Consider the following 226,888-nt stretch of genomic DNA (forward strand, 5'->3'; position numbering starts at 1 on the left):
GCTGTCGGCCCTGGGGGGCGTACAGGACGCCCCGGATCTCGTGCGGGTGGTGGAGACGGTGGCCACGCAGTGCCACCGGATCCGGCTGCGACGAGCGGGTGCTCAGCCGTTGGCCTTCTCGTAGGCCTCGCGAATGGACGCGGGAACGCGGCCGCGGTCGTTGACCTCGTAGCCGTTCTCCTTGGCCCACGCGCGGATCGCCGCGGTGTCCTGGCTGCCACCGGAAGCGGCACGCGCCTTTGCACGGCCACCCGAAGCGCGGCCACCGGTGCGCCGGCCACCCTTCACGTAGGGGTCGAGAAGGCTGCGCAGCTTGTCCGCATTGGCAGTCGTGAGATCGATCTCGTACGTCTTGCCGTCCAGCGCGAACGTCACGGTCTCGTCGGCCTCGCCGCCGTCGAGGTCGTCGACAAGAAGGACCTGAACCTTCTGTGCCACCGGATTTCCTTTCATCGAAAACGTGAGGGCCGGGGGTCAGGCGTCCGCCGTTTCGCCGCCCCCTCTTATATGCAGTACTGCAGTACGTCGGAAAGCAAACCGCTTTTGCTGGAAAAACACAAACCCCCGGGAGAGGACCGACGGTCCGCCCTCGCCCCGGAAACATGCGCGTTTCGGACATAGGGGAAGGCGGGCAAGGAGGGGGCCGGCAAGAATACCGCCGCCTTAGCCGACCGCATACCCCTGTGGATACTTCCGCGCATACCTCGTGGCATACCCGGCATAGCCGGGGCATAGGCCGGGCATAGACAGGAGGGCGATCACAGATGCAGAAGCATCCGGCTGTTGCCCAAGGTGTTCGGTTTCACTCGTTCGAGACCGAGGAACTCCGCGACGCCCTCGTCGTAAGAACGCAGCAGCTCTGCGTAGACATCGGTGTCGACGGGTGTCTCGCCGATCTCCACGAAGCCGTGCCTGCCGAAGAAGTCGACTTCGAAGGTCAGACAGAAAACCCGTCGAACGCCGAGCCAGCGCGCGGTCTCCAGCAACTTCTCCAGCACCCGGTGCCCGACGCCCGCGCCCTTCAGGCCCGGCCGCACCGCGAGGGTGCGGACTTCCGCGAGGTCTTCCCACATGACGTGCAGCGCACCGCAGCCGACCACCTCGGCGTTGTCGTCGCGTTCCGCGACCCAGAACTCCTGGATGTCCTCGTAAAGCGTCACGGTCGCTTTGTCGAGCAGGATGCCGTCTCGGACGTAGGCGTCAAGGAGTCGGCGCACGGCGGGGACATCGCTGGTCCGGGCCCGCCGGACGGTGATGGCTTTAGCGGAGACTTCGGGACTGGCTGCTGACATGAGCGGACGCTATCGCCCGTCGCCCTCCGGTGCCGAGCCGGGGTTGTCCTCGACGGTCTCTCGGGATGGTTCGACGGGTCGTACGGGTTCGGCGGCTTCCGCGGGTTCGACGGATTCCGGTCCTTGGACGATCCGTACGGCGTCCGCGAGAGCCTGGCGCTGTTCGTCGCTCATCATCCCGAAGAAGGCGACGAGAGCGGCGGCGGGGTTGTCGCTCTGCGCCCAGGCGTCGTTCATCAGGGCCGCGGCGTAGGCGGCGCGGGTGGAGACCGCCTCATATCGATAGGCCCGGCCTTCCGCCTCACGGCGCACCCAGCCCTTCTGATGGAGATTGTCCAAAACGGTCATCACCGTGGTGTAGGCGATCGACCGTTCCTGCTGAAGGTCTTCCAGGACTTCTCGAACGGTCACCGGGCGGTTCCACTTCCACACCCGCGTCATGACCGCGTCTTCGAGTTCTCCCAATGGGCGAGGCACAGCTCAGACAATAGTGGGAGATCACGGCGATCGCGTGACGGACGTGCGCGATGGCCGTCAAACCGCAACAAAAAGGGCGTACGGCTCGCCAGGTGGCCGCATCGGCCTCACCTGGCGGTCGTACGCCGCAGTGGTGCGCGCCCGAGGGTCAGGCGTCGGCGCCCGTGGCGGGACGGGCGTTCTCCACCCGCTGGAGCGCGGCGTCCACGGCCGCGTCCTCCTTGGCCTTCTGGGCGCCGCCCTGGGTCTTCACGATCACCCGGATCACGCCGATGAAGAACACTGCCATCACGACCGGGGGCAGCAGCGCGGAGAGGTAGTCCATGACTCCAGAGTAGCCACGCACACGCGTGTGCCCGCTCCGGGGTGGAGCGGGCACACGCACGGCACTCGGGCGGTGGCGCCCTCAGCCCGCGGCCATCTGCTGCGGCGGGCCGGCGGGCGGCTGCGGCTTGCGCCGCGGGAAGACCTCACCCGGCGTGGGAACGGGCCGACGGACCGGCTCGGAGGGGCCGGGCTTGGGCGCGGCGGGCTTGTCCGCGGGCCGCTCGGCGGGCTTCTCCCCCGGCTTCCTCTCGGGCGCCTCGGCGACGCCCGAACCCGCACGGCCGCCCGGCAGGGCGAGCAGCCGCGTACGGGACTGCGGCACCAGCGGGGCGGCGGCGAAGGCCGGGGCGGCGGTACGCCGGGCGAGACGCGCCCGTACGTCCTGCTCCGCGAGCACCTGGCAGCGCTCCAGCAGGGCCGCTGCGACGGGATTGCCGCGCAGGGCACGCAGCGCGGCGAGGTCGTCGGGCTCCGGGCGATGTCCCACCGCCAGCACCTCCTCCAGCAGCGCGAGATAGCCGGCCGCGGTGCCGGGCAGGGCGGCCCGGTAGCGGGCCAGATCGGCCACCAGGAACGCCCGCAGCCGGGCCCCCTCCCGCATCGCCTCGTCGAGCGATTCGGCGAGGCGATGGCAGTCCTGGACGTCCTGGGCCGAGACGGGACGGGGATGAAGGGCGAGGGCGAGAGCACGGCGGAGCACACGCAGCTCCTCCGCGCCGAACGCCATGCCGCCGCGGGATCCGTATGGCGTGGGCATGCGGCGACAATACGCGCTAATCAGACAAACAGGACCTTATTGGGGTCATGACACGCACGGACGCCCCCAAAGGGGCGCGGGGCTGTACCCAGATGCGTGGGCGCGACCGGCCCGTCACTCACATACGCGCCACGTTTCGCTCGTACACCAGCCGCAGCCCGATCAACGTCAGCCACGGCTCGTGCTCGTCGATCACCGAGGACTCCCCGAGCACCATGGGCGCGAGCCCGCCCGTGGCGATCACCGTCACGTCCTCGGGGTCCTCCGCGAGCTCCCGCGCCATCCGGCTCACCACACCGTCGACCTGGCCGGCGAACCCGTAGACGATCCCCGCCTGCATCGCCTCGACCGTGTTCTTGCCGATGACGCTGCGCGGGCGTGCCACCTCGATCTTGCGCAGCTGGGCGCCCTTGACGCCGAGCGCCTCGACGGAGATCTCGATGCCGGGCGCGATGACCCCGCCGACGTACTCCCCGCGCGCGGAGACCGCGTCGAACGTCGTCGCCGTACCGAAGTCGACGACGATCGCCGGGCCGCCGTAGAGGTCGACGGCGGCGACCGCGTTGATGATGCGGTCCGCGCCGACCTCCTTGGGGTTGTCGGTGAGGATCGGCACGCCCGTCTTCACGCCGGGCTCGACCAGGACCGCGGGGACGTCGCCGTAGTAGCGGCGGGTGACTTCGCGCAGCTCGTGCAGGACCGAGGGGACGGTCGCGCAGATGGCGATGCCGTCGATGCCGTCGCCCAGCTCGTCGCCGAGCAGCGGGTGCATGCCCATCAGGCCCTGGAGCAGCACGGCCAGCTCGTCGGCCGTGCGGCGGGCGTCGGTCGAGATCCGCCAGTGCTCGACGATGTCCTCGCCGTCGAACAGGCCGAGCACGGTGTGCGTGTTGCCTACGTCGATCGTCAGCAGCATGGCCGGTCCCGCTCCCTTACTCCGCCGCTCGCAGGTCCAGGCCGATGTCGAGGATCGGCGAGGAGTGGGTCAGGGCCCCGACCGCGAGGTAGTCCACGCCGGTGTCCGCGTACGCCTTGGCGTTGTCCAGGGTGAGCCGGCCCGACGCCTCCAGCGCGGCGCGGCCGTGCACCAGGGCGACGGCCTCCTCGCACTCGCCGGGCGTGAAGTTGTCCAGCAGGATCAGGTCCGCGCCCGCGTCGACGACCTCGCGCAGCTGGTGCAGGGTGTCGACCTCGACCTCGATCGGCACGTCCGGGAAGGCCTCCCGTACGGCCTTGAAGGCCTGGGCGACGCCGCCGGCCGCGACGACGTGGTTGTCCTTGACCAGGGCCGCGTCCGACAGGGACATGCGGTGGTTGACGCCGCCGCCGCAGCGCACGGCGAACTTCTCCAGCGAGCGCAGGCCCGGAGTCGTCTTGCGGGTGTCACGCACGCGTGCCGAGGTGCCTTCCAGGGCGTCGGCCCACGCGCGCGTGGCGGTGGCGATGCCGGACAGGCGGCACAGCAGGTTGAGCGCGCTGCGCTCGGCGGTGAGCAGGTCGCGGGTGCGGGTGGTGACCGACAGCAGCTTCTGCCCGGCCTCCACGCGGTCGCCGTCCTCGACGTGCCGCTCGACCTCGAACTCGTCGGCGGCGACGATCGACACGACCGCCTCGGCGACCCGGAGGCCCGCCACGACGCCCGCCTCACGGGCGACGAAGTCGGCGGTGGCCACCGCGTCCTCGGGGATGGTCGCGACGGTCGTCACATCGACGCCGCCGGCCAGGTCCTCCTGGATGGCGACGTTGGCGATGTCCTCGATCTCCACGGGATCGAGCCCGGCGTCGGCCAGCAGCTGGGCGAGGGCGGGGTCGAGCCCGCTCTCCAGGTACTCCGCGTCGCCGCAGGCGCAGCCGTCGCCGCAGCCGCCTTCGTCGGCGAGGGGAAGGTCGGTGTCGCTCACTTCTGTCACTGCTCCTGAGAAGGCCGGTGCTGCCGGGTCGGGGGAAAGTCTGCGGTGTCGGTGGTGTGCACGGCGAGCGTGCGGTCCGGATTCAGCCGTACGACGATATGGCGGCGCCAGTTCGCGTCGTCGCGGTCGGCGGCGTCCTCGCGCCAGTGGCAGCCGCGCGTCTCCTCGCGCAGCCGGGCGGCGGCCACCAGGACACGGCCCACGCACAGGAGGTTGGTGGCCTCCCAGGTGTCGACGCCGGGCTCGGCGGTCTTGCCGTTCTCGTCGAGGGCGTCGCGGGCCTCGCTGTGCAGCCGCTGGAGCTGCTCGGCGGCCTGCTGGAGGGACTCGGCCGAGCGCAGGACGCCCGCGCCCGCGGTCATGATCCGCTGGATGGCGAACCGGGCCTCGGCGGGCTGGAGCGGGTGCTCCGGCGTCTGCGGGTACGGCACGGGTTCGGGCACGCGCGCGTGGAGGGTGTTCTCCGCGTGGCTCGCGGCGATGTCGGCGGCGATGCGCTCGGCGTAGACCAGGCCCTCCAGCAGGGAGTTGGAGGCGAGCCGGTTGGCGCCGTGCACACCGGTGCAGGCGACCTCGCCGCAGGCGTACAGGCCGGGGACGGTCGTACGGCCGTGGGAGTCGGTGCGGACGCCGCCGGAGGCGTAGTGGGCGGCCGGGGCGACCGGGACGGGCTCGGTGACCGGGTCGATGCCGTGGGCGCGGCAGGCGGCGAGGATCGTCGGGAAGCGGTGCTCCCACATCTCGGCGCCGAAGTGCCGGGCGTCGAGGTACATGTGCTCGGCGTCCTGCTCCAGCATGCGTCGCGTGATGCCCTTGGCGACGATGTCGCGGGGCGCGAGCTCGGCCAGTTCGTGCTGGCCGACCATGAAGCGCACCCCGTCGGCGTCCACCAGGTGCGCGCCCTCGCCCCGTACGGCCTCGGAGACCAGCGGCTGCTGGCCCTCCGCGTCCGGGCCGAGGAACAGCACGGTCGGGTGGAACTGCACGAACTCCAGGTCGGAGATCTCCGCGCCCGCGCGCAGGGCGAGGGCCACGCCGTCGCCGGTGGACACGGACGGGTTGGTGGTGGCTGAGAAGACCTGGCCCATGCCGCCGGTCGCCAGGACCACGGCCGGCGCGTGCACGGCGCCCACGCCGTCGTGCTGGCCCTCGCCCATCACATGCAGGGTGACCCCGGCCGTACGGCCGTCGGCGTCGGTCAGCAGGTCCAGGACCAGCGCGTTCTCGACGGTGCGCAGGCCACGCGCGCGTACCGCCTCGACCAGGGCGCGGGAGATCTCCGCGCCGGTCGCGTCGCCGCCCGCGTGGGCGATACGGCGGCGGTGGTGGCCGCCCTCGCGGGTCAGCTCGATGCCGCCCTCGTCGTCGGTGTCGAACTCCGCGCCGGTCGCGATCAGCCGGCGTACGGCGTCGGGGCCCTCGGTGACGAGGATGCGCACGGCCTCCTCGTCGCACAGGCCGACGCCCGCGACCAGGGTGTCGTCGAGGTGCTGCTCGGGGGTGTCGCCCTCGCCGAGGGCCGCGGCGATGCCGCCCTGGGCCCAGCGGGTGGAGCCGTCGTCGAGGCGGGCCTTGGTGACCACGACCGTGGTCAGCCCGGCGGCCTCGCAGCGCAGGGCCGCGGTCAGGCCCGCCACGCCGGAGCCCACCACGACCACGTCGGCGTCGATCGACCAGCCCGGCGCGGGCGCGTGCAGTCGTATGCCTGTGCTCGTCACGGGGCGGCTCCGAAGGTGAGGGGCAGGTTGTCGATCAGCCGGGTCGTGCCGACCCGGGCGGCGACGGCGAGGACCGCCTCGCCGGTGAAGTCGTCGTCGATCTCGGTGAAGTCGGCCGGGTCGACGAGCGCGAGGTAGTCCAGCTCCAGCGGCGGCTCGACGCGGGCGGCCTCGTCCAGGACCAGGCGGGCGGCCGCGCGGACGGCGGAGGCCGCGCCCGGTACGGCCTGGGCGACGGCGTGCGCGTCGGCGGCCGCGCGGGACTCCCCTATGGCGCTGAGCGCCTCGGCACGCGCGTGCGTGGCGGGCACGGCCAGGGCACGCGCGCGCAGGGCCTCCTGCGCGGCGTGCCGGTCACGCCCGGCGAACAGCGCGCGGGACAGCGCGAGCGCGGTACGCCGCTCCTTGGGGGACAGATAGCGGTTGCGGCTGGACAGCGCCAGACCGTCCTCCTCGCGCACGGTCGGCACGCCGACGATCTCCACGCCGAAGTTCAGGTCGCGGACCATGCGCCGGATCAGGGCGAGCTGCTGGGCGTCCTTCTGCCCGAAGAACGCCACGTCGGGCCGGGTGAGGTGGAGCAGCTTGGCGACGACGGTGAGCATGCCGTCGAAGTGGCCGGGCCGCGAGGAACCCTCCAGGCGCTCGCCCATCGGGCCCGCGGTGATGCGCACTTGCGGCTCGCCGCCCGGGTAGACCTCCTCGACCGAGGGCGCGAACACCACGTCCGCCCCGGCCTGCTCGCAGACCTTCAGGTCGGCGTCCAGGGTGCGCGGGTAGCGGTCGAGGTCCTCGCCCTTGCCGAACTGCAGCGGGTTGACGAAGACGGTGACGACGACCTCGCCGTCGGGCCCGGCGACCTCGCGCGCGGTGCGGATCAGGGTGGCGTGGCCCTCGTGCAGGGCGCCCATGGTCATCACCACGGCGCGGCGGCCCGCACGCGCGCGTGCGGACAGTTCGGCGGCGGTGCGCTGCAGGGTGATGGTCATCGGGCGTCTCCTTCGGCGCCGTAGCTCCTGGCCTCGTTCGCGAGTACCCCGAGCAGGTCCTCGGCGAGCTCCGCCTTCAGCAGGCCGGACGCGAGCGCCCGGTCCGCGGTCGCGCGGGCCATCGCCAGATAGCCGGCGACCGTCGTCGGCGCGTGCTTGCGCAGCTCGCTCACATGCGCGGCGACCGTGCCCGCGTCCCCGCGCGCTACCGGCCCCGTCAGGGCCGCGTCACCGGAGCGCAGGGCGTTGTCCAGGGCGGCGCCGAGCAGCGGGCCGAGCATCCGGTCGGGGGCGGCGACACCGGCGGTGCGCAGCAGCTCCATGGACTGGGCGACCAGCGTGACCAGGTGGTTCGCGCCCAGGGCGAGGGCCGCGTGGTAGAGCGGGCGGTTGTCCTCGGCGATCCACTCCGGCTCACCGCCCATCTCGATCACCAGGGCCTCGGCGGCCATCCGCAGCTCCTCGGGCGCGGTCACGCCGAACGAGCAGCCCGCCAGGCGCTGCACGTCGACGGGGGTGCCGGTGAACGTCATCGCCGGGTGCAGGGCCAGCGGCAGCGCGCCCGCGCGCAGGGCGGGGTCGAGCACCTTGGCGCCGTAGCGGCCGGAGGTGTGCACCAGGAGCTGGCCCGGGCGCACGGCGCCGGTGTCGGCGAGGCCCTGGACCAGACCGGGCAGGGTGTCGTCGGGGACGGTGAGCAGAACCAGGTCGGCGCGCTGGAGCACCTCGGCCGGCGGCACGACCGGCACGTCGGGCAGCATGTCGGCAGCCCGGCGCCGGGAGGCGTCGGATACGGCGGAGACGGCCACCGGGTGATGCCCGGCGAGCTGCAGGGACGCGGCGAGGGCGGGGCCCACGCGGCCGGCGCCGACGACGCCGACGGCGAGCCGCGCGGGGCGGTCCTTCGGGTCTGGTTGTTGGACTGTACTCACGCGACCGTGGCCTTCCCGTTCCAGTCCGCTCGGGGTACCGGACGATTTCTCGTCATGTTAACGCGATCGTGTCGAGGGGTGTCCGGTCATCCACAGGCTGTGGGTTTCGCCACGTCGCCCGCGCGCGTGAGGGGGAGGTGAAATCCCGGTGCCCGCTCGGGCCGGAGAAGGCATGATCCCGCGCATGAGCGACGTGGCGGAACACGAGGGCGAGCAGGACACACGATCGGCCGAGGAGCGGCTGCGCGACCGGCGCGACGCCGCGTACCGGCACGCGCGCGTGCTGTCGCGGCCCGGCTTCGGCGACTCGGTCCGCGCGCGGCTCGCCTGGCTGCAGGAGGCCGCGCCCGAGGTGTACGACCTGGACGAGCGCGCGGACATGTACGGCGACCGGATCGTGGAGGCCCTGGAGGAGCGGGTCGCGGGGCTCCTTGGCCAGGAGGCGGCGGCGTTCTTCCCGACCGGCACCATGGCCCAGCAGGTGGCGCTGCGCTGCTGGGCGGGCCGTACGGGCACGCCCACGGTCGCCCTGCACGGCCTGTCCCACCCGGAGGTGCACGAACGGGACGCGTTCAGCCTGGTCAGCGGGTTGCGCCCGCTGCGGCTGACCTCCGAGTCACGGCTGCCCAGCGCCGCGGAGGTGCGGGACTTCGAGGAACCCTTCGGGACGCTGATGCTGGAACTGCCCCTTAGGGACGCCGGTTTCCTGCTGCCCACCTGGGAGGAGCTGACCGAACTGGTGGGCGCCGCGCGCGAGCGGGAGGCGGTCGTCCACTTCGACGGGGCGCGCCTGTGGGAGTCCACCGAGCACTTCGGCCGGCCCCTGGAGGAGATCGCGGGCCTCGCCGACACCGTCTACGTCTCGTTCTACAAGTCCCTCGACGGCTTCGGCGGCGCCGCACTCGCCGGCCCGCGGGCCCTCGTCGAGGAGGCGAAGGCCTGGCGGCACCGGTACGGCGGCATGATCTTCCAGCAGTTCCCGACCGTCCTGTCGGCACTGATCGGCCTGGACCGGGAGCTGCCGCGCCTGCCCGAGTATGTGCGCCACGCGCGTGTGGTCGCCGCCGCACTGCGCGACGGCTTCGCCGCGGCGGGCGTGCCCTGGGCGCGGATTCACCCCGAGGTGCCGCACATCCACCAGTTCCAGCTCTGGCTGCCGTACGACGCCCCGGTGCTCGCGGAGACGGCCGTACGCCAGGCCGAGGAGACCGGCACGTTCCTGCTGCCCGCGGGCTGGCAACCGGGCGGCCCGGGGCTGGCCTTCACGGAGGTGACCGTGCGGTCGGCGGGGCTGGAGTGGACGGCGGACGACGTGAAGGAGGCGGCGGCGGACTTCGCGGCGCGGCTGGTGGGCGGGGGTGGGCGGTAGGAGGGGTGGGGGCGAGCGGTAGGAGGGGCGGGCGGTAGAAGGGGCGGGGCGGACGGTAGGGCGGTCGGTCGGGGCCGGTGGCGGTGGGGCTCGGAGTGGTCGGGCCCGGCGCGCGGGCTCGAGGCGCGGCCCGGGTGAGGGCGGTCGGGTGCGGGGCGCTTTCGGGTGGGGCGGTCGGGCCCGGGGCGCGGCCGGGCGGGGGCGGTCGGGCCCGGGGCGCGGCCGGGCGGGGGCGGTCGGGCCCGGGGCGCGGCCGGGCGGGGGCGGTCGGGCCCGGGGCGCGGCCGGGCGGGGGCGCTCGGGTGCGGGGCGCTCGGACTCGGGGCGCGGCCGGGTGGGGGCGCTCGGGTGCGGGGTGCTTTCGGGTGGGGCGGTCGGCCCGGGGCGCTTTCGGGCTGGGCATGCGGTGGCTCGGAGGGCTCACGTCGCCCATGACACGCGTCCGCTTCGCGCCTGCGGGTGCGCCCGTATCAGGCCAGCAGCACGCGCCCGCTGACGCCCGTGGACGGGCCCGCGTAGAGCCCGCGGCACGCGTCCGCTTCCCGGCCGTGGTCGAGACCACGTAAGCCCCGAGGTACGCGGCCCCTTCGCGCCCGCGGGCGAGACCGCATAAGGTCCGCGGCACGCGCCCGCTCACGCCCGTGGACGAGCCCGCGTAAAGCCCGCGGCACGCGCCCCCTTCCGGGCCCTGGTCGAGCCCGCACAAGCCCCGCGGCGCGCGCCCCCTTCGCGCCCGCGGGCGAGACCGCGCAAGGCCCGCGGCACACACCCCCTTCGCGCCGGTCACGCGCCCCCTTCAGCCCGTACAGCCACCCCAGCGCCCCCGGACCGCGCCTGTTCAGAACAGCTGTCGCGTCGATTGACGGGTGGCGTCAATCGACGGCCGCGTTGTCAGTGGTGGGGTGCACCATGAGGGCATGAGCGTGAGCATCGATGTCACGGGCCTGCGGCCGGAGAGGGTCGCCTTCGTGCCCTCGCCCCTGGCCGAGCTCGGCATGGCGCTGCACGCCCTGTCCGAGCCGGCCCACCACCCCGGCCTGCAGGGCTGGGCCACTGGCGTCACCGCGCGGCTGGACCCGCACCTGGCCGACCGGATGTGCGAGGCCGACTTCCTGTGGCGGACGACGTTCTCGGACCTGTTCCTGCCGTTCGCGGGCCTGCCCGGCGGCGCGCTCCCGGGCGCCACGCTCGCCGAGGAGCTGGACCTGCTGGACAAGCTGACCGACGAGCAGTTCGTGGACGCGGCCCTCGAGTTCACATGCATGTCCCAGTACGACACCCAGATCCCGGACATCCTGTCGAACCCCGAGGTGCGCCGCAGGGCGCTGGAGACCGCATCCTCCCGCGGCCCCCAGCAGGTGCGCTTCACCAGACGTCTGCTCGACGACCCGCCCGCCGTGCGCGCCTGGCTGCGCCGCTTCCTTCAGGACTGCGACGAGGCCTTCTTCGCCGAGACCTGGTCGCGGCTGAGCCTGCAGCTGGCGGCGGACGCCCGGCACAAGACCGACGTGCTGCGCCGCCGCGGCCTGGCCGAGGCGCTGGCCGCGGTGTCCCCGGCGCTGACGCTGGACAAGGACGCCGGCCGGATCGTCGTGGACAAGGTCGTCGAGGGCCGTGCCGCCGCCGGTGCCGACGGTCTGCTCCTGGTGCCGACGAGCCTGGGCCGGCCGCATCTGAACGTGCTGCACCGCTACGGCTGGCAGCCCCTGCTCCACTACCCCGTCGGCTCGCCCGAGCTGTCCTGTCCGCCGTCCGTCGAGGAACTCACCCTGCGCATGACCGCGCTGTCCCACCCGGTGCGCATGCGCCTGTGCCGTCACCTGGCCCGCAGCGCGTACACCACCAGCGATCTGGCGCAGGTCCACGGCATGACCGCCCCCGAGATATCCCGGCACCTCGGGGTGCTGAAGAAGGCGGGGCTGGTCACCACCCGCCGGCGCGGGCGCTATGTGCTGCACCAGCTCGACGTCTCCATGGTGGCGCGACTGGGCAGCGACTTCCTGGAGGGCATCCTCCGGTAGCCGCGCGGTTCTGTCGCCCCCTCAGTCCCACCGTTGCCGGAGCCGTCAGTCGAAGCGGATGTGCCGGATCCCCACCCGCGCCTGCCGCAGCCGATTGCGCAGCGTGCCCGCGGTGTTGGGCCGTAGGGTCAGCCCGGCCAGCACCGCGATGCGGTCGGCCGTCCTGGGCACGGTGGTGTGGTCGGTCCACAGATGCTCGGCGAACTCCGGCTCGCTCAGCCGTTCCAGGCACCGGTCGAGCTGGGAGACGGCCCAGCTCTCCCGGCGCAGGCCCGTGTTCTTCCCGGCGACGTACTGAAGGAGGTGCCCGAAGCCGCGCTCACGCAGCCGCTGCAGCACGGTCTCGCGTTCGGCGAGGAGCGTGAAGTGGCGTACGTCGTGCCCCAGTTCGCGCAGACGGCCCACTGTCTCGGCGAAGTACTCGGGGTCGGTGACCGTCATCGGCGCGATCACCACGCCGTCGTGCTTGGTCAGGGCGAGGTCGAGGACCTCCACGACCCCCGCCCGCCAGGACGCCAGATCCTGGAAGTCTCCGCGCAGTTCGGGCGGGAGCATGCGGCGCAGGCCGAAGCCCGCGTGCTCGGGGTCGCAGATGACGCTGCCCGGAAGCCGGCGCTGGATCTCGTGTGCGGTCTGTGTCTTGCCGCCCCCGAAGGGGCCGTTGATCCACAGGAGCATGCGCAGAAGGTACCGGCGCGAGGGACGTCCGTCAGCCCTGTCCGCCCGCTCGCACGAGCCCCGTCTCGTAGGCGAGGACGACCACCTGCACCCGGTCCCGCAGGCCGAGCTTGGTCAGGATGCGGCCGACGTGCGTCTTCACGGTCGCCTCGGACAGCACGAGACGGGCGGCGATCTCGCCGTTGGACAGGCCCTGCGCGACCAGCACCATGACCTCGCGCTCGCGGTCGGTGAGCCGCTCCAGCTCCTTGTGCCGGGGCTCGCCGCCGGTGGCGGGCAGCATCGGCGCGAAGCGGTCGAGCAGCCGGCGCGTGGTCGAGGGGGCCACGACCGCGTCACCGCTGTGCACGGAGCGGATGGCGGCGAGGAGTTCGCCGGGCGGCACGTCCTTGAGCATGAAGCCCGAGGCGCCCGCCTTCAGCCCCGAGAAGGCGTACTCGTCGAGGTCGAAGGTGGTCAGGATGAGCACCTTGGGCGGGTTGGGGTCCGAGCAGATGCGGCGAGTGGTCTCCACGCCGTCCAGCTTCGGCATGCGTACGTCCATCAGCACCACGTCGACGGCGGTGGAGCGCAGCACCTGGAGGGCCTCGACGCCGTCGCCCGCCTCGGCGACGACCTCCATGTCCGGCTGGGCGGCGAGCACCATCCGGAAACCGGTGCGCAGCAGCACCTGGTCGTCGACGAGCATCACGCGGATCGTCATCGGGTCCTCTTCCGTCTGTCTCACGTAGGGGTCCTGCGTCTGTCTCACGCAGGGGGGTCTGACAGGTGTCAACAGGGGGCGTGCGGCGGCGTCAGTGCGCCGGTTTGAGCGGGAGCAGCGCGCTGATGCGGAATCCTCCGCCGGGACGCGGGCCCGCGTCCAGCGTGCCGCCGACCATGCCGATGCGCTCGCGCATGCCGATCAGGCCGTGGCCCTGTCCGTCGGCGCCGCCCTCCTCGTACAGCTCGTGCGGGGCGCCCTTGCCGTCGTCCTCGACGAGCAGGCCGAGGCCGTCGTCGAAGTAGACGAGCCGTACGCTCGCGCCGGCGTTCGGGCCGCCGTGCTTGCGCGTGTTGGTGAGCGCCTCCTGCACGATCCGGTACGCCGTGAGTTCGACGCCGCTGGGCAGCGGGCGCGGGGTGCCCTCGATCTTGAAGTCGACGGGCAGTCCGGAGCCCCGGCACTGCTCGACCAGGTCCTCGATCTGCTCCACGTCGGGCTGCGGCACGTACTCCCCGGCCTCCTGGTGCTCGCCGGTGCGCAGCACGCCCAGCAGGCGGCGCATCTCGGCGAGGGCCTGGCGACCGGTGGAGGAGATCGTCTCCAGGGCCTTCTTGGCCTGGTCGGGAGCCGCGTCGAGGACATAGGCGGCGCCGTCGGCCTGCACCACCATCACCGAGACGTTGTGGGCGACGACGTCGTGCAGCTCGCGTGCGATCCGGGCGCGCTCGGCGGCGACCGCGACCTTCGCCTGCGCCTCGCGCTCCTTCTCCAGGCGGGCCGCACGCTCCTCCAGCTGCGCGAAGTAGGCGCGGCGGGTGCTCAGCGAGTCGCCGAGCACCCAGGCGAGGGCGAACGGCACCGTCTGGAACACGGCGATCGCCAGGTTGCCGGCCGTGCTGGTGTCCGGGTCGTGCCAGCGGATCTGCGCCAGGGGCGCGGCGGCCAGACCGCCGACCAGGCCGAAGCGGCGGGCCCAGGTCGCGCCGGTGGCGGCCACGGTGTAGACGATCACCAGCATCGCGAAGTTCGCGACGGTGGTCGACACGTTCAGCACCAGCTGCGCGACCCCGACCAGGCCGGCCAGGACCAGCATCTTCTCCGGCATACGGCGGCGCAGCGCGACGACGAGGCTCAGGAGCAGCGACACCGAGACGATCCCCCCCGGCGCGTCGTTGCCGGGGCTGTCCCCCTCGACCGATCCGCCCACCACCGAGAGCCCGAACAGGACGATCGCCCAGAAGGTGTCGACCCCGGTCGGGTGCCTGCGGAGGAAGTCATAGAGGCGCTGCACGTAACCCAGAGTAGGGAAGCGCGAAGTGTGCCGGGGTCAACCGGAGGGCCGATCCGCGCCCGCCCCGTGTACTCCGCAAGGTGGAGGCCCCGCTCCCCTGTGCGTTTAGCCTGACGGCGTGAAGGCGAGGTGACGGGCGACGTGACGCGTGACGTAAAGGGTGACGTGACGGGCGAGGCGACCGACCAGGCGCCGGGCGCGCCGGGCGAGTGGCGCGGGTGGCGGGCCGCCACACAGACCGCGCTGTACGGGCCGGACGGCTTCTACCGCAGGCCGGAGGGCCCGGCCGGGCACTTCCGTACGTCCGTGCACGCCTCGCCGCTGTTCGCGCGGGCCGTGGCCCGGCTGCTGGACCGGGTCGACGAGGCGCTGGGCCGGCCGCAGCGGCTGGACTTCGTCGACATGGCCGCGGGCCGGGGCGAGCTGGCGGCCGGGGTGCTCGCGGCGCTGCCTGCCGAGGTGGCGGCACGCGCGTGTGTGTACGCCGTCGAGATCGCCGGGCGCCCGGACGGTCTCGACCCCCGGATCGAGTGGCTCGCCGAGCCGCCGAGGGCCGTCACCGGGCTGCTGTTCGCCAACGAGTGGCTGGACAACGTCCCCGTGGAGGTCGCCGAGGTGGACGCCGCGGGCGTGCCCCGGCTGATCCTCGTACGGGAGGACGGGACGGAGCGGCTCGGGGAGCCGGTGTCGGGTGCCGACGCCGAGTGGCTGGCGCGCTGGTGGCCACTGCCGGGCGAGGAGGGGCTGCGTGCGGAGATCGGGCGGCCCCGGGACGCCGCGTGGGCCGAGGCGGTCTCCTGTGTGGAGCGGGGGCTCGCGGTGGCGGTCGACTACGCGCACACCGCCGACGCGCGCCCCCCGTTCGGGACGCTCACCGGCTTCCGGGAGGGGCGCGAGACGACGCCCGTGCCGGACGGGTCGTGCGATGTGACGGCGCACGTCGCACTGGACGCGTGCGCACTCCCCGAGGGGCGCCTGCTGTCCCAGCGCGCCGCCCTGCGCGCCCTGGACCTCACCGGCGCGCGCCCCCCGCTCGCACTCGCGTCCACGAACCCCGGGGAGTACGTACGCGCCCTCGCGAGCGCCGGGGAGGCCGCCGAGCTCACCGCTCCGGGCGGCCTCGGCGACTTCGGCTGGCTGATCCAGTCGGTTGGAATTCCGAACCCACTGGCGGAGCAGGCCGTCTGACCTCCGTACGCCCTACTTGTCGATGTCGCCGACCACGAAGAACATCGAGCCCAGGATCGCGACCATGTCCGCCACCAGCGTGCCCGGCAGCAGCTCGGTGAGCGCCTGGATGTTGTTGTAGGAGGCCGAGCGCAGCTTCAGCCGGTACGGCGTCTTCTCGCCCTTGCTCACCAGGTAGTAGCCGTTGATGCCGAGCGGGTTCTCGGTCCACGCGTACGTGTGCCCCTCGGGCGCCTTCAGCACCTTGGGCAGGCGCTGGTTGATCGGGCCGGGCGCCAGCTCGGCGAGCCGGTCCAGGCAGGCGTCGGCCAGGTCCAGCGCGTTGTGCGTCTGCTCCAGGAGGCACTCGAACCGGGCGAGGCAGTCGCCCTCCTGCCGCGTGACCACCTTCAGGACGTCCTGCAGCTCCCCGTACGCCAGATACGGCTCGTCCCGGCGCAGGTCGAAGTCGACGCCCGAGGCGCGCGCGATGGGCCCGCTCACGCCGTACGCGTGCACGGCCTGCGGCGTCAGCTCCCCGACACCGCGCGTGCGCCCGCGGAAGATCTCGTTGCCGAGGACCAGGTCGTCGAAGACGTCCATGCGCGAGCGCACCGCGGCGACCGCGCCACGCGCGCGTGCGGCCCAGCCCGCGGGCAGGTCCTCCTTGAGGCCGCCGACGCGGTTGAACATGTAGTGCATGCGCCCGCCGGAGACCTCCTCCATGACGTTCTGGAGCACCTCGCGCTCGCGGAACGCGTAGAAGACCGGCGTGATGCCGCCCAGCTCCAGCGGGTAGGAGCCGAGGAACATCAGGTGGTTGAGCACCCGGTTCAGCTCCGCCAGCAGGGTGCGCGTCCACACCGCGCGCTCGGGCACCTCCATGCCGAGCATGCGCTCCACCGCCAGGACGACGCCCAGTTCGTTGGAGAACGCCGACAGCCAGTCGTGGCGGTTGGCCAGCATGATGATCTGCCGGTAGTCGCGCGCCTCGAACAGCTTCTCCGCGCCCCGGTGCATATAGCCGATCACCGGCTCCGCGCTGGTGATGCGCTCGCCGTCCAGGAGCAGCTTGAGCCGCAGCACGCCGTGCGTCGACGGGTGCTGGGGCCCGATGTTGAGCACCATGTCGGTGCTCTCCGCGGCGCCGCCGATTCCGACCATCGTCTCCGTCTGAGGAGTCATGGACACAGTCTCCCCTACGTACGCTGGCCGTATGGAGACGGGGAGCCCACGGGGCGGGGAAGCGGCGGGGGCCGGGACGGCCGCGCCGGCCGGGTCGGATCCGAGCGACGCGCAGTGGACCGGGCTGCCGCCGGGGCTGCTGCGGATGCGGCGGACGCTGCTGGTGGCGTGGCTGGGCCTCGCCGCGGTCGCGGCCGGTCTGCTGCTCGGCCTGCTCGCCGGTCCCGCCTGGGCGGCCTTCGCCCTGCTCCCGCCGGCATTCATCGCCTGGGGCTGGGTGCTGCTCGGCCGCAACTGGCGCTCCTGGCGCTACGCCGAGCGCGCCGACGACCTGCTGATCAGCCGCGGCGTGCTGTGGCGCACGGTCACCGTCGTGCCGTACGGCCGTATGCAACTGGTCGAGGTCACCTCCGGGCCGCTCGAACGCCACTTCGGGCTGGCCGGCGTCCAGCTGCACACCGCGGCCGCCGCGACCGACGCCAGGATTCCTGGCCTGGACCCGGCCGAGGCGGAACGCCTGCGCGACCGGCTCACCGAGCTGGGCCAGGCCCGATCGGCGGGGCTGTGAACGGGCCGGGGGCCGAGGGGGGCGTACGGCCTGAGGAGGGCGTACGGCCCGAGGAGGGCGTACGGCCCGAGGAAGGCGTACGGCCCGAGGAAGGCGTACGGCCCGAGGAAGGCGTACGGCCCGAGGAAGGCGTCGTCGAGCGGCGGCTGCACCCCGTCACGCCGCTGCGGCGGGCCTGGGCGCCCATAGCCGTGGTCATCGGATGGGCCGTGCACGATCCGGGCCAGACGCAGCGCCAGCTGGAGCGGCTCACGACCACGACCCTGCTGATCGCCCTGGCCGTCGTCGTCCCGGCCGCCGCCCTCTACGGCTTCCTGACCTGGTGGTACACCCACTTCGCGGTCACCGGCGCCGAGCTGCGCATCCGCACGGGCCTGGTGTTCCGGCGCACCGCGCACATCCGCCTGGAGCGGATCCAGGCCATCGACGTCAGCCGGCCGCTGCTCGCGCGGATCGCGGGCGTGGCGAAGCTGCGGCTGGACGTCGTAGGAGCCGACAAGAAGGACGAACTGGCCTTTCTGGGGGAGCGCGAGGCGCGTGCGCTCCGCGCGGAGCTGCTGGCGCGCGCCGCCGGTTTCGCGCCCGAGACGGCGCACGAAGTCGGCGAAGCGCCGGCGCGCAGACTGCTGCAGGTGCCCCCCGGCGTACTCGCCGGCTCGCTGCTGCTGACCGGCGCGACCTGGGGGGCGCTGGCCGCCGCGCTCGTCGTACCGCCTGTGCTGTGGGTGGCCACCCACAGCCTGTGGACAGTCCTCGCGACCGCGCTGCCGTTGCTGGGCGCGGCGGGCGCGAGCAGCGTGGGGCGGTTCGTCGCCGACTTCGACTGGACGGTCGCCGAGTCCCCGGACGGGCTGCGCATCGACCGCGGGCTGCTGGACCGCAGCCACGAGACGGTGCCGCCGGGCCGGGTGCAGACCGTGCGGATCGTGGAGCCGCTGCTCTGGCGGACGCGGGGCTGGGTGCGGGTGGAGCTGGACGTGGCCGGGTCCTCGAACTCCGTCCTGGTGCCGGTCGCCCCGCGCGAGATCGCCGAGTCGCTCGTCGCGCGCGTGCTGCCCGGGGTGACCGTACCGCCGTACGCGTCACTGTCCCGGCCGCCGCGGCGCGCGGGCCGGTGTGTGCCGGTGTGGTGGCGCGGGCACGGGCTCGCGGTCTCCGACGCGGTGTTCGCCGTGCGGCGCGGGCTGCTGCGGCGCAGCCTCGACCTCGTCCCGCACGCCAAGGTGCAGAGCGTACGGCTCACCCAAGGGCCCTGGCAGCGCCTGTGGCGGCTCGCCGACGTCCATGTGGACACCGGCGCCGACAAGAGCGTCACGGCCCGGCTGCGGGACGCCGAGGAGGCGGCGCTGCTGCTGCGGGGCCAGGCGGAGCGGTCCCGCACCGGACGCCGGGACGCCCTGCCCGACCGGTGGATGACGCCGTGACGCCGGAGGGCGGCACGCGCGTGCGTGCCGCCCTCCCGGATGTCGTGACCGCGTGTCAGGATGCCGCGCTGCGCAGCCCCTGGACGTCGATCTGCTCGGTCTCGTCGTGCGCGGTCAGGTCGATCACCTGGCCGACGGCCCGGGTCTCCTCGCCCGCCGGGCGGAACCGCGCCTCGGACTCGGCCTTGTGCAGATCGAGCGCCTCCTGGCCGACGACGTCGGCGAGGTCCTCGTTCTGCACCGCCGCGAGCGCCGCGGGCTCCGGCGCCTTGGTGCCGAAGAAGTCGAAACCGCCCTCGACCGTCGGACGCCGCGCGGGAGCGGCCGGTACGACGGCCACGGCGGTCGGCACGGCGAAGTGGCCGCCGACGGGCTGCGGGGCGGGGTCGGCGGGGACCTGGACGCCCTCGGCCTCCTGGGCCTCCGTGGTCTCTTGGGCGTCCTGGGTGCTGCCCTGGCTTTCCTCGCTGCCCTGGCTTTCCTCGCCGCCCTGGCTTTCCTCGCCGCCCTGGCTTTCCTCGCCGCCCTGCGGGGAGGTGCGTACGTCCGTGGCGGTGTCGGGCGCGCGGTCCCGCGCGGGGGTCGATGCCTCGGCCTGCGGGGCGTTCGGGGCGGCGGCCGCGCGCTCGTGACCGGCGGCCGCCTCGGTCTTCCCCTGCGCCTCGTCCTCCGGCGCGGCCTCCGCAGCGGTGCCGCCGTTCCCTTCGGGGGCAGCGGTCTGCGCAGGGGTCCTGTCGTCGCCGGCGAAGCGGCTCAGGGCGGCGTTCGCCCGCAGGAACAACTGCGAACCCTCCGGCGAGAACACCCCGGGCCGCTCGGGCTCCGCCACGCGCGCGTGGTCGGCCTCGGCGGTGCCGGGCTGCCGCGAGGCCGCCTCCACCTCGGCGGGCCGGGGCGCCGGTACGGGCGGCAGCGCCGCACGCGCGGGAGTGCCTGACTCGAGCTCCAGCAGCCGGCGGCCCTCCAGCGCGCTGGCCCGCTCGGTCTCCGCCGTGGCGTAACGGCGCAGCAGGGCCGCGTGTTCGTTGCGCAGCTTCGCCAGCTCCGCGCGCTTCGCCCGCAGCCGCTGCTCGAGCTTGCCGCGCAGTTCGCGCGACTCGTCGAGGTCGGACTCCAGTTCGGCGACCCGCTCCTCATGGCGCCACTCGTCGCTCGCACGCGCGCGTGCGAGGTCGGCGACCTGCTTGCCCGCCTGCGTGTCCCAACGGCGCATGACGACCGCGCCGGTGACCGCGGTGACCGCGGCCACGGCGGCGAGAGAGCGCAGCAGCGCCGCTTCCGTGAACACCCAGGGGCCGAGCGCGCAGACGACGGAGACGCCTGCGATCGCCGACGGCGGCAGCAGCCTGTGCAGAGGCGGGGAATGGCGGTGACGTCCACGTGGCATGGCCAGAAACTTACCGCGCGTAGGCGAGTCGTGGTGCCCTGGGTCACAAAAACACAGGCACACCAGAGCCTTCACAGGGCATCAGGCGTTCACGACGCGCGGGCAGGTGCGCGAGCCGAGTGAACCTCCCTCGCGAACTCACCGTCCTAGAGGGCGCAATGTCGCCGGATGCCCGAATCGGGCACCGGCACCGAGCCCTCTCGCGGAACCACGGGAAGCGATGTCTGCCAGGGAAGAACAGGACATGACGGGCAGGGCCCAGGCCCCGCCCGGCGGCACACGGCACCTGCCGCGCGGTCCACGCCCGGAGTCCGTGCCCGTCCTCGTCGCCCGCGCGGGCACGCTGGTGGGAGTGCTGGACATCGCCGCCGGCGTCGTCCCGCGCTTCCGGTACAGCCGTATGCACACCCTCGCCGAGGTACTGCCGGGCGCGCTCGGCCCGTTCGCCGCCGCGCTGTCGCTGAGCGCCGGTGTGCTGCTGCTTCTGCTGGCGCACGGTCTGAAGCGCGGCAAGCGGCGGGCCTGGCGCGCCGCCGTCGTGCTGCTGCCCCTCGGTGCCTTCGCCCAGTTCACCTACCGCAGTTCCGTCCTCGGCGTGGTCGTCCCGCTGGCGCTGCTCTGGCTGCTGCTGCGGCACCGCGAGCAGTTCGCCGCACTGCCCGACCCGCGCGGACGCCGGCACGCGCTCGCCAACTTCGTCCTGATGGGCGCCTTCTCGGTCGTGCTCGGGCTGATCGTGGTCAGCGCCCATCCGAGCCGTACGGTCGGCAACCCCAGCCTCGCCGACCGCCTCGCCCACGTCCTGTACGGCCTGTTCGGCCTCGACGGGCCCGTCGACTACCGCGGCACCACCTCCTGGACGGTCGCCTTCTCCCTCGGCGCCCTCGGCCTGCTCACCGCCGTCACCACCCTCTACCTCGCCCTGCGCCCCGAGCACCCCGCCGCCCGTCTCACCCCCGAGGACGAGACCCGGCTGCGCGCCCTGCTGGAGCAGCACGGCGGCCGCGACTCCCTCGGCCACTTCGCGCTGCGCCGCGACAAGGCCGTCGTGTTCTCCCCCAGCGGCAAGGCCGCCGTCACCTACCGCGTCGTCTCCGGTGTGATGCTCGCCAGCGGCGACCCCATCGGCGACGTCGAGGCCTGGCCCGGCGCCATCGAACGCTTCATGGACGAGGCCCGCGCCCACTCCTGGACCCCCGCCGTCATGGGCTGCTCCGAGACCGGCGGACAGGTGTGGACCCGCGAGACCGGCCTGGACGCCCTCGAACCGGGCGACGAGGCGGTGATGGACACCGCGGATTTCTCCCTGGCCGGCCGCCCGATGCGCAATGCGCGCCAGATGGTCAAGCGCATCGAGCGCGCCGGTTACGAAACCCGGGTACGACGTGTCCGCGACCTCGGTGACACCGAGCCGGAGCGCCTCCGCCGCGCCGCCGACGACTGGCGCGGCACCGACACCGAGCGCGGCTTCTCCATGGCCCTGGGCAGGGTCGGCGACCGGCCGACGGTGACTGCCTGATCGCCACGGCCCACCTCGCCGACGGTGACTGTCTGATCGCCACAGCCCACCTCGCCGACCGCGACCGCCTGACCCCCACCGCCCACCTCGCCGACGACACGCCCGGCCCCTACGGCGACCTCCGGGCGGTCCTGCACTTCGTGCCTTGGGGCCCCGACGGCGTCTCCCTGGACCTGATGCGGCGTGACCGCGCGGCCGACCCCGGCGTCAACGAACTCCTCATCGTCACCGCCCTCCAGGCGGAGGGGTTCCTGCGCCCCGCCCCGCCCGTACCGTGCGCTCTGCGCCGCCACGCGCGCCGTTCGCGCCCCTGCGCGCACGCCCTGCCGAACCGGGATCCGCGCGGTGTGACCCCGGACAGGCCCGGGCACGGACCCCGCCCCCCTCCGCTCCCGGCGCCGGTGCCCGGGCCGCACGCCGTTCCCGCCCCTCGCGGGGCCTACGCTGAACATATGAGCAAGCAGAGCGGACGCGGGCGCGTCGCGGGCCTCCCGGAATGGGACCGCTGCGCGGTCATGGGAGTCGTCAACGTGACCCCCGATTCCTTCTCCGACGGCGGCCGCTGGTTCGACACCACCGCCGCCATCAAGCACGGCCTCGACCTGGTGGCCCAGGGTGCCGACCTGGTCGACGTCGGCGGCGAGTCCACCCGCCCCGGCGCCACCCGCGTCGACGAGGACGAGGAGCTGCGCCGTGTCGTCCCGGTCGTCCGCGGCCTCGCCTCCGAGGGCGTCGTCGTCTCCGTCGACACCATGCGCGCCTCCGTCGCCGCCCAGGCCCTCGCCGCCGGTGCCGCCCTGGTCAACGACGTCAGCGGCGGCCTCGCCGACCCCGCCATGATCCCGGCCGTCGCCGACACCGGCGCGCCCTTCGTCGTCATGCACTGGCGCGGCTTCCTGGAGGGCGGCAACGTCAAGGGCCGCTACGCCGACGTCGTCGCCGAGGTCGTCGACGAACTCCACACGCGTGTGCGGGCCGTCCTCGACGGCGGCATCGCCCCCGACCGCATCGTCGTCGACCCCGGCCTCGGCTTCTCCAAAGAGGCCGAGCACGACCTCGCCCTGCTCGCCCACCTCGACCGGCTGAGCGGCCTCGGCCACCCGCTGCTCGTCGCCGCGTCCCGTAAGCGCTTCCTCGGCCGCGTCCTCGCCGGTCCCGAGGGCGCCCCTCCGCCCGCCCGGGAGCGCGACGCCGCCACGGCCGCCGTCTCCGCGCTCGCCGCGCAGTCCGGCGCGTGGGCGGTGCGCGTGCACGAGGTGCGCGCGACGGCGGACGCGGTACGGGTCGCACGCGCCGTGGAAGGGGCGCGCACCGGCGCCCCCGCGACGGACGCGCACAGCGGGCGCCCCACGACCGAGCACCCCACGACCGGTCGCCCCGCGCGCGAGCAGCCCGCCGCGCCGGAGCGGACATGAGCCACCGGGTGGGCATGAACGCGCGCACGCCGGGCGCCGACGCGAGGCACCTGGTGCACGAAGAGAGCCGCGCGCCGAGCGCCTTTCTCCACGGCCCCGCGCATGACGAACCCCGCGCGCCGGGCACCCCTCTCCGCAGGCCCGCGCCCGCCGAACCCCACGCGCCCCGCGCGGCAGCGACGCGCCCCGCGCACACAACCGACCGCGCGCCCGGCGCGCACCCTCACGAAGGAGCCCGGTGAGCGCCCCTCACACCGACGTCGAGCAGGTCGAAGCCGCCAACACCGCCTTCTACGAGGCCATGGAACGCGGCGACTTCGACGAGCTCTCCTCGCTCTGGCTCACCCCGTCCGACCTGGGCGTCGACGAGGAGTACCACGACCCCGCCGACACCGGAGTGGTCTCCTGCGTCCACCCCGGCTGGCCCGTCCTCACCGGCCGCGCCGAGGTCTTGAGGTCGTACGCGCTGATCATGGCGAACACCGACTACATCCAGTTCTTCCTCACCGACGTGCATGTCTCCGTCACCGGCGACACCGCCGTGGTCACCTGCACCGAGAACATCCTCAGCGGCGGCCCCGCCCCCGAGGCCGGCGGCGAGCTCGGCCCGCTCGTCGGCCAGCTCGTGGTCGCCACGAACGTGTTCCGGCGCACTCCGGACGGCTGGAAGATGTGGTCGCACCACGCCTCACCGGTGATGGCGGAGAACGACGAGGAAGACGACGAGGACACCCCGGCCTGAGTGGGTAGGCGTCCCAGCGAGGACACCGCGCAGCACCGCACCCCCCACAGGGACCAAGAAGTGGTTGGAATCACGGTCCCCTGGGTAGGGGCGGCTACCGACCCGTGAGGCGCCGGGTTCCCCAGGGAGAACACCCGCTGAACACCCCGGGCCCCGGCCCGGACCCACGCCCCGTGGCCCGGCGCTGTCAGTGCCCGCAGGTAGATTCGTTCGAGGCCGGTGTACCGCCCGCACGCGGTAGGGACCGGCCGTCACCGACGATTGCAGGAGTGATTCGCGTGGATCGTGTCGCGCTGCGCGGCCTGAAGGCCCGCGGGCACCACGGTGTGTTCCCCAAGGAACGCGAAGAGGGCCAGACCTTCATCGTGGACCTCGTCCTGGGCCTGGACACCCGACCGGCCGCGGCCGACGACGACCTGGCGAAGACCGTGCACTACGGCATCGTGGCCGAGGAGGTCGTGGCCGTCGTCCAGGGCGAGCCCGTCAACCTCATCGAGACCCTCGCCGAGCGCATCGCCCAGGCCTGTCTGAAGCACGACGGGGTCCAGGAGGTCGAGGTCTGCGTCCACAAACCGGACGCGCCGATCACGGTCCCCTTCGACGACGTGACCATCACGATCACCCGGAGCCGAGTATGACCGCATCGTTCACCGAGGGTCCCAGCGACCCGACCGTACAGCCGGTGCCCGCCTCCGTCGTCGAGAAGGTCGACGCCGCCGACACCACCCTGCACAACCCGCGCCGTGCCGTGCTCTCCCTCGGCTCCAACCTGGGCAACCGCCTGGAGACCCTCCAGGGCGCGATCGACGCCCTGGAGGACACCCCCGGCGTCCGCGTCAAGGCCGTCTCCCCCGTCTACGAGACCGAGCCCTGGGGCGTGGAGCCCGGCAGCCAGCCCTCGTACTTCAACGCGGTCGTCATCCTCAAGACCACCCTCCCGCCGTCCTCCCTGCTGGAGCGGGCCCACGCGGTCGAGGAGGCCTTCCACCGGGTGCGCGAGGAGCGCTGGGGCGCCCGCACCCTGGACGTCGACATCGTCGCCTACGCCGATGTCGTCTCGGACGACCCGACGCTCACGCTGCCCCACCCGCGCGCCCACCAGCGCGCCTTCGTCCTCGCTCCCTGGCACGACGTGGAGCCCGGCGCCCAGCTGCCCGGCCTCGGCGCCGTCGCCGAGCTGCTGGACACCGTCACCGGCGAAGGCGTGGCGCCGCGCAAGGACCTGGAACTCCGGCTGCCCGAGTAGTCGTTAAGGTCAACACGACCAGGCACGTCCGGGGGGAGCTGAAGGGACACCGTGAGAGAGCTGCGCATCAGGGTGCTGGCAGGCGTGTTCGTCGTCGCCGGAATCCTGTCCTGGGCGGGCGCCCGCCTGTGGAACTCCGTCGGAACGCTCCCCAGCGTCCCCCTGGCCGCCCCCATCGTGCTGGCCGTGATCGCCGCGATCCTCCTGGCCACGGCCCTCTCCCTGCGCGGTCGCCTCAAGGCCCAGCGCGAGCGCCGACCGGGGGCCAAGGGCGTCGACCTGCTCATGGCCGCCCGCGCGGTCGTCTTCGGCCAGGCCAGCGCCCTGGTCGCCGCCCTCGTCGCCGGCATGTACGGCGGCACGGGCGTCTTCCTGCTGGAGTACCTCGACATCCCCGCCCGCCGCGACCAGGCCATCTACGCCGGCTTCTCCGTCCTCGCGGGCATCGGCGTCATAGCGGCAGCCATCTTCCTGGAGCGCGTCTGCAAGCTCCCGGAGGACGACGAACACAACGGCGCGGGCGCGGCGCCGGCGGCCTGAGCGTCACCAGGGCTGCCGGGCCAGGTGGCCGTTGACCAGGAAGCCGGGATAAGGGTCCAGGCGGTAGCTGTAGAGCGTGAACGGCTTATTGCCCTCGGCCCTGCGCAGGCGGACGTCGCGGACTTCGACCCAGGTGGACTCGACGAGACCAAGGCGGTGCCGCTCGGGTTCGAAGGTGCCACGCGACGGCCAACTGTCAGCGATAGCGAGCCGCGACGCCACGCCGACGCTCGGCGTGAACCGGGCTCCGACGACACGGGCAAGCTCCGCGAGAAAAGGGACATTGGCACTGACCAGCATCCGGCCCGACCAACCGGTGATCCGGCAGCCGTCTCCGTCCGCGTAGCCATCGAGGAAGCCGTCGAAGGTCTCCCGATCGCGCAGGACGACGCGAGGAAACCTCTGCCGCATATGGTGCGCATCGCCGCCCACGTACTGCCGCATCAGGTCCGCCAGGTAGGACGAGACGACCCGCACCCGGAAGCCGGGAACGGGTCGTTGTAGGTAGCCGGAGGGCCGCGTGACCGGTTCCAGCCGCGCGCCCAGCCCGGTTGCGGCGGTCAGGCAGCGCGCATAGCGCTCGGCGAAACCTCTGTCGTTGACCACCAGCGACACATAGTTCTCGCCGACCGTCCCGTCCGAGCACGTCGCTCCGAGCAGGTAACCGAACTCGTAGCCCGGCGTGATGGTCAGCCGCTCCCGGCACAGCTTGCGTGCAGGGGTCCAGGCAAGAACAGCCCCCTTGGTGTCTCGGGCGTGACACCAGCCGTCGGGCGTACTCAGCATCTGATCCGACGCGACGGTGAACGTCACATGATCGGTGACCACGTCCACCAGCTCTCGGACCTTGGCGGTCACCACGTCCGTCACCGACGTGGCTACCGTTCGGCCACAGTCCAGAGTCCACAGACGGCACCCCACCCGCACACTCCGAGCCTGAAGGCGCCCGTCGACGCCGTTCACCGTCTGCCTGCTGGGCAGCCCGTACGCCACCGCGATCCCCCTTGATCAGCGATCACCCACTGATCAAGGACGGTACCGGGCACCACTGACGATCAGGTCAGCGCGCCAGTATCAGGCTCATCGCCTCAGCCCGGGTCGTAGCGTCCCGAAGCTGCCCCCGCACAGCCGACGTCGTGGTCTTGGCGCCGGGCTTGCGGATGCCCCGCACGGACATGCACATGTGCTCGGCCTCGATGACGACGATCGCACCCCTCGCCTCAAGAATCCGCATGAGGGAGTCGGCGATCTGCGTGGTGAGCCGTTCCTGCACCTGAGGACGCCGGGCGAACACCTCGACCAGGCGCGCCAGCTTCGACAGACCGGTGATCTTGCCCGTTTCAGCCGGAATGTACCCAACATGTGCTACGCCATGGAATGGCAGCAAATGATGTTCACAGAGGGAAACGATCTCAATGTCCCGAACAAGGACCATCTCGTCGTGCCCGAGGTCGAACGTCGTCGTGAGGACGTCCTCCGGCTCCTGCCGAAGTCCCGCCAGGAGTTCCCGATAGGCCCGCGCCACCCGCCCCGGCGTCTCCTTGAGGCCCTCGCGGTCCGGGTCCTCGCCGACCGCGATCAGCAGTTCGCGTACGGCGTTCTCGGCGCGCTTCTCGTCGAACTCGCCGATGGGGCCTTCGCCGTCCAGCGTCACGGGGTCGGTCATCTGGTGCCTCGTTCCTGAGCCTGTCGCGTAGGGATCACGCGTCTTACATGCGGGCATGCGAAATGCCGCGCCCTCCAGGCTAGAACCAGGGGGGCGCGGCATCCATTCCGGGCCCGGTGAGGTCACCGGAGCCGGGGTGTCAGCTCTCGGGGCGGTCCTCGGTGACCGGCTCGACCGCAGGGGCGGCGTCGGTCGTCGTGGACTTGGCGGTGCTGATCGCCGGGGTCGAGCCGTTGGCACCGTTGGTCAGTGCGAGCTCCTTGGGGGAGAGCACCGGCGGGCGGGTGGACGGCGTGCGGCGGGAGGAGCCGGTCCAGGCGGGCCGGGGCGGACGCTTGACGATCGGGGCGAAGATCTCGGCGATCTCCTCCTTGCCCAGCGTCTCCTTCTCCAGCAGCTGAAGCACCAGGTTGTCGAGGACGTCGCGGTTCTCGACCAGGATCTCCCAGGCCTCGTTGTGCGCGTTCTCGATGAGCTTCTTGACTTCCTCGTCCACCAGGGCGGCGACCTCTTCCGAGTAGTCGCGCTGGTGGGCCATCTCACGGCCGAGGAACGGCTCGGTGTTGTCGCCGCCGAACTTGATGGCGCCGAGACGCTCGGTCATGCCGTACTGGGTGACCATGGCCCGGGCCGTGGCGGTGGCCTTCTCGATGTCGTTCGCCGCGCCCGTGGTCGGGTCGTGGAAGACGAGCTCCTCCGCAGCGCGGCCGCCCAGCATGTAGGCCAGCTGGTCCAGCATCTCGTTGCGGGTGGTGGAGTACTTGTCCTCGTCCGGCAGGACCATCGTGTAGCCCAGCGCGCGGCCGCGGCTGAGGATCGTGATCTTGTGGACCGGGTCGGAGTTGGGGGAAGCCGCCGCGACCAGGGCGTGGCCGCCCTCGTGGTACGCGGTGATCTTCTTCTCCTTGTCCGACATGATCCGGGTCCGCTTCTGCGGGCCCGCGACCACGCGGTCGATCGCCTCGTCCAGCATGTGGTTGTCGATCAGCTTCTTGTCCGAGCGGGCCGTGAGCAGCGCGGCCTCGTTCAGCACGTTGGACAGATCGGCACCCGTGAAGCCGGGGGTGCGGCGAGCGACGGCCGCCAGGTCGACGTCCGGTGCGACCGGCTTGCCCTTCTGGTGAACCTTGAGGATCTCCAGACGACCCTGCATGTCCGGGCGGTCGACCGCGATCTGGCGGTCGAAGCGGCCGGGGCGCAGGAGGGCCGGGTCGAGGATGTCGGGGCGGTTGGTGGCGGCGATGAGGATCACGCCGCCCTTGACGTCGAAGCCGTCCATCTCGACGAGCAGCTGGTTCAGGGTCTGCTCGCGCTCGTCGTGACCGCCGCCGAGGCCGGCGCCGCGGTGGCGGCCGACCGCGTCGATCTCGTCGACGAAGACGATGGCCGGGGCGTTCGCCTTGGCCTGCTCGAACAGGTCACGGACTCGGGAGGCACCGACACCGACGAACATCTCGACGAAGTCGGAACCGGAGATCGAGTAGAACGGCACGCCCGCCTCGCCCGCGACAGCACGCGCGAGCAGGGTCTTGCCGGTGCCGGGCGGGCCGTAGAGCAGCACGCCCTTGGGGATCTTGGCGCCGACGGCCTGGAACTTGGCGGGCTCCTGGAGGAACTCCTTGATCTCCTGGAGCTCCTCGACGGCCTCGTCCGAGCCGGCGACGTCGGCGAACGTGGTCTTGGGGGTGTCCTTGGTGATGAGCTTGGCCTTCGACTTGCCGAAGTTCATCACTCGGGAGCCGCCGCCCTGCATCTGATTCATCAGGAACAGGAAGACGACCACGATCAGGACGAAGGGAAGCAGGGAGAGCAGGATGCCCACGATGGGGTTCTGCTTGGACGGCGAGACGGTGTAGCCGTCCGGAATCTGCTTGTCCTGGAACTTCTGCTGCAGCGTGCCGGCGATGGTCACGCCCTGGTCGCCGATGTAGCTCGCCTGGATCTTCGAGCTGCCCTCGACCTTCTGGCCGTCCTTCAGCTCGACCTTGATGGTCTGTTCGTCGCCTGTGGTCAGCTTGGCCGATTCGACCTTGTTCTCATTGATCGCCTGGACGACCTGGCCGGTGTCCACCGTCTTGTAGCCACCGGACGAGCCGACGACCTGCATCAACACGACCACGGCAAGGACGGCCAGCACGATCCACATGACCGGCCCACGGAAGTATCGCTTCACGTCCATCCATACGGAGCGGTGCCGCCCCGTCCCTCCTGCCATAGTGAGTTTGATAAGACAGTTCTTCTGACGGTACCCCAGCATTGTCGCCCGAAGCCGCACGGACGACTGGCGAACGACTGGCGATGGCCGTCTGGATGCTCCAACGGCCAGGCGCCCGCCGGGGTTCCCGATCTTCGTAAGGGGCTGGGCCCTTCGGGTCAGCCGCCGTAGACGTGGGGCGCGAGCGTACCGACGAACGGCAGGTTGCGGTACTTCTCGGCGTAGTCGAGGCCGTAGCCGACGACGAACTCGTTGGGGATGTCGAAGCCGACCCACTCGACGTCGATGGCGACCTTGGCCGCGTCGGGCTTGCGCAGCAGGGTGCACACCTTCAGCGACTCGGGCTCGCGGGAGCCGAGGTTGGACAGCAGCCAGGACAGGGTCAGGCCGGAGTCGATGATGTCCTCGACGATCAGGACGTGCTTGCCCTTGATGTCGGTGTCGAGGTCCTTGAGGATCCGCACCACGCCGGAGGACTGGGTGCCGGCGCCGTACGACGACACGGCCATCCAGTCCATGGTGACGGGGGTGGACAGCGCCCGGGCGAGGTCGGCCATGACCATCACCGCGCCCTTGAGGACTCCGACGATGAGCAGGTCCTTGCCCGCGTACTCCGCGTCGATCTTCGCGGCCAGCTCGGCCAGCTTCGCGTCGATCTCTTCCTTGGTGATGAGCACCTGCTTGAGGTCGGCACCCATGTCTTTCGCGTCCACCCGCATCACTTTCGGTCGTCCCACACCGGCCGTCCGGCCCCTCCGTGGGGAGGGACCGGGGATCTCCCAGGGGGAGAGATTCAGCCTTGCCGAATCACCAGTCTGCCACCCTGGCGCTGGGCCACGACTTTGCCGGGGAGGTTGATGGCTCCCTGACCGCGCCAGCCGGTGATCAGCCGGTCGACCTCCTCGATGTGGCGGGCGAACAGCGCGCCGGCCGGTGCGCCCGCCTCGATGGCCGCGCGGCGCAGGATCCGGCGGCGTACGGCGGGCGGCAGGGCGTAGAGCTTGGCGCATTCCAGCAGCCCGGCGGCGTCGCGGACGGAGGCCTCCGCCTGGCCGGCCCAGGCGTCGAGGGCGTCGGCGTCGTCGCGGGAGAGCTGGGCCGTTCGGGCGAGGGCCTCGATGACGCCCTTGCCGAGGGCCTTCTCCAGCGCGGGCAGGCCCTCGTGGCGCAGCCGGGAGCGCGTGTAGGCGGGGTCCGTGTTGTGCGGGTCGTCCCAGACGGGCAGGGACTGGACCATGCAGGCCTTGCGCGCGGTCTGCCGGTCGAGCTGCAGGAAGGGGCGCCGGTAGCGGCCGTCGGCCCCCGAGACCGCGGCCATGCCGGACAGGGAGCGGATGCCGGAGCCGCGGGCGAGTCCGAGCAGGACGGTCTCGGCCTGGTCGTCGCGGGTGTGGCCGAGCAGGACGGCGGCGGCACCGTGGCGTGCGGCGGCGGCGTCGAGGGCGGCGTAGCGGGCGTCGCGGGCGGCGGCTTCGGGTCCTCCGTCGCGGCCGACGGTGACGGTGGCGGCTTCGACGGGGTCGAGGCCGAGTCCGCGCAGGCGCAGGACGACTTCCTGGGCGCGCAGGTCGGAGCCGGCCTGGAGGCCGTGGTCGACGGTGATGCCGCCGGCCCGGATGCCGAGCCGGGGCGCCTCGAAGGCGAGGGCGGAGGCGAGCGCCATGGAGTCGGCGCCGCCGGAGCAGGCGACGAGCACGAGCGGCGTCGGGGGGCGCTCGTGGGCGGTGCCCTGCTGGGCGGGGGTGTGGTCGTTGAGGATGTCGTGGAGGACGCGGCGGACCGCCAGGCGTATCGCCGCGACCGCAGGATGGGGACCCATGTCCGGTTCCCTTCATGAAGTTGTCGGGGGTGAGCCCCGAGTTCGGTCACTCAGAGTGTGTAGATGGTGACAGAACCGGGCCGTTCCCCGAGCATTGCACGCCTGTTCATGGCTCACGGTCCCTCGGACGGGTGATTGGAGGGGCGTTCGCCTGCCGTCGGCCGAAAGCGGTTCACACCCTTCGCTCGGATCTCACGCGTCGGGCCTTCCGTGCACCCGTGCGATCCAGTCCGCCGGTTTGGCGATCTCGCTCTTGGTGGGGAGCGTGTTCGGGGACGTCCACACGCGGTTGAAGCCGTCCATGCCGACCTGTTCGACGACGGCCCGTACGAAGCGTTCGCCGTCGCGGTACTGGCGGAGCTTGGCGTCCAGGCCCAGCAGTCGGCGCAGCGCGAGGTCCAGGCGGGAGGCGCCCTTGGCGCGGCGCTGCTGGAACTTCTCGCGGATCTCGGCGACGCTCGCGACGACCTCCGGTCCCACTCCGTCCATGACGTAGTCGGCGTGGCCTTCGAGCAGGGACATCACCGCGGTCAGGCGGCCGAGGATCTCGCGCTGGGCGGGCGTCTGGACGATCTCGACGAGGGAGCGGCCGCCGTCGTCCTCCTCGCCTTCGGGGCGGCCCCCGGCGAGCGACTGGGCGGCCTCGCGGATGCGTTCGAGGACGGTGCCGGGGTCGACGTCGGTCTCGGCGAGGAATGCCTGGATCTCGCCCTCGAGGTGGGCGCGCAGCCAGGGCACGGCGGTGAACTGGGTGCGGTGGGTCTCCTCGTGCAGGCACACCCACAGGCGGAAGTCATGGGGTTCCACGTCGAGCTCGCGTTCGACGTGGACGATGTTCGGCGCGACGAGCAGCAGCCTGCCGCCGCCGTTCTCGCCGGCCGGCAGGTCGCGCGTGGAGGGGGCGAAGGTCTCGTACTGGCCGAGCACCCGGGAGGACAGGAACGACAGCAGCATGCCGAGTTCGACCCCGGTGACCTTGCCGCCGACCGCGCCGAGCACGGCACCGCCGGGGCTGCCGGAGCGGCGCTCCTGCATCTTGTCGAGCAGGGGCTTGAGGATCTCCCGGAACCCGGCGACGTTGGCCTTGACCCAGCCGGGGCGGTCGACGACGAGGACCGGGGTGTCGTCGAGGCCGTCGACGCCGAGCCGGGTGAAGCCGCGGACGTGCTCCTCGGAGGCCTTGGCGTGCCGGCGCAGCTCGGCGACGACGGCACGGGCCTCGTCACGGCTGATCTCGGGGCCCGGCCGTACGAGCCGGGTCGCGGTCGCCACGGCGAGGTTCCAGTCGATCATTCCGGCAGATGCGGCACCACCGATGCTGGTCATGCGTCAACGGTACGTGAGCGCTGCCGCTGGGGGCAGAGCGTTGCCCGCCGCGCCCGCCCGTGGCTACCGGCAGCCGCAGGCCGCCAGTGCCGTCGCGGTTTCGTCCAGGGCCTTCTGTGTCGCCGTCGGGTCGACCGTTCCCGAGGTGAGGAACGCGAAGGCCAGCAGGTGGCCGTCTCGGTCCACGACCGTGCCGGCCAGAGCGTTCACGCCGGTCAGGGTGCCTGTCTTGGCTCGTACGAGGCCGGCGGCGCCGTCGGTGTAGCGGCTGGTCAGGGTGCCGGTGAAGCCGGCCACCGGCAGGCCGGTCAGGACGGGGCGGAGCTCCGGGTGGGCGGGGTCGGCCGACTTGGCGAGCAGGGCGGTGAGCAGGCCGGTGGTGAGGCGGTCCTCGCGGCTGAGGCCGCTGCCGTCGGTGAAGACGGCGCCCTTCGTCGGCAGGCCGAGCTTCTTCAGCCGGGTGTGCACCGCGCGGCCGGCACCGGCGAAGTCGGGGCGCTCACCGGAAGCGAGGGCGATGTGGCGTACGAGGGCCTCGGCGATGTCGTTGTCGCTGTTGGTCAGCATGCGCTCGACGAGGGTGCCGAGCGGCGGCGAGGAGACGGTGGCGAGCGTCTTCGCGCGCGTGGTGGCCTTGGAGGGGCCGGGCTCGGTGGTCGTGATGCCGTGGGACTTCAGCAGGTCGCCGAAGACGCGCGTGGCGTCGGCGGCGGGCTCGGCCGTGCGCGGGGCCGGGCCGCTGCCGGAGTCGTCGGTGCGGGCCTCGTCGGCCATCAGGGACGTCACCGGGGCGAGGTTGTCGTTGACCCCGATCGGGTGGAGTTCGGGACCGGCGTAGAGCGTGATGTCGTACGACAGCGTGACCTGGTGTACGCCGCGTGCGCGCAGTTCCTTGGCGGTGCGGGCGGCGAGGGTGCGCAGGCTCGCCCAGCCCTCGGGGTCCTTGCGGGCGGTGAGGGTGGGGTCGCCGCCGCCGACGAGGACGAGTTCGCCGGTGTCGGGCTCCAGGGCGGCGCGGGTGGTGAGGCGGTGGTCGGGGCCGAGGGCGGACAGGGCCGCGACGGCGGTGGCGACCTTGGTGGTGGAGGCGGGGATGAGGGCCTCGTCGGCGCCGGAGCCGTACAGGCGGCGGCCGGTGGCCAGGTCGACGACCGAGGCCGCGTGCCGTTCACCGAGCGCGGGGCCGGAGAGCAGGGGGTTCAGGACGTCGGCGAGGGGGCGGGCGCCCGGGACGGACTTGGTGACGGGGGCGGCGCCGCCGAGTCCGGTGAGGACGGAGACGGCGCTCGGGGCGGGGCGGGGTGCGGCGGCCGTCGCACCGGAGCCGTGATCTGCGCCACCTGTGGCCTCGTGGGCGGCTGCCCGCTCCCGCTCGGCCGTACGCTGACCCGTGGAATCCCAGGGCCCCGCGGCGGTCACGACGCCGGCGGCCAGCGCCAGTCCGGCGGTGGCGGCGCCCGCGGTGTACTGCCAGGTTCTGACCCTTGTGACCTGCGGGTTTGCGGCCCGTACCCACCGCGCGACCCGCGGTTTCGCGGCCGCCGTGACCCGACCCAGACGAGGTCGTACGGCGTTCGAGACCCGCGCCATCCGCGCGGTCGCCGCCCGCCAAGGCCTCAGCTCTGGCACGACACCAGCCCCTTTCGCGATCACACACCTGCGTGAGGGACACTTAATCACCAGAACTGTGCGCTGATCATGGAGGAACCACCGGTGGAGTTCGACGTCACGATCGAGATCCCGAAGGGTTCGCGGAACAAGTACGAGGTGGACCACGAGACCGGTCGGATCCGCCTGGACCGTCGCCTCTTCACCTCGACCGCCTACCCGACCGACTACGGCTTCGTCGAGAACACTCTCGGCGAGGACGGTGACCCGCTGGACGCGCTGGTCATCCTGGACGAGCCCACCTTCCCGGGCTGCCTCATCAAGTGCCGCGCGATCGGCATGTTCCGGATGACGGACGAGGCCGGCGGCGACGACAAGCTGCTGTGTGTCCCGGCGACCGACCCGCGCGTGGAGCACCTGCGCGACATCCACCACGTGTCGGAGTTCGACCGCCTGGAGATCCAGCACTTCTTCGAGGTCTACAAGGACCTGGAGCCCGGCAAGTCCGTCGAGGGCGCCGACTGGGTCGGTCGCATCGAGGCCGAGGCCGAGATCGAGCGGTCCTACAAGCGCTTCAAGGACCAGGGCGGCCACTGAGTCCGCTGTTCCGAACGGGCCGTACGCGCACGCGTGCGGCCCGTTCGGGTACCTGTGCGCATACTGGCCTGGGTTCGGTGTCGTACAGGGAGCGCTGCTTTAAGTGACGGAAGCGGAGGACCGCAAACCGCAGTCGGACGAGGCGAGGAGCGCGTTCGCGCCGCCTGCCGGGGTCGGGCCGGTGGATCCCGTGGAGTCGGAGTCGTCGACGACGTCGGAGTTCGCGATTCCCGCGGGCCTCGACGTCCATCCCGCCGACGCGGAGCCGGAGGGGTCGGCGTTCAGCACACCGAGCACCTACAGCGCCAAGGCCGCGCCGCCCGCGTTCACGCCCGCGACCGGGATACCGGTGGTGAGCCTGACCAACGGCGGGCCGTGGCAGGACCGGATGCGCACGATGCTGCGGATGCCGGTGGCCGAGCGGCCCGCGCCGGAGCCGGTGCAGCGGGCCGAGGAGGGCGGCCCCGCCGTCCCGCGTGTGCTCGACCTGACGCTGCGACTCGGTGAGCTGCTGCTGGCGGGCGGGGAGAGCGCCGAGGACGTGGAGACGGCCATGTTCGCCGTCTGCCGCTCCTACGGCCTGGACCGCTGCGAGCCGAACGTCACCTTCACCCTGCTGTCGATCTCCTACCAGCCGTCCCTGGTGGACGACCCGGTCTCGGCCGCCCGGACCGTACGGCGCCGCGGCACCGACTACACGCGGCTCGCGGCCGTGTTCCAGCTGGTCGACGACATCTGCGACGCGGAGACCCATGTCTCGCTGGAGGAGGCCTACCGGCGCCTCGCCGAGATCCGCCGCAACCGGCACCCCTACCCGACCTGGGCACTGACCCTGGCGAGCGGACTGCTGGCCGGTGCGGCCTCCGTGCTGGTCGGCGGTGACCCGATCGTGTTCGTCGCGGCCGCGCTGGGCGCGATGCTCGGCGACCGGCTGGCCTGGCTGTGCGCGGGGCGGGGGCTGCCGGAGTTCTACCAGTTCACCGTCGCCGCGATGCCGCCCGCCGCGATGGGCGTCGCGCTGACCCTCGCGCACGTCGATGTGAAGGCCTCCGCGGTCATCACCGGTGGACTGTTCGCCCTGCTGCCCGGACGGGCCCTCGTGGCGGGCGTGCAGGACGGGCTGACCGGCTTCTACATCACCGCCGCCGCCCGGCTGCTGGAGGTCATGTACCTGTTCGTGGGCATCGTCGTCGGGGTGCTCGTGATGCTGTACTTCGGCGTCCAGCTCGGCGCGCAGCTCAACCCCGACGCCGCTCTGGGCATCACCGAGCGGCCCGTCGTGCAGATCATCGCCTCGATGCTGCTGTCCCTGACCTTCGCCGTGCTGCTCCAGCAGGAACGGTCCACCGTGCTCGCCGTCACCCTCAACGGCGGCGTCGCCTGGTCCGTGTACGGCGCCATGCACTACGCCGGCGGCCTGTCCCCCGTCGCCTCCACGGCTGTGGCGGCCGGCCTCGTGGGCCTGTTCGGGCAGCTGCTGTCCCGGTACCGGTACGCCTCTGCCCTGCCGTACACGACCGCGGCGATCGGGCCCCTGCTGCCGGGCTCCGCGACGTACTTCGGGCTGCTGTCCATCGCGCAGAACGAGGTGGACAAAGGGCTCGGGTCGTTGACGAACGCCGCCGCGCTGGCGATGGCCATCGCCATCGGGGTGAACCTGGGGGCGGAGGTCTCCCGGCTGTTCCTGCGTCTGCCGATCGCCGCCGACGGGGCGCGGAAGGCCGCCAAGCGCACCAGGGGCTTCTGACCCCCGGGCGTCTCAGCGGTACTGCTGCTCGCCCTCGTTGTAGGGGTAGGGGTACTGCTGCTGTTGCGGGTACTGCTGCTGTTGCTGTTGCTGCGGGTACTGCCGGCCGTCGTAGTACGGGTCGTACGGCTGCTGCGCGTACTGCTGCTGGTCGTAGCCGCCGTGGTCCTGGTTGTACTGCTGCTGGTCGTAGGCGCCCTGGTCCTGGCCGTACTGCTGCTGGTCGTAGTGGCCGTAGTGCTGCTGCTCGTCCGGCTCGTCGACGCGGCGCAGCTGGGTCGTGGCGTCGTCCATCGGCTGGTACTGCTGCGGGTACTGCTGCTGGGCCGGGGACTGGGGCTGGGGCTGGGTCCGCTGCGGGGGGTTCTTCTTGGCCTGGGAGCGGGCGCGGAGGAACTCGATGGCGATCGGGACGACCGAGATGAGGACGATCAGGATGAGGATCGCCTCGATGTTCTTCTTGACGAAGTCGATGTTGCCCAGCCAGGAGCCGAGCAGGGTGACTCCGGCTCCCCACAGGACGCCACCGATGATGTTGAAGACGAGGAACGAGCGGTACCGCATGCCGCTGACGCCGGCGATGATCGGCGTGAACGTGCGCACGATGGGCACGAAGCGGGCCAGGACCAGCGACTTCGGGCCGTACTTCTCGAAGAACTCGTGGGCCTTGGTGACGTTCTCCTGCTTGAACAGGCGGGAGTCGGGCCGGTTGAACAGGGACGGGCCGACCTTCTTGCCGAACATGTAGCCCGCCTGGTCGCCCAGGATCGCGGCGAGGCAGATCAGCGCGATCGCCGCCCACAGCGGGAAGTCCAGCTGACCGGAGGTGATCAGCAGGCCGGCCGTGAACAGCAGGGAGTCACCCGGCAGGAAGAAACCGATGAGCAGCCCGGACTCGGCGAAGACGATCAGGAGCAGGCCCCAGATCCCGAAGTCGTCGAGCAGGTAGTTCGGATCGAGCCAGCTCGGTCCGAGGGCGAGCGTCGTCACGGCTGCGGGCTCCTGAGGGGTGAGGGGAAGTTCGGCGGCGTCCAGTACGGCCGGTCAAAGCTATCAACGCCTCGCGTCCGCCCCAGGTTCCACCGTGTTCTCCAGGATGCACTGTGGGCCGGCCGGCACAAAGCTGTGCACCATGAGCCTCGAAGACTACGGCGGCGGCCAGGGGCCGCAGCCCGACGTACTGGTCGTGACGACGAACGACGTCCCCGGATTCCGTGTCGATCAGGTGATCGGCGAGGTCTTCGGGCTGACGGTCCGCTCCCGCCATCTGGGCAGCCAGATCGGCGCGGGCCTGAAGTCCCTGGTCGGCGGTGAGCTCAAGGGCCTCACCAAGACGCTCGTGGAGACCCGCAACCAGGCCATGCAGCGCCTGGTGGAGCAGGCCCGCGCGCGGGGTGCCAACGCCGTGCTCGCGTTCCGCTTCGACGTGTCGGACGCGGCGGACGTCGGCACCGAGGTGTGCGCCTACGGGACCGCGGTGGTCGTGACCCGGGAGTGATCCCCTGCCCCACTCCCGGGGCCGCGGGGACTACGCGCTGTGGCGTGCGGCGTTCGCCAGGATCGCCTCCTTGAGGTGCTCGGCGAGGCCGGGGCGCATGGAGTCGTAGTACGCCTTGAAGCGCTCGTCGGCGACGTACATCTCGCCGAGGCACGTGTGCATCTCGTACGGGCACTCGAAGTACCACGTGCCGATGTGCCGGCGGTGCTCCTCGGCCATGTCCATGGCGCGCTCACCGGTCGACGGCTGCCCGTCGGCCATCAGCGCGGTGTAGCGCTGCTCCCAGTCGCTCACCTGGGCCTGGATGCGCTTCCAGTCCTCCTTGGTGTAGCGGGCGGCGCGGCGCTGCGACTCGGCGTAGGCCTCGGTGCCGCCCCAGCGCTGCTCCGTCTCCTCGGCGTACTGCTCGGGGTCCTTGTCCCCGAACACCTCGAACCTCTCTTCGGGCGTGAGGTTGATTCCCATCGTGCGTGCCTCCATGGCGTGCTCCACGGCCTCCGCCATCTTGCGCAGCTTCTCGATCCGGGCGGTCAGCAGTTCGTGCTGCTTGCGCAGGTGTTCGCGCGGGTCCACGTCCGGGTCGTCGAGCAGGGCGGCGACCTCTTCGAGCGGGAAGCCGAGCTCTCGGTAGAACAGGATCCGCTGCAGCCGGTCGAGGTCGCCGTCGTTGTAACGCCGGTGCCCCGCGTGGCTGCGCTCGCTCGGTACGAGCAGGCCGATGTCGTCGTAGTGGTGCAGCGTGCGCACCGTGATCCCGGCGAATCCGGCGACCCTTCCCACGGAGTAGCTCACTTCCGCTCCCTTCTCGGTACGCACTCCACGGTGCTGCCTCACGTGACGTGAGGTGCAACTCCGATGTTGTCGTGCCGCGCGGTCACTCGTGTCCCAGCTCGAAGCCGTGCCAGTGGATGCCGTCCGCCGATATGCGCTGTGCGCCGTTGCCGTAGCTGTCGGTCCACAGCCAGCCGAGCGGAGTGCGCCGGACCGAGCCGGCGATGCCGCGGACGCCTGTCGGCCGGAAGGTGCGTGCTCCGTCGGTGCTGCGCCAGACGCCCTTCTCGCCGTAGACGGTGAGGCTGTGGTCGTCGGCCGCGACCGGGTCGCCGAGCACGGACAGCGGCTGCACTCCCGTGCGGTAGCTCCAGACTCTGACCCACGTGTTGCCGCCGTCGCCGCTGCGGTGGATGGCGACGAGGCCGTTCTTCACCCCTTCGCGGTCGGGCAGTTGACCGCCCTGGGTCGCGTACAGCGCGCTCGGACCCGCGACCACGGTGGGTGGCCATGCTCGGGCTGCCGCGTCCGTCAGGTGCGTCGGCTGCCAGGTGCGGCCGCGGTCCTGGCTGAGGGCGAGGGAGGGCAGGCCGCTCTGCGGGTCCTCCCCTGCCACGAACAGCGCGTTCTCCGCAACGTCCCCGGCCGGGGACAGCAGGCCCTTCAGCGGCGGCCGGCCGCGCAGGACGCGGTGTTCGCCCGTGTCCGGCAGGACGGTCAGGAGCCTGTTGCGCGCGCACTCGTTGCCGTCGGTCCTGAGCTTCAGGCACTCCGTGAGGAGAGGCGCGCCCACGGGGACGGTCGCCGTGCTGCCCGTCGGCCGGGTCGTGCCGCGCGTCCAGGTGCGGCCCGCGTCACGGGTGAACCAGGTGCGGGCGGGCAGGTCGAGTCTCTCGGCGCCCTCGGTGATCAGCGCCCGGCCTGTCCCCAGCACCTCCAGCCCGGCACTGATGCCCTCGTCCCCGGTGACGTCCGGCAGCGGGGACACGGCCCGGTGCCATCTGCGCGCGCCCGCGTCCAGCACGGCCACGTGCTGGCGGCAGCGGGCCCCGTCGCACTCGGCCAGGAGAGTGAAACCGCTGCCGTCGGAGGCGAAGGCGATGGAGTGCGGCCGGCCGGGGAGGTCGGTGGCCGACGGTATGCGCGGTGGCCCGTCTGCATCCGCACCGATGCCTTCGCCTCCATGCGCCGCCCCGCCGGCCGCCGCACCCTTGCCCCGGCCCCTGTCCTCACCCCCGTCTTCGCCTCTCATGCAGGCCGCGCACATGGCCATCAGCGCCAACAGCAGCCCGCACCACAGCCACGGCCTCAGCCGCACCCGCAGCGCCCCGCTCCGAACCCCCATGTCCCCTCCGATCCGCGATGACCGGTATCTGCTTCTGGTACACCGCGGACCGGCTCGGGGTTCCACAAATCGAGCGACGACTTCTCGGGCTACTTGCTCAGCCGCCCGAACCTCCGCACCGCCAGCGGGAAGAACACCGCCAGCAGCGCAAGCGGCCAGCCCACCGCCGCCCAGACATGACCGGTGTCCACGGCACCGCCCGCGAACAGCTCGCGCACGGCCGTCGCGGTCCGCGACAGCGGGTTCCACTGGACGAGCGTGCCCAGCCAGTCGGGCATGGAGTCGGGTGTGGCGAGGGCGTTGGAGAGGAAGCCGACCGGCCAGACCAGGATCTGGACGGCCTGGACCAGCTCAGGCTTCCCGGCGATCAGGGCGAGGTGGATGCCGATCCAGAGCATGGCGAACCGGAACAGCAGGAGCAGCCCGACGGCCGCCCAGAACCCGGCGAAGCCGCCGTGCGCGCGCCAGCCGAGGGCATAGCCCACGCCGGTCAGCACGGCCAGCACCAGCGCCGACTGGAGCATGTCGGCGGCGGACCGGCCCACCAGCACGGCCCCGTCGGCCATCGGCATGGCGCGGAACCGGTCGATCACGCCCTTGTTGAGGTCCTGCGTGACGGCGATCATCGTGCCCTCCAGGCCGAACGCCATGGTGAGGGCGAGCATGCCGGGGACCAGGTAGTCGACGTAAGGGCCGCTGACGCCCCGGCCGCCGCCGATGAGGTAGCCGAACATCAGCATGAGCATCACGGGGAACGCGAGGTTCACCACGATCTGCACCGGCTGCCGCGCCCAGTGGGACAGTTCGCGGCGGGTCATGGTCCAGGAGTCGGTCAGTGCGTAGGTGCTCACACGGCCTCCTTCGCTCGGTGCCCGCCGGAGCGGTGCTCGTCCCCCGTCAGGTGCAGGAAGACCTCGTCCAGCGTGGGCCGCCGCAGGGCGATGTCCTCGGCCTCGACACCGGCCTCCTCCAAGGCCCGTACGATGCCCGCGAGCGCGGTCATCCGGTCGGTGACGGGGGCGCTCAGCAGACGGCGGTCGGCGTCGACGGAGACGTCGCCCTTGTCGACGTCGGGCGGCAACAGGGCGACGGCCGCGCCGAGTTGTCCGGCGTCGCGCAGGACGACGTCGATGCGGTCGCCGCCGATCGCCGACTTCAGCTGCTCCGGTGTGCCGTCGGCGACGACCCGGCCGGAGTCGACGACCGAGACGCGGTGGGCGAGTTGGTCGGCCTCCTCCAGGTACTGCGTGGTGAGCAGGACCGTCGTACCGGCGCCGACCAGAGAGCGGACCGCGGCCCACACCTCGGCACGGCCGCGCGGGTCGAGGCCCGTGGTGGGTTCGTCCAGGAAGAGCACCTCCGGATCGGTGATCAGCGAGGCGGCGAGGTCGAGCCGGCGCCGCATGCCGCCGCTGTACTGCTTGACCGCCCTGCGCCCTGTGTCGGTCAGGCCGAAGCGCTCCAGGAGCTCGTCGGCGCGCACGCGCGCGTGGCGGGCGCCCAGGTGGTGGAGGCGGCCGAACAGCTCCAGGTTCTGGCGGCCGCCGAGTTCCTCGTCGAGGGCCGCGTACTGGCCGAGCAGGCCGATGCGCAGGCGGACCTCGCGCGCGTGGGTGACCACGTCGTGTCCGGCCACCTCGATGCGGCCGCTGTCCGGCCGCAGCAGGGTGGACAGGATGCGGACCAGGGTCGTCTTGCCCGCGCCGTTGGGGCCCAGCACCGCGTGCACGGTGCCGCGCCTGATCTCCAGATCGAGTCCGTCGAGCGCCTTTGTGTCTCCGTATGCCTTGCGTGCGCCTTCGACGGCGATCGCCGCGTCTGTCACGGGCTGCCACTCACCCTTCGCTAGTCAAGTTTGACTACACCCTCAAAGTAACGCCCTCGACCAATCTCGTCAAACTTGATTAGCGCGCATCCTCCGGATGCGGCTCCCCCGTCGCGTACGGGTTCTCCTGCTCGTCCGTCAGCACCCCGACGAACGGCTCGCCCTCCCCCGAGAAGGTGTACGCGCCGCCCTCGATCCGCCCGATGAGTGCGCGCGTCCAGTCGGCCTCGGCGTCGGCGGTGTGGATCCAGAGGTTCATGATCTCGCCGATGTGGCCGAGCTGTTCGGGGCCGTCCTCGGGCACATAGTGCTCGGTGACGGCCCCGCGCCACTCCTCGATGCGGCGGATGCGCTCGTTGAGCAGGGCCACCGCCTCGGCGCGCGGCAGGTCGACCATGAAGCCGATGGCGGCGGACTTGATGTCCATCTTCTGGTCGTAACTGGTCAGCGCCTCACGGACCATGCCGAGGTACTCCTCGACGCCGAGGTCGGTGATCTCGTACTCGGTGCGCGGCGGGCCACCGGCGGTGGAGGGGGCGATCTCGTGCGCGTGCAGCAGCCCTTGCTTGGCCATCTGCTTCAGGGCGTGGTAGATCGAGCCGGGCTTGGCGTTGGACCACTCGTGCGCGCCCCAGTACTCCAGGTCGTTGCGCACCTGGTAGCCGTGGGCCCGCCCGTGCTGACGCACCGCGCCGAGCACGAGGAGACGGATCGCTGACATGGGGCCAGCGTAGAGCCCTCGGGCCGAGGGCCCTGCGGTCAGCCCCAGGAGGCGCCCTGCTCCTGGGCCACCAGCTCGAAGGCCGTCTTGCCGTCCAGGGACTCGCGGACGATGTCGGCGTGGCCGGCGTGCCGGGCGATCTCCTCCACGAGGTGGAGCATCAGCCAGCGCATGGAGACCCGGCCGTCCTTCGGGAACCAGGGCGCCGGGGGCAGCGGGAAGGTGTCGTCGAGCGACGGCACGGACCGGATGAACTCCTCGATCTCACGCGCCACGCCGTCCCAGAAGGCCAGGATCTCCGCGACCGTCTCGCCCTCGACGAGTCGGAAGCCCTCCGCCCACGTCTCCTCTGTCCGGGCCCGCTCGTTGGGCTTCTGCTGGGCCATCCGCAGCCAGTTCAGCTCCACCTCGGCGACATGCTTGACCAGCCCGGACAGCGACAGCTCGCTGGCGCTGGGCGCCTGGGCCGCCTGCTCGTCGGTCAGCCCCAGGAGCGACCGGCGCAGGCCGCCGCGCTGGGCCTCGACGAAGTTGAGAAGCGCGCCGCGCTCGTCACCGTGGGCCTCGGCGGGAACGTGAGTGGGCATGAGGGCCTCTTTCCTGGGGTTCGGCCGTCCTTCTTCCGACACAGATGACGTTACGGGCCCTTGCGGTCAGGTTCTGTCCGCAAGGGCCCGGGCGTCTGGGAAAGTGCCTCAGAAGGGGAACGCGCTCCGCCCGTGCTGGATGGAGATCCACTTCAGCGTCGTGAAGGCGTCCAGCCCGCTCTCGCCGTTCAGGCGGCCGACGCCGGAGTTCTTCTCGCCGCCGAAGGGCACGAGCGGCTCGTCGTGGGCGGTGCCGTCGTTCACATGGAACATGCCGGTGTCGATGCGCTGCGCGAACCGCACCCCGCGCTCGACGTCGGCGGTGTGGACGGCGCCGCTGAGGCCGTACGGGGTGTCGTTGACGAGGCGGACGGCCTCCTCCTCGCCATCGAACGGGACGAGGAAGGCGACCGGCCCGAACACCTCCTGCTTCAGCAGGGGCGAGTCGGCCGGTACGTCGGTCAGGACGGACGGCTCGACGAGGTTGTCCCGGACGCCGCCGCGCACCAGGGCGGTGGCACCGCCGGCGACCGCCTGCTCGACCACGCTGGATATCGCCTCCGCCTGCGAGGAGTTGATCAGCGGGCCGATGACCGTCTCCGGGTCGCGCGGGTCGCCCGCCTTCAGGCTCCTGACCTTGGCGACGAACTTCTCGGTGAACTCCTCGGCGACCGACCTGTCCACCAGGACACGGTTGGCGGCCATGCAGACCTGGCCCTGATGGACGTACCGGCTGAAGACGGCCGCGTCGACGGCGTAGTCGAGGTCGGCGTCGTCCAGCACGACCAGGGCGCTGTTGCCGCCCAGTTCGAGCACGGTCCGCTTGAAGTGCGCGGCGCAGACGGTGGCCACGTGACGGCCGACCTTGTCGGAGCCGGTGAAGGAGATGACCTTCGGTATGGGGTGCTCGATGAACGCGTCACCTATCTCGGCGATGTCGGTGACGACGACGTTGAGCAGGCCGGCGGGCAGGCCCGCGTCCTCGAAGATCTTCGCGATCAGGGTGCCGCCGGTGACCGGGGTGTCCTGGTGGGGCTTGAGGACGACGCCGTTGCCGAGCGCGAGCGCCGGGGCGACCGACTTCAGCGACAGGAAGAAGGGGAAGTTGAAGGGGCTGATGACACCGACCACCCCGACCGGCACGCGGTAGAGGCGGTTCTCCTTGCCTTCGACCGGCGAGGCGATCAGCTGCCCCTCGGGGCGGGTGGCCACGTTCATCGACTCGCGCAGGAACTCCTTGGCGAGGTGCAGCTCGAAGGCGGCCTTCGCATGGGTGCCGCCCAGCTCGGCGATGATCACGTCGGTGATCTCCGCCTCGCGTTCCTCCACCACCCGCAGCGCCTTCTCCAGCACGGCCCGGCGGGTGTACGCGCCGGCCGCGGCCCACTCGCGCTGCACGCGCGCGGAGGCGCGGTAGGCCTGATCGACCTCGTCGACGGTGGCGATGGTGATCGAGGCCAGCTTCTCCCCGTCGTACGGGTTGAAGTCGATGATGTCCCAGGAACCGGTGCCCGGACGCCACTCGCCGTCGATGTACTGCTGTGCCAGGTCGGTGAAGTAGGACGACATGTGATCCCTCAATCCCCTGCCGCAGATGCGTCGAAGCGGTCGAGCGGTCACGGCAAGAGGCAGGCACACCCGAACGGCTTCACGGTCTGATCAGGCGTCATCGTACTTGTGTTTCAAGACAGTTGAAGGAGTCCCCGCAGAAGATCCCGGCTCTCGTCCGGCCCCGGGCTGTCGCTCTGCAGCTCCTTCAGCGCGGCCTCGTACTGGGCGACGTCCTCGGGCTTGTCGAGGTAGAGCGCGCTGGTGAGCTGTTCGAGGTAGACGACGTCCGAGAGGTCCGACTCAGGGAAGCTGAGGATGGTGAAGGCACCGCTCTCACCGGAGTGCCCGCCGAAGCTGAACGGCATGATCTGAAGCCGGACGTTGGGCCGCTCGGAGATGTCGATGAGGTGCTGGAGCTGGCCGCGCATCACCTCGCGGTCGCCGTAGGGGCGGCGCAGGGACGCCTCGTCGAGGACGATGTGGAAGTCGGGGGCGTTCTCCGCGACGAGGTGCTTCTGCCGCTCCAGACGCAGGGCCACACGCCGCTCCACGTCGGCCTCGCTCGCGCCCTTCATGCCGCGCCGCACGACCGCGCGGGCGTACTCCTCGGTCTGCAGCAGGCCGTGCACGAACTGCACCTCGTAGGCACGGATGATCGAGGCCGCGCCCTCCAGGCCGACATAGGTGGGGAACCAGTTGGGCAGCACATCCGAGTAACTGTGCCACCAGCCCGCGACGTTGGCCTCACGCGCGAGCGAGACCAGCGCCGTGCGCTCCGTCTCGTCGGTGACGCCGTACAGGGTCAACAGGTCCTCGACGTCCCTCGTCTTGAAGCTCACCCGGCCCAGCTCCATCCGGCTGATCTTCGACTCGGAGGCGCGGATCGAGTAGCCCGCCGCCTCGCGGGTGATCCCGCGCGCCTCGCGCAGTCGCCTGAGTTGCGAGCCGAGCAGCATCCGCCGCACCACCGATCCGGGCTCTCCCGCGCTCACTTCGCCAGCCTCCCCAACCGTCTTCAGGGCCCGCAGTCTGCCACTAAAACACTCCGAGCAGTACTCGCCCGATTACAGAGACGGAAAGAAGCCAAAGATTCAACTGCGAACAAGTGCGTCGGCTGAGCGACGAGCAGGCGGAAGATGGCAGAAAAAATGGCTAAGAAGCGGTACGGGACTGACCAATTCGGTCACGTGCACGTGCATCTGCCCTTGCATCTGCCCTACGCATCCGAAACCATGGTCCCGCGCCACCGCTGCATCGCAACGACCGCGAATTACCGGGGGAGTGCCTCGCATGGGGACGAATGGATCGACCATGCTCGAGCCGTTAAGGCAGGGCCTTCCACCGCTGGATCCCTCGGCCGTGTCCAGCGCCGCCTCCTGTGCACTGCCCGCCCGCTACGAAGCGGTGCGCGACGCCCGGCAGTTCACCCGAAGAACTCTCGACCAGTGGGACCTGGGCGACCGCTTCGACGACGTCTGTCTGGTCGTCTCCGAACTCGTCACCAACGCCCTGCGGCACGCCCTGCCGGAATCCGGCACCGGCGTTCCGCAGCATCAGGAGCCTTTTGTACGGCTGCACTTGATGCGCTGGGCCGAGCGGCTGGTGTGCGCCGTGCGCGACCCCAGCAACGACGGCCCGGTCGCGCGCGTCTCGGAGGACTTCTCCGCGGAGTCGGGGCGGGGCCTGTTCCTCGTCGACTCCTTCAGCGACAGCTGGGGCTGGCACCCGCTGGCCGGCACGCTCAGCGGGAAGGTCGTCTGGGCGCTGTTCCGGCTGCGGCCGGAGGGGTGACGCCGGCCGATGGCGTGGCTCCGGCCGACGGTGCGACTCCGGCGATGGCGTGACTTCGAGTGGACGGATGGCTCCGGCTGAAGGCGTGAGGAACTGCGGCACGTCCCCCTGCCCTGCCGTCGCCCCTCTACGCGCGTCACCGCGTCCAGGCGCGCCGCGTCCGGGACTCTCGGCCGAGCCCCGTGCCAGACGTCATCCCGCTATCAGATGATCGAACTCGCCGTCCTTGATGCCGAGCAGCATCGCCTCGATCTCGGCGCGGGTGTAGACCAGCGCCGGGCCGTCGGGAAAGTTCGAGTTGCGCACCGCCACGCGGCCGCCCGGCAGGCGGGCGAACTCCACGCAGGATCCCTGCGAATTGCTGTGGCGGCTCTTCTGCCAGGCCACGCCCCGCAGCTGCGTCGCGGCCATGCCGTTGTACACGTCGTGGTCCACAGGTCGCTCCCCGGTGGTGCACTGGCTGGTGTGGCCATTGATGCAGTGGTCAACTGAGCCGGATCATAACCCTGTTCATGTGCAGTTGCATGGGCAGATGCACGTGCACGCGGGGTGGTCCTGTGGTTACAGCGGCGCCGACGCCGTCATGTGCGGTGTCGCAGCGCCTTCCCCAGAGATCGCACTACATGCGACCGCCAGCCCCCGTCCGTGGTCATCCACGCCTTGCGTCGCTCCGGGTCGGCCGGATCGAAACCGCCGCCCCTCACATAGAGACGCATCAGGCGGGCTTGGTGTTCCACGGTCGGGGGCACGGATCGGCGCCGGGGATTGGCCGAAACCGGACCCGGAGCATCCGGATGTCCGGCGGGGAGCGACCTGAGGGAGTTTCCAGCGAGTGAGGGTGTTCGACAGGGAGCGACCCTGAGGGTGTTCGGCGACGAGCCCGGCGGCGCCGTCAGCGGGTGCCGTACGGCAGGAGCGCCATCTCCCGGGCGTTCTTGATCGCGCGTGCCAGCCGGCGCTGCTGCTGGGAGGAGACGCGCGTCACGCGACGGCTGCGGATCTTTCCGCGGTCGGAGATGAACTTCCTCAGCAGATCGGTGTCCTTGTAGTCGATGTACGTGATCCGCGCCTGGTCCAGCGGATTGGGGCGGTTCTTGGCGGGCTTGCGGTCGCTTTTGCGGGGCATGGGTCTCAAACCTCCAGAAGTGTGTCGAAGGGATGCGGAAGTTGACGCCAGGCCTCGCGCCCGGCGGCGTACTCGGCGTCGGTCAGCAGGCAGGACTCCAGCAGCTCGGCGAGTCCGTCGCGGTCGAGACCGGGGGACGTGAACACCAGGTGCTGGCAGCGGTCGCCGTGCTCGGGGTGCCAGTCCAGCGCGGCCGCGGCACGGCGTACCGGCGGCACCATCTCCCAGGCCGCGTCGGGCAGGGACGCGAGCCACGGCCCCGCGCTCTCCACGCACAGGGCTCCGCCGGCGGCGTCCCAGTGCAGCAGCGTGTCCGGCTTGTCGGCCAGCCAGAACCGTCCCCGGCTGCGGGCTGCGGCGCAGGTCAGGTCCTCCAGCGCCGCGTAGAGCCGCTCGGGGTGGAAGGGCCGGTGCCGCCGCCAGACGAGGGTCGAGACACCGTGCGCGTCCGCCTCGACGGGCAGCAGCGCACACGCGGGGTGTTGCGCGGCTGCGGCGGCCTCCACGTCGAACCCGGCGAGGGCGGCCCGGGCCAGCGGAGGGTGGCCGTCCGGGCTCGGTGCACCTGCACGTGCTGCTGCGGGTGCATCCGAGTCTGCCTCTGGGAGCAGGCCGGTCGACGCCTCCGTACGGCCATCTATCGATACGTCGGTCGGTCCCAGCTCACCCCACCCCCCGACGGACCCGATCCGCACGCGCCGAGCCGTCGGATGCATCTGCACCAGCAGCTCCCGGTCCTCGTCGTCGGCCTCCTCCGAGTCGGCCACGGCAAGGACAGGGGCGTACTCCAGCTGACGCGCGAAGGTGTCGGCGACCGTACGCTGGTCGGTGGCGGCCGCGGCGAGGCCGCGTTCGGCGAGGTCGTCGCCGTTGCCGAGGCAGGGCAGCAGGAGTGCCGGGTCGACGGCGGTGACGACGCCGGTGACGGTGAGGCCGCCGGCGGTGATCACCTCGGCCATCGCCTTGGGTTCGACCGAGTCCCACAGCTCGACGATCGCGAGCGGGCTGGTGCCCGCGTCCTGGATGCGTTCCAGCTCGGGCACCAGGTCCTCGCGCAGGGCGCAGCAGGCGCAGTCGTTGACCAGGGGCGCCTCGCCCGTGGAGAGAACCCCGGAGGCGTCCCGGACGGTGCGGACGACCGTGCCCGCGGGGGCCGTCGCGAGGTCGTGGTGGAGGGCGACGCTGCCGGGCACCTCGGTGAGCAGCTGCCCGACGGCCGCCCGGCGCGCGTCGGCGTGCAGGCCGGCGACGATGACGACGGAGAGCATCAGCCCCTCTTCCCGTACCGGCGTTCGAAGCGCTCGACGCGTCCGGCGGTGTCCAGGACGCGGGCCGTGCCCGTGTAGAAGGGGTGGCTGACGTTCGAGATCTCGACGTCCACGACCGGGTAGGTGTGGCCGTCCTCCCACTCGATCGTCTTCTCGCTCGTCATGGTCGAGCGGGTGAGGAAGGCGTGGTTCGCGGCGCGGTCACGGAAGACGACCGGGCCGTAGGGCGGGTGGATTCCCTTGCGCATGGCGGGTTCAGCGCTCCTCTCGGAAGTCGACGTGCCGGCCGGCGACCGGGTCGTACTTGCGCAGGGTCATGCGGTCCGGGTCGTTGCGGCGGTTCTTGCGGGTGACGTACGTGTAGCCGGTTCCGGCGGTGGACCGGAGTTTGATGACCGGGCGGAGTTCGTTGCGTGCCATGGCGCTATGCTACTGAAAATGATTTCCATTTACACATCGGACTACCAAGAGATTCGAGAGAGGTGCATCACCGTGTCCGCGCACTGCATGCTGACCGGCACCAAGCCCGGCTTCGGCAACGCGATCTCCCACTCGCACCGGCGGACCTCCCGCCGCTTCGACCCGAACATCCAGACCAAGCGCTACTGGCTGCCGAGCGAGGGCCGGTACGTCCGGCTGAAGCTGAGCACCAAGGCGATCAAGACCGTCGACGCGATCGGCGTCGAGGCGGCGGTGGCGCGCATCCGCGCGCGGGGGGTGAAGGTCTGATGGCCAAGAAGAGCAAGATCGCGAAGAACGAGAAGCGGCAGCAGACCGTCGCCCGCTACGCCGCACGGCGGGCCGAGCTGAAGGAGATCATCCGCAGGCCGTCCTCCACGGACGCCGAACGCCTCGCCGCCCAGCGCGAGCTGCGCCGCCAGCCGCGCGACGCGAGCGCCACGCGCGTGCGCAACCGCGACCAGGTGGACGGCCGTCCGCGCGGCTACTTCCGTACGTTCGGACTCTCGCGCGTGTCCCTGCGCGAGCAGGCGCACGCGGGGTATCTGCCCGGCGTGCGCAAGTCGTCCTGGTAGCGGTGGTGCCGGACCTCACAGGAGCCGCCAGGGTTACGGGCTGGTAGCTTGCTGCGCGTCGAGGCGTCCGACCGGCTCACCCTGGGGGCTTGCAGTGAATACGGTGACGTACGCGCGTGTGGCGCGCAGGCGGATGCGGTTCGCCGCGGCGGCCGCGGGACTGGCGGGCCTGCTCGTGCTGAGCGCGTGCAGCGACGGCGGCGGCTCCGACGACGACTCCTCCCCCACCGAGAGCGCCGCGCCGACCGCCGCGCAGACCCGGGAGACCGGCGGCAGTACGTCCTCCCCCGAGGGCGGCCTGGAGGGCAGTTGGCTCACGACCTCCGGCGGCAGCGCGGTCGCCCTGGTGATCACCGGTGACGACGCGGCCCTGTTCGGCTCCAAGGGCGCGGTGTGCAGCGGCTCGGCGTCGGCGCGGTCGATCCGCCTGACCTGCGCCGACGGCGACGACTCCCGGTCCTCCGGCACGGTCGACTCCGTCAGCGGCGACACCCTGAAGGTCACCTGGAGCGGCGACCTGGGCCAGGAGACCTACCAGCGCGCCGAGGGCGGCACGCTGCCGTCGGGCCTGCCCACTGCGGGTCTGCCGACTGCGGGGCTCGGCCAGTGACGCGAACGGTGCGCTGAAGCGCTCAACGGGCCGCGGAATCCCTCGGGTTCCGCGGCCCGTCCCGTTCCCCGCCCGTGGTCCCCGTGGTCCCTGTGGTCATCGGCGGTACGGCGGTGTCGAGCGCCTCGGAGAGCTCGGTGAGGTGCCGCAGCAGCAGCCGGGCGCTCTGCTGCACGACCGTGTCCGCGGCGTCGGCCCACTCGGGGTCCTCCAGGGCGTCCCGTACGGCCGTCCAGTCCGGCACCCGGCGCTCCCGTACGGCGCGGGCGCCCGCCTCGGTGGCCGTGCGCAGGGCGTCGGCGAGCCGGGCGGCGGGTGGCAGGGCGGGCGCGTCACGGTCCGGGAGGTGGGCCTCCATGAGCATCGCCACGCGGCCCGTCTGGGTCAGCGCGTCCTCGGCGTCGTCGGCGGTGACCCGGGACAGGCCCCGGTGGCGCACCGGCTCCCCGGCGGCGCGGGCCACCGCGGCGTGCCAGGCCGCGCGGGCGGCCCTGGCCGCGAGGAGCGCCTCGCGGACTTCGCCGAGCGACGTGTCGGCGGGCTCGGCGTAGTGCCGTACGACCGCGGCGGCGTAACGGCCCTGCGCGGCCAGCCAGTCGGCGAGGTGCGCGCGCAGCCGCGGGGTCTCCCAGGCCGGGTAAACGGCGTACGCCACCATCGCCAGCACCCCGCCCAGCAGGGTGAGCAGCACGCGCTCGGGCACCGTCTGCGTCCACTGCTCGCCGCCCATACCGAGCAGGAAGACGACGTACGCCGCGACGCACGCCTGGGCGGCGAACTGGCCGGTGCGCATGAGCAGGTACATCAGCGCGGCACTGGCCACCGCGAGCGCGCCGGACACCGCGGGGTCGGCGCCGGTGAGCTGGAGGACGCCCGTGGCGACGGCCACGCCGACGAGGGTGCCCGCGAAACGCGCGACCGCGCGGCTGTACGTCTGCGTGAAGTCCGGCCGCATGATCATCACGGCGGCGAGAGGCGCCCAGTAGCCGTGCCCGAACGGCAGGGCGGTCCCGAGGAGGTAGCCGGCGCAGGCCACCACGGTGACGCGGACGGCGTGCCGGACGACGGGCGAGGAGTGGTGCCGCAGCTCGTCGCGCATGCCCCTGAGCGCGACCGGCACCAGGGACAGCAGGGACGGTCTGCGCAGGTGGGCGGTGGGGCTCGGGCCGTCCGCCGGCTCGCCACCCGCCGTCTCCACCACGTCCTGCAGGAGCCGGCCGAGGCGGGTGGCCGCGCGGTGGGGGGCGCCCTTGAGGAGCGATCCGGTGTCCGGGGTGCGGAAGGCGGCCACCGCGGCGGGCGGGAGGTCGACGGCGGTGCCGTGGCGGATGGCATGGGCGGTGGCGTCCAGGACGGCGGCCGCCGCCCCGAGCAGTTCCCGCGCGCGGTCGCGTTCCGGGCCGTTCGGCGGCACGCCGACGGCCGGGTCGGCCAGGGAGGCGAGAACCGGGCGGATGCGCTCGGCGAGACCGCGCGCCCCGCGCAGCTCGGCCGGGCGGCGGCGGGCCTGGCGCGGGGTGAGCACCGCCGCGGCTCGGGCCTCCATCAGCGGCACCGGGTCGAACGGCGCGACCGGATCCTGCCGCAGCCGGCGCGCGTAGTCGGCCTCGGCGGCGAGGGCGTCGGCCAGCGCGTCCCGCTGGCGCCCCCAGCGTCGTACGGGAAACAGCACGATCAGGGCCGCCTGGACCAGCCCGCCGGCGACCATCGTCGCCGCGTGCACACCCGCGTCGGCGACCGAGGTCGGCAGGGTGACGGTGACCAGCATCATCGCCACGTTCGAGGACGCGATCATCCCCGTCGTCGGGCCCGCGGCCCAGCTCAGCCCGGCCACGAAGGTCCACAGCGCCAACAGCCCCAGGAACAGCACCAGGTGCGAGATCGTCAGATATCCGAGGAACGTCGACACCGCCAGGCTCACCCCCGACGCCAGCGCCAGCTGCGGCCTCGGCCGCCAACTGCGCTGGAACGTCGCGATGGCCGCCTGAAACGCCCCGAACGCCGAACTCGCCGCCGCCTCCGGCCCCAGCCCCCACAGACACACCCCGATGGTGATCCCCAGCCCCACCGCCCCCCGCAACGCGACCAACGGCTCCAGCCGGGCCCGCTCCAGCGTGAGCCCCGAGCGCGAGGTCTCTTTCAGCGCTCGGAACCAGGTCATTTTGTCAGCGTACGGGAGATATGGGGTGCTTGTGGGGAGAGCGGGGTGGGTCTGCCGGGGGCCCCGCAGAGGGATGCATGCCCCGGCCAGGCGCAGGGTGTATCCCCGGAGAAGGGCGGCGCGCGTTGCTGGAGGGGGTGGCACGCGACCCCGGCGGGGTGCGGGCACCCGGCCCGGAGGGGTGCGGCGCGTAGGGGGTGGCGGCACGCGCCCCGGGGTGAGGCGGCACGCGCCCCGGAAGGGCACGGCGCGTAGGCGGTGGTGGGCGCCCGACACGCACCCCGGAAGGGGAGGCATGCACCCCGGAAGGGGACGACACCCAGGCGGTGGAGGCTCCTTGCGTACGCGAAAAGCGGCCTGCCGCGCACGCACGCGGCCGGGCGCCGCGCGTCCCACAGGGGTAACGGCACGCGCCCCCACAGGGGAAAGGCGCGCAGACGGGGCACGCGCCCCCGTAGAGGGAGGCGAGTCCCCCCGTAAGGGGACGGCGCGCGCGGGACGGCATGTGGTGCGGGATGATCCAAGGGCATCGACCCGAGCCCCTGAGGACCAGCCATGCGCGCCCTTCGTATCACCGTGACCGCTCTCGCCGCGAGCCTCGTGCTGACCGCCTGTGACAGTGGGGGCGGCGACACCGACAGCAAGCCCCGGGCCGGTGAGCCCTGCGCGATCGGGTCGGTTCACATCGCGGTGGGCCCGGCGAATGTCGCGCCTGCTGCCGGGGACACCGGGAACGTGCCGGTCACCGTCACCAACCCCGGCCCCGAGTGCACCCTGAAGGGCTTCCCCGCGGTCGTCCTGGACACGGGCCACCACTCCGTCGAGGTCCCGGCGGACAAGGCCGCGAAGGCCGGCGAACTGACGCTGGCCGAGGGCACCGCCGCCTCGTTCACCCTGACCTACGTCAGGGGCGCGGAGGGCGACGGCAGTCTCGCCGTACGGACGCTGCGGATCGCTCTGCCCGGCTCGTCCGAGCAGCGGAACTTCGACTGGTCGAACTACGGCCCGGTGGCCGGGACGGACACGCCGCAGGCGTCGTTCACGGCCTTCCAGCAGGCCGGGGACTGATCGGCGGCGCGTCAGCCGAGGCGACGGCGGGAGCGGACCTCGGCGTGGTCCGCGGCGCGGGCGCCCTCGGTCCAGCCCGCCTCGTCGCTGATCCCGCGCAGCCGGCTCGTGGTCGTCTCCGGGAAGAGGCGGTCGGTCGCGGCGCCGACCGCGACCTCGCGGGAGGCCAGGACCGGGAGCAGGTCGTCGCTGACCTGCGTCTCGGCGGCCGCCGCGAGCCGCGTGCCGACGCGATGCGCGTACGCGGCCAGGAACGACTGCCGGAAGGTCTTGGTCCGCTTCCGCCCGCCGGCCCGCTGCGCGGCCTCCGCCCTGGTCATGGCGGAGGTCGCCTGCACGAGCAGTGAGGCGTAGAGCAGCTCGACCGCCTCCAGATCGGCCTCGAACCCGACGACCGTGGAGAAGCCGAGCGGCTCGTTCCACACCGCGCGGCAGTGGTTGGCCGTCGCCACCGCGTCCAACAGCACCGCCTTGGCCTGCTCGTACGGCGACTCGACCCCGATCCGGCACGCGGCGGGCGCGTCCGGGTCGGGCGCCTGCGCGGCCAGCAGGGCCTCGTCCACGCTGTGCCGCGCCATCAGCTCCTGCGCCTTGGCGCTCAGCGCCTCGGCCTCCTCCGGATAGCCGGTCGCCTCGGCCTTGGCGAGCAGCGCGCGGATGCGGGTGAGCATGCGGGACTCGGTCCGCGGTGAGCCCTCGGGGCGGTCGAGGGGTTCGAGGACGGGCAGCCTCAGCAGCAGGCGGTACAGCTCCAGAGCGATGGTGGCATTCGTGAAACGGTCGGCACGCCGCGGGAGTTCCCCGGGCAGCTCGGCGATCTGCGCCGCCCACCGCGGACCCCGCGGCCGGTCGTCGGACGCCTGCGCGCGGATCAGCGCCGCCAGCACACGCGTGTGCACGTCGTCCAGCTCCCGCCGCACGATCCGTACGACGTCGGCGGGCTGCCAGCCCCGGCGCCAGGCCGCCGCCACGAACTCCCTGCCGCGCCGCTCGAGCTCGGCGTCCGCCGCGGGGTCGGCGGCGAGAAGAGAGGCGGCGGTGTCGAAGGCGCTGTCGGGCGCGTCGCCGTAGAGCGTGGACTCGAAAGCGCGTTCGACGGTGGTGGGCGTACTCACGGGTCCGATGGTCTCATCAGATACCTCCGGGAGACTGTCAACCATCGGTTGACAGTCGCTGGGGTGCAACCTACGGTTGACACATGACGACGAACTCCGCCATCACGTCCTCCGTACGCCTCGACGACCTCATCGCGGCCATCAAGCAGGTCCACGCGGAACCGCTCGAACAGCTCCAGGACGCCGTACTCGCCGGTGAGCACCTGGGTGACGTGGCCGACCACCTGATCGGGCACTTCGTGGACCAGGCCCGCCGCTCCGGTGCCTCCTGGACCGACATCGGCAAGAGCATGGGAGTCACCCGGCAGGCCGCGCAGAAGCGGTTCGTGCCGAAGGAGTCGGCCGACCTCGACCCCAGCCAGGGCTTCAGCCGCTACACGCCCCGCGCGCGGAACGTCATCATGGCCGCGCACAACGAGGCCGTCGCCGCGCGCAACGCCGAGGGGCGGCCAGAGCACCTGGTCCTCGGGCTGCTCGCCGAACCGGAAGGGCTCGCCGCCAAGGCGATCGTGGCGCAGGGGGTGCTGCTGGACTCCGTCCGCCAGGCCGCGCACGCGGTGCTGCCGGCTGCCGCCGAGGACGCGCCGGAGCTGGTGCCCTACGGGCCCGACGCCAAGAAGGTCCTGGAGCTCACCTTCCGGGAGGCTCTGCGGCTCGGGCACAACTACATCGGGACCGAGCATGTGCTGCTGGCGCTGCTGGAGTTCGAGAACGGGGAAGGAGTGCTGAGCGGGCTCGGTCTCACCAAGGCGGCGGTCGAGGGGTACGTGGCCGAGGCATTGGCTCTGTTGGTGGCCGAGCAGGCTGAGGAGAGCTGACCTCGCCGGGGCGCCGTGGGCGCTGCTGCGGATCGCGGGCCGACCGTCGTTCGTGGCTGGTCGCGCCCACGCGGCGGAGCCGCACATCGGCACAGCCCCGCGCCCTTTCGGGACGTCGTTGTCAGACCCCCCTGACACACTCGCAGCATGACCGATCGATGGGCGCTCGCTGCGGCCGAGGACGGTGGCGTGGAGGTCGCCGCCCTCGGCCCGGACGGGCTGCCCGCGGGGCCGGTGGTGTGGGAGCCGGACCTCGCCAGGGCCGTGCGGGGGCGGCCCGAGGTCGCCCGGTGGGTGTGGCGGTCCACCGCCGAGATGTATCCGCGTCTGCTCGCCGCGGGGGTGCGAGTGGAGCGGTGCTACGACATCGAGGACGCCGAGACCCTCCTCCTGGGCCACGAGGGGCGGTACGGAGAACCGCGCTCGGCCGCCGCCGCCCTCGCCCGGCTGCGCGGCGGCCCCGTACCGCCGGACCCGCCGCAGCGCGCCGCCGAACCGGGCGCGCAGTCGCCGCTGTTCGAGCCGCAGGGCGTCCATGTGCCGCTGCGGGACCTGATGGACGTGTACGCCGAGCAGCAGCGCCGGCATGACGCGACCGCGCACCCGGAGCGCATGCGGCTGCTGACCGCCGCCGAGTCGGCGGGCATGCTCGTGGCCGCCGAGATGAACGCGGCGGGGCTGCCGTGGAGCGCGGACGTCCACCGCGCGGTGCTGCACGAACTGCTCGGCGAGCGGTACGCGGGCGGTGGCGAGCCGCGCCGCCTGGCCGAGCTGGCCGACGAGGTGTCCGCCGCCTTCGGGCGCCGAGTCCGGCCCGATCTGCCCGCCGATGTGATCAAGGCCTTCGCCCAGGCCGGGATCAAGGTCGGCTCGACCCGCCGCTGGGAGCTGGAGACCATCGACCATCCGGCCGTGAAGCCGCTGGTCGAGTACAAGAAGCTGTACCGCATCTGGGTCGCCCACGGCTGGTCCTGGCTGCAGGACTGGGTGCGCGAGGGGCGGTTCCGGCCGGAGTTCGTCGCCGGCGGCACCGTCACGGGCCGCTGGGTGACCAACGGCGGAGGCGCGTTGCAGATCCCCCGGGTCATCCGGCGGGCCGTCGTCGCCTACCCCGGCTGGCGGCTGGTCGTCGCCGACGCCGACCAGATGGAACCGCGCGTGCTCGCCGCCATCTCCCGCGACCCCGGACTGATGGAGGTGGCCGGCCGCGAGAGCGACCTCTACCAGTCCGTCTCCGACCGCGCCTTCTCCGGCGACCGCGCCCAGGCCAAGATCGCCGTTCTGGGCGCCGTGTACGGGCAGACCTCCGGGGACGGCCTGAAGAACCTCGCCGCGCTCAGACGCCGCTTCCCCCAGGCGGTCGCCTACGTCGACGACGCGGCGCGGGCCGGTGAGGAGGGGCGGCTGGTGCGGACGTGGCTGGGCCGCACCTGTCCCCCGGCCGCCGGGACGGGCGACGCCGCCGAGGAGGCCGGCCTCCCCCAGGACGACGACCCGCAGCCCCCGGCCGGCCAGGAGTGGGTGCCGGGCTACGCCTCCACCAACACGCGTGCCCGCGGCCGCTTCGCCCGCAACTTCGTCGTCCAGGGCAGCGCCGCCGACTGGGCCCTGCTGATGCTCGCCGCCCTGCGCCGGGCCTGCGCGGACCTCTCGGCCGAGCTGGTGTTCTTCCAGCACGACGAGGTGATCGTGCACTGTCCGGCGCAGGAGGCCGACACCGTCGTACAGGCCATCAAGGAGGCGTCCGACCTGGCCGGACGGCTGACCTTCGGGGAGACGCCGGTGCGGTTCCCGTTCACCACGGCGGTGGTGGAGTGCTATGCCGACGCCAAGTGAGCGCGCCCGCAGCCGTGCGGGGTCACGCCTTCCGCTGGGCCAGCAGCTCCCGCAGCTCCGCCACCACCGCCTTCTCGTCGGTGCCGTCGAGCGCGCTGAGCGCGGCCCGCCATTGCGCGTGCGCCTCGTCGCCACGGCCGTGCTCGCGCAGCAGAAGCCCGTGCTGGTGGCGGGCCAGGGCGCCGGTGTAGCCGTCGGCGCGAGCGTCGGCGCGGCTCAGCAGCTCGGCGCACTCGCGTCCGGCCCGCCCCGTGTCGCCGAGCAGCCGCAGCGCGCGCACCAGACCGAGCCGGGTCTGGGACTCGCCGTGCCAGTCGCCGTGGCCGCCGAGGATGCGCAGGCTCTCCTCGAAGTGCGGCAGGGCGGCGTGCGGTTCGCCGAGGGTGAGGTGGGCGTAGCCCATGTTGCAGTGGGCCGAGTGCTGCACGATAACCGCGCCGATCTCCACGCCGATCGCGAGCGAGCGCCGGTGCTGCTCGATGGCCGCGCGCGGGTCGGTGTGTTCGTAGAGGTTGCCGAGGTGGCTGTACGTCACGGCCTCGCCCTGCGGGTCGTTCAGCTGCCGGGAGTACTCAAGGCTCTGCCGCAGCGCCTCCCCCGACTCGGCGTGCCGGCCCAGCCCTTCGAGCAGCAGCCCGCGGTTGTTCAGGCAGCGGCGGATACGGGTGACCGCGCCGAGCCCCTGCCAGATCTCCAGCGCGCGGTCGTTGAGGGCGAGCGCCTCGTTGTGCCGGCCGGTGAGGAAGTGCAGGCCGGCGAGGTCACCGAGGGCGTACGCCTCGGCCGCGGCGTCCCCGAGCCGCCGGGCCACCGTGAGCGCGGCCCGCCCGAGCACCTCCATCTCGGCGACCCGGCCGCTGCGGTGGACACACGGGAAGAGCAGGCGCAGCAGCGTGGAGAGGTGCGCGAGCTGCGACTCGGGCCCGGCCGCAGCCTCGGCCTCCTCGGCGTACTGCTCCGCGAGCGCCACGAGGTTCTCCAGCTCCCGGTCGGCCCAGGCGAAGGCGTCCTCCGGGCTGCCGAAGTGCGGTACGACGGCGACGTCGGCCGCGTGCCCGGTCGGCTGCGCGGCGGTCGGGCGGCACCGGTCGTCCAGGTCGAGGCCGGGTTCGAGGATCGCCGTGAGGATGCGTTCGGCGACGGCCGCGTACCAGCGCAGGGCGATCTCCGCGGTGTCGCCGGCCTGCCCGGAGTGGGCCAGTTCGCGGGCGAAGTCACGGACGAGGTCGTGCGGGGCGTAGCGGCCGTACGCCGTCTCCTCCAGCAGCGCCACGTCCACCAGCCGGTCGAGCGCTGCCTCGGCGCGGCGCTCGTCGGTGCCGAGCAGCCGGGCGAGGAGCGGGGCGCCGTACGCGGGCAGGTCGAGCGCGCCGATGCGGCCGAGGGCGGCGGCCGCGTCCCGGTCGGCCTCCCGGTCGGAGGCCGCGAGCGCCTCGTGCGCCACGGCGAGCGACCGCCGCACGCTCAGGTCGTCGTACTCCAGGTGGTGCAGACGCCCCTCGGTGGCGGCCAGTTGACCGGCCAGCACCTCCGGGGTGAGGGCACTGCGGGCGGCCAGCCGCGCGGCGACGACCCGCAGGGCGAGCGGGAGTCGGCCGGTGAGACCGACGAGCGGGTGACCGGCGTCGAGCCCGTCCCGGCCGGAGACCGCACGCAGCAGGGCGGCACTGTCCTCGTCGCTCAGCGGCCCGAGCGGGAAGCGGACTGCCCCGTCGAGCGCGGTCAGCGGCGAACGACTGGTCACGATCACCGCGCAGCCGGGCCCGGCCGGCAGCAGGGGGCGTAGCTGTGCGGCGTTCTCGGCGTCGTCGAGCACCATGAGCGTGCGGGTGGGGGCGAGCAGAGACCGCAGCAACGCCGCGGCCGCGTCCGGGTGTTCGGGGATGCGACGGGGCTCGGTTCCGAGGTCCCGCAACAGCGCGGCGAGGGCCTGCCCGGAGGTGAGGGGGGTCATGCCCGGGGTGGCGCCGTGCAGGTTCACGTAGAGCTGCCCGTCAGGGAAACGTTCCCGCAGGCCATGCGCCACATGCAGGGCGAGGGCGCTCTTGCCGACACCGGCCATACCGCTGACGACTGTGACGGCGGAGGGGCGGGTGAGGGTGTCGAGGAGGTCGTCGCGGATACGGGCGCGGCCGGTGAAGTGTGCGGGGGGTGGGGGGAGTTGGGCGGGGCGGGGGGTGAGGGGGGTTTTGACCGGCGTGGGGGTGGGGGGTGTGGTGGTGGGGGTGGTGCTTGGTGCGGGGGTTGCGTGGGGGGCGTCGGGGTGGCTGGAGTCGGCGTTCTGGGCGCGGTCGACCTCCGGCGCGTGGGCGGTGGGGTGGGAAACCGAGACGGGGTGCGAGCCCGCGACAGACTGCGCGTCCGAGGCGTGATGGGAATCCGAGGCGCGATACGGCTCCGGATCACCATGCGCGCCCGCGGCACGCTGCGTGTCCAAGGCGGGATGCGAACCGGCGACATCGGGCGAACCCACGGCGCCATGCGAGCCAGCGGCACGCTGCGGGTCCGAGGCAGGGTGCGAACGAGCGGCATCAGGCGAACCCACGGCGCCGCGCAAGCCCCCGGCCCGCTGCGGACCACCCGAGGCAGGGCGCGAACCAGCGGCACCACGCGAGCCCACGACACCCCGCGAACCCACGCCCCGCTGCGAATCCACGGCATCCCGCGCCGCTCCGCCCACCATACGAACCGCCCCGGCGCCCGCCGCCCGAGCCGATCCGGCCGAAGGCCGACCGCCCTGCCCCCGCAGCACCTCCAGGTGGGCCTCGCGCACCGCGGGCCCCGGTTCGATGCCGAGTTCCTCGACGAGGCGGGCGCGCAGGTCGCGGTGGACGGCGAGGGCCTCGGCCTGGCGGCCGGTGGCGTGCAGGGCGAGCATCAGCTGGCGGTGGTAGGCCTCGCGCAGCGGGTGTTCGGCGGCGAGGGCCGTGAGTTCGGGGACGAGTCCGTCCGGCCGGCCGCCGGGGACGGCCAGTTGGGCGTCGTAGAGCCATTCGAGCAGCAGCAGCCGTGCCTCGGTCAGGCGCTGCACGAAGGCGTAGCCGCCGAGGTCGGTGGGGAGGCCGCTGAGCGGTGTGCCGCGCCACAGTGCGAGCGCGGCGGTGCACTCGCGCGCCGTCCGCTCCCAGTCGCCGTCGGTGTGTGCGGCGCGGGCCGCGGTGACGTGTGCGTCGAAGACATGGAGGTCCAACTCACCCTGTTCGACGCGCAGCAGATAGCCGGGCGGCACCGCGCGCAGCCGCTCGGGGTCGTCGAGGAGCCGGCGCAGCCGGGCGACGTGGTTGTGCAGCGAGGCGTGGGCGGAGACGGGCGGTTCGCCGCCCCACAGGGCGTCCTTGAGCGAGTGGACCGGGACGACGCGCCCGGCCTCCATCAGCAGCGCGGCGAGCAGGGAACGCACCTTGCCGCTGCGCACGGTCCGCACGGCGCAGCCCGAGGCGTCGGACGTCCCGTCGCCGCCGTCGTCGTACAGCACGGGCGGTCCGAGCAGCCCGAAGCGCAGCGCGAACGGCGGCCCGGACCGCGGCCTGTGCCGCTCCTCCGGGCTCTCGGCTCCGCTCGAGCAGGGAGGTGCCCCCATCCGCCGCTCCATTGCCTTTCCGCGCGCCCGAGCGGCCGCGCTCCCTGCGGAAACGGCCGTCCCATGGCCGATTCCCACTGCTCTACGACGGTTTCCCGCCACTTGCTCGCCAGGCCGACCCACGGCCGCTCCGCCCGGCAACCGCACGGCGGCCGACGAATTCCGGCGAGAACGCGGCGGAATCCGTCGCGCTCCACTACGGTGACGACCGTTTACCGTCGCATAGTTGCGGTTCCACCGCGCTTCCGTTCGCGGCGTGGCCGACCTGTCCACCGCCGCGGGCAGCCGAAAGGCGGTTTCACGCCAGCCGACCGACAGCAAGTCGGAGAACCGTTGGCCACATGTTAGCGATCCGTTGGCGCGACCTGATGTGATCACTTCATCGGATCTGGCCCGACGGTGCGCGCGTTCTACGCGTTGCTCGGGGGAGTGTCGCCGCCGCGGCCGGGTCCGGGGACGCAAGAGGGCCCCCGGTCGGCAGAGGTGAGCGACCGGGGCCCTCGTCCCTCCCTCGCGCGGCTCAGGTCCGCCGGTTCTCCTTACGGCGTACGAACTTCAGCCCCGACCAGTCCTCCCCCAGCGCGGCCACCTTCACATCGACCAGGCCCAACGGCAGGAACAGCTCCCGCAGTGCGTCCTCGGTGATGTCGCTGTCGTGCCCGGCCGCCCGACGCGGCCAGGCGATCCACACCATGGCCCCGTCCTCCAACTCGGCAGCCACCCGCCGCGCCTCCTGGGCCAGCAGGGCGCGCTCCCGGTAGAACGCCACGGTCACATCCGCCCGTGCCGGCCCTCCGACATCCACCTCACACCCCTCCGGCAGCCCCGGAATCCCCCACCCCTCCGGCCCGTGCCACAACCGCACCCGCTGCCCCGCCTTCACCCCGACCTTCCGCGCGAGCGGCGTACCCGAATACCCGGCGGTTCCACTCATGCGCACCGCTCTTCCCGCCCGGACAACAAGAAAACCCCAGATCAGATTCTTCTGACCTGGGGTTCCAGTGGAGCCGCCTTCGGGATTCGAACCCGAGACCTACGCATTACGAGTGCGTTGCTCTGGCCATCTGAGCTAAGGCGGCGCGCTGTCCGCACTATGGTGCGATCAGCAACGTCGGTAAGTCTACACAGTTTCCCGGGGTGCTTCGTACCAGCCCCGGAGCAGGGGACTCAGGGGTCCCCGGCAGGCCTTATGAGCAGCGCTTTTTGTCCGTGGGCGGGGTGCCGCGGAGGAGGTAGGCGTTGATCGTGGAGTCGATGCAGGCGCTGCCGCGGCCGTACGCCGTGTGGCCGTCGCCGTCGTAGGTGAGCAGGCGGGCGGAGGAGAGCTGGCCGGCGAGGGAGCGGGCCCAGCGGTAGGGGGTGGCCGGGTCGCGGGTGGTGCCGACCACGACGATGGGCGCGGCGCCCTTCGCCTCGATGCGGTGCGGCTCACCGGTCGGGGCGACCGGCCAGTACGCGCAGGTCAGCGCAGCCCAGGCAAGGCCCTTCCCGAAAACCGGGGAGGCCTTCTCGAAGGCATCGAGCGACTCGCGCACCTTCTCCGGGCCGTCGAAGGCGGGCGGCAGGTCGAGGCAGTTCACGGCGGCGTTGGCGTACATCAGGTTCGAGTACTCGCCGTCGGCGTCCCGCTCGTAGTAACTGTCGGAGAGCATCAGCAGGCCCGCGCCGTCGCGCTCCTCCATCGCCGACGTCAGCGCCTCGCGCAACTGCTCCCAGCTGCTCTCGTCGTACATCGCCGCGATCACCCCGGTGGTGGCGAGCGACTCGCCGAGCCTGCGTCCGTCGGCGTCACCGGCGGGGATCGGCCGCGCGTCGAGCTTCCCGAAGAACTCCTTCAGGGTGCGTCCCGCCTGCTCGGTCGTCGTGCGCGGGCCGCCGAGCGGGCAGTCCGGCTGCCGCAGGCAGTCCTTCACGAACGCCCGGAACGCCGTCTCGAAACCCGCCGTCTGATCCAGGCTCAGCCTCCGCGCGGGCAGCGACGGGTCCATCGCGCCGTCCAGGACCAGCCGCCCGGCCCGCTCCGGAAACAGCCCGGCGTACGTCGCCCCGAGGAACGTCCCGTACGACGCCCCCACATAGGTCAGCTTCTGGTCGCCCAGCACCGCCCGCACGATGTCCATGTCCCGGGCCGCCTCGACGGTGGACAGATGCCGCAGCAACCGCGGCGCGTCCGCACCGCAGCCCTCCGCGAACTTCTTGTACGCGTCGACGAGCGCGTCCACCTCCTTGTCGTCGTCGGGCGTGACGTCGGTCTGCGTGTACGTGTCCATGTCCCGCCCGTCCAGGCACTCGACGGGCTCGCTGCGGGCCACGCCCCGCGGATCCACGGCCACCATGTCGTAGCGGGCCCGGACCTCGGCCGGGTAGCCGATCCCCGCGTACGCCTGGAGGTAGCCGACCGCCGAGCCGCCCGGCCCACCCGGGTTCACCAGCAGCGAGCCCAGGCGCTCCCCCGGCCCCGTCGTCTTCTTACGGGCCACCGCGAGCCGGATGTCGCCCCGGTCCGGCTCGGCGTAGTCCAGCGGCGCCTTGACCGTGGTGCACTGAAAGCCCGGCACCCCGCAGGCCCGCCAGCGCAGCCGCTGCCCGTAGTACGGCGCCAGCGCGGCAGGCGTGGCCTCGGGCAGGGCCGCCAGCTCGGCCCGCGCCGCCGCGGTGGACGTACCCGACACGCTGCCCGAGGAACAGGCGGACACGAGCAGCGCGGCTGCGGCGAACAGGCCCGCTGCGGCACGGGACCTGCGGTGCGCGGCGGTACGGGAACTGCGGACGGGGCGCCTTGAGTGCATCCACCGAGCGTAACTGCCCGCGATCACGCAGACGCTCTCCGTGTCCGCTGTGCCCCGGACGAGTTACCGGCGTCAATCAGGGACGACGACCTCCCCGGCGCGAGAGGTCAGCCGGATCTGAGTGCCATCGTCATCGCCTCCACCGCCAGCAGAGGCGCCACATTGCGGTCGAGCGCGTCGCGACACGCGCTGATGGCCTCGATGCGGCGCAGCGTGGACTCCGGGGAGCCGGAGCGGGCCAGTCGCTCCAGGACGTCCTCGGCGTCGGTGTTGGCCAGGGCCACCCGCGAGCCCAGCTGGAGGGCGAGGACGTCGCGGTAGAAGGCGGTGAGGTCGGTCAGGGCCAGGTCGAGACTGTCGCGCTGGGTGCGGGTTCTTCGGCGCTTCTGCTTGTCCTCCAGGTCCTTCATCACGCCGGCCGTGCCGCGCGGCATCCGGCCGCCCTGGGCCGCGCCCAGCGCCGCCTTCAGCTCCTCGGTCTCCTTGCTGTCGAGCTCCTCGGCGAGCTGCTTGGCGTCCTCGGCGGCGGCGTCGACCAGCTCCTGCGCGGCCCTGAGCGCGCCGCCGACGTCCTCGACGCGCAGCGGCAGCTTCAGCACCGCGGCCCGGCGCTCCCGCGCGGCGGGGTCGGTGGCCAGGCGGCGGGCCCGGTCGACATGGCCCTGGGTGGCGCGGGACACGGCCGCGGCGACCTCGGGCTCGATGCCCTCACGCCGTACGAGCATGTCGGCCACCGCCTCCACCGACGGCGTGCGCAGGTTCAGGTGGCGGCAGCGGGAGCGGATGGTGGGCAGGACGTCCTCCAGGGAGGGCGCGCACAGCAGCCACACCGTGCGCGGGGCGGGCTCCTCCACCGCCTTCAGGACGGCGTTCGCCGACTTCTCGTTCAGCCGCTCGGCGTCCTCGACGAGGATGACCTGCCAGCGGCCGTTCGCCGGTGACGTGAACGACTTGCGGACCGTGTCACGCATGTCGTCGGCGAGGATCTGCGTGCCCACGGCGGCGACCGTGGTGACGTCGGCGTGCGTGCCGATCAGCGCGGTGTGGCAGCCGTCGCAGAACCCGCAGCCGGGGACCCCGCCGAGGGCACGGTCGGGGCTCACGCACTGCAGGGCCGCGGCGAACGCCCGAGCCGTCTGCGTACGGCCCGCTCCGGGCGGGCCCGTGAACAGCCACGCGTGCGTCATCTTCGACGCCTCCGGCGGCGGGACGTCGGTCGCGACCGCGGTGACCAGGGCGTCGGCGTCCCGGGCAGCGGCGGCGAGCTGCTCGCTCACCTTCTCCTGCCCGACCAGGTCGTCCCACACGGTCATGGGTCACCCCGCCCTTTCGTCACGCTTCGTGTTGCTGCCTCCATTGTGGGGGCACCCACTGACAACGGGTCCCGGCAGTGTCAGCGGCTCCTGCCGACGGGGGCGGGGGCACTGGCAACGGGTCCCGACCAGGTCAGCGGCTCCTGCCGACGGGGCCGGGGCCGGGACCGACGCCCCGGACGCCCGGCCCCGCCGAGCTCGCCGCTCCTCACCGAGCTCAGAGTTCAGGGCACAGGGCGACAAGGCTCAGCCCCGTCGCCCCCGACCGCCACGGCCCCGGCCGCGGTCGTCGCGACCCGTCCCGTCCTCGTCGTCCCGCGGGCCCAGCAGCTCGTCCGCCAGCGTCGGCAGGTCGTCCAGCGGCGTCTCCTCGGCCCAGTCGGACCGCGGCCGCCGACGCGGCGCGCCCTCGGCGTCGACCTGCGGCAGCTCACGCGTACGGCCCTGCGAGCCGTCCGGGCCTGCCCCCGACCGCTCGTCCCGGAAGAACCCCGGCGGAACCCGGTCCGCCGGATCCCCGCCCGGCACCTGCGGCAGTACAGCCGTCTCGTCCGCCGCGCCCGGCACGACGGGCGGCAGTACGGCCGTCTCGTCCGCGGCCCCGGGCGCCACCGGAGGCAGCACAGCCGTCTCGTCGGCCGCGCCCTGCGGCACCGGCGGCTGCGGCAGCTCCGCCGTCACCTCGGAGTCCGAAGCGGTGGAGGGGGCGGCCGAGGTGTCGGCGCGGTTCGAGGCCTCGGCCTCGTCCCGCACGGGACGCAGTACAGCCGTGTCCTCGGCCGAACGCGCCGCAGGCGCCGAACGTGCCGCACGGGCCTCCTCCGGCGTCACCACCGGCGTCGGCACGGTCACCGCCTCCGGCGAGCCGGCCTGCGGCGCCGGTGCCGTCGTCTTGGGGCCGGCCGCCGCCGCGGCCGCGGCCTGTTCGGCGGCCCGGCGGGCCTGCTCGGCCTTCAGCAGGGCCTCCTCGGCCTTGCGCTGCTTCTCCAGGCGCAGTGCCTCGGCCTCGGCGTACAGCCGGGCCTCCTCCTCGGCCTGCTTGCGGCGCCGCTCCTCCTCGGCCTTGCGGCGGGCCTCCGCCTCGGCCCGGGCCCGCTCCTCGGCGAGGAGACGCTGACGCTCCTCCTCGGCCCGCCTGTGTGCTTCCTCGGCGCGCTGCCGGGCCTCCTCCGCCTGCCGTTCGGCCTCGCGGCGCTGGGCCTCCTCCAGCTCGCGCCGCTTGCGCTCCTCCTCCTCGGCGCGCAGCTTGGCGAGCTGCTCCTGGCGCTCGCGCTCCAGGCGCTCCTCCTCGGCCTTGCGGGCGGCCTCTTCCTCGGCCTTCCTGCGGGCCTCCTCCTCGGCCTTGCGACGCGCCTCCTCGCGGGCCTGGATCTCGGCCTCGGACAGCGGCAGCATCTGGTCGAGGCGGGCCCGGATCACGGTCGTGACGCCCTCGGGCTCCTGCCCCGCGTCCACGACGAGGTAGCGGCCGGGGTCGGCGGCGGCCAGCGTGAGGAAACCGGAGCGCACGCGCGCGTGGAACTCGGCCGGCTCCGACTCCAGCCGGTCCGGCGCCTCGGTGAACCGCTCGCGCGCGGTCTCCGGCGACACGTCAAGCAGCACCGTCAGGTTCGGCACGAGCCCGTTCGTCGCCCAGCGCGAGATCCGTGCGATCTCGGTCGGGGACAGGTCACGGCCGGCGCCCTGGTAGGCCACCGAGGAGTCGATGTACCGGTCGGTGATCACCACCGCGCCGCGCTCCAGGGCGGGCCGTACGACGGTGTCGACGTGCTCCGCGCGGTCCGCCGCGTACAGCAGGGCCTCCGCGCGGTGCGACAGCCCGGCCGAGGACACGTCCAGCAGGATCGACCGCAGCCGCTTGCCGACGGGGGTGGCGCCAGGCTCTCGGGTGAGGACGACCTCGTGGCCCTTGGCCCTGATCCACTCGGCGAGCGCCTCGGCCTGGGTGGACTTCCCGGCGCCGTCGCCGCCCTCCAGGGCGATGAAGAAGCCGGCCTCGGCGGGCGCCTGCACGGGGTCGTCGCCGCCGAGCAGCGCGTCCCGCAGGTCGTGCCGCAGCGGCACGCCGGAGCGGTCGTCGAGCTTGGCCAGCACCAGCGCGGCCACGGGCAGCAGCAGCGCGCCGACGAGCATGAGAGTGAAGGCGGCGCCGCCGTGCGCGAACACGAACTTGCCGTTCTCCAGCCGGTGCGGCCCGATCAGCGCCGCCACCACGGGCGCGATCAGCACGCCGAGCGCCACGAAGACCCGGACCACCGCGTGCAGGTGCCCGGTCGTGCGGGTGCGGCGGACCTCCTCGACCTCCTGGTCGAGCAGGGCGTGCCCGATGTTGGCGGCCATGCCCGCGCCGGCGCCCGCCAGGCCGACGATCAGCACCACGGTGGCGACGTCCGGGACGAGGCCCGCGGCCAGCAGCGCCACGCCGGTGAAGGCCGTCGCCAGCGCCAGCATGCGCCGCCGCGACAGGGAGACCAGCGCCTTGGGCGCCGTACGGATGCCGACGACGACTCCGCCGGTCAGCGCCAGGACCAGCAGGCCGTACGTCACCGGACCGCCGCCCAGGTCCTTGGCGTGCAGCACCGCTACGGCGACGGCGGCCGCCACCGCGCCCGCGACGGCGGCGCAGGTGAGGACCAGCAGCGGGAGCGCGCCGGTACGGCCCTTGTCGGCGCCCTCGGCGGTACGAGGACGGCGCAGCCCCTCCAGCGGCGACCGCGCGCGCGGGGTGCGCGTGGCGGGCAGCTCCAGGAAGACCACCACGGACAGGGAGGCCGCGAACAGCCCGGCCGCGACGTACGAAGCCAGGGCCGCCTGGTGCTGGGCGAACCAGTCGAGGCCCGAGCCGAGCAGGTTGTTCAGCAGGGCCGCGGCGACGAGCCCGGCGGCCGCGAGCGGGATCGCCACGAAGGACGTACGCAGCGACAGACGGCGCAGGGCGTCCATGTGGTCGGGCAGCGGCCGTACGGTCGCGCCCTCCGGCGGCGGTGCGGGCAGCAGCGCCGGGGCCGCGCCCTCCCGGCACACCGTCCACAGGCGCTCGGCGACGCCGGTGAGGAAGACGGTGACAAGGAGGGCGGCCAGCGCGTTGTCCGGCGTCCAGTCGATCCACAGGGGGGCGACGATCAGCAGCGCCGCCCGCAGCCCGTCCGCGCCGACCATCGTCCAGCGGCGGTCGAGCGGGCCCTCCTGGGAGGTGAGGGAGTTCAGCGGTCCGAGCAGGACCGCGCCGAACAGGAGCGTCGCGAGGACCCGCGCCGCGAAGACGGTCGCCACTGCGAACGCCACGCCCCGGTATCCGCCGCCGAAGGAGCCTTCGGCGATCGCCGCCTGGAGCGCGAGTAGCACCAGTACCAGCAGGACGAGGGTGTCGCCGACACCCCCCACCAGCTGGGCGCTCCACAGTCGCTTCAACTGCGGAGTGCGCAGCAGGGCGCGCACAGCGCGCTCGCGGGAGTCCGCGACCAGGGCGTCGTCGGAGGCGGGGTGGTGGGCCGTTGGCTGCTCGGCTCGCGTCATGCGTTCAGCCTATCGGGACGCACCGACACTCCGAGGCGGTGCCCGAACGCGCGAGCGCCCCGGCACCGCAGCGGTACCGGGGCGTTCGCTCAGCGAACAGGCAGTGGCTCCGCGGCCACCCTCCTGGGACGGCCTCAGTCCTCCGAGGACGCCTTGGCGGCGGTCGCCTTCTTCGCGGCCGTGGCCTTCTTGGCCGTGGTCGTCTTCTTGGCGGCCGTCTTCTTCGTCGCCGTCGTCTTCTTGGCGGCGGTCTTCTTCGTCGCCGTCGCCTTCTTCGCGGGCGCCTTCTTCGCCGTCTTCTTGGCGGGCCCCTTGGCGCGCTTCTCGGCGAGCAGCTCGAAGCCACGCTCCGGGGTGATCGTCTCGACGCTGTCGCCGGAGCGCAGGGTCGCGTTGGTCTCCCCGTCGGTGACGTACGGGCCGAAGCGGCCGTCCTTGACCACGACCGGCTTCTCGCTCACCGGGTCGGTGCCCAGCTCCTTCAGCGGCGGCTTGGCGGCCGCGCGACCGCGCTGCTTGGGCTGGGAGTAGATCTCCAGCGCCTCTTCGAGCGTGATCGTGAAGAGCTGGTCCTCGGACTGCAGCGAGCGCGAGTCCGTGCCCTTCTTCAGGTACGGGCCGTAGCGGCCGTTCTGCGCGGTGATCTCCTGGCCCTCTGCGTCCGTGCCGACCACGCGCGGCAGCGACATCAGCTTGAGCGCGTCGTCCAGCGTCACCGTGTCCAGCGACATCGACTTGAACAGCGAGGCCGTGCGCGGCTTGACCGCGTTCTTGCCGGTCTTCGGGGTGCCCTCGGGGAGCACCTCGGTGACGTACGGGCCGTAGCGGCCGTCCTTGGCGATGATCTGGTGGCCGGTGGCCGGGTCGGTGCCCAGCTCGAAGTCGCCGCTGGGCTTGGCCAGCAGCTCCTCGGCCAGCTCGACGGTCAGCTCGTCGGGCGCCAGGTCGTCCGGGATGTCGGCGCGCTGGTGCTGCTCGGTGTCCTTCTCGCCGCGCTCGATGTACGGGCCGTAGCGGCCGACCCGCAGCACGATGTCGTTGCCCACCGGGAACGACGACACCTCGCGCGCGTCGATCGCGCCCAGGTCGGTCACCAGCTCCTTGAGGCCACCGAGGTGGTCCCCGTCGCCGTTGCCCGCCTCGGCCGCGCCGCCGATGCCGTTGGCCTCGCCGAAGTAGAAGCGCTTCAGCCACGGCACGGACTGGGCCTCGCCGCGGGCGATGCGGTCGAGGTCGTCCTCCATCTTGGCGGTGAAGTCGTAGTCGACGAGCCGCCCGAAGTGCTTCTCCAGGAGGTTGACCACGGCGAAGGACAGGAAGGACGGCACGAGCGCCGTGCCCTTCTTGAACACATAGCCGCGGTCGAGGATCGTGCCGATGATCGACGCGTACGTCGACGGGCGGCCGATCTCGCGCTCTTCCAGCTCCTTGACCAGCGACGCCTCGGTGTAGCGGGCCGGGGGCTTGGTGGCGTGGCCGTCGGCGGTGATCTCCTCGGCGCTCAGCCGGTCGCCCTCGGCGACCTGCGGCAGCCGGCGCTCACGGTCGTCGAGTTCGGCGTTCGGGTCGTCGGCGCCCTCGACGTAGGCCTTCAGGAAGCCGTGGAAGGTGATCGTCTTGCCGGACGCGCTGAACTCGACGTCCCGGCCGTCGGCGGCGGCGCCACCGATCTTCACGGTGACGGAGTTGCCCGTGGCGTCCTTCATCTGGGAGGCGACGGTCCGCTTCCAGATCAGCTCGTAGAGCTTGAACTGGTCACCGGTCAGTCCGGTCTCGGCGGGCGTGCGGAAACGATCACCCGAGGGGCGGATCGCCTCGTGCGCCTCCTGCGCGTTCTTGACCTTGCCGGCGTAGGTGCGCGGGGCGTCCGGCAGGTACTCGGCGCCGTACAGATGCGTGACCTGGGCGCGGGCAGCCGCGACCGCGGTGTCCGACAGCGTCGTGGAGTCCGTACGCATGTAGGTGATGAAGCCGTTCTCGTACAGCTTCTGGGCGATCTGCATGGTCGCCTTGGCGCCGAAGCCGAGCTTCCGCGACGCCTCCTGCTGGAGGGTCGTCGTACGGAACGGGGCGTACGGCGAGCGGCGGTACGGCTTGGACTCGACGGACCGCACGGAGAACTGCGTGTTCTCCAGAGCGGTGACCAGGGCGCGGGCGGTCGCCTCGTCGAGGTGGAGGGTGTTCGCGCTCTTGAGTTGTCCCACGGAGTCGAAGTCGCGGCCCTGCGCGACCCGACGGCCGTCGACGGTCTGCAGGCGGGCGACCAGCGACGACGGGTCCGACGAGTCTCCCGCGCGGCCGGTCGCGAAGGTGCCCGTCAGGTCCCAGTACTCAGCAGAACGAAACGCGATGCGCTCGCGTTCCCGCTCGACCACGAGACGTGTCGCGACGGACTGGACGCGGCCCGCCGACAGCTTCGGCATGACCTTCTTCCACAGCACCGGCGAGACCTCGTAGCCGTACAGACGGTCGAGGATGCGGCGGGTCTCCTGCGCGTCGACGAGCTTCTGGTTGAGCTGGCGCGGGTTGGCCACAGCGGCCTGGATCGCGGTCTTGGTGATCTCGTGGAAGACCATCCGCTTGACCGGGACCTTGGGCTTGAGCACCTCCTGGAGGTGCCAGGCGATCGCCTCGCCCTCGCGGTCCTCATCGGTGGCGAGGTAGAGCTCGTCGGATTCCTTCAGCAGGTCCTTGAGCTTCTTGACCTGCGCCTTCTTGTCGGCGTTGACCACATAGATCGGCTGGAAGTCATGTTCGACGTCCACACCGAGGCGGCGGACCTCGCCGGTGTACTTCTCCGGCACCTCCGCGGCGCCGTTCGGAAGGTCGCGGATGTGCCCGACGCTCGCCTCGACGATGTATCCGGGGCCCAGATAGCCCTTGATCGTCTTCGCCTTGGCAGGCGACTCGACGATGACGAGTCGGCGGCCGCCCTTCGCGGTCTCGCTGGTCGGGGACAACTTCGCTCTTCTCTCCGGTCGACGCTGGGGCCTCCCCAGGCCTTGCTCCCGGGGTCGGGGTGGTGACGCTGCGGAGTGTGACGGTACATCCCGCCCCCGTGTCAAACGGGAAAAGCCCGCAACGGCCACTCGAACGGTAACCCGACTACCGCCCTTCCTGCCGCCCGGAGTGTCCAGCGGCTCATTCCGGGCGTTCCGGAACCCGTCCTCCCTATTACTGCGGAGCAGCCGCCCCCGCGCCGCCCGAACATCACGTCCCGGCCACCTCCCGGAGGCCTTCCCGACGCCCGGACCTGCGCCTACGCCGCCGATGGACCGGCACCTTCGGCACCGCGCCCCGGAGGCCTACGACCCGACGCCGCGGCAGCCCTCACACCCACCTGCCCCGTCAGATCCGAGTGAAGCACCACACGCCGAGGGCCAGCGCGAGCAGCGCCACGACGCCGGAGACAGTGGCCGACGCCACGGGCCGCACCCCGTCCGCCACCGGCTCGCCACGCCGGACCCGCACCCCCGTCCACGCCAGCAGGCCGACGCCGAACAGGGCGAACACCCCTCCCGCGAAGATCGCCGGTCCGCTCTCCATGGCCGCCCCGTCCCTTTTCTCCCGCACCGCGTGCCCAGTCGCCGCGAGACTGACACGCGCGGGCTGCGTCCAGGCGAACCCGGGGTGAACGGGCGGCCGACACGGCGATGCGCGTGCCCTCCGTGGGCGCCGCCGGGCGGGCGGTCGACTCCGGCGGTCCCGGCCGCGTCCTCGGTGCGGCCGAGATCGACGTGAAGTTGTCGTACGGACGCGCCGAATCCTGGAGGTCTCGGGTTTCGGGTCGCGGGTCTCGGGTCGCGGGTCGGCGGTCGGCGGTCGGCGGTCGGCGGTCGAACGGCGGGTTGCGGGTCGCGGTCGGAGTCGGAGCCGGAGCCGGAGCCCGAGCCGGAGTCGAACGGCTGGCCGCTGGCCGCGGTCGCGGTCGAACGGCTGGCCGCTGGCCGCGGTCGGAGTCGAACGGCAGGTTGCGGGGCCGCGGGCCGAACAGCGGGGCACGGGTCGAACCGCGGGTCGCGCGCCGAACGGCGGGCCGCGGGTCGGAGCCGAGCGGCGAAGGTCGGCGGGCGGAGGCCCGCCCCGTCAGACCCCCGGCTCCAGGAAGCCCTGTTCGACCAGCAGCCGGATCTGCGCGGGCGTACGGTCGCGCAGCAGGACCGCGTCCTCGCCGACCAGCTGGGCGATGGCGTCCAGGATGCGGCCCGCGCTCAGCGTTCCGTCGCAAACGCCGGCGAAGCCCGCGCCGACCGTGTCGACCTTGGTGGCGCGGCGCATGCCGCGGTGCTGCCGCAGTACGACATGCTCCGGATCCTCGGCACCGGGCAGCCCGACCTGCTCCTGCACGACTTCTCCAGCGAGCCTGAAGTGCTCCTCGAGCAGCGCCGCGTCGTCGCGTCCGCGCAGATAGTCGAGGCGCTCGAAGTGCGCGCGCACGGTGTCGCCGAGCGGCTGCTCGACCGGGTGCGGCCACTCCTCCACCGTGATCGAGGGCACGGCCGCGTCCGTCCTGCGCAGGGTGATCCAGCCGAACCCCACGGACCTGACCTTGCGGGCCTCGAACTCGTCCAGCCACGCGTCGTACCGCGCCTGGTAGTCGGCCTGGTCGCCTCGGTGGTCACCGGCGTCCCGGAGCCACAGCTCGGCGTACTGAGTGATGTCCTGCACCTCGCGCTGCACGATCCAGGCATCGCACCCGCGCGGCACCCATGACCTGAGTCTGTCCTGCCAGTCCTCCCCTTCCACGTGCTGCCAGTTGGCGAGGAACTGCGCGAACCCGCCCTCGTTCAGCCGTTCCCCTGCTCCCTGAACGAGCGAGCGGCACAGATCGTCCCCGGACATGCCGCCGTCTCGGTACGTCAGCCGGGCGCCCGGTGAGATCACGAACGGCGGGTTGGAGACGATCAGGTCGTACGTCTCGCCCTCCGGCAGCGGCTCGAACAGCGAGCCCTCCCGCAGGTCGGCGGCGGGCGCGCCGGACAGCGCCAGCGTGAGCGCGGTGATGTGCAGGGCACGCGGGTTGAGGTCGGTCGCCGTCACGCGCGTGGCGTGCTGCGCGGCGTGCAGCGCCTGGATGCCGGAGCCGGTGCCGAGGTCCAGGGCGGAGGCGACGGGGGTGCGGACGGTGATGCCGGCCAGGGTGGTGGAGGCACCGCCGACGCCAAGGACGACGCCCTCGTGACGGCTTCCGATGCCGCCCGCCCCGCCGACGGCGCAGCCCAGGTCGGACACGATGAACCAGTCCTCGCCACCAGGTCCGCCGTAAGGCCGTACGTCGACGGTCGCGGCGACCTCGTCGTCACCGGCCGCCACCAGCCACCCGCTGTCCAGGCACTCCGCGACGGGCAGAACGCCCGCCACGCGCGCGTGCGGCACCGGCTGCTGGAGCAGGAACAGCCGGGTCAGCAGCTCCAGGGGCGTGTCGCCCCGCGTGGCCCGCAGCGCGGGCACGGTCTCGCTGCGGGCGAGGGCCGCGTAGGCGGGGGCGCCGAGCAGTTCGAGCAGCCCGTCGGCGGTGAAGTCGGCCGCGAGCAGGGCGTCACGCAGCCGTACGGCGACGTCGGCGCGGTCGGCAGAGGGCAGGGGGGACAGGGTGGCTTCACTCACGTCCCCATTGTGACGGCCCTCCGCCGAAGGCTCAGCTCCTCACGCCTCTCAGCGCTCGATCAGCTCGGCTCAGCTCCTCTTGCTCAGCGCTCGATCAGCTCTGGCTCAGCTCTGACTCGGCTCTGGCTCAGCTCTTGGTCGCCGGGGCCGACGCGGGCGCGGAGGCGCGCTGGCAGCTCGGCTGCTCGGCCATCGCCTGGCCGACCTCGCCCTCCTCCAGGTTGGTCAGGGCGTCGTTGCCGCTCTTGCTGAGCTTGTCGAGCTCCGTGGCGACATCCTTGAGGCCGTCGGCGAACTTCGCCTGGTCCTTGGTGTTGAGCGCGTCGACCTGCTTCTTCAGCGAGGCGTACGACGCGGAGATGGAGTTGAGCTCCTTGACCGCGTCCTGCTGCTTCTTCTCGCCGTTCTCCACGTCGGGCGCGCCGGCCTTGCTCACGGCGGCGCCGATCGCCTTGTAGGCGTCGGACATGTCCTGGAAGGCCTGCGAGTCCGCCTTCTGGACCTCGGCCGGGGTGCTGTTGTCCGAGGCTTCCTTCTTGATCGCGTTGTTGGCGGTCTCGATCTTCTTCGCCTGCGGCTGGACGGCGTCGCAGACCTGCTTGGCCCACGCGTTCAGCTTCTCGTCGCCGTCGTCGCTGCTGCATCCCGACAGCGCCAGTACCAGTACCGCACCGCCGGACAGTGCGGCCGCGAGCTTCTTGTTCACCGGATTGGTCCCTTCCATGGCTCTCGGCCCCGGAACATACACGCCAAACGGGCGACACCCGCATGATGAGCATCCATTCTGTCCGGTATTGAAGCCATTTGCACCAAGAGAGAGAAGCCTCACGAAGGGACCTGCCGACCATGCGGGGCGGGCGGACGGCACGTCAAAGCGCACCGCCCGCCCGCCCCTTGGAGCAGGTGTCGTACGACGGACTACGAAACCACCGCGGTGTCCGCCGACTTGGGCGAGGCGTCGGCCCCGTCCTCGTCGCCCATGGCGATGCCGCGCCGCTTGGAGACGTACACCGCGCCGACGATCACCACGAACGCCAGCGCCGCGATCAGGATGCGGACGCCGATGCTCTTGTCGTCGCCGTAGGAGAACTTGATGACGGCCGGTGCGATGAGCAGCGACACCAGGTTCATCACCTTCAGCAGCGGGTTGATGGCGGGTCCCGCGGTGTCCTTGAACGGGTCGCCGACGGTGTCGCCGATCACGGTCGCCGCGTGCGCCTCGCTGCCCTTGCCACCGTGATGACCGTCCTCCACCAGCTTCTTGGCGTTGTCCCACGCGCCACCGGAGTTGGCGAGGAACACCGCCATCAGCGTGCCCGCGCCGATCGCGCCCGCGAGAAACGCGCCGAGCGCGCCGACGCCGAGCGTGAACCCGATGAAGATCGGTGCCATCACCGCGAGCAGCCCGGGCGTGGCGAGTTCCCTCAGCGCGTCCCTGGTGCAGATGTCGACGACCTTGCCGTACTCCGGTTTCTCGCTGTAGTCCATGATCCCGGGCCGCTCCCGGAACTGCCGGCGCACCTCGTAGACCACCGAACCCGCCGACCGCGACACCGCGTTGATCGCCAGCCCCGAGAAGAGGAAGACGACCGCGGCGCCCGCGATGAGGCCGACGAGGTTGTTGGGCTGGGAGATGTCCATCGAGAGCGTCATCGCCGAGCCCTCGCCGCCGAGCTTCTCCCCCACGTCGCGCGCGCCGGTGATGATCGCGTCGCGGTACGACCCGAAGAGGGCGGAGGCCGCGAGGACGGCGGTGGCGATGGCGATGCCCTTGGTGATGGCCTTGGTGGTGTTGCCGACGGCGTCGAGGTTGGTGAGCACCTGCGCGCCCGCGCCCTCGACGTCCCCGGACATCTCCGCGATGCCCTGGGCGTTGTCGGAGACCGGCCCGAAGGTGTCCATGGCGACGATGACGCCGACGGTGGTGAGCAGGCCGGTGCCGGCGAGCGCCACCGCGAACAGCGCCAGCATGATCGAGGTACCGCCGAGCAGGAAGGCGCCGTAGACGCTCAGGCCGATCAACAGGGCGGTGTAGACAGCGGATTCGAGGCCCACGGAGATGCCGGCGAGGACGACGGTGGCCGGCCCGGTGAGCGAGCTCTTGCCGATGTCCCTGACGGGGCGGCGGTTGGTCTCGGTGAAGTAGCCGGTCAGCTGCTGGATGACGGCGGCCAGCAGGATGCCGATGGCGACCGCGACGAGCGCCAGGATCCTCGGATCGCCGTCCTTGCCCTGGATCGCGGTGTCGGTGACACCGTCCAGGTCGGCGTACGAACTCGGGAGGTAGACGAAGACGGCCACGGCCACGAGGACGAGCGAGATCACCGCGGAGACGAAGAAGCCGCGGTTGATCGCGGACATGCCACTGCGGTCAGCCCGGCGCGGCGCGACCGCGAAGATCCCGATCATGGCCGTGATCACCCCGATGGCGGGCACGAGCAGCGGGAAGGCGAGCCCGGAGTCGCCGAAGGCCGCCTTGCCGAGGATCAGCGCGGCGACGAGCGTCACGGCGTACGACTCGAAGAGGTCGGCCGCCATGCCGGCGCAGTCGCCGACGTTGTCGCCCACGTTGTCGGCGATGGTCGCGGCATTGCGTGGGTCGTCCTCCGGGATGCCCTGCTCGACCTTGCCGACCAGGTCGGCGCCGACGTCGGCGGCCTTGGTGAAGATGCCGCCGCCGACACGCATGAACATCGCGATCAGCGCGGCACCGAGACCGAATCCCTCGAGCACCTTCGGCGCGTCGGCCGCGTACACCAGCACCACGCAGGAGGCGCCCAGCAGACCGAGCCCCACCGTGAACATGCCGACGACGCCACCCGTGCGGAAAGCGATCTTCATCGCTTTGTGCGAGACCTCGGTGAGATCCTTTTCCGGTTCGCCTTCCGCCGGTGTCGCCTCGCGCGCCGCGGCCGCGACGCGCACATTGCTGCGTACGGCGAGCCACATGCCGATATAGCCGGTGGCCGCCGAGAACGCCGCGCCGATCAAGAAGAACACCGATCGTCCGGCACGCTGATTCCAGTCGTCCGCGGGCAGCAGCATGAGCAGGAAGAACACGACGACGGCGAATACGCCGAGTGTGCGCAGCTGCCGGGCCAGATAGGCGTTGGCGCCTTCCTGGACCGCCGCGGCGATCTCCTTCATGCTGTCGGTGCCCTCGCCCGCCGTGAGCACCTGGCGCAACAACATCCCTGCGACCACCAGGGCGGCCAGCGCGACGACCGCGATGACCACCACCAGGACACGGTTGCCGTCGGTCAGGACTGCGGCTGCGAAGGCTGTGGAGTGATCCAGCTGATGAGGGGTAGAAAGCCCCGCCATTCGTCCTCCTTGACGCTTGGGCTGAGCTCAAGATGTGGACGGATTGTAGGTACCGGAACCTGATCAAAACAGTGCGCGGTAAACGGAATTTGCATTCAAGCAGTAATGCCCTGAAGGCATTCACCTTGATCCATTTTTTCAAGCACCAGGATCGTGAATGAATTCACGAAAGGCACCGCCTGGAACAGTACGGATCGGTAGGAACTCCTGACGCAACCACTGTAGGCGGGGGCACTGACAGCCGCACACGCACAGACTCCGCACGGACACGCACGGGCACAGACGGACAGGCATGGGGCACACAGAAGGGCCCCGCCGAGGCGGGGCCCTATGACTCTGCGTCGCGGGGGTCAGGACAGAGGCGTCAGCGGGGGCTGTGCGGTCGGCCAGGTCATCTTGATCTGGCCGCCGTGCTCCCCGGCGGTGACCTCCACGTCGTCGACGAGGCCGCTGATGACCGCGAGGCCCATCTCGTCCTCCTCGGCATCGGCGTCCTCGCCGCCGGCGCCGGGCGCCCGGTCGCCGGGGGCCGAGCGCGGCGCCTCGTCGCCGACCTCGATGGAGAACTGCTTCTCCTCCTCGACCAGCAGCACCTTCACCGGCGCGGTGATCCCGGAGCTCTGGTGCAGCCCGACGGCGCGCGTACAGGCCTCACCGACGGCGAGTCTCACCTCGTCCAGGACGGCCTCGTCCACTCCGGCCCTGCGTGCCACCGCGGCCGCCACCAGCCGGGCGGTCCGCACGTGCTCGGGCAGCGCGCTGAAGCGGAGTTCGACGGTGGCCATGCATCCCCCTCGAAAACTACGGGCGTGCGGTCGGGGGCCGGCCGCCGAACGCCCGGCCCCCCGGTTGAACTGTGCCGAGCCGGGCCACACGGACCCGGCTCGGGAGATCAGTCGGTGGCCGCCACCGCTTCCTCGACCGAGGTGTGGATCGGGAACACCTTGGTCAGGCCGGTGATGCGGAAGATCTTCAGAATGCGCTCCTGGTTGCACACCAGGCGCAGCGAGCCCTCATGGGCACGCACTCGCTTGAGACCGCCGACCAGCACGCCGAGACCGGTGGAGTCGAGGAAGTCCACGCCCTCCATGTCGACGACGAGGTGGAAATTCCCGTCGTTCACCAGCTCGACCAGCTGCTCGCGCAGCTTGGGCGCGGTATATACGTCGATTTCGCCACCGACCTCGACGACCGTACGATCGCCGACGGTACGGGTCGACAGGGACAGGTCCACGGATCCTCCAGCACCTTGCTATCGAGCGGTCGCCTCAGGGGGCACTCGGCTTGAAGCCCCCAGGACGGTTCGCCAGCCGCGATGGCATTCAATCACTTACCGGCAGGCGTGCACGACGCCTTGAGCCCATTGTCCGTCACGCCAGTGACACACTCGGTGCCGATGGCCAAGAATCACCGATCCGATCGACCCTCGACGGACCCCGCACTCCGCCCGTCCCCTGGCACGGTTCTGGACCGGCTCGCCTCGGGTCCGAGCCGGGCTTCGCGCATCACTCATACGGAGCACTTGCCCCCGCGGGAGGGTCGCCATGCCGTCTGGCCTGATCGGATTCGCGCGGAGGTGATCGCGGCCGTCCAGGCGGCGGGCATCGAACACCCCTGGGAGCATCAGGCGCGGGCCGCCGAGCACGCCCTGGACGGCGATTCGGTGGTCGTCGCCACCGGGACCGCCTCGGGCAAGTCGCTGGCCTATCTGGCCCCGGTGCTCTCCGCTCTCCTGGAGGGCTCCGAGGCCCCGAACGGCCGCGGCTCCACCGCCCTGTACCTGGCCCCCACCAAGGCCCTGGCCGCCGACCAGTGCCGCGCCGTGCGCGCTCTGTCCCAACCGCTGGGCAACGCCGTGCGCGCCGCGGTGTACGACGGCGACACGCCGTTCGAGGAACGCGAGTGGATCCGCCAGTACGCCAACTACGTCCTCACCAATCCGGACATGCTGCACCGCGGCATACTCCCGTCCCACCCCCGCTGGTCCTCCTTCCTGAAATCGCTGAAGTACGTCGTCATCGACGAGTGCCACACCTACCGCGGCGTCTTCGGCTCCCACGTCGCCCAGGTGCTGCGCCGACTGCGCCGTCTGTGCGCGCGCTACGGCGCCTCTCCCGTCTTCCTCCTCGCCTCGGCGACCGCCGCCGAGCCCGCCGTGGCCGGGCGCCGCCTGACCGGGCTGCCGGTGGTGGAGGTCGCCGACGACGCCTCCCCGCGCGGGGAGCTGGTGTTCGCCCTGTGGGAGCCGCCGCTCACCGAACTCCAGGGCGAGAAGGGAGCTCCTGTACGCCGTACGGCCACCGCCGAGACGGCCGACCTGCTCACCGACCTCACCCTCCAGGGCGTCCGCAGCGTCGCCTTCGTCCGCTCCCGGCGCGGCGCCGAGCTGATCTCGGTCATCACCCAGGAGCGGCTGGCCGAGATCGATCGCTCCCTGTCCCGGCGTGTCGCGGCCTACCGCGGCGGCTACCTCCCCGAGGAGCGCCGCGCCCTCGAACGGGCCCTGCACTCCGGCGAGCTCCTCGGTCTCGCCGCGACCACCGCCCTCGAACTCGGCGTCGACGTCTCCGGCCTGGACGCCGTCCTGATCGCCGGCTACCCGGGCACGCGCGCGTCTCTGTGGCAGCAGGCCGGCCGCGCGGGCCGCTCCGGCCAGGGCGCCCTGGCCGTCCTGGTCGCCCGCGACGACCCGCTGGACACCTACCTGGTCCACCACCCCGAGGCCCTCTTCGACCGACCGGTCGAGTCGACCGTCCTCGACCCCGACAACCCTTACGTGCTCGCCCCGCACCTGTGCGCGGCCGCCGCGGAGATCCCGCTGGTGGAGGAGGACCTGGAGCTGTTCGGCCCCGCTTCGGCCGACCTTCTGCCGCAGCTGGAGGCCGCCAAACTGCTGCGCCGCCGTACGAAGGCCTGGCACTGGACGCGCCGGGAGCGCGCCGCCGACCTCACCGACATCCGCGGCGAGGGCGGCAGCCCCGTCCAGATCGTCGAGGCCGGCACCGGCCGCCTGCTCGGCACGGTCGACGCCGGCTCGGCCCACGCCAGCGTCCACGAGGGCGCCGTCCACCTGCACCAGGGCCGCACCTATCTGGTCCGCTCCCTCGACCTGGACGACTCGGTCGCCCTGGTCGAGGAGGCCAACCCGCCGTACTCCACCGTCGCCCGCGACACCACCGCCATCTCCGTCCTGGACACGGACATCGAGATCCCGTGGGGCGACGGCCGCCTCTGCTACGGCTCCGTCGAGGTCACCAACCAGGTCGTCTCCTTCCTGCGCCGGCGCCTCATCACCGGCGAGGTGCTCGGCGAGACCAAACTCGACCTCCCTCCTCGTACGCTCCGCACCCGCGCGGTGTGGTGGACGGTCACCGAGGACCAGCTGGACGAGGCCCGGATCAACCCGGAGATCGTCGGCGGCGCCCTGCACGCCGCCGAGCACGCGTCGATCGGCATGCTGCCCCTCTTCGCGACCTGCGACCGCTGGGACATCGGCGGCGTGTCCATCCCGCTCCACCCCGACACCCTGCTGCCCACCGTCTTCGTCTACGACGGCCACCCAGGCGGCGCAGGCTTCGCCGAACGTGCCTTCCACACCGCCCACGCCTGGCTCACCGCCACCCGCGAGGCCATCGCCTCCTGCGAGTGCGACGCCGGCTGCCCGTCCTGCATCCAGTCCCCCAAGTGCGGCAACGGCAACGATCCGTTGCACAAGCGGGGCGCCGTGCGACTGCTCACCGTGCTGCTGCGGGGAGCTCCGCCGGAGAAGCCGGGTGAGGCGGAGGGGCCAGGAGGGGCGGAGAAGCCCGGCCGGGCCGAGGTGGTCCGTGAACGCCCGGCTCAGGGCGCGCGCCCCGCAGAGGGCGGCTGAGGGCCGTCGCGAGGGCTTGGGGCCCGTAGGTCCGTCCCCGCAGGGCCCGCCCGGGATCTGCTCTCTGCCGAGAACGGGCCCCGCGCGGACGCGGCCGACACGTCCGCGATCTCGCCGTCCAGGGCGCACCGCACCAGCCGTACGCCCTGGGCGCGGGCCACCCGGGCGGCGTGTTCGCAGGCCGCCGTACTGCCGTCGGGCCAGCGGTCCGCCGCGGCCAGCGCCGCCAGGTCGGCACCGCGGGCCGCGTGCTGCCGCACCACGACGGCCTGCCCGAGAGCGAGCACGATGCCGAAGACGACACACAGCACCGCGATCGCCCCGAGGCTCCAGACGGTGGCGGACCCACGGTCGGAGCCGTACGCCTTCACGACCCCACCCCGACCATCTCCTCCGCCGCCGCCACGGCCTCCTCCCGCACCTCGAACGGCAGGCCGCTGAGAGCGCGCGGCTTGGCCACCACGACGACACGGACCAGTTCACCCTCCCGGGTGACGTTCACCTGCGCACCTGGCGGCGCCACGCCTCGCGCCACCTCGACGACCGCCTCCTCGGGGTCCTGCCGGGCCGCCGCGCGGGCACCCGTCCTGGCCGCGTCCATGCACTGGATCTGCGCGGCCACGACGAGCAGCCCCCACACGAGCGCCAGCGCGAACATCACCAGCACCGGCAGCACCACGGCCGACTCCGCCGTCACGAACCCCCGGTCCGACCTCCGCTCACGCCCCCTCATCGAGCGCCCTCTTCACGATGGCCTGCAACTCCGCGGTGATCTGCCCACTGGTGACGACCTTGTAGAGCACCACCGCGAACGCGGCCGCCGCGACGATGCCCAGCGCGTACTCCGACGTCACCATGCCCGCGTCCCGCCGCCGCGACCGGCACCAGCCGCGCATCCCGCACACCAGGGCATCCAGCCGCGCCCGAACCATTGCGTACATCCCGACCTCCATGAGCTTTCCGTTCCGTTCCACAACCGCTGTCACTGCCACTGCCACTGCTTCGACCCGTCCGTCACCGGCCTCCCCCCAGCACCTCGCCCGCCAGCCCGATCACCACCGGCAGCACGCCGACCGCGATGAAGGCGGGCAGGAAGCACAGCCCCACCGGCGCGGTGACCAGGACGGCCGCGCGTCTCGCGCGTGCGGTCGCGGTGCGGGTCCAGTCCGCGCGGGCGTCCGCCGCGATCCGGGCGACGGGACCGGCCGCCGGAAGCCCCGAGACATCGGCCCGCTCCAGCAGCCGTGCCAGGCCCTGCGCGCCCGGCACCTCGGCGAGCCGACGCCAGGCCTCGGCCGGCTCCCCGCCGAGCCGCACCTCCGCCGCACCGCGCGCGAGTGCCTCCCCGACGGGCCCGCCCAGCGCCTCCCCCACCGCCTGGGCCGCCGGCACCGGACCGGCGCCGGCCGCGATACAGGCAGCCAGGAGGTCGGCGGCGAGCGGGAGTTGGCGGGCCCCCAGGGCCGCCTGCCCGGCGTCGAGGCCCTGTGCGCTGCTGTCGGCTCGCACCCGCCGACGCCACAGCACGGCCGCACCGGCCAGCCCGACCAGGACCCCGAGGAGCCCTCCGACCAGCACCCACCCGGCGCATGCGACACCGGCCGGTGCCAGCCATCTCCGTACAGCCAAGGGCACTTGGGGACGCGGCCCTCGGCGCATCGCCGCCTCCGCGGCGAGCAGCTCGGCCAGCCGGCGCCGGACCCTGCGCTCGCGCCGCACACCGGACAGCCGATGGGCGGCCCAGACCATCGCGAGTCCCAGGCCCAGCACGGCCCACAGCCTGTGGACGATCTCCTCGTTCATGCCGCCTCCGCTCCTCGGACGATCCGCAGCGCCCACCACAGGCCCGCGCCCTCCAGCACGCCGCCGATCAGCAGGCACCCCAGCCCGGCACCGGTGTGCAGCAGCACCCGCAAGGGATCGGCGCCGAGGGCCGTGCCGAGCAGCAGCCCGAGCGCCGGCAGCCCCGCGAGCATCACGGCCGTGGAGCGCGCGCCCGCCAACTGGGCCCGCAGGTCGGCGCGCTGGTCCCGCTGGGCCCGCAACGCCCCTTCGAGCCGGTCGAGTCCGGCGGCGAGGCCCGCGCCCTGGTCCACGGCCACCCGCCAGCACGCGGCGAGTCCCAGCAGCCCCTCGGCCCCCGGACGGCGCGCCGCGACCGCGAGCGCCTCAGGCACATCCCCGCCGAACCGGGCCGCCGCCAGGACCGCGGCCTGCGCCTCCCCGAGGCCGCCGGACTCATGCGCGGCCCGCAGCAGTGCCTCACCCGGCTGCCGTCCGGCCCGCACCTCCCCGGCGAGCACCCCGCACAGGGCGATGACCTCGTCCCCACGGCGCTCCCGGGCCCGCCGCGCTTCCCGGGCCAGCCGCGCCCGCCGCAGCAACGGCAGCCCTGCCGCCCCCGCGAGCACCGGAAGCACCGAGGCGCCCAGCACGGCCAGGACCAGCCCCGTAGCCGGCGCCCACCACTCGGGCCGCATCCGCTCACGGACCTGGCGCAGACTGCAGCCCAGCCGGGGCCACTTGGGCGGGCCCGTGCCCACCACCCCGCCTCCCGCGAGCAGCAACTGCGCCCGCCGCGCCCCCGACTGCCACTCGCCGGCCAGCCAGGCGGCCGCCGCCCCGCACACCAGGGCCGCCGCCACCCACATCTCACTCATCACGACCATGCGCTCTCTCCGTCTCGTCCTTCGCCGGAAGCGATCCCTCCGGGCGCCTCCAGGCAGTCCTCGCGCAGCAGTTCCCGCAGCCGCTCCCAGCCCCGTTCGGGCACGAACGCCCGCGCGCCCCACCGCAGCGCCGGCACCGTCCGCACCAGGCCCGCCGCGCCCCGCTCCAGCACATGCACCTCGGCGATACGTCGCCGACCGGCCCGGTCGCGCGCCAGGTGCAGCACCACCGACAGGGCCGCGGCCAACTGACTGTGCAGCGCGGCCCGGTCGAGCCCGGCGGCCGTGCCGAGCGCCTCCAACCGGGCGGGGACGTCGGCGGCTGCGTTGGCGTGCACTGTTCCGCCGCCGTCGTGGCCGGTGTTCAACGCCGCGAGCAGATGCACCACTTCGGGCCCACGCACCTCGCCCACGACCAGCCGGTCCGGCCGCATCCGCAGCGCCTGACGCACCAGGTCCTCGAGCGTGACGAGCCCCGCGCCCTCCTGGTTGGCGGGTCTGGCCTCCAGCCGTACGACGTGCGGATGGTCGGGCCGCAGCTCCGCCGAGTCCTCGGCGAGCACGATCCGCTCGCCCGGCCCTACCAGCCCGAGCAGCGCGCTCAGCAGGGTCGTCTTGCCACTGCCGGTCCCCCCGCTGATCAGGAAGGACAGCCGTGCCCGCAGCAGTGCCCGCAGGACGCGGTCCCCGCCCGGTGGGACCGTGCCCGCCGCCACCAGTTCGTCGAGCGTGAACGCGCGCGGTCGTACGACCCTCAGGGCCAGGCAGGTGCAGCCGACCGCGACGGGAGGCAGCACCGCGTGCAGCCGCGTGCCGTCGGGCAGCCGGGCGTCGACCCAGGGCCGGGCGTCGTCGAGGCGCCGTCCGGCCACCGCGGCCAGCCGCTGCGCGAGCCGCCGTACCGCCGCCGCGTCCCTGAAGGAGACCCGGGTCAGCTCCAGGCCGCCGCCGCGGTCGACCCAGACCCGGTCCGGAGCCGACACGAGGACGTCCGTCACCGACGGATCGGTGAGCAGCGGCTCCAGCGGCCCGCTCCCGATCAACTCCCGCCGCAACTGCTCGGCTGCCCCCAGCACTTCGGCGTCCCCGAGCACCCGCCCCTGCTCCCGCAACGCCTGCGCCACGCGCGCGGGAGTCGGCTCGGCACCGCTCTCGGCGAGCCGCCGCCGCACGCCGTCGAGCAACCCAGGGGTGAGTCCACCGCCGCTCCCGACCGACCGCGCAACGCCTGCCGGCTCTTCACCGACCTCGACCGATGCCGGTCCGTGGCGCGGCTCGCCTCGGTCCTCAGGTGGTCCCAGGCCGCCACGCAGCTCGCCGCGGTTCTCGGGCGGTCCCAGGCCGCCACGCAGTTCGCCTCGGATCCCGGCGGGCCTCAGACCACCACGCAGCTCACTTCGGTTCTCGGCCCGCCCCAGCCCGCCGGGGATCTCACCTGACCGCCATACGCCGGCCGGCCCGCTGCCACTCCCGCCCCATGGTCCGACGCGCTCCGGCAACCCGGTCCCCCGCTCGCCCCCGCTCGGCTCCGGTTGCCGCACCCCTCCCCACAGCGCGGCCCTCACCCCGGCCCCACCGTCGCTCGGGCGTCGTACGCGCCCGAACAGCACGGGCTCCCCGGGTCCCGTATGCGCCCTCATGCCGCCCTCACCTCGATCAGGGCCCGCTCCCAGAACTCCTTGCAGAAGCGGGCCAAGGGGCCGCGGCCACCCGCGCCGGGCGGGGTCTTGCCGCCGGTAGGGCGCAGGAGTGCGGGCTCGACGGGGACCTCGCCGACCAGGGGGAGCCCGAGGAGGCGGGCGACCTCGCGGGCGTCGAGTCCGGGGGCGTAGGGGCCGCGGACGGCGACCCGTAGGTCCCGCAGGACCATGCCGAAGGCGGAGGCCACGCGTCCGGCCGCGGCGAGGGCGCGCAGTTCGGCGGGCACCACCAGCACGGCCAGATCCAGCTGGGCGAGGGCCTCGGCGACGCCTTCGTCGAAGCGGCGGGGCAGGTCGACGACGACCGTGCCGCCCCGGCGCCGGGCGGCGGCGAGCACCGCGCGGACGGCCTGCGGCGGTACGGCGACGCGGTCGCCCCGGTCCCAGCTGAGCACCCGCAGCGAGTGCAGTTCGGGCAGCGACTCCTCCAGGGCGCCGCTGCCGACCCGTCCGCGTGAGCCGGCGAAGGCGGGCCAGCGCAGGCCCTCGGTGGTCTCGCCGCCGAGCAGTACGTCGAGTCCGCCGCCGAGTGGATCGGCGTCCACGAGCAGGGTGCGTACGCCTTCGCGCGCGGAGGTGACGGCGAGCGCGCACGCGAGCGTGGAGGCTCCGGCGCCGCCGCGGCCGCCGATCACACCGACGGTGAGGGCGGGCCGGCCCACGCCCTCGGCGACGTCGGCGATGCGGTCCACGAGCCACTGTTCGCCGTCGGGGAGCATCAGCACGTGGTCGGCGCCGATCTCGACGGCGCGCCGCCAGACGCCGGGGTCGTCCTGGTCCCGGCCGACCAGCACGACTCCGCGTCTGCGGGCGGCCCCGCGCACCCGGCGGGCGGCGTCGTCGCCGACGAGGACGAGCGGGGCGGCCTCCCAGCCGCCGCGGCGTTCGGGCACCGAGGGGTGGACCTCGGGCGTGGCGCCGGCGGCCGCGCACAGCCGGAGCAGGTCGTCCAGCAGATGCGGGTCCTCGGTGACGATGAGCGGGCCGTTCTGCCGGCCTCCGGCGGCGGACGGTGGATCGTGGGTGACGACATCGGTCATGGCGTGACTTCCCCCTTCGCTGCGTGTCCCGCGCAGCCCCTGCGGCCACGCGTTTCTCATCCGTGTGAAGAACCGGTGGATGGCCCTCCATATGAGCGGCCGGAAGAAACCGGCCAAACGCGTCCGACAAACGGGAGAGGGTCACGAACTTGCCGCGATCGGGGCGCGCTGGAATCACGGTGCAGCGAGCCCGGAAAACTTGTGGATCTTGGTCAATAACTGTGGACAACACCGGGGTTGTGAGTATCGCCGTCACCCATACCGGTGACCTCTGCACCATCTCCTGTGCGAGTTCCGCAGAGCAGTCCGACAACTACCCACAGTAACGGATCATGGACATGCCGAAAAGGCGGCCACAGCCGCCTCGATGCGGCCCTGCGGCCGCGCACTGAAGGAGAAAACCCACCCGGACATGCGACGACCCCCGCCGGGGGGGAGAGCGGGGGTCGTCCCCACGGCCGACTCGGGGGGGGAGGAGTCGGACCGGGTTAGCACGGTCGCGAACGATCCGTGACTTCCATGGTGTACCCGAGAGCCTTCTCAGGCAAACCCACACGCCCTACCTTACGCCGAATGGGCTGCCCCTATGCTCAGGGTCGTGGAAAACCACTCGATGCCCCGCACAGCCGCCTTCTTTGACCTGGACAAGACGGTCATTGCGAAGTCGAGCACGCTCACGTTCAGCAAGTCGTTCTACCAAGGCGGTCTGATCAACCGCCGGGCCGCCTTGCGTACCGCATATGCCCAGTTCGTCTTCCTCGTGGGCGGCATGGACCACGACCAGATGGAACGGACCCGCGAGTACCTCTCCAGGATGGTGCGCGGCTGGAACGTCCAGCAGGTCAAGGAGATCGTCGCCGAGACCCTGCACGACATCGTCGATCCGATCATCTACGACGAGGCCGCCTCCCTCATCGAGGAGCACCACATCGCCGGCCGCGACGTGGTGATCGTCTCCACCTCCGGAGCGGAGGTCGTCGAACCCATCGGCGAGCTGCTGGGCGCGGACCGCGTGGTCGCCACCCGGATGGTCGTAGGGGACGACGGCTGCTTCACCGGAGAGGTGGAGTACTACGCCTACGGCCCCACGAAGGCGGAGGCGATCCGCGAGCTGGCGGAGTCCGAGGGCTACGACCTTTCACGCTGCTACGCCTACAGCGACTCGGCGACCGACCTGCCCATGCTGGAGGCCGTGGGGCACCCGCACGCCGTCAACCCCGACCGCGCGCTGCGTCGCGAGGCACTCGCGCGCGGATGGCCGGTTCTGGACTTCCACCGGCCCGTACGGCTCAAGCAGCGGCTGCCCGCCTTCTCCGTACCGCCGCGTCCGGCGCTCGTCGCGGCCGCGGCGATCGGCGCCGCGGCGGCCACCGCGGGGCTCGTCTGGTACGCCAGCCGTCGCCGCGCGGCGACGGCCTGACCGGGGACGACCCGCAGCTCCCCCAACCGCGTCCGTTTCCATCCTGTTTGAACCTAAAAGTAAAGAAGTACGTCCAGGACTTCCGCTTACTCGTGACCTGGAGTACAAAGGAGTCAACGGCCCGCGAGACCAAGGACATCCGCGAGGATCACCTTCAATACGCATTTGGCCCCACGGACCGAGCATGGACACCCGGCACCCACGCGACGTCGACCCGTCGATTACGGGCCAGCCGCACCAGGTCGAGCAAAGTCCCCGACCTGATGGGCGACATTCGAGGACGCTTGGTAACCGGGTGAACATGCCAGCGGCGGTACGAGGACTCGTACCGCCGCAACCCTGTTGGGCCCCTCTCAAGGGGCCTTTTTTTATGCCCCGCGCGCGGGTCTATTTCACGCCACAGCCTCTACGCGGCACCGCGCTGCAGCGCCTCGCACACCGCGGTCGACTCGCGCGCACCCAGCTCGACCGCCTTGCCGCAGTGGGCGATCCAGGCCGCCATGCCCTCGGCGGTGCCGGACACATAGCCGTCGAGCGCCGCCAGATAGGCCGCGCGGCCCAGCTCGGCGTGGCCGACCTCGGCCGGACAGACCGACTTGGGGTCGAGGCCGCTGCCGATCAGCACGATCCGCTCGGCCGCGCGCGCGACGAGGCCGTTGTGCGAGGCGAAGGGGCGCAGCGCCATCAGTTCCCCGTGCACCACGGCCGCCGTGACCAGCGCCGGTGCCGCGCTTCCCGCCACGATCAGCTCGGACAGCCCCTCCAGACGAGCGGAGACCTCTTCGGCGCTCGGCAGCGGCAGCTCCACGAGCGGCTCGTCGACGGGCTCGCCCGCCAGGCGCGGACGCCCCGCGCGGTCCGCGTCGTCCGCCGCCGCCACCAGGTGCAGCCTGGCCAGCACCCGCAGCGGCGACTGCCGCCAGATGGACAGCAACTGCCCCGCCTCGGCGGTGAGCCGCAGGGCGCCACCCATCACGCGCGCCTCGTCGTCGCCGCTGAAGTCGGTGCGCCGGCGCACCTCCTCCAGAGCCCAGTCCGCGCCGGACAGCGCCGCCGAACCTCGCGCGCCGCGCAACGCCGCCTCGGAGGTGATCTCGGTGCTGCGGCGACGCATGACCCGGTGGCCGTAGACCCGGTCCACGGCCTTGCGCACGGATTCGACGGAGTCGGCCACGCCGGGCAGTGCGCCCAGGGCCGCGAGCGGATCTGCGGTCGCGCCTGTCGTACTCATGGGTACGACAGTACGCAACCGGCGCACGCACCCCACGAAGGAGTGGTCTTCTTCACGTCCGGGCCCCCGCGGAGGCGCCAGCGCCACTACGCTTACTGAACATGAAAATTGCTTTCGTCGGGAAGGGCGGCAGCGGCAAGACGACCCTGTCCTCCCTGTTCATCCGCCACCTGGCGGCCACCGGAGCACCGGTCATCGCGGTCGACGCCGACATCAACCAGCACCTGGGCGCCGCGCTGGGCCTCGACGAGGCCGAGGCCGCCGCCCTGCCCGCGATGGGCGACCGGCTCCCTCTGATCAAGGACTACCTGCGCGGCAGCAACCCGCGCATCGCCTCCGCCGAGACGATGATCAAGACGACTCCGCCGGGCGAGGGCTCACGGCTGCTGCGGGTGCGCGAGAACAACCCCGTCTACGACGCCTGTGCCCGCCCGGTGGAACTCGACGGGGGCGCCGTCCGTTTGATGGTCACCGGCCCCTTCACGGACGCCGACCTGGGGGTCGCCTGCTACCACTCCAAGACCGGAGCGGTGGAGCTGTGCCTGAACCACCTCGTCGACGGCCCCGACGAGTACGTCGTGGTCGACATGACGGCTGGCTCGGACTCCTTCGCCTCGGGCATGTTCACCCGCTTCGACATGACGTTCCTCGTCGCCGAGCCGACCCGGAAGGGGGTCTCCGTCTATCGCCAGTACAAGGAGTACGCCCGCGACTTCGGCGTCGAGCTGAGGGTCGTCGGCAACAAGGTGCAGGGCCCCGACGATCTCGACTTCCTGCGCGCCGAGGTCGGCGAGGACCTGCTCGTCACCGTGGGGCACTCCGACTGGGTGCGCGCCATGGAGAAGGGCCGGCCGCCCCGGTTCGACCTCCTGGAGGACACCAACCGTCAGGCGCTGAGCACCCTGCAGACCGCCGCCGACGCCACGTACGGGCGACGTGACTGGGAGCGCTACACGCGCCAGATGGTCCACTTCCACGTGAAGAACGCCCAGTCGTGGGGCAACGAGCGCACCGGGGCCGACCTGGCGGCGCAGGTCGACCCCGGCTTCATGCTCGGCGAGAGCGTCACACAGCTCGCGTGACCTCGACCCTGCCGGGCGCCGCCGCTACTGCCGTACGGCCGGTGCTCCCGGTACGCCCTTCGGGGCCGGAGCCGGGCGGCCCGACAGGTAGGACGCCCAGCCCTGCTTCGGGGCCTCGCCGACGTCCAGGGCGCGCAGCTTGTCGAGCGTCTTCGGGTCCTGCGCGTCCAGCCAGTCGGCGAGCTGCCGGAAGGACACGCAGCGCACGTCGGACTTGGTGCACACCCGCTCGATGACCTCCTGGACGGCGCGCATGTAGGTGCCGCCGTTCCAGGACTCGAAGTGGTTGCCGATGATCAGGGGTGCGCGGTTGCCCTCGTAGGCCCGCCGGAAGCCGGCGAGCAGGCCGTCGCGCATCTGGTCGCCCCAGAACTTGTACTTGTCCGGGTCGCCCTGGGTCGTCGTGCCGGACTGGTTGACCATGAAGTTGTAGTCCATGGTGAGCTGCTCGAAGGAGTGGCCGGGGAAGGGCACCAGCTGCATGGACAGGTCCCACAGCCCTTCCTTCTTGTCGGGCCACAGCTGGTTGTTGACCCCGCTGGTGTCGTAGCGGAAGCCGAGTTCGCGGGCGGCCTTGCGGAAGTTGCTCTGGCCCTCCAGGCAGGGGGTGCGGGCGCCGATGAGCTCCTTGTCGTAGTCGAAGGGCAGCGGGGCCGCCTTCGACATGCCCGTGTTGGTCTTCCAGGTCCTCACGAACTGCTTGGCCTGGGCGATCTCGTCCTTCCACTCCTCGACCGACCACTCGCCCACACCGCCGCCCTTGCCGCAGAAGTGGCCGTTGAAGTGGGTGCCGACCTCGTTGCCCTCCATCCATGCCAGGCGCAGTTGTTTGACGGTGTCGGCGATGCCCTGCTCGTCGTTGAAGCCGATGTCGGAACGGCCCGGGGAGTGCTGCGGCGGCTTGTAGAGGTCGCGCTTGTCCTCCGGGAGCAGGTACACGCCGCTGAGGAAGTAGGTCATCGTGGCGTTGTTGTCCTTGGCGACCTTGCGGAAGTGGGAGAACAGACGCTGGCTGTCCTCGCCCGCGCCGTCCCAGGAGAACACCACGAACTGCGGCGGTTTCTGACCTGGCTTCAGGCGTTCGGGCCGCGGCAGATGCGGCTGCGCGCCGGTGTACGCGGTGGAGCCGTCGCCGATGAGGCGGACCTGGCTCTTGGGCGCCGGGGCCGGCTTCGCCTTCTGCGGCCCGGAAACCCCGCCCTCGGAATGGTCGTTGCCGGTCGCGCAACCGGCCAGTGACGCGGCACAGGCCGCGACGGCCACAGCGCCCGCGGCAATCCTCTGGGTGGCGGCCATCCGCCCACCTTCTTCCTTCTCTCGGGGCAACGCTGGTGACGACCTCGACGAGGTGATGTGCCGGGCGAGCCGACAGCGCCGCCAACGTCGCACGGGACCGAGAAGGAATATGTACGACAAGCCGATAAAAAGAGCACTTCACTCATTAGGGGGATGCATTAGCCCATTTGCGTCGAAAATCCATGCTGGGCCTTTACTCTGCATTACGATCTGTTTACCGAGCGTTGATTCAGAACGTTGATCCATCCCGCCGCTGCACGCCGTGACCCACGGCCGCGACCCGACCCCGCCGCCCGGCGGGGACCACCTGTTACGCGACCGCGCCGCCCCGGAGGAGACGGGAACATGTCAGCCAGCGTCCCCGCGCACACGCAGTCCTACGAACCCTCGCCAAAGCCCCCGCCCAGAGGGGGACAGGCCCCCACGCCCACGGGGGCTGTCGCCTCCGGGCCGAGGGAAAAGCACGCCGACTCCGGCGCCCCTGCCCAGCGGGCCCACCCACCGCACAGTCCGCCGACGGACCCGCACCGCCGCCGCTTCCGTATCGCCGGCGCCGATGTGTCCGCCTCGATCGCGGTCTTCCTGATCGCCCTGCCCCTGTCCCTGGGCATCGCCCTGGCCACCGACGCCCCGCTCCAGGCGGGCCTCGTCGCCGCCGCCGTCGGCGGAGTGGTGGCCGGCCTCGTCGGCGGCTCTCCGCTCCAGGTCAGCGGGCCGGCCGCCGGTCTCACGGTCGTCACCGCCGACCTCATCCATCAGTACGGCTGGCGCACCACCTGCGCCATCACCGTCCTTGCCGGCTTCACCCAACTCCTCCTGGGCCGACTGCGGGTGGCCCGCACGGCGCTCGCCGTCAGCCCCGCGATCGTCCACGGCATGCTCGCCGGCATCGGCGTCACCATCGCCGTCGCCCAGCTGCACATCGTCCTCGGCGGCACGCCGCAGAGCTCGGTGCTCGCCAACCTCGCCGGCCTGCCCGCCCAGTTGGCTCGTGTGCATCCCGCCGCCGTCACGATGAGCGCCCTCACCCTCGCGCTGCTGTTCCTGTGGCCACGGATCCCAGGCCGGGCGGGACTGTTGCTGCGCACGATTCCGGCCCCGCTCATCGCCGTCGCCGGCGCCACCGCGACAGCCTCGCTCACCGCCCTCAGCCTGCCCAAGGTCGAGCTGCCGTCCTGGAGCAGTCATGCCCTGGCCGGAATGCCCGAAGGCCCGGTGACCGGCATCGCCGCCGCCGTCCTCACCATCACGCTGGTGTGCAGCGTGCAGTCACTGCTGGGCGCGGTCGCCGTGGACAAGCTGGCTGCGGCGCGGGGGGCCGCGGCCGCCCGTGCGGAGACGCATGGCGGGGGTGGTACCAGCGGCACGGAGTCCTGCACCGATCCCGGTTCCGAGGCCCGCACAGGATCGGACGCGGAAGGACGCCCCGCATCCGATGCCGCTTCCCCTCCCCGCAGCGCCGCCTTCAAGCCCCGCCCCGCAGCCCGCTCCGGCGGTCACGCCCCCCGTATCGCCCGGTCCGACCTGGACCGTGAACTGCTCGGGCAGGGCGCGGCCAACATCGTCTCCGGAGCCCTCGGCGGACTGCCCGTCGCGGGGGTGGCGGTGCGGAGTTCGGCGAATGTGCAAGCCGGTGCCGTCAGCCGGAACTCCACGGTGTTGCACGGCGTTCTCGTAGTAGTCGCCGCGCTGCTGATGGTCCCGATCCTGGAGCTCATCCCGCTCGCCTCGCTCGCCGCCCTGGTGATGGCCGTCGGCATCCAGATGGTGTCCCTGCACCACATCCGCACGGTGACTCGACACCGAGAGGCACCGGTGTACGCCGTCACGACCGCCGGCGTGGTGTTCCTCGGAGTCCTGGAGGGCGTGGCGCTCGGCGTCGCCGTGGCCGTCACCGTCGCCCTCAACCGCCTCACCCGCACCCGCATCACGCACGACGAGAAGGAAGGAGTCCATCACGTACATGTAAGAGGCCAGTTGACGTTCCTGGCGGTACCGCGGCTCAGCCGTGCCCTGCATCTCGTACCCCAAGGCGCCCAGGTCGTCGTGGAGTTGGACGGTTCGTTCATGGACCACGCGGCCTACGAGTCACTGCAGGACTGGCAGACCTCGCACACCGCCCACGGAGGCACCGTCGAGCTGACCGGCCGCCGTGCCGCAGTCCGTATCGCCGAACCCGCCGTCCTCGCAGAGTCCCGCGAGGCCGAGGGCTCCGGCGACGGGGAAGCCCCGGCCGATCCCGCCGCCTGCCGCTGCCGCCCCTGGACGCCCTGGCGCAACCACCAGTGCGACAGCCCTGCAGAGGGGGCTGCTGACGGAGAACCCGTGTCGGACGTAGGCATCACGCCCGACACCCATACCGAGGTGGGCCACGCCCAGGACCAGTTGTCCGCCCGTCCCAGCGGACAGCAGCCCCGGACCGACGGACCTGTGCAGGGTGCCGCGCCGGGCATCGCCGACGGCGTGCGAGACAGCCGGAGTGGCTCTGCCGGACAGGACGGCCCCAACAGTCCTGCGGAGCAGGGTGACCGCAACAGTCCGGGCAGGCAGGACGACCCGAACGCCCCTGCCGGCAACACCGATCTCGACCTCGACCGGCACGGCCGCCAAGGCCTCCGCGACCCTGACGACAGCCTCGACGACCACGCCCGCCCGGGCGCCCACAACCCGAAACAGGAACACGCCAACCCGGACACCCACGACCTGAGCAGTCGGCACACCCGCGCGACCGCACCCGACCCGAGTGATCAGCACGGTCGCGCGACCGCCGATGACCCCAACGATCAGCACGTCCGCCCCACCACCCACGACGTGCGCAAGCAGCACGCCCACCCGGACACCCACGACCCGAGCCAGGAGCACGCCCACCCGGACACCCACCCCCCGCACAACGACCACACCCCCCGAGCCCCCCACCCCCCGCACCCGAACAGCAGCATCCACCCCAGCCACCACCCCACCCACGGACACACCCCAGCCACCACCTCGCTCCCCCCAAAGCCCGGTCAACACCAACTCGTTCGCGGTATCACCGCGTTCCAGCGCAACACCGCTCCCCTGGTGCGTAACGAGTTGGCGCGGTTGGCTCGGGAGGGGCAGCGGCCGGCGCAGTTGTTCCTGACCTGTGCCGACTCGCGGGTGGTCACCTCGATGATCACCTCCAGTGGTCCGGGTGACCTGTTCGTGGTGCGCAACGTGGGCAACCTCGTGCCGCTGCCGGGGGCGGAGAGTGGGGACGACTCGGTGGCGGCCGCGATCGAGTACGCGGTGGACGTGCTGAAGGTGCGGTCCATCACGGTGTGCGGGCACTCGGGGTGCGGTGCCATGCAGGCGCTGCTCAACTCCGAGCCGGGAGGTGCTCAGACCCCGCTCAAGCGGTGGTTGAGGCACGGCCTGCCGAGCCTGGAGCGCATGGCGGACGACAGTCGGCCCTGGGCGCGGTTGGCAGGGAGAGCGCCGGCCGACGCGGTGGAGCAGTTGTGCCTGACCAACGTCGTCCAGCAGTTGGAGCATCTGCGCGCGCATGAGTCGGTGGCGCGGGGGCTGCGGCGCGGGGCGCTGGAGCTGCACGGGGTGTACTTCCACGTGGGCGAGGCCCAGGCCTACCTGCTCACGGGGGCCGAGGGAGGTGAGCTGTTCGACCATGTGGCGGGCACGGAGGAGTTGCGCAGCCCGGTGTGAGGCGTGTGAGGGCCGTTACATGAGCGCACCTGCCTGAACCTGAGGGCCGGGCCGTCCGTGGGAACGATCGGACGGCCCGGCCACAAGATCACCTCCGAGACCGACCGGCACACGTGCGGAACCGAGTGCAAGACCGAGCGCGAGGGCGAGACCAAGATCAAGAGCGGGCCCGCATCGGAACCCGCGCCGAGATCGACGCCGAGGTAGGCACCCGGTCACCCGGCCCTCACAGGTCTAAACCAATTTTCGGTCGACCCTTGTCAGCGGACCCTCGGGTCTGATGAGCTGTGGCCTGGGACACAACGGACACCCTGGGAAAGGGAGATGTCGTGAGCAACGAAAGCCTGGCCAACCTGCTCAAAGAGGAGCGCAGGTTCGCGCCGCCCGCCGACCTGGCCGCGCATGCCAATGTCACCGCGGAGGCGTACGAGCAGGCCAAGGCTGACAGGCTCGGTTTCTGGGCCGCGCAGGCCCGGCGCCTGACCTGGGCCAAGGAACCGACCGAGACCCTGGACTGGTCCAACCCGCCGTTCGCGAAGTGGTTCCAGGACGGCGAGCTGAACGTCGCCTACAACTGCGTGGACCGGCATGTGGAGGCCGGCAACGGCGACCGGGTGGCCATCCACTTCGAGGGCGAGCCCGGCGACAGCCGCGCCCTCACCTACGCCGACCTCAAGAACGAGGTGTCCAGGGCGGCCAACGCGCTGCTGGAGCTGGGTGTCCGCAAGGGCGACCGGGTCGCCGTCTACATGCCGATGATCCCCGAGACGGCCGTCGCGATGCTGGCCTGTGCCCGCATCGGCGCAGCCCACTCCGTCGTGTTCGGCGGGTTCTCGGCGGACGCGCTCGCCACCCGTATCAAGGACGCCGACGCCAAGGTCGTCATCACCGCCGACGGCGGCTACCGGCGCGGCAAGCCCTCCGCGCTCAAGCCGGCCGTGGACGAGGCGCTGACGAAGACCGACAACGTCGAGCATGTCCTCGTCGTGCGCCGCACCGGCCAGGACGTCGCCTTCACCGAGGGCCGGGACGTGTGGTGGGACGACATCGTCGCCCGCCAGTCCGCCGAGCACACCCCCGAGGCGTTCGAGGCCGAGCACCCGCTGTTCATCCTCTACACCTCCGGCACCACGGGTAAGCCCAAGGGCATCCTGCACACCTCCGGCGGCTACCTCACCCAGACCGCCTACACCCACCACGCCGTCTTCGACCTCAAGCCGGAGACCGACGTCTACTGGTGCACCGCCGACGTCGGCTGGGTCACCGGACACTCCTACATCGTCTACGGGCCGCTCGCCAACGGCGCCACCCAGGTCATGTACGAGGGCACGCCGGACACCCCGCACCAGGGCCGGTTCTGGGAGATCGTGCAGAAGTACAAGGTCTCCATCCTGTACACCGCGCCCACCGCGATCCGCACGTTCATGAAGTGGGGCGACGACATCCCCGCGAAGTTCGACCTGAGCAGCCTGCGCGTGCTCGGCTCGGTGGGCGAGCCGATCAACCCCGAGGCATGGATCTGGTACCGCAAGCACATCGGCGCCGACCGCACCCCGATCGTGGACACCTGGTGGCAGACCGAGACCGGCGCGATGATGATCTCCCCGCTGCCCGGCGTCACCGACACCAAGCCCGGCTCCGCCCAGACCCCGCTGCCTGGCATCTCGGCGACCGTCGTCGACGACGAGGCGAACGAGGTGCCCAACGGCGGAGGCGGCTACCTGGTGCTGACCGAGCCGTGGCCGTCCATGCTGCGCACCATCTGGGGCGACGACCAGCGCTTCCTCGACACCTACTGGTCCCGCTTCGAGGGCAAGTACTTCGCCGGTGACGGCGCGAAGAAGGACGACGACGGCGACATCTGGCTGCTGGGCCGCGTCGACGACGTCATGCTCGTCTCCGGCCACAACATCTCCACCACCGAGGTCGAGTCCGCCCTCGTCTCCCACCCCTCCGTCGCCGAAGCCGCCGTCGTCGGCGCCGCCGACGAGACGACCGGCCAGGCCATCGTCGCCTTCGTGATCCTGCGCGGTACGGCGTCCGAGGACGACTCCCTCGTCGACGAACTGCGCAACCACGTCGGCGCCACCCTCGGCCCGATCGCCAAGCCCAAGCGGATCCTGCCGGTGGGCGAGCTGCCGAAGACCCGCTCCGGCAAGATCATGCGCCGCCTGCTGCGCGACGTCGCGGAGAACAGGCAGCTCGGAGACGTCACGACCCTGACCGACTCCACGGTCATGGACCTCATCCAGGCGAAGCTCCCGGCGGCGCCCAGCGAGGACTGACACCCGTTCCAGCGAGCGGCCCGGCGCATCTTAGGTAAACTAAACAAAGGTGCGCCGGGAAGTCTGGTCGGCAGTCGCTCTGTCCTGCCCACCGACCGGAGGTCCCCGCCGTGGCCGCGCCCCGCACCACCACCCCCCGCAAGGTCCTGGGACGGCTGTCCCTGCCCGAGCGGCGCTATGTGGCGGAGGCGCTGCGCACCGAGACCGTCGGCGGCGTGCTGCTGCTGATCGCCGCGATCGCCGCGCTGATCTGGGCGAACGTCCCGGGGCTGCACGACAGCTACGAGAGCGTCTCGCACCGCCACTTCGGCCCCGGGGCCCTCGGCCTGAACCTCTCCGTCGCGCACTGGGCCGCCGACGGACTCCTCGCGATCTTCTTCTTCGTGGCCGGCATCGAGCTCAAGCGCGAGCTCGTCGCCGGAGACCTGCGCGACCCCAAGGCCGCCGCCCTGCCCGTCGTGGCCGCGCTGTGCGGTATGGCGGCGCCCGCGCTGGTCTACGCCCTCACCAACGCCGCCGGCGACGGCTCGCTCAAGGGCTGGGCCGTGCCCACCGCCACCGACATCGCGTTCGCGCTCGCGGTGCTCGCGGTCATCGGCAGCTCGCTGCCGAGCGCCCTGCGCGCCTTCCTGCTCACGCTCGCCGTCGTCGACGACCTGTTCGCCATCCTGATCATCGCGGTCTTCTTCACCGAGACGATCGACTTCGCGGCGCTCGGCGGCGCGCTCGCCGGCCTCGTCGTCTTCTGGCTGCTGCTGCGCAAGGGCGTACGCGGTTGGTACGTCTACGTACCGCTGGCGCTGGTGATCTGGGCCCTGATGTACAACAGCGGCATCCACGCGACCATCGCGGGCGTGGCCATGGGCCTGATGCTGCGCTGCACCCCTCGCGAGGGCGAGGAGCACTCCCTGGGCGAGCGGATCGAGCACCTCGTACGACCGCTGTCGGCGGGCATCGCCGTACCGCTGTTCGCGCTGTTCAGCGCGGGTGTGTCGGTGTCGGGCGGCGCGCTGGGCGAGGTGTTCACCCGGCCGGAGACCCTGGGTGTCGTGCTCGGGCTGGTCGTCGGCAAGACGCTCGGCATCTTCGGCGGCACCTGGCTGACCGCCCGCTTCACCAGGGCGTCCCTCAGCGAGGACCTCCAGTGGGCCGACGTCTTCGCGGTGGCCACCCTGGCCGGCATCGGGTTCACCGTCTCGCTGCTCATCGGCGAGCTGGCCTTCGAGGACGACACGACGCTGACGGGCGAGGTCAAGGCCGCCGTCCTGGTCGGCTCGCTGATCGCGGCGAGCCTGGCCACCGTTCTGCTGAAGATACGCAACGGCAAGTACCAGCGCCTGTACGAGGCCGAGGAGCGGGACGACGACCTCGACGGCATTCCGGACATCTACGAGCAGGACGACCCGGCCTATCACCTCCGTATGGCCGCGATCCACGAGCGCAAGGCGGCCGAACACCGCAGGATCGCGGAGGAGAAGGCCACCGCGCGGCGTGCCGAAGTGATGGGCGGGGCAGGCGAGGAGGAGGACCGTCCGGCATGATCTGACGGGACGGTACAAAAAAACAGGGCACTCAGTCCCAGCCAGATCACAAGAGGGAGACCGCGATGAGCGCACCCGACGGCAGCCCGGTCGGCGCCGAACGCAGCATCGGCCAGTTGTTCGCCTCCGCGACGACCGAGTTGTCGGCGCTGGTGCACGACGAGATCGCGCTGGCCAAGGCGCAGCTGAAGCAGGACGTGAAGCGCGGCGCGATGAGCGGCGGGGCGTTCTCGGTGGCCGGCGCGGTGCTGGTGTTCTCCCTGCCGATGCTCAACTTCGCCCTGGCGTACGGCATCCGCACCTGGAGCCACTGGAACCTCGCGATCTGCTTCCTGCTGTCCTTCGCGGCGAACGTCCTGGTCGCGGTCGTCCTGGCGCTGATCGGCGTGCTCTTCGCGAAGAAGGCCTCCAAGAGCAAGGGCCCGCAGAAGGTCGCCGCGTCGATGAAGGAGTCGGCGGCCGTGCTGCAGAAGGCCAAGCCGCACCCGCGGCCCGAGCTGCCTCAGGATCGGGAGCCCGCGGCCATCGAGGCTGTGGCACGCTCGTCGTCATGACGGACCCCGCCACTTCCCCGCTCCCGTCCGCCTCGGTCGTACGACCCGACGGGCCCTGGACGCACCGCGAGGTCGCCGCCAACGGCGCGCGCTTCCACATCGCGGAGCTCGGCGACGGCCCGCTCGTGATGCTGCTGCACGGCTTCCCCCAGTTCTGGTGGACCTGGCGGCACCAGCTGACCGCGCTCGCCGACGCCGGGTTCCGGGCGGTCGCCATGGACCTGCGTGGCGTCGGCGGCAGCGACCGCACTCCGCGCGGCTACGACCCCGCCAACCTCGCCCTCGACGTCACCGGCGTCATCCGCTCCCTCGGCGAGCCCGACGCCGCGCTGGTCGGCCACGACCTCGGCGGCTATCTGGCGTGGACGGCGGCCGTGATGCGGCCCAAGCTCATCCGCCGACTCGCGGTGGCCTCCATGCCGCATCCGCGGCGCTGGCGCTCGGCCATGCTCGCCGACGTCAAGCAGACCACCGCGAGCTCCTACATCTGGGGCTTCCAGCGGCCCTGGATCCCCGAACGGCAGCTCGTCGCCGACGACGGGGCGCTGGTCGGGCGGCTGATCCGGGACTGGTCCGGCCCGCGGCTGCCGGAGGACGACGCGGTGGAGACGTATCAGAGGGCGATGTGCATCCCCTCGACGGCGCACTGCTCCATCGAGCCGTACCGCTGGATGGTGCGCTCGATGGCCCGGCCGGACGGCATCCAGTTCTACCGGCGCATGAAGCGGCCCGTGCGGGTTCCGACGCTGCATCTGCACGGCTCGCTGGACCCGGTGTTGCGCACGCGCAGCGCGGCGGGCTCCGGCGAGTACGTCGAGGCGCCGTACCGCTGGCGGCTGTTCGACGGGCTCGGGCACTTCCCGCACGAGGAGGACCCGGTGGCGTTCTCCACCGAGCTCATCAACTGGCTGAAGGATCCCGAGCCGGACCGCTGAAAGGGGCCGGGCCGGGGCCCGACAGCCCCCCGGGAGGCGTCAAGTCACCCGAACGGGCTGGTCCCGACGCAACGTTTCATGACGCCTGGGTGACCACGCCGCTGCGCCCGGTATCCGGAAGCGGAACACCTGTCCCTCGAACGGCCACTTGCCGCCCGCATAGGCCAATTGGGGGGCACGGGCGCGGTTATCGACCTTCGGGCGGGGGCAGACGTCGGGGTATGGGCTGGACGCACGACTACAGTGACGCAGCACGCAACCGCCGCTCGGGCAACTCCCTGAGCTCCCACCGAGGAGGCGCCCCGCAACTGCCGGGCTCCGACCTCCGGGTGGGCATTCCGCGCATCCTGCGCCGCCGGGCCCGCTGGGTCTCGGTCCGCCTGCGCCACCCCCGCGGCTGACCTGCGGGGCCTCACAGCGCGCAGCTGTCGCTGTCCACCTGCTGGGTCGCCGTACGGCCCTTGGTGATGTCCTCCGCGATCTCGTCCACCGTCAGGGCGTAGCCGGTGTCCGCGTCGTCCAGGGACTTCGCGAAGACCACGCCGTAGACCTCACCCTCGGGGGTGAGCAGCGGGCCGCCGGAGTTGCCCTGGCGGACGGTCGCGTACAGCGAGTAGACATCACGGCGGACGGTGCCGCGGTGGTAGATGTCCGGCCCGTTGGCCGGGATCCGCCCGCGCACCCGCGCGGCGCGCACGTCGTACGCGCCGTTCTCCGGGAAGCCGGCGACGATCGCGTCGTCACCGCTGTCGGCGTCGGTCGACGTGAACTTCAGGGCGGGCGCGCTGAGATCGGGCACGTCCAGGACGGCGATGTCGCGCTTCCAGTCGTACAGGACGACGGTGGCGTCGTAGCGGCGGCCCTCGCCGCCGATCTGTACGGTCGGCTCGTCGACGCCGCCGACGACATGCGCGTTGGTCATCACCCGGCGGTCGTCGAAGACGAACCCGGTGCCCTCCAGGACCTTGCCGCAGCTCTGCGCGGTGCCCATCACCTTCACGATGGAGCGCTGTGCGCGTACGGCCACGGCACTGCGGGCGAGCGCCGGGTCCGGCGGCCGTACGTCGGTGATCGGCTCGTTGGCGAACGGGCTGAAGACCTGCGGGAAGCCGTTCTGCGCGAGGACCGAGGAGAAGTCCGCGAACCAGGTGTCGGCCTGCGCCGGCAGTGCACGGGAGACCCCGAGCAGCACCTTGGAGCTCCGGACCTCCTTGCCGAGGGTCGGCAGCGTCGTGCCCGCGAGGGCCGAGCCGATCAGCCAGGCGACCAGCAGCATCGCCACGACGTTGACGAGGGCGCCGCCGGTGGCGTCCAGGGCGCGGGCCGGGGACCAGGTGATGTACCGGCGCAGCTTGTTGCCGAGGTGGGTCGTCAGGGCCTGGCCGATCGAGGCGCAGACGATGACGACGACGACCGCGACGACGGCGGCGGTCGTGCTGACCTCGGCGTTGTCGGTGAGGGCGTCCCAGAGGACGGGCAGGGTGTAGACGGCGATCAGGCCGCCGCCGAGGAAGCCGATCACCGACAGGATGCCGACGACGAAGCCCTGGCGGTAGCCCACGATCGCGAACCACACGGCCGCGACCAGCAACAGGATGTCCAGCACGTTCACCGCTTCAGGCCTCGCCTCGTCATCTTCCGCTCACTCCGGTCGTCCGGCCGGCCGGGGGCACGGCCCGCCGCACGGCGGCATACGGACGCGGCTCCCGGAGAACACAGCACGTGGGCCACCCTGTCATGCGCGCCAGTCGAGCGGGACCTGCTTGTCCCGGTCCCAGGGGCGCTCCCAGCCGGAGAAGTGCAGCAGGCGGTCGATGACACCGGCCGTGAACCCCCAGACGAGGGCCGATTCGACCAGGAATGCCGGGCCTCTGTGGCCGCTGGGGTGGACGGCGGTGGCGCGGTTGGCCGGATCCGTGAGATCCGCCACGGGGACGGTGAAGACCCGCGCGGTCTCGTTCGGATCGACGACGCCGACGGGGCTCGGCTCGCGCCACCAGCCGAGGACCGGGGTGACGACGAAGCTGCTGACCGGGATGTACAGCCGGGGCAGGACGCCGAAGAGCTGGACGCCGGACGGATCGAGGCCGGTCTCCTCCTCGGCCTCGCGCAGGGCCGCCCGCAGCGGGCCGTCGGTCGCCGGGTCGCCGTCCTCCGGGTCCAGGGCGCCGCCGGGGAAGGACGGCTGGCCGGCGTGCGAGCGCAGCGAGCCCGCCCGCTCCATCAGCAGCAGCTCGGGCCCTCGCGCGCCCTCGCCGAACAGGATGAGCACGGCCGACTGCCGCCCCGAGCCGTTCTCCGGCGGCAGGAAGCGGCTCAGCTGGAGCGGCTTCACCGTCTCCGCGGCGTGCACCACCGGCTCCAGCCAGGCGGGCAGGCCCTCCTTGCTGAGCGTGACCGCACCGCCCTGCGTGTGACTTGCCCGTGTCATCGCCACCCCCGTTCCACCCGTTCCAACGCCCGGACCCGCCGTGATCGTTCCCACACTGGGCGCGTTCGTCGGGTGCCCGTCGTACGGCTCCTCATCCGGCCCCCAGCGGCGGCGCGGGGATGCCGCCCGCGTCGAGGTAGGACTGCGGGGGGTTCAGGCGCTGGCCGGGCAGGCCGCCCTTCTCGTACTTCAGGAGCTTCTTCGCCTTGTCCGGGTCGGTCTCGCCCTCGCCGTACGCCGGGCAGAGCGGGGCGACGGGGCAGGCGCCGCAGGCCGGCTTGCGGGCGTGGCAGATGCGGCGGCCGTGCCAGATCACGTGGTGCGAGAGGTCGGTCCAGTCGCTCTTGGGGAACAGCGCGCCGACGGCGGCCTCGATCTTGTCGGGGTCGCTCTCCTCGGTCCACTGCCAGCGCCGCACGAGCCGCTGGAAGTGCGTGTCCACGGTGATGCCGGGCCGTCCGAAGGCGTTGCCCAGCACCACGAACGCCGTCTTGCGGCCGACGCCGGGCAGCTTGACCAGGTCCTCCAGCCGTCCGGGCACCTCCCCGCCGAACTGCTCCACCAGGCCCTTGGACAGCCCTATGACCGACTTGGTCTTGGCCCGGAAGAACCCGGTCGGGCGCAGGATCTCCTCGACCTCCTCCGGGTTCGCGACGGCCAGGTCCTCGGGGGTGGGGTACTTCGCGAAGAGCGCCGGGGTCGTCTGGTTGACCCTGAGGTCGGTGGTCTGCGCCGACAGCACCGTGGCCACCAGCAGCTGGAAGGGGTTCTCGAAGTCCAGCTCGGGGTGGGCGTACGGGTAGACCTCGGCCAGTTCCCGGTCGATCCGGCGGGCCCTGCGGACCAGCGCCGTGCGCGACTCGCCCTTGGGCGGAGTCGCGGCGATCGTCTTCGCGGGCGGGGCCTTCACGGCGGCGGTGGCCTTCTTGGCGACGACGGGGGGTGTCTTCTTGGCGGAGCCGGTCGTCTTCTTCAGGGCGGGGGTGGCCTTGGCGGGGCGGGCCGTCTTCTTGGCGGCGGCCTTCTTCCCTGCGGCGGACTTCTTTCCGGCGGCGGCCTTGGCCGGAACAGCCCTCTTCGCGGGAGCGGCCTTCTTGGCGGGAGCCGCCTTCTTCGCCGGAGCCGCCTGCTTCGCCGCGGCCTTCTCGTCCGGAACAGCCTTCTTGGCCGTCGTGGCCCTCTTCGCGGACGTCGTCTTCTCTCCAGCCGCAGCCTGCTCCGCCGCCTGCTCCACCGTCGCCCTCTTCGTCGCTTTTGCCGCTTCCCTACCGCCGTCAGTGGCCTGTTCGCCCACAGCGGAATCCCGCCGTACAACCATCCGCCCAGCCCCCTCGGCCTGCGCTCTCACCGGCGATTTGGACACCCGGCCAGCCTACGGCCCGGCACCGACATCCGCCCCGGACCCTGAAGATCGGCCCCCAATTGGACCCCTGCCGCTTAACAGCGGACACCAGTGCGGCATCCTTGTGACAGATCACACTGTTTGGACCGTCCGGCAAAATGGGCACCACGGACCCCTGGTACACCGGGGGAACAAGATCCCCTGAGCAGGTCGACAAGGAGAGAACTCGTGGACGACGTTCTGCGGCGCAACCCGCTCTTCGCTGCTCTCGACGACGAGCAGGCCGCGGAGCTTCGCGCCTCCATGAGTGAGGTGACTCTGGCGCGGGGCGACTCCCTGTTCCACGAGGGCGACCCGGGCGACCGGCTCTACGTGGTGACCGAGGGCAAGGTCAAGCTGCACCGCACCTCGCCCGACGGCCGCGAGAACATGCTCGCCGTCGTCGGCCCCGGCGAGCTGATCGGCGAGCTGTCGCTGTTCGACCCGGGCCCGCGCACGGCGACCGCCACCGCGCTGACCGAGGTCAAGCTGCTCGGCCTCGGCCACGGCGACCTCCAGCCCTGGCTGAACGCGCGCCCCGAGGTGGCCGCCGCGCTGCTGCGCGCCGTCGCCCGCCGGCTGCGCAAGACCAACGACGCCATGTCGGACCTGGTCTTCTCCGACGTCCCGGGCCGTGTCGCGCGCGCCCTGCTGGACCTCTCCCGCCGCTTTGGCGTGCAGTCCGAGGAGGGCATCCACGTCGTCCACGACCTGACGCAGGAGGAGCTGGCCCAGCTGGTCGGCGCCTCGCGCGAGACGGTCAACAAGGCACTCGCCGACTTCGCGCAGCGCGGCTGGCTGCGCCTGGAGGCGCGGGCCGTGATCCTGCTGGACGTCGAGCGGCTGGCCAAGCGCTCCCGCTGAGCCACCGGCCCGGCCGGGCCGAGGGGTGTCACCGGCCTGAACGACCGGTGACATTCGCCTGCCCACGCTGAAAATGCGCTGCCACTGTGTCCTGACCGGGGCACAGTGGCCCCATGACCGAAACGGTGCACCGCGTCGGCCCCGGGGTGCGGCGCCCCGGCCTCGACCCTCAGGGGTACATCGAGCGCGAGGGCTCCCTGGGGCGCGTCCCGCACGCGTTCCGGCCCGTCGTGGCCGCCGCGCGCGACCGGCTCCTGGACGTCCTCGGGGACCGGCTGCACAGCGCCTACCTCTACGGCTCCGTCCCGCGCGGCACCGCGCGCGTGGGCCGCAGCGACCTGGACCTGCTGGTCGCGCTGCGCGCGGAACCGACGGACGCCGACCGGGACGCCGTACAGGCGCTCGGGGAGGCTCTGGACCGCGAGTTCGCGCAGATCGACGGCGTCGGCACGCTGCTGTACAGCCGGGCGCGGCTGCTGAGCGACCTGGAGACGTACGACCTGGGCTGGTTCGTGGCGTGTCTGTGCACCCCGCTGCTCGGCGAGGACCTCGCCGAGTACCTTCCGCGCTACCGGCCCGACTCGCGGCTCGCCCGCGAGACCAACGGCGATCTCGCGCGGCTCCTGCCGCGCTGGCGGGAGCGTGTCTCCGCGGCCACGACGGAGGCGGAGCGCCTGCGCCTGGTCCGGTTCCTGTCCCGGCACCTGGTGCGCACCGGCTTCACCCTCGTCATGCCCGCCTGGAACGGCTGGACCAGCGACCTGCGGGAGATGGCCGAGGCGTTCGCCCGGTACTACCCCGCACGGGCCGACCAGCTGCGCTCCGCGGCCGTCCTCGGCTACGAGCCCACCTCCGACCCCGACGTCCTGCGGACGTACGTCGACGACCTGGGGCCCTGGCTGGCGGCGGAGTACACGCGCGTGCACGGCACGAAGACCCCAAGGCCCTAGATGAGGCCGTGCTCCTCCAGGTAGTCCAGCTGGGCGCGTACCGACAGCTCGGCCGCGGGCCACAGGGAGCGGTTCACGTCGGCGTACACATGGGCGACGATCTGCGCGGGCGTGCGGTAGCCGTCCTCGACGGCCGTCTCGACCTGGGCGAGCCGGTGGGCGCGGTGGGCGAGGTAGTACTCCACGACGCCCTGGGCGTCCTCCAGGACCGGCCCGTGGCCCGGCAGCACGGTGTGCACGCCGTCGTCGACCGTGAGGGACCTCAGGCGGCGCAGGGAGTCCAGATAGTCCCCGAGCCGGCCGTCGGGGTGCGCCACGACCGTCGTACCGCGTCCGAGGATCGTGTCGCCGGTCAGCACCGCGCGGTCGGCCGGCAGATGGAAGGACAGCGAGTCGGCGGTGTGCCCGGGCGTCGGTACGATCCTCAGCTCCAGGCCGCCGACCTCGACGACGTCCCCCGCGGCCAGCCCCTCGTCGCCGAGGCGCAGCGCGGGGTCGAGGGCACGCACGCGTGTGCCGGTCAGTTCGGCGAACCGGGCGGCGCCCTCGGCGTGGTCGGGGTGGCCGTGGGTGAGCAGGGTCAGGGCGACGCGCTTGCCGGCCTGTTCTGCCGTGTCGACGACCGCGCGGAGGTGGCTCTCGTCCAGCGGGCCCGGGTCGACAACCACGGCCAGGTCGGAGTCCGGCTCGGCGAGGATCCAGGTGTTGGTGCCGTCCAGGGTCATCGCGGAGGCGTTGGGCGCCAGCACGTTCACCGCGCGCGCGGTGGCGGGGCCGGAGAGGACCCCGCCGCGTGGCTGGCCGGGAAGGGCTGCTGCGTCGGTCATGCGGGGGCTCCACCGGTCGGGGTGTGCGGTGTCTGCGGCTGCGTCTGTGCCGTGGGGACGTGCTTGGTGAACTCGTCGTGGCCCGGCCAGGAGAGCACGATCTCGTCGCCGTCCAGGCGGGCCTGGGCCAGCACCGGCGTCATGTCACGGGCGGGGGCGGCGGCGAGCGCCTCGGCGGCCGTGGCGTACGGCATCAGCTGGCGCAGGGTGGCGATCGTCGGCGGCATCATCAGCAGCTCGCCCTTGTCGTAGCCGGCGGCCGCGTCGAGCGGGCGGATCCACACCGTGCGGTCCGCCTCCGTCGAGACGTCGAGGGTGCGCTGGCCCACGGGCAGGGCGGCGACGAAGAACCAGGTGTCGTAGCGGCGTTCCTCGAACTCCGGGGTGATCCAGCGCGTCCAGGCGCCCAGCAGGTCCGAGCGCAGCACCAGGCCGCGGCGGTCGAGGAACTCGGCGAAGGAGAACTCGCGGGCCACGAGCGCGGCGCGGTCGGCCTCCCAGTCCTCGCCCGTGGTGTCGCCGACGACCGTGTCCGGGCCGGCCCCGGCGAGCAGGACACCGGCCTCCTCGAACATCTCGCGGACGGCCGCGCAGACGATCGCCTGGGCGCCGCGCTCGTCCGTCCCGAGCCGGTCGGCCCACCACGCGCGCGTGGGGCCGGCCCAGCCGATGAGGTGGTCGTCGTCGCGCGGGTCGACGCCGCCGCCCGGGTAGGCGTACGCGCCTCCGGCGAAGGCCATGGAGGCGCGTCTGCGCAGCATGTGCACGGACGGACCGTCCGGCCCGTCCTTCAGGAGCATGACGGTGGCCGCGCGCTTGGGAGGCACGGGTGTGAGGGTGCCGTCCGCGAGCGCGCGGATCCGGTCCGGCCACTGAGGGGGGTACCACTGACCGTTCGCCATGGCCGGAGGCTATCCCGTGGCGGGCGTGATGTTCGAGAGGGAACGATCACCGACCCGCGACCGGCGCGATCACGCCTCGGTGAGCTCCACCTGGACCTCGACCTCCACGGGCGCGTCCAGCGGCAGCACCGCGACACCGACCGCGCTGCGGGCGTGCACGCCCTTGTCGCCGAGCACCTCGCCGAGCAGCTCGCTGGCGCCGTTGAGGACGGCGGGCTGGCCCGTGAAGTCGGACGCCGAGGCGACGAAGCCGACGACCTTCACCACGCGCGCGATGCGGTCCAGATCACCGGCGACGGACTTCACGGCCGCCAGGGCGTTCAGGGCGCAGATGCGGGCCAGGTCCTTGGCCTCCTCGGCGGTGACCTCGGCGCCCACCTTGCCGGTGACGGGGAGCTTGCCCTCGACCATCGGCAGCTGGCCGGCGGTGTACACGTACACGCCGCTCTGCACGGCCGGCTGGTAGGCGGCCAGCGGCGGCACGACCTCCGGCAGCGTCAGCCCCAGCTCGGCGAGCTTCGCCTCGACCGCGCTCACGCCGCCTGCTCCGGCTTCTTGCCGGGCTTCTGGCGCTTGAGGTAGGCCACCAGCTGCTCGGGGTTGTTCGGCCCGGGCACGACCTGGACGAGCTCCCAGCCGTCCTCGCCCCAGGTGTCCAGAATCTGCTTCGTGGCATGGACGAGCAGCGGCACGGTTGCGTATTCCCACTTGGTCATGGGGCCGACTGTAGCCGCTGTGCCGGGTGGCGCCGCGCCGGGTCGGCCCGAGGCCCGGAGGCCGCCTTCCCGCACCCCTGGAAGACCGTTTCTCCACAGCCTCGGGGGCCCGGTTGTCCACAGGCTCTGATTGCTGCGCGGCCGGACTGGTTACGCTCGAAGACGTGAGCAGGCTCCAGGTCGTCAGCGGCAAGGGCGGGACCGGTAAGACGACGGTCGCCGCGGCCCTAGCGCTGGCCCTGGCCACGGCGGGGAAGCGGACGCTTCTCGTCGAGGTCGAGGGTCGGCAGGGCATCGCACAGCTCTTCGAGACGGAGGCGCTGCCCTACGAGGAGCGCAAGATCGCCGTCGCACCCGGGGGCGGGGAGGTGTACGCGCTCGCCATCGACCCCGAACTGGCTCTGTTGGACTACCTCCAGATGTTCTACAAGCTGGGCAGCGCCGGCCGCGCCCTGAAGAAGCTCGGCGCGATCGACTTCGCCACCACGGTCGCGCCCGGCCTCAGGGACGTCCTGCTGACCGGCAAGGCCTGCGAGGCGGTCCGCCGCAAGGACAAGAGCGGACGGTTCGTCTACGACTACGTCGTCATGGACGCACCCCCGACGGGCCGCGTCACCCGCTTCCTGAACGTCAACGACGAGGTGGCGGGCCTCGCCAAGATCGGCCCGATACACAATCAGGCGCAGGCCGTGATGCGGGTGCTGAAGTCGCCGGAGACGGCCGTGCACCTGGTGACGCTGCTCGAGGAGATGCCGGTCCAGGAGACCGCCGACGGCATCGCCGAACTGCGCTCCGCCCGCCTCCCGGTGGGCCGGGTCATCGTGAACATGGTCCGGCCCGAGGTGTTGGACTCGGCCGGCCTGGAACTCGTACGGACGCTGCCGCGTACGGCCATCGCGCGGTCCCTGTCGGCCGCGGGTCTCGGCGGAGCGCGGCGCGGCGGCAACGCCGAGCGGCTGGTGGACCCGCTGCTCGACCAGGCCGAGCAGTACGCCGAGCGGTACGCGCTGGAGCACGAGCAGCGGGCCGTCCTCGGCGAGCTGGGCCTGCCGATGCACGAACTGCCGCTGCTCGCCGAGGGCATGGACCTGGCGGGTCTGTACGAACTGGCCACGGAACTGCGGAAGCAGGGGATCGCATGAGCGCGGAGACCGTCCAGGAGCGTCACCACCTCTCCCCCGCGCGCGTGCTGGACGTCGATCCGCTGCTCGACGACCCGAAGACACGCATCATCGTGTGCTGCGGCTCCGGCGGCGTCGGCAAGACCACCACGGCGGCCGCGCTCGGCCTGCGTGCCGCCGAGCGGGGCCGCAAGGTCGTGGTGCTCACCATCGACCCGGCCCGCCGCCTCGCGCAGTCCATGGGCATCGACTCGCTCGACAACACCCCGCGCCGGGTCAAGGGCGTCGAGGGGGAGGGCGAGCTGCACGCGATGATGCTCGACATGAAGCGCACCTTCGACGAGATCGTCGAGGCGCACGCGGACGCCGAGCGGGCGGCCGCGATCCTGAACAACCCCTTCTACCAGTCGCTCTCGGCGGGCTTCGCGGGCACGCAGGAGTACATGGCCATGGAGAAGCTGGGCCAGCTGCGCTCGCGCGACGAGTGGGACCTGATCGTCGTCGACACCCCGCCGTCGCGTTCGGCGCTGGACTTCCTGGACGCGCCCAAGCGGCTGGGCTCGTTCCTCGACGGCAAGCTGATCCGCGTGCTGCTGGCGCCCGCGAAGGTGGGCGGGCGCGCGGGGATGAAGTTCCTGAACGTCGGCATGTCGATGATGACCGGCGCCCTCGGCAAGCTGCTCGGCGGTCAGCTACTCAAGGATGTTCAGACGTTCGTGGCCGCGATGGACTCGATGTTCGGCGGCTTCCGCACCCGCGCGGACGCGACGTACAAGCTCCTCCAGGCGCCCGGGACGGCGTTCCTGGTGGTCGCGGCACCGGAGCGGGACGCGTTGCGGGAGGCCGCGTACTTCGTGCAGCGGCTGGCCGCGGAGGACATGCCGCTCGCGGGTCTGGTGCTCAACCGGGTCCACGGCAGTGGCGCCGCCCGGCTGTCGGCCGAGCGGGCGCTCGCCGCCGCGGAAAATCTTGAGGAGCCTCGCATTGTGGATCAGCCGGACGGGAAAGCTGGAGTTCGTAACTCCCCCGACCCAGACGGCAGTTCGGCCTTCCCGGCGTCATCCCCCGCGACCGGGGCCGACGATCCCGACCTCACGTCCGACGAGCTGACTGTGCACTCCGACGAGCTGACGGCACAGAGCGAATCGGCCGCGGAAGGCGAGCCGACCGCGGACGAGCTGACCGCCGGTCTGCTCAGGCTGCACGCGGACCGCATGCATCTGCTCTCCCGCGAGCAGCGCACGCGTGACCGCTTCACCGCGCTCCACCCCGAGGTGGCGGTGACCGAAGTGGCCGCGCTGCCCGGCGACGTGCACGACCTCGCGGGGCTGCGGGACATCGGGGACCGGCTCGCGGCCAACAGGCCGGAGCTGCCCGAGGCCGACTGAACCGACGGCGCCTTGGCCGAAGGCGTGCTGGACCGTGGGGTGCCGGGGCGGCGGACTCAGCTCACCGCCGCGTAGTTCTCGTACACCTGGTCGTCGTCGAGGGGCACCAGGCCGGCCCCACGCTCGTACTCCGTACGAGCCGTCTCCAGCAGCCGGCGCCAGGAGGTCACGGTGGGCCGCCTGCGCAGCAGTGCGCGGCGCTCCCGCTCCGTCATGCCTCCCCACACGCCGAACTCGACGCGATTGTCGAGCGCGTCGGCCAGGCACTCGGTCCGCACCGGACATCCGGTGCACACCGCCTTGGCCCTGTTCTGCGCTGCTCCCTGAACGAACAGTTCATCCGGATCGGTAGTGCGGCAGGCCGCCTGCGCACTCCAGTCGGTTACCCAGCCCATACCGGCGCCGTCCTCTCCCGAATCGAGGCTCCCCCACGGCGGCAGCGGCATATTCACCGCCGCCAGTTGAGGACGTTACGGAAGGTGGGCACAGCGCAACACCCCCTTCGGGCCCAATCTTGAATGGCCCGAACGGACTATGCGTAAGCGGCAGATCACCCGCGGGAGTGAGCTGGCGACATATGCGACTCTCCCGGCGAACCAGGACGTTTCAGTTGAGCCACAAGGGACACCAACAGACACACAAGGCGGATTCGGGCACGCCCCTGGAAAAATACCGAGGCACGTCCGGAACGATTCGGGATCGCCGGACGTATTGATACATGGCCGCACTGCTGTGACAGTTGAGAGCAGCTTAGGCCAAGGCATATACGCGTGTCCGGCGAATGAGAACGTAGGCTGCCCCTATGCCAAAGAAGCCTTCAGGCGGTGGTCTGTCGCCCGCGCAGCAGGCCGCCAAGTTCCTCGGTGTCAGTGTGCTCGCCGGTGCCGTCATGGCCGGCATCGCGCTGCCCGCCGTCGGTGCGCTGGGGCTCGCGGCCAAGGGGTCGGTGGAGAGCTTCGACGAGCTCCCGGCCAATATGAAGACGCCGCCGCTCAGCCAGCGCACCACGATCCTCGACGCCCAGGGCGGCACCATCGCCACGGTGTACTCGCGCGACCGCACGGTGGTCGAGCTGAAGGACATCTCGCCGTACATGCAGAAGGCGATCGTCGCGATCGAGGACGCCCGCTTCTATCAGCACGGCGCGGTCGACCTGAAGGGCGTCCTGCGCGCCCTGAACAAGAACGCGCAGAGCGGTGGCGTCGCCGAGGGCGCCTCCACGCTCACCCAGCAGTATGTGAAGAACGTCTTCGTGGAGGAGGCCGGCGACGACCCCACCAAGGTCGCGCAGGCCACCCAGCAGACCATCGGCCGCAAGATCAAGGAGCTGAAGTACGCGATCCAGGTGGAGGAGGAGCTCGGCAAGAAGAGGATCCTCGAGAACTACCTGAACATCACGTTCTTCGGCCAGCAGGCCTACGGCGTCGAGGCCGCCGCCCAGCGCTACTTCTCCAAGCACGCCAAGAACCTCAACATCCAGGAGTCCGCGCTCCTGGCCGGCATCGTCCAGTCGCCCAGCCGGTTCGACCCGGTCAACGACGAGACGGAGGCCACCAAGCGGCGCAACATCGTGCTGCAGCGCATGGCCGAGGTCGGCGACATCTCCCAGACGGAGGCCGACAAGGCCAAGGAGACGCCCCTCGGCCTGAACGTCAGCAAGCCCAAGAACGGCTGCATCACCGCCGTGAAGGGCGCCGGCTTCTTCTGCGACTACGTCCGGGCGGTGTTCCTGAGCGACCCGGTCTTCGGCAAGACCAAGGAGGACCGGGCCAAGGTCTGGAACCAGGGCGGCCTGACCATCCGTACGACCATGGACCCGCAGGCCCAGGACTCGGTGCAGCAGTCCGTCAAGGACCATGTGAACCAGAGCGACGAGGTGGCCACCGCCGCGACCATCGTCGAGCCCGGCACCGGCAAGATCCTCGCCATGGGCCAGTCCCGCCCGTACGGCTTCGGCAAGAACGAGACGCAGATCAACCTCTCCGTCGACCAGGCCATGGGCGGCGGGCTCGGCTTCCAGCCGGGATCGACCTTCAAGCCGATCGTGGCCGCGGCCGCCATCGAGGGGGGCATGCCGGCGACGAAGTCGTACCGGTCGCCGTACGAGATGGAGTACCCGCACCCGATCGCGCAGTGCGACGGCCAGAGCTGGAACGAGTCGGGCGCCAAGCTCACCAACGAGAACGAGTCCGAGGACGGCCCGTACTCGATGAAGGAGGCGACGGCGAAGTCCGTCAACACCTACTTCGTCGAGATGATCGCCGAGATCGGCATCTGCCCGGTGACGGAGATGGCGAAGAAGATGGGCGTCGAGCGCGCCGACGGCGGGAAGATGGAGCAGGCCCCCTCCATCGCCCTGGGCACGCAGGAGATGTCCCCGCTGACCATGGCGAACGGCTACGCCACCTTCGCCTCGCGCGGTATGTACTGCACCCCGATCGCCATCGAGTCGATCAGCCAGCGCATCGGCGGTGAGACCAAGTCCCTGGAGGTCCCGAAGTCGACCTGCTCGCGGGCGATGTCCGAGACCACCGCCGACACCGTCAACACGCTGCTGCGGGGCGTGGTCGAGGACGGTACCGGTAAGCAGGCGGGCCTCGGCAGCCGCCCGAGCGCCGGCAAGACCGGTACGACCGACGAGCGCTACGCCGCCTGGTTCGTGGGCTACACCCCGAACATGGCCGGTGCCGTCTGGGTCGGCGACCCGGCGCACGAGCGCAAGATGGAGGGCATCAGCATCGGCGGCGTCTGGCACGACAAGGTCTTCGGCGGCCAGGTGCCGGGCCCGATCTGGGGCGACATGATGACCGGCGCGCTGGAGGGCAAGGAAGTCCTGGACTTCAACCTGATCGACATCCCGGACGCCCCGAAGGACAAGGACAAGGACCGGGACCGGGACAAGGGTCGCGGGGACGACGACGGTGACAACGGCGACGACAACGGCGCCGGCGGCGTGACCGGCGGCGGCACCTTCCCCGAGCCGTCCTTCTCCATCCCGGAGGGCTTCATCCAGGGCAACGACGGCGGTCCGGGCAACGGGAACGGCAACGGCGGAGGCAACTTCCCGTAAGGGTCCCGTAGGCGTACGGCAGCGGGGGCGCCCCTCTCTTGGAGGGGCGCCCCCGCTGCCGTGGAAGGCCGGGAGTGGCCTCTGGTGCGGCAAGCGCCGCGAGTGGCCTCCTGTGCGGCAAGCCTGGAGGGCGTCAGCCCGCGAGAAGCTTCTTGACCGCGGCGGCGACGCGGCCGCCCTCGGCCTGGCCGGCCACCTTCGGGTTGACGATCTTCATGATCGCGCCCATGGCCTTCGGCCCCTCGGCCCCGGCCGCCTTCGCCTCCTCGACGGCCTGGGCGACGATCCGCTCCAGCTCCTCGTCGGACAGCTGCTTGGGCAGGTAGGCGGCGAGGACCTCGCCCTCCGCCTTCTCCCGCTCGGCCTGCTCGGCGCGCCCACCCTGCGCGAAGGCCTCGGCGGCCTCACGGCGCTTCTTCGCCTCTCGGGTGATCACCTTCTGGACTTCGTCGTCGGAGAGGTCGCGCTTCTCCTTGCCCGCGACCTCCTCCTTGGTGATCGCGGTGAGCGTCAGCCGGAGCGTCGAGGAGCGGAGCTCGTCGCGCTCCTTGATCGCGGCGTTGAGGTCTTCCTGCAGCTTCGACTTGAGCGTGGTCATGGCTCGATTGTCGCAGGTACGACAGCGGCACCGCCCGTCCATTTCCCAACGGCCACGCGGAGGCGGCGGTTGACAGGGAGGTCGTACGGGAGCAGGCAGCCGGTCTGACACGATGGACGCATGCGCGCGCGATACGGAGTACCCCTCGGCATCACGGCGGTCGGGGCCGCCGGTCTTCTCTACTCGGCGGGTTTCGAGGCCCGTTCCTTCCGCCTCCGACGGGTGACCGTCCCCGTACTCCCGGCGGGCATGCGTCCGCTGCGCGTGCTGCACGTCTCCGACATCCACATGGTCGGCGGGCAGCGCAAGAAGCAGCGCTGGCTGCGGTCGCTCGCGGGGCTGCGCCCCGACTTCGTGATCAACACCGGCGACAATCTGTCCGACCCGGAGGGCGTGCCGGAGGTGCTGGACGCGCTGGGACCGCTGATGGACTTCCCGGGGGCGTACGTCTTCGGCTCGAACGACTACTACGGACCGAGGCTGCGCAACCCCGCCCTCTATCTGGTCGAGAAGCTTCAGGGACGGCACGGCCTCAACGGCAACCCGCCGGCGGTGGGAGTGATCCACAACCCGTGGGAGGACCTGCGGGACGGCTTCGACGCGGCCGGCTGGCTGAACCTCATCAACACACGCGGCGTCCTGAAGACCGACGGCGTGTCGATCGAGCTCACGGGCGTGGACGACCCGCACATCAAGCGGGACCGCTACGCGCAGGTGGCCGGCGGCCCCTCCGGCTCGGCGGACTTCTCCATCGGCGTCGTCCACGCGCCGTACCTGCGCAGCCTCGACTCCTTCACCGCCGACGGCTACCCCCTGATCCTGGCCGGCCACACCCACGGCGGCCAGCTCTGCCTCCCCTTCTACGGCGCCTTCGTCACCAACTGCGACCTGGACACGGACCGGGTCAAGGGCCTGTCGACCCACACGGCGGGCGGTCGTACGGCGTACATGCACGTGTCGGCGGGCTGCGGCACGAACCGCTACACGCCGGTGCGGTTCGCGTGCCCGCCTGAGGCGACGTTGCTCACGTTGGTGGGGCGGGGGTAGGGGGCAGGGAGGCCTACCGGCCGGGCAGGGCGTCGGGCCCTGTCCCCCACACGGACCACCCACATAGCCCGCCATGTCCGGTTTGCCTAGCTTGGGGGCATGACCGCACCGATACCCAGGGACATCCCGGACCTCCCCGCGCTCCCGGGCATCCCCGCGCTGCTGCCCTCACCCGTCCCGGCATCGGCCGTGCTGACGCCGGTACGTCGCCCCCTGATAGGCACCTTCCGTCTCCTCACCGCGGTGGTGGCGGCCGCGGGCGTGACCATCGAGCTGCTGCTGGGCAGCCCGCTGCGCGTCCTGAGCTTCTTCACCATCCAGGCGAACATCCTGCTGGCGCTGGTCCTCGTCGCCTCGGCGCGCCGCGTGTGGACGGCCCGCCGCCCGCTGCCGGGGGCCGTGACAGGCGCCGTCCTGCTCTACGTCGTGATCACCGCGCTGGTGTACCACCTGATCCTCACCAACGCGGCGACCCCCTTTTCCATGACGGACACGGCCGCCCCGCCGACGGGCTGGCACGCGGTGGCCAACCAGCTCCTGCACACAGTGGCCCCCGCCGCGGCCGTCCTGGACTGGCTGCTCCTGACGCCCCCCGGCCGCCTCCACCTACGCCAGGCCCCGACCTGGCTCCTCTACCCCCTGACCTACCTGACCTTCTCCCTCATCCGCGGCGAACTCCTGCTCCCCGGCACCCCGGGCGGCCGCTACCTCTACCCGTTCCTGGACGTCGACGCCCACGGCTACAAGAGCATCCTGGGCAACGCCCTCCTCCTCGGCCTCTCCTTCTACGCCCTCGCCCTCCTCCTCGTCGCCCTCGACCACGTCCGCCCGAACCCGATCCGCCACCGCGCCAAAACCGGATTTCGTCTACAGCCACCGGTGGGCTAAAGTAAACGACGTCGCCGCGAGAGCAGCGACGATCGGGGTGTAGCGCAGCTTGGCAGCGCGCTTCGTTCGGGACGAAGAGGTCGTGGGTTCAAATCCCGCCACCCCGACACCGTAGTACCAGGTCAGGGGCCTGATCCGTGAGAGCGGGTCGGGCCCCTGAGTGGTTTCCAGGTCGCCTTCTTCATCTTCCAGGGGCGGATGGAGCCGGGCCCGATCCTCCAGGGGATCGGGCCCGTTCTGGGTCTGTGCACGTCGCCGTCGAGGGGCGGGTGGTCACAGGCTGTGGGCCGTGATGTCGCCGTGGCCGGTGGTCGCGCGGACGGTCAGGGCGGGGGTGGGGCCTTCGGCGTTGCGCAGCGTGTTGTCGATCCGGCCGTAGCCCGTGCCGGCGTCCAGAGAGGCGGAGGCGGGGGTGCTGATCGAGATGTCGCCCATCTGGGTGCTCAGGACGACCGTGCCGCGCAGGGCCTCGTCGATCCGGATGTCGCCCTTCTGGGTGCTGATCTCCGCGGGGCCGTTCAGGCGGCCGATCTGTACGTCGCCGGCCAGGGCGGTGAGGTGGACGCTCGCGGCTTCGTCGATCTTGGTCGAGCCCTGGGCGCCCTCGAAGGTCACGTCGCCGCACCTTCCGACGGCCCGGAACTCGGCGGCCGCCGCCTTGGCCTCGATGCGGGAGTCGACGGGCAGCTGAAGGGTCACCTCGATGGATCCCGAGGCCCCGAAGTACTGGTTCTTGGCCGTCGGGGCCTTGATCCGCAGCACGCCGTCCTCGTAGGCGACCTCCGTCTGTTCCGCCGCCTTCACGTCGCGGCTCTTCGAGGCGTCCGCCGGGCGGATCTCCACCGTGGCGTCGGACCGGTCGGCGGCGATGACCTGGATGCGGCCCGCCGGGATGTCGAGAACGGCGGAGACGGGGGCGGTGGTGTCGAACTTCTGCATCATGTTCTCCTGTGCTCGTCGTCGCTGCTTTCTGATGATGGAAACGCTACGTTGCCTTCAGTCACTCGGCAATGACCTTGTTGCATTCTTACTGCGTTATCGCAGGTCACATCCCACAATTCGTTGCAACTGGCTTGACTTTCAATGCAACAGAGGTCGCCGTCCATTGCAATGACATCAGTCTGAACGCTACGCTCGAGCCGCCGCACCACGAAAGGACCCGCAATGCCCGGAGGCAGACTCACCCAGCAGGAACGCCAGCAGATCGCGCTCGGACTGGCCGACGGGCTCGCCTACGCCGAGATCGCCCGGCGGCTGGAGCGGCCCACCTCGACCGTCACCCGCGAGGTGATGCGGAACGGCGGTCCGACCGGCTACCGCGCCGACCTGGCCCATCGCGCGACGGAGCGCCGGGCCCACCGGCGGAGGAAGCCTGCGGCGCGGGCTTCGGAGGCGCCGGTGCAGGAGCAGGGGCGGGACACCGAGGCCGTGCGGGAGTACGAGGAGACGTTCGCGACGCTGCTCATGCGGCAGGGTCTGCCGAAGATGACGGCCCGGGTGCTGATCTGTCTGTGGACCGCCGACGCGGGCAGCCTCACCGCGTCCGCGCTGGCGCAGCGGCTGCAGGTCAGTCCGGCGTCCGTGTCCAAGGCGATCGCGTTCCTGGAAGGGCTGGGGCTCGTGCGGCGGGAACGTGACGAACGCCGGCGCGAGCGGTATGTCGTCGACGACGACGTCTGGTACCAGTCGACGATCGCCGGCGCCCGGTCGCAGGCTCAACTCGCCGAGACCGCGCGGCAGGGCGTGCGCATCCTCGGGGCGGGCACCCCGGCAGCCGTGCGCCTGGAGAACATCGCCCGCTTCGTCGACTTCATCAGCGAGAGCATGATCCGTGCCGCGGAGCAGGCGCGCGACATCCTCTCCACGAAGGCGAGTTCGCCCCCGGATTCGGAGCAGAGCGGGTGACGGTCACGGGAAGAACCGGCCCGCGCTCGGGTGGTCCTGGGCACCGTCCACGCAGATGTTGGCGCCGTTGACGCCGCCCGCGCGCGGCGACAGCAGGAAGCACGCCACATCGGCCACCTCCTGCAGCTCGACCAGCCGCCCGCGGGGGAAGTCGTCGCGGGCGAACGCCTCGAACTGCTCGGGCCGGTTGTCCCGGACCCAGGCCCAGCCCCCGCCCTCGAACATCACCGACCCCGGACTGAGCGCGTTCACCCGGATGTTGCGCGGCCCCAGCTCCTGGCCCAGCGTGGCCGCCAGGTGGATCTCCGCCGCCTTCGCCGAGGCGTACGACGACTTGGGGCCAGGCTTCCACCCCGTGATCGACGCCACGACGAGCGCGCTGCCGCCGCCGCGCCGCTCGAAGTGCGGCACCGCGCTGCGGATGGCGTGGGCGGCGTGCAGCACGTTCACCTCGTAGGTGCGCAGCCAGTCCTCGGGCGTGGAGTCCAGCAGCCCTCCCCCGTACGCGCCGCCCGCGTTGGCGACCAGCAGGTCGAGGCCGCCCATCTGCTGCGCCGCCTCGTCGACCGCCCGCGCGAGGGCGGCCGGATCGGTGACGTCCGCCTGGATGCCCGGCAGCCCGGACTCCTTCAGCCTTTCCGGATCACGGCCGCAGACGGTGACCGTCGCCCCCTCGGCCCGCAGCGCACGGCCTATGGCCAGCCCGATACCGCTGCTCCCTCCGGTGACGAAGGCCGACTTCCCCGCAAGTCCCAGGTCCATGGCGGCAGTTTGTCAGAGGATCTCCGGACTGCGGCGTTCCAGCAGGAGCACGTCCCGCCAGCGGCCGTGGTGGCGGGCGATGCGTTCGCGGGTGCCGATGACGCGGAAGCCGGCGTGGAGGTGGAGGGCGAGGCTGGGGGTGTTCTCGGGGAAGACGCCGGACTGGATGGTCCAGATGCCGGCGGCTTCCGTCGAGGTGATGAGGGCCGACATCAAGGCTCGGGCGACGCCCTTGCCGCGGGCCGCCGGGTGGACGTAGACCGAGTGCTCCACCACCCCCGCGTAGGCGCAGCGGTCGGAGACCTGCGTCGCGGCCACCCAGCCGAGGACGTCCCCTGTCCCGCTGTCCAGGGCCACGAAGCGGTGGTCCGGAAGTTTCGTCCTGTCGAAGACCTCCCAGGACGGGGGCTCCGTCTCGAAGGTGGCGTCGCCCTCTTCGATGCCCAGGCGGTAGATCTCCAGGACCTGTTCGGCGTGTTCCTGCGTCAGCGGGGCCATGTGCGGCTGTTCCGCGGGCATCCTCCGCCACCTCCCAGGCATCCTCAGCAACCGTCTCCAGCGCCATCACCGACAGCAACCGTCTCCCGCGCCATCACCGACCGTACCCCCGCCCCGCCTGCCGCTCAGCAGCACCCGCCCCCTTTCTCCTCCCCCGGCGTCCCGCAACACGCGCTCCCCCGCTGCTTGGCCATGCTCTCCGCATCCGCCTTCACCACGTACACCTCCCAGGGCTCCCGGCCGGGCGCGTGGACCCAGACCTTGTCCTGGAGGGCGTAGCAGCAGGTGGTGTCGTTCTCCTCGGTGGTGGTGAGGCCGGCTTCGGCGAGGCGGGTGGTGGCGGCGTGGACGGACTCGGTCGATTCCACTTCTACGCCGAGATGGTCCAGGCGGGTGTCGTCGCCCGGGTCGCCCTCGATCAGGACGAGCTTGAGCGGGGGTTCGGCGAGGGCGAAGTTGGCGTAGCCGGGGCGGAGTTTGGCCGGCTCGGTGCCGAACAGCTTGCTGTAGAAGGCGATCGAGGCCTCCAGGTCGGGGACACGGAGGGCCAGTTGGACTCGGGACATGTCGTACCTCCTGATGAGAGAACGGAGTTCAGCAGCCGCCGCCGGGCTTCTCGGCCCCCACGCCGATCCGCACCGTTGCCGGCGCCGCACAGCAGCCGCCCGACTGCGCCGCCTCCGGCTCCTCGTACAGCCCGGCCCCGCCGCACACCCCCGTCTCCGGCAGGGTCAGTTCCACCCGCTCGGCGGCCTCGCGGTCGCCCGCGAGGGCGGCGGCGATGGAGCGGACCTGCTCGTAGCCGGTCAGGGCGAGGAAGGTGGGGGCGCGGCCGTAGGACTTCATGCCGGCCAGGTAGACGCCCTGTTCGGGGTGGGAGAGCTCGGTGACGCCGTGCGGGTACACCGTGCCGCAGGAGTGGACGTTCGGGTCGATCAGCGGGGCCAGGGCGGTCGGGGCCTGGAGGCGTTCGTCGAGGCCCAGGCGGATCTCGGAGAGGAAGGACAGGTCGGGGCGCAGGCCGGTCAGGACGATCACCTCGTCGACCGGGGGCAGTCGGCGGCCGTCCTCCGCCACCAGGACGAGGCCCTCGGACCCGCGCTCCACGGCCGTCGTACGGAAGCCGGTGACCGCGCTCGCGCGGCCGGCCTCGACCGCCGCCTTCGCGCGCAGGCCCAGGGCGCCGCGGGCGGGGAGCTGGTCGGCCTCGCCGCCGCCGTACGTCGTACCCGTCAGGCCGCGGCGCAGAATCCAGACCGCGTGTGTGCCGTGCTCCTGCTCGGCGAGGTCGGCCAGTTGGGCCAGCGCGGTGAAGGCGGAGGCGCCGGAGCCCACCACGGCGGTGCGCCGGCCGGCGTAGCGGGCGCGGACGGCCGGGTCCTGGAAGTCGGGCACGCGGTAGGAGATGCGGTCGGCCGCCGCCTTCTCGCCGAGGGCGGGCAGACCGTCCGCGCCCATCGGGCCGGGGGCGGCCCAGGTGCCGGAGGCGTCGACGACGGCGCGGGCGGTGATCCGCCGCTCGCTGCCGTCCGTCCCCAGGGTGTGGACGGTGAACGGCTGCTCCTCGCGGTCCGCGTCGACCACGCGGTCACGGCCCGCGCGGGCCACTCCGACGACCTCGGTGCCGTAGCGGACCCGGTCGCCGAGGACGTCGGCGAGCGGCTGGAGGTACTGCTCGACCCAGTCCCCGCCCGCCGGGTAGGCGGCGCCGTCCGGGCGCACCCAGCCGGTCGGGGCGAGGAGCTTCTCGGCGGCCGGGTCGGTGAGCTCGGCCCAGGGGGAGAACAGACGGACGTGCGCCCAGTCACGGACGGCGGTGCCCGCGCCGGGGCCGGCCTCCAGGACCAGCGGTTCGAGCCCGCGCTCGACGAGGTGCGCGGCGGCGGCCAGTCCGACGGGGCCGGCGCCGACGACGACGACCGGCAGCTGGTCTGGAGTGTTCGCGAGGCTCACGGGCTTCCCCTTGCTTCGATGTTCATCGATGTCTTACGCCTCCGAGCCTCCCACCGGATTCGATGAACGTCAATATCGATGGCCATCTAATCTGCCTCGTGCCACCATGGACGCATGCCGAACACCAAGCTGCTGCCGCTCCTCGACACCGAGCCGTGCTGCCCGCCGCTCACCGAGCGGCCCTTCAGCGCGGAGGAGGCGGAGACGGCCGCGCGGATGTTCAAGGCCCTCGGCGACCCGGTGCGGCTCCGCCTGTTCTCGGCGGTCGCCTCCCACCCGGGCGGCGAGGCCTGCGTGTGCGACATCTCCGACGTCGGGGTCTCCCAGCCGACGGTCTCCCACCACCTGAAGAAGCTCAAGGAAGCCGGCCTGCTGACCTCCGAGCGCCGCGGCACCTGGGTGTACTACCGGGTCGAGCCCGCCGTACTGGCCTCGATGGGACGCCTGCTGGCGGCGGCACCGGCCGGGGACTGACCGGCGCACCGGCTGAGGGCGGACCGGCCCCTCACCTCGTCCCCACCACAACCCCCCCACCCGCCCGAGGCACCGGGATGAACGAGGCCCGGTCGGGGGCCGTCGTGCCGGACTCGATGTCGGTGATGAGGACGTGGAGGGCGGCGCGGCCGTGAGGGGCGGGGAGGGGGGCGGGGAGTTCGAGGTCGAGGGCGGCCAGGGCGCGGCGGGCGCGGTGCCAGGCGCGGCCGCGCCGGCCGTGGTGGTGGTCGACGACGGCACGGGCGTAGCGGGCGAGCAGACAGGCCCAGGTGTCCTCGCGCACGTCCGGGTGGGACAGGGCGCGGCGGGCGCTGCGGCGGGCCGCGGCCGGGTCGAAGGCCGTCTGGGCCACGGCCAGGGCGGCGAGGCTGACCGCCGCCGAGGGGCCGCCCGGGGCGTGCGGCGGGATGATGTCGGCGGCCTCCTTGAAGTGCGCCGCGGCGGCCACGCTGTCCCGTTCGCGCAGCGCCAGCATGCCCTGGACGTGCGCGATCCGGCCGAGCGAGGCGTCGTCGCCGGCCAGTACGGCGGCGGGCCAGGCGCGGCCCAGCAGGGTGCGGGCCGTGCCAGGGTCGCCGGGCGCGGTCAGCCAGGCCGCCAGCCACTGGGCGCGCACCGCGAGCGGGCTGTCCGGCGCGCACCGCCCGAGCAGGGTGAGCAGCAGGTCCCGGCCCGCGTCGGCATGGTCGTAGACCACCCACCAGAACCACAGCCCGACGACGGTCTCCAGCACCGCCTCGGTGTGCTCGGGCCGCTCCAGGGCGTGGTGCGCCACCGCCATCAGGTCGTCCTGCTCCTCCGCGAGCAGCCGGACGGCCTGCCGCTGCGAGCCCGCCGACCAGAGGTCCTCCGCCACCTCGGCCACCCGCCGGCCGTGCGTCACCAGCCGCTCCACGGCCACCGGCAACTCACCCGCCGCGCGCAGCCGTTCCGCCCCGAAGTCGCGTGCGGCCCCGGTCATCCGGTAGCGGGGCCGGTGCACTCCTCCCGGATCGCCCTCCGGCCGCAGGACACCGGCCGCGGCGAGGCGAACCAGGCAGCCCGGCACCTCGTACGGCTCGACGCCGCCGCCCGCGCACAGGAAGGTCGCCGCCGACTCCCCGAACGAGCCCGCGAAGACGCTGGCGCGCGCCCACACCACCCGTACGGCCCGGTCGTGCAGCGCGTACACGGACCCCATCGCCGAGCGCAGCGACCGGTGCCGGCGGGGTGCCCCGGGCTGCGGGCCCGACAGCCAGCACTGGTGCCGGCGCAGCAGCCGGGCCAGTTCGTCCACCGAGTGCCGCAGGGTCTGCGCCGCGGCCAGCTCGATCGCCAGCGGCACGCCCTCCAGCAGACGGCACACCTCGTGCACGGCGGGCAGGTCGAACGGGCCCTCGCCGCGCGCCCGTTCCAGGAACAGCCGCGCCGCGGGCGAACGGCCGCCCGCCCCGTCGCGCGCCGTGGTGCTCAGCGGGGCGAGCCGCAGCACCCGTTCCTCCCCGAGCCCGAGCGCGGTGCGCGAGGTCACCAGGATGCGCATCCCGGGTACGTCCATCAGCAGTCGCTGCACCAGCCGGGCGCACTCGGTGTGCACCGGGTCGACGTCGTCGAGGAACAGCACATCGGGGGCGTCCAGGGCCGACGCCCGCAGCACCTCCGCCGCCCACGCCTCCGCGTCCGGAACCGGCCGGGCACCCGCGGCGGCTCGCCTCCCGCCGGACGCGGCTTCCCTCCCGCCGGACGCGGCTTCCCTCCCGCCTGCGGCAACTCCCTTTCCGCCCGAGGCAGCCCCGCTCCCGTCCGAGGCAACTCCCCTCCCGTCCGAGGCAACTCCCTTTCCGCCCGCGGCAACTCCCTTTCCGTCCGAGGCAGCCCCTCTCCCGCCCGAGGCAGCTCCCCTCCCACCCGCAGCAACTCCCTTTCCGCCCGCAGCAGCCCCGCTCCCGCCCGCCGCAGCGCCCGCAGCCCGCCCCCTCACCGGCCACCGCACCCGCACCACCCGCCCCCAGGGGCTGTCGCACGCCCCGCCGCACACCGTCGCGGCGAGCCGGCTCTTGCCGACGCCCACCGGGCCGGTGACCGTCACCAGGCGGTGGGCGGCGAGCAGTTCGCGCAGCCGGGCCGTTTCGGGCTCCCGTCCGACCAGGCCTCCGTCCCCGCCTCCATCCCGGCCTCCATCCCGGCCTCCATCCAGGCCTCCGCCCCTGCCTCCGACCGTGCCTCCAGGCGGGCGCTCATCGGAGGCGGGCGGGTCGTCGGGTCCGCCGGCGCATGTCCACACTGTCGTTCCTCCCCGTTGCCGTGCTCGGCGCGCTCGCGGCACCCGACGGTGCAGAACCGTTCCTGCACAGCCGCGCACCGGAGGATGCAGAACCGTCCCTGCATCCGCGCCACGGCAACCCCAACGCGCCACGCGCACGCCGGGTGGCGCACGGGCTCGCGGGATCACACGCCACGACGAAGAGGCGAACTCCAGTACCCGTCAACGGGCAGCGTCAACGCGCCCCGAGGAGGCTCAGGGCCCGGTGACCGACCGGATCGTGTACGGAGACGCCTCACGCTGCCAGATCACCGTGAACCGGGCGGTGGGCCGGGAGCCCACCTGGGGCACGCGCCCGTCGGAGGTGAGGGTCTTCGCCGTGCCCCACCCGCCGGACCGGGTGAACGTACGGGCCGTGGTCTTGGTGTAGCTGTAGGGGATCGTCGACGTCGGCACGACCGTGTGGAAGACGAGCATGCCGTCGCCGTCGTCGTCCACGGCGAGGTCGGGCCGGTCACCGGGGCCGAGCGCGACCACCGCGCCGCGTGTGCCGGCCGCGGACAGCCTGCGGCCCAGCAGCTCCGACCTGCCGCTGTTCAGGCGGTTCCACACGATCATGGAGTCCCCCTCCAGGTCGGTGGCCAGCGCGTGCGCGAAGCCCACGTTGTCGGTGGAGGCCGAGATCCGCAGCGGCGCCGACAGCGTCCCGGTACGGCTCCAGCGCGAGGCCCACTGCTGGGCGCGGTCGCCGCCGCCGGAGTGGTAGGTGATCACCGCGTCGCCGTCCCGGTCCACCCCGACCCGGACCGCGCCGAAACCGGCGTACGAGGCGATCGACGAGGTCAGCACCTTCGTCGCGCCGACCGTGGTCGAGGAGATGCGCCGCGCCACGACCTCCGAGCCGCCGCGCACCCAGGCGACGACGAAGCGCCCGCTGCGGTCGACCCCGATGGCCGCCTTTTCCCCGTGCGCCGACCCGAGGGTGATCGGCGCGCCCAGCGTGCCGTCGATCATCAGGCGGCGGGCGACGGCGTACTCGCTGCCGTCGCGGATCTCCGTCCACGCCGCCATCGCCGTACCGCCGGGGGTCACCGCCACCACCGGGTTGCTCGCCGGTCCGGAGGTGGACAGCCGCTGCAGCGGCCCGACGAGCGCGCCGGACGCGGCGACCCGCCGGCCCACGACATGCCCGTCCTGCTGCCATACGACGGCCGAGTCGCCGGTGTCGTCGGAGGCGACCTCCGGCCAGTTGGGGGCGGCCCCGTCCGGGGAGAGCGTGCGGATCGCCCCCGTCGTGCCGCTCGCGGTCTTCACCCGGGTCTGCACCCGGAAGTAGCAGCCGGACGTGGCCTGGTCGCAGGCCGTCCAGGCCAGCAGCGAGTCGCCCTGCCGGTCGACGGCGACCTGCGGGGAGTCGCTCCCGATCCAGCCCGACGCCGACACGTTCCACGTGGACGTCCACGCCGCCTCGGCGCTCATGCTCAGCGTCGCGGTGACCGCGAGGCCCGCCGCCGCTGCCAGCGACACCCCGGCCCAGACCCGGCCCTTCACCGAACGCCTGTGCCGTGTTCCTTGCGCAGCCACGCCGCTCCCCCTTCGATCGTCACCCGCCCCACAAGGCGGCTCCGATCATCCAGCGCACCACCAGTCCCACACGTCACAGCCCAGAGGCGTCGTACGGGTCACCCGGCGCGGACACCGGCCTGGCCGAGAGCACCTCCATGTACGGGATCGGGCCGCCGTTGACCGGGTCGGCGGCCCGCTTCGAGGTGTACGTGCCGGTGACCTCCAGCCACAGGTCGGGCTCCAGCACCGGCGGTACCCGGCCGGTGAGGCCGACCTTGACCGGACGGGCGTCCGCGGCACAGCAGTTGAGGGTCATCCGCACCAAGTAGGGAGCGCCCGCGCCGTCCAGGGCGACGAACCCGGTGAGCCGTACGCGGCGGCCCTGAAGTGTGCGGCCGTGGTCGTAGGCGGCCCGGCCCGCGTAGTCGGCGAGGCCCAGGCGCAGCGGCTCACCGGCGGGCAGCGGCGGGTAGCCGAGCGGCTCCTGCAGGGCCGTACCGGTCCGCATCGCGCTGTGCGCGCCCAGGGCGGGCGGCGCGACGAGGATCAGGGCGACGAGGGGAAGCAGCAGCAGCCAGGAGACCCGGGGTCCGGCGTGCGCCTCTTCCCCGGAGGTGCCGCCGCCCGCCCTGCGGTCCCGCCACGCGTACCAGGCCGTCGCCGCCGCGGCCGCGATCAGGACCGCCCCGCACAGCACGAGCCCCGGCCGCAGCCCCGCCTTCACATACCGCAGGGACAGCCCGGTCGCGCCCGCGTGCAGCACGCTCGCGCCGAGCAGGAACAGCACGACCGTCTGGGCCGCCCGGTTCACAGCAGCACCGCCCCGGTCAGCGCCGAGGCCGCGAGGGCCACGGCGAAGGCGGTCGGCGCGAAGCGCAGGGCGAAGGCGCGGCCGAAGGTGGCCGCGTGCAGGGCGAAGAGCTTGAGGTCGATGACCGGCCCCACGACGAGGAACGCCAGCCGGGCGGTCGGCGAGAACTGGGTGAGCGACGCGGCCACGAACGCGTCCGCCTCCGAGCAGATCGACAGCAGCACCGCCAGCCCCGCGAGGGCCAGCACGGACACCACCGGGACCCCCGCCACGGACCCGAGCCACCGCTCGGGCACCACCGCCTTCAGCGTGGCCGCCGCTGCCGCGCCCAGCACGAGGAACCCGCCCGCGTGCAGCACGTCGTGCCGCACCGACGCCCAGAACGCCTCGCCGCGCCGCCCCTGACCGTCGTATCCGCCGTGTCCGCTACGTCGGGACGGACGCAGCCACCCCTCCCTGCCCAGCCGCTGCCACAGCCAGCCCGTCGCGCACGCCACCAGCAGCCCCGCCGCCAGCCGGGCCACGACCATCCGGGGCTCGCCCGGGAACGCGACGGCGGTCGCGGTGAGCACGACCGGGTTGACCGCCGGGGCGGACACCAGGAACGCGAACGCGGCGGCCGGGGTCACCCCGCGCCGGATCAGCGCGCCCGCCACCGGCACCGAGGCGCACTCGCAGCCGGGCAGCACCGCGCCCGCGAGGCCCGCGGCCGGTACGGCGAGCACGGGCCGGGCGGGCAGCACGCGGGCGAAGAACGACGCCGGCACGAACACGGCGATCACCGCCGACAGCAGCACCCCGAACACCAGGAACGGCAGCGCCTGCACCACCACCGCCAGGAACACGGTCGTCCAGTCCTGCATCACCGGCGCGGCCAGCGCCCTCCGCACCGGCCCCTGCAACAGCACGGCCAGCATCAGCACCAGGACCAGCACGAGCGGCGGGTCCGGACGCCGCCGTGCCTCGACGGTGTCCGGACCCGCGGCAGGCGCGTCCTCCATGACGGCCACGGGGCTCCCTTCCCTCCCCCAGGGATACGGCGACCGGGCGCCACGCGTTCAGCCGAGTGGAACCGCCCCTGGTGGTAGGGCAGTCTGTCCCCTCGTGGGGAGCGTTCCGAACCAGACCGCGCCGGGCGGCGCGCACGCGCACATGGTGGTGTGCGGCGACGACGGACTCGCGCACCGGCTCGCCGCCGAACTGCGCGGTGTCTACGGCGAACAGGTCACGCTCGTCGTGCCGGCGGACCGGCGCCGGGTGCGCCAGCCGGTGGTGGGACGCGCCCGCGCGGTGTCGGCGGCGTTCCTGGACCGGATGGTCAACGCCGCCCGCGGCAACGGCGAAGGCTCCGGCGCCGAGCGGGTGGTGGAGGCCGTCGAGCCGACCGAGGCGGTGCTCGCCGAGGCGGGCGTGGACCGGGCGACCGCGCTGGCGCTCGTGTACGACGACGACGAGACCAACATCCGTGCCGCGCTCACGGCACGGCGGCTCAACCCGCATCTCAGACTCGTCCTGCGCCTGTACAACCGCCGGTTGGGCCAGCACATCGAGGAACTCCTCGACCAAGCCGCGGCGTTGGCGACCGGCGCCTCACCGGACACCTCCTCGGACGCCTCCACGGTGGTGCTCTCCGACGCCGACACGGCCGCCCCCGCGCTCGCCGCGACCGCCCTCGCGGGCACCAGCAAGGTCGTCCAGACCGAGGGCCTCATGCTGCGCGCGGTGGAACGGCGGCCGCCCCGGCCCGGGCAGGTCGCCGACCCGGGCCTGGCCACCCTCGCGCTGCTCTCCGCCACCAGCAACGACCCCGCGGGCGCGGACGGTTCGGAGAGCGACGGCGAACACGGGCCGCGACTGCTGCCGGACGCGGCGGCGGTGCGCGAGGCGACGGGCCGCGGCACGATCGTGCTGGAGCAGGTGTCCTACGCCGGGGCGCCGTCCGTCCCGGCCTCCGGGCTGACCGGCGTACCGCCGTTAGGCTCGCTCTTCTCCCGGCGGCTGCGCTGGTCGCTGGCCGGAGTGGCCGGCTGCGTGCTCGCCCTCGCGATCGCGCTGACCGTCCTCACCGGCGACCATCCGCTGCACGCGACGTACGTGACCCTGCTCGACCTGTTCGCCATCAACGAGCCCGCACTGAACCAGTCGACGGGCCGGCAGATCCTCCAACTCCTCGCCGGGCTGCTCGGGTTGCTGCTGCTGCCGGTGCTGCTGGCGGCCGCCCTGGAGGCGTTCGGCGCCTTCCGCAGCGCGTCCGGGCTGCGCAAGCCGCCCCGCGGGCTCGGCGGGCACGTGGTGCTGCTCGGGCTCGGCAAGATCGGCGCCCGGGTGCTGATCCGGCTGCGCGAGCTGAACATCCCCGTCGTCTGCGTCGAGGCCGACCCCGAGGCACGCGGCCTCGCGGTGGCCCGGCGGCTGCGGGTGCCGGTCGTCCTCGGGGACGTCACCCAGGAAGGCGTCCTGGAGGCGGCGAAGGTGCACCGCGCGCACGCCCTGCTCGCGCTGACCAGCGTGGACACCACCAACCTGGAGGCCGCGCTGTACGCCCGCTCGGTGCGGGCCGACCTGCGGGTGGTGCTGCGGCTGTACGACGACGACTTCGCCACCGCCGTGTACCGCACCCTGCGGGCCGCGCATCCGCACGCCCTCACCCGCAGCCGGAGCGTCACGCATCTGGCCGCGCCCGCGTTCGCCGGGGCGATGTTCGGGCGGCAGATCCTCGGGGCGATCCCCGTCGAGCGGCGGGTGCTGCTGTTCGCCGCGCTGGAGGTCGCCGGGCATCCCCAGCTGGAGGGGCGCACCGTGGGCGAGGCCTTCCGGGCCGGGTCCTGGCGCGTGCTCGCCCTGGACACCCGCGCCGGCACCGAGGACGCCCCCGGGGCGGGGCTCGTCTGGGAGCTGCCCGAGGGGTACGTCCTCGGTCCCGGAGACCGGGTGATCCTCGCGGCGACCCGGCGGGGCTTCGCGGAGCTGCTGGGGCGACGCAGCAGGGATGCAGCGCAGCGTCCCTAAGGGGCGCGGGGCTGTATCAATGTGCGGCTCCGCCGCGTGGGCGCGACAAGCCACGACGGACGAGCACCCGCCCGACGGCAGTAGCCGGAACGGCGCTCAGGTCCCCGTCAGATGCCGGGCGGCGAAATCCAGCTCCAGTCGGACCTGCTTGATCCGCTCGTCCACCACCAGTGACCCGTGACCGGCGTCGTAGCGGTACACCTCGTGCACGGCGCCCCGGGCCTCAAGACGCTTGACGTAGTTGTCGATCTGCCGGATGGGGCAGCGCGGGTCGTTCACGCCGGCGGAGATGTAGACCGGCGCCTTGACCTGGTCGACGTACGTCAGCGGCGAGGACGCCTCGAAGCGCTCGGGCACCTCCTCGGGCGTGCCGCCCAGGAGGGTGCGGTCCATCGCCTTCAGGGCCTCCATCTCGTCGTGATAGGCGGTGACGTAGTCGGCGACGGGCACGGCCGCGATGCCGAGGGCCCATGCGTCGGGCTGGGTGCCGAGGCCGAGGAGGGTGAGGTAGCCGCCCCAGGAGCCGCCGGTGAGGACGAGCCGGGCGGGGTCGGCCAGGCCCGACGACACCGCCCATTCCCGCACCGCGGCGATGTCCTCCAGCTCGATCAGGCCCACGCGGTGCTTCAGCGCGTCCGTCCAGGCACGGCCGTACCCCGTGGAACCCCGGTAGTTGACGCGGACGACCGCGTAGCCGTGGTCCACCCAGGCGGCCGGCCCCGCCGCGAAGGAGTCGCTGTCGTGCCAGGTCGGACCGCCGTGGATGTCGAACACGGTCGGGAGGGGACCCCTCGCGCCCGCCGGCTTCTGGACGAGGGCGTGGATACGGCCGCCGGGCCCCTCCACCCACACGTCCTCCACCGGCACCGACCCGGGCGACTCGATCCCCGGCGGGTCGAGCACCACACGGCCGGTCGTGGAGCGCACCGCGGACGGCTCGGCGGCCGAGGACCACAGGTACTCCACGCTGCCGTCCGGGCGGGCCGTCGCCCCGGACACCGTGCCCGCCGGGGTCTCCACCCGCACCAGCTCACGGCTCGCCAGGTCGTAGCGGAACAGCTCGCTGCGCGCCTCGAAGCTGTGCGCGATGAGCAGCCCGGTGCCGTCCGGGTACCACTCGGCGCTCACGTCGCCCGGCAGCTCCAGCGCCAGGTCGGTCTCCTCGCCGGAGGCCACGTCCCACACCAGCGGCTCCCAGCGGCCGCGCCGCTGATGCCCGACGAGCAGCCGGGTGTCGCCGTCGACGGGCGCGAAGCCCAGCACCTCCAGGCCCAGCTCGACGCTGCCGCCCTTGGTGTCGTCCAGTTCGGCGACGGCCGAGCCGTCCAGCCGCAGCACGCGCAGCGCCGAGTGCATCGCGTCACCGTGCTCGGTGTGCTCGATCGCCAGCAGCGTGCCGTCGTGGGAGAGATCGCCGACGCCCGCCGACTCGCGGTGCCGGTAGATCTCGACCGCGGCCTCACCGGCGCGGGCGACGTGGATCGTCGTACCGTCCTCGTCGGTGGACCGCCCGACGACCGCCGTCCGCCCGTCCCGGCCGAGCGCGAGACCGGCCGGGTACGACGGCTCCAGGCCCGGTACGGCGATGTCGTCCTCGCCGCCCTCGAAGCGCTGCCTGCGCCACACGCCGAACTCGTCGCCGTCCTTGTCGTCGAACCACCAGATCCAGGCGCCGTCCGGGGTGAGCACACCGTCCGTGGTGCCGTTGGGCCGGTCGGTCACCTGGCGCTGACCGCCGGTGGCCCGGTCCCAGGCGTACAGCTCGTACGTCCCTGTCGCGTTGGACACGAACAGGGAGCGGTCGGGGGCGTCCTCGGCCCAGTCGGGCAGGGAGACCCGCGGTGCCCTGAACCGCTGCTCCCACTCGGGCATGGCTTCTGCGTCGCTGCTCATGGCCCCTATCAAACCTGAACGACGGCCGCGGTGAGAGCCGCGCATGCCAGTGCCAGATATACGACCGGAAACGCGATGTTGTGGAAGACCCGCGCCCGCACATGAGCGAGCACCGCCCCGACGAAGAACAGCACCAGCCCGGCCCCCGCCACCACCCCGACCGCCCCCGCCCCGGCCAGCCCGAGCACCAGCCCGGCCGCCCCCGCACCCTTCAGCGCGGCGAGCCACGGAATCCACCCCCCGGGCACCCCCACCTCGGCGGAGTTGGCCAGCACGAACCGCGCCCCCGCCACATCCGCGACGGCGATCCCGGCATTGGCGACGACGGCGAGCACGGTGACGACGTACACCCACGCGGACATCAGCGGCCCCTTCCTTCGGTTCTCTCGGCTTCGTCCTCAGCCTCCGCGCGCCGCCGGCACCCCGTCCAATACCTGCTTCCATAACCTGGCGGAATGGATGTGGACACCCGCCTGCTGCGCTCCTTCGTCGCCGTCGCCGAGGAGGGCACCCTCACGCACGCCGCCCGCCGGCTCTACGTCTCCCAGCCCGCCCTGACCAAGCAGATCCGCCAGCTGGAGACGCTGCTCGGGACGGCGCTGTTCACCCGCTCCCGCTCCGGGATGGCCCTTACGGAGGCGGGGCGGGCGCTGGCCGCGGGGGCACCCGCGCTGCTGGCCGACTGGGACCGGATGCTCGCCGGCACCCGCCGGGCGGCCCGCGCCGGGGCGAAGATCCTGCGGGTCGGGTTCCTGGCCAGCGCCGCGAACGAGGCGACCCCGCGGATCGTCGCCGCGTTCTCCCGGCTGCGCCCCGACTGGCGGGTGGAGATGCGCCAGTCCTCCTGGGCGGACCCCACGGCGGGCCTGGACTCGGGCGACACCGACGTGGCGCTGGTGCGGCTGCCGTTCCCCGGCCAGGAGGCCCTGCGGGTCACCGAGCTGTTCGCCGAGCCGAGGGTCGTCGCGCTCGCCGAGTCGCACCCGCTCGCCGCCCGCGAGGTGATCGACTTCTCCGAGGTGCTGGACGAGCCGTTCGTCGCCGCCCCCGCGCAGACGGGCGCCTGGCGCGACCACTGGCTGGCCACCGAGGAGCGCGCGGGCCGGCCCCCGCGGATCGGCGCGGTCACCGAGCACCCCGACGACTGGCTCACCGCCATCGCGAACGGCCACGGCATCGCCCTGGCCCCCGAGTCCGCCGCCCGCTACTACGCCCGCCCGGGCATCGCCTACCGCCCGCTGACCGGCGTCGGCCCCACCCGGGTGGCCGTCGCATGGCCGCCCCACTCCGACACGGACGCGGTGGTCCAGGACTTCGTGGGCTGCTGCGTCACGTCGTAGGAACGCAGGACCCGGTCGCCTGGGACCGCCAGGAGGACCCACCCCGCGCCCCGGACACGTACCCGGGCCCCGTACCGTGGAAGGCGTGTACCGGTTCCTGCTGACGCCCCGGTGGTGGGGCATCAACGTCTTCGTGCTGCTCGCCATCCCCTTCTGCGTGTTCATGGGGTCCTGGCAGCTGGGCCGGTTCGAGGAGCGGATGGACAGCCACCGCACCGCGGACGAGCGCGCCTCGGCGGACCGGCGGCAGGCCGCGCGCCCGCTGGCGCAGTTGCTGCCGGTGGACAAGGCGACCTCCGGCGCACAGACCACCGCCACCGGCCGCTACGTCGACCAGCTGCTGGTCCCCGACCGCGAACTGAACGGCAGGCGCGGCTACTACGTCCTCACGCTGCTGCGGCAGGACCACGGCAAGGCCCTGCCCGTGGTACGCGGCTGGCTGCCCGGCACCCCCGACCCGGCGAAGGCCCCGGCCCCGCCGGCCGGCGAGGTCACCGTCACCGGCGCGCTCCAGGCCTCCGAGACGCCCGGCGACAACGGCGTCAGCGCCCGCGGCGGCCTGCCGTCGGGCCAGACCGGCGCCATCAGCTCGGCCTCGCTGGTCAACCTGGTGCCGTACGGCGTCGAGGACGCCTTCGTCACCCTGAACAAGGGCGACTCCGGCATGAAGGCCGTGCCCGCACAGGCGGCCGCGCAGACCGGCCTGGACCTGAAGGCGTTCCAGAACCTGGGCTACACCGGCGAGTGGTTCGTCTTCGCGGGCTTCGTCGTCTTCATGTGGTTCCGGCTGCTGCGCCGCGAGGTGGAACTGGCCCGGGACGCGGAGATGGGCCTGGTGCCGGAGGAGGACCGGGACCCGGCCGCCTCCTCCGACTACGCGGTCCGCTAGCGGCTACTGGGGGATCATCCCGGTCCGGTAGACCGTCCCGGCGCACGCGGGCAGCACCGACAGGCTGGCGCTCGGCGCGCCCAGCTCGCTGGTGTAGGTCACGGTGACACCGCTGTCCGCCGAGCCGTCCTCGGTGACGAGCTGCGTGGTCATGCCGGTGTCCTCGCCGGTCTCCGTGCCGCCGTCGGTGGTGCCGGTGGTGGCGTCGGTGGGCGTCGGGGTCGGCGTCGGGGTGGCCCCGCCGGTCTCGCCGCCGCCGGTGGTGCCGCCGGTGTCACCGCCGCTGGTGCCCCCGCTGTCGCTGCCGCCCGTGCCGGTGCCTCCGCTGCCGGTGCCGCCGTCCGTGGAGCAGGTGTCGGAGGGCACCCAGGCGAACTTCACCTCGTACGCCGCGCCCGGCACCAGGACGACCTCGTGCCGCTCCAGGGAGGGGTCGGGCAGGCCGACCGCCGCGTCCCCGGCGACATGGCGCGCGAGGCTGATCCTGGCGGGGTCGGTGGTGCCCAGCGGGTAGGGCGTGACCTCGCCGGAGCCGACGATGGTGCAGCCGTCGGCGGAGACGTTGGTGACGCGGAAGCTGCCGTAGACCGCGCCCATGGAGTCGGGGGCGCCGGTGCTGCCGCTGACGGAGAGCTGCTCGGCGGTGCAGGCGGCCTCGCCGGCCGAGGCGCCCCCGGACGGGTTCGTGGTGCCGCCGGTGCCGGTGCCCTCGGAGTCGCCCTTGTCGGGGTCCGCGGGCTTGTCGCCGCCCTGGCCGCCGCCTGAGGTGCCGCCCTGCTCGGTGCCGCCCGCGGTCCGGCCGCCGTTCTCGCCCTTGCCCTGGCTCGTGCCGCCCTGGGCGGCCGAGCCGTGGCCGGCGATCGAGGGGTCGGCGTTCGGGCCGGTGGTGCCGGTGACATGCACCAGCGCGGGGATGGCGGTGCCGAGGAACAGCGCGGCGGCCGCCATGCCGACGGCGGCCTGCCGCTTACGGGCCCGGCGCGCGGGCACCGCCCGGCGCAGATGGTCCAGTGTGCCGTCGCGCGGCTCCACGTCCTGCACCGCGTCGTGCAGCAGGCGGCGTAGTGCCAGCTCGTCCGAGCCGAGCCCTTCGGGGCTGCGTTCGTCGGGGCTGTCGTTCACGTTTCCGTTCCCAGCGTGCGGTTGCTTCGGCTGTTGCTTCCCGGCGTCGTCCGCTCCCCGGCGCGGGACGTCGCCCTCGTGGTGCTCGCTCATTTCGCCGCCGCCTCCATGGCGATCCGCAGCGCCGCGATGCCGCGCGAGCCGTAGGCCTTGACCGAGCCCAGGGAGATCCCCAGCGTCTCGGCGACCTGCGCCTCGGTCATGTCGGCGAAGTACCGCAGCACCAGCACCTCGCGCTGGCGGCGCTGCAGGCCCTTCATCGCCTTGATGAGGTCGCGGCGCTCCAGCGAGTCGTACGCCCCCTCCTCCGCGCTCGCCATGTCCGGCATCGGCTTGGAGAGCAGCTTCAGGCCGAGGATGCGGCGGCGCAGGGCGGAGCGGGAGAGGTTGACGACCGTCTGGCGCAGATAGGCGAGGGTCTTCTCCGGGTCGCGGACGCGCTTGCGCGCGGAGTGGACGCGGATGAAGGCCTCCTGCACGACGTCCTCGCAGGAGGCGGTGTCGTCGAGGAGGAGCGCTGCGAGACCCAGCAGCGAGCGGTAGTGGGCTCGGTAGGTCTCGGTGAGGTGGTCGACGGTGGTGCCGACCACGGCCTCGTCGGCGCCGTCACGCTGGCTGGGAATGCGGGCGGGCCTCGCTGCGGGCATGGGGGCGATCACCGGCATGCCGCCGGGCGCGCCACGGGGGCGCTGGGGCCGCCGGACGGGCGGCCGAAGGGCCGTGCCGCGCGGGGCCACGCTGAAGTCGAGTACCTCTGCCACGCCAGTTGGACACGCTTCCCCCCTCGGGGGTTGTACGTGCCGGGCGTCACTTTTACGCCGGACGGTCCGCCCGACCGCGTTGTCCCGGTTCTACCGGTTCTCGCGGTTCTCGCGTCAGGCACGACCGCCGACGGAGCCTCAGAAGCCCTCATGCGTCCCGCTCTTCCCCTATGTCCCCTGTGAGCGACCGTCCCCGCGCCCGCTCATGGCGTCCCCACGCCTGGATGAATGCGCTTGCACCCCGGAAGGGCGACCGCATAGACGCCCCCCGCCCTCCGCGTGGTTGCGGAGGGCGGGGAGGAAATCTTCGGACGCCGCCGGGATCCGGATCAAGTGGTCCGGACATCATTCGGATCACGTGCCTTACGCAGATCCTACAAATCGAACACAGTGGGTCCACAGGGTTTGCGGGTTCACACGTGGCTGACGAGAACACCGCCGCTCTACGCGGAGAGCTTCCGGCGGGTCTGGGCGGAGAGCTTCCCGCGGGTCCGGGCGGAGAGCTCCCCCGGCTCTAGGCGGACAGCTCCGCCGCGACGAGTTCGGCGATCTGCGCGGTGTTGAGGGCCGCGCCCTTGCGCAGGTTGTCCCCGCACACGAACAGCTCCAGCGCGGTGGGGTCGTCCAGCGCCCGCCGCACCCGTCCGACCCAGGTCGGGTCGGTGCCGACCACGTCGGCGGGCGTCGGGAACTCCCCGGCGGCCGGGTTGTCGAACAGCACGACACCCGGGGCGGTGGCGAGGATCTCACGCGCCCGCGCCACGGTGACCTCGTCCTGGAAACGCGCATGGACGGTCAACGAGTGGGTGGTGACGACCGGCACGCGCACACAGGTCACCGCGACCGGCAGCGCGGGCAGCCCGAGGATCTTGCGGGACTCGTCCCGCACCTTCATCTCCTCCGAGGACCATCCGTCCTCACGCAGCGACCCGGCCCACGGCACGACGTTCAGCGCCACCGGCTCCGGGAACGGCCCGGTGTCGTCACCGACGGCCCGCCGTACGTCACCGGGGCCGGTCCCCAGCTCCGTACCGGCGACCAGCGCGATCTGCCGCCGCAGCGTCTCCACGCCGGCCCGCCCCGCACCACTGACCGCCTGGTACGAGGAGACGACCAGCTCACGCAGCCCGAACTCGGCGTGCAGCGCGCCCAGCGCGACGATCATGGACAGCGTCGTGCAGTTGGGGTTCGCCACGATCCCGCGCGGCCGCATCCGTACGGCATGCGGATTGACCTCGGGCACGACCAGCGGCACATCGGGGTCCAGCCGGAAGGCGGCGGAATTGTCGACGACGACGACCCCGCGCGAGGCGGCGACGGGCGCCCACTGGGCGGCGACGTCGTCCGGGACGTCGAACATGGCGACGTCGACCCCGTCGAAGGCCTCCTCCGACAGGGCCACGACCTCGATCTCCTCCCCGCGCACGGCCAGCTTGCGGCCGGCCGAGCGCGGGGAGGCGACGAGTCGGATCTCGCCCCAGACGTCCTTGCGGTGGGACAGGATCTGGAGCATGACCGTGCCGACGGCCCCGGTCGCTCCCACGACCGCGAGCGTCGGTCCACGGTTCATCGCCCGGTGCCCCCGTAGACGACGGCCTCGTCGCTGTCGGAGTCGAGCCCGAAGGCGGTGTGCACGGCGCGCACGGCCTCGTTGACGTCGTCGGCCCGCGTGACGACCGAGATACGGATCTCGGAGGTCGAGATGAGCTCGATGTTCACGCCCGCGTCCGACAGGGCGGTGAAGAAGTCGGCGGTGACGCCGGGGTTGGTCTTCATCCCCGCGCCCACCAGCGAGATCTTCCCGATCTGGTCGTCGTAGCGGAGCGACTCGAAGCCGATGCCCGCCTTGGACTTCTCCAGGGCGTCGATGGCCTTGCGGCCCTCGGTCTTGGGCAGCGTGAACGAGATGTCCGTCAGACCGGTGGCGGCGGCGGACACGTTCTGCACGATCATGTCGATGTTGATCTCGGCGTCCGAGATCGTGCGGAAGATCGCCGCGGCCTCGCCCGGCTTGTCCGGGACGCCGACGACCGTGACCTTGGCTTCGGAGACGTCGTGAGCGACTCCGGAGATGATGGCGTGCTCCACCTGAGCGTCCCCTTCGGGCTTCTCGTTGCTGACCCACGTACCGCGCAGTCCGGAGAAGGACGAGCGGACGTGGATCGGGATGTTGTAACGGCGCGCGTATTCCACGCAGCGGTGCAGCAGCACCTTGGAGCCGGACGCGGCGAGCTCCAGCATGTCCTCGGAGGAGATCCAGTCGATCTTCCGGGCCTTCTTCACCACACGCGGGTCGGCGGTGAACACACCGTCGACGTCGGTGTAGATCTCGCACACCTCGGCGTCGAGGGCGGCGGCGAGCGCCACCGCGGTGGTGTCGGAACCGCCACGCCCCAGCGTGGTGATGTCCTTGGTGTCCTGGCTGACGCCCTGGAAGCCCGCGACGATGGCGATGTTGCCCTCGTTCAGCGAGTCCCGGATCCGGCCCGGCGTGACGTCGATGATCCGCGCTTTGTTGTGGACCGAGTCGGTGATGACACCTGCCTGGCTACCGGTGAAGCTCTGGGCGCTGTGGCCCAGGTTTTTGATCGCCATCGCCAGCAGGGCCATGGAGATCCGCTCTCCGGCGGTCAGCAGCATGTCGAGCTCGCGCCCGGCAGGGATCGGAGATACCTGCTCGGCGAGATCGATCAGCTCGTCCGTCGTGTCGCCCATCGCGGAAACCACGGCGACCACCTGGTGGCCGTTCTTCTTGGCTTCCACGATCCGCTTGGCGACGCGCTTGATGCCCTCGGCATCGGCTACGGAGGAGCCTCCGTACTTCTGCACGACAAGGCCCACGTGCGCTCCTCGCTCAGTCTGTCTGTTTTCCCGCTGATACGGCGGTGTACTGCGGGTCGGCTCAGTCTATCGAGCGCCCGAAATTCACCCCTGCGGTATCGCATGGTGAGACTCCGGTGCGCCGGAGTGGACTCTGCCCGCCCTTGCGGGAGGCACTCGCGAAAGTGGGCCAGGTCACTTCCCGGAGAATTCGGTGAGCGGCTCGGTGTCCAGGCTGATGCCTACGGGGTCCGGGATCGCCACGACGGCGCCGAACGGCTTGTTCACCTGCTGGCGGTAGCGGCCACCCTCGGGGTGGGTGAAGACGGTGACGGTGCCGTCGTCGCGGTCGATGAGGAGGTAGACGGGGATGCCGGCGGCGGCGTAGGCGTCGGGCTTGTCGACTCGGTCACGCTGATGTGTGTCGGAGTCGTACGACGTGACTTCCACGACCATGATCACGCCTTCGGCCTCGGACCACTCGCCGTGCCCCTTGGGGAATCCGAACGGCGCGAGCACCCCGTCCGGGCGCGCCCGGCCCTTCCGGTAGCCCTCGACCTTCATCCCACGGTCCCCGTACAGCCAGAGTTCCGGGCGATGTTGCATACACAGCCGCTGCAACCAAGCGATGATCTGGTCGTGGTTGCCATCCGTCACGGCCTTGACCTGGACCCTTCCGCTGATGAACTCCAGCCGCACGGTCTCCGGGGCATGGCGTTCCAGTTCCTCGAACTCCTCGACGGACATCTGCGGCCGGTGCTCGGTCATGGGGGTCATGGCGTCGCCTCCTCGACTCCATGGTGCCCGGACCGGCACGTCGTGCACGCTCATACCGGGTACTCCGGCCCACCAAGGGGCCGGGCGAAGAACGTGTCGGGGATGTAGCCGGGCGGCGGCCCCTCCGCCTGCTCCTGCGCCAGGTCCTGTTCCAGTTCCTCACGGCACTCGCGGCACAGGCCGTCGATGATCTTCTCGGTGCGCTCGTCCGCGTCGCAGGTGACGCAGGCGAGGATCACGCGGGACACACGGGCACGACGTCCGGCGGTCTGGCGCACCTTCGCCTTCTTCGGGGGCATCTTGTTCTCCAGTCGGTTGCGGGCGAGTCCGCCGGGGTTGTTCACGGCTGACGGCAGTCCGTCGGTCAGCGCCTTGGTGATGTCGTGCGGCGTCGCGCCGCGGTCCAGCCACTCCGTGGCGAGGGCTTCGAGCGAGCGGCAGTCGCCGTGGGAGAGGGGCATGCGCGGGTCGGCCGTACGGACCGCGGCGAGGGTCTCGTAGGCGGCACTGGGCTGGGGCTCGGCGGGCTCGGCGGCCTGTGCGGCTTCCGGTTCCGGCGCCTCGCCGGCCTCCTCCGGTGTCTCCTCGACCCTGGCGAGGCCCGACATGTAGTGGGCGGTGACGTCCCTGCCCTTGCGCTCCCGTACGAAGTCGGCCCACCACTCGGGGATCCTCGGGGTGCGCGACCAGTACGTACGCGTCACCCACCGCATCGAGTTGTCCTCGATCTGGAGGTGCTCCCGGATGTGCCGCAGGTGGCCGATGCCGGTGAGGCTCTTCATCGACACGCGCGTGGCCTGCTGGCCGTAGCGGGGGTGCGCCGCCGCGATGGCCTTGTAGCCCATCGCGTGGCCGTCCTCGAGGTGGTCGATGAAGACGGCGATGTCCCGGTCGCGGGGGCTCAGGTGTGCGAAGTCCGGCTCCGTGTGCGGGTCTTCGTCACCTGCGGAGCGTTTTCCGTAACCCGTTTTGGCCATGGGGTGGGACGGGGACGGCAGGGCAGGACTAAGGTGGGAGTAAGCCACGATCGAGCCTCATTCGATCTGTAGGTCCAGGCCCCGGAGCCGGTGTTGGCGCACCGACCGGGGCCGATCTATGTGCCGCGAACCTAGAGCGGCGTCACGCGCCGACGCAAGCCGATCACGGAATGTCACTCTTTCGAGGTAGGCAGCTTCAACTCACCTACAGGCTTGGCTGGTTGGGTCGGTTTTCACCCATCCCAAAACCCAGAAAAGCCAATTGGAGAGGCTCGAAGCCCGAGACTCAAGCTTCGGGCTGAACTGCGGCGATGAAGGCCGCCCAGGCGCGGGCGGGGACGTCCAGCTCGGGGCCGGTGGGGTTCTTGGCGTCACGGACGTGAATCCGGGTGGCGAACGCGACTTCGACGCAGTTGCCGCCCTCACCGTCGCTGTAGCTCGACTTGAACCACTTCAGCTGGTCACTCACGGCTGGCCACCATCCGCTCGATGAGACAGGCCGACTCGTCAGGTCCGAGAGCCTGCGTGCGGATCATGCTAAGCCGCTCGGTGACACGGCTGACAACCCCTGGGTCGGCCGACATCTCACTGACGAACGGGCCCTCCGCGAAGGCGAATCATTCGTAGTCGCTGGTCTCCAAAAGCACCATGGGGCCTTCCAGTGCGGCCGGGACGGCCCGTTCGAAGGACAGCACCTGCAACACGACATTCCGCAGCCGCCCCACTTCCAGCAGGCGTCCCAGTTGTTCTACGTCCACCTGCGGGGCCCGTAGCACCGCCTCGTACAGGACGAAGCTCAAGCCCACCGGCGGCTTGCGCTCGGTGAGGATCGACTGCCGCTCCATCCGGGCGGCGATCTGCTCCTCCACGGTCTCGTCGTCGAGGGACGGAATGCGGTTGTCAATGAGGGCACGGGCGTACCCCTCGTCTGCAGCAGGCCCGGCACTAGCGAGACTTCGTATGTCCAGAGGCTCGTCGCCTCCTTCTCCCGCTCCATGAAGTCCTGCGCCCTCGCCGGAAACCGCTCCCTGTCCAGGAATCCCTTCGCCGCGCTCAACAACCCATTCGCCAGGCAAAGTTCGTCGGCCACATCGAGTAAACGCGGTGCGACACGGCGACCACCTCCGACCGGGCGCACTTCCTCGTGCAACTCCTTACCGAGCGTAGCCCGCCGGTTGTTGGTGTGTGACCGATTCAGTTGTTGGAGTCTGAGGCGATCACGCTGGTGAGCCCCTCGCAGAGTCGCAGTCCGCTGGGAGTGTCCCCAAAGACGCGCTCCACGTCATTTAGCAGGGGCTGCGCCAGCTCGCGGGCGCGAGTAAGGTCGCCACACTTCGTGTACATGCGGACAATGTCATAGCGGACCAACAGAGCCTCGCCTTCGATGTGGGCGGGCAGGGCCGAATAGCGCCGGAGATAGTCCTCTGCCGCGCGGATCGCTCCCTCGATGTCCCCTGCGGCTTCTTTGACTCTGCCGACCTCCCACATGAGGCCTACGGCTACCGGGTCCGAGGTGTCCACAACGTGTCCGAGCCGTGCGAGTTGTCCTTCAATCTCGGTGGCCGCTTTCGCTACATACCTATCGGGGTCGGACGCGGCCAGCCTCTGCCATCCGCTGACCAGCGCATCGACGGCTCGAAGCGACGCTGGATGACCGACTCCCAAGATCCGTTCGGCTCTGCGGGCGTTCTTCTTCGCCACCGACAGTCCGTCGCGGAGCCTTCCATGCGCCAGCAGGACTTGGACTAGTGCCGTACGCGTGTCGAACGTGAGCTCCGATCTGCGGCCGTGTACGCGCCGGGCCATCGTCAGGTTCTTGCCGAGCAGGCTTAGCGCGCGCTCGAAATCCCCATCCTCCCCGCAGCGACTGGCGAAGATCAGGCGCGAGTGCAGCGTCGTCTTATGTCGCGCTCCGAGGCCCCGCTCGGCAAGGGTCATCGCCAACTCGAAAAGGGCCGTCGCCCGGTCCTGGGACAGGTGAGCCCCGTACCAGAAGCCGATGCCCATCACGAGGAGCACGGTGCCCTCCGATGCCGCCTCCTCCCGGGCATGCTCGAAGGTTGCCTCCGCGTGCGTGATCCACTCGGGGTTGTTTACGAAGCCGGCCCGCCCGCACAGCACCAGCGCCGCCGTGTCATACATCTGTGGATCCCGCGACACCACTTGCACCAGCCGATGCACCCCGATGGTCCCGTCGTCCCGCAACGTGATCATGCTGTGCGCGGCCAGACGGCGCAGCGCATCCGTCACCTCGTGCTCGTCACCCAGCGGCATCAACCAGTCCCGGCTGATCCCGTCCGGCGCCCACCACGCGATGACACCGAGGATCTTCCGGGTGAGCGGCGTGTTCGCCAACCTCTCCATGGTCACCTGCCACACGCGGGCGATCGTCCGCTCGCTGTCCCCGCCTTCCGCCGCACCCGCCAGAACCTGCTCGGGACGGCTCGCGAGCAGCTCCAGATACGCCCGCGGAGTGATGTGCGCCTCCGTGCAGTACGCGGCGGCCTGCTCCACGGCCAGCGGCAGATACCCGAGCTCCGCGCACAGCTCCTCGACACCGTCACCCTGACCCGTGTGGATCCGCCGGAACAGCTCCACCGCCTCGCCCGGTGCGAGCAGATCCAGGGACAACGGCTCGGCGATGCCGTGCCAACCCGTGGCGCGCCGCGTGGTGATGAGGAAACGTCCGCCCGTCGTACGCCCCACCAGCGGCTTCACATGCGCCGGTTCGGAGACGTTGTCCAGCACGAGCAGCCAGTCCCCGTGCGAGGAGAGCCACTTCACTGCCAGTTCGCTCAACGCCTCCTGGGACAGCGCGTCCCGCAGGGCGGGCTGGAGGGCGATCGCCAGATTGGCCAGCCCGGATTCCAGGTCGACGGGCGTCTCCGCCGTGATCCACCACACCAGGCTGTACGACGACGTCCGGGCCGCCGCCCACCTCGCCGCCAGCGTCGACTTGCCGATGCCACCCAGGCCGTGCACCGCCTGCACCACCACCCCGACAGCGGTCTCGAACTCGTCGTCCAGCCAGCTGAGTTCGCGTTCCCGCCCGACGAACAGGGCAGTCCGTTCGGGCAGGTTGACCATGCCCGGCGGCGCGTCGGGCAGGGCGAGCGCCTCCGACGGCAGGGTCAGGGCCTTCTCGGTGTAGTACGCGACCGCACCGTCCCCGGTCAGCGCCTGTCGTATGGAGTGTGCCGCGACGATCGAGCGCTCGCCGGACGCCTCAATCGGCCCCTCGCTCACGCGTCCCCCGTCGACGCCGAGCCGATGTCACCTCCGGCGGCGATGGAACGGTCGCCCGAGGCGGTGACGGAGCCGCCCGCCAGCCGCGCCGGCGAGCTGGGCATCGTATGAGCGGGTGGGGCGGCTGCACCGCTGCCGGTCGTCACGGAACCGATGCTGCCGCCGGCGGCGACGGAACCCGCCCCGCTCGCGGTCACCGAGAGGCTCTCGGACGGCACGCGGTCCGAGAGGAGTGCGTAGATCGTCAGGGCCAGTCCCACCAGCCCCGCCGCTCCCCCTGCCACGCTCGCCCAGGGGTCGGCCGCGTCGACGTCCAGCAGCCCGCCCACGACCAGGCCCGCCGCTCCCGCGACGCACAGCCCGATCCCCGACCACATCAGCGCCTTCGAGCGCCATGTCCCCGCCATGCCTCCATGATGGCGTGCCGGGGGTTACTGCGAGGCCGAGTTCAGCCCCAGAGGCCCCGCGATCTCCTCCGTCATGACGCGGCCCGCTTCGAACTCCAGGGTCTCGTCGCCGATGGTCTGGTCGGTGTCGAGGCCGTCCAGCTCTTCCAGGGGCTGGTTGAGGCGGACGTGGGCGAGGACCGAGTGGAGGGCCCTGAGGGTCGCCGAAGCCGTCGTGCCCCAGTTGGAGAAGTAGGAGAACTGCCACCACCACAGGGCCTCGGTGACGCGGCCCGCGCGGTAGTGGGCCATGCCGTGGCGGAGGTCGGTGATGACATCGGTGAGGTCGTCGGAGATCCGGCCCGGGACGGGTGCCTTGCGGGGCTCGTAGGGGTCGAAGACCTCGGAGTAGACGTCGACGGGGTCGAGGAGACGGGCGAGGTTCTCGCGCAGGTCGTCCACGTCCGGCTCGGGGCCGGGGTCGGGCTCGTAGCGCTCGTCGGGGACGATGTCCTCGTGGGCGCCCAGGCGACCCCCGGCCAGCAGGAGCTGGGAGACCTCCAGGAGGAGGAAGGGGACCGCCGAGTCCGGCTCGTCGCCCTTGGCCACCTCGGTGACGGCCACCAGGAAGCTCTCGATCTGGTCCGCGATCTGGACCGCGAAGTCGTCCGGGTTCCGGCCGGTCGCATGCAGCGTGGCGTCAGACATCTAGCAGTCGTCTCCCCTCGAAGGCGCGGCCGAGGGTCACCTCGTCCGCGTACTCCAGGTCGCCACCCACCGGGAGGCCGCTGGCCAGGCGGGTGACCTTGAGGCCCATGGGCTTGATCATGCGGGCGAGGTACGTGGCCGTGGCCTCGCCCTCCAGGTTCGGGTCCGTCGCCAGGATCAGCTCCGTGACCGTACCGTCGGCCAACCGCGCGAGAAGTTCTCGTATACGCAGGTCGTCGGGGCCGACGCCCTCGATGGGGCTGATCGCGCCGCCGAGGACGTGGTAGCGGCCGCGGAACTCGCGCGTGCGCTCGATGGCGACGACGTCCTTGGGCTCCTCGACCACGCAGATGACGGAGGGGTCGCGGCGGGAGTCACGGCAGATGTTGCACAGCTCCTCCTGCGCGACGTTGCCGCAGGTCGCGCAGAAGCGGACCTTCGCCTTGACCTCCATCAGGGCCTGGGCGAGGCGCCGGACGTCCGTCGGCTCGGCCTGAAGGATGTGGAAGGCGATCCGCTGCGCACTCTTCGGACCGACGCCGGGCAGCCGCCCCAGTTCGTCGATGAGGTCCTGGACCACGCCTTCGTACAACGGACTGCCGTCCTTCCTGGTTTTCCTTCACTACGTACGGTAGATGCCCGTCGGCCCTCTTCGAAAGGCGGGCCGTCTCATCCGTCAGGCGGGCCGTCTCAGAAAGGCAGGCGGGCCGGCGTGGAACGGCAGGCGGTCCGGCTCGGAACGGCAGGCCGGTCGGCTCAGAACGGCAGGCCGGGGATGCCGCCGCCGAGGCCCTGGGCGAGCGGGCCGAGCTTCTGCTGCTGGAGGGCCTGGGCGTTCTCGTTGGCCGCGTGGACGGCCGCGACGATCAGATCGGCGAGGGTCTCGGTGTCCTCCGGGTCCACCGCCTTCGGGTCGATCTTCAGGCCGCGCAGCTCGCCGGAGCCGGTGACGGTGGCCTGGACCAGGCCGCCGCCGGCCTGGCCGTCGACCTCCGTGTTCGCCAGTTCCTCCTGGGCCCGCGCGAGGTCCTGCTGCATCTTCTGCGCCTGCTGCAGCAGCTGCTGCATATTGGGCTGGCCGCCACCGGGGATCACGATCTGTTCTCCTCTGTCGCCTCTGTCGCCTCTGTGGACGGGGGCTTGTTCCCGTTCGCCACGAGCCTACGTGGTCGAGGGGGCCATCGCGCCGCCACTCTTTCGGGTGAGCCGAGTGTCTGTCCTATACCTGATCAAGGCCCACTTCCGGGCGGAAAGGATGCGAAACCCTCCACTTCGCCACCCATTGGGCGGTAGGAAGGGTCCGGCGCATCAGCATCAGGGGTCACGCGAGCGCCGTCGCATCACGCAGCGTGATCACCGTGATCAGTAGGGAGTGCCTGGTGGGTCAGCCGGAGATGCAGCCCGAGGGGCCGCCGCAGGACGGGGCGGGCGACGGTGCGGCGGCACTGCGACCGGGTGATCTGATGGGGCGGGCGTTCCCGCAGGGCGACTGGGCGGAGCCGGCGGAACGGCTGGACGAGCTGTACCGGTGGGTGGAGCACGGGGCGCTGCAGACGGCTGCCTGGTACCTCTCCGACCGGGTGTGGAAGCGGCGGGGAGCGCGGGCACTGCGCACGGGTGCGGCCCTCGGCGCGGTCGGCGGGGCGGCCCTGCCCCTCCTCGACCTCACCGCCGTCATGGGCGGCGTCGCCCCCTGGGGATACCTGGCCCTCCTCGTCTCCGTCGCCTGCGTCGCCGTCGACCGCTTCTTCGGCGTCACCTCCGGCTGGATAAGGGACGTCGCCACCGCGCAGGCCGTGCAGCGCCGTCTTCAGGTCCTCCAGTTCGACTGGGCGTCGGAGAGCGTCAGGGAGGTCCTGGGCCCGACCGAGGGCACGGCCGGCGAGGCCGCCGAGCGCTGCCTCGCGGTGCTGCGCCGCTTCTGCGAGGACGTCACCGAGCTGGTCCGCGCCGAGACCGCCGACTGGATGGTCGAGTTCCGCACCGGCTCGGCCCCCCTCGGCATCCAGTCCACCGTCCCCACCGCCGTACGCCCCCCCGACCCGGGCACCCTCAACGGCCGCTTCCCCCTCCCCCCGGGCGGCACGGCCCGCCCGAACATGCCGCGGCAGAGGCCGCCGGAGCCGCGGTGAGCCACGCGGCGGCGCATGTCAGCCGAGGTCGCGGCGAGTGAAACGCCAGTACGCCGCCGCGGCGAGCGGCAGCAGGTGGACGGCGAGGGCGGTGAACGCCTGGGTGCCGGTGGTGCCCTGCTGCATCGCGTCGCACGCGGCCTGTCCCAGGCATTGCGTGCGGTCCACGTTCATCAGGAGCCGCTCGTTGAGGACGGCGAAGGTGATGCCGGAGAGGTGGAACTCGGTCAGAGAGGGGACGTAGTCCTGGAGCAGCCGCTCGGCCGCCACCAGGTACGCGAGCGTGATGCCGAGGGCCAGTGCGGTGCCCCGGGTGAGCATCCCCAGGCAGTACCCCAGCAGGCCGATCAGCCCGACGAGCAGCGCCCCGCGCAGTGTGATCAGGGCGAGGACCCGCCAGAAGGTGCCGTCGATGCCGTCCAGGCTGCCCCGGCCGTACCCGGCCCCTGCCAGCAACGGCACCAGAGCGACGGCCGCGAGGAGCGCGGCCAGCGCGCCGCAGGCCGTCACGAGGGCACCGCGCACCGCGAACAGCCGCGGGCGGCGGGGCTCCGCCGCGGCGAGGGTGAGCAGGACGCGGGAGGACCAGTCGGCGCCGCCGGCGCGGATGCCGAGCACCAGGGCGGCGACGGCCAGTCCCGACAGGACGGCCCTGAGGTCCACGAACACGGCCTTGGTGAAGAGGTAGCGGGGATCGTCGAAGAACGTGGCCGGCGGTGGGACCTGGGCGGTCGGGATGCCACGCGCGGTGGCGGCCGCGAGGTACCGGCGGTGCGCGCTCTCGGCGGCCTGCCAGGCGCCGGCCGTGTCGGTGTCATGGGTGAGGTAGGCGACGGCCGCGTACAGGACGAGCGCCGCGGGAAGCGCGTAGCACGCGTACCGGACCCCGGCGGGGGCCGACAGACGCCGGAGTTCGGCTGCAGCGAGGCGCCGCAGGGGCGGGGGCACGGGCAATTGCGGTGTCATCAGCCCAGGTCCGTACGGGTGGAACGCCACAGGGCCAGGGCGAGGACCGGAACCACGTAGAGCGCGACGCCGGCGAGCCCGTCGGCGATGGTCAGATCGACGTGGGTCGCCTCGCAGCCCGGCCCCGCGATGCAGTCGGACTCGATCATGGGGATCACGGGTTTCTCGTTGAGGACGGCGAAGGTGAGACCGGCCATGTCGTACTCGGCGAGCCGGGGGCCGCGCCCGGCGAAGAGCTGCCCCGCGGCCGCCAGGTAGAGGAAGACGGCACCCAGCGCGGTGGCGGCCCGCCGGGTCAGCATGGCCAGGGCGTAGCCGAGCAGGCCGAGAAGGCCGCACAGCAGGATGCCGCGCAGGTAGAGGCTGCCGAACGCCGCCCAGTAGACGCCGTCCATCCCCTCTGTGCTGCCTCTGAGCCACGCCGCGAGAAGGAGCAGCGGGACCAGCAGGGCGCCGGTGGTGGCGGCCGCCGCCGTGGAGAGCGCCGTGACGAGCAGGGCCCGCGCGGTGAACAGGCGGGTGCGGCGTGGCTCGGCGGTGGCGAGGGTGAGCACGACACGGGAGGTCCAGTCGGCGCCGCCCGCGACGATGCCGAAGAGCACGGCGGCGGCCGCAAGCGCGGTGAACGCCGTGCGCAGGTCGCCGAAGGAGAGGGTGCTCATGACGTAGCGCGGATCGTCGTAGAAGAGCCGAGGGCCGACCCCGTCGTTCATGGGCAGGCCGTAGCGTGCGGCGTCGGCCTGGATCTGGGCGAACCGGGACTCGGCGGCCCGCCAGGCGGCGGCGGTGTCGGTGTCGTGCAGGGCGAGCTTCGACAGGCCGAACACGGCGGTGACGGCGAGGCCGACGACCGCGCCCAGCCGTAGCGCACGGGGCGCGAGCAGCCGGCGCAGTTCAGCGCGCAGGAGGCGGCGCCAGGTCAGCACACCGTTGTCATCGGGCATACCGGCCGCCGTCCCGCTCGGCGACGGCGGCTGCGCCTTCGTCCGCCGCGTGGATCGCCCGGATATAGGCGTCCTCCAGTGAGGCTGAACGGTGGTGGACCTCGTCGGGGTAGATGTCATGCCCGGCGAGGATCCGCAGGACGGCGGGGGCGCGCTCGCCGGTGTCGATGCTCAACTCGTCCGGTCCGTCGGCGTCTTCGGTGATACCGATGCCCCGGTCGCTGAGTACGGCACGAGCTCGGTCCCTCAGGGACTGCGGCCCGGTCAGCCGGAGGACGACCCGGTCGGGCGTGCCGTCCACCAGACGGGACAGCTCGCCCTCGCTGATCACACGACCGTGCCGGACGATGGTGACGTGGTCGCTGACGAGCTCCACCTCGGCCAGGATGTGCGAGGAGACGAGCACCGTCATGCCCCGGTCGTCCCGCAGATGGGTGAGCAGGGGGCGCAGATCACGGATCGCCTCCGGGTCGAGGCCGTTCATCGGCTCGTCCAGGACCAGGAGATCGGGGGACGGCAGCAGGGCGGCGGCGACGCCGAGGCGCTGTTTCATGCCGAGCGAGTAGCCGGAGTACGCGCGTCGGGCGTCGGGCGTGAGACCGACGAGGTCGAGGACCTCGGCGACCGTACTGTCCGGGACCCCGTGCAGGGTGGCCAGCAGCCGGAGGTTGTGCTCTCCCGTGAGGGACGCGGTGAAGGCCGGGCCTTCGATGAGGGCGCCGACCCGCCGGGCCACCAGGTGCTGGTCGCGCGGGAGTTGCTGCCCGAAGGCCGTGATCGTGCCCGAGTCGACCCGGACGAGCCCGAGGAGCGCCTTCAACGCCGTGGTCTTGCCCGAGCCGTTGGGTCCGAGCAGTCCTACGACGGCCCGCGCCGGGACCGTCATGGAGAACCGGTCGAGCGCTGTCTGGCGACGGCCGCGCGCGGTGCGGTAGCGCTTGACCAGTGAGTCGAGGCGGGCGAGCGGTTCTCCGGTCTCGACCGGGTTCACTTGCGCACCTTGCCGGCGGTCGGCTCCGGGAAGGTGACGGCACAGTAGCCGGTGCGGTTGCCGTCCGCCCAGGACTTCTCGTCGAACGGCAGCAGTTGCATGCCGATACGGCTGCCCCGCGCGGCCGCCACGAGCGGCTCGAGCGTCGGGTCGCAGGCCTTGGTCAGCGCGTCGACGAGGGCGTTCCGTCCGGGGAAGGGCGCATCGGCGCCGCCGGGCACCCGCACCTTCGCCAGAATCTCGAACCGGTGCGGAGTGGCACAGTCGACGACCCCCACCGGCTCGGCCGCACCGACCGCCCCGTCGTCGTTGGAACACATTCCCACCGCGAGCGAGCCGTACCGCACGGGCCTGCCCTCCGGCAGCCCCGCCATGGGATCCCCCGACCCCCGCGACGACTCCACCGCCTCACCGTCCACCCCACCCTCGATGGTGGCACACCCGGCGAACACGACCCCCACGGCGGCAACGGCGACCAGTCGTAAGAGTAAGGAACGGCCCATACGCTCATGCCCTTCAACGAAGTCGGACGTGCCCGGGCGGGACACGAGGTGCCCCGCCCGACCACGAAGACGGCAGCGGTTCAGCAGATGCGGGTCCCGTAGAACGAGTCCCACGTGTCTCCGTCGTCGCCGCCGTTGTTGTCGGCCCACCAGTCCACCACGAGGTTTCCGCCGGTGTTCGTGATTCTGCCGACGTAGTGATTGCCCGTTCGGTGGCTGTGCCCCGAGGCGTAAGAGGGCGCCTCGGCCCCCGGGTTGCCGTTGATCCGGATGGTGCCCCACTCGCAGCGGGTGTCGGCCTGAGCCGTGGTGGCGGTGCCGCCCACGACGAGAGCGGCGCCGGCCAGAGCGGCAGCAGCGGTGCCCGCGGCGCTGATGCGCCGCGTGGTGTTCCCGAACATCACGATCTCCCCTTCTCACACACATGTTCTGTATTGCTGGTGCGCGATCAACTTATGGAGAGGGATGCGGCGGCTTCAACGGACACCGTCGGACATCACCGGATTTCAGCCCGGCTTCATGGGCGGGGGAAACAGGATGTGGCCCCACCGGAAACTCGGACAGTGACACGCGGGGGCCGGGAGTGCTTACCGGCCAGCCCTCCACCCGATGGGGGAGATCGAATGAGGGGGGACAGAAGGGGAGATACTTCCCTTTTATTGGGCATATCCCGCACACGGCGCTGTACCGGTGCCAAAGGTTTTGCGCCTTTGTCTCAGCAGGCTGGTGCCGCCAGAGAGGGCGAACAAACGGAAGTCGTTGCTCTCCGTCAAGTGGAAGCTGCAGTTCCCCTGGAGTACAGGGGCAGCGAGCGGCTGAGGGATCGACGCGAATCCGACGCCCACGTGTCACTGCCGCGTGTACGTCAGCTCCTCGCCCGTCGCCGTGTTCACGCGGCGCAGTGTGCCGTCCGGTTCCAAGGTGACGCGGGTGGGGTCGCCCGGGGAGCAGGAGGAGGCCGGTTCGCCGGTGGTGACGGTGGAGGGGCCGATCTCCAGGGGGCCGTTGTCGCCCGGGTCCTGGGTGAGGGTTGCCTCGAACACGCAGTGGTAGGTGCCGCTTCCGGCGGGGCCGTCGGCGACGAGGGACAGGACGGGGTCGCCCACGTCGCCCTGGCTGATCGTCAGGACCCTGGTGTTGCTGCCGTCGGCGTTGTCGATCGACGCGGTCCAGGTGCCGACGTAGCCCTCCGGGATCACGCCGTCCTCGGGGGGTGAGGGGGTCGGGTCGTCGTCGGGGGTCGTGGGGGCGTGCGTGACCGGGGACGTCGTACGGTCGTCTCCGCCCGCCTTGTCGTCGCCGCCTCCGGCGTTCATCAGGGCGTACACCGAGCCGCCGGCCGCGAGGGCGACGACCAGCGCCACCGCGATCAGAGCCGCGGTGGCCCGGCCGTTGCGGCGCGGGGGTGGCGAGGGCTGTGGGCCGTACAGGGTCGGGCCGAGGCCGTAGGCGGGGGGCCGGCCTCCGTACGCCGGGGGGTGGCCTCCGTAGAACTGGCCCTGGCCGCCGTACGGGGCCGCCCCCGGCTGCGGGTAGCCGTACCCCTGCTGGGGATGGCCGTACGACGGTGGGGTGCCGTACGCCGGGTGCGGCGGGGGGCCCGCCGGGTGCGGTGTGGGTCCCGCGGCCATCGTCGGCAGATGGTTCACCGGCGGGGCCGCAGGTGCGCCGGAGGCGTCGGCCACGGCTGCGTGCTCCGGCGAGGGCGAGGGCGAGGGCGAGGGCGAAGGCGGGTGCGAGGCCCCGGCGCCTGTGTCGGGTCGCGCAGGCTCCGGGCTCTCCGGGTCCTCCACCTCCAGCAACCCCACCGCGTGCCGCCCCAGTTGGGCGACCAGGGCGCCCGGCAGCCAGGGGTCGCGGGAGCGGCCGTCCATGACGGTGTCCTCCGCGCCGGTGCGCTCCAGGATGGCGTCGAGGGTCGGCCGGGCGCCGGGGTCCTTCTTCAGGCAGTCGCGGACGAGGTCGGCGATGCCCTCGGGGACCCCGTCGAGGTCGGGTTCCTCCTGGGCGATGCGGAACATCAGGGCGTGCACGCCGCTGTCGGCGCCGCCGAAGGGCAGGGAGCCGGTGGCGGCGTAGGCGAGGACGGAGCCGAGGCAGAAGACGTCGCAGGCGGGGGTGATGCGGTCGCCGCGGACCTGCTCGGGTGCCATGAAGCCGGGTGAGCCGATGAGCGCGCCCGTCCGGGTCAGCCCCGCCTCGGTCACCGTCTCCAGGGCACGCGCGATGCCGAAGTCGATGACCCGTGGCCCGTCGATGGTGACGAGCACGTTGGAGGGCTTCAGGTCGCGGTGGACGATGCCCGCGGCGTGGATGTCCTTCAGGGCGTGCGCGAGACCGGCGGCCAGGATGCGGACCGACCGTTCCGGCAGCGCCCCATGGTCATGACCCACCACCTGCTGCAAGCTCGGACCTGCGACATACCCGGTCGCCACCCACGGCACGTCCGCCTCGGTGTCGGCGTCCAGCACGGGCGCGGTCCAGTGGCCGCCGACCTGCTGCGCGGCGCGTACCTCCTGCCGGAACCGCTCCCGGAACTCCTCCTGCGCGGCCAGCTCCCGCCTGACCAGCTTGACGGCGACCGTGCGCCCGCGGTCGGACCGCGCGAGATACACGTGCCCCATGCCGCCCGCGCCCAGCCGGGCCAGCAACCGGTACGCCCCGATCCGCGGCGGATCCCCCGCCCCGAGCTTCTCCACCGCAGGCCCTCCCCCGGCACCACCTGGACAACAGCCCCACGATAGTGCGGCTCCGAGCGGTGTGAGCCGGGCGGCGTCTACGGTTGCGTAACAGCCGGTCCGGTCTCGTCGAGGATCTTCGACAGCCGCTCCAGCACCTCGACGGCCTGCGCCAGCTCCGCCTCCCCGAACGCCTCCGCCAGCCGGTCGGCGAACGCCGCGTGCCCGGGGTCGATACGGCGTACGGCGGCCAGCCCGGCCTCCGTCGGCGCGAGCAGCTTGGCGCGGCGGTGCGCCGGGTTGGGCCGGTACTCGGCGAGCCCCCGCTCGACCAGCAGGTCGGCGATGCGCTGGACGCTCTGCCGCGTGATGCCCATGGCCCGTGCGATGCCGGACACGGGCAGCGGCTCGCGCAGCACCGCGCCGAGCACCTGCCACCAGGCCGCGGTGAGCCCGGCCGGCCGGGCCAGTTCCTCGGCGACCGCGAGGAACTGCCCGTTGAGCCGGAAGACGCCCAGCGCGCTGCGGCTGAGCAGGTCCTGACGCTCCCGGCTCACTGCGCCCCCGCCTTCTCCAGCACCGCGTACGCCTCCGGGTCGGAGTCGTGGAACAGCCGGTACCAGGCGTCCAGCACCTCACCCTCGTACACCCCGAGCAGGCCGAGGATCTCCCGGGCGAAGGCGACGGGCTCGGTCGGGCCGGCCGTGATCAGCAGTCCGTCGGTGTCGGTCACGGCGTCGGCCTCCACATAGCGCCCGCCGCCCGCGTACCCGGTCGCCGCCAGGTAGAAGGACACCGCGCTGGTGTGGGCCCGGTCGTCGAGCAGACCCTCGCGGGCGAGCCCCGCGGTGGCACCGCAGATCGCGGCGACGGGCACGCCGGCGTCGAGGAACTCGCGCGCCTTGCGGGCGAAGGGGGCCAGGTCGTCCGAGGTGTCCCACAGGTCGGCGCCCGGAAGGATCAGCAGACTGCTGTCCTGCGGTCGTACGTCGTCCAGGGCGAGGTCGGGCGTGACGCGCAGTCCGCCGATGCTGCGGACGGGCCGCCCGGCCGCCGGGCCGACCGTGCGGATCTCGTGGCCGGCGCGGGCCAGGTGGGCGGTGGCGTACCCGGTCTCCCAGTCGGCGTAGGTGTCGTAGACGGCGTGATGGACGGGCTTGCGGACGGTGGTGCTCATGGGGTCCTCCTCCGGGCCGTACCTCGAACCGATATGACAACATGCTGTCACTGTGACAGCCTTCTGTCAATCCATCGCACGTCTCGACAACCTGTCGTGGAAAGCCCCCGTCCACAGACAGGACGCCGATACCGATTCCGCATCGCGGACATCTACGCTCGCCCGCATGACCCCTCAGCCCCATCCCGAAGCCGGCGCCGCAGTGAAGGCCGCGGACCGCGCGCATGTCTTCCACTCCTGGTCAGCGCAGGAACTCATCGACCCGCTCGCCGTCGCAGGCGCCGAGGGGTCGTACTTCTGGGACTACGACGGCAAGCGGTACCTCGACTTCACCAGCGGGCTCGTCTACACGAACATCGGCTACCAGCACCCCAAGGTCGTCGCCGCCATCCAGGAGCAGGCCGCGCGGATGACGACCTTCGCGCCCGCCTTCGCCATCGAGGCGCGGTCCGAGGCGGCGCGGCTGATCGCCGAGCGGACCCCCGGCGACCTCGACAAGATCTTCTTCACCAACGGCGGCGCCGACGCCGTCGAGCACGCGGTGCGCATGGCCCGGCTGCACACGGGCCGCCCCAAGGTGCTCTCGGCGTACCGCTCGTACCACGGCGGCACCCAGCAGGCCATCAACATCACCGGCGACCCGCGCCGCTGGGCCAACGACAGCGGCTCGGCCGGGGTCGTGCACTTCTGGGCGCCCTTCCTCTACCGCTCCCGCTTCTACGCCGAGACGGAGGAGCAGGAGTGCGCGCGGGCGCTGGAGCACCTGGAGACGACGATCGCCTTCGAGGGGCCCGCGACCATCGCCGCGATCATCCTGGAGACCGTGCCCGGCACGGCCGGGATCATGGTGCCGCCGCCCGGTTACCTCGCCGGGGTCCGCGAGATCTGCGACAAGTACGGCATCGTCCTCGTCCTCGACGAGGTCATGGCCGGCTTCGGCCGCACCGGCGAGTGGTTCGCCGCCGACCACTTCGGCGTCGTCCCGGACCTGATGACCTTCGCCAAGGGTGTGAACAGCGGATATGTGCCGCTGGGCGGCGTCGCCATCTCGGCGGAGATCGCCGACACCTTCGGCAAGCGCCCCTACCCGGGCGGCCTCACCTACTCCGGGCACCCGCTGGCCTGCGCGGCCGCCGTCGCGACGATCCAGGTCATGGCCGAGGAGGGCGTCGTCGACAACGCCGCCCAGCTCGGTACGACGGTCCTGGAGCCGGCCCTGCGCGAGCTGGCCGGGCGGCACAGAAGCGTCGGCGAGGTCCGCGGCCTCGGCATGTTCTGGGCGATCGAGCTGGTGAAGAACCAGGAGACGCGCGAGCCTCTGGTGCCGTACAACGCGGCCGGTGAGGCCAACGCCCCGATGGCCGCGTTCACCGCCGCCATGAAGGCCGGCGGGGTGTGGCCGTTCGTGAACATGAACCGCACCCATGTCGTGCCGCCGTGCAACGTCACCGAGGCCGAGCTGAAGGAGGGCCTCGCCGTGCTCGACGCCGCGCTGAGCGTGGCCGACGAGCACACCGAGCAGGGCTGAGTCTCTTTTCGCCCGTAACGCGTAAGGTGGCGTGCTCGTGGACGTACTCCTGTACGGACACGCGCACGCCACTTTCCATGTCACGAGGGAGACAGTCCGAACCATGCCCGGCAGCAGCGGCAACGGGGCCGTGACGCGCAGCACCCTGCGGCAGCAGATCGCGGACGCCCTTCGGGACGAGGTGCTGGCGGGGCGGCTGCAGCCGGGACAGGCCTTCACGGTCAAGGAGATCGCCGACCAGTACGGCGTCTCCGCGACCCCGGTGCGCGAGGCGCTGGTCGACCTGACCGCGCAGGGCCTGCTGGAGGCCGACCAGCACCGGGGCTTCAAGGTCCGGGAGTACTCGGTCGCCGACTTCCGCGGGCTCGTCGAGGCCCGCACCCTCGTCACCGACGGCATGTTCCACGCCCTCGGCAAGGGCCACCAGGGCTTCCGCGACCCCGACGACCCGCGCACCGCCGCCGCCCTCGCCGGAGTGCGGCGCCGCGGCGAGGAGGCCCAGCGGGCCGCGACCGCCGGTGACCTCACCGTGCTGATCGGCTACGACCTGCGCTTCTGGCGGGAGTTGAGCTCCCTCTACGGCAACGTCTACCTCTCCGACTTCCTGCACCGGCTGCGCGTGCAGTCCTGGGTCTGCGCGGTGCAGCGGCTGCGCCGGCTGCCCGACCTGCGCGGTCGGCTGTGGGCAGAGCACACCGAACTGGTCGACGCCCTCGCCCGGCGCGACACCGACACCGCGCGCGCGATCGTGGCCGCGTACAACGCGCACGCGCTGGCCCTGATCGAGAAACTGGCCGTGGAGTGAGGGCCGCCGGGGTCCTCGCTGACTGAGCCGAGCCGGACAGAGCCGGACTGAGCCGGTGCATGCGGGGAACCATCCGTGCACCGCACCGATTACGCTGCCCTGACCGCTGTGTTGCCGAGCGCCGCCCCGACCCCTGCGAGGAGCCTCCTTTGGCCTGTGACCTGTGGCTGGTACCTCTCGTCGACGTGTTGTGCCACACCCCGGACAACCCGTTCGCCGAGGAACTCGCGCAATACGACCGGGTGCTCGCCGAGGCCGGGCTCCCGCCGGTGCCGGTGTACCAGTACATGCCAGGGCTGTCCGGCGAGGTCGGCCCGGTGGCCGGCTTCGACTACGACGCGCTGCACTTCCTGCGCCGCGTGTACCTGCTGCAGATGTGCGGGCTGCCGGTGACGCCGGTGGACGAACTCGGCGGCGACTACGAGCAGTTGCTGGAGATGTTCGAGACGACGGCCCAGCAGTCGCACCTGGTGTGGCACTACGACCACGCGGGCGCGTACGTCCCCGTCGACTTCCCCCATCCGCTCTCCGACGACGAGATGCTGGCCGGCGGCGGCCCGTTGGGCTCCTCCCATGCCCTGCTGCGCGAGCTGGAGCTGATCGCCCCGGCCATCGGCATCGACCCGGCCAACCCGCCGGCCGCGCCCGAACCCCCGCCCTGGCCCACCGACTTGGAGGAGCCGGCCGTACCCGCGCCCTACGACGCAAGCCCGTTCGCGCGCGAGCGGCATGTGTGGCTGGGGCTGCACGCGGCGGCCACGCGGAGTCTGGCGCAGGGCTCGATGATCGTGTTCAGCTGACGGTCACTTGAGCTCGGAGAGGCCCTTCTGCAGCTCCTCGAGGTTCATGACCGGCGTGACCTCGATGTAGGCGTTGAGTTCGGTGAACAGCGCGTCGAGAGTCGGCGGTATCTGCGAACTGTCGGCCAGATCGACGACCATCAGCATCGTCCGGTGCCCGTCCATCGGCCCGAAGTAGACCGCTTCGGGCTTGACCCGCTCCAGGGTGGACTTGATGAGCTCCGGCATCTTGCCGCTGCGTGTCACCTCGTTGCTGCGCTCTGTGTCCACGTTCGCCTTGACGAGCAGACGCATCGCATTCACCTTCTCCCGGCCGACGCACCTACCATTTCAGCCTAGGCCCGGTATGTCCGGTTCGCCTGTCGCTCCCCCCGAGGAGCGGCTCATCCGATGAGACGGATGTCGGGGGGCCACAGCACCCCACTGGCCAGCAGCAGCCCCGGACCCAGATGGACGGGGCACAGATGCAGGGGCCCGCGCCGGTAGCGGAGCACCTCGAAACGGGCCGGCTCGCCGCACTCGGTCTCGTCGACCTCACCGCCGTACGGTCCACTGCACCGCACCCCGCGTTGGGTCATACTTCGATTCCAACGCCGAACGGGCGCCTCCGCTGCCGGAGGCGCCCGTTTTTTTTCGGGACGCGATTGTTCTTGGTACGGGTTTACGGGGGTTTACAGGAACGAGTTGATCTCGATCGTCTCGTCCCGGCCCGGACCCACGCCGATCGCGGAGATCGGGGCGCCCGACATCTCCTCCAGCGCCTTGACGTAGCTCTGCGCGTTCTTCGGCAGGTCGGAGAAGGACTTCGCCTTGCTGATGTCCTCGCTCCAGCCCGGCAGCATCTCGTAGACCGGCTTCGCGTGGTGGAAGTCGGTCTGCGAGTACGGCAGTTCCTCGACCCGCTTGCCGTCGATCTCGTACGCCACGCAGACCGGGATCTGCTCCCAGCCGGTGAGGACGTCGAGCTTGGTGAGGAAGAAGTCGGTGAGGCCGTTGACGCGGGTGGCGTACCGGGCGATCACCGCGTCGAACCAGCCGCAGCGGCGGTCACGGCCGGTGGTGACACCCCGCTCACCGCCGATGCGGCGCAGCGCCTCGCCGTCCTCGTCGAACAGCTCGGTCGGGAACGGACCGGCACCGACACGCGTGGTGTACGCCTTGAGGATGCCGATGACCCGGCTGATCTTCGTCGGACCGACACCGGCACCGGTGCAGGCGCCGCCCGCGGTGGGGTTGCTGGAGGTGACGAAGGGGTACGTGCCGTGGTCGATGTCCAGCAGCGTGCCCTGGCCGCCCTCGAAGAGCACGACCTTGTCGTCCTCCAGGGCCTGGTTCAGGACCAGCACCGTGTCGGCGACGTACGGCGCGAGCTTCTCCGCGTAGCCCAGCAGCTCCTCGACGACCTGGTCCACCGCGATCGCGCGGCGGTTGTACAGCTTGGTCAGCAGCTGGTTCTTGACGTCGAGCGCCGCCTCGACCTTCTGCTCCAGGATCGACTCGTCGTACAGGTCCTGGACCCGGATGCCGACGCGGTTGATCTTGTCGGCGTAGGTCGGACCGATGCCGCGACCGGTGGTGCCGATCTTGCGCTTGCCGAGGAAGCGTTCCGTCACCTTGTCGACGGTGACGTTGTACGGCGTGATGATGTGCGCGTTGCCGCTGATGAGGAGCTTGGACGTGTCGACGCCGCGGTCGTTCAGCCCGCTCAGCTCGGAGAGCAGGACAGAGGGATCGACGACGACGCCGTTGCCGATGACCGGGGTACACCCCGGGGACAGGATTCCGGAGGGGAGAAGGTGAAGGGCGTACTTCTGATCGCCCACGACGACCGTGTGGCCGGCGTTGTTGCCGCCCTGATAGCGAACCACGTAGTCGACGGATCCGCCGAGCAGGTCGGTGGCCTTCCCTTTACCCTCGTCACCCCACTGAGCACCGAGCAGCACAAGTGCGGGCACGCGCGTACACCCCTTCCGGGCGGGGCATGTCCAAGGTCAGGGGCGTACGCGACACGGCTGTGCGTCGTACACCGGCGACCTTCGTCGGCCGCAACCCGTCGGACCGGATGCCCCGGAATAGACGAAGCCCCTGGCGCAATAGCGCAAGGGGCTCTTGCACAAAGATGCTACCCGAGGAAGCGAGGCATGGCCGAGGTGGCGACTTTCGCGACATCCGATCAGCTGCTCGTGGTGATCGATCCAGCCGCTCGGAGGATGGACGGAGAGTCCGTACGGATCGCGAAAGACGTGCTCAGCGCGGGTGCCGCGACCAAGGTGTGCCTGCCGGACGGGCCGGACGAATTCGCCCGCGCCCTGGCGCGCCGCGGCTCGCGCCGGCCGGTCGTCGTCGGCGACGACCGCGCTCTGGTGCGCGCGGTGTCCCTGCTGCACCGGCAGCGGGAGCTGGCCGAATGTGCCCTGTCGGTGGTGCCGGTCGGGGCGATGCTGGCCCTCGCCGGGTCCCTCGGCGTCCCCATCGGCGCGGTGGCGGCCGCCCGGGCCGTCCTGGACGGGGTCGAGCGGCGACTCGACCTGCTCGTCGACGACAGCGACGGGGTGGTCCTGGGCGCCCTGCGGATTCCTCCGGTGCCGGCGGTGGGGATGCCGACGGCGATCGGGGGGTCCGAGGCCGGTGGGCGGGTGCCCTGGCTGCGATCGGCGCGCTCCCTGGTGCGCACGCTGGGCACGGCCCGGCCGTCCCGCGTACCGGACCTCGTCGTCCCTCCCGGCGGACCCTCCCGTCTGCGGGTCGAGGTCGACGGGGTCACCCTGGTCGACCTGGACCAGCCGGTCCGCGAAGTCTCCGTCACGCCCTCGGCCGGAGCCGCCGAGGTGGAGGTCCACCCGGTGTCCGTCGGCGCGGCGGCGGTCCCCCTGCGGGCGTCCGGGCACCGCGTGACGGTCTCCGGCGCCGACTTCCGCTACCGCGCGGACTCGGTGGTGTCCGGGCCGGTGCGGAGGCGTACGTGGACGGTGTGGGAGGGGGCACTGGGGTTGCGGCTGCCGGGGTGAGGGGCGGCGGGGCTCTTGCGGGTGGGCGGGGCCCTGCGGGGGTGCGCTGCGCCGGTGGGCGGGGGGTGCGCTGTGCCGGTGGGCGGGGGCCTCGCCGGTGGGGTGGCTGGTGCCGGGGGGCGCTGACTGTGCCGGTGGGTGGCTTCCGGGGCGTACGGGGCCGTCGCTACCGCCGGTGGGGTGGCTGCCGGTGGGCGGTTTCCGGGCCGTACGGGGTCGTCGCTACCGCCGGTGGGCGGCCTCGCGGCCGGTGGGCGCTGCCTGTGCCGGTGGGCGGGCTCGGCGCCGGTGGGCGGCTTCCGGGCCGTGCAGGGTGTCGTCGCTACCGCCGGTGGGCCGCCTCGGCGCCGGTGGGGCGATGCCTTTGCCGGTGGGGGGTCCGGGGGCGTGGGGGCGCGGCGAGCCCGGCGCGGGTCTGGCCCCTAGGACCGCCTACACGTCGAACTTGGGTGGTAACCAGCTAAGCGCCGGGCTGCGCCGCACCCCCACGCCCCACTCCCGCCGGTGGGCGACCGACCCGCCATCCTGGCGAACGCCCCCAGTCCCGCCGGTGGGCGACCGACCCGCCGCCCTGACATCGTCCCCACTCCCGCCGCGGCCGGGCCGCACCGCCGCCCCGGCATTGTCCCCACTCCCGCCGTGGCCGGCCGCCTTGCCGCCCTGGCGACGCCCCCCGCACGGTCCCGCCGTGGGCGGCCGCCTCGCTGCCCTGGCATCGCGGCTCGGGCTCATCCGGCTTTGCCCGGCGGGAAGGGGCGTTCGGTGGTCGGTCGCGCCGCGGAGGCCCGTACGTCCTAGCCGGCGGCGAGTGCGACGGCGGGACAGCCGCCGACGGTGAGCAACCACAGAAGGAGAGCCGAGCCTCTTGGGTGGGTGTCACGGGTGGTGCGGGGGTGGGAGAAGGCCGCGGAGCGGCGAGACGGCGGGATGGCCGGAGTCGGTCAGGTGGTGGGGGCGGGGCCGAAGGTCTTCTCCTTGTGGGCGCGCCAGCGCTCCATCATGGCCGCGAGCTCGCCCTCGATGAACTCGAAGAAGGCGAGTGTCTCGGCGATGCGGCGGCCGGCAGGAGTGTCGGGGCCGAGGCTCGTGACGCCGTCGCGGAGGGCGTCCTCCCAGCGCTTGAGGATCGCCTCGCGGTTGGTCAGAGCCTCGTACCACTGATCGGCATGCACCCGGTACCGCTCACGCCGAGACCCCGGCTCCCGCTCACGGGAGACCATGTGGACCTGCGCGAGATACCGCACCGCACCGGACACCGCGGCAGGACTGATCCGCAACTGCTCACCCAGCTCCGCCGAGGTCAGCATGCCGTTGTCCGAGGCGAGCAGCGCGCCGAAGACCCGGGCGGGCATCCGGGGCATTCCGGCCTCGACGAGCTGCGCCGCGAAGGACTCGACGAACCTCGACACGGCCTCCGCGTCCCTTGAGTGCGTCATGCACCCACCTTACCGGCCCTTCACGAACTTCCTTACCTTCACAAATTTCTGAAAGAAGCGTACGTTCGGAACCATGACGAACGCCATCACCGTCTCCGGACTGCACAAGTCCTTCGGCGGCACCCACGCGCTCGACGGCCTCGACCTCCAGGTGGAGGCCGGCGAGGTGCACGGCTTCCTCGGCCCGAACGGCGCGGGCAAGTCCACGACCATCCGCGTCCTGCTCGGCCTGCTGCGCGCCGACTCCGGCGCCGCCCAGGTGCTGGGCCGCGACCCCTGGGCGGACGCGGTCGACCTGCACCGGCACCTCGCGTACGTCCCCGGCGACGTCACCCTGTGGCGCAACCTCTCCGGCGGCGAGGTCATCGACCTCTACGGCCGCCTGCGCGGCGGACTGGACCGGCGACGGCGCGACGAGCTGATCGAGCGCTTCGAACTGGACCCGACCAAGAAGGGCCGCACCTACTCCAAGGGCAACCGGCAGAAGGTCGCCCTGGTCGCCGCCTTCGCCTCCGACGTGGAGCTGCTCGTCCTGGACGAGCCGACCTCGGGCCTCGACCCGCTGATGGAGGAGGTCTTCCAGCGGTGCGTCGTAGAGGCGCGGGAGCGCGGGCGGACGGTCCTGCTGTCGTCCCACATCCTCAGCGAGGTGGAGGAGCTGTGCGACCGGGTCAGCATCATCCGCAGGGGCCGGACCGTCGAGACCGGCTCGCTGGCCGAGCTGCGGCATCTGACCCGCACCAGCGTCACCGCCGAGCTGGCCGGCCCGCCCGACGGGCTCTCGCGGCTGCCCGGCGTCCACGACCTCGACGTCCAGGGCAACCGGGTGCGGCTCCAGGTCGACGCCGACGGCCTGGACGCCGTACTGCGCTCGCTCGGTGAGTCCGGGGTGCGGTCGCTGACGTCGACGCCGCCGACGCTGGAGGAGCTGTTCCTGCGTCACTACCAGGACGATCCGAGCGGGGCCGCGCGATGACCGCCGTCGTCTTCGCCGCCCGGACCGCCGGCGCGCGTCCGCTGGCCGGGACCGGCACGCTGCTGCGGTTCGCCCTGCGCCGCGACCGGGTGACGATCCCGGTCTGGGCCGGCGTGAACGCACTGATGGTGCTGTCCATGCCGAACACCCTCGAGGGCCTCTACGGCACCGCCGCCGAACGCGCCGACCTGCTGCGGCAGCTGGAGACCAACGCCTCGCTGCGGGCGATGATCGGCCCGGTGTTCGACGACTCGTACGGCTCCCTGACCGTATGGCGAGTCGGCGTGTACGCCGGTGCGCTGGCGGCCGTGATGAGCCTGCTGCTCGCCGTACGGCACACCCGGGACGAGGAGGAGAGCGGCCGGCAGGAGCTGATCTCGTCCGCGATGGTCGGCCGGCGCGCCCCGCTGACGGCCGCTCTGCTGACCGCGGCCGCCGCCGATGCCGTACTCGCGCTGCTGATCGTCGTAGGGCTGTGGTCGCAGGGCGGCAGCGGGGCGCTCGCGTTCGGGCTCGGGATCGCGGGTCTAGGGATGGTCTTCGCGACGCTGGCGGCGATCGTCGCCCAGCTCACCGAGAGCGCACGGCTGGCGCGCGGGCTGACGGCGGCGGTGCTGGGGGCCGCGTTCGTGCTGCGCGCGGCGGGCGACTCGGCGACCGACGACGGCTCCTCACCGCTGACCTGGCTCTCCCCGATCGGCTGGCTGGAGAACCTGCGGCCGTACGCCGGTGAGCGCTGGTGGGGTGCTGCTGCTGTTCGCGGGGGCGGCCCTGCTCCAGGGCATGGTGGCGTACGAGCTCGCCGGGCGCCGCGATGTCGGGATGAGCTTCCTTCCCACCCGGCCCGGACCGGCCGCCGGGCGCCTCGGCACGGCCGGCGCGCTGGCCTGGCGGCTCCAGCGGGGCGCCGTACTGGGCTGGAGCGTCGCCTTCCTGCTCGCCGGGATCGTCTACGGCGCGATGGCCGACGGCGCCGCCGATCTGGTCGGCGACAACGACCGGGCGCGCGAGATCTTCCAGCGGTTGGGCGGCCCGTCGGCGCTGACGGACTCCTTCCTCGCGGCGATGGCCGGTTTCTTCGGGCTGGTCGCCTCTCTCTACGTCGTCGCGTCCGTGCTGCGCCCGCACGGCGAGGAGACCTCCGGGCGGGCCGAGCCCGTACTGGCCGCCGCGGTGGGCCGGCTGCGCTGGGCGGTGGGGCACCTGGTGATCGCCTTCGGCGGCAGCGCCCTGCTCCTGCTGCTGGCCGGCCTGGGCCTGGCCCTCGGCCACGGCTCGGACACGGGCGCGGTCGTGGCCGGCTGCCTCGTCCAGCTCCCCGCGATCTGGGTCGTGGGCGGGCTGGCCGTGCTGCTGTACGGGCTCTCCCCGCGGGCCGCGACGGCCGCGTGGGGCGTGGCCGGGGCGGTGCTGCTGCTCGGCTGGATCGGCCCGGCCCTCGACGTCCCCCAGGCGGTCATGGACCTCTCCCCCTTCGGCCATCTGCCCAAGCTGCCGGGCGGGGAGATGGCCTGGGGGCCGGTGACGGCGCTGACCGCGCTCGCGGTGGTGCTGGTGGCCGCGGGGCTGGCGGGCCTGCGGCGCAGGGATGTGGTGAGTGGTTAGGGCCTCCCGGGTCAGGCGACCTCGACGGTGAGCTCTTCCAGCCCCCGGATGACGAAGTTCGGCTTGCGCTCCGGCTCCGCGGCCAGTCGCAGGGTCGGGGCGCGCTCCAGCAGGGCCCGCATGGACGCGGCCAGCTCGATACGGGCCAGCGGGGCGCCGATGCAGTAGTGGATGCCGGCGCTGAAGGAGATGTGCGGGTTGTCCGCGCGGGTGAGGTCGAGCCGCTCGGGGTCGGCGAAGACGGCCGGGTCGTGGTTGGCGGACCCGAAGAGCAGGGCGAGCTCGGCACCGCGCGGGACGACGACGCCGTCGATCTCGATGTCGTCGAGCACCCAGCGCTCGAAGAGCTGGAGCGGGGTGTCGTAGCGCATCAGCTCCTCGATCGCGGCCGGGACGAGGGAGTGGTCGGCGCGCAGGGCGGCGAGCTGCCCGGGGTTGCGGAACAGCGCGTACCAGCCGTTGACCGTGGCGTTCACCGTGGCCTCGTGCCCCGCGTTCAGCAGCAGCACGCAGGTCGAGATCATCTCCTGCTCGGTGAGCCGGTCGCCCTCGTCGTGGGCCGCGATGAGCCCGGAGACGAGGTCGTCGCCCGGCTCCTTGCGCCGCTGGGCGATCAGCTCGCGCAGGTAGTCCGAGAACTCGACCGACGCCCGTACGGCCTTCGCCGCGGCCTCCTGCGACGGGTTCAGCTCGTACATCCCGCAGATGTCCGCCGACCAGGGCCGCAACGGGGCGCGGTCCGCCTCGGGCACGCCCAGCATCTCCGCGATGACGGCGACGGGCAGCGGCTCGGCGACGTCCGTGAGCAGATCACCGCCGCCTCGGCGGACCAGGCGCTCCACCAGTTCACCGGCCAGCTGCTCGACGTACGGCCTGAGCTGCTCCACGGTGCGCGGGGTGAACGCCTTGGACACCAGCCGCCTGATCCGCGTGTGGTCCGGCGGCTCCAGATCCAGCATCCCGTGGTCGTTCAGCGTGTGGAACGGCTCGTGCTCCGGCGCCGGGGCGCTCCGCCCGAACTCCTCGTGCGTGAAGCGGTGCTGGTACGTCCGCCCCAGCCGCCTGTCCCGCAGCAGCGCCGACACATCCGCGTGCCGCGGCACGAGCCACTGCCCGGTGGGCGCGTAGTGCAGCACCCGGCCCCTCTCCCGCAACTCGGCGTAGGCGGGGTACGGGTCCGCGAGGAACTCCGCGTCCCAGGGATCGAAGGCGAGCTCACCAGGGCCTGACATGCTCGGACGCTAACGCGCGGGGGCGGGGTCTGACCAGGGGTGGGGGTGCGTGGCGTTGCGGAGGTGCTGACTCTCCCCGGCCTCAGGAAGCCGCCCCGGCACACGCCCCTCCCCAGCCCCTCACCGGACCTCTACGATCGCGCCATGTCGATCATGCCGCCGTCCGTGCCTGTGTTGCGAGGCCGTAGGAAGACCTCCCTTCGGTTCGACGGCTCGGCGCTGGTGCTGAGCCGCAGGGATCAGGAGCACCACATACCGCTGGAGGCGGTGGAGTCGGTGCGGGGGGACGGACGGGCCGTCGAGGTCCGGCTGTGGGGGCCGCAGGGGGGTCGGGCGGTCGTCCATCGGGTCGAGGGCATCGGTGAGGCCGCTGCGGGGGCGTTCGCCGGCGCTGTCGGTGCTGCTCTGCCGGGGGTGCGACAGGGGGGCGCGGTCGTGGACGGATCGGCCCTGGTGACCGTGCGGACCGTCCCTGCCGAGCATGCTCGGCTGCGGAGGCGGCGGTGGATATGGGTGGGGACGCTCGCCTTTCTGCTGGTGCATGTGGTGGAGACCGTGATCGTCAGCGCGGAGGATCCCGGGCTGTCCGTCGTGGTCTGGATGGGCGCCTTCTGCAGCGGCGGTCTGGGCGTCATCGCGATCCGCACCGTCCCGTTCGGCACCTCGGCCTGGCGACTGCGCCGGGACGGCATCGCGGTGATCGCCCGGTACGACGGCTTCGTCGACGGGATGCACGTCTACCGGTTCTCCGACCTCACCGGCCGGCCCCTCGCCTACGCCCACCGCGAGTACCGGGGCGAAGAGGTCGAGGTCGTCTACGACCCCGGTGACCCCTTCGTCGGCCACGAGAGGAAGTTCATCCTCAGCCGGAAGGTCATGGTGCTGCCGATGCTCCTCTCCGGCGGCCTCGGTCTCCTCATGTTCGTCGGCACCCTTCTGCTGCTCTTCACCGTCTGACGCACCTCCCCTCAGCCCGGCGTCACCAGCCGTGCCTCGTAGGCGAACACCGCCGCCTGGGTGCGGTCCCGCAGGCCCAGCTTCACCAGGATGCGGCTGACGTGGGTCTTGATCGTGGACTCGGCGACCACCAGCCGCTCGGCGATCTCGGCGTTCGACAGGCCCTGGGCGATCAGGACCAGCACCTCCGTCTCGCGCTCCGTGAGGTCGCCGTAGGCCGCCGGGTCGGCCGCGGTTCCTGGCGCGGCGGTCGGGCGCCGGGTCTCCGCCAGCTTCGAGAACTCGCTGATCAGCCGCTTCGTCACCGAGGGCGCCAGCAGGGCCTCACCCGCCGCCACCACCCGTACACCATCGGCGAGTTGGCGGGCCGAGGCGTCCTTGAGCAGGAAGCCGGAGGCTCCCGCGCGCAGCGCCTGGTACACGTACTCGTCGAGGTCGAAGGTCGTCAGGACCAGCACCTTCGCCGTGCTGTCGGCCGCGACGATCTCCCGGGTCGCCTCGATGCCGTTCAGCTCCGGCATGCGGATGTCCATCAGGACGACATCGGGGGCGAGTTCGCGGACCTGTGCCACCGCCTCACGGCCATTGACCGCCTCGCCGACGACCTCGATGCCGGGCATCGCGCCCAGCAGGACGGAGAAGCCCTCGCGCACCATCATCTGGTCGTCGGCGATCAGGACACGGATGGTCATGCCCGGTCCTCGCTCGCCGTGGCCACCGGCAGGAACACCGCCACCTCGTAACCGCCCTCGTCCGTGGGGCCCGTCGTCATCTCGCCGCCCAGCATCGTCACCCGCTCCCGCATTCCGGTGATGCCGTGCCCGGCGCCCGGTGACGGCTTCGCCGAATCCGGCTCCGGCGGCGGGCCGTTGACTATCCGCAGGCCCAGGCCGCCGAGGACGTACCCGATCTCGACGCGGGCGCTCGCTCCCGGCGCGTGGCGCAGGACGTTGCTCAGTGCTTCCTGGACCATGCGGTACGCCGACAGCTCGACGCCCTGCGGGAGTTCGCGTATCGCTCCGGTGACGGCCTTGTCGACCTCCAGGCCCGCGTCGCGCACATTGCCGAGCAGCGCGTCCAGGTCGGCGAGGGTGGGCTGCGGGGCGTCCGGCGCCTCGTAGTCCTCCGCCCGGACCACGCCCAGGACGCGGCGCAGTTCGGTGAGGGCGGCGACCGCGTTCTCCCGGATGGTCGCGAAGGCGCGCTCCAGCTCCGGTGGCGGGTTCTCCACGCGGTAGGGGGCGGCCTCGGCCTGGATGGCGACGACCGACATGTGGTGGGCGACCACGTCGTGCAGCTCGCGCGCGATCGTGGTGCGCTCCTCCAGCAGGGTGCGCCGGGAACGCTCCTGCTGGGTCACCGTCAGCTGGGCGGTGACCTCCTGGGCCGCCTCGCGCCGCACATGCAGCACGGTCACCAGCAGCAGGACGACCGCCGACAGGAACAGCATGGCCGCGGTGTCGGAGTCGTAGTAGTACTGCTGCCGGACGAGTTCGGCGGAGAGGCCGTACGCCGCAGTCAGCAGCCACATCCAGACGGCGGTGCGCGGCCGGGTGCGGAGCGCGACGACCGTCATGACGAACAGGTGCGCGGCGAAGCTGCCGGGCTGCCAGGGCCAGCCGTCCCAGCTCGAGCCGATCATCGCGATGAACGGGGTCGACGCGAGCGACAGCCAGAACGCGGCGACCGGCCGCACGAGCGTCAGCAGCACCGCCACCGCGGGGATCAGACTGCCCAGGATCGCGAACGGCGAGCCGAGATCCCGGCCCGTCGACACCCCGGCCGTCAGCGCGATCCAGGCGAGCACGCCGACCACCGCGTGCGGTGTCCACACCGCGTGACGGCGCAGCCGGGGCGGCAGTTTGCGTATCTGCCGGCCGTCCTCGGCGAGGCGGGGCAGCGGGCGGTAGGCGAACGCGTCCTGGAGGAGGTCCTGCCGCATGCCGCGCAGCGCGTCCATCGCGGCCCGCGCCTCGGGGCTGCGCGGTGTGTAGGGCTCGTAGGGATTCTCCGGCGCGGTCCCCCGCGTCCCGCCGCCGCTGGTGTGGGTCGTCTCGGTCACATACGAAACGGTAGGGCTGCTCGGGCGTCGCCGTCGTCACCAGTGAGAGGGGTCCTGCGGCATCCGTCTCAGGTACTACGAGTCCCACCGCCCCGGCTCAGTACCCGGTCGGCCGCACCAACCCCGACTCGTAGGCGAACACCGCCGCCTGGGTGCGGTCCCGCAGGCCCAGCTTCACCAGGATGCGGCCCACATGCGTCTTGACGGTCTGCTCGGCCACGACGAGCTTCTCGGCGATCTCCGCGTTGGACAGGCCCCGGGCGATCAGGGCCAGCACCTCCGTCTCCCGCTCGGTGAGGTCACCGACCCGCTGCTTCAGCGGGGCGCGGGGCGCGCCGTCCAGGCGGGAGAACTCGGCGATCAGGCGCCGGGTGATGCCGGGCGCGAGCAGGGCGTCACCGGCCGCGACCACGCGGACCGCCTCGGCGAGCTGGTCCGCGGAGGCGTCCTTGAGCAGGAAACCGGACGCGCCGGCGCGCAGCGCCTCGTAGACGTACTCGTCGAGGTCGAAGGTGGTCAGCACCAGCACCTTGGTGTCCGCGGTCGCGTCCGTGACGCGGCGGGTGGCCTCGATGCCGCCGAGTTCGGGCATGCGGATGTCCATCAGGACGACGTCCGGGGCCAGTTCGGCGACCTTGGCGACCGCGTCCAGGCCGTCGACCGCCTGGCCGACGACCTCGATGTCGGGCTGCGTGTTGAGCAGCACGGTGAAGCCCTGGCGAACCATCTGCTGGTCGTCGGCGATGAGGACGCGGATCGCACCGCTCTTCATGGGGTCTGGTCTCCTGTCGGTGGTTCGGCCGGGCGGTCGGTGAAGCTGTGGGCCGGCTCGGGCAGGGCGTGCTCGTCCCGGCTCCAGGCCGCGGCCTGTTCGGCGTCGCGCGGGAGGAACGCGGTCACCGCGAAGCCGCCCCGGTAGGTCCGGGACGCGTTGATCTGGCCGCCCAGCATCGCGGCCCTCTCGCGCATGCCGAGCAGACCGTGCCCGGCGCCCGGGGAGGGCGGAACGGGCCGCTCGGGAGGGGTGTTGACGACTCCCAGGTACAGGCCCTCGGGGAAGTGGGTGACGCCGACGTTCACCTGCGCGCCCGGCGCGTGCCGCAGGACGTTGCTCAGGGCCTCCTGCACGATCCGGTACGCCGACAGCTCCACGCCCGGCGGGTAGGGCCGGCCGGCCTCGCCTATGACCTCGGTGGTGACCGTCAGGCCCGCCGCGCGCGTGTTGTCGATCAGCGCGTCGAGCCGGTCCAGGGTGGGCTGCGGGGCATCGGGGGCCGCGCCGCTGCTGAAGTCGCGCAGGCCGTCGGTGTCGTCGGGGTGCTCCGAGCGCAGGACGCCCAGGACGCGGCGCAGTTCGGTGAGCGCCTCCAGGGCGTTCTGCCGGATGCCGGCGAGGTTCTCCTTCAGCTCCTCGGGCGGGTCCTGCACCAGGTGGGGGGCGACCTGGGCCTGGATGGAGATCACCGACATGTGGTGGGCGACCACGTCGTGCAGCTCGCGGGCGATCCGGCTGCGCTCCTCCAGCAGGGTGCGGCGGGCGCGCTCCTCGGCGGTGATCTCCGCCTGCTCCTCCAGCTGGTTGCGGGCCTCACGGCGGCCGCGCAGGGCACTGCCGAGCAGGACGACGGCACCGAACACGGCCACCGCCATCACACCGGTCGACTGGTAGTTCCCCGCGCCGATGAGGCCCTGCACGACATAGGTGGCCAGCGCGGTCACGGCCAGCGCTTCGACGGCCACCCGGGTCGGGACCCGCAGAGCGAGCAGCAGCAGCACCAGGGCGTGGGCGATCAGGCCGGGTGCGGCCCACGGCCAGCCGACGTCCCGCTCGGCCTGTCCCGAGATCAGCTGGGACCGGGTCGACAGGGCGGTGACGACGGCGACCGTCGTCGACAGCAGCCAGGCCGGCACCGGCCGCCACAGCGCCAGGATCACACTCGCGCCCTGCCCCAGCGCGAGCAGCAGCGCGTACTGGGGGTTCTCCCCGTAGGTGTCGTTCAGCAGGGACGCGTCGGTGCCGATCACGATCACACCGACCAGACAGACCAGACCGTGCGGCAGCCAGCGCAGCCACAGCGACGGCGGCAGCGGTGCCGCGTCGAACCTCAACAGGTCCTCGCGCAGGGTCCGCAGCCCGAACCCGGCACCCCGCGTGCCGTTCCGCTGCGGCGGCCGCGCCGCATCCCCCGTGCCCCTCATACCGCTCACCCTAGACATGCCGTACCTCCTCGACGACGGCCGGACGGACCCCGCCCGACGGGCCGCCCTGCGGCCGGAACACTTTCGACGGACGGGCCTTGCCCCGGCGGGCGTCCTGCTCACGGAACCGGAACGCCGCCCAGCACACCGCCAGGACGCAGGCGAACACCGGCAGCCAGGCCAGCCGGGCCGCGACCCAGTCCAGGCCGTCGGGGGCCGTGTGCAGGCCGGGCAGCAGCCCGACGGGGAGGACAGCCGCGGTCGTCGCCATCAGGGCCGTCTGATGCCACAGGAAGATCGTCATGGCGAAGAGGTTGGCGACCGCCACCACCGCCCACACCACCGGCCGTCCCATCACCCGGCGCAGCCGCCCTCGCAGCAGCAGCGCCAGCCCGCACTGGGCCATGCCGAAGGTGACGGCCGCCAGCGTCGGAGGGTTGAGGTTGGACACCGCGGCGCCCGGCACGCCGACCATCGACGCCGGATAGCCCGCCCACGCCACCAGCCCGGCCGTCGCCGACGCCCCGCCGACCAGCAGCAGCCACCCGGCACGACGGCCCTCCAGCTCCCCGCGCGTCCAGGCCGCGCCCAGCGTGTAGGGCACCGCCCACCCCGCGGCGAGGTTCACCCAGCCGAGCCAGGACGGGCCGCCCAGGCCGAAGCGCACCAGGTCGACGTGCAGGACGACCGCCAGCGGCCACAGCGGGTGCAGCCGGGCCAGCAGCGGCGTCGCCGCGGTCAGCGCCGCGAAGACCAGCAGGAACCACAGCGGGGACAGGGCCAGCTTGGCCAGCGTCCGTACGGTGCCCAGGTCCGTCCCGGACAGCAGCAGCGCCACCGTCACCACGCTCCACAGCCCCAGCACGGCCGCCACCGGCCGGAACAGCCGGACCAGCCGCAGCCCCAGCCACCGCCGGTACGGGATGCCCCGCGCCCGCGCCGAGGCGTGTCCGCGGGTCGCCACATGGCCGCCGACGAGGAAGAACACGGCGAGTGTCTGGAAGACCCAGGAGATCGGGGCCAGCCACGGCATCTCCCCGAGCGGGCTCGCGGTCCGCAGGCTGCCGCCGTCGGCGACCAGCGCGGTCACCAGCCAGTGGCCCAGTACGACGCCGAGGATCGCGAGGGCCCGCAGGGCGTCGACCGCGCGGTCCCGGTCGGGCGGGGTCGCGGCGTCGAGGCGGGCGGCCGAGCGGCGTATGTGGGCGCGAAGTGCGGTCCGCTCAGCCATGGGTCACCTCCGACGTCTCGCCGAGGACGATCCGGGCGAGGTTGGCCAGGGCCGCCGAGCCCGGGGTGAAGTAGTCGCTGTGGCCACCGTCGCCGGCCGTGAACACCCGGGCGCCGAAGGCCGGGGAGACCGGGTCGGTGCCGAAGCCGACGGTGGTGCCGAGCAGTTCGGCCCGTGTGTGCGGCACCTCGGCCACCCAGTCGTCGGAGCCGCGGGCCGCCCAGACACGCGCCGAGGTGTGCAGGTCCGCCACGCTGTCCGCACCGGTGCCGGGGCTGCCGATGAGGGCCATGTCGTCGACGGGCACCTCGTCGGCGGCGCGGGCGCACACCACCGAGCCGTAGGAGTGGCAGAGAAGAGCCACGCCCGCGCGCGGGCCGGTGACGCCGCGCAGTGTGCGCAGGAACTCCCGCAGCCGGGCGGCCCCTTCGTCCGCGCGGCCGGTCGTGAGCACCGCCGCGCTGACAGTGCCCGGGGTGTCGTAGCCGAGCCAGGCGACGACCGCGGTGGAGGTCCTGGCCTCGGCGGTGAGGCGCCCGTGCAGGGCGAGGGCGCCCGCGCGGAAGCGGCCGTAGGTGTCGAGCGAGGTGTCGGAGCCGGGCACCAGCACGGCGACGTGGTCGGCCCGCGCCAGATCGCCGAGCACCTCCACGACCTGGCCCTCTCCGCGCCCGTCGAAGGACAGCAGGCTGCGGGACGGGGCGGCCAGGGCGCGCTCCACACCCGCTCTGTGCCGGTCGCCGTGCTCCTCGGCCATGCGGGACGCCTGCGCGGCGTTGGCCCGGTGGGCGGCGTACACCTTCTCCAGCGTCGCGGCGGTGACGGGGCCGGTCCTCGCCGGTGACGGGGCGGGGATGTGCGGCTGGGCCGCGGCGGAGAGCGGCAGCACGAGGGCGGCCATGACGAGGGCGGCGAGCAGGGCACGGAGTCGATGGCGGGGGCGGGGCCGGCGTGTCATCAGCTGGTCCCCGTCACGCCGCATTGCTGGTGAGGGACTTGCGCTTGCAGCCCTCGAGCCGGACCCCTCCACGACGCGCCTTCTGCGCAGGCTCACGGCCGTCCTCCCCTCCAGCCGGCCCGCTCATCGGGCCGCTCTGGTGGGAAAGTTATGGATCGAGGTCTGTCGCTCGCGTCCCGCCGAAGAGCTCTTCTGGCGCGTAGCTCTCAGGTATTACGGGTATCACCGGGACTCCCGCTCCGGCCCGGGCCCCGATCCCAGCCGCGGCCCGGCCCCCTCACCACGCCAACTGAGCGATCTCCTCCGCCACCACCGCGCACGCGTCGGCCACCGGGTCGATCAGCGGAAAGTGCCCCACGTCCTCCAGCAGGGTCAGACCGACGACCTCGCCGGCCTTCGCGGCGGCGTCGGCGTAGGAGTCGGCGACGGCGTGCGGGACGACGTCGTCGGTGCGGCCCTGGACGAGGGTGGTGGCGATGCCGGTGGGCAGGAGGAGTGCGGGGTCGGCGTACGGCAGGCGCTCGGCGAACCTCTCCTCGCCGCCCAGGAGTTGGCGCGCGGCCCCGCCGCAGACGTCGAGCTTCTCGGCGACCGTGAAGTCGGCGATGGGCGCGAGCGCGACGACCCCGCGCAGGGGGACGGGCCGGTCCATGCGCCACGGGGCGTCCGCGGGCAGCACATGCCGGGCCGCCGCCCACAGGGCGAGGTGGCCGCCCGCGGAGTGGCCCGTGACCACCATGCGGCGCGGGTCGGCCTGCGGCAGCGCCTCACGGGCGAGGCCGGGCAGGGCGTCCAGCGCGGCGGCGACGTCGTCGAAGGTGTCCGGCCAGCGGCCCGCCACGGGCGCGCCCTTCCCAGGCCCCTCCCCCGGCTCCTCCAGGGACCCGCGCCGGTACTCGACGCTGGCCACCCCGAACCCCCGCCGCGCGAGGAAGTCCGCGAACGGGCTGATGTGCGCGCGGTCGTACGGCGCCCGCCACGCGCCGCCGTGCAGGACGACGACCAGCGGGGCGGGGCCGCCGGGTCCGGCCTGGACGCGCGGGGCGTAGAAGTCGATCACCTGGTCGGGGTGGTCGCCGTACGCGGCGGTGACGTCGGGGTCGACGGGCGGGTGCGAGAAGGCCGACTCCTCCTCGGCGGCTGCCCGTGCTGCTGCGGCGTCCTCCGGCATGCTCCAACCTCTCAGCGACGATACGGACTTGGCGGACCGGGTGAGATCGACCGAGAGGAACTCCGGCCGTTGGCGGGGACGGTACCAGGCCGGTGACGTGCGCGGACACGGGGATGTTCACGCAGGGTGAGGATTAAACGGTTCTGCTGTTTCGTTACGCTGCCCTGCGGGGCTGAGCAGACGAGCAAGCCGTACGAGGAGGTCGCCCATGTCCGCCGAACCCGGCACCGTGCGTCCCGGAGGGCGTACCGCGCGTGTGCGTACGGCCGTGTTGCGGGCGGCCGGCGATGTGCTGGCCGAGCAGGGGTTCGCGCACCTCGACCTCGCGGATGTCGCGCGGCGGGCCGAGGTGGGCAAGACGACGGTGTACCGGCGCTGGGGGTCGGTGACCGGGCTGGTCGCGGATCTGCTCGCCGACATGGCCGAGCAGTCGCTGCCGCGGGAGGAGACCGGGTCGGTGCTGGGGGATCTGCGGGCCAACGCGGCGCTGGTCCGGCGGACGCTGGCCGATCCCCGGCAGGGGGCGTTGTTCCGGGCGGTGATCGCGGCGGCGACGTGTGACGCGCGTACGGCGGAGGCGCTGGCGCGGTTCTACGAGGTGCGGGTGGCGGAGTGGGCGCCTTGTGTGGAGCAGGGGGTGCTGCGCGGGGAGCTGCCGGAGGGGACGGACCCGGCGGCGGTCGTGCGGGCGGTGTCGGCTCCGCTGTACTACCAGTTGCTGACCACCGGGGTCGCGCCGGACGCCCCTGCCGCCGAGCGGGCCGCGCGGGCCGCGTACGCGGCGGCGGTGGCAGGGGTGTACGTCGCTCCCTGACCGGCGTCTCCCAGCTGAGCGGCGTGGCGGCCGGGGCGGGGCGTTCGCGCAACTCGGCGCTACGAGGTGCCGCCCCGCCCGCTCGCCGGCCCACACGGGTCTGCACCGCCGTACGCGACCGCGGACCGTCGTCGGCTGATCGCGCAGTTCCCCGCGCCCCTAAGGGCATGACCGCCGGCCACGTACGGCGGGAAGGGGACGGGACACCGCCCCCGGAGCCGCTACAGTCGCGCCCCTTAAGGGCACGACCGCCAGCCGCGTACGGCGGGAAAGGGACGGGACGCCCCCGGAGCCGCCCCCCAAGCCTCTAGCCCAGCACCTCCGCCAGCACCCTCGCCGCGCGCTCCACATCCGTGAAGCCCACGTACAGCGGGGTGAAGCCGAAGCGCAGGACGTCGGGGGCGCGGAAGTCGCCGACGACGCCGCGGGCGATGAGGCGGCGCATGACGTCGCCCGCGTCGTCGCAGCGCAGGGCGATCTGGCTGCCGCGCTCCGCGTGGGCGAGTGGGGTCAGGGACTCCACCCGGCCCTCGGGGACGTATTCCGCGACGCATTCGAGGAAGAAGTCCGTCAGGGCGAGGGACTTGGCGCGGACGGCCTCCACCGACACCCCGTCCCAGACCTCCAGGGCCGCCTCCAGGGCGAGCATGGAGAGGATGTCCGGGGTGCCCACGCGGCCGCGCAGCGCGCCGGAGCCCGGCTCGTAGGACGCCCGCATCCCGAAGGGCTCGGCGTGGGAGTTCCAGCCGGGCAGCGGGGAGTCGAAACGGTCCTGCAGCCCATGCCGGACGTACAGGTAGGCCGGGGACCCCGGGCCGCCGTTCAGGTACTTGTACGTGCAGCCCACCGCGAGGTCGACGCCGTGCTCGTCCAGGCCGACGGGCAGGGCGCCCGCGCTGTGGCACAGGTCCCAGACGGACACGGCGCCCGCACCACGGATCGCCGACGTCAGGGCCGGCAGGTCGTGCAGTCGGCCGGTCCGGTAGTCGACGTGGTTCAGGAGCACCGCGGCCGTACGGTCGTTCAGCGCCGAGGGCACCTCCGCCGGGGTCACCGGCCGCAGCGTACGGCCGGTCAGCCGGGCGGCGGACTCGGCTATGTAGCCGTCCGTGGGGAAGGTGGTGGCGTCGACCAGCACCTCGTCGCGCCCCTCCCCGGCCATCCGTACCGCCGCCACAAGTGCCTTGAAGACGTTGACACTTGTCGAGTCGCCGACCACGATCTGGCCCGCCGCCGCACCCACCAGCGGGGCGATGCGGTCGCCGATCCGCTCGGGCGCGGTCCACCAGCCGCTCTCGTCCCACGACCGGATGCGCAGCTCGCCCCACTGCCGCCGTACGACGTCCTCGACGCGGCCGGGGACGGCGGCGGGCAGCGCGCCCAGGGAGTTGCCGTCGAGATAGACGACGTCGTCGAGCACGAACTCGCCCCGCTTGGCGGCGAGTTGATCGACAGCGTCCAGCTTCTCGGCCCGCGAGGTCAGCTCAGACATGGGACCTCGCAGTCCACAGCTCGGGGAAGACGTTCTTGCGCGCCCGCTTCTCCAGCCAGGCGACACCGGCGGAACCGCCGGTCCCCTGCTTGGCGCCCATCGCGCGCCGGGTGGCGACCAGGTGATCGTTGCGCCAGCGCCACACCAGCTCGGCGACGTCCGTCAGCGCCTCACCGAGGCGGGCGGCCTCGTCGTCCGGGTCACCGGCGTAGACGGCCGTCCAGGCGGCCTCGACCTCGTCGGAGGGCTCGTAGCGCTGCGTGACGTCACGCCTGAGCACGGCCTCCGGGATCGCGTGGCCGCGCCGCGCGAGGAAGTGCAGGACCTCGTCGTACAGGCTCGGCTCGTGCAGCGCCTTCTCCAGCTCGGCGTGCACACGGGGCGCGCCGCGGTGCGGGACGAGCATGGACGCCGACTTCTCGCCGAGCAGGAACTCCATCCGCCGGTACATCGCCGACTGGAAGCCGGAACCCTCGCCCAGGGCGCTGCGGTACGAGTTGAACTGGGCCGGCGTGAGGTGCGCGAGCGGCCTCCAGGAGGCGTTGAGGGCCTCCAGCTCGCGGACCGAGCGCTTCAACGCGGCCGTCGCGGTGGGTGCGTCGTCGCTGCGCAGGGCGTGGGCGGCGGTCTCCCACTCATGCACGATGACGGTGAACCACAACTCCATCACCTGGGTCGTGACCAGGAAGACCATCTCTCCGGGATCGTCGGAGAGGGTGTGCTGGAGGTGCGTGAGCACGTCCGCCTTGACGTAGTCCTCGTACGGCGTCGTGCCTGCGAAGTCGAGATGCGGGGTCTCGGGCTCGTGAGCCTCGTGGGACATCGCTGTCTCCTGTTGTGTACTCCGGGTAGCGGTCCGCCCCTGCCGTTACCGACACGGGGGCCCCGGTCCCCACCCGAATCCTCAGCCGTCACCCCCGAAAAGTGCAAGGCCCGACCTGATCACACGGCCGGGCCCCGCACCAGGGACGCCTAGCCCAGCGTCTGGGCCGCCGTCGCGGAGGAGTCCTTCAGGAACTGCGAGCAGCGCTCGTACTCCTCCTGCTCACCGATCGACTGCGCGGCCCGGGCCAGGGCGTGCAGCGCCCGCAGGAAGCCGCGGTTCGGCTCGTGCTCCCACGGGACCGGGCCGTGGCCCTTCCAGCCGTTGCGGCGCAGCGCGTCGAGGCCGCGGTGGTATCCCGTACGGGCATAGGCGTACGACTCCACGACGCTGCCCCGCTCGAACGCCTCGTCGGCCAGCCGGGCCCAGGCCAGCGACGACGTCGGGTACTTCGCGGCGACGTCCGCGGCCGGGGTGCCGCCCGCGAGCAGCTCGCGCGGCTCGGGTTCGTCGGGGAGGTGGGTCGGGGGCGGGCCCCCGAGGAGGTTCTCGTGAATCGTCATGGCTTCCAGTCTGGTACATGCCTCTGCGTTCGGCGTCACGTGATCGCCATCCCACCTGGACGTGGGCCGTCCCCGCCGCAGTTCCCCGCGCCCCTGAGGGACACGACCGTCAGCCGCGTACGGCCGTGAGCAACCACGAACGGTGGGCATGCGGTCAGCCGCGTACGGCGGGAAGGGGACGGGACGGGGGGTTGTCCGCCCGCAGCGGCCGGCGGAAACCCGTTCCACCTCCGTGGGCAACCAGATCGCCGGACCGAGGACGGACAACCCCCCGGCCCGGCCCCGACTCACCCACACACCGGATGCGCTACCGCAAGCCTCACCGGACGGCGACGGGCCGCCGCAGGCATCCGCCCCGGTCAGCCCCCCAGACGCCGGCGAGCAGCCGCCCCGTCCCCCTCCAGCGGCGGCGCAGCCACCGACGCGTGGACGCGGCACTCCGGCCGCCGGCACCCCGGCTCAGGACGCCGTACCGTCACGAAGGCGATCGCCGCCCCCACGACCAGCGCCCCCGCGCACACCGGCATGGCCCGCCCGAACGCCGCGTCGAAGGCGGACGCCGACCGGTACGCCTCCGCGCCCATCCCCGCGATCAGCGGCAACGCCGCGACCGCCACCAGCCCCGCCGCCCGGGCCGCCGCGTTGTTGATGCCGCTGGCCAGCCCGGCCCGGGCGGTGTCCACGGAGGCCAGCACCGTCGCGGTCAGCGGAGCGACGAGCGTGACCATGCCGAGGCCGAGGACGAGCAGCGCGGGCAGGACGTCGGTCGGATAGTCCGCCCCCTGCCCCACCCGCATCATCAGCAGCATCCCGGCCGCGCACAGCAGCGGCCCCACCGTGAGCGGAAGCCGCGGCCCCACCCGCTCGCCCAGCTCCCCGGCCCGCGCCGAGAACAGCAGCATCAGCACGGTCGTCGGCAGCAGCGCGGTCCCCGCCCCGAGCGCGCTGTACCCGGACACGACCTGAAGCTGCACGACCGACAGGAAGAAGAAGCCGCCGAACGCCGCGTACACGCACAGCGTGACGAGGTTGACCGCGGTGAACTGCCGCGACGCGAAGATGTCCAGCGGCATCATCGGATCGGGCCGGCGCCGCTCGACGCGGACGAAGGCGACGCCGAGGGCCACGCCCAGCACCGCCGTGATCCAGTCGGCCTCGATCAGCGCGTACGTCACCAGCGCCAGCGCCGCGGCCCCCAGCACCGCGCCCAGGACGTCGAACCGCCCGTGCGCCCGCCCGTCACCCGACTCGGGCACATGCCGCAGGGCGACCGGCACGCACAGCAGGGCCAGCGGCACGTTCAGCAGGAACACCCACCGCCACCCGGGCCCGTCGACCAGCCAGCCGCCCAGGAACGGCCCGACGGCGGCCCCGATGCCCCCGAAGCCGGACCACAGCCCGACCGCCCGCCCCCGGTCGTCGGAGTGGAAGGACGCCTGGATCAGCGCCAGGGAGCCGGGCGTGAGCAGCGCCCCGCCGGCCCCCTGCAACGCCCGCGCGGCGATCAGCACGCCGGCGTTCGGGGCGAGCCCGCACAGCAGGGACGCGACCGCGAACCACACCACACCGACCACGAAGACCTTGCGGCGCCCGTAGCGGTCGCCGAGGGAGCCGCCGAGCAGGATCAGCCCGGCCAGCGTGAGCATGTACGCGTTGACGGTCCACTGGAGCCCCGCGAGGGAGGCGTCGAGGTCCCGCCCGATGGCCGGCAGGGCGACGTTGACGACGGTCGAGTCCAGCAGCGCCATGCTGGAGCCGAGCACGGTGGTGAGCAGAATCCACCGGCCCTGCGCGGAGGCCAGCCGGACGTCGGGCATGAGCCCAGTAAACAGCGAGCCCGGCGCCGAGGCACCGGGCTCGCTGGACTCCCCGAAGGGTTACTGGACTCCCCGAGGGGTTACTTGATGCGGGTGCCCGTCGAGCGCAGGTTGGCGCAGGCCTCGACGACACGGGCCGACATGGACGCCTCGGCCAGCTTGCCCCAGGTCCGCGGGTCGTAGGCCTTCTTGTTGCCGACCTCGCCGTCGATCTTCAGGACGCCGTCGTAGTTGGCGAACATGTGGCCGGCGACCGGACGGGTGAACGCGTACTGGGTGTCGGTGTCGATGTTCATCTTCACGACGCCGTTCTCCAGCGCGGTCGCGATCTCCTCGGCGGTGGAGCCGGAGCCGCCGTGGAAGACGAAGTCGAACGGCGAGGACTTTCCGAACTTGGCGGCGACGCCGTCGTTCAGCTCCTTCAGCAGCTCGGGACGGAGCACCACGTTGCCGGGCTTGTACACGCCGTGGACGTTGCCGAAGGACGCGGCGAGCAGGTAGCGGCCCTTCTCGCCCAGGCCCAGGGCCTCGGCCGTGCGGATGGCGTCGTCGACGGTGGTGTACAGCTCGTCGTTGATCTCGTGGGTGACGCCGTCCTCCTCGCCGCCGGTCGGGGTGATCTCGACCTCGAGGATGATCCGCGCGGCGCGGGCGCGCTCCAGCAGCTCCTGCGCGATGGACAGGTTGTCGGCGAGGGTCTCCGCGGAGCCGTCCCACATGTGGGACTGGAACAGCGGGTTCTCGCCGCGGGCCACGCGCTCCTCGGAGACGGCGAGCAGCGGACGGACGTAGCCGTCGAGCTTGTCCTTGGGGCAGTGGTCGGTGTGCAGGGCGACCGTCACGTCGTACTTCGCGGCGACGATGTGCGCGAACTCGGCCAGGGCGACGGCGCCGGTGACCATGTCCTTGTTGTGCTGGCCGCCCAGGAACTCCGCGCCGCCCGTGGAGATCTGGATGATGCCGTCGCTCTCGGCCTCGGCGAAGCCGCGCAGTGCCGCATGCAGCGTCTGCGACGAGGTGACGTTGATGGCCGGGTAGGCGAACTTGCCTGCCTTCGCCCGGTCGAGCATCTCGTTGTAGACCTCGGGGGTTGCGATGGGCATCTGTCCGCTCCTTGTATGTGCGGGTGGGCTTCTTGGTGCTTACGGCCCTGACCTAGACCATGGGGGCGACGTCATCGTCGGCCCCATCTTTCCAGACTTGGCCGGAAGGTCCAGGCGTGGTCCGCAGGGCGGTCGCTACCGACGAGTACGACGTTCGGTCGGCGGCGTGAAAGGGATCAGTCGAGGCCGAGCTCGTCCTTGGAGTACGCGAAGAGGTACGGCACACCCGCGCCGTCCTGGATCTTCTCCGCGGCACCGGTGGCCCGGTCGACGATCGTCGCGACGGCCACGACCTCCGCGCCGGCCTCCCGGACGGCCTCCACGGCGGTCAGCGGGGAGCCGCCGGTGGTGGAGGTGTCCTCGACGACCAGCACGCGGCGGCCCTTGATGTCCGGGCCCTCGACGCGGCGCTGGAGGCCGTGCGCCTTGGCGGCCTTGCGGACGACGAAGGCGTCCAGGCGCTGCCCGCGGGCGGCCGCGGCGTGCAGCATCGCGGCGGCGACCGGGTCGGCGCCCATGGTGAGACCGCCGACCGCGTCGAAGTCCAGGTCGGCGGTCAGGTCCAGCAGGACCTGACCGACCAGCGGGGCGGCCTCGCCGTCGAGCGTGATGCGGCGCAGGTCGATGTAGTAGTCGGCCTCCAGACCCGAGGAGAGGGTCACCTTGCCGTGCACCACGGCCTTGTCCTTGATCTGCTGCAGCAGCGCCGCGCGTACGTCCGTCATGCCGACCAGCTTAGAGCCGCCTCCAGCTCCAGGTCGTCGTGGCCTCCAGCGGCTCCAGCGGCGTGACCAGGCGCGGCAGGGTGGTGAGGCCGTTGGGCGGGCCGGTCTGCGGCTCCACGCACACGGCCGCCTCCTGCTCGTCGTAGACGACGACCCACTGCTCGCGGCTGGTCACCTTCAGCTCCAGCAGGCCGGGCCAGGTGAGGGTGACGTCGACGCCGTCGGGCATGCCGAAGCAGTCGTCCCAGGGGCCGGGCCGGGGGTCGATGCGCAGGCCGGTGGGGAGGTGGTCCTCGCCGCGCTCCTCCTGCCAGGCGGGGTCGAAGGCGAGCACGGCGTCGGTGCCGTTCAGGTTCCTGTTGAACCAGGGGTGCCAGCCGATCTGGGCCGGGAAGGACGACTCGTACGTCTCGACGGACATGGTCAGCGTCAGCGAGTCGGGCGTGAGGGCGGCGGCGTGGGTGACGCGGCCGGTGTAGGGCCAGGGGTCGACGAGGTCGTAGGTGATGACGGCCTCGTCCTTGCCGGCACGGGCGACGGACCAGGCGCCGTCCCGCGCGGTGCCGTGGATGGCGTGCGGCGGGGCGTTGAGGGGCATCTGGTGCTCCACGGCTCCGTCGCGGAAGCGGCCGTCCCTGATGCGGCCGCACCAGGGGACCATCGGGAAGCAGCCGAAGCGGTCGCCCTGCCTGAGGAGTTCGCCGCCGGCGATCTTGAGGCTGCTGAGGCGGCCGCCGTTGTGCGGGGTGATCGTCAGTTCCGCGTCGCCTGCGGTCAGCGTGATCTCTTCGTTACTCACAGGGGTGAGCCTACTCAGGTGATCACTCAGGTGGGGGGTGGTGGCTCATAGTGGTCGCGTGCAGGCCGTATGTGGCTTGTCGCGCAGTTCCCCGCGCCCCTTAAAAGCGGCGTTTCCGCAGGACCCTGCCTGCAACGATCACCGACGCCACCACCAGCGCCGCCGCCGGGGCCGCCCAGCGGAGTGTGGTGCCCGCGGTGACCGATTGTGGGGGCGGGACCGGCGCGTAGCGGCCTCTGGGCGGTGCGTGGTCGACTTCTTCCGCGCTGCGGCCGATCATCGTGCGGCGGGCGTGGGCGGCCTCGGCGAGAGGCTCGGACGGTGCGTCGAGGTCGTCGGCGAGGGGGTCGAGGGAGGGCGGCGGGATCTCGGTCTCGAAGACCGACGCCGGGGCGTCTTCCGCGACCTCGGGAACCTCGGCCTCAGGCACCTCGCCCTGAGCGCCCAGGTTCTCCGCGAAGCGGTTCAGGAGGCGCGTGACCGCTGCACTCACCGCCTCCGCCGTCAGGTCGGCCGCGCGGCCGTCCGCCGACCCCGTACCGCCGAAGGCGAGTGTCGTGCCGTCCTCGCTGTCGCGCAGGGCCAGGGTGAGGGCGAACTTCGCCGAGCCGCTCCCGCGGGCCTCCGTGGCCTCGCCCTCAAAGAGGTAGGTGCCGTCCTCACGGGCGGACACGGACGCCGTGCCGCGGTAGGTGATGGTCGTGCCGCCGATACGGAGCTTCAGGCGGCCGGCGACGGGGTCGGCCCCCGCCTCCTGCTGGAGCCCGGGTACCGCCCGGGCGACCCGCGCGGGGTCGGCCAGCACGGCCCGCACCCGCTCGACGGAAACCGGGACGTGCACCTCATGCTCCATGTCGTCGGAGCCTACCCAGACCGGGGCCGAAAACACCCTCTGCGGCGGCGCCGGATCACTCGCTCGCCTCGCCCGGTGTCACCAGCCCCGTCTCGTACGCCACCACCACCGCCTGTGCCCGGCTGGTCAGGCCCAGCTTGGTCATGGTGCGGTTGAGGTGCGTCTTGACGGTGGCCTCGCTGATGAAGAGCCGGTCGGCGGCCTCGGCGTTGGTCAGGCCGCGGGCGACCAGGCGCAGCACCTCGGCCTCGCGGCCGGTCAACGCCTCCAGGCCGGGCGGGGGTTGGGGGCCGGTCCGGGCGCCGGCACGGCCGGTGTAGGCCTCCACCAGGCGCCGGGTGACGGCGGGCGCGAACAGGGCGTCGCCGCCGTGCACCGCGGTCACCGCGGCGAGCAGGCGCTCGGGCCCGGCGTCCTTGAGCAGGAAGCCGCAGGCGCCGGCGCGCAGGGCGTCGTAGACGTACTCGTCGAGGTCGAAGGTGGTGAGGATGAGGACGCGCGGGGCCGGTTCCGCGGCCTCGGCGAGGATGCGCTCGGTCGCCTCGATGCCGGTCATGCCGGGCAGGCGGATGTCCATCAGGACGACGTCGGGGCGGGTCTCGGCCGCCAGGGACACGGCCTCCGGGCCGTCGGCGGCCTCGCCGACGACCTCCATGCCGGGGGCGGCGCGCAGCAGCGCGACCAGTCCGCTGCGGACGAGGAACTGGTCGTCCACCACGAGCACTCTGATCACGGTCGGTCGGCGTCTCCCCGGCGTGCGGCCTGTGACGACGTCGGCAGGGTCAGCTGCACACCAAAACCACCCTCGCGGCGCGGGCCGACGACGATCGTCCCGCCGTAGAGCTTGGCCCGCTCGCGCATTCCGATCAAGCCGTGGCCGGTGTGCGGCGGCACACTGTCCGGATTCACCCCCCTCCCGGTGAGGCGTATGCCCTTTCCGTCCGTCCTGCGGCCGTCGTGGGCGGCATCGTTCACGACGGACACGGCTATCTCGCCCGCCCGATAGGTCAGTTCGACCTCCGCCCGTGCTCCCGGCGCGTGCTTGAGCACATTGGTCAGCGCCTCCTGCGCGACCCGGTACACGCACAGCTCGACGCCCGGCGGGAGCGGACGGGGTTCGCCGGTGACGGTGAGGGTGACGGGCAGGCCGCCGGCGCCGACCCGGGCGACCATCTCGGCGAGCTGGTCGAGGCCGGGCGCGGGCCCGACGGCGTCGGGGGTGTCGTCGGCGCGCAACAGGCCCAGCATGCGGCGCAGTTCGGCCAGGGCCTCGCCGCTGGTGGCCGCGATGGTGCCGAGCGCCTCGCGGGCGGTGGGGGCGTCGGAGTCGAAGACGAAGCGGGCGAGGCCGGCCTGGACGTTGATGACGGCCATGTGGTGGGCGACCACGTCGTGCAGTTCGCGCGCGATGCGCACCCGCTCGCCGGCGACCTCGCGGCGGGCCCGGTCGGCCTGTTCGGCGCGCAGTTGCCGGGCCAGCTCGGCGGCCTTGCGGGCGGTGGAGCCGAACCGGCACAGCACCAGCGGGAAGCCGACGGCCTGGGCGACGACGGACGCCATGTTCGAGGAGTCGCTGACCAGCCCGGCGTACACCCAGACCGCGGCGAGCAGCGCCCCGCACGCGGCGGCGACGCGCAGCGGGCGCAGGGACGCGACGGTGTACACGGCGAGCAGGGGGCCGAGGCTGTTGACGACCGGCCAGTACCCGGCGGTGACGTACACCGCCCAGCAGGCGTGGCTGAACAGGCAGACGGCGACGGGGGCCTTGGTGCGCAGCACGACGGGGACGTTGACCAGACCCACGAGCGTCCAGCCGAGCGCGTCGGGCTCGGGCCACCCCTGGTCGGCGGACTCCGTGCCGAGCAGCAGGGCGACGGTGGTGAGCGCCAGCGCGATCACGACGTCGGCGGCGAGGGGGTGGCTCCGCATTTGCGCAGCGTAACGCCGGTGTGGGGGCAGGGGCGTCAACCACCGTACGTACCGCGAAAGTTGTAGGAACCGCGCGGCTACCGCAGGGGTTGGCGCCGGATTCCACCCGGTGCGGGATGAGCGGGGCGGGGCGGCGCCCGTAGCGTCGGTGGCACAACGGCGGCACGGGGGACGGACCGTGGGGGACGGACCGCAGCCGCCGCGGACGCGGGCCGAAGCGGGGACCGACGGGGGACCCCCGGCTCGCGGCCGGAACGAGACAGAGGGGAACACAGCATGTCTGTGCGTACGAAGGCCGCAGTGCTCACCGTCACCGCCGCGCTGGCGGCCGGCGTCGGGCTGACGGCCGTGCCGGCCGCGGCGAGCATCTCCCAGGGGTACATCTCCGGCGGGGGTCCCATCGCTGACGACTGGACCGACGAGGGCACGCTGTCGTCGAGCAGCCACAGCAGGAGCAACGCGACCGCGCTGCTGCAGCAGATCCTGTGGGCGGAGGGCGTCAAGGAGTCGAACGGCACCGCGTTCGACTACTCCGACATCGACGGCAAGTACGGCGCGAACACCACCTACGCCGTCAAGCAGCTGCAGAAGCTGTACAACCGCGACTTCGGCGCGGGCCTCACCGTCGACGGCAAGGCCGGCAAGAAGACGCTGGGCTTCGCCTCGCGCAATTTCCTGTTCGACGGCGGCGCCGGCAAGGTCGACTACATCGGCGAGAAGCACGTGGTGACCTTCAAGCGCAGCAGCGGCAAGTACCAGCTGAAGGTCAACAACACCCGTGGCTGGAAGGTGGCGTCCTACAACACCCTGAACGTCGTCTGAGCCACAGCAGCCACATCGGCGGGGGGATACGGCGGCCCGCTTCCTGCCCTTCGGGGCGGGGAGCGGGCCGTCCGCCTGTGCGCGGCTAGTAGCGGGGGTGCACCAGCGTCGACACCGGTGTGTCCCCGATCCGGGTCCGCAGGGCCGCTTCGGTGCCCTCGGTGAGATCGGTGTCGGTGAGGGTGCGGGGCAGGCCGGTCGCGCGCAGGGGCGGCGGGCCGTCCGCGGCGGCGAGGAGGAAGCCCCAGTCGTGCGGGGTGCGGGCCGCCTCGGCGGTGCGGTCGGGGCCGGCGGCGAAACCGGCGGCGTGGCCGTCGATGCGGTAGGGCGTGGTGGCGAGTCCGGCGGCGTGCAGGGTGGCGTCGACGGTCCAGAAGGCGCGCGGGCGCAGGGTGACCGGCCCCGCGTGCACGACGAGCCGGCCCTCGGGGGCGAGGGCCCGGTGGGCGAGGCCGTAGAACTCCTGCGAGTACAGCTTGGCGCTGGCGGTGATGCCCGGGTCGGGCAGGTCCGCGACGATGACGTCGTACGCCGCCGAGGGCGCGGCGCGCAGCCAGCCGAACGCGTCGGCGGTGCTGACGTGGACGCGCGGGTCGTCGTACACATGGCCGTTGAGGGCGGCGAGAGCCGGGTCGTTGCGGGCGAGGCGGACGACGGCCGGGTCGAGTTCGACGACGTCGACCTGGACGACGTCCCGATGGCGCAGCACCTCGCGGGTGGCGAGGCCGTCGCCGCCGCCGAGGACGAGCACGCGCGCGTGGGGGCCGTTCATCGCGGGGTGGACGAGGGCCTCGTGGTAGCGGCGTTCGTCGTGGCCGCTGACCCGCAGCCGCCCGTCGAGGAACAGGTCGAGGGGGCGGCCGCCGGTGCCGCCGGTGAGGACGACCTCCTGCACGCCGGTCTGCAGCGCCACGCGCACCTCCTGGCCGTAGACGGCCTGCCGGGCGGCCCGTTCGAAGTCGTCGACGAGTACGGCGGCGGCGCCGAGGACGCCGAGCACGGTGAGGTTGGTGACGACGAGCAGCCAGCGGGCGCGGCGGGTGAGGTCGCCGCGGAACAGTCCGAGGACGAGGGCACCGCCGACGACCACGTTGACCGCGCCGGTGAGCATGGCGCTGGTGAGCTGGCCGAGGAGGGGCAGCAGCAGGAAGGGGAAGGCGAGGCCGCCGACGAGGGCGCCGACGTAGTCGGCGGCGAACAGGTCGGCGACCGCGCCGCCCGCGTCCTGGCGGCGGATGCGCTGTATCAGCTCCATCAGCAGCGGCACCTCGGCGCCGATGAGCAGGCCGGTGGCGAGGGAGAAGGCGACCAGCAGGGCGCGCGGGCCGCCCGCCCACAGGCCGCCCCAGGCGCCGGTCCAGGCGAACACCGCGTACAGCGCCATCGCGCTGCATCCGCCGACGAGGGCGAGGATCGCCTCGACCGCGCCGAACCCGGCGGCCGCGCGCGGGCGCAGCCGTTTCGCCGCGAGGGAGCCGATGCCCATCGCGAAGACCATCACGGACAGCACGACGGAGGCCTGGGTGACCGAGTCGCCCATCAGGTACGAGGCGAACGCGACGAGTTCGAGTTCGTACACCAGACCGCAGGCCGCGCAGACGAAGACGCACGCCAGGACCAGGAAGCGCCCGGTGCCCTGCCGGACGGGCAGCCGCGCGGGCCCGCGCCACGGTGGGGCGCCGGGCGGGGCCGGGGCGTGCGGATCGATCACGACTGCGACGTTACGTCACCGGTCCGGCACGCTTCGTCACCCACACGCGTGGAACTGGGGGCCGGTCGGCCGCAGGACGTTTCAGCGCGGCGCACTGCCGTACGGCGGTCGCGTGACGTTTCCCCTCGCTGCCGCCGGGCCGGTCCGTCAGGCGGCCGCGGCCGGGACACGGACGCCCACGCGGGTGCGGGTGGCGACCAGCTGGCCGTCCTGCGGGTAGGCGTGCCAGGTGCGCCAGTGGACCTGGCCCTCGTGGCGCTGGGCGAGCAGCGCGGTGAAGGCGTGCGGGCTGCCGGGGAAGACGCCCGCGAGGCCGTTGGGGTGGTCGGAGACCAGGGCCAGCAGTTCCTGGGCGCGGCCGGCGAAGGAGCCCGGCGAGAGCACCTCGACGCGCGCGGCGAACTCGTACTCCCAGTCGCCCACCCGCTTGGCCACGCCGAGCGGGAGCGGGGTGCTGCTGCCGGGGATGCACGCCACGGTCTCCGAACAGTTGACCTGGTCCTCCTCCAGGAGCACCTGGTGCGAGGCGCCCAGGAGCCTCAACTGCAGTCTGGCGCCCGCCAGTTCGAGGTCGAGGGTGGCCAGTGCCGGGAGCGGCTCGCGCCCGAGGGCCCAGGCGAGGTCGGCCGCGCGCGTGTCGGTGTAGGAGGTTTTCAGGGTCGTGAGCATGGATCGGCTCCGCTAGCACGCAAAAGAAGGCGGTGTGGGTCCGGTGCATCCCGGTCGGCACCGGGTTTCGGCCCGGTCAGCCCAGTCGACGGACGGTGTCCGAGGGGACGTACGAGGGGCTGCTTAGGTGATTTAGAGGGAATCATGAACTGTGGCGCCGCCACAGCGTTTTTACCCAACTTCGTAGGGTTTCCATCCCTCAGAGGGCTTCACTGCTCAACTGTTCAACGACGGCGTACGCCTGAACGATGACGGCGTACGCCGGGGCGCCCCCACCAGCACGAGCGCCCGCCGGGTCATGCCCGGCGGGCGCTTCACACGGATGCGTTCCCCCGTTCGGAGCTCAGCTGCCCCGTGTCAGCTGCCTCCGCCGCATCCGCCACCGCCCCCGCACGACGACCCACCGCCGCACGAGGAGCTGCTTCCGCAGGACGAGCCGCCGCCGCAGGAGCTGCCGCCGCTGTCCCCGCCCGCCCACCAGCCGGCACTGCTGCCGCTGGAGCCGGAGCCGCTCCGGTGCCGGCGGCGGGTGGTGGTCGTGTACCGCCGCCCTCGGTAGCCGTGTCGGCTCTCGCTGACGGCGGACAGGACCGCCACCAGCACCACGATGCCGAACACCGCCAGGATGATGCCGATGACCATGGCGTCACCCTCCTTCCGATTCCCCCGAAGCGGCCCCCCGTGGGCGCCTCGTTTCTTGCGTGAGACGGGAATTCCCGCACCGTTCACCGGTCAAAGCAGAGTTGAGGAACTTCAGAGGGTTCTCGCGGCCTTGCACGAGGTCGTCAGTCGTTCCTCGCGAAGGTGCCCAGACCGGTCGTGTCGAGGTTCTCGACCCGGACCTTGGTGGCGCGTCCGCCGGAGCCGACGGTGAAGGTCACGCCGGACAGGCCGACGGCGTTCTCGCCGGTGGTGCGGTAGCTGAAGGTGTCCCCGTCGTAGTGGCGCAGGGCGAACCGTTGCTTCTTCGGCCCGAGCTGCATGGTGAGTTCGCCGCCCTGGGCGCTGACGGTCATCGGGCCGTAGTACCCGTTCGCGTACGTCCCGGTGTAGGCGCTGTCCGCCTTGGCGGGTGCGGGCGAGGCGGGAGGCTTGCTGTAGTCGACCGGCGAGCGTTCCCCCGCCAGGGTCTGCTTGATGATCGGCCCGAGGAACGTCAGCCAGTCGACGGTGGGCCCGCCCGTCTGCGCGGTGTCGAGGAACGTGGCGGTGATCGCCTCGGGCACGCCGACGGGCTGGCCGTTGGTCAGGGCGACGATGCCGAGCTTCTCCGAGGGCAGCAGTGCGACGTGGGTGGCCGCCCCCAGCGCGAAACCGCCGGAGTGGCCGAGCTTCAGCCTGCCCTGGTCGTCGTAGCTCACGTTCCAGCCGAGCCCGTAGAACCCGGACCGGCCCGCGGGCGACTGCGGCGGCGCGTTGAGCATGTGGGGCAGATGGGTCTGGGCCAGCGCGTCGGCGTCGACGACCTGCCGCCCCTCGAACTTGCCGTCGCCCAGCTGCAGTCGCATCCACTTCGTCATGTCCCGGGCCGTGGAGCTGGCCCCGCCCGCCGGGCTCTGGGCGTCCGCGTCACGGACGTACTCGGCGCGCCAGGTGTCCCCGCTCTGCACATGCAAGGTGGCCTTGTTCTTGGCCTTCTCGTAGTCGGCGAAGGAAGAACTGGTGGAGTCCATGCCCAGCGGCCGGTACAGCTTCTCGGCGGACAGCTCCTCCCAGCTGGTCCCCGCCGCTCGCGCGGCGGCGACGCCGGCTTCGGTCAGCCCGAAGTTCGTGTACGCGTATTCGGCACGGAACGGCGCCAGCGGCTGGTAGCGCAGACGGTTCAGAATGTACGAGCGGTCGTAGCCGAGGTCCTCCAGGAGGTCTCCGGCGTGGTCGGGCAGTCCGCTGCGATGCGAGAACAGATCGGCCAGCGTCACGCGGCGGCTGACCCACGGGTCCTTCAGCGCGAAGCCGGGGTCGTGTTTCACGACCGGGTCGTCCCAGCCGATGGTCTTCTCCCCCACGGCCGCGGCGACCACCGTGGACGCGATCGGCTTGGAGACCGAGGCGAGCTGGAAGACGGTGTCCGCGCCGACCGGGTCCTTCGTGCCCGCCTTGCGCACGCCGAACCCCTTCAGATACAGCACCTCGTCGTCGTGCACCACACCCACGGCGACACCGGGCACACCCGTGCGGCGCATGAAGTCCCGTACGACGTCGTCCAGCTTGCCGACCGCCGCATCGACGTCCGCCCGGGAGATCTGCGACGGCGGCTGAGCCGGAGGGACAGTGGGCAACGGCGACGTCTGCCTGGCCGCACGCCCGACAGGGGCGGTGTCGGCATCGGCCCCGGTACAGCCGACGGCCAGCGCCGCCACCAGACCCAGAGCCGCGGCGGCACGAACGGAGGGGGAGCAAAAGCGATCAAGTCGGGGCATACCCTCATCGAAAGGCCACCCCGGCCACCTGTCACACCCGGACAGGCCGATCAGGGGAACACCGCGTGCGCCGACGACCGGGAACACCCCCGACACCCGAATGTTGAGTAACCCCCGAGCTTCGGCGCAGGATGACCCGCATGACCTCCACCGCGCGCCCTCTCCTCAACCGCCGGCTCGCCGAGTTCGGGACGACGATCTTCGCCGAGATGTCGGCCCTGGCCCTGCGCACCGGGTCGATCAACCTGGGCCAGGGATTTCCCGACACGGACGGCCCCGAGGAGGTCAGGGAGGCTGCCGTACGGGCGCTGCGCGACGGGCGCGGCAACCAGTACCCGCCGGGCCCCGGCGTCCCCGAGCTGCGCACCGCGATCGCCGCGCACCAGCAGCGGTGGTACGGCCTGACGTACGACCCCGACACGGAGGTGCTGGTCACGGCCGGTGCGACCGAGGCGATCGCCGCGGCCCTGCTGGCGCTGGTGGAGCCCGGTGACGAGGTCGTCGCGCTGGAGCCGTACTACGACTCCTACGCGGCCTGCATCGCGATGGCGGGCGGCACGCGCGTGCCGGTCACCCTGCGGCCCCATGAGGGTGCCTTCCGCCTCGACCTCGACGAGCTGCGCGACGCGGTCACCGAGCGCACCCGGCTGCTGCTGATCAACACCCCGCACAACCCGACCGGCACGGTCCTCACCCGCGAGGAGCTCACCGCGATCGCCGAGCTGGCGGTGGAGCGGGACCTGCTGGTGGTCACGGACGAGGTGTACGAGCACCTGGTGTTCGACGAGGCCGGGCATGTGCCGCTGGCGACGCTGCCGGGGATGCGGGAGCGGACCGTGACGATCGGGTCGAGCGGCAAGACGTTCTCGTTCACGGGCTGGAAGGTGGGCTGGGTGACGGCGGCTCCGGCCCTGGTCAGCGCGGTCCGCTCGGCGAAGCAGTTCCTGACGTACGTCTCCTCCGGCCCCTTCCAGTACGCGGTCGCCGAGGCCCTCGCGCTGCCCGACAGCTACTTCTCCGCCTTCCGCGAGGACATGCGCGCCAAGCGGGACCTGCTGGCGGCGGGGCTGACCGAGGCGGGCTTCACCGTCCACCGCACCGCGGGCACGTACTTCATCACCACCGACATCCGCCCCCTCGGCTTCGACGACGGCTTCGCCTTCTGCCGCTCCCTGCCGGAACGCGCGGGCGTGGTGGCCATCCCCAACGCGGTCTTCTACGACCACCGCGAGGCGGGCGCGCCCTTCGTACGGTTCGCCTTCTGCAAGCAGCGCCCGGTTCTTGAGGAGGCGGCGGCCCGGCTGAAGGCACTGGCGGACTGAGGGCGCGCCGCCCGGAACGTCGTCCACAGGCTGTGGACGGAGGGCGGGTGCCACACTCGCACCCGCCCCGCACGGCGAGAGCCCGGCCAGGGGGCACACCACCGTGGTGGTCCGCACCCTGGTCGGGCTCTCCTGCGCGCAGCGCGAAGGCTCGGGGCGTCTTACTCGCCCGCCTCGCCGTCCTCCGGCTTCTCCGCGTCGTTGACCTCACCCTCCAGGCCGAGCTGCTCGACCAGCCAGCGGTCGAACTCGATGGCCGCGCGCACCCAGCTCACCGTCGAGGACACGAAGTGCTCCAGGCTCACGCCCGTGCCGATGAGCATCTGCGCCTCGCCGATCAGCCGGACGGTGCCGTCGTCGTGCGTGTGCGTGTAGACCTTCGGCCACAGGGTGCGCCGGTTCCAGTCGTCGATCGACTCCAGGAGCTGCGGCTTCTCCTCGATCTGGTGGGGCCGGTCGTAGAACGTCCGCACCGAGAAGACCTGCTGCTCGCCCTCGCCGCGGAACATGAAGTACGTACGGAACTGCTCCCACGGCGCGGCGAGGTCACCCTCCTCGTCGACGACGTACTTCAGCTCCATCTGGTCGAGGAGCTGCTTCACAAGGTCCTGATCCGGGACGACGGGGCCCGCCGGTCCTTGGGGCTGCGGCTGGGGCTGGCCCCCGAAGTTCGGAATCGAGGACGGGTCGATGGTCACCGTGAATTTCCCTTCGTACGGATTCCGTCATCCTCCCCCATGCGGGGAGGGGGGTGGCAACCCCTGGCGGGCCGTGTCAGCCGTCGGCGGACATGATCCCCGCACGGGGAATCGCGCGGGGATCGAGTACCCGTCCTCAGAGGGTCTTGCCCGTCGCCGGGCCGACGAGAAGACCCTCGCCGAAGGTGTCGACGCGGACCGTGTCGCCGTCCTTGATCTCGCCCGCGAGGATCTCCTTGGCGAGGCGGTCGCCGATGGCGGTCTGGACGAGCCGGCGCAGGGGCCGGGCGCCGTACGCCGGGTCGTTGCCCTCGTCGGCGAGCCAGGCCAGCGCCTCGTCGGTGACCTCCAGGGTGAGCCTGCGCTCGGCCAGGCGGCGGGCCAGGCGGTCGATCTGGAGCCGGGCGATACGGCTCAGCTCGTCCTTCGACAGGGCCGAGAAGACCACCAGGTCGTCCAGACGGTTGAGGAACTCCGGCTTGAACGACGTCCGCACGACCTCCAGGACCTGCTGCTTCTTCTCCTCCTCGGAGGTCAGCGGCTCGACCAGGAACTGGCTGCCCAGGTTCGAGGTGAGGATCAGGATGGTGTTGCGGAAGTCGACCGTACGGCCCTGTCCGTCGGTGAGCCGGCCGTCGTCGAGGACCTGGAGCAGGATGTCGAAGACCTCGGGGTGGGCCTTCTCCACCTCGTCCAGCAGCACCACGGAGTACGGCCTGCGGCGCACGGCCTCGGTGAGCTGGCCGCCCTCCTCGTAGCCGACGTAACCGGGAGGCGCGCCGACCAGCCGGGCCACGGTGTGCTTCTCGCCGTACTCCGACATGTCGATGCGGACCATGGCCCGCTCGTCGTCGAAGAGGAAGTCCGCGAGCGCCTTGGCCAGCTCGGTCTTGCCGACGCCGGTCGGGCCGAGGAAGAGGAAGGAGCCGGTGGGGCGGTCCGGGTCGGCGATGCCGGCGCGGGAGCGGCGTACGGCGTCGGAGACCGCCTGCACGGCCTCGGTCTGGCCGATCAGCCGCCTGCCCAGCTCCTCCTCCATGCGCAGCAGCTTCTGCGTCTCGCCCTCCAGGAGGCGCCCGGCGGGGATGCCGGTCCAGGAGGCGACGACGTCGGCGATGTCGTCCGAGCCGACCTCCTCCTTGACCATGGTGTCCCGGGCGGCCTCCTCCTCGGCCTCGGAGGCGGCCTCCAGGTCGCGCTCCAGCGCCGGGATCTCGCCGTACAGCAGCTTGGAGGCGGTGTCGAAGTCGCCGTCGCGCTGGGCGCGTTCGGCCTGGCCGCGCAGGTCGTCGAGCTTCTCCTTCAGCTCACCGACCCGGTTGAGGGACTGCTTCTCCTTCTCCCAGCGGGCGGTCAGGCCCCGCAGCTCCTCCTCCTTGTCCGCGAGGTCGCGGCGCAGTTTGTCCAGCCGCTCCTTGGAGGCCTGGTCGGTCTCCTTGCTGAGGGCCAGCTCCTCCATCTTCAGCCGGTCGACGGCACGCTGGAGTTCGTCGATCTCGACGGGCGAGGAGTCGATCTCCATCCGCAGCCGAGAGGCCGCCTCGTCGACGAGGTCGATGGCCTTGTCGGGCAGGAAGCGGGAGGTGATGTACCGGTCGGAGAGGGTGGCAGCGGCGACGAGGGCCGCGTCCGCGATCTGCACCTTGTGGTGGGCCTCGTAGCGCCCCTTCAGGCCACGCAGGATCGCGATGGTGTCCTCGACGCTCGGCTCGGCGACCAGCACCTGCTGGAAGCGCCGCTCCAGGGCGGGGTCCTTCTCGATCCGCTCCCCGGTACTCGTCGAGCGTGGTGGCGCCGACCATGCGCAGCTCACCGCGGGCGAGCATGGGCTTGAGCATGTTGCCCGCGTCCATGGCTGAGTCCCCGCCGGCACCGGCCCCGACGACGGTGTGCAGCTCGTCGATGAAGGTGATGATCTGGCCGTCCGAGTCCTTGATCTCGGCCAGGACGGTCTTCAGCCGCTCCTCGAACTCACCGCGGTACTTGGCGCCCGCGACCATCGCCCCCAGGTCGAGCGCGACGAGCCGCTTGTCCTTGAGCGACTCGGGCACGTCGCCCTTCACGATCCGCTGGGCGAGCCCCTCGACGACGGCGGTCTTGCCGACGCCGGGCTCACCGATCAGGACCGGGTTGTTCTTGGTACGGCGGGACAGCACCTGCACCACGCGCCGGATCTCCTGGTCCCGCCCGATGACGGGGTCCAGCTTGCCCTCGCGGGCGGCGGCGGTGAAGTCGGTGCCGAACTTCTCCAGCGCCTTGTACGAGCCCTCGGGGTCGGCGTTGGTGACGCGCCGCCCGCCGCGGGCCTTCTGGAAGGCGTCCAGCAGCTTCTTCGGGGTGGCCCCCTGCCGGATGAGCACCTCACCGGCGGCGCCACCCTTGGCGGCGATGCCGATGAGCAGGTGCTCGGTGGAGAGGTACTCGTCACCGAGGTCCTTGGCCCGTGCCTGGGCGTCGGCGATGACGGCGAGCAGCTCGCGGTTGGGCTGCGGCGGCGCCACGGTGGAGCCGGTCACGCTGGGCAGCGCGGCGACGACCTTGTCGGCACCGGCGCGTACGGCGGCCAGGTCGGCGTCGACGGCCACGAGCAGGTCGACGATGTTCTCGTTGTCCTGTCCCTGGAGCAGAGCCAGGAGCAGATGGACAGGGGTGAGGTCCGGATTCCCCTCGGTCACGGCGCGGTTGCTGGCCGCGTTGATCGCGTCCCGGCTCCGGTTGGTCAGCTCGGCGTCCACGTTCGCGTTCTCCTCCTTGCTTGAGCCGTCGGTTCAGCCGTCGGTGCCACGTCTCCCACTACTGACTCAGGCAACGTACACAAAGTTGAGTCTATTCCACTCAAGGCAGGGACGGGAGGCGCCCGGCGGTTAGGTTCGCGGGCATGACGACGACCGAGCAGGCCCCCAGAAGGAAGCACGCGCTGGACCCGGGCGTACCCGACCCCGCCTACCTGGCCTTCTGGCGGGAACGGCACCTGTGCACCCTGACGACCCTGCGCCCGGACGGCACCCCGCACGTCGTGCCGGTCGGCGTGACGTACGACCCTCAGGCGCGGCTGGCCCGGGTGATCACGAACGCGTCGAGCGCGAAGGCCCGGCATGTGCTGGCCGCGGGCGCGGAAGGGGCCCGGGTGGCGGTGTGCCAGGTGGACGGCCGCCGCTGGGCCACCCTGGAGGGCCGCGCCTTCGTCCGCACGGACCCGGCCCGGGTGTCCGAGGCGGTCCGCCGCTACGCCGAGCGCTACGAGCGCACGCCCTCCCCTAACCCGTCCCGCGTGGTGATCGAGATCGAGCTGACCCGGGCCCTGGGAAGGGGCTGATTCCGGCCATGCCGGGGTGCGGGCGGATGGCGTGCCATGGCAGGCCATGTCGGCAGATGTCCCGTAAAACTGCAGCGGCGTCACCGTGTTCAGGTCACGGTGACGCCGCTGCGGGGGGAAGCACCTGAGGCGATCTGTTACGACGGGGGAATCGCGTCAGGCACTGCGGGGGGTGGCCGAGATGGTCCGTGGGCCGGGGGAGGCCTCGGTGTCCGCCAGCCGGTGGTCTCGCTGGTCGAGGTTCACGAAGATCATTCCGTACCGGATGGCACAGCGCACCGGCTGCGGCGCCCCGCGGGGCCGGCGCAGGCATCGGTACGCTCGGACGTCGCCGTCCTCGTCACGCGTGACGACGACGGGTTCACCGAAGACGGTCACCATCAGGGAGTCACCGTTGTGGGGGAGGGCGGTGACCAGGTCGATGAAGTGCCAGCCGGAGCGGTAGGCCGTGGCCATTTCGCGGCGGAAGGAGCGGTCGTCCGGAGGAGTTGTCATGTCAGCTCCACGCCGTGTCGTCGGCGCCGGTGGGTACGTCGCCACTCCCTGCCACGTCGGCAGTCACTGACCAGGCAGTGTCCGCCCGTACGTCACCCTTCGTGCCGGAGAAGCCACCCAGAGATCCGAAGGCCACAACGGCGGAGAAGGCGGCGACAAGCACCGAGCGAAGCATTCTCATACGCATAGTCGGCTTCGTCCTCACTTGAAGGTCCCCTCTTCCCCCGTCGGATAAGACGATGGCTCATTCAGGCACGTCATGGCCACACAATCGGTGCATCATGTTCCTGCATGTTCAGGACCCTGGGGGGTGGAGTTTTGGGGACTAATCGGACTAAATCAACGCATCCCCATGCAGTGACTGAGCTTTGCGAGGAGGGCGGGCGTCTTTACGCGAACGCGCTGCGCACGGGACGCATCGCTCGCGCCGACGTGGAGTCCGCCCCTTGTCTGATGGAGTTCGCGCTGCTCCACCCCGACCCCGATGACCCGAACTGGCTCCGCCCGGTGCCTCCTTCGCTCGCCCTCGCGGAACGGCTCAACCCCATTGAACGGGAGATCACGGAGCGCAGGCGGCTTTCGGTCGAACTCGCAGACCTCTTCGAGCCCTTCATGGCGCTCAGCTCCCAGCTGCCGGCATCGTCCCACTCGATCACCGTGCTGGAGGGGCTGGACCGCATCAACGCCGCACTCGATCTGGCGACGGCGCAGTGCCAGAACGAGGTGCTCACCGTCCAGCCCAGCCACCGCCACCCGGAGCGCAGGCTCGCCGAAGCACTGGAGCGGGACAAGCCCCTGATCGAACGAGGCGTGCGCATCCGGACTCTCTATCAGCACACCGCGCGGTACAACCCGGAGAGACTCGCCTGGGTCGACCAGTTCGCGAACGGCAAGGTGGAGTACCGCACGATCGACGAACTGGTCGAACGCCTCGTCATCTGCGACGAGTCCGTCGCCTTCATCCCCATCAGCGACGACCGCCAGGTCGCCCTGGAGCTGCGCCACCCCGGCCTGGTCCGCTACCTCGTCAAGGTCTTCGAGTTCATGTGGGGCCGAGCGGTCCCCCTACAGGCCGGCACTCCCTACGAGACCGACCCCGACGGCATCACCGACATCCAGTACTCCATCGCCAAGCTCCTGGTGGAGGGACATGTCGACGAGGCCATCGCACGGCGGCTCGGCATGAACGTGCGCACCTGCCGCGCACACATCGCCAAGCTGGCCACGGCCCTGGGCAGCGGGAGCCGGGCCCAACTCGGCTTCCTCATAGCCCAGTCGGGGATTCTGGAACGGGACCACTGAATGTCGGCCGAAGGTCACACACACCGCGCGGACGAACTGTGTGAGCAGGGCCGGCAGCTCTACGCCCGAGCGCTGCGGGAGGGGGCGGTGAGTGCCCTGGCCACCGAAACCGCCCCCTGCCTGCTCGACCTCGGGCTGCTGAGCCCGGCCGTCACCGATCCCGAGCGGCTGGAGCCGGTCGCCCCGGCCCTCGCCCTGCACAGCCTGCTGCGCTCCACCGCGCAGGCCGTCGTCGGGCAACGGCACCGCGAGGCGCGGTTGATCGAGGTGTTCGAGCCCCTCATGCGGTACGGCGAGCACTCGGACGCGGCCCCGTCGGAGATCGAGTTCTTCAGTGGCCTGCCCCAGATCAACCAGGCCATCACCACCGCCATGGACGAGGCGGCCACCGAGCTTCTGTGCGTGCAGCCACACGTCAGCGGCTACACACCCCGCTACTCCCAGGCCTCCCTGCGCCGAGACCAGGACTTCCTGGACCGGGGTGGCCGGATCCGTACCCTCTACCAGCACACAGGGCGCCATCGCTCGATCATCGCCGCCCGGTACGAGCAACTTCGCGGCGACACCCAGGCCCGCACGCTCGACGAGATCACCGACCGGCTCATCCTCGTCGACCGCACGGTCGCCTTCCTGCCCGCCAACCCCGAGCGCACCATGGCCATGAAGGTCCGCATCCCGGCCCTGGTCGACTACCTGGCCACCACCTTCGACCGCCTCTGGCGCCTGGCCACCCCCATGTACCCCGAAGCCGTCCAGCAGCCCACCCTCAACGGGATCACGCCCCGGCAGAGAGCCATCGCGGCGCTGCTCGTCGAGGGGCACACGGACGCCGTGATCGCGGAACGGCTGGGGATGAACATCCGTACCGCCCGCATCCACATCGCCAAGCTCGCCGCCACCCTCGGCAGTGACAGCCGGGCCCAGCTCGGGTATCTGATCGCGCGCTCGGGCATCCTCGACCAGGAGGGAGCACTCACGTGACCCCCGCGCCCCATCCGGACCACGGTGTCGACGAGTTGTGCCCTCCCGGCACGCAGCTCTACGAGCAGGCCCTGCGGGAGGGACACCTGCACCGGGCGGACGCCGAGACGGCGGCGCCCTGTCTGATCGACCACGGGCTGCTGCATCCGGCCGTGACCGACCCGGACCGGCTGGAGCCCGTCGCCCCCGCGCTCGCGCTGCACCGGCTGTTGCGCTCCACCGCGCAGGCGATCGCCGAGCAGCGGCGGCGCGAGGCGCGGCTGGCGGAGGTGTTCGAGCCGCTCATGCGGCTGGACGGACGGCGGACGGCGCCGGCGGAGATCCCGGCCGTCACCGTGCTCAGCGGGACCGAGCGGATCAACCGGGCCATCACGGAGGCGATGACCGACGCGACGGGCGAGGTGCTGTGCGTGCAGCCGAACAGCAACTACAGCAGCTCGCGCGGGGAGCGGGCGCAGGCCGTGGCCCTCGCCCGCGATCAGGAGCTGCTGGACCGGGGGCTGCGGATCAGGACGCTGTACCAGCACACCCAGCGGCACATGCCGCTCGTCGCCGCGCGGTACGAACAGCTGCGCGGGGACGCCGAGGCGCGGACGCTGGACGAGATCACCGGCCGGCTGATCGTCGTCGACCGGGCCGTCGCCTTCATCCCCGGGGACAAGGACGGGAGCCTCGCGCTGGAGGTGCGCGTACCGGCCCTCGTCGACTATCTCGCCACCGCCTTCGACCGGTTGTGGCGGCTGGCCACGCCCATGTACCCGCAGGCCGTGCAGCAGCCCACCCTCGACGGGATCACCCCGCGGCAGCGCGCCATCGCCGCCCTGCTCGTCGAGGGGCACACGGACGCCGTCATCGCGGACCGGCTCGGCATGAACATCCGCACCGCGCGCGTCCACATCGCCAAGCTAGCCGCCACCCTCGGCAGCGACAGCCGCGCCCAGCTCGGCTACCTCATCGCACGCTCGGGGATTCTTGACCGGGAAGGCTGAGCCCGGCCGGGGCGGCGTCGGGCGCCGGGGCGTCCAGGCCGACCTGGGCGATACGGACGCCCAGTTGGGTACGGCTGGCGGCGCCCAGGGTCTCCGACAGCCGGGCGATATGGGCCCGGCAGGTGCGCACGCTGATGCCGAGCCGCTCGGCGATGACCGCGTCCTGGTGGCCCTCGGCCAGCAGCGCGGCGATGGACTGCTCGCGGTGCGAGATGCCCTCGATGCGGGGCTCCGGGATCGCCGCGGTCAGCGGGATCGCCGCCCGCCACAGCCGCTCGAAGACCGTCGCCAGATAGGCCACGAGGCCCGGATGGCGCAGCTCCAGGGCAACCGTGCGGTCGGCGTTGGCGGGGATGAAGGCGACCGTGCGGTCGAAGAGGATGAGCCGCTCGATGACCTCGTCGAGGGTGCGTGCCTCGACGGCGTCGCCCATCAACTCCAGATAGTGCAACAGGCCCTGTCCGTGCCGGGCGACATGGTTGTACAGGTCCCGCATCCGCACCCCGCGGGAGCGCAGCGCCAGCGCCCGGTGCAGGCCCTCGGTCAGTTCGTGCTCGCGCCGGATGCCGCCGGGCTGCACGGTGAGCACCTCGGACGTGCACGCGTCGGTCGCCTCGTCCAGGGCCGCCTGGATGCGGGCCGGCCCGTCCAGCACCCGGATCGCGCTGCCTTCACCGCCCGCCGCGGGCTGCCCGCCGCCGCCCAGGCCCGCGTACCGCTCCACCGCGGCCACGGCCGCGCCCACCCGCCGCTGGCTCGCGCTGACCTCGTCGTAGACGCCGCGCAGCAGCCGGGTCATGACCTCCTGGGGCGCGGTCGGCACCAGCCAGTCCATGTCGTCGGGGTCCGGGTGCAGCAGGGCCAGGTCGAGCAGGCACGGGGCCTGCGCGGCGTCCGTGCGGGTCACCCTGCCGCGCCGTACGGCCCGGGAGTACACCCGGTCGCCGATCTCGCACAGCCGGTCGGCACCATGAGGGTGCTGCTCCGTCCCGTGCCCGGCCATCGCCCATCCCACCCCCGACTCCCGCCTCTCGCAGCGCAACTATGCGCGGCCCGGACCGGCTCCCGCAACACGCCTCCCCCCGACCAGGGGTAAGAAAAGGGCAGTTGTGTCCGGTTTCTCCCGGCCCCCGCATCGTCCTCGTGCAACAAGCTGAAGGTAGCGACGTTTTGTACGCACTGTGCAAGCTGGGCGACGCACAGGTGTCAGCGCCGCACGCGAACCGGCGCACGCCGAGCGCTCGCGCCCTGCTCCTGTGCACGACAGCGCACGGCCGCGCACGGCCCCGTACGACCGAACGTGACCGTGCGTGCCACGGACCGCCGCCGGGCCGCGGAACCATCGCACCCGACGCCGGAGCCGTCACCCCCCAAAGAGCGCTGCAGAGAACCGCCGCTTGACCGGAGAGGAAGACAGACCGTGATACGTGTGGGCATCCTCGGACACAAGTCGCTGGAACGCGCGGGGGTACGGCAGGTCCTGGAGGACGACGGCAGCCTCTGGGTCGTCGGCGAGGGGCGGCCGGAACAGGCCCCGTACGTGGTACGCGGGAGCCGCCCGGACGTCCTCGTCGCCAGCCACGACAGCCCCGAGGACGCGCTGAGAGCGGTGCGTTCCCACCCCGGCCCGGGGCCGGCGCGCATCGTGCTGGTGAGCCGCTTATCGGAGCAGGCCACTCGCCTGCTGTTACGCCATGACGTGCGCGGCATCCTGCTGCGCGCCGACACCGTCCGTCATCTGCCCTGGGCGGTACGGGCCGCGGCGGCCGGCAGCGTCGCCCTCGCCCCGGCCCCCGCCGCAACCCTGGTGGACACCTTCGTACGGCCCGGACGGTTCGCCGAGGAGGCGGCGGCCGCGCGGACGCTGCTGAACGCCCTCAGCCGCCGTGAGCGGGAGATCCTGGAGCTGCTCGCCGAAGGCGCGTCCAACGCGGCGGTGGCCGGCCGGCTGGGCATCAGCGGGCACACCGTGAAGGACCACATCCGCGCCATCTACGCCAAGCTGGGCGTGCGCAACCGCATCCAGGCCGCCCGTGTCCTGTGGCAGGCCCAGGCGCAGGCACAGGGCCAGGCGCGCCCGCCGGACCTCCCGGCCGCCGCGCTGGAGCACCCCGACGCCCGGGAGTACGCGACGACCCGGCCGTGACCGGGTCGGCCGGCCCTACTTGAGGCCGATCTCGTCGCAGTCGTCCGCGAGCTTGGCCGTGCAGATGTCGGACACCTTGTAGATACCGTCGGCCACGACCGTCTCGGCGATGTTCTCCTGCGTCAGCGCGACCACGCTGACGAGCTGCGCCGGGATGTCCTCGTTGGTGGGGCTGTCGACCTTGTCGCGCGTGAGGGCGTCGAACTGGATGTCACGGCCCTGGACCCGGGCGACGGCCATCTCGGCCGCGGCCTCGGCCTCGGCCGGGTAGGACTTGTACACGCTCATGTACTGGTCGCCGGAGACGACCCGCTGCACGGCGTCCAGTTCGGCGTCCTGGCCGGTGATGGGCGGCAGCTTGGTGACGCCCGCCGCCTCCAGGGCCTTGATGATGCCGCCGGCCATGGCGTCGTTGGCGGAGTAGACAGCGACGATGTTGTCCGCGCCGATCGCCTCGATCGCCTCGGCCATGTTGGCCTCGGCGTTCTTCGGGTCCCAGTCCTCGGTGTCGTAGGTCTTGGCGATCGTCACCTTGCCGGTGAGCTCCGCCAGGGCGCCGTCCTTGAACTGCTTGGCGTTCGGGTCGGTCGGCGAGCCGTTCATCATGACGATCTTGTCGGACGAGTCGGCATTGGGCAGGGCGTCCAGCAGGGTACGGCCCTGCACCTCGCCGACCAGCTCGTTGTCGAAGGAGATGTACGCGTCGATCGGGCCCTCGGCCAGCCGGTCGTAGGCGATGACCGGGATGCCGGCGTCCTTGGCGCGCTGCACGGCTCCCGCGATCGCCTTGGCGTCGACGGCGTCCAGCAGGATGACGTCGACACCGTCGGCGACCATCTTCTCGAGCTGGCCCTCCTGCTTGTCCGCGTCCTGCTCGGCGTTGGCGTAGGTCACCTTGCCCTGGTTACGGGTGAGAGAGGCGACCTTGTCCCGGATGATGGGGTAGTCGAACTTCTCGTACCGGGAGTTCTTCTTCTCCGGCAGCAGCAGACCCACCGTGATGTCGTTGCCCTTCGTCGGGCTCGCGCCACCGCCGTCCCCCGTGGCTCCGAGCACGCCGCAGCCGGCGAGGGAGAGGGTCAGCGTGGACGCGACCACGGATATGGCGATACGACGCATTCGGGGGCTCACTTCATTGCGTTGCGGACATGGGCGCTACATCACGCCCAGGTGACTGAAAAGACAACGCGGCACGGCACTGCAGCGTCAAGGCTTATCACTTAACGAGATGACAACATCACATTCCGTTCAGTACGTGAAGACACAGCGAAACACCTGCACAACCAGTCACAACTCCCCTGCACAACCAATCCCTTTCTCCACGAGTCGTGATCACGACAGCTGTTCTGAGAGAGGACCCCATGTACCGACCCAGACGCTCCACCGCCGCCGCCGCGACCGCGGTGGTGCTGGCCACCACCGGCGGTCTGCTGGCCGTCGTCGCCGCGCCCGCCTCCGCCTCCACCGGCTGCGCCGCGCCGGAGTTCACCCGGGAGGTCTTCGCGAACACCGCCTTCTCCGGCACCCCGCAGAGCACCGACTGTGACGACGCTGTCGACGAGGACTGGGGCCGGGGCGCCCCGGCGGGCCTGCGGCGCAACCATTTCGGCGTCCGCTGGACCCTGACGCGCGACTTCGGCTCCGGCGGCCCCTTCGCCCTCACCGCCTCCGGCCAGGACGGCATCCGCGTCTACCTCGACGGCGAGCGCCGGATCGACCTGTGGAAGGACACCCGCTCCACGGTCTCCGGCACGGTCGACCTGAACGTCCCCGCGGGCGAGCACACCCTCCGCGTCGACTACGTCAACTGGACCGGCCCCGCGAGCGTCAAGTTCGCCTACACCCCGGCGACTTCGCCGGGCACCGACCGGGTCACGCCGCTCGCGCCGACCGGGACGGTCTCGTCGTACGACGAGACGTCGGGCCGCGCCGGACTGACCTGGGCGCCGAACCGGGAGATGGACCTCGCCGGCTACCGCGTCTACCGGCGCGACCCGGGCGCGGCCGAGGCCGCCCTGGTCAGCGGCCCCGCCCTGCTGACCGAGACGTCGTTCGCGGAGGAACTTCCGGCCACGGGAGCCTCGTACGCCTATGAGGTGCGGGCCGTGGACCGGGCCGGCAACGAGTCGGCGGGCAGCACCGCCGCGGCCGTCACCACCGCCGACCGGACCGCCCCGAACCTGACGGCTCCGATCGCCGGCCACGACAACTGGACGGGCGTCGGCCTGGAGTGGGGCAGCGACCCGGACGCCGTGTCGTACGGCGTGGAGCGGGCCTCCTCCCCCACCGGCGAGTTCACCAGGATCGCCACGGTCGACACGCCCGCCTACCGCGACGCGACGGCGCCCTACGGCGAGACCTCGTACTACCGCGTCACCGCCGCCGACGCCGCCGGGAACACCGCCACCTCCCCGGTGCTGGAGTTCAGCCGCCCGCTCGCGGTGCCGCACCTGGACGGCGTACGCAGCGCCGCCGACGGCATCGAGGTCTCCTGGACCTCGCCCGCGAACGGCCCCGACGCGTTCCGTGTCTACCGCTGGGCCGGCTCCGGCACGCCCGAGCCGGTCACCTGCGCGCCCGCCCTGATCAGCGTCCCGGACGACCCGCACCCGCGGTACGCCTGCACCGACACCACCGCCGAGGTCGGCACGGCGTACTCCTACCGCGTCCACACGGTCGACGCCCAGGGCCGTGAGTCCGAGGCCTCGCAGACGGGCAGCACCACCCGCGCCGACGCCACCCCGCCGCCGGCCGTGACCGGCCTCGCCCTCACGGGCACCGAGTACGGCACGGTCCTGCGCTGGGACGCGAGCCCCGCCGCCGACCTCGCCGCGTACGACGTCTACCGGGTCCTGCAGGAGTACCCCGGCATGCCCCCGACCGGCACGCCCGAGCGCATCGCCACCGTCGCCCCGGGCACCACCGAGTACGCCGACGTCCAGGTCGTCGACGACCAGTCCTGGACGTACTACGTCGACGCGGTGGACGTGGACGGCAACTCCCTGGCCGCACAGGGGGATTGGGCGGCGGTCGCCCATGAGGAGATCAACGAGTACTACCTCTACCCGACCTGGAACCCGGGCTACACCTACGACCGGACCCTGACGGTCTCGGCGAACACCTCAGGCCAGGCCGAGCTGGAGTGGTCCTGCTCCTCCGGCACCTGCGAGGCGGCCGGCTTCAACGTCCGCCGCTGGGACCGCGCCACCGAGGACTGGGTCCTGGTGACCCAGCGGCCCCTGTCCGCGGGCACCTCGACGTGGACCGACCCGGACACCCTGCGCGGCACTACGAGCCACTACGTCGTCTCGGCCGTGGCCGCGGACGGTTCGGAGACCTACACCCGCTGGGAGTCGGTCGCGACACCGCCCGCCTGACCTGCGGAATTCGGTCTTCCGGCGCTGTTGCGAAGCAGTGACGATGTACCGATGGATCAAGGATGAAAGAAGAGTGAAGATAGGTGCACCGCAGGCCGCCGGGGGGACTCGGAAGAATCCGAGAGCCGGTCGCTGGCGGGGCACCTCATCTCTCGTCTCTGCCTCATCTGTTGATTCCCTGGGGGACTCCACCATGTCCGCTCGTCTCGCCGCCGCCATCCTCGTCGCCTCCCTCGCCGGTTCCGCCTTCCTCCCGGCGACCGCGATCGCCGCCGAGGGGACGAGCACCAAGCCGCTGACGATGACGCTCGGCGCGCCCGTCCCGGACAGCACGGTCAAGCGCGGTGGCGAGACCCGGACGATGACCCTCACGGTCACCAACTCCTCCGACACGGCACAGGACTTCCAGGCCGCGCTGAACGGCGAGGCCGACGGCCCGAGCCCGATGCTGAACGACTCGGTCGTCTTCGACGTCGCCGCGCTCGACGCCCCGGCCACCAAGTCCCGGGTGGGCCGCCAGGACGGCCAGTGGCAGGGCCTGTTCTTCCCGGCCTCCGGGGACGCCTCCGGCTCCTTCTCCGTCCCGGCCCACGAGGAGTTCACCTGGAAGGTGACCTTCGGTCTCGGCGCCAAGTACCCCACCAACGACGGTGACTTCACGCTCACCGCGCAGAGCCTGCGCAGCAACGTCACCGCCGACCCGGCCCGCAACACCGTGGTGTTCAAGACGGACCCGGCGATCAAGCCCGGCACGATCGACGTGCGGCTGGACCCGACGGCCGGTGTCCGGCTGCACCCGGGTGAGCGCGCTCCGATGTCGCTGACCACCCGCACCACCGGTCCGGGCGAGTTCCCCGACGACATCGACCGCGGCCTGGTGGTCGACGCCCTGCCGGGCATGGACTTCGCCCTGGAGGCCGAGATCGACGGCAAGACCGTGCAGATGCTGGAGTCCAGCCCGAACCACTTCGAGCTGCCCCCGCTCGCGAAGGGCTTCAACACCGGCGGGGACACCGACTCCCTGAAGCTGTTCCTCTCGCTGGACGAGGACTCCGAGGTCGAGAAGGAGACCTGGGTGCGGCTGCACGCGCTGCACTTCATGGAGGGTGAGCTGTTCATCGACTCCCTGGCCGACGCCAAGGTCCTGCCCGCCCAGGCCGCCACCGGCTCGCCGTCCGCGACGCCGTCCACGCAGCCGTCGGCCACCCCGTCCGCCACTCCGTCGGCGTCCGCCTCCGCCGGCTCCACCGCGACCCCGGCCGCCTCCGCGTCCACCACCGCCGCGGCCGGCACGAGCGGCGGCACCTCCGGCTCCGCGACCGCCTCCGGCTCGCTCGCCTCCACCGGCTCCGGTGCCGGCCTGTACGCCACCGTCGCGGGCGTCCTGCTCGCCGTCGGCTTCGGTGTCGCCGCGCTCGGCAAGCGCCGCCGCCGCGCCACCACCGTCTGACCGCCCGTACGGGAAGGGCCCGGAGGTTCACTCGAACCTCCGGGCCCTTCCCGTATGTCGGGGAACGTCAGTCCCCCGGCTGCCGCTTCGGCCGCCACACCACCAGCGCGCTGGTCTGCTGCACCTCCTGGTACGGCACCAGATCGCGCCGGTACGAGGCGTGCACCGCGGCCTCGCGCTGGCGCATGGCCGCCGCCGCCCCGTCGAGGGCGTCCTGCATTTCGGCGACCCGGGCCTGGAGCGCGGCGACCTGGTTCTCCAGTTCGATGATCCGCTTGATGCCGGCCAGGTTGATGCCCTCGTCCTGCGACAGCTGCTGCACCTGGCGGAGCAGCTCGATGTCACGGGCCGAGTAGCGGCGGCCCCGCCCGGCCGTGCGGTCCGGGGAGACCAGGCCGAGGCGGTCGTACTGGCGCAGCGTCTGCGGGTGCAGGCCAGACAGCTGAGCCGCCACCGAGATGACGTAGACCGGGGTCTCGTCGGTCAACTCATAGGGTGAGAAACCCCCGCGGGGGCGGGGACGACGGCCGTCCATCCGACTCAGGCTCCCTTCGCGGCCTCGAACAGCTCCGCCCGCGGGTCGACCTCGCCCGCGGTCGCCTCGCGATACGCCTGGAGCGCGTCACGAGCCTTCTCCGACAACTCCGCCGGGACACTCACCTCGACGGTGATCAGCAGATCGCCGCGGGTGCCGTCCTTGCGGACCGCGCCCTTGCCGCGGGCCCGCATGGTGCGGCCGTTGGGGGTGCCCGGCGGCAGCTTCAGGGTGACGGCCGGGCCGCCCAGGGTGGGCACCCGGACCTCGCCGCCGAGCGCCGCCTCGGGATACGTCACCGGCACGGTCACGGTCAGGTTGTCGCCCTTGCGGCCGAAGACGGGGTGCTCGCCGACATGGACGACGACATAGAGGTCGCCGGCCGGGCCGCCGCGCTCCCCGGGCGCGCCCTTGCCGCGCAGCCGGATCCGCTGGCCGTCGGAGACTCCGGCGGGGATGCGGACCTGCATGGTGCGCGAGGACTTGGCGCGGCCGCTGCCCATGCAGACGTCGCAGGGGTTCTCCGCGATCAGACCGCGGCCCTTGCAGTCGGGGCAGGGGTCGGTGAGGGAGAAGCCGCCGCCCGAGCCCCTGGCCACCTGGCCGGTGCCGACGCAGGTCGGGCACACGCGCGGCGTGCCGTTCTTGTCGCCGGTGCCGGAGCAGGCCTTGCAGGGGGCCTGGGAGGACATCCGCAGCGGGACGGTCGCGCCCTCGATGGCCTCGGTGAAGCTCAGCGTGACCTCGGACTCGATGTCCTGGCCGCGCTTGGGCTGGGTGCGGGTGCCGGCGGCACCGCCCCGGTTGAACAGTCCCCCGAGGACGTCGCCGAAGCCACCGCCGAAGCCACCGGCTCCCCCGCCCTGGGCGCCGCCTCCGAAGAGGTCGCCCAGGTCGAAGTTGAACGAGCCGGCGCCCGCGCCCGGACCCGGGCGGAAGCCGCCGTTGCCGAAGAGCGCGCGGGCGTCGTCGTACTCCTTGCGCTTCTTGGGGTCGCCGAGGACGTCGTTCGCCTCGGAGATCTCCTTGAACCGCTCCTCGGCCTTGGCGTTGCCCTTGTTGGCGTCCGGGTGGAACTCGCGGGCGAGCTTCCGGTACGCCTTCTTGATCTCGGCCTCGGTGGCGTCCTTGGGGACGCCGAGGACCTTGTAGTAGTCCTTCTCGATGAAGTCCTTGGTGCTCATCCCCGACGTCCCTCCTTTCCGGTCACTTGGGATCCGGTCCCATGGGATCCGGTCCCACGGGATTCGTCAGCCCTCTTCAGAGCTGTCGTCCTTCTCGTCGCCGGCCGGCTTCTCGTCGGCCCCTTCGGCCTTGACCGTCTGCGCGCCCGGCTGCGGCTCGGCGACCGCCACCCGCGCGGGGCGGATGGTGCGCTCTCCGATGCGATACCCCGGCTGGAGGATCGCGACGCAGGTCGTCTCCGTGACGTCCGGCGCGTAGGAGTGCATCAGGGCCTCGTGGATCGTCGGGTCGAAGGGCTCGCCCTCCTTGCCGAACTGCTGCAGGCCCATCTTCGCGGCGACGGTCTCCAGCGACTCCGCGACGGACTTGAAGCCGCCGACGAGCTCGCCGTGCTCCCGCGCGCGGCCGATGTCGTCGAGCACCGGCAGAAGCTCGGTCAGGAGGTTCGCGATGGCGATCTCCTTGACCGCGATCCGGTCACGCTCGACGCGGCGGCGGTAGTTCTGGTACTCGGCCTGGAGCCGCTGGAGGTCCGCGGTGCGCTCACCGAGCGCCGTGCGGACCTGGTCCAGCTGGGCGACCAGACCGGCGTCTGCTGCTCCGTCCCCGGCCGGGGCCGCCCCCTCCTCCGAAGAGGGGGAGGCGGCCTTCGGCTCGGCGTCGTCAGGGGTGGCGCCGGAGGGGACGTCGGGCTTCTCCTCGAAGCCCGGGGTCTCCTCCGTCACGCGGCACCGTCCTTGCGCTCGTCGTCGACGATCTCGGCGTCGACGACATCGTCGTCGGCCTTGGGCTGCTCGGCGCCGGGCGCGTCACCCGCGGCCTGCGCGGCCTGGGCGTCGGCGTACAGGGCCTGGCCCAGCTTCTGGGAGACGGCCGCGACCTTCTCCGTGGCGGTGCGGATCTCAGCCGTGTCCTCGCCCTTGAGGGTCTCCTTCAGCTCGGAGAGCGCCTCCTCGACCTCGGCCTTGACGTCGCCCGGGACCTTGTCCTCGTTGTCCTTGAGGAACTTCTCGGTCTGGTAGACGAGCTGCTCGCCCTGGTTGCGGGTCTCGGCGGCCTCGCGGCGCTTGTGGTCCTCCTCCGCGTAGCGCTCGGCCTCCTCGCGCATGCGGTCGACCTCGTCCTTCGGCAGCGAGGAGCCGCCGGTGACGGTCATCTTCTGCTCCTTGCCCGTGCCCAGGTCCTTCGCGGTCACGTGCATGATGCCGTTGGCGTCGATGTCGAAGGAGACCTCGATCTGCGGGACGCCGCGCGGCGCCGGGGGCAGACCGGTCAGCTCGAACATGCCGAGCTTCTTGTTGTACGCCGCGATCTCGCGCTCGCCCTGGTAGACCTGGATCTGCACCGACGGCTGGTTGTCCTCGGCCGTCGTGAAGATCTCGGACCGCTTGGTCGGGATCGTGGTGTTGCGCTCGATGAGCTTGGTCATGATGCCGCCCTTGGTCTCGATACCGAGGGACAGCGGGGTCACGTCGAGGAGCAGGACGTCCTTGACCTCACCCTTGAGGACACCGGCCTGGAGCGAGGCGCCGATGGCGACGACCTCGTCCGGGTTCACACCCTTGTTGGCCTCCTTGCCGCCGGTCAGCTCCTTGACGAGCTCGGCGACGGCGGGCATACGGGTGGAGCCGCCGACGAGGACGACGTGGTCGATCTCGCCGAGGGCGATGCCGGCGTCCTTGATGACGTTGTGGAACGGCGTCTTGCAGCGCTCCAGCAGGTCCGCGGTCAGCTGCTGGAACTGGGCGCGGGTGAGCTTCTCGTCGAGGTGCAGGGGGCCCTCGGCGGAGGCGGTGATGTAGGGCAGGTTGATCGAGGTCTCGGTGGAGGAGGACAGCTCGATCTTGGCCTTCTCGGCGGCCTCGCGGAGGCGCTGGAGGGCCATCTTGTCCTTGGACAGGTCCACGCCGTGGCCGGACTGGAACTGCTTGACCAGGTAGTCGACGACGCGCTGGTCCCAGTCGTCACCACCGAGGTGGTTGTCGCCGTTGGTGGCCTTCACCTCGACGACGCCGTCGCCGATCTCCAGCAGGGACACGTCGAAGGTGCCGCCACCGAGGTCGAAGACGAGGATCGTCTGGTCGTCCTTGTCGAGGCCGTACGCCAGCGCCGCGGCGGTCGGCTCGTTGACGATGCGCAGGACGTTCAGGCCCGCGATCTCGCCGGCCTCCTTCGTCGCCTGACGCTCGGAGTCGTTGAAGTACGCCGGGACGGTGATGACCGCGTCGGTCACCTTCTCGCCCAGGTAGGCCTCGGCGTCGCGCTTCAGCTTCTGGAGAATGAAGGCGGAGATCTGCTGCGGGTTGAAGGGCTTCCCGTCGAGCTCGATCTTCCAGTCGGTGCCCATGTGACGCTTCACGGAACGGATGGTCCGGTCCACGTTGGTCACCGCCTGGCGCTTGGCGACCTCACCGACCAGCACCTCGCCGTTCTTGGCGAAGGCGACGACGGACGGCGTGGTCCTGGCACCCTCGGCGTTGGTGATGACGGTGGGCTCGCCGCCTTCGAGAACGCTGACGACGGAGTTAGTCGTGCCCAGGTCGATGCCGACCGCACGTGCCATGGTTGATTCCTCCAGCTGACTTGAGTGGAACGGACTCAAGTGTGCATGACCCGTCCCGCCCGGTCAACAGACCTGAGCCGAGCAGACTCAACTCTTATCCGTTCCTTACACGCAACTGCCCTGTGACCTGCGGCGATGCCCGCCGATGTGACGCGGAAGACGTCAACAGAAGCAGCGCGAGTACGACGCCCAGCACCCCGCCGGCCACCCAGAACAGGGCCGTCGCCCCCAGGGAGCCGGTGTGCACGAGGACCCCGACGGACACGCTCGCGGCGGCCGAGGTGCCCAGCACGACGCTCACTCCGCGCGGGGCGAGCCCGAGCCGGCGCAGCCGGTGCGCGAGATGGTCGGGGCCGCCGCGCAGCAGGGCCCGCCCGGCCAGCCGCCGCGCCGCCACCACCAGCAGCACGTCCGCGACGGCCGGCGCCCCCAGGGCGAGCAGCACCCCGGCGGAGACGGCCGGATCGTGCCCCGCGCGCGTGAGGACGGCCGCCCCGCCGAGCAGGAACCCGGCGAACAGCGAGCCGCACGCCCCGAGCGCGATCCGCGCGGGCCGCCGGCCCTGCATCAGGAACCCGCCCATCGCGGCCGCGAGCACGCTCATCAGCACCGCGAGCCCGTCCAGCACCTCCACGGCCGCGCACACCCCGACCCCGAGGGCGGTCACCACCCCGGCCGTGCCGACCAGCCCGTCGGCGTGGTCCAGCGCCCGGAAGCCGACCGTGACGACGACGACCCACAGCGCCGCGAGGACCCCGCCCGCCACGCCGGTGATCTCGTACGGCACGACGCACGCGGCCGCCACCGCCGTACCGGCGAGGAGGAAGCGGGTGCGCAGCCGCCAGATGTCGGCGGCCAACCCGAGCGCGGCCACCGCCGCACCGGCCACGAGCAGGCGTCTCGTCTCGGCGTCCAGCGGGGCGGCCCCGAGGAGCTCCCCGGTCCAGGCGACCGCGCCGGCCGTGACGGCGACGGCCACGCCGCCGAGCAGCGGCACGGCCCGGGTGCGGCGGCGCCGGTCGACCAGGCCGGCTCTGAGCGCAGGGGTGCGCAGCAGGGCCGCCAGGAGGGCGGCGGACAGCAGGGCGGCGGTGGCCGCGGCGGTCCCATAGAGCACGGCACTGAGAGGCACGGCACCAAGTTAAGGCGAATGTCATGATTTGGTACGAATGGCGCATCGAGTCGGCGTGCCGTCGCCGCGCGTCACTGAGGGGTGCCTCAGCGACGCAGATCACCGAGCGCCTGACTACAGTGCGACAAGGGATACGGGTAGTCTCAGAGGACTGCATAAGTTACCGCTTAGTAATCTCACCGAACCTCACCGAAGAACCCCTCGCAGGCCCGAGGAGCCCCGAAATGCAACTCGCCGCGATCATCGTGTCGATGGTCCTGATGGCGGTCGGCGTCGCCCTGTTCGGCCGTGCCGTCCTTCAGATCTTCCGCTTCGTGATGCTCGGCCAGCCGCTCCCGGCCGGTGCGAGGACCAACGACCCCGTGCTGCGCACGATCACCGTGGCCAAGGAGTTCCTCGGCCACACCCGGATGAACCGCTGGGGCATCGTCGGCATCGCGCACTGGTTCGTGGCGATCGGCTTCTACACGCTGCTGCTGACCATCGTGAACGCCGTCGGCCAGCTCTTCCAGGCCGACTGGCTGCTGCCGGTCATCGGCGAGTGGGCGCCGTACAACGTCTTCGTCGAGTTCATCGGCACCATGACGGTCGTCGGCATCCTCGTGCTGATCGCGATCCGCCAGCTGTCCCGGCCGGACCGCCCGGGCCGCAAGTCCCGGTTCGCGGGCTCCAACACGGGCCAGGCGTACTTCGTCGAGACGATCATCCTGATCGTCGGCGTCTGCATCTTCATGCTGCACGCGCTCGAGGGCGCGCAGCACCACGTCGACGGCTACGAGGCCTCGTTCTTCATCTCGTACCCGGTCGTCTCGGCGCTGGAGGGGATGGACCTGTCCACCCTCCAGAACCTCACCTACCTGTTCGCGGGCCTGAAGATCGCGGCGTCCTTCATCTGGATGATCACGGTCTCGCTGAAGACCGACATGGGTGTGGCCTGGCACCGCTTCCTCGGCTTCCCGAACATCTGGTTCAAGCGCAACGCCGACGGTGAGACCTCGCTGGGCGCCCTGCTGCCGATGACCTCCGGCGGCAAGCCGATCGATTTCGCCGACCCGGGCGACGACGACGTCTTCGGTGTCTCCCAGGTCGAGCAGTTCTCCTGGAAGGGCATCCTCGACTTCTCCACCTGCACCGAGTGCGGCCGCTGCCAGTCGCAGTGCCCCGCCTGGAACACGGGCAAGCCGCTCTCCCCGAAGCTGCTGATCATGTCGCTGCGCGACCACGCCCACGCCAAGGCGCCGTACCTGCTCGCGGGCGGCGGCAAGACGATGGAGGGCGAGGAGAAGGCGTCCGAGGAGCAGCTCGCCAAGGTGCCCGCGGCGGCGCTGGCCGAGGCCGAGCGCCCGCTGATCGGCACCGCCGAGGAGAACGGCGTCATCGACCCGGACGTCCTGTGGTCCTGCACCACCTGCGGCGCCTGCGTCGAGCAGTGCCCGGTGGACATCGAGCACATCGACCACATCGTCGACATGCGCCGCTACCAGGTGATGATCGAGTCCGCGTTCCCGTCCGAGGCGGGCACGATGCTCAAGAACCTGGAGAAGAAGGGCAACCCCTGGGGCCTGGCCAAGAAGCAGCGCCTGGAGTGGCTGAAGGAAGTCGACTTCGAGGTGCCGGTCGTCGGCAAGGACATCGAGGACCTCTCCGAGGTCGAGTACCTCTACTGGGTCGGCTGCGCCGGCGCCCTGGAGGACCGCGCGAAGAAGACCACCAAGGCCTTCGCCGAGCTGCTGCACATCGCGGGCGTCAAGTTCGCGATCATGGGCGGCGACGAGAAGTGCACCGGTGACTCCGCCCGCCGCCTCGGCAACGAGCCCCTGTTCCAGGAGCTCGGCATGGAGAACGTCATGTCCCTCAACGCCGCCTTCGGCGAGGAGATGGACGAGGACGGCAAGGTCGTGCCCGAGTCGGCGAAGCCGAAGTCGGCCAAGAAGATCGTCGCCACCTGCCCGCACTGCCTCAACACGCTCGGCAACGAGTACCCGCAGCTCGGCGGCGACTACGAGGTCATCCACCACACCCAGCTGCTCCAGCACCTCGTCGACGAGGGCAAGCTGGTCCCGGTGACCCCGGTCGAGGGCATCATCACCTACCACGACCCCTGCTACCTGGGCCGCCACAACAAGATCTACACGCCTCCGCGCGAGATCATCGCCGCCGTCCCGGGCGTGCGCAACGAGGAGATGCACCGCCACAAGGAGCGCGGCTTCTGCTGCGGCGCCGGCGGCGCGCGCATGTGGATGGAAGAGCGCATCGGCAAGCGCATCAACAACGAGCGCGTCGACGAGGCCCTGTCCGTGAACCCGGACATCGTCTCCACCGCCTGCCCCTTCTGCCTCGTCATGCTGACCGACTCGGTCAACGGCAAGAAGAACGAGGGCAAGGCCAAGGAGTCCATCCAGGTCGTCGACGTCGCCCAGCTCCTGCTGGACTCGGTCAAGACCCCGGTCGACCCGGAGGACTCGACGGAGTCGGAGAGCGAGAACGAGCCGGAGCCGGTGAAGTAACCCGTACGGCCTTTTCGACGCCCCCTGCCCTCGACGGGCGGGGGGCGTCGGCGTTCGGGGGCGTCGCCCCAGGGGCGCGGGGCTGTATCGATATGCGGCTCCGCCGCGTGGGCGCGAGCAACCCACGACGGCCCGCAGCCCGAGGACGTCGGCAACCACCCCCCACCGTCCCGGCCCTGGGCTGTCGCCCCCTGCGAACGCATGCTTCACTACTGAGTCGTTGTCGACGGTGCGGACAAGGTGGACGGTGCCGATGCGAACCCCCGGGACGGGCATGGCGGCCGTCGGCTGTCTCCTGCTGCTGGCCGCGTGCGGGCCCACGGCCGACGACGCCGAGCCGGCACGGGAGAGCGCTTCCCTGAAGGCCGCCCAGGCCCCCGCCAAGCTCCCCGTCCCCCGCGGCAAGGGCAGCAAGACCGCGGACGACTTCAACGGCGACGGCCGGCGCGACCTCGTCCTCAACGACCTGGTCAAGGCGCAGGCGCACAGCGACGACGCCGGCATCGGCATCGTCTACGGCGGCCCGCAGGGCCTCACCCCGGGCGCCCGGCAGCTGCTGAGCCCGGCACGCAACGCCGCCCCGACCGACGGCGAGCTGCCCAACGTGTTCGACGCCGAGGCGAGCTGCGACCTGGACGCGGACGGCTTCACCGACCTGGTCGTCTCCACCGACCCGCCCTTCGACGGGCAGGGACAGCCTCCGGTGCCGCTGCAGATCCTCTTCGGCTCGCCCCAGGGGCTGACCGGCAAGGCCGTCAAGCTCGTCATCCCCGCGGCCGCGCGCGCCGGGAACGACTGGCCCGACCAGCCCGTGTGCGGCGACTTCGACGGCGACGACTCCCATGACCTCGTCGTCCACGCCTCGGACCGGCAACTGAGCTTCCTGCGCGGCCCCTTCACCCGCAAGGGCGCCCCGCGTGCGGCCGGGGCACCGCTGCCCTCGCCCGGCAACCTGCCCACTGGTCCGGTCGCCGACGTCGACCGCGACGGCTACGACGACCTGGTCGTCCGGGCCGCCGAGGGCCCCGCCACGGCCACGCTCGTCCTCGGCGGCCCCACCGGCCCCGCCCGCACCGGCGCGGCCCTGCCCCGGGGCCTCGACGTGGCCCTGGGCCGTCTCGGCCGCGGCGCCGACCTGGACGCGGCCGTCGGCGGTGTCGCCGAGACGTCCCTGCGCTACGACCTGCCGGCCGCCGACCCCGGCACCCTCGACGCGGGCGGCTCCCTCCTGGACACGGCCGACTTCGACGGCGACGGGCTGAGCGAACTCGTCTCCAGCGGCTCGGGAATCCGCGTCTTCCACGGCCGTACGACGGGACCCTCGCCCGAGGACCTGTTCACCGTCGAGGCCACCGCCCACGGCACCTCGCGGGTCCTCGCGGCGGCGGACTTCGACGGGGACGGGCTCGCCGACCTGGCGGTACGGACGTATCTCGGCGAGACGAAGGACACCGTCGCCGTGTACGCGGGGGTCGAGGGAGGCGTGATCGCGACCACGCCGGCGGTGACGTTCTCGACGGACGACTTCCTGGGCGACTGAAACCCCACGGGTCTCTCGAACTGCCGTACAACCCTTTGCCCTTCGCGTGTGTCTCCTGGTCGCAGATCTTCAGGAGGCCTCACGCATGCACAAGCACCTGCGCACCACCCTCGCGGCCACGGCCGCCGCCGCGCTGACGGGTGGGCTGCTCACCCTCGCGGCGACGCCGGCCACGGCCGCCGACTCCATGCACGTCCCGCAGGCCGACTTCAACGGCGACGGCATCGGGGACGTGGGCTTCTCGGTCTGGGGCGCCTACGTCAACGGCAAGGCGCGCGCCGGTCAGTTCGTCGTCCTGTACGGCACCACCGGCGGGGTCTCCTCCGCCAAGCGGTCGGTGATCAGCCAGAACTCGACGGGCACCCCGGACGCCGCCGAGGCCGGCGACGGCTTCGGCTCCGAGCACGCCTACGCCGACTTCAACAACGACGGCTACGACGACGTCGCCGTCTCCGCCCCCTGGGAGGACGTCAGCGGCGACGCGGACAGCGGCACCGTGACCGTGCTGTGGGGCTCTCCCTCCGGCATCACCGGCCGGGGCGTCCTGGTCCCCAACCCGGCCCCCTCGGCGAACGACCAGTGGGGCAAGAACCTCACCGCCGGAGACTTCGACGGCGACGGCAAGGCGGACCTCGCGGTCGGTAACACCTCCAACGTGGTGCAGGTCTACCGGGGCGGCATCACCTCCACCGGAACCGCCGGACGCGCCCGCAACTCCTTCAGGGCCCCGATCCTGTCCGGCGGCACGGCCCGCGGCCCGAAGAACCTCACCGCGGGTGACGTCAACGGCGACAAGCGCACCGACCTGATCGTCGACGGCTACGAGACCACGTCCGAGTACGGCTGGAACCACAACTACTACATCCCCGGCACCGCGAGCGGCCTGGACGCCTACGCCGCCCAGTCCCTGCGCCCCGGCGTGATCACCGGGATCGGCGACATCAACGGCGACGGCTACGGCGACATCGTCAGCGGCTGGGAGTACGAGACGCGCCTGTCGGACGGCACGCCGATCCCGTACTCCGGCAAGGGCGGCAAGGTCTGGATCACCTACGGCTCGGCCTCCGGCCCCGGCACCGTCACCGGCATCACCCAGGACAGCGCGGGCGTCCCGGACGCCGCCGAAACCGACGACTGGTTCGGTTCCGATCTCGACCTCGGCGACGTCAACCACGACGGCTTCCAGGACCTGGCCATCGCCTCGGCGGGCGAGAACGCCGGTGACGACGCCGACACCGGCGCGGTCACCGTCCTCTACGGCTCCCAGTCCGGCCTGCGCACCACCGGCGCCCAGCTGTTCACGCAGAACACCGCGGGCGTGCCCGGCGAGAACGAGGACAAGGACTACTTCGGCTACGACGTCAAGCTCGACGACGTCACCGGCGACGGCCGCGCCGACCTGATCGTCAGCTCCGCCGAGAACGCCGGCGACGGCACGGTGACCTTCCTCCGCTCGGGCGGGGCGAAGATCACGACGACGGGCGCGCGGGTCGTCACCCCGTACGCCGCCGGGGTGTCCCTCGCGGGCAAGCCGATGTTCGGCGCCAACATGGCGGACTGAGCGGCCTGTCCCCTACGGGGAGGCGTCGGTGGCCCCGTAGGGGATGTCACAGCTCGGCAGCAAAGCCGGGCCCGGAGGGCCGGGCCCGGCACGTCACTCTCCGGGACCAGGTACGTTCGAAGGCGTGGCTGGATTCAGGAACGGACGCAACGGTCGGGACGACCGCGCCCCGCACGCGCGACCGCAACACCCCCCGCACGGACGGCAGGCGCCGCAGGGACCGTCGTACGGCTACCCGTCGGCTCCGCAGCCGTACCCGCACCCGCAGGCGCGGCAGCAGCCGCCGGGGGGCGGCGGGAGCTGGGGCGGCGACGGCGAGCCGGAGTACTTCGGCGGTAGCGGCGGCGGTCAGGGGCAGGGACAGGGACAGGGACAGGGCGATCCCTATGGCGCGCCCCCGCACGACCCGTACGCGGCGAACAACCCGGGTCACACCCAGGCGTTCTCGATCGACGACCACGCCCAGTACAACCAGGGTGAGACCTATCACGCGGGTGCCACGCCGCCGTCGGGCCCGATCGGCCCCCGGCTGCACTGGAAGGCGCTGCTGCGCGGCATCGTCCTGGAGCCGAGCCAGACCTTCCTGCGGATGCGCGACTACACGATGTGGGGCCCGGCCCTCGTCGTGACCTTCCTGTACGGGCTGCTCGCCGTCTTCGGCTTCGACGGCGCCCGCGAGGACGCGATCAACGCCACCCTGTCCAACGCGGTGCCGATCGTCCTGACCACGGCCGTCGCCATGGTGGTGTCGGCCTTCGTCCTGGGCGTCGTCACCCACACCCTGGCCCGCCAGCTCGGCGGCGACGGCGCCTGGCAGCCGACGGTCGGCCTCTCCATGCTGATCATGTCCCTCACGGACGCCCCGCGCCTGCTGGTCGCCATGTTCGCCGGCGGTGACGCCTCCTTCGTCCAGATCCTCGGCTGGGCCACCTGGGTCGCGGCGGGCGCCCTGCTGACCCTCATGGTCAGCCGCTCCCACGACCTGCCCTGGCCCAAGGCCCTGGGCGCCTCCTCGATCCAGCTGATCGCCCTGCTGTCGATCGTGAAGCTGGGCACGTTCTGAGGGACGCAGGACATGAGAAAGGGGGCTCCCGAGGGAGCCCCCTTTCGCTTCTGTCCGCTCAGGCGTCGAGGACCTGGCCGGCGCGCTTGACGACGGGCGGTTCGACGGACCAGGCTGACTTGACTCTATGACGGTAGTAGTCTGGCCCTGCTCAGGAGGCAGGGGAGGCCCGATCTTGGCACACAGGGTGGGGATCTACACCCGCATCTCGCGGGACGACGAAGGCGACGCCCTCGGTGTCGCGCGCCAGCAGCAGGACTGCGAGCGTCTGGCGGATCTTCGGTCGTGGCAGGCCGTGAAGGTCTACGAGGACAACGACGTGTCCGCGTTCAAGCGCAACGTCGTGCGCGACGAGTTCGAGCTGATGCTGAAGGATCTCCGCGCCGGACTCATCGACGGCATCGTGGCGTACGACCTGGACCGGCTGGCTCGACAGCCGAGGGACCTTGAACGCCTCATCGAGATCTACGACGAGCGCCCCCGGCTGACGTTCGCCACCGTCACGAACGACCTCAACATCGGTACGGCGGACGGTCGCACCATGGCGCGCATCATGGTCGCCTTCGCCAACAAGTCGTCGCACGACGCCTCACGCCGCATCAAGCGGAAGCACTTGGAGTTGGCCCAGCAGGGCAAGGACAGCGGCGGGCCGGCGCCGTACGGATGGCGCAAGGACGACCGCACCAAGGTCGACCCGGAGGCAGCCAAGGCCATTCGCGAAGCTCAACGCGAGATCCTCGCCGGCGTGCGCATCGGCACCATCCGCACGAGGTGGCAGGAGCAGGGCTTGGGCAACCCCCGCGAGGGCACCAAGCGCATGGCGCACCACCACGTTGAGCACATCCTGACGAACCCTCGCTTGGTCGGCTATCGGACCTATCACGGCGAGATCCTGCGCGGCGACGACGGTCGGCCTGTTATGGGCGAGTGGGAACCGATCAACACCCTTGAGGAGTGGGAAGCGGTCTGCGCGGCTGTCGCCGAGCGCAAGCAGAAGCAGCCCGGCAGGTCTCTCGCGCGGAAGTACCTACTCTCGGGCATCGCGCGCTGTGGGCTTTGCAAGGCCAAGATCCGAGGCCAGGTCAACCACAAGTGGAAGCCGGGATCAAAGGCCGCGAGGTTCACGTACCAGTGTTCCGTGGTCAACGGCGGCTGCGGCAAGGTCGGGCGGGTCGGTGATCCAGTCGACCAGCTCATAGCGCTACTGGTGTTGGAAGAGCAGCGGTCGCGTGCGGCAGTGACAGCCGTTCCCGTAGAACAACGTTGGGCGCGCGAAGCCGAGTTGGAGCAGGTCAACGAGGACATTGCACAACTTGTGGACGCTGAGCGCTCCAAACAGATCACGGTGGCCACTCTCCTGCAGCTCTTGCCGTCCAAGGAGCGGCTGCGCGACGAACTGCGGCTGGAGCGGGCGCGGTTCTACAAGGAGCAGAAGCAGGCTGAAGCCAAGGGGGACACGGCCAATCTGACCGTAGAGGAGTTCTTCAGCCTGCCGATCGAGCGCCAACAGGAGATCGTGTTGCACAGCCTCTCAGCCGTGATCATCCATCCGGCCGGCCGAGGAAGCCGCAAGTTCGACCCCAGCCTGATCGAACCGGTATGGCGATGACGATCAGGCCCGCCCATGCAACACAAGGGCACGCCGTACCCACTCCTCATCGCGTTCAGGTGCCCGACGAAGGTGCTTCCTGATCCATTCTTCGGTCGTCATCACCTCGGGGCGGACCGACTCCTTGCGAGTCTCCTGCCTAGTCCTGCTCATCGAACGCACCTCCTGACAGCTCTTCGCGGGCGGTTTCGCGGTTGAGTTGGATCTCGCGACGGATGTTGGCGGCGAGCCAGGATTCGCCGGGGGTGTGGCCGTGTCCGGCGTAGATCCAGTGGGCGAGGGTCAGGGTCGTTGCCTCGCTGTCGTCGGGGTCGGGCAGGCCGAGGGCTTGGCGTTGTTGGGCGGCGCGGTAGTCGGCGCGTACCTGGCGGAGGGCACCGAGGGTGGTGGAGTAGCGGCGGGACTTGGTGGAGAAGTGACCGCGGAAGCCGAGCATGTGGGCCCAGTCGCGGAGCTTGCGGTCCGGGTAGAGCGGGTGGAGGTCGAGGCAGGCCTTGATGAGCCGGCGGGGGTGGTCGGGCACGCCCAGGAGGACCAGGGCCTCCTTGTTGCCGATGCGGCGGTCGACGGTGCCGGTGGTTTCGGCGGCTTTGGTGGCGTACTTGGCGACGTAGGACGCCACGGCCGCTTCGGTGATCTCTTCGCCGTCGCCGAAGGCGCGGATGGGGCGGACGTCGAGCTGGGTGCCCCACCGCAGCGTGCGGGCGGGTTGGTCTCCGGCCGGGGGAACGTCGACCGTGACGCGGGCGGCTGCTGCGTGGATCGCGTCGGTGAGGAGGTCGAGGGTGGCCCAGGGCGGCGGTGGGGAGTCGGGCCCGTCGGGTCCGTCGGGTCCGTCGAAGCGGATCACGGCGTGGAAGTGCACGGCGCCGCGCTTTTGGTACTCGGCGACCTTGCCGAAGGAGACGCGGGACTGTTCGCGGGCGTCCTTCTGCGTGAGCCCGGCCCGCTTGGCGATCTCGCGGCGCAGGTAGATCGTGAAGTAGCGCCACAGCTCGGAGGCGTGGTTGTTCCACAGAACGGCGCCCGCGTAGTCGTACGACTCGGGGTCGAGCGGGGTGCCGAGTTCCGGAGCGTCCTCGGCGTGCCGGACGCCGCAGCGGCAGGGCCGGTTACCAGGGCGGTTGTGGACCGGGCCGAACGAGGGCGCGGTGAGAGTGGCGAAGACCCGCGGGTGACTCCGGATCGTGTGCGGGGTGCCCTTGTCGGGGTCGCCGACGAGTCCGGCCCGGATGAGGTGGTAGGTGTCGCCGGCGTAGGTCCAGGCGCAGGCCGGGCAGCGGGAGGCACGGCGGTTGCCGCAGGCGATGCGGAGCCGTCCGCCGGGCTCGGTGTCGGTGGAGTAGTGGTGGAGGACCTGCCCGGTGGCCTTGTCGCGGGTGACGGTGGCGCCTTGGAGGTGGATCGGGTCGGTGCAGCCGCCGGTGCGGCGGATCTGTTCCTGGATGCGGTCGAAGCCGGTGGACCCGGCCAGCCTCAGCAGATCGGTGAGGGTGGTCGGGTCCAGGCCCGCCTTGGTGGCGGTGTCGGTCACGCGGCCACCTCCACTGCCGTGGGCAGGACGGCGCCGAGGACGGCGGTGGCCATGGGGGCCGGGACGGCGTTGCCGATCTGTTCGAACTGCTTGGTGCGCGAGCCGGCCCACGGGTAGTCGGTGGGGAAGCCCTGGAGGACGGCGGCCTCTTCGACGGCGAGGCGGCGGATGGGTGTGCCGTCGATGTCGATCCAGGAGACGTCGTTGAGGGCCTTGCCGAACAGCAGGGTGGGGGCGGGTTGGTCGAGGCGGCGGCGGGTGGCGGCCGGGCGGTTGCCGACCTTGAGGAGCCAGGACCGGGCGCGGCCGGTGATGGCCCAGGAGGGGCCGGTGGTCGGGAAGGTGCTGCCGCCGGTGGTGTGGTTCCCGCGGGTGACGACGACGGCGGGAGGGCAGCCCAGGACGTCGAGCATGGTCCGCCACGTCGGGAGTCCGTCACCGAAGAGGTCGGCGGGGGTGCCGCCGTCGGCGTGGGTGGGTTCCGGAGGCAGGGCGGGCCGGGTGAGGGAGGCGAGGAGGAAAGCGCGGCGGCGGGTCTGGGCAAGGCCGAAGTCGGCGGCGTTGAGGACGCCGGTCCAGGTCGAGTAGCCGACCGCCCCCAGGAGGCGGGCGGTGTGCTCGAACAGCGGGAGTACTGCGGGGACTTCCTCCAGGGCGATCCAGTCGGGCCGTAGGGCGAGGGCGTAGCGCAGGGGTTCGACGACCAGGAGCGACCGCGGGTCGCTGCACGCCTGCCGAAGGGCGCTGCGGGTGTCCCTCCCGCGGGCGAGGTCGTCCAGGGCCTGGTGGCACAGGGGCAGGTCGGTGTTTCCGGCGCGCAGGCCGGCGGCGCTGAAGGTCTGGCAGGGCGGGGAGCCGATCAGCCCAGTCACCGTGCCGAGGAGAGGCGTGGTGGGGTAGGCGGCGACGTCGGCGCGGATGGTGGTGTGTCCGGCGGCGGCGCGGGTGGCGCACACGGCCGGGTCGATCTCGATGCCGACCTCGGTCAGGCCGAGTTCGCGCAGTCCCTGGGACCAGCCGCCGGGGCCGGCGAAGAGGTCGAGGACGGTCATGGCCGTCACTTCCCGGCGCGGGCGTAGGCGGCGGGGGCAGTGTGGCCGGTGCCCTTGCAGGTCGGGCAGGCGACGGTGAGGGTGGTGCGGGTGCCGTCCGGGTGGCGGGTGCCGGTGGTGATGGCGGCGGTGGCGAAGCCGTCGCAGTCGCGGCAGACGCGCGTGTTCTGGGCGTACTCGGGCATGATGAGGGTCCCCTTTCGGGTCCGTTGGATCAGGAAGGTGGAGCCGTCCGGGGCGGCGGATCTTTGGCGAGAGAGCCGCCCCGGACGGGCGTTACTTGCGGCGGTTGCGACCGCGCGGGATGGGCGGGATGGAGTCGTAGGCCTCCTGGCCGGCGCGGAAGTCGCTGAGGTCGGTCGCGTCCTTGTCGGCGCCGATCTGGCGCATGATCCGGTTCATCGCCTTGGTGTCGCGGTGGCGGCGGGCGATGGCGTAGTCACGGCCGAGTTCGACCATGGCCTCGTTGCGTGCCGGTTCCGGGTTCGACTTGCGGCTGAAAAGCCCCATGTCAGTGCTTCCTTTCGGCGTTGAGGAGGGAGCGGAGGACGACGGCGCACACGGCCACGGACGTGGCGGTGATGGCGACCGCGAGGAGCATGGAGACCAGGACCGCGCCGACGACGAGGACCACGGCGCCGCCACCGGCCGCGAGGGCGAGCGCACTGCCGGGGGTGAGCCGCACCGTCGGCCGGTTCGAGACCGGGGCGACCGGGGCCGGGGCCGGTGCGGCGGGTACGGGGCCGGCGACCGAGGAAGTACTGGTCGGGGGCGGTGCGGTGTCCCGCGCCGGGTACTTCGGGGTGAACATGATCGGTGTCCCTTCGGGTTACTTGACGAGGCTGTCGACGGTGGGGCTGAGGAAGGTGTCGGCGACGAGGTAGCCGCCGAGGAGGAGCACGACGACGAGCCACCACGGCGGGCGGGCGAGCTTGACGCCGAGCCATCCGACGGCGAGCAGGGCGAGCCAGAGCGGGACGTCCATGGCGGGTGTCTCCTAGGCCTTGCAGCGGTGGGTGCGGGCGGCGAGTTCGGCGGCGGCGCGGTCTTGGTAGTCGCCGGAGAAGCCGCAGCCGGGGGCGGTGCAGGCGGCGGTGTGGCGGTCGCGGCCCCGGCCGTCGTAGTACGAGGCGACCTCAACGGGGCCGATGCGGATGCGGTCGCGGAAGCGGCGATAGACGCTCACGGGTGAACCTCCTTTCAGATCAGGCGAGTTGGAGTTGTGCGGCGATCGCTGCGGTCATGTCACCGGGCAGACCGAGGCGGGCCGAGAGAGCGTCTGTGGGCATCTCGGTGCCGGTGGAGGCGCGATGTGCGTCGGCGATCTTCCGGGCGTGGTCCAGCAGCGCGGCAGGGATGACCGGGGCGGGAGCCGGCTGCGGTGGTGCGGGGGCCAGCTCCGGGACAGGGTCCGGCTCGGGTGCGGGGGTGTCGGTGCGGTGCATCTCGACTTCCGCCGCAGGCTCTTGTTCGTCCACAGGCTGTGCAGGGGCGGCCGGTTCGGCGGGTGTGTGGACCAGGAGGGTTCCACCGAGGAAGGCCAGCGCGGGCCAGCCGGCGACCAGGATGCGCAGCCAGGCCGGCACATCGTGCAGATCCAGGAGTCCGGCAGTGGCGACGTTGGCGCCGAGCGACGCGGCCAGCGCGATCACGAACCAGGTCCAGGCCGAGCGGTCATGGCGAGCGGTCCGCAGTCGACGCCAGGCGGCGACCAGGAGCAGGTCGACGGAGACGGGGTAGGCCCAGGCCTTCCAGCCGGACTGTCCGGCCGCTTCCGCCAGGTCATGCAGGTGAGCGAAGGACAGCGCACCGGCGATCACGGCTTGGACCAGGACGGCATCCGGGCGGATCGAGCGGGACATGAGGGGCACCTCCCTTCCGGGTTGGACCGGGGCGAGCGGGGGACGCCCAGCCCCGGCAGGTTCAGTCGGTGGGGGCTTCGCCGCTGCCCAGGCAGGTCAGGCAGAGAGCGGCTTGCCGGTCGTCGGTGGGGCGGCCCTTGCGGGCGCCGACTCGGACGGTTTCGGCGGTCTCGCCCTTGCCGTCGCAGTCGGGGCACTTGGGCGGCGTGGGCGCCGGGCGGCGGGTGCGCTTGCCGGTGGTGGCCACGGTCGTCAGACCTCCAGCCGGGGATAGGTGTGGCCGGCGGGCGGGTAGGTCCCGGCGGCGCGGTCGGTGAACTCGGCGGCGAAGGCCTCACTGAGGACCGTGGTGAAGGCGTCGTGGCCGGGGTGGAAGTGCAGGTGGTTGAGGAGCGTCTCGTACAGGACCCCGAGCCGGTTGGCGTCGTCGCGTTCAGCCGGGCTGTACTCGGTCCAGTGCTTGCGGTGCATCGGTGTCCTCCCGGTTTGCGGCATGGCGGGGGTAGGGACCTGGCGCGAAGGCGGTCGCGCCGACCGGTGGAGCGGGAAGGTCAGTCGGTGACCGGGGAGGGCTTGACCAGCGAACGAACCGGCGCCGACGACTCGACGGGCACAGGAGGCCGGAACGGATCGAGCACAGGGAGATCCGGCACGAGGTGGGCGTACCGCCGGCAGGCTTCGACGACTTCGCTGCGGGTGGTGTGCGGGGTGCGGATCTTCGACCAGCCGCCCGAGGAGTCGGCCGCAACGGCCGTGCCGGGGCGGTTCATCGGGATCAGGCTCGCGGCCGGAACCGCATCCGGGGCGACGTCCGCAAGGCCCATTTCGGCGGTCTGCTTGTCGTTGACGCGGTGCACGACCCGACCGGTGAGCTGAGCGCGCAGCATGGTCGCGCCCTTGCCCAGGTCGGAGCCGAAGCGCTGGCCGCAGATCTCCAGATAGATCCCGACCGCTCGGGCCATCTGCGCCAGCCGGATCAACGCGGTCACGATCCGCTCGCGGCGCTCCTCATCCTTACGCGAGGAGATCAGAAACAGCTCGGCGACCTCGTCGACCAAGACCACGATCGGCACCGGCCGCAGGTGATCGGACAGCTCCCACACGTCCGAGACGCCGTGCCGGCTCAGCAGGTCGAAACGGTCCTCCATCTCGGCGACCAGCACCGCGAGGAGCGAGGCGGCATCATCGGGGGTCGTGACCAGCGCCGACAGGCGGGGCGCGAAAGCGGAC

General features: G+C 72.0%; 208 protein-coding genes, 2 tRNA genes and 5 pseudogenes (2 of these 215 cut by a window edge). 67 read left to right on the forward strand and 148 right to left on the reverse strand.

Going from position 1 to position 226,888, the window contains the following annotated elements:
- On the forward strand, positions 1 to 124 hold the 3' end of the coding sequence (locus RKD23_RS16875) for an SCO3374 family protein (protein ID WP_424854409.1). 518 nt of this gene lie to the left of the window's left edge; 124 of the gene's 642 nt are visible here — the last part of the coding sequence; the start codon falls outside the window, past its left edge; its stop codon occupies positions 122 to 124.
- On the opposite strand, the gene RKD23_RS16880 is transcribed toward RKD23_RS16875, so the two are convergent.
- The 10 genes from RKD23_RS16880 to RKD23_RS16925 form a co-directional block, all read right to left on the reverse strand.
- Positions 103 to 438 (reverse strand): histone-like nucleoid-structuring protein Lsr2, encoded by a 336-nt coding sequence (locus tag RKD23_RS16880; protein ID WP_424854410.1) that lies wholly within the window; start codon positions 436 to 438, stop codon positions 103 to 105. The genes RKD23_RS16875 and RKD23_RS16880 overlap by 22 nt on opposite strands.
- 320 nt (positions 439 to 758) lie before the next feature.
- On the reverse strand, positions 759 to 1,292 hold the full coding sequence (locus tag RKD23_RS16885) for an amino-acid N-acetyltransferase (protein ID WP_399643590.1): 534 nt from the start codon (positions 1,290 to 1,292) through the stop codon (positions 759 to 761).
- Between the two features lie 9 nt (positions 1,293 to 1,301).
- Positions 1,302 to 1,733, reverse strand: coding sequence for a BlaI/MecI/CopY family transcriptional regulator (locus RKD23_RS16890; RefSeq protein ID WP_424854411.1), 432 nt, complete (start codon positions 1,731 to 1,733; stop codon positions 1,302 to 1,304).
- A 184-nt stretch (positions 1,734 to 1,917) separates the two neighbouring features.
- Positions 1,918 to 2,094 (reverse strand): hypothetical protein, encoded by a 177-nt coding sequence (locus RKD23_RS16895; RefSeq protein WP_404038170.1) that lies wholly within the window; start codon positions 2,092 to 2,094, stop codon positions 1,918 to 1,920.
- An 81-nt stretch (positions 2,095 to 2,175) separates the two neighbouring features.
- Positions 2,176 to 2,823 carry a hypothetical protein gene (locus tag RKD23_RS16900; RefSeq protein ID WP_424858258.1) on the reverse strand — a complete coding sequence of 216 codons (648 nt, stop codon included), beginning with the start codon at positions 2,821 to 2,823 and terminating at the stop codon, positions 2,176 to 2,178.
- 148 nt (positions 2,824 to 2,971) lie between these two features.
- Positions 2,972 to 3,769, reverse strand: coding sequence for a type III pantothenate kinase (locus tag RKD23_RS16905; protein ID WP_404038168.1), 798 nt, complete (start codon positions 3,767 to 3,769; stop codon positions 2,972 to 2,974).
- Positions 3,770 to 3,785: 16 nt separating this feature from the next.
- Complete coding sequence (nadC, locus tag RKD23_RS16910) at positions 3,786 to 4,754, reverse strand: carboxylating nicotinate-nucleotide diphosphorylase (RefSeq protein ID WP_404038165.1); 969 nt, start codon at positions 4,752 to 4,754, stop codon at positions 3,786 to 3,788.
- A gap of 5 nt (positions 4,755 to 4,759) precedes the next feature.
- Positions 4,760 to 6,481 (reverse strand): L-aspartate oxidase, encoded by a 1,722-nt coding sequence (locus RKD23_RS16915; protein ID WP_424854412.1) that lies wholly within the window; start codon positions 6,479 to 6,481, stop codon positions 4,760 to 4,762.
- Positions 6,478 to 7,470 carry a pantoate--beta-alanine ligase gene (gene panC, locus RKD23_RS16920; protein ID WP_424854413.1) on the reverse strand — a complete coding sequence of 331 codons (993 nt, stop codon included), beginning with the start codon at positions 7,468 to 7,470 and terminating at the stop codon, positions 6,478 to 6,480. The genes RKD23_RS16915 and panC overlap by 4 nt, the downstream gene beginning before the upstream one ends.
- On the reverse strand, positions 7,467 to 8,402 hold the full coding sequence (locus tag RKD23_RS16925) for a Rossmann-like and DUF2520 domain-containing protein (RefSeq protein ID WP_424854414.1): 936 nt from the start codon (positions 8,400 to 8,402) through the stop codon (positions 7,467 to 7,469). The genes panC and RKD23_RS16925 overlap by 4 nt, the downstream gene beginning before the upstream one ends.
- Positions 8,403 to 8,586: 184 nt before the next feature.
- Between RKD23_RS16925 and RKD23_RS16930 the strand changes: the two genes are divergently transcribed.
- Both RKD23_RS16930 and RKD23_RS16935 read left to right on the forward strand, forming a co-directional pair.
- Complete coding sequence (locus tag RKD23_RS16930; protein WP_424854415.1) at positions 8,587 to 9,771, forward strand: threonine aldolase family protein; 1,185 nt, start codon at positions 8,587 to 8,589, stop codon at positions 9,769 to 9,771.
- 917 nt (positions 9,772 to 10,688) lie between these two features.
- Positions 10,689 to 11,792 (forward strand): DUF5937 family protein, encoded by a 1,104-nt coding sequence (locus RKD23_RS16935; protein WP_424854416.1) that lies wholly within the window; start codon positions 10,689 to 10,691, stop codon positions 11,790 to 11,792.
- 45 nt (positions 11,793 to 11,837) lie between these two features.
- Here RKD23_RS16935 and RKD23_RS16940 read toward each other — a convergent pair whose 3' ends face one another.
- The 3 genes from RKD23_RS16940 to RKD23_RS16950 form a co-directional block, all read right to left on the reverse strand.
- Positions 11,838 to 12,470 carry an AAA family ATPase gene (locus RKD23_RS16940; RefSeq protein ID WP_424854417.1) on the reverse strand — a complete coding sequence of 211 codons (633 nt, stop codon included), beginning with the start codon at positions 12,468 to 12,470 and terminating at the stop codon, positions 11,838 to 11,840.
- 31 nt (positions 12,471 to 12,501) lie between these two features.
- Positions 12,502 to 13,173, reverse strand: a complete 672-nt coding sequence (locus tag RKD23_RS16945) for a response regulator (RefSeq protein ID WP_404038398.1) — start codon at positions 13,171 to 13,173, stop codon at positions 12,502 to 12,504.
- Between the two features lie 91 nt (positions 13,174 to 13,264).
- Positions 13,265 to 14,467, reverse strand: a complete 1,203-nt coding sequence (locus tag RKD23_RS16950) for a sensor histidine kinase (protein WP_424854418.1) — start codon at positions 14,465 to 14,467, stop codon at positions 13,265 to 13,267.
- A 165-nt stretch (positions 14,468 to 14,632) separates the two neighbouring features.
- Here RKD23_RS16950 and RKD23_RS16955 point away from each other — a divergent pair, with 165 nt between their 5' ends.
- A complete protein-coding gene (locus RKD23_RS16955; protein WP_424858259.1) occupies positions 14,633 to 15,655 on the forward strand; it encodes an SAM-dependent methyltransferase in 1,023 nt (340 codons plus the stop codon).
- Between the two features lie 12 nt (positions 15,656 to 15,667).
- Here RKD23_RS16955 and RKD23_RS16960 read toward each other — a convergent pair whose 3' ends face one another.
- Positions 15,668 to 16,819, reverse strand: a complete 1,152-nt coding sequence (locus RKD23_RS16960; RefSeq protein WP_404038142.1) for an NADH-quinone oxidoreductase subunit D — start codon at positions 16,817 to 16,819, stop codon at positions 15,668 to 15,670.
- A 31-nt stretch (positions 16,820 to 16,850) separates the two neighbouring features.
- On the opposite strand from RKD23_RS16960, the gene RKD23_RS16965 reads away from it, so the two are divergent.
- Together RKD23_RS16965 and RKD23_RS16970 are read left to right on the forward strand one after the other, a co-directional pair.
- Positions 16,851 to 17,387 carry a PH domain-containing protein gene (locus tag RKD23_RS16965; protein WP_424854419.1) on the forward strand — a complete coding sequence of 179 codons (537 nt, stop codon included), beginning with the start codon at positions 16,851 to 16,853 and terminating at the stop codon, positions 17,385 to 17,387.
- A gap of 146 nt (positions 17,388 to 17,533) precedes the next feature.
- Complete coding sequence (locus RKD23_RS16970; RefSeq protein WP_424858260.1) at positions 17,534 to 18,811, forward strand: PH domain-containing protein; 1,278 nt, start codon at positions 17,534 to 17,536, stop codon at positions 18,809 to 18,811.
- A gap of 55 nt (positions 18,812 to 18,866) precedes the next feature.
- Here RKD23_RS16970 and RKD23_RS16975 read toward each other — a convergent pair whose 3' ends face one another.
- Positions 18,867 to 20,198 carry a hypothetical protein gene (locus RKD23_RS16975; RefSeq protein WP_424854420.1) on the reverse strand — a complete coding sequence of 444 codons (1,332 nt, stop codon included), beginning with the start codon at positions 20,196 to 20,198 and terminating at the stop codon, positions 18,867 to 18,869.
- Between the two features lie 244 nt (positions 20,199 to 20,442).
- Between RKD23_RS16975 and RKD23_RS16980 the strand changes: the two are divergent.
- From RKD23_RS16980 to RKD23_RS17005, 6 genes and pseudogenes are all read left to right on the forward strand, one after another.
- A pseudogene (locus RKD23_RS16980) lies at positions 20,443 to 21,959 on the forward strand (phosphatidylglycerol lysyltransferase domain-containing protein); the annotation flags it as partial.
- A 210-nt stretch (positions 21,960 to 22,169) separates the two neighbouring features.
- Complete coding sequence (folP, locus tag RKD23_RS16985; protein ID WP_424858261.1) at positions 22,170 to 23,132, forward strand: dihydropteroate synthase; 963 nt, start codon at positions 22,170 to 22,172, stop codon at positions 23,130 to 23,132.
- Positions 23,133 to 23,370: 238 nt separating this feature from the next.
- On the forward strand, positions 23,371 to 23,874 hold the full coding sequence (locus RKD23_RS16990; RefSeq protein ID WP_404038132.1) for a nuclear transport factor 2 family protein: 504 nt from the start codon (positions 23,371 to 23,373) through the stop codon (positions 23,872 to 23,874).
- A gap of 278 nt (positions 23,875 to 24,152) precedes the next feature.
- Positions 24,153 to 24,512 carry a dihydroneopterin aldolase gene (gene folB, locus RKD23_RS16995; RefSeq protein ID WP_424854421.1) on the forward strand — a complete coding sequence of 120 codons (360 nt, stop codon included), beginning with the start codon at positions 24,153 to 24,155 and terminating at the stop codon, positions 24,510 to 24,512.
- Positions 24,509 to 25,120 carry a 2-amino-4-hydroxy-6-hydroxymethyldihydropteridine diphosphokinase gene (gene folK, locus RKD23_RS17000; RefSeq protein ID WP_404038126.1) on the forward strand — a complete coding sequence of 204 codons (612 nt, stop codon included), beginning with the start codon at positions 24,509 to 24,511 and terminating at the stop codon, positions 25,118 to 25,120. The genes folB and folK overlap by 4 nt, the downstream gene beginning before the upstream one ends.
- A gap of 51 nt (positions 25,121 to 25,171) precedes the next feature.
- The gene (locus tag RKD23_RS17005) at positions 25,172 to 25,660 is read left to right on the forward strand and encodes a DUF3180 domain-containing protein (protein ID WP_424854422.1); all 489 of its coding nucleotides are present in this window, start codon (positions 25,172 to 25,174) and stop codon (positions 25,658 to 25,660) included.
- A gap of 3 nt (positions 25,661 to 25,663) precedes the next feature.
- On the opposite strand, the gene RKD23_RS17010 is transcribed toward RKD23_RS17005, so the two are convergent.
- From RKD23_RS17010 to dacB, 7 genes are all read right to left on the reverse strand, one after another.
- Entirely contained in the window at positions 25,664 to 26,530 is an 867-nt protein-coding gene (locus RKD23_RS17010; protein ID WP_424854423.1) for a hypothetical protein, read from the reverse strand.
- Between the two features lie 190 nt (positions 26,531 to 26,720).
- On the reverse strand, positions 26,721 to 27,326 hold the full coding sequence (gene folE / locus RKD23_RS17015) for a GTP cyclohydrolase I FolE (RefSeq protein ID WP_424854424.1): 606 nt from the start codon (positions 27,324 to 27,326) through the stop codon (positions 26,721 to 26,723).
- A 139-nt stretch (positions 27,327 to 27,465) separates the two neighbouring features.
- A complete protein-coding gene (gene ftsH / locus RKD23_RS17020; protein WP_424854425.1) occupies positions 27,466 to 29,505 on the reverse strand; it encodes an ATP-dependent zinc metalloprotease FtsH in 2,040 nt (679 codons plus the stop codon).
- Between the two features lie 194 nt (positions 29,506 to 29,699).
- On the reverse strand, positions 29,700 to 30,260 hold the full coding sequence (gene hpt, locus RKD23_RS17025) for a hypoxanthine phosphoribosyltransferase (RefSeq protein WP_067028163.1): 561 nt from the start codon (positions 30,258 to 30,260) through the stop codon (positions 29,700 to 29,702).
- 74 nt (positions 30,261 to 30,334) lie between these two features.
- Entirely contained in the window at positions 30,335 to 31,360 is a 1,026-nt protein-coding gene (tilS, locus tag RKD23_RS17030; protein WP_424854426.1) for a tRNA lysidine(34) synthetase TilS, read from the reverse strand.
- Positions 31,361 to 31,552: 192 nt separating this feature from the next.
- Positions 31,553 to 32,686, reverse strand: a complete 1,134-nt coding sequence (locus tag RKD23_RS17035; RefSeq protein ID WP_424854427.1) for a zinc-dependent metalloprotease — start codon at positions 32,684 to 32,686, stop codon at positions 31,553 to 31,555.
- Positions 32,687 to 32,749: 63 nt separating this feature from the next.
- Positions 32,750 to 34,276, reverse strand: coding sequence for a D-alanyl-D-alanine carboxypeptidase/D-alanyl-D-alanine endopeptidase (gene dacB / locus RKD23_RS17040; RefSeq protein WP_424858262.1), 1,527 nt, complete (start codon positions 34,274 to 34,276; stop codon positions 32,750 to 32,752).
- Positions 34,277 to 34,399: 123 nt separating this feature from the next.
- Between dacB and RKD23_RS17045 the strand changes: the two genes are divergently transcribed.
- Both RKD23_RS17045 and RKD23_RS17050 read left to right on the forward strand, forming a co-directional pair.
- Positions 34,400 to 34,891: an inorganic diphosphatase gene (locus RKD23_RS17045; protein ID WP_404038105.1), complete on the forward strand. Its 492-nt coding sequence runs from the start codon at positions 34,400 to 34,402 to the stop codon at positions 34,889 to 34,891.
- A gap of 103 nt (positions 34,892 to 34,994) precedes the next feature.
- Positions 34,995 to 36,638, forward strand: coding sequence for a threonine/serine ThrE exporter family protein (locus tag RKD23_RS17050; protein ID WP_424854428.1), 1,644 nt, complete (start codon positions 34,995 to 34,997; stop codon positions 36,636 to 36,638).
- Positions 36,639 to 36,650: 12 nt separating this feature from the next.
- On the opposite strand, the gene RKD23_RS17055 is transcribed toward RKD23_RS17050, so the two are convergent.
- Complete coding sequence (locus tag RKD23_RS17055) at positions 36,651 to 37,628, reverse strand: DedA family protein (protein ID WP_424854429.1); 978 nt, start codon at positions 37,626 to 37,628, stop codon at positions 36,651 to 36,653.
- Positions 37,629 to 37,770: 142 nt separating this feature from the next.
- Here RKD23_RS17055 and RKD23_RS17060 point away from each other — a divergent pair, with 142 nt between their 5' ends.
- The gene (locus RKD23_RS17060; protein WP_424854430.1) at positions 37,771 to 38,136 is read left to right on the forward strand and encodes a YbjQ family protein; all 366 of its coding nucleotides are present in this window, start codon (positions 37,771 to 37,773) and stop codon (positions 38,134 to 38,136) included.
- A gap of 30 nt (positions 38,137 to 38,166) precedes the next feature.
- Here the strand turns inward: RKD23_RS17060 and RKD23_RS17065 are convergent, their stop codons facing one another.
- The 8 genes from RKD23_RS17065 to RKD23_RS17100 all read right to left on the reverse strand — a co-directional run bounded on the left by RKD23_RS17065 (position 38,167) and on the right by RKD23_RS17100 (position 45,892).
- Positions 38,167 to 38,928 (reverse strand): MerR family transcriptional regulator, encoded by a 762-nt coding sequence (locus tag RKD23_RS17065; protein ID WP_424854431.1) that lies wholly within the window; start codon positions 38,926 to 38,928, stop codon positions 38,167 to 38,169.
- Between the two features lie 82 nt (positions 38,929 to 39,010).
- Complete coding sequence (locus RKD23_RS17070; protein WP_424854432.1) at positions 39,011 to 40,252, reverse strand: exo-alpha-sialidase; 1,242 nt, start codon at positions 40,250 to 40,252, stop codon at positions 39,011 to 39,013.
- Between the two features lie 89 nt (positions 40,253 to 40,341).
- A complete protein-coding gene (locus RKD23_RS17075; protein ID WP_424854433.1) occupies positions 40,342 to 41,103 on the reverse strand; it encodes an ABC transporter permease in 762 nt (253 codons plus the stop codon).
- The gene (locus tag RKD23_RS17080; RefSeq protein ID WP_424854434.1) at positions 41,100 to 42,077 is read right to left on the reverse strand and encodes an ATP-binding cassette domain-containing protein; all 978 of its coding nucleotides are present in this window, start codon (positions 42,075 to 42,077) and stop codon (positions 41,100 to 41,102) included. The genes RKD23_RS17075 and RKD23_RS17080 overlap by 4 nt, the downstream gene beginning before the upstream one ends.
- Before the next feature lie 79 nt (positions 42,078 to 42,156).
- A complete protein-coding gene (locus RKD23_RS17085; protein ID WP_424854435.1) occupies positions 42,157 to 42,798 on the reverse strand; it encodes a PadR family transcriptional regulator in 642 nt (213 codons plus the stop codon).
- Positions 42,799 to 42,836: 38 nt separating this feature from the next.
- Entirely contained in the window at positions 42,837 to 43,385 is a 549-nt protein-coding gene (locus RKD23_RS17090) for a DinB family protein (protein WP_424854436.1), read from the reverse strand.
- Positions 43,386 to 43,493: 108 nt separating this feature from the next.
- Positions 43,494 to 44,954 (reverse strand): aldehyde dehydrogenase family protein, encoded by a 1,461-nt coding sequence (locus tag RKD23_RS17095; RefSeq protein ID WP_424854437.1) that lies wholly within the window; start codon positions 44,952 to 44,954, stop codon positions 43,494 to 43,496.
- 113 nt (positions 44,955 to 45,067) lie between these two features.
- Positions 45,068 to 45,892: a helix-turn-helix domain-containing protein gene (locus RKD23_RS17100; protein ID WP_424858263.1), complete on the reverse strand. Its 825-nt coding sequence runs from the start codon at positions 45,890 to 45,892 to the stop codon at positions 45,068 to 45,070.
- Between the two features lie 334 nt (positions 45,893 to 46,226).
- Here RKD23_RS17100 and RKD23_RS17105 point away from each other — a divergent pair, with 334 nt between their 5' ends.
- A complete protein-coding gene (locus tag RKD23_RS17105; RefSeq protein WP_424854438.1) occupies positions 46,227 to 46,727 on the forward strand; it encodes an ATP-binding protein in 501 nt (166 codons plus the stop codon).
- Positions 46,728 to 46,919: 192 nt separating this feature from the next.
- Here RKD23_RS17105 and RKD23_RS17110 read toward each other — a convergent pair whose 3' ends face one another.
- From RKD23_RS17110 to rpmG, 5 genes are all read right to left on the reverse strand, one after another.
- Positions 46,920 to 47,162: a DUF397 domain-containing protein gene (locus RKD23_RS17110; protein WP_424854439.1), complete on the reverse strand. Its 243-nt coding sequence runs from the start codon at positions 47,160 to 47,162 to the stop codon at positions 46,920 to 46,922.
- Positions 47,163 to 47,619: 457 nt separating this feature from the next.
- Entirely contained in the window at positions 47,620 to 47,853 is a 234-nt protein-coding gene (gene rpsR / locus RKD23_RS17115) for a 30S ribosomal protein S18 (protein WP_424854440.1), read from the reverse strand.
- A gap of 5 nt (positions 47,854 to 47,858) precedes the next feature.
- Positions 47,859 to 49,121, reverse strand: coding sequence for a GTP-binding protein (locus RKD23_RS17120; RefSeq protein WP_424854441.1), 1,263 nt, complete (start codon positions 49,119 to 49,121; stop codon positions 47,859 to 47,861).
- Complete coding sequence (locus RKD23_RS17125; protein WP_424854442.1) at positions 49,121 to 49,369, reverse strand: type B 50S ribosomal protein L31; 249 nt, start codon at positions 49,367 to 49,369, stop codon at positions 49,121 to 49,123. Before RKD23_RS17125 ends, RKD23_RS17120 begins: the two co-directional genes overlap by 1 nt.
- Before the next feature lie 7 nt (positions 49,370 to 49,376).
- Positions 49,377 to 49,541 carry a 50S ribosomal protein L33 gene (rpmG, locus tag RKD23_RS17130; RefSeq protein ID WP_030573688.1) on the reverse strand — a complete coding sequence of 55 codons (165 nt, stop codon included), beginning with the start codon at positions 49,539 to 49,541 and terminating at the stop codon, positions 49,377 to 49,379.
- A 72-nt stretch (positions 49,542 to 49,613) separates the two neighbouring features.
- Between rpmG and rpmB the strand changes: the two genes are divergently transcribed.
- The 3 genes from rpmB (at position 49,614) to RKD23_RS17145 (ending at position 50,765) form a co-directional block, all read left to right on the forward strand.
- Positions 49,614 to 49,850 (forward strand): 50S ribosomal protein L28, encoded by a 237-nt coding sequence (rpmB, locus tag RKD23_RS17135; protein WP_424854443.1) that lies wholly within the window; start codon positions 49,614 to 49,616, stop codon positions 49,848 to 49,850.
- Positions 49,850 to 50,155, forward strand: coding sequence for a 30S ribosomal protein S14 (rpsN, locus tag RKD23_RS17140; RefSeq protein WP_424854444.1), 306 nt, complete (start codon positions 49,850 to 49,852; stop codon positions 50,153 to 50,155). The genes rpmB and rpsN overlap by 1 nt, the downstream gene beginning before the upstream one ends.
- Positions 50,156 to 50,258: 103 nt before the next feature.
- Positions 50,259 to 50,765: a hypothetical protein gene (locus RKD23_RS17145; RefSeq protein WP_424854445.1), complete on the forward strand. Its 507-nt coding sequence runs from the start codon at positions 50,259 to 50,261 to the stop codon at positions 50,763 to 50,765.
- Between the two features lie 22 nt (positions 50,766 to 50,787).
- Here the strand turns inward: RKD23_RS17145 and RKD23_RS17150 are convergent, their stop codons facing one another.
- Positions 50,788 to 52,926 carry an FUSC family protein gene (locus RKD23_RS17150; protein WP_424854446.1) on the reverse strand — a complete coding sequence of 713 codons (2,139 nt, stop codon included), beginning with the start codon at positions 52,924 to 52,926 and terminating at the stop codon, positions 50,788 to 50,790.
- A gap of 555 nt (positions 52,927 to 53,481) precedes the next feature.
- Here RKD23_RS17150 and RKD23_RS17155 point away from each other — a divergent pair.
- Positions 53,482 to 53,994 carry a DUF4232 domain-containing protein gene (locus tag RKD23_RS17155; RefSeq protein ID WP_424854447.1) on the forward strand — a complete coding sequence of 171 codons (513 nt, stop codon included), beginning with the start codon at positions 53,482 to 53,484 and terminating at the stop codon, positions 53,992 to 53,994.
- A gap of 11 nt (positions 53,995 to 54,005) precedes the next feature.
- On the opposite strand, the gene RKD23_RS17160 is transcribed toward RKD23_RS17155, so the two are convergent.
- On the reverse strand, positions 54,006 to 55,154 hold the full coding sequence (locus RKD23_RS17160) for a DUF2786 domain-containing protein (protein ID WP_424854448.1): 1,149 nt from the start codon (positions 55,152 to 55,154) through the stop codon (positions 54,006 to 54,008).
- A gap of 38 nt (positions 55,155 to 55,192) precedes the next feature.
- Between RKD23_RS17160 and RKD23_RS17165 the strand changes: the two genes are divergently transcribed.
- Entirely contained in the window at positions 55,193 to 55,927 is a 735-nt protein-coding gene (locus tag RKD23_RS17165) for a Clp protease N-terminal domain-containing protein (RefSeq protein WP_424854449.1), read from the forward strand.
- Positions 55,928 to 56,074: 147 nt separating this feature from the next.
- Positions 56,075 to 57,763: a bifunctional 3'-5' exonuclease/DNA polymerase gene (locus tag RKD23_RS17170; protein ID WP_424854450.1), complete on the forward strand. Its 1,689-nt coding sequence runs from the start codon at positions 56,075 to 56,077 to the stop codon at positions 57,761 to 57,763.
- A 22-nt stretch (positions 57,764 to 57,785) separates the two neighbouring features.
- On the opposite strand, the gene RKD23_RS17175 is transcribed toward RKD23_RS17170, so the two are convergent.
- From RKD23_RS17175 to bldG, 13 genes are all read right to left on the reverse strand, one after another.
- Positions 57,786 to 61,343, reverse strand: coding sequence for a BTAD domain-containing putative transcriptional regulator (locus RKD23_RS17175; protein WP_424854451.1), 3,558 nt, complete (start codon positions 61,341 to 61,343; stop codon positions 57,786 to 57,788).
- A 520-nt stretch (positions 61,344 to 61,863) separates the two neighbouring features.
- Entirely contained in the window at positions 61,864 to 62,277 is a 414-nt protein-coding gene (locus RKD23_RS17180; RefSeq protein WP_424854452.1) for a DUF3052 domain-containing protein, read from the reverse strand.
- Between the two features lie 68 nt (positions 62,278 to 62,345).
- Positions 62,346 to 62,422, reverse strand: a tRNA-Thr gene (locus tag RKD23_RS17185).
- A gap of 108 nt (positions 62,423 to 62,530) precedes the next feature.
- A complete protein-coding gene (locus RKD23_RS17190; RefSeq protein ID WP_424854453.1) occupies positions 62,531 to 64,132 on the reverse strand; it encodes an alpha/beta hydrolase in 1,602 nt (533 codons plus the stop codon).
- A gap of 107 nt (positions 64,133 to 64,239) precedes the next feature.
- Positions 64,240 to 65,445, reverse strand: coding sequence for a DNA polymerase III subunit delta' (locus RKD23_RS17195; protein WP_424854454.1), 1,206 nt, complete (start codon positions 65,443 to 65,445; stop codon positions 64,240 to 64,242).
- Between the two features lie 246 nt (positions 65,446 to 65,691).
- Complete coding sequence (gene tmk / locus RKD23_RS17200; RefSeq protein ID WP_424854455.1) at positions 65,692 to 68,961, reverse strand: dTMP kinase; 3,270 nt, start codon at positions 68,959 to 68,961, stop codon at positions 65,692 to 65,694.
- A gap of 134 nt (positions 68,962 to 69,095) precedes the next feature.
- The gene (topA, locus tag RKD23_RS17205; protein WP_424854456.1) at positions 69,096 to 71,921 is read right to left on the reverse strand and encodes a type I DNA topoisomerase; all 2,826 of its coding nucleotides are present in this window, start codon (positions 71,919 to 71,921) and stop codon (positions 69,096 to 69,098) included.
- 388 nt (positions 71,922 to 72,309) lie between these two features.
- Positions 72,310 to 72,507, reverse strand: coding sequence for a hypothetical protein (locus tag RKD23_RS17210; protein ID WP_424854457.1), 198 nt, complete (start codon positions 72,505 to 72,507; stop codon positions 72,310 to 72,312).
- A gap of 540 nt (positions 72,508 to 73,047) precedes the next feature.
- Positions 73,048 to 74,568 carry a DUF7059 domain-containing protein gene (locus tag RKD23_RS17215; protein WP_424854458.1) on the reverse strand — a complete coding sequence of 507 codons (1,521 nt, stop codon included), beginning with the start codon at positions 74,566 to 74,568 and terminating at the stop codon, positions 73,048 to 73,050.
- Positions 74,569 to 74,695: 127 nt separating this feature from the next.
- Positions 74,696 to 75,292, reverse strand: a complete 597-nt coding sequence (locus RKD23_RS17220) for a small secreted protein (protein WP_424854459.1) — start codon at positions 75,290 to 75,292, stop codon at positions 74,696 to 74,698.
- Between the two features lie 194 nt (positions 75,293 to 75,486).
- Positions 75,487 to 77,892 carry a sodium-translocating pyrophosphatase gene (locus RKD23_RS17225; RefSeq protein ID WP_424854460.1) on the reverse strand — a complete coding sequence of 802 codons (2,406 nt, stop codon included), beginning with the start codon at positions 77,890 to 77,892 and terminating at the stop codon, positions 75,487 to 75,489.
- A 350-nt stretch (positions 77,893 to 78,242) separates the two neighbouring features.
- Positions 78,243 to 78,677 (reverse strand): ATP-binding protein, encoded by a 435-nt coding sequence (locus tag RKD23_RS17230; protein WP_424854461.1) that lies wholly within the window; start codon positions 78,675 to 78,677, stop codon positions 78,243 to 78,245.
- A 107-nt stretch (positions 78,678 to 78,784) separates the two neighbouring features.
- A complete protein-coding gene (gene bldG, locus RKD23_RS17235; protein WP_010986038.1) occupies positions 78,785 to 79,126 on the reverse strand; it encodes an anti-sigma factor antagonist BldG in 342 nt (113 codons plus the stop codon).
- An 81-nt stretch (positions 79,127 to 79,207) separates the two neighbouring features.
- Here bldG and RKD23_RS17240 point away from each other — a divergent pair, with 81 nt between their 5' ends.
- On the forward strand, positions 79,208 to 81,763 hold the full coding sequence (locus RKD23_RS17240) for a DEAD/DEAH box helicase (RefSeq protein ID WP_424854462.1): 2,556 nt from the start codon (positions 79,208 to 79,210) through the stop codon (positions 81,761 to 81,763).
- Here RKD23_RS17240 and RKD23_RS17245 read toward each other — a convergent pair.
- From RKD23_RS17245 to ssd, 7 genes are all read right to left on the reverse strand, one after another.
- Positions 81,733 to 82,134, reverse strand: a complete 402-nt coding sequence (locus RKD23_RS17245) for an Rv3654c family TadE-like protein (protein ID WP_424854463.1) — start codon at positions 82,132 to 82,134, stop codon at positions 81,733 to 81,735. The genes RKD23_RS17240 and RKD23_RS17245 overlap by 31 nt on opposite strands.
- Positions 82,131 to 82,496 carry a TadE family type IV pilus minor pilin gene (locus RKD23_RS17250; protein ID WP_424854464.1) on the reverse strand — a complete coding sequence of 122 codons (366 nt, stop codon included), beginning with the start codon at positions 82,494 to 82,496 and terminating at the stop codon, positions 82,131 to 82,133. The genes RKD23_RS17245 and RKD23_RS17250 overlap by 4 nt, the downstream gene beginning before the upstream one ends.
- A complete protein-coding gene (locus tag RKD23_RS17255; protein ID WP_424854466.1) occupies positions 82,483 to 82,704 on the reverse strand; it encodes a DUF4244 domain-containing protein in 222 nt (73 codons plus the stop codon). Before RKD23_RS17255 ends, RKD23_RS17250 begins: the two co-directional genes overlap by 14 nt.
- A gap of 73 nt (positions 82,705 to 82,777) precedes the next feature.
- Positions 82,778 to 83,566 carry a type II secretion system F family protein gene (locus RKD23_RS17260; RefSeq protein ID WP_424854467.1) on the reverse strand — a complete coding sequence of 263 codons (789 nt, stop codon included), beginning with the start codon at positions 83,564 to 83,566 and terminating at the stop codon, positions 82,778 to 82,780.
- On the reverse strand, positions 83,563 to 84,432 hold the full coding sequence (locus RKD23_RS17265) for a type II secretion system F family protein (RefSeq protein ID WP_424854468.1): 870 nt from the start codon (positions 84,430 to 84,432) through the stop codon (positions 83,563 to 83,565). Before RKD23_RS17265 ends, RKD23_RS17260 begins: the two co-directional genes overlap by 4 nt.
- Entirely contained in the window at positions 84,423 to 85,616 is a 1,194-nt protein-coding gene (locus RKD23_RS17270; protein ID WP_424854469.1) for a TadA family conjugal transfer-associated ATPase, read from the reverse strand. Before RKD23_RS17270 ends, RKD23_RS17265 begins: the two co-directional genes overlap by 10 nt.
- 452 nt (positions 85,617 to 86,068) lie before the next feature.
- The gene (ssd, locus tag RKD23_RS17275) at positions 86,069 to 87,172 is read right to left on the reverse strand and encodes a septum site-determining protein Ssd (RefSeq protein ID WP_404037792.1); all 1,104 of its coding nucleotides are present in this window, start codon (positions 87,170 to 87,172) and stop codon (positions 86,069 to 86,071) included.
- 586 nt (positions 87,173 to 87,758) lie between these two features.
- Here ssd and RKD23_RS17280 point away from each other — a divergent pair.
- Positions 87,759 to 88,592: an HAD family hydrolase gene (locus tag RKD23_RS17280; RefSeq protein WP_424854470.1), complete on the forward strand. Its 834-nt coding sequence runs from the start codon at positions 87,759 to 87,761 to the stop codon at positions 88,590 to 88,592.
- 406 nt (positions 88,593 to 88,998) lie between these two features.
- Here RKD23_RS17280 and RKD23_RS17285 read toward each other — a convergent pair whose 3' ends face one another.
- Positions 88,999 to 89,823 (reverse strand): oxidoreductase, encoded by an 825-nt coding sequence (locus RKD23_RS17285; RefSeq protein WP_424854471.1) that lies wholly within the window; start codon positions 89,821 to 89,823, stop codon positions 88,999 to 89,001.
- A gap of 101 nt (positions 89,824 to 89,924) precedes the next feature.
- On the opposite strand from RKD23_RS17285, the gene RKD23_RS17290 reads away from it, so the two are divergent.
- Positions 89,925 to 90,905, forward strand: coding sequence for an ATP-binding protein (locus RKD23_RS17290; protein WP_424854472.1), 981 nt, complete (start codon positions 89,925 to 89,927; stop codon positions 90,903 to 90,905).
- 24 nt (positions 90,906 to 90,929) lie between these two features.
- Here RKD23_RS17290 and RKD23_RS17295 read toward each other — a convergent pair whose 3' ends face one another.
- A complete protein-coding gene (locus RKD23_RS17295; RefSeq protein WP_424854473.1) occupies positions 90,930 to 92,201 on the reverse strand; it encodes a hypothetical protein in 1,272 nt (423 codons plus the stop codon).
- 543 nt (positions 92,202 to 92,744) lie between these two features.
- On the opposite strand from RKD23_RS17295, the pseudogene RKD23_RS17300 reads away from it, so the two are divergent.
- The 6 genes and pseudogenes from RKD23_RS17300 to RKD23_RS17325 all read left to right on the forward strand — a co-directional run bounded on the left by RKD23_RS17300 (position 92,745) and on the right by RKD23_RS17325 (position 101,598).
- Positions 92,745 to 95,882, forward strand: a pseudogene (locus RKD23_RS17300) (SulP family inorganic anion transporter).
- A gap of 287 nt (positions 95,883 to 96,169) precedes the next feature.
- Complete coding sequence (acs, locus tag RKD23_RS17305) at positions 96,170 to 98,167, forward strand: acetate--CoA ligase (protein WP_424854474.1); 1,998 nt, start codon at positions 96,170 to 96,172, stop codon at positions 98,165 to 98,167.
- A gap of 110 nt (positions 98,168 to 98,277) precedes the next feature.
- Positions 98,278 to 99,708, forward strand: a complete 1,431-nt coding sequence (nhaA, locus tag RKD23_RS17310) for a Na+/H+ antiporter NhaA (protein ID WP_424854475.1) — start codon at positions 98,278 to 98,280, stop codon at positions 99,706 to 99,708.
- 65 nt (positions 99,709 to 99,773) lie between these two features.
- Complete coding sequence (locus tag RKD23_RS17315) at positions 99,774 to 100,262, forward strand: phage holin family protein (RefSeq protein WP_424854476.1); 489 nt, start codon at positions 99,774 to 99,776, stop codon at positions 100,260 to 100,262.
- The gene (locus RKD23_RS17320; protein WP_424854477.1) at positions 100,259 to 101,197 is read left to right on the forward strand and encodes an alpha/beta fold hydrolase; all 939 of its coding nucleotides are present in this window, start codon (positions 100,259 to 100,261) and stop codon (positions 101,195 to 101,197) included. Before RKD23_RS17315 ends, RKD23_RS17320 begins: the two co-directional genes overlap by 4 nt.
- 221 nt (positions 101,198 to 101,418) lie before the next feature.
- Entirely contained in the window at positions 101,419 to 101,598 is a 180-nt protein-coding gene (locus RKD23_RS17325) for a hypothetical protein (RefSeq protein ID WP_404037763.1), read from the forward strand.
- An 11-nt stretch (positions 101,599 to 101,609) separates the two neighbouring features.
- On the opposite strand, the gene RKD23_RS17330 is transcribed toward RKD23_RS17325, so the two are convergent.
- From RKD23_RS17330 to nth, 3 genes are all read right to left on the reverse strand, one after another.
- On the reverse strand, positions 101,610 to 102,809 hold the full coding sequence (locus RKD23_RS17330; protein WP_424854478.1) for a MarP family serine protease: 1,200 nt from the start codon (positions 102,807 to 102,809) through the stop codon (positions 101,610 to 101,612).
- 123 nt (positions 102,810 to 102,932) lie between these two features.
- Complete coding sequence (locus RKD23_RS17335) at positions 102,933 to 103,628, reverse strand: NUDIX hydrolase (RefSeq protein ID WP_424854479.1); 696 nt, start codon at positions 103,626 to 103,628, stop codon at positions 102,933 to 102,935.
- A gap of 91 nt (positions 103,629 to 103,719) precedes the next feature.
- A complete protein-coding gene (gene nth, locus RKD23_RS17340; protein ID WP_424854480.1) occupies positions 103,720 to 104,946 on the reverse strand; it encodes an endonuclease III in 1,227 nt (408 codons plus the stop codon).
- Between the two features lie 252 nt (positions 104,947 to 105,198).
- On the opposite strand from nth, the gene RKD23_RS17345 reads away from it, so the two are divergent.
- The gene (locus RKD23_RS17345) at positions 105,199 to 105,873 is read left to right on the forward strand and encodes a Crp/Fnr family transcriptional regulator (RefSeq protein ID WP_029382547.1); all 675 of its coding nucleotides are present in this window, start codon (positions 105,199 to 105,201) and stop codon (positions 105,871 to 105,873) included.
- A 113-nt stretch (positions 105,874 to 105,986) separates the two neighbouring features.
- The gene (locus RKD23_RS17350; protein WP_424854481.1) at positions 105,987 to 106,823 is read left to right on the forward strand and encodes a nucleotidyltransferase domain-containing protein; all 837 of its coding nucleotides are present in this window, start codon (positions 105,987 to 105,989) and stop codon (positions 106,821 to 106,823) included.
- Here RKD23_RS17350 and RKD23_RS17355 read toward each other — a convergent pair.
- The 4 genes from RKD23_RS17355 to RKD23_RS17370 all read right to left on the reverse strand — a co-directional run bounded on the left by RKD23_RS17355 (position 106,820) and on the right by RKD23_RS17370 (position 109,268).
- Entirely contained in the window at positions 106,820 to 107,650 is an 831-nt protein-coding gene (locus RKD23_RS17355) for an MBL fold metallo-hydrolase (protein WP_424854482.1), read from the reverse strand. The genes RKD23_RS17350 and RKD23_RS17355 overlap by 4 nt on opposite strands.
- Entirely contained in the window at positions 107,647 to 108,552 is a 906-nt protein-coding gene (locus tag RKD23_RS17360; protein WP_424854483.1) for an NUDIX hydrolase, read from the reverse strand. Before RKD23_RS17360 ends, RKD23_RS17355 begins: the two co-directional genes overlap by 4 nt.
- Before the next feature lie 69 nt (positions 108,553 to 108,621).
- Positions 108,622 to 109,089, reverse strand: coding sequence for a RidA family protein (locus RKD23_RS17365; RefSeq protein WP_424854484.1), 468 nt, complete (start codon positions 109,087 to 109,089; stop codon positions 108,622 to 108,624).
- Positions 109,086 to 109,268 carry a DUF4177 domain-containing protein gene (locus RKD23_RS17370; protein WP_404037741.1) on the reverse strand — a complete coding sequence of 61 codons (183 nt, stop codon included), beginning with the start codon at positions 109,266 to 109,268 and terminating at the stop codon, positions 109,086 to 109,088. The genes RKD23_RS17365 and RKD23_RS17370 overlap by 4 nt, the downstream gene beginning before the upstream one ends.
- Positions 109,269 to 109,432: 164 nt before the next feature.
- On the opposite strand from RKD23_RS17370, the gene RKD23_RS17375 reads away from it, so the two are divergent.
- Together RKD23_RS17375 and RKD23_RS17380 are read left to right on the forward strand one after the other, a co-directional pair.
- Entirely contained in the window at positions 109,433 to 110,410 is a 978-nt protein-coding gene (locus RKD23_RS17375) for an ArsA-related P-loop ATPase (RefSeq protein ID WP_424854485.1), read from the forward strand.
- Positions 110,407 to 111,777: an ArsA family ATPase gene (locus tag RKD23_RS17380; RefSeq protein WP_424854486.1), complete on the forward strand. Its 1,371-nt coding sequence runs from the start codon at positions 110,407 to 110,409 to the stop codon at positions 111,775 to 111,777. Before RKD23_RS17375 ends, RKD23_RS17380 begins: the two co-directional genes overlap by 4 nt.
- 56 nt (positions 111,778 to 111,833) lie before the next feature.
- Here RKD23_RS17380 and wblA read toward each other — a convergent pair whose 3' ends face one another.
- Entirely contained in the window at positions 111,834 to 112,172 is a 339-nt protein-coding gene (wblA, locus tag RKD23_RS17385) for a transcriptional regulator WblA (protein ID WP_063608098.1), read from the reverse strand.
- Positions 112,173 to 112,579: 407 nt separating this feature from the next.
- Here wblA and RKD23_RS17390 point away from each other — a divergent pair, with 407 nt between their 5' ends.
- A complete protein-coding gene (locus RKD23_RS17390; protein WP_424854487.1) occupies positions 112,580 to 114,847 on the forward strand; it encodes a transglycosylase domain-containing protein in 2,268 nt (755 codons plus the stop codon).
- Positions 114,848 to 114,980: 133 nt separating this feature from the next.
- Here RKD23_RS17390 and RKD23_RS17395 read toward each other — a convergent pair whose 3' ends face one another.
- Positions 114,981 to 115,445 (reverse strand): GatB/YqeY domain-containing protein, encoded by a 465-nt coding sequence (locus RKD23_RS17395; protein WP_424854488.1) that lies wholly within the window; start codon positions 115,443 to 115,445, stop codon positions 114,981 to 114,983.
- 120 nt (positions 115,446 to 115,565) lie between these two features.
- Here RKD23_RS17395 and RKD23_RS17400 point away from each other — a divergent pair, with 120 nt between their 5' ends.
- The 3 genes from RKD23_RS17400 to RKD23_RS17410 all read left to right on the forward strand — a co-directional run bounded on the left by RKD23_RS17400 (position 115,566) and on the right by RKD23_RS17410 (position 117,487).
- On the forward strand, positions 115,566 to 116,492 hold the full coding sequence (locus tag RKD23_RS17400) for a metallophosphoesterase (protein ID WP_424854489.1): 927 nt from the start codon (positions 115,566 to 115,568) through the stop codon (positions 116,490 to 116,492).
- A 99-nt stretch (positions 116,493 to 116,591) separates the two neighbouring features.
- The gene (locus tag RKD23_RS17405) at positions 116,592 to 117,380 is read left to right on the forward strand and encodes a Pr6Pr family membrane protein (RefSeq protein ID WP_424854490.1); all 789 of its coding nucleotides are present in this window, start codon (positions 116,592 to 116,594) and stop codon (positions 117,378 to 117,380) included.
- Between the two features lie 33 nt (positions 117,381 to 117,413).
- Positions 117,414 to 117,487 (forward strand) — tRNA-Pro (locus tag RKD23_RS17410).
- Between the two features lie 166 nt (positions 117,488 to 117,653).
- Here the strand turns inward: RKD23_RS17410 and RKD23_RS17415 are convergent.
- Complete coding sequence (locus tag RKD23_RS17415; protein WP_424854491.1) at positions 117,654 to 118,319, reverse strand: DUF4097 family beta strand repeat-containing protein; 666 nt, start codon at positions 118,317 to 118,319, stop codon at positions 117,654 to 117,656.
- Between the two features lie 225 nt (positions 118,320 to 118,544).
- Here RKD23_RS17415 and RKD23_RS17420 point away from each other — a divergent pair, with 225 nt between their 5' ends.
- Positions 118,545 to 119,285: a helix-turn-helix domain-containing protein gene (locus RKD23_RS17420; RefSeq protein WP_424854492.1), complete on the forward strand. Its 741-nt coding sequence runs from the start codon at positions 118,545 to 118,547 to the stop codon at positions 119,283 to 119,285.
- Positions 119,286 to 119,288: 3 nt separating this feature from the next.
- On the opposite strand, the gene RKD23_RS17425 is transcribed toward RKD23_RS17420, so the two are convergent.
- The 4 genes from RKD23_RS17425 to RKD23_RS17440 all read right to left on the reverse strand — a co-directional run bounded on the left by RKD23_RS17425 (position 119,289) and on the right by RKD23_RS17440 (position 122,498).
- Positions 119,289 to 120,047 carry an SDR family NAD(P)-dependent oxidoreductase gene (locus RKD23_RS17425; protein ID WP_424854493.1) on the reverse strand — a complete coding sequence of 253 codons (759 nt, stop codon included), beginning with the start codon at positions 120,045 to 120,047 and terminating at the stop codon, positions 119,289 to 119,291.
- Positions 120,048 to 120,059: 12 nt separating this feature from the next.
- Positions 120,060 to 120,566, reverse strand: a complete 507-nt coding sequence (locus RKD23_RS17430; protein WP_424854494.1) for an N-acetyltransferase family protein — start codon at positions 120,564 to 120,566, stop codon at positions 120,060 to 120,062.
- Between the two features lie 104 nt (positions 120,567 to 120,670).
- Positions 120,671 to 121,111: an ArsI/CadI family heavy metal resistance metalloenzyme gene (locus tag RKD23_RS17435; RefSeq protein ID WP_424854495.1), complete on the reverse strand. Its 441-nt coding sequence runs from the start codon at positions 121,109 to 121,111 to the stop codon at positions 120,671 to 120,673.
- A gap of 28 nt (positions 121,112 to 121,139) precedes the next feature.
- Positions 121,140 to 122,498, reverse strand: a complete 1,359-nt coding sequence (locus RKD23_RS17440) for an FAD-dependent oxidoreductase (RefSeq protein WP_424854496.1) — start codon at positions 122,496 to 122,498, stop codon at positions 121,140 to 121,142.
- 114 nt (positions 122,499 to 122,612) lie between these two features.
- Here RKD23_RS17440 and RKD23_RS17445 point away from each other — a divergent pair, with 114 nt between their 5' ends.
- Positions 122,613 to 122,972, forward strand: coding sequence for an ArsR/SmtB family transcription factor (locus RKD23_RS17445; protein WP_424854497.1), 360 nt, complete (start codon positions 122,613 to 122,615; stop codon positions 122,970 to 122,972).
- A gap of 31 nt (positions 122,973 to 123,003) precedes the next feature.
- Here RKD23_RS17445 and RKD23_RS17450 read toward each other — a convergent pair whose 3' ends face one another.
- The 4 genes from RKD23_RS17450 to RKD23_RS17465 all read right to left on the reverse strand — a co-directional run bounded on the left by RKD23_RS17450 (position 123,004) and on the right by RKD23_RS17465 (position 128,622).
- The gene (locus RKD23_RS17450) at positions 123,004 to 124,629 is read right to left on the reverse strand and encodes an ATP-binding protein (protein ID WP_424854498.1); all 1,626 of its coding nucleotides are present in this window, start codon (positions 124,627 to 124,629) and stop codon (positions 123,004 to 123,006) included.
- Positions 124,630 to 125,490: 861 nt separating this feature from the next.
- Complete coding sequence (locus RKD23_RS17455; protein WP_424854499.1) at positions 125,491 to 126,819, reverse strand: hypothetical protein; 1,329 nt, start codon at positions 126,817 to 126,819, stop codon at positions 125,491 to 125,493.
- Positions 126,820 to 126,892: 73 nt separating this feature from the next.
- The gene (locus RKD23_RS17460; RefSeq protein ID WP_424854500.1) at positions 126,893 to 127,612 is read right to left on the reverse strand and encodes a TIGR03943 family putative permease subunit; all 720 of its coding nucleotides are present in this window, start codon (positions 127,610 to 127,612) and stop codon (positions 126,893 to 126,895) included.
- Entirely contained in the window at positions 127,609 to 128,622 is a 1,014-nt protein-coding gene (locus tag RKD23_RS17465) for a permease (protein ID WP_424854501.1), read from the reverse strand. Before RKD23_RS17465 ends, RKD23_RS17460 begins: the two co-directional genes overlap by 4 nt.
- Positions 128,623 to 128,764: 142 nt before the next feature.
- Between RKD23_RS17465 and RKD23_RS17470 the strand changes: the two genes are divergently transcribed.
- Positions 128,765 to 130,621, forward strand: a complete 1,857-nt coding sequence (locus RKD23_RS17470) for an NAD-binding protein (RefSeq protein ID WP_424858264.1) — start codon at positions 128,765 to 128,767, stop codon at positions 130,619 to 130,621.
- Between the two features lie 96 nt (positions 130,622 to 130,717).
- Here RKD23_RS17470 and RKD23_RS17475 read toward each other — a convergent pair whose 3' ends face one another.
- Positions 130,718 to 132,514, reverse strand: a complete 1,797-nt coding sequence (locus tag RKD23_RS17475; protein WP_424854502.1) for a prolyl oligopeptidase family serine peptidase — start codon at positions 132,512 to 132,514, stop codon at positions 130,718 to 130,720.
- Positions 132,515 to 132,522: 8 nt separating this feature from the next.
- Entirely contained in the window at positions 132,523 to 132,876 is a 354-nt protein-coding gene (locus RKD23_RS17480; protein ID WP_424854503.1) for a DoxX family protein, read from the reverse strand.
- A gap of 93 nt (positions 132,877 to 132,969) precedes the next feature.
- Between RKD23_RS17480 and RKD23_RS17485 the strand changes: the two genes are divergently transcribed.
- Both RKD23_RS17485 and RKD23_RS17490 read left to right on the forward strand, forming a co-directional pair.
- A complete protein-coding gene (locus RKD23_RS17485; RefSeq protein WP_424854504.1) occupies positions 132,970 to 133,854 on the forward strand; it encodes a LysR family transcriptional regulator in 885 nt (294 codons plus the stop codon).
- A gap of 85 nt (positions 133,855 to 133,939) precedes the next feature.
- Positions 133,940 to 134,743, forward strand: coding sequence for an SURF1 family protein (locus tag RKD23_RS17490; RefSeq protein WP_424854505.1), 804 nt, complete (start codon positions 133,940 to 133,942; stop codon positions 134,741 to 134,743).
- Positions 134,744 to 134,746: 3 nt separating this feature from the next.
- Here the strand turns inward: RKD23_RS17490 and RKD23_RS17495 are convergent, their stop codons facing one another.
- The 13 genes and pseudogenes from RKD23_RS17495 to RKD23_RS17555 form a co-directional block, all read right to left on the reverse strand.
- Positions 134,747 to 135,865 (reverse strand): hypothetical protein, encoded by a 1,119-nt coding sequence (locus RKD23_RS17495; RefSeq protein ID WP_424854506.1) that lies wholly within the window; start codon positions 135,863 to 135,865, stop codon positions 134,747 to 134,749.
- Between the two features lie 89 nt (positions 135,866 to 135,954).
- The gene (locus RKD23_RS17500; protein ID WP_404037662.1) at positions 135,955 to 136,626 is read right to left on the reverse strand and encodes a SigE family RNA polymerase sigma factor; all 672 of its coding nucleotides are present in this window, start codon (positions 136,624 to 136,626) and stop codon (positions 135,955 to 135,957) included.
- A 514-nt stretch (positions 136,627 to 137,140) separates the two neighbouring features.
- Positions 137,141 to 138,196 carry an aspartate-semialdehyde dehydrogenase gene (locus RKD23_RS17505; RefSeq protein WP_424854507.1) on the reverse strand — a complete coding sequence of 352 codons (1,056 nt, stop codon included), beginning with the start codon at positions 138,194 to 138,196 and terminating at the stop codon, positions 137,141 to 137,143.
- Positions 138,193 to 139,467: an aspartate kinase gene (locus RKD23_RS17510; protein ID WP_424854508.1), complete on the reverse strand. Its 1,275-nt coding sequence runs from the start codon at positions 139,465 to 139,467 to the stop codon at positions 138,193 to 138,195. The genes RKD23_RS17505 and RKD23_RS17510 overlap by 4 nt, the downstream gene beginning before the upstream one ends.
- A 174-nt stretch (positions 139,468 to 139,641) precedes the next feature.
- Positions 139,642 to 140,223 (reverse strand): Uma2 family endonuclease, encoded by a 582-nt coding sequence (locus RKD23_RS17515; RefSeq protein WP_424854509.1) that lies wholly within the window; start codon positions 140,221 to 140,223, stop codon positions 139,642 to 139,644.
- Positions 140,224 to 140,273: 50 nt separating this feature from the next.
- A complete protein-coding gene (locus tag RKD23_RS17520; protein ID WP_424854510.1) occupies positions 140,274 to 141,200 on the reverse strand; it encodes a hypothetical protein in 927 nt (308 codons plus the stop codon).
- Between the two features lie 286 nt (positions 141,201 to 141,486).
- Entirely contained in the window at positions 141,487 to 141,669 is a 183-nt protein-coding gene (locus tag RKD23_RS17525; RefSeq protein WP_424854511.1) for a DUF397 domain-containing protein, read from the reverse strand.
- A gap of 148 nt (positions 141,670 to 141,817) precedes the next feature.
- A pseudogene (locus RKD23_RS17530) lies at positions 141,818 to 142,197 on the reverse strand (DUF5753 domain-containing protein).
- A 197-nt stretch (positions 142,198 to 142,394) separates the two neighbouring features.
- Positions 142,395 to 144,446, reverse strand: a complete 2,052-nt coding sequence (locus RKD23_RS17535) for an NB-ARC domain-containing protein (RefSeq protein ID WP_424854512.1) — start codon at positions 144,444 to 144,446, stop codon at positions 142,395 to 142,397.
- Positions 144,443 to 144,853: a hypothetical protein gene (locus RKD23_RS17540; RefSeq protein ID WP_424854513.1), complete on the reverse strand. Its 411-nt coding sequence runs from the start codon at positions 144,851 to 144,853 to the stop codon at positions 144,443 to 144,445. Before RKD23_RS17540 ends, RKD23_RS17535 begins: the two co-directional genes overlap by 4 nt.
- A 24-nt stretch (positions 144,854 to 144,877) precedes the next feature.
- On the reverse strand, positions 144,878 to 145,540 hold the full coding sequence (locus RKD23_RS17545) for a DUF5063 domain-containing protein (RefSeq protein WP_424854514.1): 663 nt from the start codon (positions 145,538 to 145,540) through the stop codon (positions 144,878 to 144,880).
- Positions 145,533 to 146,132 (reverse strand): recombination mediator RecR, encoded by a 600-nt coding sequence (gene recR / locus RKD23_RS17550; RefSeq protein ID WP_099930378.1) that lies wholly within the window; start codon positions 146,130 to 146,132, stop codon positions 145,533 to 145,535. The genes RKD23_RS17545 and recR overlap by 8 nt, the downstream gene beginning before the upstream one ends.
- Before the next feature lie 164 nt (positions 146,133 to 146,296).
- Positions 146,297 to 146,635, reverse strand: coding sequence for a YbaB/EbfC family nucleoid-associated protein (locus RKD23_RS17555; protein ID WP_404037644.1), 339 nt, complete (start codon positions 146,633 to 146,635; stop codon positions 146,297 to 146,299).
- A 284-nt stretch (positions 146,636 to 146,919) separates the two neighbouring features.
- On the opposite strand from RKD23_RS17555, the gene RKD23_RS17560 reads away from it, so the two are divergent.
- Positions 146,920 to 147,672, forward strand: coding sequence for an SLATT domain-containing protein (locus RKD23_RS17560; protein ID WP_424858265.1), 753 nt, complete (start codon positions 146,920 to 146,922; stop codon positions 147,670 to 147,672).
- Positions 147,673 to 147,690: 18 nt separating this feature from the next.
- Here RKD23_RS17560 and RKD23_RS17565 read toward each other — a convergent pair whose 3' ends face one another.
- The 8 genes from RKD23_RS17565 to RKD23_RS17600 all read right to left on the reverse strand — a co-directional run bounded on the left by RKD23_RS17565 (position 147,691) and on the right by RKD23_RS17600 (position 154,931).
- Complete coding sequence (locus tag RKD23_RS17565; RefSeq protein ID WP_424854515.1) at positions 147,691 to 148,638, reverse strand: hypothetical protein; 948 nt, start codon at positions 148,636 to 148,638, stop codon at positions 147,691 to 147,693.
- Positions 148,638 to 149,582 (reverse strand): hypothetical protein, encoded by a 945-nt coding sequence (locus tag RKD23_RS17570; RefSeq protein ID WP_424854516.1) that lies wholly within the window; start codon positions 149,580 to 149,582, stop codon positions 148,638 to 148,640. The genes RKD23_RS17565 and RKD23_RS17570 overlap by 1 nt, the downstream gene beginning before the upstream one ends.
- A complete protein-coding gene (locus RKD23_RS17575; protein ID WP_424854517.1) occupies positions 149,572 to 150,573 on the reverse strand; it encodes an ATP-binding cassette domain-containing protein in 1,002 nt (333 codons plus the stop codon). Before RKD23_RS17575 ends, RKD23_RS17570 begins: the two co-directional genes overlap by 11 nt.
- The gene (locus RKD23_RS17580) at positions 150,570 to 151,076 is read right to left on the reverse strand and encodes a septum formation family protein (protein WP_424854518.1); all 507 of its coding nucleotides are present in this window, start codon (positions 151,074 to 151,076) and stop codon (positions 150,570 to 150,572) included. The genes RKD23_RS17575 and RKD23_RS17580 overlap by 4 nt, the downstream gene beginning before the upstream one ends.
- Positions 151,077 to 151,156: 80 nt before the next feature.
- Positions 151,157 to 151,477 carry a hypothetical protein gene (locus RKD23_RS17585; RefSeq protein WP_424854519.1) on the reverse strand — a complete coding sequence of 107 codons (321 nt, stop codon included), beginning with the start codon at positions 151,475 to 151,477 and terminating at the stop codon, positions 151,157 to 151,159.
- A gap of 447 nt (positions 151,478 to 151,924) precedes the next feature.
- Positions 151,925 to 153,775, reverse strand: a complete 1,851-nt coding sequence (locus tag RKD23_RS17590) for a serine/threonine-protein kinase (protein ID WP_424854520.1) — start codon at positions 153,773 to 153,775, stop codon at positions 151,925 to 151,927.
- A gap of 77 nt (positions 153,776 to 153,852) precedes the next feature.
- The gene (locus RKD23_RS17595) at positions 153,853 to 154,311 is read right to left on the reverse strand and encodes a MarR family winged helix-turn-helix transcriptional regulator (protein ID WP_424854521.1); all 459 of its coding nucleotides are present in this window, start codon (positions 154,309 to 154,311) and stop codon (positions 153,853 to 153,855) included.
- Positions 154,308 to 154,931: a DJ-1/PfpI family protein gene (locus RKD23_RS17600; protein WP_424854522.1), complete on the reverse strand. Its 624-nt coding sequence runs from the start codon at positions 154,929 to 154,931 to the stop codon at positions 154,308 to 154,310. Before RKD23_RS17600 ends, RKD23_RS17595 begins: the two co-directional genes overlap by 4 nt.
- Before the next feature lie 166 nt (positions 154,932 to 155,097).
- Between RKD23_RS17600 and RKD23_RS17605 the strand changes: the two genes are divergently transcribed.
- The 3 genes from RKD23_RS17605 to RKD23_RS17615 all read left to right on the forward strand — a co-directional run bounded on the left by RKD23_RS17605 (position 155,098) and on the right by RKD23_RS17615 (position 158,064).
- A complete protein-coding gene (locus RKD23_RS17605) occupies positions 155,098 to 156,459 on the forward strand; it encodes an aspartate aminotransferase family protein (protein WP_424854523.1) in 1,362 nt (453 codons plus the stop codon).
- Positions 156,460 to 156,562: 103 nt separating this feature from the next.
- Positions 156,563 to 157,264 (forward strand): GntR family transcriptional regulator, encoded by a 702-nt coding sequence (locus RKD23_RS17610; RefSeq protein WP_424854524.1) that lies wholly within the window; start codon positions 156,563 to 156,565, stop codon positions 157,262 to 157,264.
- Positions 157,265 to 157,413: 149 nt separating this feature from the next.
- Positions 157,414 to 158,064: a hypothetical protein gene (locus tag RKD23_RS17615; RefSeq protein WP_404037624.1), complete on the forward strand. Its 651-nt coding sequence runs from the start codon at positions 157,414 to 157,416 to the stop codon at positions 158,062 to 158,064.
- Between the two features lie 3 nt (positions 158,065 to 158,067).
- Here RKD23_RS17615 and RKD23_RS17620 read toward each other — a convergent pair whose 3' ends face one another.
- The 3 genes from RKD23_RS17620 to RKD23_RS17630 form a co-directional block, all read right to left on the reverse strand.
- The gene (locus tag RKD23_RS17620; protein WP_424854525.1) at positions 158,068 to 158,358 is read right to left on the reverse strand and encodes a hypothetical protein; all 291 of its coding nucleotides are present in this window, start codon (positions 158,356 to 158,358) and stop codon (positions 158,068 to 158,070) included.
- 89 nt (positions 158,359 to 158,447) lie between these two features.
- The gene (locus RKD23_RS17625) at positions 158,448 to 158,642 is read right to left on the reverse strand and encodes a hypothetical protein (protein WP_424854526.1); all 195 of its coding nucleotides are present in this window, start codon (positions 158,640 to 158,642) and stop codon (positions 158,448 to 158,450) included.
- 93 nt (positions 158,643 to 158,735) lie between these two features.
- Positions 158,736 to 160,019, reverse strand: coding sequence for an adenylosuccinate synthase (locus RKD23_RS17630; RefSeq protein ID WP_424854527.1), 1,284 nt, complete (start codon positions 160,017 to 160,019; stop codon positions 158,736 to 158,738).
- A 186-nt stretch (positions 160,020 to 160,205) separates the two neighbouring features.
- On the opposite strand from RKD23_RS17630, the gene RKD23_RS17635 reads away from it, so the two are divergent.
- On the forward strand, positions 160,206 to 161,072 hold the full coding sequence (locus RKD23_RS17635; RefSeq protein ID WP_424854528.1) for a diacylglycerol kinase: 867 nt from the start codon (positions 160,206 to 160,208) through the stop codon (positions 161,070 to 161,072).
- A gap of 941 nt (positions 161,073 to 162,013) precedes the next feature.
- Here the strand turns inward: RKD23_RS17635 and RKD23_RS17640 are convergent.
- Complete coding sequence (locus tag RKD23_RS17640; protein WP_404037610.1) at positions 162,014 to 162,508, reverse strand: GbsR/MarR family transcriptional regulator; 495 nt, start codon at positions 162,506 to 162,508, stop codon at positions 162,014 to 162,016.
- A gap of 73 nt (positions 162,509 to 162,581) precedes the next feature.
- Here RKD23_RS17640 and RKD23_RS17645 point away from each other — a divergent pair, with 73 nt between their 5' ends.
- Positions 162,582 to 163,484, forward strand: a complete 903-nt coding sequence (locus RKD23_RS17645; protein WP_424854529.1) for an ATP-binding cassette domain-containing protein — start codon at positions 162,582 to 162,584, stop codon at positions 163,482 to 163,484.
- Positions 163,481 to 165,089 (forward strand): annotated as a pseudogene (locus RKD23_RS17650) (ABC transporter permease). The gene RKD23_RS17645 and the pseudogene RKD23_RS17650 overlap by 4 nt, the downstream one beginning before the upstream one ends.
- A gap of 11 nt (positions 165,090 to 165,100) precedes the next feature.
- On the opposite strand, the gene RKD23_RS17655 reads toward RKD23_RS17650, so the two are convergent.
- A complete protein-coding gene (locus RKD23_RS17655; RefSeq protein WP_424854530.1) occupies positions 165,101 to 166,321 on the reverse strand; it encodes a cytochrome P450 in 1,221 nt (406 codons plus the stop codon).
- A gap of 144 nt (positions 166,322 to 166,465) precedes the next feature.
- Between RKD23_RS17655 and RKD23_RS17660 the strand changes: the two genes are divergently transcribed.
- A complete protein-coding gene (locus RKD23_RS17660) occupies positions 166,466 to 167,278 on the forward strand; it encodes a hypothetical protein (RefSeq protein WP_424854531.1) in 813 nt (270 codons plus the stop codon).
- A gap of 11 nt (positions 167,279 to 167,289) precedes the next feature.
- On the opposite strand, the gene RKD23_RS17665 is transcribed toward RKD23_RS17660, so the two are convergent.
- The 7 genes from RKD23_RS17665 to RKD23_RS17695 form a co-directional block, all read right to left on the reverse strand.
- Complete coding sequence (locus RKD23_RS17665) at positions 167,290 to 167,970, reverse strand: response regulator (protein ID WP_424854532.1); 681 nt, start codon at positions 167,968 to 167,970, stop codon at positions 167,290 to 167,292.
- The gene (locus tag RKD23_RS17670; RefSeq protein WP_424854533.1) at positions 167,967 to 169,340 is read right to left on the reverse strand and encodes a sensor histidine kinase; all 1,374 of its coding nucleotides are present in this window, start codon (positions 169,338 to 169,340) and stop codon (positions 167,967 to 167,969) included. Before RKD23_RS17670 ends, RKD23_RS17665 begins: the two co-directional genes overlap by 4 nt.
- 97 nt (positions 169,341 to 169,437) lie before the next feature.
- Positions 169,438 to 170,112 (reverse strand): response regulator, encoded by a 675-nt coding sequence (locus RKD23_RS17675; RefSeq protein ID WP_404037591.1) that lies wholly within the window; start codon positions 170,110 to 170,112, stop codon positions 169,438 to 169,440.
- A complete protein-coding gene (locus tag RKD23_RS17680) occupies positions 170,109 to 171,539 on the reverse strand; it encodes a sensor histidine kinase (RefSeq protein WP_424854534.1) in 1,431 nt (476 codons plus the stop codon). The genes RKD23_RS17675 and RKD23_RS17680 overlap by 4 nt, the downstream gene beginning before the upstream one ends.
- A gap of 10 nt (positions 171,540 to 171,549) precedes the next feature.
- Positions 171,550 to 172,770, reverse strand: coding sequence for an acyltransferase family protein (locus tag RKD23_RS17685; RefSeq protein WP_424854535.1), 1,221 nt, complete (start codon positions 172,768 to 172,770; stop codon positions 171,550 to 171,552).
- The gene (locus tag RKD23_RS17690) at positions 172,763 to 173,728 is read right to left on the reverse strand and encodes an alpha/beta hydrolase (protein WP_424854536.1); all 966 of its coding nucleotides are present in this window, start codon (positions 173,726 to 173,728) and stop codon (positions 172,763 to 172,765) included. The genes RKD23_RS17685 and RKD23_RS17690 overlap by 8 nt, the downstream gene beginning before the upstream one ends.
- A gap of 277 nt (positions 173,729 to 174,005) precedes the next feature.
- Positions 174,006 to 174,899, reverse strand: coding sequence for an alpha/beta hydrolase family protein (locus RKD23_RS17695; RefSeq protein WP_424854537.1), 894 nt, complete (start codon positions 174,897 to 174,899; stop codon positions 174,006 to 174,008).
- 208 nt (positions 174,900 to 175,107) lie between these two features.
- Between RKD23_RS17695 and RKD23_RS17700 the strand changes: the two genes are divergently transcribed.
- Positions 175,108 to 175,713, forward strand: coding sequence for a TetR/AcrR family transcriptional regulator (locus RKD23_RS17700; protein ID WP_424854538.1), 606 nt, complete (start codon positions 175,108 to 175,110; stop codon positions 175,711 to 175,713).
- Between the two features lie 307 nt (positions 175,714 to 176,020).
- Here the strand turns inward: RKD23_RS17700 and kynU are convergent, their stop codons facing one another.
- The 10 genes from kynU to RKD23_RS17750 all read right to left on the reverse strand — a co-directional run bounded on the left by kynU (position 176,021) and on the right by RKD23_RS17750 (position 185,817).
- Positions 176,021 to 177,205: a kynureninase gene (kynU, locus tag RKD23_RS17705; protein WP_424854539.1), complete on the reverse strand. Its 1,185-nt coding sequence runs from the start codon at positions 177,203 to 177,205 to the stop codon at positions 176,021 to 176,023.
- Positions 177,198 to 178,028, reverse strand: a complete 831-nt coding sequence (locus tag RKD23_RS17710; protein WP_424854540.1) for a tryptophan 2,3-dioxygenase family protein — start codon at positions 178,026 to 178,028, stop codon at positions 177,198 to 177,200. Before RKD23_RS17710 ends, kynU begins: the two co-directional genes overlap by 8 nt.
- 149 nt (positions 178,029 to 178,177) lie before the next feature.
- A complete protein-coding gene (locus RKD23_RS17715) occupies positions 178,178 to 178,591 on the reverse strand; it encodes a DUF3151 domain-containing protein (RefSeq protein ID WP_424854541.1) in 414 nt (137 codons plus the stop codon).
- Between the two features lie 359 nt (positions 178,592 to 178,950).
- On the reverse strand, positions 178,951 to 180,408 hold the full coding sequence (locus tag RKD23_RS17720) for an MFS transporter (protein WP_424854542.1): 1,458 nt from the start codon (positions 180,406 to 180,408) through the stop codon (positions 178,951 to 178,953).
- An 80-nt stretch (positions 180,409 to 180,488) separates the two neighbouring features.
- A complete protein-coding gene (fbaA, locus tag RKD23_RS17725; protein ID WP_424854543.1) occupies positions 180,489 to 181,511 on the reverse strand; it encodes a class II fructose-bisphosphate aldolase in 1,023 nt (340 codons plus the stop codon).
- Positions 181,512 to 181,687: 176 nt separating this feature from the next.
- A complete protein-coding gene (gene pyrE / locus RKD23_RS17730; protein WP_424854544.1) occupies positions 181,688 to 182,236 on the reverse strand; it encodes an orotate phosphoribosyltransferase in 549 nt (182 codons plus the stop codon).
- A gap of 10 nt (positions 182,237 to 182,246) precedes the next feature.
- On the reverse strand, positions 182,247 to 183,035 hold the full coding sequence (locus tag RKD23_RS17735) for an aldose 1-epimerase (protein WP_424854545.1): 789 nt from the start codon (positions 183,033 to 183,035) through the stop codon (positions 182,247 to 182,249).
- A gap of 100 nt (positions 183,036 to 183,135) precedes the next feature.
- The gene (locus RKD23_RS17740) at positions 183,136 to 183,888 is read right to left on the reverse strand and encodes an SRPBCC domain-containing protein (RefSeq protein WP_424854546.1); all 753 of its coding nucleotides are present in this window, start codon (positions 183,886 to 183,888) and stop codon (positions 183,136 to 183,138) included.
- Between the two features lie 55 nt (positions 183,889 to 183,943).
- The gene (locus RKD23_RS17745) at positions 183,944 to 184,621 is read right to left on the reverse strand and encodes a response regulator (protein ID WP_424854547.1); all 678 of its coding nucleotides are present in this window, start codon (positions 184,619 to 184,621) and stop codon (positions 183,944 to 183,946) included.
- Positions 184,618 to 185,817: a sensor histidine kinase gene (locus RKD23_RS17750; protein WP_424854548.1), complete on the reverse strand. Its 1,200-nt coding sequence runs from the start codon at positions 185,815 to 185,817 to the stop codon at positions 184,618 to 184,620. The genes RKD23_RS17745 and RKD23_RS17750 overlap by 4 nt, the downstream gene beginning before the upstream one ends.
- Positions 185,818 to 186,093: 276 nt before the next feature.
- Between RKD23_RS17750 and RKD23_RS17755 the strand changes: the two genes are divergently transcribed.
- On the forward strand, positions 186,094 to 186,639 hold the full coding sequence (locus RKD23_RS17755) for a peptidoglycan-binding domain-containing protein (protein ID WP_424854549.1): 546 nt from the start codon (positions 186,094 to 186,096) through the stop codon (positions 186,637 to 186,639).
- Positions 186,640 to 186,724: 85 nt separating this feature from the next.
- Here RKD23_RS17755 and RKD23_RS17760 read toward each other — a convergent pair whose 3' ends face one another.
- The 4 genes from RKD23_RS17760 to RKD23_RS17775 form a co-directional block, all read right to left on the reverse strand.
- Positions 186,725 to 188,350 (reverse strand): polyamine aminopropyltransferase, encoded by a 1,626-nt coding sequence (locus RKD23_RS17760; protein ID WP_424854550.1) that lies wholly within the window; start codon positions 188,348 to 188,350, stop codon positions 186,725 to 186,727.
- 147 nt (positions 188,351 to 188,497) lie between these two features.
- Entirely contained in the window at positions 188,498 to 189,019 is a 522-nt protein-coding gene (locus RKD23_RS17765; protein WP_404037535.1) for a DUF2617 family protein, read from the reverse strand.
- Positions 189,020 to 189,376: 357 nt separating this feature from the next.
- Positions 189,377 to 189,661, reverse strand: a complete 285-nt coding sequence (locus tag RKD23_RS17770) for a hypothetical protein (RefSeq protein ID WP_424854551.1) — start codon at positions 189,659 to 189,661, stop codon at positions 189,377 to 189,379.
- A 143-nt stretch (positions 189,662 to 189,804) separates the two neighbouring features.
- On the reverse strand, positions 189,805 to 191,439 hold the full coding sequence (locus RKD23_RS17775) for a serine hydrolase (protein WP_424854552.1): 1,635 nt from the start codon (positions 191,437 to 191,439) through the stop codon (positions 189,805 to 189,807).
- Between the two features lie 131 nt (positions 191,440 to 191,570).
- Between RKD23_RS17775 and RKD23_RS17780 the strand changes: the two genes are divergently transcribed.
- A complete protein-coding gene (locus tag RKD23_RS17780; RefSeq protein ID WP_424854553.1) occupies positions 191,571 to 192,761 on the forward strand; it encodes a pyridoxal phosphate-dependent aminotransferase in 1,191 nt (396 codons plus the stop codon).
- 161 nt (positions 192,762 to 192,922) lie between these two features.
- On the opposite strand, the gene RKD23_RS17785 is transcribed toward RKD23_RS17780, so the two are convergent.
- Positions 192,923 to 193,459 (reverse strand): YbjN domain-containing protein, encoded by a 537-nt coding sequence (locus RKD23_RS17785; protein ID WP_424854554.1) that lies wholly within the window; start codon positions 193,457 to 193,459, stop codon positions 192,923 to 192,925.
- Positions 193,460 to 193,595: 136 nt separating this feature from the next.
- Positions 193,596 to 196,194, reverse strand: a pseudogene (gene clpB / locus RKD23_RS17790) (ATP-dependent chaperone ClpB).
- Between the two features lie 143 nt (positions 196,195 to 196,337).
- Here clpB and RKD23_RS17795 point away from each other — a divergent pair.
- Complete coding sequence (locus tag RKD23_RS17795; protein WP_424854555.1) at positions 196,338 to 196,775, forward strand: pyridoxamine 5'-phosphate oxidase family protein; 438 nt, start codon at positions 196,338 to 196,340, stop codon at positions 196,773 to 196,775.
- Between the two features lie 156 nt (positions 196,776 to 196,931).
- Here the strand turns inward: RKD23_RS17795 and RKD23_RS17800 are convergent, their stop codons facing one another.
- Positions 196,932 to 197,270, reverse strand: a complete 339-nt coding sequence (locus tag RKD23_RS17800) for a hypothetical protein (RefSeq protein ID WP_399643313.1) — start codon at positions 197,268 to 197,270, stop codon at positions 196,932 to 196,934.
- Between the two features lie 291 nt (positions 197,271 to 197,561).
- Here RKD23_RS17800 and RKD23_RS17805 point away from each other — a divergent pair, with 291 nt between their 5' ends.
- The 3 genes from RKD23_RS17805 to RKD23_RS17815 are packed head-to-tail and all read left to right on the forward strand — an operon-like array spanning position 197,562 to position 200,542.
- On the forward strand, positions 197,562 to 198,572 hold the full coding sequence (locus tag RKD23_RS17805) for a helix-turn-helix transcriptional regulator (protein ID WP_424854556.1): 1,011 nt from the start codon (positions 197,562 to 197,564) through the stop codon (positions 198,570 to 198,572).
- Positions 198,573 to 199,553: a response regulator transcription factor gene (locus tag RKD23_RS17810; protein WP_424854557.1), complete on the forward strand. Its 981-nt coding sequence runs from the start codon at positions 198,573 to 198,575 to the stop codon at positions 199,551 to 199,553.
- Positions 199,550 to 200,542, forward strand: coding sequence for a LuxR C-terminal-related transcriptional regulator (locus RKD23_RS17815; protein WP_424854558.1), 993 nt, complete (start codon positions 199,550 to 199,552; stop codon positions 200,540 to 200,542). Before RKD23_RS17810 ends, RKD23_RS17815 begins: the two co-directional genes overlap by 4 nt.
- Here RKD23_RS17815 and RKD23_RS17820 read toward each other — a convergent pair.
- Positions 200,505 to 201,545: a LuxR C-terminal-related transcriptional regulator gene (locus RKD23_RS17820; RefSeq protein WP_424854559.1), complete on the reverse strand. Its 1,041-nt coding sequence runs from the start codon at positions 201,543 to 201,545 to the stop codon at positions 200,505 to 200,507. The genes RKD23_RS17815 and RKD23_RS17820 overlap by 38 nt on opposite strands.
- Before the next feature lie 426 nt (positions 201,546 to 201,971).
- Here RKD23_RS17820 and RKD23_RS17825 point away from each other — a divergent pair, with 426 nt between their 5' ends.
- On the forward strand, positions 201,972 to 202,688 hold the full coding sequence (locus tag RKD23_RS17825) for a helix-turn-helix transcriptional regulator (protein ID WP_424854560.1): 717 nt from the start codon (positions 201,972 to 201,974) through the stop codon (positions 202,686 to 202,688).
- A gap of 15 nt (positions 202,689 to 202,703) precedes the next feature.
- On the opposite strand, the gene RKD23_RS17830 is transcribed toward RKD23_RS17825, so the two are convergent.
- Positions 202,704 to 203,807, reverse strand: coding sequence for a sugar ABC transporter substrate-binding protein (locus RKD23_RS17830; RefSeq protein ID WP_424854561.1), 1,104 nt, complete (start codon positions 203,805 to 203,807; stop codon positions 202,704 to 202,706).
- Positions 203,808 to 204,049: 242 nt separating this feature from the next.
- Here RKD23_RS17830 and RKD23_RS17835 point away from each other — a divergent pair, with 242 nt between their 5' ends.
- Together RKD23_RS17835 and RKD23_RS17840 are read left to right on the forward strand one after the other, a co-directional pair.
- Positions 204,050 to 206,065, forward strand: a complete 2,016-nt coding sequence (locus RKD23_RS17835) for a PA14 domain-containing protein (protein WP_424854562.1) — start codon at positions 204,050 to 204,052, stop codon at positions 206,063 to 206,065.
- A gap of 193 nt (positions 206,066 to 206,258) precedes the next feature.
- Positions 206,259 to 207,515 carry a hypothetical protein gene (locus tag RKD23_RS17840; RefSeq protein WP_424854563.1) on the forward strand — a complete coding sequence of 419 codons (1,257 nt, stop codon included), beginning with the start codon at positions 206,259 to 206,261 and terminating at the stop codon, positions 207,513 to 207,515.
- A 67-nt stretch (positions 207,516 to 207,582) separates the two neighbouring features.
- Here the strand turns inward: RKD23_RS17840 and RKD23_RS17845 are convergent, their stop codons facing one another.
- The 5 genes from RKD23_RS17845 to RKD23_RS17865 all read right to left on the reverse strand — a co-directional run bounded on the left by RKD23_RS17845 (position 207,583) and on the right by RKD23_RS17865 (position 212,915).
- A complete protein-coding gene (locus RKD23_RS17845) occupies positions 207,583 to 208,050 on the reverse strand; it encodes a heat shock protein transcriptional repressor HspR (protein WP_404037493.1) in 468 nt (155 codons plus the stop codon).
- 5 nt (positions 208,051 to 208,055) lie between these two features.
- On the reverse strand, positions 208,056 to 209,234 hold the full coding sequence (dnaJ, locus tag RKD23_RS17850) for a molecular chaperone DnaJ (RefSeq protein WP_424854564.1): 1,179 nt from the start codon (positions 209,232 to 209,234) through the stop codon (positions 208,056 to 208,058).
- A 66-nt stretch (positions 209,235 to 209,300) separates the two neighbouring features.
- Positions 209,301 to 209,960 carry a nucleotide exchange factor GrpE gene (grpE, locus tag RKD23_RS17855; protein WP_424854565.1) on the reverse strand — a complete coding sequence of 220 codons (660 nt, stop codon included), beginning with the start codon at positions 209,958 to 209,960 and terminating at the stop codon, positions 209,301 to 209,303.
- Positions 209,957 to 211,798, reverse strand: a complete 1,842-nt coding sequence (gene dnaK / locus RKD23_RS17860) for a molecular chaperone DnaK (RefSeq protein WP_424854566.1) — start codon at positions 211,796 to 211,798, stop codon at positions 209,957 to 209,959. The genes grpE and dnaK overlap by 4 nt, the downstream gene beginning before the upstream one ends.
- 94 nt (positions 211,799 to 211,892) lie before the next feature.
- The gene (locus tag RKD23_RS17865; RefSeq protein ID WP_424858266.1) at positions 211,893 to 212,915 is read right to left on the reverse strand and encodes an MraY family glycosyltransferase; all 1,023 of its coding nucleotides are present in this window, start codon (positions 212,913 to 212,915) and stop codon (positions 211,893 to 211,895) included.
- 239 nt (positions 212,916 to 213,154) lie between these two features.
- Here RKD23_RS17865 and RKD23_RS17870 point away from each other — a divergent pair, with 239 nt between their 5' ends.
- The 5 genes from RKD23_RS17870 to RKD23_RS17890 all read left to right on the forward strand — a co-directional run bounded on the left by RKD23_RS17870 (position 213,155) and on the right by RKD23_RS17890 (position 221,210).
- On the forward strand, positions 213,155 to 215,437 hold the full coding sequence (locus RKD23_RS17870; RefSeq protein WP_424854567.1) for a heterodisulfide reductase-related iron-sulfur binding cluster: 2,283 nt from the start codon (positions 213,155 to 213,157) through the stop codon (positions 215,435 to 215,437).
- 253 nt (positions 215,438 to 215,690) lie between these two features.
- Positions 215,691 to 216,977, forward strand: coding sequence for an FG-GAP repeat domain-containing protein (locus RKD23_RS17875; protein ID WP_424854568.1), 1,287 nt, complete (start codon positions 215,691 to 215,693; stop codon positions 216,975 to 216,977).
- 85 nt (positions 216,978 to 217,062) lie between these two features.
- Positions 217,063 to 218,538 (forward strand): VCBS repeat-containing protein, encoded by a 1,476-nt coding sequence (locus tag RKD23_RS17880; protein WP_424854569.1) that lies wholly within the window; start codon positions 217,063 to 217,065, stop codon positions 218,536 to 218,538.
- A gap of 43 nt (positions 218,539 to 218,581) precedes the next feature.
- Entirely contained in the window at positions 218,582 to 219,601 is a 1,020-nt protein-coding gene (locus tag RKD23_RS17885; protein ID WP_424854570.1) for a YIP1 family protein, read from the forward strand.
- 187 nt (positions 219,602 to 219,788) lie between these two features.
- The gene (locus tag RKD23_RS17890; protein ID WP_424854571.1) at positions 219,789 to 221,210 is read left to right on the forward strand and encodes a recombinase family protein; all 1,422 of its coding nucleotides are present in this window, start codon (positions 219,789 to 219,791) and stop codon (positions 221,208 to 221,210) included.
- A gap of 139 nt (positions 221,211 to 221,349) precedes the next feature.
- Here RKD23_RS17890 and repSA read toward each other — a convergent pair whose 3' ends face one another.
- The 11 genes from repSA to RKD23_RS17945 all read right to left on the reverse strand — a co-directional run.
- Positions 221,350 to 222,744, reverse strand: coding sequence for a replication initiator protein RepSA (repSA, locus tag RKD23_RS17895; protein WP_424854572.1), 1,395 nt, complete (start codon positions 222,742 to 222,744; stop codon positions 221,350 to 221,352).
- Positions 222,741 to 223,796, reverse strand: coding sequence for a DNA cytosine methyltransferase (locus RKD23_RS17900; RefSeq protein WP_424854573.1), 1,056 nt, complete (start codon positions 223,794 to 223,796; stop codon positions 222,741 to 222,743). Before RKD23_RS17900 ends, repSA begins: the two co-directional genes overlap by 4 nt.
- A gap of 5 nt (positions 223,797 to 223,801) precedes the next feature.
- Positions 223,802 to 223,981, reverse strand: a complete 180-nt coding sequence (locus tag RKD23_RS17905; protein ID WP_424854574.1) for a hypothetical protein — start codon at positions 223,979 to 223,981, stop codon at positions 223,802 to 223,804.
- 91 nt (positions 223,982 to 224,072) lie between these two features.
- Positions 224,073 to 224,306, reverse strand: a complete 234-nt coding sequence (locus RKD23_RS17910) for a hypothetical protein (protein ID WP_424854575.1) — start codon at positions 224,304 to 224,306, stop codon at positions 224,073 to 224,075.
- A 1-nt stretch (position 224,307) separates the two neighbouring features.
- Positions 224,308 to 224,607, reverse strand: a complete 300-nt coding sequence (locus RKD23_RS17915) for a SpdD protein (protein WP_424854576.1) — start codon at positions 224,605 to 224,607, stop codon at positions 224,308 to 224,310.
- Between the two features lie 18 nt (positions 224,608 to 224,625).
- Positions 224,626 to 224,781, reverse strand: a complete 156-nt coding sequence (locus RKD23_RS17920; protein ID WP_424854577.1) for a hypothetical protein — start codon at positions 224,779 to 224,781, stop codon at positions 224,626 to 224,628.
- A 12-nt stretch (positions 224,782 to 224,793) separates the two neighbouring features.
- Positions 224,794 to 224,982, reverse strand: coding sequence for a mobile element transfer protein (locus tag RKD23_RS17925; protein ID WP_424854578.1), 189 nt, complete (start codon positions 224,980 to 224,982; stop codon positions 224,794 to 224,796).
- Between the two features lie 19 nt (positions 224,983 to 225,001).
- On the reverse strand, positions 225,002 to 225,658 hold the full coding sequence (locus tag RKD23_RS17930) for a DUF2637 domain-containing protein (RefSeq protein ID WP_424854579.1): 657 nt from the start codon (positions 225,656 to 225,658) through the stop codon (positions 225,002 to 225,004).
- A gap of 61 nt (positions 225,659 to 225,719) precedes the next feature.
- Positions 225,720 to 225,905, reverse strand: a complete 186-nt coding sequence (locus tag RKD23_RS17935) for a hypothetical protein (protein WP_424854580.1) — start codon at positions 225,903 to 225,905, stop codon at positions 225,720 to 225,722.
- Positions 225,906 to 225,910: 5 nt separating this feature from the next.
- Positions 225,911 to 226,129, reverse strand: coding sequence for a hypothetical protein (locus RKD23_RS17940; protein ID WP_424854581.1), 219 nt, complete (start codon positions 226,127 to 226,129; stop codon positions 225,911 to 225,913).
- A gap of 80 nt (positions 226,130 to 226,209) precedes the next feature.
- Positions 226,210 to 226,888, reverse strand: partial view of an FtsK/SpoIIIE domain-containing protein gene (locus RKD23_RS17945; protein WP_424854582.1) — the 3' portion only. 662 nt of this gene lie beyond the right edge of the window; the window shows 679 of its 1,341 coding nt (coding positions 663–1,341); the start codon falls outside the window, past its right edge; the stop codon is at positions 226,210 to 226,212.

It is taken from the genome of Streptomyces sp. SAI-170, from assembly GCF_049739565.1.
Taxonomy (GTDB): domain Bacteria; phylum Actinomycetota; class Actinomycetes; order Streptomycetales; family Streptomycetaceae; genus Streptomyces.

Coding starts and splice junctions, on each gene's coding strand:
- RKD23_RS17645 (WP_424854529.1), top strand. CDS start 162,582: ATGACGAACGCCATCACCGTCTCCGGACTGCACAAGTCCTTCGGCGGC.
- RKD23_RS17700 (WP_424854538.1), top strand. CDS start 175,108: ATGTCCGCCGAACCCGGCACCGTGCGTCCCGGAGGGCGTACCGCGCGT.
- RKD23_RS17715 (WP_424854541.1), bottom strand. CDS start 178,591: ATGACGATTCACGAGAACCTCCTCGGGGGCCCGCCCCCGACCCACCTC.
- RKD23_RS16900 (WP_424858258.1), bottom strand. CDS start 2,823: ATGGCGTTCGGCGCGGAGGAGCTGCGTGTGCTCCGCCGTGCTCTCGCC.
- RKD23_RS17680 (WP_424854534.1), bottom strand. CDS start 171,539: ATGAGGGGCACGGGGGATGCGGCGCGGCCGCCGCAGCGGAACGGCACG.
- RKD23_RS17505 (WP_424854507.1), bottom strand. CDS start 138,196: ATGAACCGTGGACCGACGCTCGCGGTCGTGGGAGCGACCGGGGCCGTC.
- RKD23_RS17475 (WP_424854502.1), bottom strand. CDS start 132,514: ATGAGCAGCGACGCAGAAGCCATGCCCGAGTGGGAGCAGCGGTTCAGG.
- RKD23_RS17150 (WP_424854446.1), bottom strand. CDS start 52,926: ATGACCTGGTTCCGAGCGCTGAAAGAGACCTCGCGCTCGGGGCTCACG.
- RKD23_RS17380 (WP_424854486.1), top strand. CDS start 110,407: ATGAGCGCGGAGACCGTCCAGGAGCGTCACCACCTCTCCCCCGCGCGC.
- RKD23_RS17880 (WP_424854569.1), top strand. CDS start 217,063: ATGCACAAGCACCTGCGCACCACCCTCGCGGCCACGGCCGCCGCCGCG.
- RKD23_RS17395 (WP_424854488.1), bottom strand. CDS start 115,445: ATGACCACGCTCAAGTCGAAGCTGCAGGAAGACCTCAACGCCGCGATC.
- RKD23_RS17210 (WP_424854457.1), bottom strand. CDS start 72,507: ATGGAGAGCGGACCGGCGATCTTCGCGGGAGGGGTGTTCGCCCTGTTC.
- RKD23_RS17905 (WP_424854574.1), bottom strand. CDS start 223,981: ATGCCCGAGTACGCCCAGAACACGCGCGTCTGCCGCGACTGCGACGGC.
- RKD23_RS17415 (WP_424854491.1), bottom strand. CDS start 118,319: ATGCAGAAGTTCGACACCACCGCCCCCGTCTCCGCCGTTCTCGACATC.
- tilS (WP_424854426.1), bottom strand. CDS start 31,360: ATGGGTCCCCATCCTGCGGTCGCGGCGATACGCCTGGCGGTCCGCCGC.
- RKD23_RS17885 (WP_424854570.1), top strand. CDS start 218,582: ATGTCACAGCTCGGCAGCAAAGCCGGGCCCGGAGGGCCGGGCCCGGCA.
- RKD23_RS16890 (WP_424854411.1), bottom strand. CDS start 1,733: ATGACGCGGGTGTGGAAGTGGAACCGCCCGGTGACCGTTCGAGAAGTC.
- RKD23_RS17640 (WP_404037610.1), bottom strand. CDS start 162,508: ATGACGCACTCAAGGGACGCGGAGGCCGTGTCGAGGTTCGTCGAGTCC.
- RKD23_RS17620 (WP_424854525.1), bottom strand. CDS start 158,358: ATGCGTCTGCTCGTCAAGGCGAACGTGGACACAGAGCGCAGCAACGAG.
- RKD23_RS17485 (WP_424854504.1), top strand. CDS start 132,970: ATGGATGTGGACACCCGCCTGCTGCGCTCCTTCGTCGCCGTCGCCGAG.
- RKD23_RS17480 (WP_424854503.1), bottom strand. CDS start 132,876: ATGTCCGCGTGGGTGTACGTCGTCACCGTGCTCGCCGTCGTCGCCAAT.
- RKD23_RS17035 (WP_424854427.1), bottom strand. CDS start 32,686: ATGACCAGCATCGGTGGTGCCGCATCTGCCGGAATGATCGACTGGAAC.
- hpt (WP_067028163.1), bottom strand. CDS start 30,260: ATGCGGGTGGACGCGAAAGACATGGGTGCCGACCTCAAGCAGGTGCTC.
- RKD23_RS17820 (WP_424854559.1), bottom strand. CDS start 201,545: ATGGCCGGGCACGGGACGGAGCAGCACCCTCATGGTGCCGACCGGCTG.
- RKD23_RS17830 (WP_424854561.1), bottom strand. CDS start 203,807: ATGCGTCGTATCGCCATATCCGTGGTCGCGTCCACGCTGACCCTCTCC.
- RKD23_RS17565 (WP_424854515.1), bottom strand. CDS start 148,638: ATGACACCGCAATTGCCCGTGCCCCCGCCCCTGCGGCGCCTCGCTGCA.
- RKD23_RS17915 (WP_424854576.1), bottom strand. CDS start 224,607: ATGTTCACCCCGAAGTACCCGGCGCGGGACACCGCACCGCCCCCGACC.
- RKD23_RS17770 (WP_424854551.1), bottom strand. CDS start 189,661: ATGGTCATCGGCATCATCCTGGCGGTGTTCGGCATCGTGGTGCTGGTG.
- RKD23_RS17070 (WP_424854432.1), bottom strand. CDS start 40,252: ATGGGGGTTCGGAGCGGGGCGCTGCGGGTGCGGCTGAGGCCGTGGCTG.
- RKD23_RS17750 (WP_424854548.1), bottom strand. CDS start 185,817: ATGCGGAGCCACCCCCTCGCCGCCGACGTCGTGATCGCGCTGGCGCTC.
- RKD23_RS17870 (WP_424854567.1), top strand. CDS start 213,155: ATGCAACTCGCCGCGATCATCGTGTCGATGGTCCTGATGGCGGTCGGC.
- RKD23_RS17920 (WP_424854577.1), bottom strand. CDS start 224,781: ATGGACGTCCCGCTCTGGCTCGCCCTGCTCGCCGTCGGATGGCTCGGC.
- RKD23_RS17795 (WP_424854555.1), top strand. CDS start 196,338: ATGACGACGACCGAGCAGGCCCCCAGAAGGAAGCACGCGCTGGACCCG.
- RKD23_RS17540 (WP_424854513.1), bottom strand. CDS start 144,853: ATGGCGGGGACATGGCGCTCGAAGGCGCTGATGTGGTCGGGGATCGGG.
- RKD23_RS17740 (WP_424854546.1), bottom strand. CDS start 183,888: ATGGAGCATGAGGTGCACGTCCCGGTTTCCGTCGAGCGGGTGCGGGCC.
- RKD23_RS17520 (WP_424854510.1), bottom strand. CDS start 141,200: ATGGCCAAAACGGGTTACGGAAAACGCTCCGCAGGTGACGAAGACCCG.
- RKD23_RS16965 (WP_424854419.1), top strand. CDS start 16,851: ATGGAGACGGGGAGCCCACGGGGCGGGGAAGCGGCGGGGGCCGGGACG.
- RKD23_RS17260 (WP_424854467.1), bottom strand. CDS start 83,566: ATGAACGAGGAGATCGTCCACAGGCTGTGGGCCGTGCTGGGCCTGGGA.
- RKD23_RS17290 (WP_424854472.1), top strand. CDS start 89,925: ATGAAAATTGCTTTCGTCGGGAAGGGCGGCAGCGGCAAGACGACCCTG.
- rpmG (WP_030573688.1), bottom strand. CDS start 49,541: ATGGCACGCAACGAACTCCGCCCGGTCATCAAACTCCGGTCCACCGCC.
- RKD23_RS17720 (WP_424854542.1), bottom strand. CDS start 180,408: ATGCCCGACGTCCGGCTGGCCTCCGCGCAGGGCCGGTGGATTCTGCTC.
- RKD23_RS17325 (WP_404037763.1), top strand. CDS start 101,419: ATGGGCTGGACGCACGACTACAGTGACGCAGCACGCAACCGCCGCTCG.
- RKD23_RS17390 (WP_424854487.1), top strand. CDS start 112,580: ATGCCAAAGAAGCCTTCAGGCGGTGGTCTGTCGCCCGCGCAGCAGGCC.
- RKD23_RS17350 (WP_424854481.1), top strand. CDS start 105,987: ATGACCGAAACGGTGCACCGCGTCGGCCCCGGGGTGCGGCGCCCCGGC.
- RKD23_RS17255 (WP_424854466.1), bottom strand. CDS start 82,704: ATGTACGCAATGGTTCGGGCGCGGCTGGATGCCCTGGTGTGCGGGATG.
- RKD23_RS17605 (WP_424854523.1), top strand. CDS start 155,098: ATGACCCCTCAGCCCCATCCCGAAGCCGGCGCCGCAGTGAAGGCCGCG.
- rpsR (WP_424854440.1), bottom strand. CDS start 47,853: ATGCCCCGCAAAAGCGACCGCAAGCCCGCCAAGAACCGCCCCAATCCG.
- fbaA (WP_424854543.1), bottom strand. CDS start 181,511: ATGCCCATCGCAACCCCCGAGGTCTACAACGAGATGCTCGACCGGGCG.
- nth (WP_424854480.1), bottom strand. CDS start 104,946: ATGGTTGTACGGCGGGATTCCGCTGTGGGCGAACAGGCCACTGACGGC.
- RKD23_RS17400 (WP_424854489.1), top strand. CDS start 115,566: ATGCGCGCGCGATACGGAGTACCCCTCGGCATCACGGCGGTCGGGGCC.
- RKD23_RS17580 (WP_424854518.1), bottom strand. CDS start 151,076: ATGGGCCGTTCCTTACTCTTACGACTGGTCGCCGTTGCCGCCGTGGGG.
- RKD23_RS17685 (WP_424854535.1), bottom strand. CDS start 172,770: ATGGCTGAGCGGACCGCACTTCGCGCCCACATACGCCGCTCGGCCGCC.
- RKD23_RS17610 (WP_424854524.1), top strand. CDS start 156,563: ATGCCCGGCAGCAGCGGCAACGGGGCCGTGACGCGCAGCACCCTGCGG.
- RKD23_RS17430 (WP_424854494.1), bottom strand. CDS start 120,566: ATGCCCGCGGAACAGCCGCACATGGCCCCGCTGACGCAGGAACACGCC.
- RKD23_RS17230 (WP_424854461.1), bottom strand. CDS start 78,677: ATGGCCACCGTCGAACTCCGCTTCAGCGCGCTGCCCGAGCACGTGCGG.
- RKD23_RS17170 (WP_424854450.1), top strand. CDS start 56,075: ATGACCGATCGATGGGCGCTCGCTGCGGCCGAGGACGGTGGCGTGGAG.
- RKD23_RS17470 (WP_424858264.1), top strand. CDS start 128,765: ATGGTGGTGTGCGGCGACGACGGACTCGCGCACCGGCTCGCCGCCGAA.
- RKD23_RS17355 (WP_424854482.1), bottom strand. CDS start 107,650: ATGACCGACGCAGCAGCCCTTCCCGGCCAGCCACGCGGCGGGGTCCTC.
- RKD23_RS17250 (WP_424854464.1), bottom strand. CDS start 82,496: ATGAGGGGGCGTGAGCGGAGGTCGGACCGGGGGTTCGTGACGGCGGAG.
- RKD23_RS17090 (WP_424854436.1), bottom strand. CDS start 43,385: ATGCCCACTCACGTTCCCGCCGAGGCCCACGGTGACGAGCGCGGCGCG.
- RKD23_RS17600 (WP_424854522.1), bottom strand. CDS start 154,931: ATGAGCACCACCGTCCGCAAGCCCGTCCATCACGCCGTCTACGACACC.
- RKD23_RS17805 (WP_424854556.1), top strand. CDS start 197,562: ATGTTCAGGACCCTGGGGGGTGGAGTTTTGGGGACTAATCGGACTAAA.
- RKD23_RS17655 (WP_424854530.1), bottom strand. CDS start 166,321: ATGTCAGGCCCTGGTGAGCTCGCCTTCGATCCCTGGGACGCGGAGTTC.
- RKD23_RS17225 (WP_424854460.1), bottom strand. CDS start 77,892: ATGGCGGGGCTTTCTACCCCTCATCAGCTGGATCACTCCACAGCCTTC.
- RKD23_RS17690 (WP_424854536.1), bottom strand. CDS start 173,728: ATGACACGCCGGCCCCGCCCCCGCCATCGACTCCGTGCCCTGCTCGCC.
- RKD23_RS17665 (WP_424854532.1), bottom strand. CDS start 167,970: ATGACCATCCGTGTCCTGATCGCCGACGACCAGATGATGGTGCGCGAG.
- RKD23_RS17765 (WP_404037535.1), bottom strand. CDS start 189,019: ATGCTCACGACCCTGAAAACCTCCTACACCGACACGCGCGCGGCCGAC.
- rpsN (WP_424854444.1), top strand. CDS start 49,850: ATGGCCAAGAAGAGCAAGATCGCGAAGAACGAGAAGCGGCAGCAGACC.
- RKD23_RS16935 (WP_424854416.1), top strand. CDS start 10,689: ATGAGCGTGAGCATCGATGTCACGGGCCTGCGGCCGGAGAGGGTCGCC.
- RKD23_RS17835 (WP_424854562.1), top strand. CDS start 204,050: ATGTACCGACCCAGACGCTCCACCGCCGCCGCCGCGACCGCGGTGGTG.
- RKD23_RS17100 (WP_424858263.1), bottom strand. CDS start 45,892: ATGCTGCTCGGCTCGCAACTCAGGCGACTGCGCGAGGCGCGCGGGATC.
- RKD23_RS16930 (WP_424854415.1), top strand. CDS start 8,587: ATGAGCGACGTGGCGGAACACGAGGGCGAGCAGGACACACGATCGGCC.
- dnaJ (WP_424854564.1), bottom strand. CDS start 209,234: ATGAGCACCAAGGACTTCATCGAGAAGGACTACTACAAGGTCCTCGGC.
- kynU (WP_424854539.1), bottom strand. CDS start 177,205: ATGTCTGAGCTGACCTCGCGGGCCGAGAAGCTGGACGCTGTCGATCAA.
- RKD23_RS17625 (WP_424854526.1), bottom strand. CDS start 158,642: ATGACCCAACGCGGGGTGCGGTGCAGTGGACCGTACGGCGGTGAGGTC.
- RKD23_RS17710 (WP_424854540.1), bottom strand. CDS start 178,028: ATGTCCCACGAGGCTCACGAGCCCGAGACCCCGCATCTCGACTTCGCA.
- folP (WP_424858261.1), top strand. CDS start 22,170: ATGAGCAAGCAGAGCGGACGCGGGCGCGTCGCGGGCCTCCCGGAATGG.
- tmk (WP_424854455.1), bottom strand. CDS start 68,961: ATGACGCGAGCCGAGCAGCCAACGGCCCACCACCCCGCCTCCGACGAC.
- RKD23_RS17195 (WP_424854454.1), bottom strand. CDS start 65,445: ATGACCGTGTGGGACGACCTGGTCGGGCAGGAGAAGGTGAGCGAGCAG.
- RKD23_RS17570 (WP_424854516.1), bottom strand. CDS start 149,582: ATGCCCGATGACAACGGTGTGCTGACCTGGCGCCGCCTCCTGCGCGCT.
- RKD23_RS17780 (WP_424854553.1), top strand. CDS start 191,571: ATGACCCGCATGACCTCCACCGCGCGCCCTCTCCTCAACCGCCGGCTC.
- RKD23_RS16885 (WP_399643590.1), bottom strand. CDS start 1,292: ATGTCAGCAGCCAGTCCCGAAGTCTCCGCTAAAGCCATCACCGTCCGG.
- RKD23_RS17425 (WP_424854493.1), bottom strand. CDS start 120,047: ATGGACCTGGGACTTGCGGGGAAGTCGGCCTTCGTCACCGGAGGGAGC.
- RKD23_RS17190 (WP_424854453.1), bottom strand. CDS start 64,132: ATGCACTCAAGGCGCCCCGTCCGCAGTTCCCGTACCGCCGCGCACCGC.
- RKD23_RS17220 (WP_424854459.1), bottom strand. CDS start 75,292: ATGGAAGGGACCAATCCGGTGAACAAGAAGCTCGCGGCCGCACTGTCC.
- RKD23_RS17810 (WP_424854557.1), top strand. CDS start 198,573: ATGTCGGCCGAAGGTCACACACACCGCGCGGACGAACTGTGTGAGCAG.
- RKD23_RS17120 (WP_424854441.1), bottom strand. CDS start 49,121: ATGCTCTCCGTCGTCATCGTCGCCGGCCTGCACGCCGACGCGCGCCGG.
- RKD23_RS17900 (WP_424854573.1), bottom strand. CDS start 223,796: ATGACCGTCCTCGACCTCTTCGCCGGCCCCGGCGGCTGGTCCCAGGGA.
- RKD23_RS17165 (WP_424854449.1), top strand. CDS start 55,193: ATGACGACGAACTCCGCCATCACGTCCTCCGTACGCCTCGACGACCTC.
- RKD23_RS17315 (WP_424854476.1), top strand. CDS start 99,774: ATGAGCGCACCCGACGGCAGCCCGGTCGGCGCCGAACGCAGCATCGGC.
- RKD23_RS16895 (WP_404038170.1), bottom strand. CDS start 2,094: ATGGACTACCTCTCCGCGCTGCTGCCCCCGGTCGTGATGGCAGTGTTC.
- RKD23_RS17515 (WP_424854509.1), bottom strand. CDS start 140,223: ATGACCCCCATGACCGAGCACCGGCCGCAGATGTCCGTCGAGGAGTTC.
- RKD23_RS17360 (WP_424854483.1), bottom strand. CDS start 108,552: ATGGCGAACGGTCAGTGGTACCCCCCTCAGTGGCCGGACCGGATCCGC.
- RKD23_RS17845 (WP_404037493.1), bottom strand. CDS start 208,050: ATGGACGGCCGTCGTCCCCGCCCCCGCGGGGGTTTCTCACCCTATGAG.
- RKD23_RS16905 (WP_404038168.1), bottom strand. CDS start 3,769: ATGCTGCTGACGATCGACGTAGGCAACACGCACACCGTGCTCGGCCTG.
- RKD23_RS17125 (WP_424854442.1), bottom strand. CDS start 49,369: ATGCGCAAGGGAATCCACCCGCCCTACGGCCCGGTCGTCTTCCGTGAC.
- RKD23_RS17155 (WP_424854447.1), top strand. CDS start 53,482: ATGCGCGCCCTTCGTATCACCGTGACCGCTCTCGCCGCGAGCCTCGTG.
- RKD23_RS17420 (WP_424854492.1), top strand. CDS start 118,545: ATGCCCGGAGGCAGACTCACCCAGCAGGAACGCCAGCAGATCGCGCTC.
- RKD23_RS17095 (WP_424854437.1), bottom strand. CDS start 44,954: ATGTCGTCCTACTTCACCGACCTGGCACAGCAGTACATCGACGGCGAG.
- RKD23_RS17085 (WP_424854435.1), bottom strand. CDS start 42,798: ATGTCAGCGATCCGTCTCCTCGTGCTCGGCGCGGTGCGTCAGCACGGG.
- RKD23_RS17660 (WP_424854531.1), top strand. CDS start 166,466: ATGTCGATCATGCCGCCGTCCGTGCCTGTGTTGCGAGGCCGTAGGAAG.
- wblA (WP_063608098.1), bottom strand. CDS start 112,172: ATGGGCTGGGTAACCGACTGGAGTGCGCAGGCGGCCTGCCGCACTACC.
- RKD23_RS17435 (WP_424854495.1), bottom strand. CDS start 121,111: ATGTCCCGAGTCCAACTGGCCCTCCGTGTCCCCGACCTGGAGGCCTCG.
- RKD23_RS17175 (WP_424854451.1), bottom strand. CDS start 61,343: ATGGGGGCACCTCCCTGCTCGAGCGGAGCCGAGAGCCCGGAGGAGCGG.
- folK (WP_404038126.1), top strand. CDS start 24,509: ATGACCGCATCGTTCACCGAGGGTCCCAGCGACCCGACCGTACAGCCG.
- RKD23_RS17265 (WP_424854468.1), bottom strand. CDS start 84,432: ATGGTCGTGATGAGTGAGATGTGGGTGGCGGCGGCCCTGGTGTGCGGG.
- dnaK (WP_424854566.1), bottom strand. CDS start 211,798: ATGGCACGTGCGGTCGGCATCGACCTGGGCACGACTAACTCCGTCGTC.
- RKD23_RS17160 (WP_424854448.1), bottom strand. CDS start 55,154: ATGGTTGACAGTCTCCCGGAGGTATCTGATGAGACCATCGGACCCGTG.
- RKD23_RS17930 (WP_424854579.1), bottom strand. CDS start 225,658: ATGTCCCGCTCGATCCGCCCGGATGCCGTCCTGGTCCAAGCCGTGATC.
- RKD23_RS17285 (WP_424854471.1), bottom strand. CDS start 89,823: ATGAGTACGACAGGCGCGACCGCAGATCCGCTCGCGGCCCTGGGCGCA.
- RKD23_RS17405 (WP_424854490.1), top strand. CDS start 116,592: ATGACCGCACCGATACCCAGGGACATCCCGGACCTCCCCGCGCTCCCG.
- RKD23_RS17545 (WP_424854514.1), bottom strand. CDS start 145,540: ATGTCTGACGCCACGCTGCATGCGACCGGCCGGAACCCGGACGACTTC.
- panC (WP_424854413.1), bottom strand. CDS start 7,470: ATGACCATCACCCTGCAGCGCACCGCCGCCGAACTGTCCGCACGCGCG.
- dacB (WP_424858262.1), bottom strand. CDS start 34,276: ATGGCGCGGGTCTCGAACGCCGTACGACCTCGTCTGGGTCGGGTCACG.
- RKD23_RS17320 (WP_424854477.1), top strand. CDS start 100,259: ATGACGGACCCCGCCACTTCCCCGCTCCCGTCCGCCTCGGTCGTACGA.
- pyrE (WP_424854544.1), bottom strand. CDS start 182,236: ATGACGGACGTACGCGCGGCGCTGCTGCAGCAGATCAAGGACAAGGCC.
- RKD23_RS16975 (WP_424854420.1), bottom strand. CDS start 20,198: ATGCCACGTGGACGTCACCGCCATTCCCCGCCTCTGCACAGGCTGCTG.
- RKD23_RS17875 (WP_424854568.1), top strand. CDS start 215,691: ATGCGAACCCCCGGGACGGGCATGGCGGCCGTCGGCTGTCTCCTGCTG.
- RKD23_RS16945 (WP_404038398.1), bottom strand. CDS start 13,173: ATGACGATCCGCGTGATGCTCGTCGACGACCAGGTGCTGCTGCGCACC.
- ssd (WP_404037792.1), bottom strand. CDS start 87,172: ATGACCGATGTCGTCACCCACGATCCACCGTCCGCCGCCGGAGGCCGG.
- RKD23_RS17585 (WP_424854519.1), bottom strand. CDS start 151,477: ATGTTCGGGAACACCACGCGGCGCATCAGCGCCGCGGGCACCGCTGCT.
- RKD23_RS17840 (WP_424854563.1), top strand. CDS start 206,259: ATGTCCGCTCGTCTCGCCGCCGCCATCCTCGTCGCCTCCCTCGCCGGT.
- RKD23_RS17800 (WP_399643313.1), bottom strand. CDS start 197,270: ATGACAACTCCTCCGGACGACCGCTCCTTCCGCCGCGAAATGGCCACG.
- RKD23_RS17695 (WP_424854537.1), bottom strand. CDS start 174,899: ATGCCGGAGGACGCCGCAGCAGCACGGGCAGCCGCCGAGGAGGAGTCG.
- ftsH (WP_424854425.1), bottom strand. CDS start 29,505: ATGGACGTGAAGCGATACTTCCGTGGGCCGGTCATGTGGATCGTGCTG.
- RKD23_RS17240 (WP_424854462.1), top strand. CDS start 79,208: ATGGCATTCAATCACTTACCGGCAGGCGTGCACGACGCCTTGAGCCCA.
- RKD23_RS17940 (WP_424854581.1), bottom strand. CDS start 226,129: ATGCACCGCAAGCACTGGACCGAGTACAGCCCGGCTGAACGCGACGAC.
- RKD23_RS17105 (WP_424854438.1), top strand. CDS start 46,227: ATGGGGACGAATGGATCGACCATGCTCGAGCCGTTAAGGCAGGGCCTT.
- folE (WP_424854424.1), bottom strand. CDS start 27,326: ATGACCGACCCCGTGACGCTGGACGGCGAAGGCCCCATCGGCGAGTTC.
- RKD23_RS17180 (WP_424854452.1), bottom strand. CDS start 62,277: ATGAGTGGAACCGCCGGGTATTCGGGTACGCCGCTCGCGCGGAAGGTC.
- RKD23_RS17775 (WP_424854552.1), bottom strand. CDS start 191,439: ATGCCCCGACTTGATCGCTTTTGCTCCCCCTCCGTTCGTGCCGCCGCG.
- RKD23_RS16960 (WP_404038142.1), bottom strand. CDS start 16,819: ATGACTCCTCAGACGGAGACGATGGTCGGAATCGGCGGCGCCGCGGAG.
- RKD23_RS17060 (WP_424854430.1), top strand. CDS start 37,771: ATGAGCCTCGAAGACTACGGCGGCGGCCAGGGGCCGCAGCCCGACGTA.
- RKD23_RS17755 (WP_424854549.1), top strand. CDS start 186,094: ATGTCTGTGCGTACGAAGGCCGCAGTGCTCACCGTCACCGCCGCGCTG.
- RKD23_RS17635 (WP_424854528.1), top strand. CDS start 160,206: ATGGCCGAGGTGGCGACTTTCGCGACATCCGATCAGCTGCTCGTGGTG.
- RKD23_RS17675 (WP_404037591.1), bottom strand. CDS start 170,112: ATGAAGAGCGGTGCGATCCGCGTCCTCATCGCCGACGACCAGCAGATG.
- RKD23_RS17370 (WP_404037741.1), bottom strand. CDS start 109,268: ATGACCAAGTGGGAATACGCAACCGTGCCGCTGCTCGTCCATGCCACG.
- RKD23_RS17910 (WP_424854575.1), bottom strand. CDS start 224,306: ATGGGGCTTTTCAGCCGCAAGTCGAACCCGGAACCGGCACGCAACGAG.
- RKD23_RS17445 (WP_424854497.1), top strand. CDS start 122,613: ATGCCGAACACCAAGCTGCTGCCGCTCCTCGACACCGAGCCGTGCTGC.
- RKD23_RS16940 (WP_424854417.1), bottom strand. CDS start 12,470: ATGCTCCTGTGGATCAACGGCCCCTTCGGGGGCGGCAAGACACAGACC.
- RKD23_RS17280 (WP_424854470.1), top strand. CDS start 87,759: ATGCTCAGGGTCGTGGAAAACCACTCGATGCCCCGCACAGCCGCCTTC.
- RKD23_RS17335 (WP_424854479.1), bottom strand. CDS start 103,628: ATGACACGGGCAAGTCACACGCAGGGCGGTGCGGTCACGCTCAGCAAG.
- RKD23_RS17295 (WP_424854473.1), bottom strand. CDS start 92,201: ATGGCCGCCACCCAGAGGATTGCCGCGGGCGCTGTGGCCGTCGCGGCC.